The 230,686-nt window shown below is 38.7% G+C and carries 177 protein-coding genes, 1 tRNA gene and 2 pseudogenes (1 of these 180 only partly in view); 115 read left to right on the top strand and 65 right to left on the bottom strand.

Annotation, left to right across the window (positions count from 1 at the left end):
* The 3 genes from QF042_RS08820 to QF042_RS08810 all read left to right on the top strand — a co-directional run.
* Positions 1 to 1,433, top strand: the end of a protein-coding gene (locus tag QF042_RS08820) for a sugar-binding domain-containing protein (protein ID WP_307527351.1). Its footprint begins 1,531 nt before the window's first position; the window shows 1,433 of its 2,964 coding nt (coding positions 1,532-2,964); its start codon lies off the left edge, out of view; it ends in the stop codon at positions 1,431 to 1,433.
* Between the two features lie 285 nt (positions 1,434 to 1,718).
* The gene (locus tag QF042_RS08815) at positions 1,719 to 2,801 is read left to right on the top strand and encodes a hypothetical protein (protein ID WP_307527349.1); all 1,083 of its coding nucleotides are present in this window, start codon (positions 1,719 to 1,721) and stop codon (positions 2,799 to 2,801) included.
* Entirely contained in the window at positions 2,758 to 3,390 is a 633-nt protein-coding gene (locus tag QF042_RS08810) for a hypothetical protein (protein ID WP_307527347.1), read from the top strand. Before QF042_RS08815 ends, QF042_RS08810 begins: the two co-directional genes overlap by 44 nt.
* Positions 3,391 to 4,131: 741 nt before the next feature.
* On the opposite strand, the gene QF042_RS08805 is transcribed toward QF042_RS08810, so the two are convergent.
* The 13 genes from QF042_RS08805 to QF042_RS08745 all read right to left on the bottom strand — a co-directional run bounded on the left by QF042_RS08805 (position 4,132) and on the right by QF042_RS08745 (position 26,770).
* The gene (locus QF042_RS08805; protein ID WP_307527344.1) at positions 4,132 to 5,385 is read right to left on the bottom strand and encodes a glycoside hydrolase family 28 protein; all 1,254 of its coding nucleotides are present in this window, start codon (positions 5,383 to 5,385) and stop codon (positions 4,132 to 4,134) included.
* A gap of 222 nt (positions 5,386 to 5,607) precedes the next feature.
* Positions 5,608 to 8,379, bottom strand: coding sequence for a glycosyl hydrolase (locus QF042_RS08800; protein ID WP_307527342.1), 2,772 nt, complete (start codon positions 8,377 to 8,379; stop codon positions 5,608 to 5,610).
* A 4-nt stretch (positions 8,380 to 8,383) separates the two neighbouring features.
* Positions 8,384 to 8,692 (bottom strand): L-rhamnose mutarotase, encoded by a 309-nt coding sequence (gene rhaM / locus QF042_RS08795; RefSeq protein ID WP_307527340.1) that lies wholly within the window; start codon positions 8,690 to 8,692, stop codon positions 8,384 to 8,386.
* 412 nt (positions 8,693 to 9,104) lie between these two features.
* On the bottom strand, positions 9,105 to 11,558 hold the full coding sequence (locus QF042_RS08790) for a glycoside hydrolase family 31 protein (RefSeq protein WP_307527338.1): 2,454 nt from the start codon (positions 11,556 to 11,558) through the stop codon (positions 9,105 to 9,107).
* Positions 11,555 to 14,062 carry a glycosyl hydrolase 115 family protein gene (locus QF042_RS08785; protein ID WP_307527335.1) on the bottom strand — a complete coding sequence of 836 codons (2,508 nt, stop codon included), beginning with the start codon at positions 14,060 to 14,062 and terminating at the stop codon, positions 11,555 to 11,557. The genes QF042_RS08790 and QF042_RS08785 overlap by 4 nt, the downstream gene beginning before the upstream one ends.
* A gap of 81 nt (positions 14,063 to 14,143) precedes the next feature.
* Positions 14,144 to 15,196, bottom strand: coding sequence for a glycoside hydrolase family 88 protein (locus QF042_RS08780; protein WP_307527333.1), 1,053 nt, complete (start codon positions 15,194 to 15,196; stop codon positions 14,144 to 14,146).
* A gap of 18 nt (positions 15,197 to 15,214) precedes the next feature.
* Positions 15,215 to 18,118, bottom strand: a complete 2,904-nt coding sequence (locus QF042_RS08775) for a sugar-binding domain-containing protein (protein WP_307527331.1) — start codon at positions 18,116 to 18,118, stop codon at positions 15,215 to 15,217.
* Between the two features lie 95 nt (positions 18,119 to 18,213).
* Positions 18,214 to 19,008 carry a rhamnogalacturonan acetylesterase gene (locus QF042_RS08770; protein WP_307527329.1) on the bottom strand — a complete coding sequence of 265 codons (795 nt, stop codon included), beginning with the start codon at positions 19,006 to 19,008 and terminating at the stop codon, positions 18,214 to 18,216.
* 182 nt (positions 19,009 to 19,190) lie between these two features.
* A complete protein-coding gene (locus tag QF042_RS08765) occupies positions 19,191 to 19,958 on the bottom strand; it encodes a rhamnogalacturonan acetylesterase (protein ID WP_307527327.1) in 768 nt (255 codons plus the stop codon).
* Between the two features lie 188 nt (positions 19,959 to 20,146).
* On the bottom strand, positions 20,147 to 22,486 hold the full coding sequence (locus QF042_RS08760) for a sugar-binding domain-containing protein (RefSeq protein WP_307527325.1): 2,340 nt from the start codon (positions 22,484 to 22,486) through the stop codon (positions 20,147 to 20,149).
* 21 nt (positions 22,487 to 22,507) lie between these two features.
* The gene (locus QF042_RS08755; protein ID WP_373459097.1) at positions 22,508 to 22,678 is read right to left on the bottom strand and encodes a hypothetical protein; all 171 of its coding nucleotides are present in this window, start codon (positions 22,676 to 22,678) and stop codon (positions 22,508 to 22,510) included.
* Between the two features lie 28 nt (positions 22,679 to 22,706).
* Positions 22,707 to 24,281, bottom strand: coding sequence for a rhamnogalacturonan lyase (locus QF042_RS08750; RefSeq protein WP_307527321.1), 1,575 nt, complete (start codon positions 24,279 to 24,281; stop codon positions 22,707 to 22,709).
* Positions 24,282 to 24,367: 86 nt separating this feature from the next.
* The gene (locus QF042_RS08745; RefSeq protein WP_307527320.1) at positions 24,368 to 26,770 is read right to left on the bottom strand and encodes a carboxypeptidase-like regulatory domain-containing protein; all 2,403 of its coding nucleotides are present in this window, start codon (positions 26,768 to 26,770) and stop codon (positions 24,368 to 24,370) included.
* A gap of 465 nt (positions 26,771 to 27,235) precedes the next feature.
* Between QF042_RS08745 and QF042_RS08740 the strand changes: the two genes are divergently transcribed.
* From QF042_RS08740 to QF042_RS08730, 3 genes are read left to right on the top strand one after another with little or no spacing between them, the layout of a single operon-like run.
* Positions 27,236 to 29,236 carry an alpha-L-arabinofuranosidase C-terminal domain-containing protein gene (locus QF042_RS08740; RefSeq protein WP_307527317.1) on the top strand — a complete coding sequence of 667 codons (2,001 nt, stop codon included), beginning with the start codon at positions 27,236 to 27,238 and terminating at the stop codon, positions 29,234 to 29,236.
* A gap of 13 nt (positions 29,237 to 29,249) precedes the next feature.
* Positions 29,250 to 30,791 (top strand): alpha-N-arabinofuranosidase, encoded by a 1,542-nt coding sequence (locus tag QF042_RS08735; RefSeq protein WP_307527315.1) that lies wholly within the window; start codon positions 29,250 to 29,252, stop codon positions 30,789 to 30,791.
* A gap of 6 nt (positions 30,792 to 30,797) precedes the next feature.
* Positions 30,798 to 31,787 carry a glycoside hydrolase family 43 protein gene (locus QF042_RS08730; RefSeq protein WP_307527313.1) on the top strand — a complete coding sequence of 330 codons (990 nt, stop codon included), beginning with the start codon at positions 30,798 to 30,800 and terminating at the stop codon, positions 31,785 to 31,787.
* Positions 31,788 to 32,259: 472 nt separating this feature from the next.
* Here QF042_RS08730 and QF042_RS08725 read toward each other — a convergent pair whose 3' ends face one another.
* Together QF042_RS08725 and QF042_RS08720 are read right to left on the bottom strand one after the other, a co-directional pair.
* A complete protein-coding gene (locus QF042_RS08725; RefSeq protein WP_307527311.1) occupies positions 32,260 to 34,605 on the bottom strand; it encodes a glycoside hydrolase family 127 protein in 2,346 nt (781 codons plus the stop codon).
* A 6-nt stretch (positions 34,606 to 34,611) separates the two neighbouring features.
* Positions 34,612 to 35,940 carry a rhamnogalacturonan acetylesterase gene (locus QF042_RS08720; protein WP_307527308.1) on the bottom strand — a complete coding sequence of 443 codons (1,329 nt, stop codon included), beginning with the start codon at positions 35,938 to 35,940 and terminating at the stop codon, positions 34,612 to 34,614.
* A 797-nt stretch (positions 35,941 to 36,737) separates the two neighbouring features.
* Between QF042_RS08720 and QF042_RS08715 the strand changes: the two genes are divergently transcribed.
* The 10 genes from QF042_RS08715 to QF042_RS08670 all read left to right on the top strand — a co-directional run bounded on the left by QF042_RS08715 (position 36,738) and on the right by QF042_RS08670 (position 54,953).
* Positions 36,738 to 43,778 (top strand): SDR family NAD(P)-dependent oxidoreductase, encoded by a 7,041-nt coding sequence (locus QF042_RS08715; RefSeq protein ID WP_307527306.1) that lies wholly within the window; start codon positions 36,738 to 36,740, stop codon positions 43,776 to 43,778.
* A gap of 21 nt (positions 43,779 to 43,799) precedes the next feature.
* Positions 43,800 to 48,035, top strand: a complete 4,236-nt coding sequence (locus QF042_RS08710; protein ID WP_307527304.1) for a beta-ketoacyl synthase N-terminal-like domain-containing protein — start codon at positions 43,800 to 43,802, stop codon at positions 48,033 to 48,035.
* A 35-nt stretch (positions 48,036 to 48,070) separates the two neighbouring features.
* Entirely contained in the window at positions 48,071 to 48,319 is a 249-nt protein-coding gene (locus tag QF042_RS08705) for a phosphopantetheine-binding protein (protein WP_225876570.1), read from the top strand.
* Positions 48,307 to 49,071 carry an alpha/beta fold hydrolase gene (locus QF042_RS08700; RefSeq protein WP_307527301.1) on the top strand — a complete coding sequence of 255 codons (765 nt, stop codon included), beginning with the start codon at positions 48,307 to 48,309 and terminating at the stop codon, positions 49,069 to 49,071. Before QF042_RS08705 ends, QF042_RS08700 begins: the two co-directional genes overlap by 13 nt.
* Positions 49,072 to 49,083: 12 nt before the next feature.
* Positions 49,084 to 49,806 (top strand): hypothetical protein, encoded by a 723-nt coding sequence (locus QF042_RS08695; protein WP_307527299.1) that lies wholly within the window; start codon positions 49,084 to 49,086, stop codon positions 49,804 to 49,806.
* Complete coding sequence (locus tag QF042_RS08690) at positions 49,775 to 50,284, top strand: glycosyltransferase (protein WP_307527297.1); 510 nt, start codon at positions 49,775 to 49,777, stop codon at positions 50,282 to 50,284. Before QF042_RS08695 ends, QF042_RS08690 begins: the two co-directional genes overlap by 32 nt.
* Before the next feature lie 10 nt (positions 50,285 to 50,294).
* Complete coding sequence (locus QF042_RS08685; RefSeq protein WP_307527295.1) at positions 50,295 to 51,497, top strand: glycosyltransferase; 1,203 nt, start codon at positions 50,295 to 50,297, stop codon at positions 51,495 to 51,497.
* Between the two features lie 399 nt (positions 51,498 to 51,896).
* A complete protein-coding gene (locus QF042_RS08680; RefSeq protein ID WP_307527293.1) occupies positions 51,897 to 53,186 on the top strand; it encodes a condensation domain-containing protein in 1,290 nt (429 codons plus the stop codon).
* Entirely contained in the window at positions 53,183 to 54,451 is a 1,269-nt protein-coding gene (locus tag QF042_RS08675; protein WP_307527291.1) for a condensation domain-containing protein, read from the top strand. The genes QF042_RS08680 and QF042_RS08675 overlap by 4 nt, the downstream gene beginning before the upstream one ends.
* Complete coding sequence (locus tag QF042_RS08670) at positions 54,444 to 54,953, top strand: hypothetical protein (protein WP_307527288.1); 510 nt, start codon at positions 54,444 to 54,446, stop codon at positions 54,951 to 54,953. The genes QF042_RS08675 and QF042_RS08670 overlap by 8 nt, the downstream gene beginning before the upstream one ends.
* Positions 54,954 to 55,219: 266 nt before the next feature.
* On the opposite strand, the gene QF042_RS08665 is transcribed toward QF042_RS08670, so the two are convergent.
* Complete coding sequence (locus tag QF042_RS08665; RefSeq protein WP_307527286.1) at positions 55,220 to 57,298, bottom strand: hypothetical protein; 2,079 nt, start codon at positions 57,296 to 57,298, stop codon at positions 55,220 to 55,222.
* Between the two features lie 158 nt (positions 57,299 to 57,456).
* Here QF042_RS08665 and QF042_RS08660 point away from each other — a divergent pair, with 158 nt between their 5' ends.
* From QF042_RS08660 to QF042_RS08630, 7 genes are all read left to right on the top strand, one after another.
* Positions 57,457 to 58,293: an alpha/beta fold hydrolase gene (locus tag QF042_RS08660; protein WP_307527284.1), complete on the top strand. Its 837-nt coding sequence runs from the start codon at positions 57,457 to 57,459 to the stop codon at positions 58,291 to 58,293.
* 896 nt (positions 58,294 to 59,189) lie between these two features.
* Positions 59,190 to 59,810, top strand: coding sequence for a hypothetical protein (locus QF042_RS08655; protein WP_307527282.1), 621 nt, complete (start codon positions 59,190 to 59,192; stop codon positions 59,808 to 59,810).
* Between the two features lie 151 nt (positions 59,811 to 59,961).
* Positions 59,962 to 61,311, top strand: a complete 1,350-nt coding sequence (locus QF042_RS08650) for a M28 family metallopeptidase (protein ID WP_307527280.1) — start codon at positions 59,962 to 59,964, stop codon at positions 61,309 to 61,311.
* A 45-nt stretch (positions 61,312 to 61,356) separates the two neighbouring features.
* Positions 61,357 to 61,830, top strand: coding sequence for a TspO/MBR family protein (locus QF042_RS08645; RefSeq protein ID WP_307527278.1), 474 nt, complete (start codon positions 61,357 to 61,359; stop codon positions 61,828 to 61,830).
* Positions 61,831 to 61,879: 49 nt separating this feature from the next.
* Positions 61,880 to 64,177, top strand: coding sequence for a patatin-like phospholipase family protein (locus tag QF042_RS08640; protein WP_307527276.1), 2,298 nt, complete (start codon positions 61,880 to 61,882; stop codon positions 64,175 to 64,177).
* Positions 64,174 to 64,704 (top strand): hypothetical protein, encoded by a 531-nt coding sequence (locus tag QF042_RS08635; RefSeq protein WP_307527274.1) that lies wholly within the window; start codon positions 64,174 to 64,176, stop codon positions 64,702 to 64,704. Before QF042_RS08640 ends, QF042_RS08635 begins: the two co-directional genes overlap by 4 nt.
* Before the next feature lie 966 nt (positions 64,705 to 65,670).
* Positions 65,671 to 66,240, top strand: a complete 570-nt coding sequence (locus tag QF042_RS08630; RefSeq protein ID WP_307527273.1) for a 2'-5' RNA ligase family protein — start codon at positions 65,671 to 65,673, stop codon at positions 66,238 to 66,240.
* Here QF042_RS08630 and QF042_RS08625 read toward each other — a convergent pair whose 3' ends face one another.
* Positions 66,241 to 68,673, bottom strand: a complete 2,433-nt coding sequence (locus QF042_RS08625; protein ID WP_307527271.1) for a BamA/TamA family outer membrane protein — start codon at positions 68,671 to 68,673, stop codon at positions 66,241 to 66,243.
* Between QF042_RS08625 and QF042_RS08620 the strand changes: the two genes are divergently transcribed.
* The 4 genes from QF042_RS08620 to QF042_RS08605 all read left to right on the top strand — a co-directional run bounded on the left by QF042_RS08620 (position 68,658) and on the right by QF042_RS08605 (position 70,655).
* Positions 68,658 to 69,404: an RNA methyltransferase gene (locus tag QF042_RS08620; protein WP_307527269.1), complete on the top strand. Its 747-nt coding sequence runs from the start codon at positions 68,658 to 68,660 to the stop codon at positions 69,402 to 69,404. The two genes, QF042_RS08625 and QF042_RS08620, sit on opposite strands and share 16 nt — an antisense overlap.
* A 59-nt stretch (positions 69,405 to 69,463) precedes the next feature.
* A tRNA-Cys gene (locus QF042_RS08615) sits at positions 69,464 to 69,537 on the top strand.
* Between the two features lie 34 nt (positions 69,538 to 69,571).
* Positions 69,572 to 69,742 (top strand): spore protein, encoded by a 171-nt coding sequence (locus QF042_RS08610; protein ID WP_307527266.1) that lies wholly within the window; start codon positions 69,572 to 69,574, stop codon positions 69,740 to 69,742.
* Positions 69,743 to 69,965: 223 nt separating this feature from the next.
* Positions 69,966 to 70,655 (top strand): DNA alkylation repair protein, encoded by a 690-nt coding sequence (locus QF042_RS08605; RefSeq protein ID WP_307527264.1) that lies wholly within the window; start codon positions 69,966 to 69,968, stop codon positions 70,653 to 70,655.
* Between the two features lie 288 nt (positions 70,656 to 70,943).
* Here the strand turns inward: QF042_RS08605 and QF042_RS08600 are convergent, their stop codons facing one another.
* The 3 genes from QF042_RS08600 to QF042_RS08590 form a co-directional block, all read right to left on the bottom strand.
* Positions 70,944 to 71,972: a quinone-dependent dihydroorotate dehydrogenase gene (locus QF042_RS08600; RefSeq protein ID WP_307527262.1), complete on the bottom strand. Its 1,029-nt coding sequence runs from the start codon at positions 71,970 to 71,972 to the stop codon at positions 70,944 to 70,946.
* A 267-nt stretch (positions 71,973 to 72,239) separates the two neighbouring features.
* On the bottom strand, positions 72,240 to 72,890 hold the full coding sequence (locus QF042_RS08595; RefSeq protein WP_307527260.1) for an NAD(P)-dependent oxidoreductase: 651 nt from the start codon (positions 72,888 to 72,890) through the stop codon (positions 72,240 to 72,242).
* A 72-nt stretch (positions 72,891 to 72,962) separates the two neighbouring features.
* Complete coding sequence (locus QF042_RS08590; RefSeq protein WP_307527258.1) at positions 72,963 to 73,373, bottom strand: Rrf2 family transcriptional regulator; 411 nt, start codon at positions 73,371 to 73,373, stop codon at positions 72,963 to 72,965.
* A gap of 295 nt (positions 73,374 to 73,668) precedes the next feature.
* Here QF042_RS08590 and QF042_RS08585 point away from each other — a divergent pair, with 295 nt between their 5' ends.
* The 6 genes from QF042_RS08585 to QF042_RS08560 all read left to right on the top strand — a co-directional run bounded on the left by QF042_RS08585 (position 73,669) and on the right by QF042_RS08560 (position 82,071).
* Positions 73,669 to 75,576: an ABC-F family ATP-binding cassette domain-containing protein gene (locus QF042_RS08585; protein ID WP_307527256.1), complete on the top strand. Its 1,908-nt coding sequence runs from the start codon at positions 73,669 to 73,671 to the stop codon at positions 75,574 to 75,576.
* A gap of 421 nt (positions 75,577 to 75,997) precedes the next feature.
* Positions 75,998 to 77,275, top strand: coding sequence for a DUF5103 domain-containing protein (locus QF042_RS08580; RefSeq protein ID WP_307527254.1), 1,278 nt, complete (start codon positions 75,998 to 76,000; stop codon positions 77,273 to 77,275).
* A gap of 520 nt (positions 77,276 to 77,795) precedes the next feature.
* On the top strand, positions 77,796 to 78,761 hold the full coding sequence (locus QF042_RS08575) for an SUMF1/EgtB/PvdO family nonheme iron enzyme (protein ID WP_307527251.1): 966 nt from the start codon (positions 77,796 to 77,798) through the stop codon (positions 78,759 to 78,761).
* A 29-nt stretch (positions 78,762 to 78,790) separates the two neighbouring features.
* On the top strand, positions 78,791 to 80,110 hold the full coding sequence (locus QF042_RS08570) for a Gfo/Idh/MocA family oxidoreductase (RefSeq protein ID WP_307527249.1): 1,320 nt from the start codon (positions 78,791 to 78,793) through the stop codon (positions 80,108 to 80,110).
* 10 nt (positions 80,111 to 80,120) lie between these two features.
* On the top strand, positions 80,121 to 81,116 hold the full coding sequence (locus tag QF042_RS08565; protein WP_307527247.1) for an FAD:protein FMN transferase: 996 nt from the start codon (positions 80,121 to 80,123) through the stop codon (positions 81,114 to 81,116).
* A gap of 28 nt (positions 81,117 to 81,144) precedes the next feature.
* Positions 81,145 to 82,071, top strand: a complete 927-nt coding sequence (locus QF042_RS08560; RefSeq protein WP_307527244.1) for a hydroxypyruvate isomerase family protein — start codon at positions 81,145 to 81,147, stop codon at positions 82,069 to 82,071.
* 324 nt (positions 82,072 to 82,395) lie between these two features.
* Here QF042_RS08560 and QF042_RS08555 read toward each other — a convergent pair whose 3' ends face one another.
* Positions 82,396 to 83,883: an alpha-amylase gene (locus QF042_RS08555; protein WP_307527242.1), complete on the bottom strand. Its 1,488-nt coding sequence runs from the start codon at positions 83,881 to 83,883 to the stop codon at positions 82,396 to 82,398.
* Between the two features lie 1,750 nt (positions 83,884 to 85,633).
* On the opposite strand from QF042_RS08555, the gene QF042_RS08550 reads away from it, so the two are divergent.
* Both QF042_RS08550 and QF042_RS08545 read left to right on the top strand, forming a co-directional pair.
* Entirely contained in the window at positions 85,634 to 86,155 is a 522-nt protein-coding gene (locus tag QF042_RS08550; RefSeq protein WP_307527240.1) for an acyl-CoA thioesterase, read from the top strand.
* Between the two features lie 70 nt (positions 86,156 to 86,225).
* Complete coding sequence (locus tag QF042_RS08545) at positions 86,226 to 87,407, top strand: cation:proton antiporter (RefSeq protein WP_307527238.1); 1,182 nt, start codon at positions 86,226 to 86,228, stop codon at positions 87,405 to 87,407.
* An 822-nt stretch (positions 87,408 to 88,229) separates the two neighbouring features.
* On the opposite strand, the gene QF042_RS08540 is transcribed toward QF042_RS08545, so the two are convergent.
* Positions 88,230 to 88,793: a hypothetical protein gene (locus tag QF042_RS08540; RefSeq protein ID WP_307527236.1), complete on the bottom strand. Its 564-nt coding sequence runs from the start codon at positions 88,791 to 88,793 to the stop codon at positions 88,230 to 88,232.
* A gap of 1,232 nt (positions 88,794 to 90,025) precedes the next feature.
* Here QF042_RS08540 and QF042_RS08535 point away from each other — a divergent pair.
* Together QF042_RS08535 and QF042_RS08530 are read left to right on the top strand one after the other, a co-directional pair.
* Positions 90,026 to 91,105, top strand: coding sequence for an RICIN domain-containing protein (locus QF042_RS08535; RefSeq protein WP_307527234.1), 1,080 nt, complete (start codon positions 90,026 to 90,028; stop codon positions 91,103 to 91,105).
* Between the two features lie 245 nt (positions 91,106 to 91,350).
* A complete protein-coding gene (locus QF042_RS08530) occupies positions 91,351 to 92,187 on the top strand; it encodes an NYN domain-containing protein (RefSeq protein ID WP_307527232.1) in 837 nt (278 codons plus the stop codon).
* A 147-nt stretch (positions 92,188 to 92,334) separates the two neighbouring features.
* Here QF042_RS08530 and QF042_RS08525 read toward each other — a convergent pair whose 3' ends face one another.
* Complete coding sequence (locus QF042_RS08525; protein WP_307527230.1) at positions 92,335 to 92,739, bottom strand: EVE domain-containing protein; 405 nt, start codon at positions 92,737 to 92,739, stop codon at positions 92,335 to 92,337.
* Positions 92,740 to 92,895: 156 nt separating this feature from the next.
* Between QF042_RS08525 and QF042_RS08520 the strand changes: the two genes are divergently transcribed.
* Positions 92,896 to 93,396 (top strand): DUF2004 domain-containing protein, encoded by a 501-nt coding sequence (locus QF042_RS08520; protein WP_307527228.1) that lies wholly within the window; start codon positions 92,896 to 92,898, stop codon positions 93,394 to 93,396.
* Between the two features lie 204 nt (positions 93,397 to 93,600).
* On the opposite strand, the gene QF042_RS08515 is transcribed toward QF042_RS08520, so the two are convergent.
* Positions 93,601 to 94,068, bottom strand: coding sequence for a hypothetical protein (locus QF042_RS08515; protein ID WP_307527227.1), 468 nt, complete (start codon positions 94,066 to 94,068; stop codon positions 93,601 to 93,603).
* Between the two features lie 168 nt (positions 94,069 to 94,236).
* Between QF042_RS08515 and QF042_RS08510 the strand changes: the two genes are divergently transcribed.
* The 11 genes from QF042_RS08510 to QF042_RS08460 all read left to right on the top strand — a co-directional run bounded on the left by QF042_RS08510 (position 94,237) and on the right by QF042_RS08460 (position 105,589).
* Positions 94,237 to 94,548 carry a hypothetical protein gene (locus tag QF042_RS08510; protein WP_307527225.1) on the top strand — a complete coding sequence of 104 codons (312 nt, stop codon included), beginning with the start codon at positions 94,237 to 94,239 and terminating at the stop codon, positions 94,546 to 94,548.
* 174 nt (positions 94,549 to 94,722) lie between these two features.
* The gene (locus tag QF042_RS08505) at positions 94,723 to 94,866 is read left to right on the top strand and encodes a hypothetical protein (protein WP_307527223.1); all 144 of its coding nucleotides are present in this window, start codon (positions 94,723 to 94,725) and stop codon (positions 94,864 to 94,866) included.
* A 394-nt stretch (positions 94,867 to 95,260) separates the two neighbouring features.
* On the top strand, positions 95,261 to 96,253 hold the full coding sequence (locus tag QF042_RS08500; RefSeq protein WP_307527221.1) for a DUF4062 domain-containing protein: 993 nt from the start codon (positions 95,261 to 95,263) through the stop codon (positions 96,251 to 96,253).
* Positions 96,254 to 96,342: 89 nt separating this feature from the next.
* Positions 96,343 to 97,392 carry a CBS domain-containing protein gene (locus QF042_RS08495; RefSeq protein ID WP_307527219.1) on the top strand — a complete coding sequence of 350 codons (1,050 nt, stop codon included), beginning with the start codon at positions 96,343 to 96,345 and terminating at the stop codon, positions 97,390 to 97,392.
* 72 nt (positions 97,393 to 97,464) lie between these two features.
* Complete coding sequence (locus QF042_RS08490) at positions 97,465 to 98,286, top strand: hypothetical protein (protein ID WP_307527217.1); 822 nt, start codon at positions 97,465 to 97,467, stop codon at positions 98,284 to 98,286.
* 24 nt (positions 98,287 to 98,310) lie between these two features.
* On the top strand, positions 98,311 to 100,371 hold the full coding sequence (locus QF042_RS08485; protein WP_307527214.1) for a hypothetical protein: 2,061 nt from the start codon (positions 98,311 to 98,313) through the stop codon (positions 100,369 to 100,371).
* A gap of 121 nt (positions 100,372 to 100,492) precedes the next feature.
* Complete coding sequence (locus QF042_RS08480) at positions 100,493 to 101,314, top strand: phospholipase D-like domain-containing protein (protein ID WP_307527213.1); 822 nt, start codon at positions 100,493 to 100,495, stop codon at positions 101,312 to 101,314.
* 64 nt (positions 101,315 to 101,378) lie between these two features.
* Positions 101,379 to 102,572, top strand: a complete 1,194-nt coding sequence (locus QF042_RS08475) for a PD-(D/E)XK nuclease family protein (protein WP_307527211.1) — start codon at positions 101,379 to 101,381, stop codon at positions 102,570 to 102,572.
* Complete coding sequence (locus QF042_RS08470) at positions 102,565 to 103,218, top strand: hypothetical protein (RefSeq protein ID WP_307527209.1); 654 nt, start codon at positions 102,565 to 102,567, stop codon at positions 103,216 to 103,218. The genes QF042_RS08475 and QF042_RS08470 overlap by 8 nt, the downstream gene beginning before the upstream one ends.
* 418 nt (positions 103,219 to 103,636) lie before the next feature.
* Positions 103,637 to 104,659 carry a hypothetical protein gene (locus QF042_RS08465; protein WP_307527207.1) on the top strand — a complete coding sequence of 341 codons (1,023 nt, stop codon included), beginning with the start codon at positions 103,637 to 103,639 and terminating at the stop codon, positions 104,657 to 104,659.
* A gap of 339 nt (positions 104,660 to 104,998) precedes the next feature.
* Positions 104,999 to 105,589 (top strand): hypothetical protein, encoded by a 591-nt coding sequence (locus QF042_RS08460; RefSeq protein ID WP_307527205.1) that lies wholly within the window; start codon positions 104,999 to 105,001, stop codon positions 105,587 to 105,589.
* A 16-nt stretch (positions 105,590 to 105,605) separates the two neighbouring features.
* On the opposite strand, the gene QF042_RS08455 is transcribed toward QF042_RS08460, so the two are convergent.
* Positions 105,606 to 106,016 (bottom strand): hypothetical protein, encoded by a 411-nt coding sequence (locus tag QF042_RS08455; protein ID WP_307527203.1) that lies wholly within the window; start codon positions 106,014 to 106,016, stop codon positions 105,606 to 105,608.
* Between the two features lie 224 nt (positions 106,017 to 106,240).
* Between QF042_RS08455 and QF042_RS08450 the strand changes: the two genes are divergently transcribed.
* The gene (locus tag QF042_RS08450; protein WP_307527201.1) at positions 106,241 to 106,777 is read left to right on the top strand and encodes a hypothetical protein; all 537 of its coding nucleotides are present in this window, start codon (positions 106,241 to 106,243) and stop codon (positions 106,775 to 106,777) included.
* Between the two features lie 330 nt (positions 106,778 to 107,107).
* On the opposite strand, the gene QF042_RS08445 is transcribed toward QF042_RS08450, so the two are convergent.
* The 4 genes from QF042_RS08445 to QF042_RS08430 all read right to left on the bottom strand — a co-directional run bounded on the left by QF042_RS08445 (position 107,108) and on the right by QF042_RS08430 (position 110,300).
* The gene (locus tag QF042_RS08445) at positions 107,108 to 107,323 is read right to left on the bottom strand and encodes a hypothetical protein (protein ID WP_307527199.1); all 216 of its coding nucleotides are present in this window, start codon (positions 107,321 to 107,323) and stop codon (positions 107,108 to 107,110) included.
* 419 nt (positions 107,324 to 107,742) lie between these two features.
* On the bottom strand, positions 107,743 to 109,161 hold the full coding sequence (locus tag QF042_RS08440) for a heavy metal translocating P-type ATPase (RefSeq protein WP_307527197.1): 1,419 nt from the start codon (positions 109,159 to 109,161) through the stop codon (positions 107,743 to 107,745).
* Positions 109,162 to 109,165: 4 nt separating this feature from the next.
* A complete protein-coding gene (locus QF042_RS08435; RefSeq protein ID WP_307527194.1) occupies positions 109,166 to 109,798 on the bottom strand; it encodes a hypothetical protein in 633 nt (210 codons plus the stop codon).
* Between the two features lie 37 nt (positions 109,799 to 109,835).
* Entirely contained in the window at positions 109,836 to 110,300 is a 465-nt protein-coding gene (locus tag QF042_RS08430; RefSeq protein ID WP_307527192.1) for a 5-fold beta-flower protein, read from the bottom strand.
* 327 nt (positions 110,301 to 110,627) lie between these two features.
* On the opposite strand from QF042_RS08430, the gene QF042_RS08425 reads away from it, so the two are divergent.
* Positions 110,628 to 112,325: a DUF4091 domain-containing protein gene (locus QF042_RS08425; protein ID WP_307527190.1), complete on the top strand. Its 1,698-nt coding sequence runs from the start codon at positions 110,628 to 110,630 to the stop codon at positions 112,323 to 112,325.
* 63 nt (positions 112,326 to 112,388) lie between these two features.
* Here the strand turns inward: QF042_RS08425 and holA are convergent, their stop codons facing one another.
* Positions 112,389 to 113,411 carry a DNA polymerase III subunit delta gene (holA, locus tag QF042_RS08420; RefSeq protein WP_307527188.1) on the bottom strand — a complete coding sequence of 341 codons (1,023 nt, stop codon included), beginning with the start codon at positions 113,409 to 113,411 and terminating at the stop codon, positions 112,389 to 112,391.
* A 228-nt stretch (positions 113,412 to 113,639) separates the two neighbouring features.
* Between holA and QF042_RS08415 the strand changes: the two genes are divergently transcribed.
* Positions 113,640 to 114,098 carry a type I restriction enzyme HsdR N-terminal domain-containing protein gene (locus tag QF042_RS08415; protein WP_307527187.1) on the top strand — a complete coding sequence of 153 codons (459 nt, stop codon included), beginning with the start codon at positions 113,640 to 113,642 and terminating at the stop codon, positions 114,096 to 114,098.
* Positions 114,099 to 114,605: 507 nt separating this feature from the next.
* Here the strand turns inward: QF042_RS08415 and QF042_RS08410 are convergent.
* The 4 genes and pseudogenes from QF042_RS08410 to QF042_RS08395 form a co-directional block, all read right to left on the bottom strand.
* Entirely contained in the window at positions 114,606 to 115,799 is a 1,194-nt protein-coding gene (locus QF042_RS08410; protein WP_307527185.1) for a Gfo/Idh/MocA family protein, read from the bottom strand.
* Positions 115,800 to 116,136: 337 nt separating this feature from the next.
* Positions 116,137 to 117,501 carry a DUF1080 domain-containing protein gene (locus QF042_RS08405; protein WP_307527184.1) on the bottom strand — a complete coding sequence of 455 codons (1,365 nt, stop codon included), beginning with the start codon at positions 117,499 to 117,501 and terminating at the stop codon, positions 116,137 to 116,139.
* A gap of 51 nt (positions 117,502 to 117,552) precedes the next feature.
* Positions 117,553 to 118,909 (bottom strand): annotated as a pseudogene (locus QF042_RS08400) (Gfo/Idh/MocA family protein).
* A 307-nt stretch (positions 118,910 to 119,216) separates the two neighbouring features.
* Complete coding sequence (locus QF042_RS08395) at positions 119,217 to 121,883, bottom strand: valine--tRNA ligase (protein WP_307527182.1); 2,667 nt, start codon at positions 121,881 to 121,883, stop codon at positions 119,217 to 119,219.
* A 436-nt stretch (positions 121,884 to 122,319) separates the two neighbouring features.
* Between QF042_RS08395 and QF042_RS08390 the strand changes: the two genes are divergently transcribed.
* Positions 122,320 to 122,478 (top strand): hypothetical protein, encoded by a 159-nt coding sequence (locus QF042_RS08390; protein WP_307527180.1) that lies wholly within the window; start codon positions 122,320 to 122,322, stop codon positions 122,476 to 122,478.
* On the opposite strand, the gene QF042_RS08385 is transcribed toward QF042_RS08390, so the two are convergent.
* The 3 genes from QF042_RS08385 to QF042_RS08375 all read right to left on the bottom strand — a co-directional run bounded on the left by QF042_RS08385 (position 122,475) and on the right by QF042_RS08375 (position 125,973).
* The gene (locus QF042_RS08385) at positions 122,475 to 123,110 is read right to left on the bottom strand and encodes a Uma2 family endonuclease (protein WP_307527178.1); all 636 of its coding nucleotides are present in this window, start codon (positions 123,108 to 123,110) and stop codon (positions 122,475 to 122,477) included. The two genes, QF042_RS08390 and QF042_RS08385, sit on opposite strands and share 4 nt — an antisense overlap.
* Before the next feature lie 46 nt (positions 123,111 to 123,156).
* Positions 123,157 to 123,789 carry a Uma2 family endonuclease gene (locus QF042_RS08380; protein WP_307527176.1) on the bottom strand — a complete coding sequence of 211 codons (633 nt, stop codon included), beginning with the start codon at positions 123,787 to 123,789 and terminating at the stop codon, positions 123,157 to 123,159.
* Positions 123,790 to 123,996: 207 nt separating this feature from the next.
* Positions 123,997 to 125,973: a heavy metal translocating P-type ATPase gene (locus QF042_RS08375; RefSeq protein ID WP_307527174.1), complete on the bottom strand. Its 1,977-nt coding sequence runs from the start codon at positions 125,971 to 125,973 to the stop codon at positions 123,997 to 123,999.
* Between the two features lie 466 nt (positions 125,974 to 126,439).
* On the opposite strand from QF042_RS08375, the gene QF042_RS08370 reads away from it, so the two are divergent.
* The 4 genes from QF042_RS08370 to QF042_RS08360 all read left to right on the top strand — a co-directional run bounded on the left by QF042_RS08370 (position 126,440) and on the right by QF042_RS08360 (position 130,107).
* A complete protein-coding gene (locus QF042_RS08370) occupies positions 126,440 to 128,221 on the top strand; it encodes a M13 family metallopeptidase (RefSeq protein ID WP_373459065.1) in 1,782 nt (593 codons plus the stop codon).
* Positions 128,214 to 128,474: a M13-type metalloendopeptidase gene (locus QF042_RS26320; RefSeq protein WP_373459064.1), complete on the top strand. Its 261-nt coding sequence runs from the start codon at positions 128,214 to 128,216 to the stop codon at positions 128,472 to 128,474. The genes QF042_RS08370 and QF042_RS26320 overlap by 8 nt, the downstream gene beginning before the upstream one ends.
* Positions 128,475 to 128,806: 332 nt before the next feature.
* Entirely contained in the window at positions 128,807 to 129,619 is an 813-nt protein-coding gene (locus QF042_RS08365) for a DUF2625 domain-containing protein (protein ID WP_307527172.1), read from the top strand.
* 23 nt (positions 129,620 to 129,642) lie between these two features.
* Positions 129,643 to 130,107: a DinB family protein gene (locus QF042_RS08360; protein WP_307527170.1), complete on the top strand. Its 465-nt coding sequence runs from the start codon at positions 129,643 to 129,645 to the stop codon at positions 130,105 to 130,107.
* Positions 130,108 to 130,150: 43 nt separating this feature from the next.
* On the opposite strand, the gene QF042_RS08355 is transcribed toward QF042_RS08360, so the two are convergent.
* Positions 130,151 to 130,489: an MmcQ/YjbR family DNA-binding protein gene (locus QF042_RS08355; RefSeq protein WP_029279813.1), complete on the bottom strand. Its 339-nt coding sequence runs from the start codon at positions 130,487 to 130,489 to the stop codon at positions 130,151 to 130,153.
* Positions 130,490 to 131,066: 577 nt separating this feature from the next.
* Here QF042_RS08355 and mnmD point away from each other — a divergent pair.
* The 7 genes from mnmD to QF042_RS08320 all read left to right on the top strand — a co-directional run bounded on the left by mnmD (position 131,067) and on the right by QF042_RS08320 (position 137,157).
* A complete protein-coding gene (gene mnmD, locus QF042_RS08350) occupies positions 131,067 to 131,735 on the top strand; it encodes a tRNA (5-methylaminomethyl-2-thiouridine)(34)-methyltransferase MnmD (RefSeq protein ID WP_307527167.1) in 669 nt (222 codons plus the stop codon).
* Positions 131,736 to 132,230: 495 nt separating this feature from the next.
* Positions 132,231 to 133,178 (top strand): aldo/keto reductase, encoded by a 948-nt coding sequence (locus tag QF042_RS08345; RefSeq protein ID WP_307527165.1) that lies wholly within the window; start codon positions 132,231 to 132,233, stop codon positions 133,176 to 133,178.
* Positions 133,179 to 133,258: 80 nt separating this feature from the next.
* Complete coding sequence (locus QF042_RS08340) at positions 133,259 to 134,368, top strand: AI-2E family transporter (RefSeq protein WP_307527163.1); 1,110 nt, start codon at positions 133,259 to 133,261, stop codon at positions 134,366 to 134,368.
* Between the two features lie 56 nt (positions 134,369 to 134,424).
* On the top strand, positions 134,425 to 134,664 hold the full coding sequence (locus tag QF042_RS08335; RefSeq protein WP_307527161.1) for a hypothetical protein: 240 nt from the start codon (positions 134,425 to 134,427) through the stop codon (positions 134,662 to 134,664).
* A gap of 17 nt (positions 134,665 to 134,681) precedes the next feature.
* The gene (locus QF042_RS08330) at positions 134,682 to 135,131 is read left to right on the top strand and encodes a hypothetical protein (protein ID WP_307527160.1); all 450 of its coding nucleotides are present in this window, start codon (positions 134,682 to 134,684) and stop codon (positions 135,129 to 135,131) included.
* A 19-nt stretch (positions 135,132 to 135,150) separates the two neighbouring features.
* A complete protein-coding gene (gene mazG, locus QF042_RS08325) occupies positions 135,151 to 135,957 on the top strand; it encodes a nucleoside triphosphate pyrophosphohydrolase (RefSeq protein ID WP_307527158.1) in 807 nt (268 codons plus the stop codon).
* A gap of 75 nt (positions 135,958 to 136,032) precedes the next feature.
* The gene (locus QF042_RS08320) at positions 136,033 to 137,157 is read left to right on the top strand and encodes an ATP-binding protein (protein WP_307527156.1); all 1,125 of its coding nucleotides are present in this window, start codon (positions 136,033 to 136,035) and stop codon (positions 137,155 to 137,157) included.
* Here QF042_RS08320 and QF042_RS08315 read toward each other — a convergent pair.
* On the bottom strand, positions 137,152 to 137,535 hold the full coding sequence (locus QF042_RS08315) for a YchJ family protein (RefSeq protein ID WP_307527154.1): 384 nt from the start codon (positions 137,533 to 137,535) through the stop codon (positions 137,152 to 137,154). The two genes, QF042_RS08320 and QF042_RS08315, sit on opposite strands and share 6 nt — an antisense overlap.
* Before the next feature lie 74 nt (positions 137,536 to 137,609).
* Between QF042_RS08315 and QF042_RS08310 the strand changes: the two genes are divergently transcribed.
* The 3 genes from QF042_RS08310 to QF042_RS08300 are packed head-to-tail and all read left to right on the top strand — an operon-like array spanning position 137,610 to position 139,304.
* Positions 137,610 to 138,410 (top strand): tRNA pseudouridine(38-40) synthase TruA, encoded by an 801-nt coding sequence (locus tag QF042_RS08310; RefSeq protein ID WP_307527152.1) that lies wholly within the window; start codon positions 137,610 to 137,612, stop codon positions 138,408 to 138,410.
* Between the two features lie 36 nt (positions 138,411 to 138,446).
* Positions 138,447 to 138,893 carry a hypothetical protein gene (locus QF042_RS08305; RefSeq protein WP_307527149.1) on the top strand — a complete coding sequence of 149 codons (447 nt, stop codon included), beginning with the start codon at positions 138,447 to 138,449 and terminating at the stop codon, positions 138,891 to 138,893.
* A gap of 9 nt (positions 138,894 to 138,902) precedes the next feature.
* On the top strand, positions 138,903 to 139,304 hold the full coding sequence (locus QF042_RS08300) for a hypothetical protein (protein WP_307527147.1): 402 nt from the start codon (positions 138,903 to 138,905) through the stop codon (positions 139,302 to 139,304).
* Positions 139,305 to 139,356: 52 nt separating this feature from the next.
* Here the strand turns inward: QF042_RS08300 and QF042_RS08295 are convergent, their stop codons facing one another.
* Entirely contained in the window at positions 139,357 to 140,577 is a 1,221-nt protein-coding gene (locus QF042_RS08295; RefSeq protein ID WP_307527145.1) for an FtsX-like permease family protein, read from the bottom strand.
* Positions 140,578 to 140,754: 177 nt separating this feature from the next.
* Here QF042_RS08295 and QF042_RS08290 point away from each other — a divergent pair, with 177 nt between their 5' ends.
* Positions 140,755 to 142,023 carry a DUF1343 domain-containing protein gene (locus QF042_RS08290; RefSeq protein WP_307527143.1) on the top strand — a complete coding sequence of 423 codons (1,269 nt, stop codon included), beginning with the start codon at positions 140,755 to 140,757 and terminating at the stop codon, positions 142,021 to 142,023.
* A 235-nt stretch (positions 142,024 to 142,258) separates the two neighbouring features.
* Positions 142,259 to 142,465, top strand: a complete 207-nt coding sequence (locus tag QF042_RS08285) for a hypothetical protein (RefSeq protein ID WP_307527141.1) — start codon at positions 142,259 to 142,261, stop codon at positions 142,463 to 142,465.
* 151 nt (positions 142,466 to 142,616) lie between these two features.
* Here the strand turns inward: QF042_RS08285 and QF042_RS08280 are convergent, their stop codons facing one another.
* Entirely contained in the window at positions 142,617 to 143,660 is a 1,044-nt protein-coding gene (locus QF042_RS08280) for a DNA topoisomerase IB (protein WP_307527139.1), read from the bottom strand.
* Between the two features lie 91 nt (positions 143,661 to 143,751).
* Here QF042_RS08280 and fmt point away from each other — a divergent pair, with 91 nt between their 5' ends.
* Complete coding sequence (gene fmt, locus QF042_RS08275; RefSeq protein ID WP_307527137.1) at positions 143,752 to 144,660, top strand: methionyl-tRNA formyltransferase; 909 nt, start codon at positions 143,752 to 143,754, stop codon at positions 144,658 to 144,660.
* Positions 144,661 to 145,221: 561 nt separating this feature from the next.
* On the opposite strand, the gene QF042_RS08270 is transcribed toward fmt, so the two are convergent.
* On the bottom strand, positions 145,222 to 146,061 hold the full coding sequence (locus tag QF042_RS08270) for an aminotransferase class IV (RefSeq protein ID WP_307527135.1): 840 nt from the start codon (positions 146,059 to 146,061) through the stop codon (positions 145,222 to 145,224).
* A gap of 3 nt (positions 146,062 to 146,064) precedes the next feature.
* Complete coding sequence (locus QF042_RS08265) at positions 146,065 to 147,093, bottom strand: RluA family pseudouridine synthase (RefSeq protein WP_307527133.1); 1,029 nt, start codon at positions 147,091 to 147,093, stop codon at positions 146,065 to 146,067.
* Positions 147,094 to 147,199: 106 nt separating this feature from the next.
* On the opposite strand from QF042_RS08265, the gene QF042_RS08260 reads away from it, so the two are divergent.
* The 4 genes from QF042_RS08260 (at position 147,200) to QF042_RS08245 (ending at position 151,508) form a co-directional block, all read left to right on the top strand.
* On the top strand, positions 147,200 to 148,228 hold the full coding sequence (locus tag QF042_RS08260; RefSeq protein ID WP_307527131.1) for a DUF6588 family protein: 1,029 nt from the start codon (positions 147,200 to 147,202) through the stop codon (positions 148,226 to 148,228).
* A 402-nt stretch (positions 148,229 to 148,630) separates the two neighbouring features.
* Positions 148,631 to 149,500: a 1-aminocyclopropane-1-carboxylate deaminase/D-cysteine desulfhydrase gene (locus tag QF042_RS08255; protein WP_307527129.1), complete on the top strand. Its 870-nt coding sequence runs from the start codon at positions 148,631 to 148,633 to the stop codon at positions 149,498 to 149,500.
* Between the two features lie 255 nt (positions 149,501 to 149,755).
* Positions 149,756 to 150,373, top strand: a complete 618-nt coding sequence (locus QF042_RS08250) for a TetR/AcrR family transcriptional regulator (protein ID WP_307527127.1) — start codon at positions 149,756 to 149,758, stop codon at positions 150,371 to 150,373.
* Complete coding sequence (locus tag QF042_RS08245; RefSeq protein ID WP_307527125.1) at positions 150,360 to 151,508, top strand: NAD(P)/FAD-dependent oxidoreductase; 1,149 nt, start codon at positions 150,360 to 150,362, stop codon at positions 151,506 to 151,508. The genes QF042_RS08250 and QF042_RS08245 overlap by 14 nt, the downstream gene beginning before the upstream one ends.
* Before the next feature lie 524 nt (positions 151,509 to 152,032).
* Here QF042_RS08245 and QF042_RS08240 read toward each other — a convergent pair.
* Positions 152,033 to 152,338: a GNAT family N-acetyltransferase gene (locus QF042_RS08240; RefSeq protein WP_307527123.1), complete on the bottom strand. Its 306-nt coding sequence runs from the start codon at positions 152,336 to 152,338 to the stop codon at positions 152,033 to 152,035.
* A 223-nt stretch (positions 152,339 to 152,561) separates the two neighbouring features.
* Positions 152,562 to 152,927, bottom strand: coding sequence for a helix-turn-helix domain-containing protein (locus tag QF042_RS08235; RefSeq protein ID WP_307527121.1), 366 nt, complete (start codon positions 152,925 to 152,927; stop codon positions 152,562 to 152,564).
* Between the two features lie 99 nt (positions 152,928 to 153,026).
* Here QF042_RS08235 and QF042_RS08230 point away from each other — a divergent pair, with 99 nt between their 5' ends.
* The 3 genes from QF042_RS08230 (at position 153,027) to QF042_RS08220 (ending at position 155,712) form a co-directional block, all read left to right on the top strand.
* Positions 153,027 to 153,779 carry an SDR family NAD(P)-dependent oxidoreductase gene (locus QF042_RS08230; protein WP_307527119.1) on the top strand — a complete coding sequence of 251 codons (753 nt, stop codon included), beginning with the start codon at positions 153,027 to 153,029 and terminating at the stop codon, positions 153,777 to 153,779.
* Between the two features lie 197 nt (positions 153,780 to 153,976).
* A complete protein-coding gene (gene lat, locus QF042_RS08225; protein WP_307527117.1) occupies positions 153,977 to 155,308 on the top strand; it encodes an L-lysine 6-transaminase in 1,332 nt (443 codons plus the stop codon).
* A 2-nt stretch (positions 155,309 to 155,310) separates the two neighbouring features.
* Positions 155,311 to 155,712 carry a hypothetical protein gene (locus tag QF042_RS08220; RefSeq protein ID WP_307527115.1) on the top strand — a complete coding sequence of 134 codons (402 nt, stop codon included), beginning with the start codon at positions 155,311 to 155,313 and terminating at the stop codon, positions 155,710 to 155,712.
* Between the two features lie 987 nt (positions 155,713 to 156,699).
* On the opposite strand, the gene QF042_RS08215 is transcribed toward QF042_RS08220, so the two are convergent.
* The 4 genes from QF042_RS08215 to QF042_RS08200 all read right to left on the bottom strand — a co-directional run bounded on the left by QF042_RS08215 (position 156,700) and on the right by QF042_RS08200 (position 160,095).
* Positions 156,700 to 158,061, bottom strand: coding sequence for an acyl-CoA dehydrogenase family protein (locus tag QF042_RS08215; protein ID WP_307527113.1), 1,362 nt, complete (start codon positions 158,059 to 158,061; stop codon positions 156,700 to 156,702).
* 176 nt (positions 158,062 to 158,237) lie between these two features.
* Positions 158,238 to 158,954 carry a bacillithiol biosynthesis deacetylase BshB1 gene (bshB1, locus tag QF042_RS08210; RefSeq protein ID WP_307527111.1) on the bottom strand — a complete coding sequence of 239 codons (717 nt, stop codon included), beginning with the start codon at positions 158,952 to 158,954 and terminating at the stop codon, positions 158,238 to 158,240.
* A 7-nt stretch (positions 158,955 to 158,961) separates the two neighbouring features.
* Positions 158,962 to 159,474: a glutathione peroxidase gene (locus tag QF042_RS08205; RefSeq protein ID WP_307527109.1), complete on the bottom strand. Its 513-nt coding sequence runs from the start codon at positions 159,472 to 159,474 to the stop codon at positions 158,962 to 158,964.
* 6 nt (positions 159,475 to 159,480) lie between these two features.
* Positions 159,481 to 160,095 (bottom strand): DUF4294 domain-containing protein, encoded by a 615-nt coding sequence (locus QF042_RS08200; protein WP_307527107.1) that lies wholly within the window; start codon positions 160,093 to 160,095, stop codon positions 159,481 to 159,483.
* Positions 160,096 to 160,204: 109 nt separating this feature from the next.
* Between QF042_RS08200 and QF042_RS08195 the strand changes: the two genes are divergently transcribed.
* From QF042_RS08195 to QF042_RS08170, 6 genes are all read left to right on the top strand, one after another.
* A complete protein-coding gene (locus QF042_RS08195) occupies positions 160,205 to 162,412 on the top strand; it encodes a bifunctional (p)ppGpp synthetase/guanosine-3',5'-bis(diphosphate) 3'-pyrophosphohydrolase (RefSeq protein ID WP_055906427.1) in 2,208 nt (735 codons plus the stop codon).
* A gap of 194 nt (positions 162,413 to 162,606) precedes the next feature.
* Positions 162,607 to 163,104, top strand: coding sequence for a Fur family transcriptional regulator (locus QF042_RS08190; protein WP_307527102.1), 498 nt, complete (start codon positions 162,607 to 162,609; stop codon positions 163,102 to 163,104).
* Positions 163,105 to 163,142: 38 nt separating this feature from the next.
* Entirely contained in the window at positions 163,143 to 164,423 is a 1,281-nt protein-coding gene (locus tag QF042_RS08185) for an adenylosuccinate synthase (protein WP_307527100.1), read from the top strand.
* A gap of 194 nt (positions 164,424 to 164,617) precedes the next feature.
* Positions 164,618 to 164,845, top strand: a complete 228-nt coding sequence (locus QF042_RS08180) for a hypothetical protein (protein ID WP_307527098.1) — start codon at positions 164,618 to 164,620, stop codon at positions 164,843 to 164,845.
* Positions 164,839 to 165,144 (top strand): type II toxin-antitoxin system RelE/ParE family toxin, encoded by a 306-nt coding sequence (locus QF042_RS08175; protein ID WP_307527096.1) that lies wholly within the window; start codon positions 164,839 to 164,841, stop codon positions 165,142 to 165,144. The genes QF042_RS08180 and QF042_RS08175 overlap by 7 nt, the downstream gene beginning before the upstream one ends.
* Before the next feature lie 160 nt (positions 165,145 to 165,304).
* Positions 165,305 to 166,519: an anthranilate synthase component I family protein gene (locus QF042_RS08170; RefSeq protein WP_307527093.1), complete on the top strand. Its 1,215-nt coding sequence runs from the start codon at positions 165,305 to 165,307 to the stop codon at positions 166,517 to 166,519.
* A 422-nt stretch (positions 166,520 to 166,941) separates the two neighbouring features.
* On the opposite strand, the gene QF042_RS08165 is transcribed toward QF042_RS08170, so the two are convergent.
* The 4 genes from QF042_RS08165 to QF042_RS08150 form a co-directional block, all read right to left on the bottom strand.
* The gene (locus tag QF042_RS08165) at positions 166,942 to 167,751 is read right to left on the bottom strand and encodes a M48 family metallopeptidase (RefSeq protein ID WP_307527091.1); all 810 of its coding nucleotides are present in this window, start codon (positions 167,749 to 167,751) and stop codon (positions 166,942 to 166,944) included.
* A 96-nt stretch (positions 167,752 to 167,847) separates the two neighbouring features.
* Positions 167,848 to 168,495, bottom strand: a complete 648-nt coding sequence (gene plsY / locus QF042_RS08160; RefSeq protein WP_029279402.1) for a glycerol-3-phosphate 1-O-acyltransferase PlsY — start codon at positions 168,493 to 168,495, stop codon at positions 167,848 to 167,850.
* A 49-nt stretch (positions 168,496 to 168,544) separates the two neighbouring features.
* The gene (gene nadC / locus QF042_RS08155) at positions 168,545 to 169,387 is read right to left on the bottom strand and encodes a carboxylating nicotinate-nucleotide diphosphorylase (RefSeq protein ID WP_307527088.1); all 843 of its coding nucleotides are present in this window, start codon (positions 169,385 to 169,387) and stop codon (positions 168,545 to 168,547) included.
* Positions 169,388 to 169,539: 152 nt separating this feature from the next.
* Positions 169,540 to 169,938: a DUF4783 domain-containing protein gene (locus QF042_RS08150; protein ID WP_307527086.1), complete on the bottom strand. Its 399-nt coding sequence runs from the start codon at positions 169,936 to 169,938 to the stop codon at positions 169,540 to 169,542.
* 173 nt (positions 169,939 to 170,111) lie between these two features.
* On the opposite strand from QF042_RS08150, the gene gpmI reads away from it, so the two are divergent.
* Together gpmI and QF042_RS08140 are read left to right on the top strand one after the other, a co-directional pair.
* Entirely contained in the window at positions 170,112 to 171,635 is a 1,524-nt protein-coding gene (gene gpmI, locus QF042_RS08145; protein WP_307527084.1) for a 2,3-bisphosphoglycerate-independent phosphoglycerate mutase, read from the top strand.
* Entirely contained in the window at positions 171,635 to 172,165 is a 531-nt protein-coding gene (locus tag QF042_RS08140; RefSeq protein ID WP_307527082.1) for a hypothetical protein, read from the top strand. The genes gpmI and QF042_RS08140 overlap by 1 nt, the downstream gene beginning before the upstream one ends.
* 52 nt (positions 172,166 to 172,217) lie before the next feature.
* On the opposite strand, the gene QF042_RS08135 is transcribed toward QF042_RS08140, so the two are convergent.
* A complete protein-coding gene (locus tag QF042_RS08135) occupies positions 172,218 to 172,838 on the bottom strand; it encodes a tetratricopeptide repeat protein (RefSeq protein WP_307527080.1) in 621 nt (206 codons plus the stop codon).
* Between the two features lie 317 nt (positions 172,839 to 173,155).
* Between QF042_RS08135 and lon the strand changes: the two genes are divergently transcribed.
* From lon to QF042_RS08120, 3 genes are all read left to right on the top strand, one after another.
* Entirely contained in the window at positions 173,156 to 175,627 is a 2,472-nt protein-coding gene (gene lon, locus QF042_RS08130; protein ID WP_307527078.1) for an endopeptidase La, read from the top strand.
* Between the two features lie 83 nt (positions 175,628 to 175,710).
* Entirely contained in the window at positions 175,711 to 176,661 is a 951-nt protein-coding gene (locus QF042_RS08125; protein ID WP_307527076.1) for a lipid A deacylase LpxR family protein, read from the top strand.
* Positions 176,662 to 176,890: 229 nt separating this feature from the next.
* Complete coding sequence (locus QF042_RS08120; RefSeq protein ID WP_307527074.1) at positions 176,891 to 177,406, top strand: murein L,D-transpeptidase family protein; 516 nt, start codon at positions 176,891 to 176,893, stop codon at positions 177,404 to 177,406.
* 3 nt (positions 177,407 to 177,409) lie between these two features.
* Here QF042_RS08120 and arfB read toward each other — a convergent pair whose 3' ends face one another.
* Both arfB and QF042_RS08110 read right to left on the bottom strand, forming a co-directional pair.
* Positions 177,410 to 177,820, bottom strand: coding sequence for an alternative ribosome rescue aminoacyl-tRNA hydrolase ArfB (gene arfB, locus QF042_RS08115; protein ID WP_307527071.1), 411 nt, complete (start codon positions 177,818 to 177,820; stop codon positions 177,410 to 177,412).
* Between the two features lie 38 nt (positions 177,821 to 177,858).
* Positions 177,859 to 178,383, bottom strand: coding sequence for a ferritin (locus tag QF042_RS08110; RefSeq protein WP_307527069.1), 525 nt, complete (start codon positions 178,381 to 178,383; stop codon positions 177,859 to 177,861).
* A 128-nt stretch (positions 178,384 to 178,511) separates the two neighbouring features.
* Between QF042_RS08110 and cmk the strand changes: the two genes are divergently transcribed.
* The 9 genes and pseudogenes from cmk (at position 178,512) to QF042_RS08065 (ending at position 188,519) form a co-directional block, all read left to right on the top strand.
* Complete coding sequence (gene cmk / locus QF042_RS08105) at positions 178,512 to 179,192, top strand: (d)CMP kinase (protein ID WP_307527067.1); 681 nt, start codon at positions 178,512 to 178,514, stop codon at positions 179,190 to 179,192.
* Positions 179,193 to 179,771: 579 nt separating this feature from the next.
* Positions 179,772 to 180,602 carry a DUF1080 domain-containing protein gene (locus QF042_RS08100; RefSeq protein ID WP_307527065.1) on the top strand — a complete coding sequence of 277 codons (831 nt, stop codon included), beginning with the start codon at positions 179,772 to 179,774 and terminating at the stop codon, positions 180,600 to 180,602.
* A 53-nt stretch (positions 180,603 to 180,655) separates the two neighbouring features.
* Complete coding sequence (locus QF042_RS08095; RefSeq protein ID WP_307527063.1) at positions 180,656 to 182,161, top strand: YgcG family protein; 1,506 nt, start codon at positions 180,656 to 180,658, stop codon at positions 182,159 to 182,161.
* A 186-nt stretch (positions 182,162 to 182,347) separates the two neighbouring features.
* The gene (locus tag QF042_RS08090) at positions 182,348 to 183,328 is read left to right on the top strand and encodes an SH3 domain-containing protein (RefSeq protein ID WP_307527061.1); all 981 of its coding nucleotides are present in this window, start codon (positions 182,348 to 182,350) and stop codon (positions 183,326 to 183,328) included.
* 919 nt (positions 183,329 to 184,247) lie between these two features.
* Positions 184,248 to 186,182, top strand: coding sequence for a 30S ribosomal protein S1 (gene rpsA / locus QF042_RS08085; RefSeq protein WP_116253315.1), 1,935 nt, complete (start codon positions 184,248 to 184,250; stop codon positions 186,180 to 186,182).
* 320 nt (positions 186,183 to 186,502) lie between these two features.
* Entirely contained in the window at positions 186,503 to 186,721 is a 219-nt protein-coding gene (locus QF042_RS08080; protein ID WP_307533340.1) for a hypothetical protein, read from the top strand.
* A pseudogene (locus QF042_RS08075) lies at positions 186,651 to 186,890 on the top strand (glycoside hydrolase family 20 zincin-like fold domain-containing protein); the annotation flags it as partial. The gene QF042_RS08080 and the pseudogene QF042_RS08075, both read left to right, overlap by 71 nt.
* Before the next feature lie 81 nt (positions 186,891 to 186,971).
* The gene (locus QF042_RS08070) at positions 186,972 to 188,168 is read left to right on the top strand and encodes a beta-N-acetylhexosaminidase (protein WP_307533266.1); all 1,197 of its coding nucleotides are present in this window, start codon (positions 186,972 to 186,974) and stop codon (positions 188,166 to 188,168) included.
* A 144-nt stretch (positions 188,169 to 188,312) separates the two neighbouring features.
* Positions 188,313 to 188,519, top strand: coding sequence for a hypothetical protein (locus tag QF042_RS08065; protein WP_307527058.1), 207 nt, complete (start codon positions 188,313 to 188,315; stop codon positions 188,517 to 188,519).
* Here QF042_RS08065 and QF042_RS08060 read toward each other — a convergent pair.
* A complete protein-coding gene (locus QF042_RS08060; RefSeq protein ID WP_307527055.1) occupies positions 188,516 to 188,914 on the bottom strand; it encodes a thiol-disulfide oxidoreductase DCC family protein in 399 nt (132 codons plus the stop codon). The genes QF042_RS08065 and QF042_RS08060 overlap by 4 nt on opposite strands.
* Before the next feature lie 131 nt (positions 188,915 to 189,045).
* Here QF042_RS08060 and QF042_RS08055 point away from each other — a divergent pair, with 131 nt between their 5' ends.
* The 5 genes from QF042_RS08055 to QF042_RS08035 all read left to right on the top strand — a co-directional run bounded on the left by QF042_RS08055 (position 189,046) and on the right by QF042_RS08035 (position 196,882).
* Entirely contained in the window at positions 189,046 to 189,867 is an 822-nt protein-coding gene (locus QF042_RS08055; protein WP_307527053.1) for an aminotransferase class IV, read from the top strand.
* Positions 189,868 to 190,215: 348 nt separating this feature from the next.
* Positions 190,216 to 190,764, top strand: a complete 549-nt coding sequence (gene pyrR, locus QF042_RS08050; protein WP_138817984.1) for a bifunctional pyr operon transcriptional regulator/uracil phosphoribosyltransferase PyrR — start codon at positions 190,216 to 190,218, stop codon at positions 190,762 to 190,764.
* A 2-nt stretch (positions 190,765 to 190,766) separates the two neighbouring features.
* Positions 190,767 to 191,696, top strand: coding sequence for an aspartate carbamoyltransferase catalytic subunit (locus QF042_RS08045; RefSeq protein ID WP_057933671.1), 930 nt, complete (start codon positions 190,767 to 190,769; stop codon positions 191,694 to 191,696).
* Between the two features lie 460 nt (positions 191,697 to 192,156).
* A complete protein-coding gene (locus tag QF042_RS08040; protein ID WP_307527048.1) occupies positions 192,157 to 195,180 on the top strand; it encodes a tetratricopeptide repeat protein in 3,024 nt (1,007 codons plus the stop codon).
* Positions 195,181 to 195,184: 4 nt separating this feature from the next.
* A complete protein-coding gene (locus QF042_RS08035; RefSeq protein WP_307527046.1) occupies positions 195,185 to 196,882 on the top strand; it encodes a TonB-dependent receptor in 1,698 nt (565 codons plus the stop codon).
* Between the two features lie 386 nt (positions 196,883 to 197,268).
* On the opposite strand, the gene QF042_RS08030 is transcribed toward QF042_RS08035, so the two are convergent.
* Positions 197,269 to 198,768, bottom strand: coding sequence for a hypothetical protein (locus tag QF042_RS08030; protein ID WP_307527044.1), 1,500 nt, complete (start codon positions 198,766 to 198,768; stop codon positions 197,269 to 197,271).
* Positions 198,765 to 199,340 carry an RNA polymerase sigma factor gene (locus QF042_RS08025; RefSeq protein WP_307527042.1) on the bottom strand — a complete coding sequence of 192 codons (576 nt, stop codon included), beginning with the start codon at positions 199,338 to 199,340 and terminating at the stop codon, positions 198,765 to 198,767. Before QF042_RS08025 ends, QF042_RS08030 begins: the two co-directional genes overlap by 4 nt.
* Positions 199,341 to 199,501: 161 nt before the next feature.
* Between QF042_RS08025 and QF042_RS08020 the strand changes: the two genes are divergently transcribed.
* Positions 199,502 to 199,696: a hypothetical protein gene (locus tag QF042_RS08020; protein ID WP_307527040.1), complete on the top strand. Its 195-nt coding sequence runs from the start codon at positions 199,502 to 199,504 to the stop codon at positions 199,694 to 199,696.
* A 530-nt stretch (positions 199,697 to 200,226) separates the two neighbouring features.
* Positions 200,227 to 200,724, top strand: coding sequence for a hypothetical protein (locus tag QF042_RS08015; RefSeq protein ID WP_307527038.1), 498 nt, complete (start codon positions 200,227 to 200,229; stop codon positions 200,722 to 200,724).
* 68 nt (positions 200,725 to 200,792) lie between these two features.
* On the opposite strand, the gene QF042_RS08010 is transcribed toward QF042_RS08015, so the two are convergent.
* From QF042_RS08010 to QF042_RS07995, 4 genes are read right to left on the bottom strand one after another with little or no spacing between them, the layout of a single operon-like run.
* On the bottom strand, positions 200,793 to 202,388 hold the full coding sequence (locus QF042_RS08010) for a SusD/RagB family nutrient-binding outer membrane lipoprotein (RefSeq protein WP_307527036.1): 1,596 nt from the start codon (positions 202,386 to 202,388) through the stop codon (positions 200,793 to 200,795).
* A gap of 7 nt (positions 202,389 to 202,395) precedes the next feature.
* Positions 202,396 to 205,497 (bottom strand): SusC/RagA family TonB-linked outer membrane protein, encoded by a 3,102-nt coding sequence (locus QF042_RS08005; protein WP_307527034.1) that lies wholly within the window; start codon positions 205,495 to 205,497, stop codon positions 202,396 to 202,398.
* Between the two features lie 32 nt (positions 205,498 to 205,529).
* Positions 205,530 to 206,543: a FecR family protein gene (locus QF042_RS08000; protein ID WP_307527031.1), complete on the bottom strand. Its 1,014-nt coding sequence runs from the start codon at positions 206,541 to 206,543 to the stop codon at positions 205,530 to 205,532.
* 45 nt (positions 206,544 to 206,588) lie between these two features.
* Positions 206,589 to 207,230: an RNA polymerase sigma-70 factor gene (locus QF042_RS07995; protein ID WP_307527029.1), complete on the bottom strand. Its 642-nt coding sequence runs from the start codon at positions 207,228 to 207,230 to the stop codon at positions 206,589 to 206,591.
* Between the two features lie 143 nt (positions 207,231 to 207,373).
* On the opposite strand from QF042_RS07995, the gene QF042_RS07990 reads away from it, so the two are divergent.
* From QF042_RS07990 to QF042_RS07955, 8 genes are all read left to right on the top strand, one after another.
* Positions 207,374 to 208,291 carry an ROK family protein gene (locus QF042_RS07990; protein WP_307527027.1) on the top strand — a complete coding sequence of 306 codons (918 nt, stop codon included), beginning with the start codon at positions 207,374 to 207,376 and terminating at the stop codon, positions 208,289 to 208,291.
* A gap of 349 nt (positions 208,292 to 208,640) precedes the next feature.
* Positions 208,641 to 211,751 carry a SusC/RagA family TonB-linked outer membrane protein gene (locus tag QF042_RS07985; RefSeq protein ID WP_307527025.1) on the top strand — a complete coding sequence of 1,037 codons (3,111 nt, stop codon included), beginning with the start codon at positions 208,641 to 208,643 and terminating at the stop codon, positions 211,749 to 211,751.
* Positions 211,752 to 211,762: 11 nt separating this feature from the next.
* Positions 211,763 to 213,403: a SusD/RagB family nutrient-binding outer membrane lipoprotein gene (locus tag QF042_RS07980; RefSeq protein WP_307527023.1), complete on the top strand. Its 1,641-nt coding sequence runs from the start codon at positions 211,763 to 211,765 to the stop codon at positions 213,401 to 213,403.
* Positions 213,404 to 213,486: 83 nt separating this feature from the next.
* The gene (locus tag QF042_RS07975) at positions 213,487 to 215,112 is read left to right on the top strand and encodes a LamG-like jellyroll fold domain-containing protein (protein ID WP_307527021.1); all 1,626 of its coding nucleotides are present in this window, start codon (positions 213,487 to 213,489) and stop codon (positions 215,110 to 215,112) included.
* A gap of 431 nt (positions 215,113 to 215,543) precedes the next feature.
* Entirely contained in the window at positions 215,544 to 217,433 is a 1,890-nt protein-coding gene (locus QF042_RS07970; protein WP_307527019.1) for an SPOR domain-containing protein, read from the top strand.
* The gene (locus QF042_RS07965) at positions 217,433 to 218,137 is read left to right on the top strand and encodes a MotA/TolQ/ExbB proton channel family protein (protein WP_029279915.1); all 705 of its coding nucleotides are present in this window, start codon (positions 217,433 to 217,435) and stop codon (positions 218,135 to 218,137) included. Before QF042_RS07970 ends, QF042_RS07965 begins: the two co-directional genes overlap by 1 nt.
* Complete coding sequence (locus QF042_RS07960) at positions 218,137 to 218,538, top strand: biopolymer transporter ExbD (protein ID WP_025144642.1); 402 nt, start codon at positions 218,137 to 218,139, stop codon at positions 218,536 to 218,538. The genes QF042_RS07965 and QF042_RS07960 overlap by 1 nt, the downstream gene beginning before the upstream one ends.
* Entirely contained in the window at positions 218,538 to 219,377 is an 840-nt protein-coding gene (locus QF042_RS07955) for an energy transducer TonB (RefSeq protein ID WP_307527006.1), read from the top strand. Before QF042_RS07960 ends, QF042_RS07955 begins: the two co-directional genes overlap by 1 nt.
* Positions 219,378 to 219,644: 267 nt before the next feature.
* On the opposite strand, the gene QF042_RS07950 is transcribed toward QF042_RS07955, so the two are convergent.
* Positions 219,645 to 222,434, bottom strand: a complete 2,790-nt coding sequence (locus QF042_RS07950) for a gliding motility-associated C-terminal domain-containing protein (RefSeq protein WP_307527004.1) — start codon at positions 222,432 to 222,434, stop codon at positions 219,645 to 219,647.
* Positions 222,435 to 222,737: 303 nt separating this feature from the next.
* Between QF042_RS07950 and QF042_RS07945 the strand changes: the two genes are divergently transcribed.
* The 3 genes from QF042_RS07945 to QF042_RS07935 all read left to right on the top strand — a co-directional run bounded on the left by QF042_RS07945 (position 222,738) and on the right by QF042_RS07935 (position 229,419).
* Complete coding sequence (locus tag QF042_RS07945; protein ID WP_307527002.1) at positions 222,738 to 224,027, top strand: folylpolyglutamate synthase/dihydrofolate synthase family protein; 1,290 nt, start codon at positions 222,738 to 222,740, stop codon at positions 224,025 to 224,027.
* Between the two features lie 67 nt (positions 224,028 to 224,094).
* Positions 224,095 to 225,753, top strand: coding sequence for an alkaline phosphatase PafA (pafA, locus tag QF042_RS07940; RefSeq protein WP_307527000.1), 1,659 nt, complete (start codon positions 224,095 to 224,097; stop codon positions 225,751 to 225,753).
* A gap of 270 nt (positions 225,754 to 226,023) precedes the next feature.
* Entirely contained in the window at positions 226,024 to 229,419 is a 3,396-nt protein-coding gene (locus QF042_RS07935) for a methylmalonyl-CoA mutase family protein (RefSeq protein ID WP_307526998.1), read from the top strand.
* A gap of 60 nt (positions 229,420 to 229,479) precedes the next feature.
* Here the strand turns inward: QF042_RS07935 and QF042_RS07930 are convergent, their stop codons facing one another.
* Positions 229,480 to 230,460 carry an acyl-ACP desaturase gene (locus tag QF042_RS07930; protein WP_307526996.1) on the bottom strand — a complete coding sequence of 327 codons (981 nt, stop codon included), beginning with the start codon at positions 230,458 to 230,460 and terminating at the stop codon, positions 229,480 to 229,482.
* Between the last annotated feature and the right edge of the window lie 226 nt (positions 230,461 to 230,686).

The raw sequence follows: 230,686 nt of genomic DNA, 5'->3' as shown, positions 1-230,686 counted from the left end.
TAAATGGCGCTGGCCCTAAATACAAGGATGCTGATGCAAGTGATTATAACCGCAACCAGGATTCGTTCGCCATTGAAGATGTAATTCGTTGGAACGAATATTATGAAGAACGCCCGGGAACAGGAACCAGGGTAAGCGCTGGTGGGGTAAATATTATATTTTCCGATTCGAATACTCACCACCGCGGTGAAGAAAACTACCGCAGAAGTGGAGAAGTGGATGCCCTGCGTATTCCAAAAGATGCCTTTTTTGCGCACAAAGTAATGTGGGATGGCTGGGTTGATGCAAAAAAAACCGGTATTCATTTAATCGGGCATTGGAACTACAAAGCGGGCGTAAAGAAAAATGTATATGTGGTGGCTGGTGGCGACAAGGTAGAGCTGATTTTAAACAATAAATCGCTGGGTTTTGGCGAAAAAAGTAACGGCTTTCTGTTCACTTTTAAGAATGTTAATTATCAGGCCGGAACAATTAAAGCCATTTCTTATTCTTCAGCAGGAAAAAAACTGGCGGAAACACAATTAACAACGGCAGGTAAAGCTGTTGCTTTAAAACTCACTACAATAAAAAATCCGGGTGGTTTTAAAGCCGATGGTGCCGATGTGGTATTGGTTCAGGTTGAAGTAACAGATCAGAATGGAAACCGTTGCCCTACCGCTTCAGATATGGTTAACTTTAGTTTAGATGGCCCTGCCGAATGGCGTGGAGGTTTAGCCCAGGGACCAGATAATTATATTTTAGCTAAAAACCTGCCAGTTGAAAATGGGGTAAACAGAATACTCATCAGATCGACAACCACTGCAGGAAGAATCAATCTAACGGCAAAGGCTGAAGGCTTACAGTCTGCAAGCCTTTCTTTCGAAACTTTACCTGTTAAAACCGCTAATGGTTTATCTATCCAGTTGCCAAGCGATGGCTTGAAACCAAACTTAAGCAAAGGCGCAACACCACTCGATCCATCGTATACCGTTTCCCGGAAATCGATTAAAATTGTTACTGCCGAGGCTGGTGCAAATAATGACAAAGCCAATTTAAGCTTCGATGATAATGAATTAAGCGATTGGGTGAATGATGGAAAGATTGCCACCGCATGGATTAAATATACTTTATCAAAGGAAAGTACCGTATCGGCAGTATCTTTGAAACTGAATGGTTTTAGAACCAAAATTTACCCATTGAGAATCTTAGTTGACGGAAAAGTAGTTTTCGAGGGCAACAGTAAACCAAGTTTAGGTTATTTTACAGCTAACTTTAAGGCAACAAAAGGAAAAACAGTTACCTTACAGTTAGTAGCTTCCGGAAAAGAGAAAGAAAACGCGAATGTTGGCGTAGAGGTAAACGGTAAAAAACTAGATGATGGTGTAGAACGTGCTGAAACCAGATTAAAAGGTGGTTTAAGCATTATTGAAGCAGAAATTTACGAACAGCCTTAACCGATGAACTGTCCGTAGAGTTAAGCGCAGCGTCTCTACGGATTTAATTATAAGATTGAGTTTCAAATGCAACTGACAAGAACGAGTCGGAGACTCTTTTCCATTGATAGTCTGTAGAGCCCTACTGAACTCTACGGACAGATTTAGAGATCTTTGAATCAAGTTATTGAAATGAAATTTAAAAGATTTTGCTTCGCAGAGCCTTCGGGTTCTCCACTGCGGTCGAAATGACGACACTTCGAGGAGACAAATTAGTCCCTTAGATTGGCATTAAAAAAACAAGCTATGAAAACATTTAAAAAAGTTTGCCTCCTACTCTTTAGCTTAACTGCTTTCATCCATACAGCAAATGCGCAGTCTAAAGCCAACATCGAAGTTAATTTCGACAAGAATATAGCCCTCATGAAACCCATTTGGGCATGGTTTGGTTATGATGAACCGAATTATACCTATATGAAAGATGGTCAGAAGTTATTGACCGAGATTTCTAAATTAAGCCCGGTTCCGGTATATGTGCGGGCACATAATTTGCTAACCTCCGGAGATGGCACCCCTGCTTTAAAATGGGGATCGACTAACGCATACACTGAAGATGCCAAAGGTAATCCGGTTTATAACTGGAAAATTGTTGATCAGATTTTCGATACTTACGTAAAAAGGGGCATGAAACCTTTGGCTCAAATTGGTTTTATGCCCGAAGCGCTATCAACCAAACCTTTTCCTTACCAGCATAAGTGGAAACCTGGCGTTCGTTATGAAGAAATCCTAACTGGATGGGCCTACCCGCCTAAAGATTATAAAAAATGGGGAGACCTGGTTTACGAATGGGTGAAACACAGCGTAGCACGTTATGGCAAGGCTGAGGTGGAGAGCTGGTATTGGGAAGTTTGGAATGAGCCGGATGGTGCTTATTGGAAAGGTACACAGGCCGAATTCTTTAAACTTTACGATTATGCTGCCGATGGGCTAAAACGCGCCTTACCTACTGCGAAAATCGGTGGTTCCAATGTAACAGGTGGAGGAACGAAATACCTGGATGCCTTTATCAAACATTGTTTAAGCGACACCAATTATGTAACGGGTAAAATCGGTTCTCCTTTAGATGCTGTACTTTTTCATGCCAAAGGATCGCCAAGGGTGGTTAATGGAACCGTAGTGATGAATGTAAGGGCGCAGCTCCGTAATATTGATGGCAATTATAAAATCATCAGTAAATATCCTCAGCTTAAAAATATACCTGTTATTATTGGCGAATCTGATCCCGAAGGTTGTGCTGCTTTGTGGTATGAGTACCAATCCGGAGAATGCTTATCGCAATGGCACCATGTATTCGAGTTATACCGCAGCCTCTTTTGCCCGGCTTTATGAACTTACAGATAAATATAACATCAACCTGTTAGGCGCTGTTACCTGGTCGTTCGAATTTGAAAACCAGCCTTGGTTTGCAGGCTTTCGCGATTTAGCCACCAATGGAGTTGATAAACCTGTACTAAATGTATTCAGGATGTTTGGCCAGATGAAAGGGAACCGGGTTGAAGCAATAAGTAACCGCATGTATAATTTAAATGCTATTTTGGATTCGAGCATCAGAAAGCCCCAAACTGACATAGGTGTTTTAGCTACTAAAGCCGATAAAACGGCCGCCGTTATGTTGTGGAATTACCACGATGAGGATAAAACAGGTTCAAAAGATCTTGTTTCCATCTTGTTAAATAAGCTACCTGCAAAAACAGTAACCATAACCGAATATCGTATTGATACTGAAAACAGCAATTCTTATTCGGAATGGAAAAAAATGGGCTCGCCACAAAACCCGGATGCGAAACAGATTGCAGCATTAGAAAAAGCTGGCCAACTTAAAATGATTGGTAAACCCAGGAAATTTGACACCGAAGGTGGTGCTTTTGAAATGGAATTAGCCAGACAAGGGGTGGCTTTGCTGAAGTTAGATTGGTAACATTTTGCTTTTTTTCCACGGAAACACGGAAAGCACGGAAATAAAGAAGTATTTTTCTCTTGGTCGGTGGCTCACCGACCAAAACGATTGTTTATAACGATATAATCGTAATGTTATTTACGCACTCGTTTGGAAACGAGCGCGAGCAATAAAAGTTGCCGTGGTTTGTGTCTTCACAGACCACCTAAATATTCTTTTTTCGATTGCAGGTATAGGCGGATCGTTATTCCCAAAAGTTAGTTTTTTTTAGCAAAAAACAAAGGAGTTGGGTGACAGGCAAGATAAATCGTCATCTCGACCGCAGTGGAGAGATCTTTTAACATAGTCCAAAGATCTCTCCACTCCGCATTTGCTTCGGTCGAGATGACGCCAATTTTAGAATCTGTCATTGGTAATTTGATTGGTTCTTAATGCTTTAGCTAGGTTTGTATGTTGTATTAAGATTCCCGCCTACGCGAGAATGACGACCGTTCTTTGCAATCGATCATTGGTAAATGATCAACAACCTCATTCTGGTCGGTGGCTCACAAACAAAATGTTGTATATAACGATATAATCGTAGTGTTATTTACGCACTCGTTTGGAAACGAGCGCGAGCAATAAATGTAAAATTTCCTACTCCGGTCGTCACCCTGAATTCATTTCAGGGTCTTAATAGCAGGATGGATACTGAAACAAGTTCAGTATGACGGATTATTCTTTTCCCATGCAATGGCCTATAAATATCGGAAGCTGGATTAACTAAGGTTTAACAACTAATGGCGCTCCGTTTACCATTACGTTTTCAATTTTAACATCCTGATACCTGTTTTTCAAAAATGGCGTTTTAGTCGTCACCTCCAAATCTTTAAAAAGAAAACCAGATACCTTATCTTCAGGATTTCCATCCATTTCGCCAAATTTTGTTGCCTCAACTTTAATGTTGGCTATCTTAATGTTCCTGATCGTACCAAATGGTTTTGCCGTGCTGCCTGCCAGATCGAAAAATTGTTTCCAAGGGTTTAAGTCGATAATAGCGCCGCATTTTCCTGTAATGTTTTCAACCGTAATATTTTCGTAAAGCTGAAAAGTATCTCCTCTCATTTTCATTTTTAAAATGGGGCAGTTATTCTCTACCTTACAGTTGCGCATGGTAATATTGCGTGCATGAATACACTCGCTTCCCATGGTTAAAGTAGCATGTGCTTCCCCAATGGTACAGTTTTCAATTAAAATATCTTCAACAATACCATTTTCTGGCAGTTTCTGTGCATCGGGCCCTTTACCACCCTTAATGCAAATGGCATCGTCATTTACCGAGATATAACAGTTTCTGATGGTTACTTTTTTACAAAAATCAATGTCTATACCATCAGTACTGGGTGCTTTAACAGGTCTGAACGGCGAACGGATATCACAATTCTCAATTAACACATGATTAGATTGATATAAATGTGTTGTCCAGAATCCTGAATTGCGCAATTTTACCCCCTTAATATTCACATTGTTGCATCCCCAAATAAAAAGTAACCGCGGACGGCTCACCTCTAAGTTTGTAGATTCTCTTCCTAGTTTCTTAAGCGAATCGCGATGTGCCCAAAATGTTTTCCAGAATTTAAGTCCATTTCCATCAATGGTGCCTGGCCCCGAAATACTAAAACCATCTACTTTTGTCGCATTAATTAATGCGGCAAAGTATTTAAGGCTCCTGCCTTCCATCCGCGATGGGATAAAAGGGTAATCTTTTATGTTATCAGATCCTTTAAGCACAGCACCTTCTTGCAACAGCAGTTTTGTTTTAGGCTTAAAAAAGAGTGCTCCGCTAAGATAAACACCTTTAGGGATTATAATCGTTCCTCCACCCTTTTGATAAGCTTTATCTATTACACTTTGAATGGCTTTGGTATTCAGTTTGGTGCTATCTGCACCAACACCAAATTTTGTGATGACATAATCTTGAGCCATAGCATTTATACCAATGGCGATAAACAAAGTAAGTATTATGAGCTTTTTCATGATAAAATGTTGCATAATTTAAGGGTATAATTTGTGCCAAATTTTAGGATTACCATCGGCATGTAAATAATCTCAACTCCAAAATATGTTTAGTGTTATTTAACCACCTGAGAACGACTAAGTCTTGCATCTAAAGTGTTCTAAGATGACTAAGGTGGTGATAAATGTTATTTGACCACCTAAGCCTCCTGAGATCAACTAAGTCTATTCACCATTATTGGATTAGTTGAAAGCTGTAAGGGTTACCGGGCCGATTAATCCTGACGGCATTATGCTCCAGCTTGATGCATCAAAATCTTTATAATTAATATTTACAAAATTGATTTCGTGGTAATTCCGCCATTGTATTTTTTTGATATCCATATCACGGATGCGGTTTGCCATCAAATTAACCACTTCAATTTTTATGGTATTATGGCCTGCTTTTAAATATTTGCCAACACGGGTCTGAAAAGGAATACTCCATAAAATGCCCACTTCCTGACCATTGATCCATACACGTGCACTCTCGTCTACCTGATTCAGGTTTAAAACATATTCTTGGGCAGTTTTTGAACTCAGGTTAAAACTTGAGGTATAAACGCCAGTACCAGAAAAGGCCTGTAATTTAGGATCGTTCAAGGTAGTCCAGCTTACCAGTTTAGCTAACTGCTGATCTGCAGGAAGCTCAGGTCCACCTTCGGTAAAATGTAAATTCCAGGGTTGGTTAAGATTGATCGTATTGGCAGCTTTATTTAAATACACCCAAGGGCTGGTGGAGGTATCATTACGCTCAACTTTTAAAAACAAACTCTCCCCTGATTTAAGCTGCACACGGACCTTTTTATCGCGTATTGTCGCTACCCCAACACTCGAGCTTTGCGGATCCATGATTAAAACCTGTCCTTCTTCATTTAAGGACAGTTCAGTATCAATATCTTTAGCGGTATGGTTAACCAGATAATAATATTTGCCAGTTGTTGTTTTCCTCCTGATAAACTGGAGGCCGGAATCGGTTAAACTTTCTCTGTTAATGTTTATCGCATTTAATGCTTTTTGCACATCACCAGCCAATAAAATTACACCTGCACCAACTTTAAACTGTTTAATCCCATCCACGCCATCCGTAAAAATCAATTTAGCCAGACTGGCTTTTAGCTGTACCCTGCGGGTTTCCAGGTTATTTAAACCTGGAACATCTTTAGGTAATGCCTGAAAAATGACTTTCGCTCCATTGCTGGCCAGTTTTATCATTTGATCCAGCGTTTCCGGGCTCATCATTTCGCATTGCGGAACAATCAACACCTGATATGGCGCAGCGGTCGCGTTGGTACTGATCAATGCTTTGTTAACCGTTGATTGCTTTAACAATCGATCAGATGCAAAATCAAAAGAATAACCCGATTTAGAAAGTTCTTTTGATAGTTTATAAAAGGCTGTTGGGTGCAACCATTCATCAACATCATGTACTTTTAAGGCCATATCTAAACCTTTAGCCTTGTTCCATACGTCGTAAATTGGCCAATAGATCAAAAGTTCGTTGTCTGGTTTTCCTGATTGAAGAATAGACTGACAACGGGCTATATAATTGTTTAATCCTTGTGCCTGTGGCCATAAACTGTTGTTCGGATTCATTTCTACCGAGGCATAAAACAGCCATCCCGGCCAGGAAACATTTGCTGGCGAATTGGTGGTCCCATGATAAAAAATATGATTGATTCCTGCCAGGAACAATTGTTCTGCTTCTGGTTTACATTGCGAAAATGAAGTTTTAAAATGCTCGGTTAGCCAGGTAAACGTTTCGGAAGACGCCAGTTTTTTACCGCCCGTATTTGCTGCAGATGATGCAAATTTGCTCATTATCGGATCGGGGTCTACGTTGCGGATATCTCCTGCCTCACGCCTAAGCCCTGGGATGGGGAAGTAACTTGAACCAAAGGTTTCGGTTTCGGGAATATCAACCGCTCCATAAAGATCGAGTAGATTGCCTGGCGAACCATGCGACTGGTTTTTGGTCACCGATTTAAGCTGATGTGCCCAATTGGTCCAGTTTTGCGTAAAATTATGGAGCAAAAGTTCATCCATGGTTTCGCGGTAATCAGATTTTAAACGGGCAATATTTGCATTCGTAGAATCCTTACCAGTTAATTCTTTAATATGAATGGCCAGATCGTAGCCCCTGTTTTTCTTAAATTCCTGAAAGAAAGTTGGCGTCCATGTTGCACCATAAACTTCATAACTATCGTTAAAAAACGACCGGATACCTTGTGGTTTACCTCCAAAAGCATCCCAAAATCTTTTCAGGTAAACATCAACTGCATTTTTATCGAGGTGATCTAAAGTAAAACCTTCGCCGCCAGGTGCTGCACGTTTAACCATCTGCCTTGTTTTACCTGCAAAAGCAGCATAGATATCCCAGCTGCCATTACCAGGCGACCAATTTAAAGATCCATCAGCCTCAACCTTAGAAAGCAGGTTGAGCACCTCACCATTTGGCCCATATGCGGTTAAAGCCTGTAACTGCGCGAAATCCTGTTTCGCTTCTTTAACTTTAATGGTTTCGGTTAACTTCTCTCCCGCCTTGAGTTTATATTGTTGGGTAATCAGTTTGGTGGCGGCACTTTCGGGCTTAATCTGCGGGCCGCCAAATGGCCAGCCCGTACCAGTATTCATATCTACACCCAAGCCTAAAGTATTAGCTTTATTTACCGTATGGTGTAATATATTCACCCACTCTGGCGATAAAAACTGTAAATATTGCTTTTCAAAACCCTTTGCGCCATAAATTGGTGTGATTTCTACACCGCCAAGACCAGCATCTGCGTATTTCTTTAACACCAGGTCCAAGTTCTGTTCGTCTACAGCATTCCCCATCCACCACCAGCGTGTCCAGGGTTTCATCTGCTTTTCGATAACAGGCCAACTGCTGGTATTTTTTACGGGCTTTTGTGCTTTAGCCAAACTAAAAGTTAGTGTACTAAGCAGCAGAACAGAAAAGAATCTATGTAATTGCATATTTTTAATCTAGATGGAATACCATTTCTAAAGGAAATGTTTTTGGTGAATTATCGGCATTGGTTTCCATAATATCGGCCATGTATGCCCACCATTTTTGTACAATCTGGGTACTACCTAAATCTTGTGAGGAACTTCCATTCTGTTGTTGCACGGCAAAAAGGGTATTGGTTTCTTCATCTAAAAAGATAGAATAATCGCTGATCCCATTTTCCTTTAATAAAGTGCATAATTCTGGCCAGATCTCATCGTGGCGTTTTTTATATTCTGTTTCAAAACCGGGTTTAAGTTTCATCTTAAATGCAATTTTCATGTTATCGATTTTTATTTTTTCCTCGCCGTGGTTCGTGTCCTCACGAACCACTTTTAATTTATTACATTGATAATCGCTCTGTTTCGATCTGTGAGGACAAAGACCGAGGGGTTTAAGCGGCCGTCATTCCCGCGCAGGCGGAAATCTTAATGCAGCCTACAAAACCTACCAAGGCATTACGATTATTCATAAGTTTTCTTTTTATTCATAGGCATTCATGAGCACTCCGTGGTTCCCAATCAAGTTGGGAATGACGAAAGCGCCTGATGCATCCGCCGTGGTTCGTGTCCCCACGAACCACTAGTTATTATTTCTACTAAAACTGAAATCGCTCAGTTTCGGTCTGTGAGGACACAGACCGAGGCGACTATGAATCCTAATCGCCGTGATTCGTGTCCTCACGAACCACGCATCAATTCACTACAATATTTAAATCAGAACTATTATCTCCAGCTGATTTAATCCAGAGTATTTTATTCTTTGCATCGTAAAACCAGCCTTCAGTTTTATCTAAACGATCTGGTGTTTTTAAAACTTTCAATTTTATGCTATTTTCTGAAACGCCAATGGGGTCTGTTTTTCCCATCCAATGTATTTTAGCCAGGTATTTATGCTGAGTTGGCTTAAAACTTCCTGTTGGTTTAGCCACTTTCAGTGTAAAACTTGCTGCTGTTAAAGAAGAAGTGATCCTGGTTAAGGCAAAGTTTCCTGTTTTGTAGGCAGCGCTTAAATTATCGTCCTCGTACATTTCATATTTAGATTCTCCATAAGGGAAAACATCCAGGGTTATCACGTCAACAGGTTTTTCGCCACTATAGGCCATTTCGGGTTGCATTGGAATGATGCTGCCCGCTTTAACAAACAAAGGAATAGTATCTAAAGGCGCTACTACATGGTGGTAACTTTTGCCTTCGTATTTTTGGTTTGTCCAATAATTAAACCAGGTACCTTCCGGCAGGTAAACAGAACGGGTGATGGCACCTTTAGTGGTAACCGGGGCTACCATTAAATTGTCGCCAAACATATATTGATCGCCTATTTCGTACACATTTTCATCATCCTGATGGTTAAGCACCAAAGCCCTCATTATTGGCAAACCCTTTTCGTATTGCTGGTGCATACTGGTGTACATATAAGGGAATAAACGATACCGCAACAGATCGTATTTTTTGAAATTACGCAAAGCATCTTCACCATATTTCCAGGGCTCTTTATAACCGGGGTGATCCATCCCAAAAACAAGTGCAATCGGACTGAACATCCCAAACTGCACCCAGCGGATATAAAGTTCCGGATCGGCCTGATGCTCGAAACCGCCCATACAATGTGCCCAGGAACCAACACCTGATAAACCAACATTTAAACCAGCTTTAATTACAGGGGCAAAATATTGCCATTCGCTAGGCCAATCGCCAGCAAAAATATAAGGATAACGTTGAATACCTGAATAACCTTCTCTGGTTTGATTCAATCCCCTAAAACCGTTAAACTTTTCGAACTCTAAAAACGGTGCTTTGGCATAAGCTATCGGGAAAAGATTGTGTAAACGTTCTGCATCTTTTCCTGTCGGACCTACTTTTTCACTTTCGTTCGCCAGCGAACCAAAAGCACTACCTTCGTCGGTTTTTAAGAATTTTGCGCCTAATTTTGCTACCCGCATTACGCCATTATCCCACCACCACTGTGTAGCTTTTTCATCGAAAAAGTTAACAAATTCGCCTGGTTTACCATTTTCGGGATAAGTATAACCTTTTTCCCTCGCCTGATCCAATAAGTTTAACTTTTTTGCATTATCAAACCTTGGACGAAGGTGCAAGCCAACCATTTTATAATTCATGGCATAAATGCTATCAAACATCGATTTTGGATCTTTAAAAGTTTCTCTCCACTCGAAAGAAGTAGCGCCCTTACCTCCATTTTCGCCGAATAAGCGCCAGGTAGAATCTAACCAAAGCAGATCAACCGGAATGCCTAATGACCTGTATTTCTTTGCCAGCTCAATCACGTAATGATCAGAAGTTTGTGCCTCATGGCCCCATGTACCACCGCTATAGGTACCTGCGTGCAAACCTAAAGCAAACTGTGGCAACATAGGCGATTTACCAGTAATGCTGGTATAATGATCTAAAATAGCAGGAAAAGTAGGTCCGTACATGAAATAGTAATCCAATTCACCATCCGCTGCCTTAAAACTGTACTGATCTTTTTTGGAAGCGCCCATATCCCATTCGGTAGCAAAAGAATTGTGCAGGAAAATGCCATAACCCTTTGTGCTCATAAAAAATGGGACGGGGCAATAATTGGCCTCTAATATATTGTAAGCGCCAATGGCATGCGGCAAACCTTTACCACGGCCAACATTTAAAGTTACTTTTTTAAAACGGCGGTCCATAAAATCCATGCGCTCGCCAAAACCAAAGAAATGTTCATCAGCCTGCAGTTTTTTAGTTACACCTACCTGAGTATTTTCCTTTGTTATGGCTCCATTTACTTCACTGCTTAATAGCTTTCCTCTGGCATCAAAAACATCAATCTTAAAAGGAGCTTTGTACAGTTTTATCGTTAATTTAGTCGTTGCGAGCAGGAAGTGATCTTTTTTATCCGAAACTTTAACCGCAACATTGGCCCAATTGTAATTAATCACCATCAGGTTTTCATTGGCTTCAAATTTCCCGCTCCAGCTGCTTCTGATCCTGAAGATTTCTGCTGTACAGAACTCTAATTTCACCTCTCCCCTTGTGGTTAAAAATGAAATGGTATTGCCCGTTTTCTTAAAGCCAGATTTATAATCGCCAATACTTTGTGCCCTGGCGATGGCAAGCGTAAAAACTAAGGATAGGGCAAAAGCTAAAAGTTTCTTCATCATATTTGTTGTATTTCCAACTGGTTAATCACCAGGCCCGGATCGAGCATATAGATTTTCACGGTCGATTTACCTGTTTTATTAATCTTGTGTTTGGTTATGCCCGAAGCGTAACCCTGTAATACATTCTGTTTCCAGATGTTATTTTCTGAAGCCGGAGAAATATTAATGACCTGCGGCTTGTCGTTATTTACCGAAATGGCATAACGCACTTTAATACCGTTATTAACGCCTTGGGTAGGCAAACATTTTACTTCGATCTGGTGTTCGCCCTGTGTTTTAAAATCAACCTCGTAAATAATAAAGGCGGCATTTTGAAGCGCTGTTTCATCAATTGGTCTAAAAGTAAAAGGATAAACAGAAATACCATCTCCACCTAAACCCAATCCTTTTAAGGTTTGTAACGTTACGCCTTTTGGAACTGATTTCTCCGCATATTTAGCGGCTTGAACAATGATTTTATTTTCAGTTTTCGCTACCGCACCTATTGGTTTCGCAGCTACAGAATCTGCTACTTTTGGCATTTTAAAAACGGCTAAATCACGCGGTTTCCAGCTCATCATCCCATTCCACTTTCCGCCTGCGATTTCTTCATTGTATTTTTTGGTAATCAATTGGATCTGATCAAAAGCTGCTATCGATTTTTTCGAATAACTTAAAGCAGATTGATCTCCATTTGCAGCCAAAATCAGACTTTTCTTTGCAAATAAAATCTTTTGGTTCATCAGCATCGCACCTTCAACAGGATACAAGATCAATTCAAAATAAGCATCTTTTAACCTTGCTGGAATCTGATCATTTAAATTTTTAGCCTGATTGTAAATATTTTCGTAAGCGGCTAATCTTTCTTCAGCCTGTGCATCAGTAAAATTAACACTCGCCATGTGTTCTGGCTTAGCGGCCTGTGCAAGGCGATAATAAACGGCTTTTATTTCGGCAATGGGTTTCGCAAACTCAGCACCAAAGGTCTCAGCAGCCCAGCTTTCGGCATATTGATCTGCGTTTTCGGGTTTCCACTGGTTTACATTCCAGGCCAAATCCATCGCAAACTGCGTTTCCATTTCGGCAGGCTTAATATCACCCACATTTATCACCCAAAGTCGGTCGGCTTTATACTGGTAAGCTTTAGTTAACTCGTACGAAATTAACGATGGAGAAATGGAAGAAAGCCACAAATAATCTTGTGGAGCACCCCAGTAAGAGATATGGTAATACACCCCGCTTCCACCTGAGCGTTTTTGCTCTTCAGGGTTAGAAAGCTGACGGATGTAACCGTGGTTATCATCGGCCCAAACAATGGTCACATCATCAGGTAGTTTCAAACCTGCCTGATATAAAGATAAAACCTCTTTGTAAGGGCAAAAAATCTGTGGAATGGAGCTTACAGGTTTAGTGATATTTTTGCTTAAAATTGTCCTTTGATCAGTTATGATTTCTTCCAACAACTTTACTTTTGCATTTTTATCTTTAGGTCCGGGCATGCTGCCGTCGTGAATACCACGCATCCCAACCGTATAAATCGATTCGTAGTTTTTAGCTTGTTTTACGCGATCAGTCCAATAGTTTGCAATTTCATTTTTATTCAGATCGTAACGCCACTCGCCTGGCTTTTTGCCATATTCCTGCTCAAAATTCTCTGCCCATTCGAAAACATTGTTCCTGAGCATCGGTTCGCAATGACTAGAACCTAAAACAATGGCATATTTATCGGCCATTATGGGGTTATTCGCATAATAATAAAATGCTTTGGTTGAAGGGTGCATGCCCGGCCAGATGTAATTGGCTTTTAACCTGAGCAGCAGCTCGAATATTTTGGTATAAGTTTTTGGGCCAATATCTTTTACATCGGTATCCATCATTTTTGCAGCCCAAGGCTGAATGCCCCAATCCTCATCATTGATAAAAATACCGCGGTATTTAACCGATGGCGATTCTACCAAAGGCTGACCATTTTTTACATATAATGATTTTTTAGTTGCAGGTTTAACATCTGCCCACCAACAAAGTGGCGATACACCAAGCATACGCGACAGTTGAAAAACGCCGTAAGCCGTTCCCCGCCTATCGCTACCAGCAATTACCAATGCCCTTTTCACTCCCTTTAAAGGATTTTCGATCACTGAAACAGAAAAAGTTTCCCATTTGCCTGCTAAAGTAGTCCTGTTTATTTTTCCAGTTTTAACTAATTGATCTATATAAAGCGACTGCCCCATGGTACCAATAATAATGGGGTAAGCATTTAAAGCAGGATTGTTTTTAAAAACCTTGGCAGTTGTTCCCGTTAATAAGTGAATGTCATCTTTAAAAGCTTCAGCAGCAATCCCAACTACTTCAGCATCTCTTTCATCGAAATAAATAGGTGATGCTTTTCCCCCATCAACAATAGGAAAAGATGAAACACTGTTAATTTCAGAAACAGCAATGCCTGCCCTTTGTGCCACATTTTGTTTGGGCAGCAAAAACATCAATAGCAATACCGATAAACCAGCTAGATTTCTGAAATTCATTTTTATTACTTTTTAAGCTTGTAAACCTCGGTTCCGGCTAATAAAAAACAACCTAAACCATAATCTTCAAAATCAGGCACGCTAGTATAACTTACGGGCTGTCCGTCTTTTGGTTCCTTGCCTGTTCCCTGCATAAAACCAATAAAACCAATTTTTTTGAACAGCATCTTTCGTCATGGCGTTCCAGGCTTTAGTAATGATAGGCAGATAAGTGGCTTTATCTAAAATACCCTGATTTACACCCCAGGCCATGCCGTACACAAACAATGCAGTACCCGAAGTTTCTTTTCCGCCAAAATGAGTGGCATCGTGCAAACTTACATTCCAAAAACCATCGGCACGCTGAATGGGAACTAATGCTTTGATCATTTCGTGATAGGTTTTTAAATATTCATTGCGGTGAACTTCATTTTCAGGAATAATTTCTAACACGCGTACCAGTGCAGCCACAACCCATCCGTTTCCTCTGGACCAATAACAATCTTCGCCATTTGGTTCTTTATAAGGCGGCACAAAATCTTTATCGCGCCACCAAAGGCCATCTTGGGCATTGTACAAGCCACCTCCTTCGGTATTTTTAGAATGCAGATACATTTTGTACATGTAATTGTAATAGGTGGTATCGTTGTATAATTTACCCAGTTTAGCAAAAACAGGCATGCCCATTTGGATCGCATCGATCCATGTCCAATCGTTTACCCTGCCCGATTTAATCACCAGATCGATCGAAGCTTTAATGTCTTTAATGCGTTCGGGTTTTTTATCGATCAGGTAAAGATCGATATAGGTTTGCCCACAGGCCTGATCATCAGCATTTTTTGTGGCAATACCATTTCTTAAGCCCCAGTTATGTTTTTCGCCCCATTGAACGGCATAATCGTAATATTCTTTTTCAGGGTGAATTTTATAAAGATTCATTAATCCTTCGTAATAAACGGCTCTTGTCCAGATATTGCTTGGCCGCTCCCTGTTGGTTACGATTGATTTTCCCGCATCAGGCCATTTATTCATGAAATAAGCATTTGTTGATTTTAATACTTTTAAAACCTCCTTTTTATTAGGGATTTTCTGTGCCAAAAGTAGCTGGACAGATATGCTGAATAGTATCGCGGAGCTGAATATAAATTTCTTCATAGTGGTATTTCGCTTATCTTAATTGGTTTTTGGTTTTGGTTTTAACTCATCTGGACTATCTTTTGTAAAGGTATCGAACTGAATTTTCGATGGGCTTTCAAAGATATCTTTAACAGTATTAAAAGCCACTTCATATTTTGGATTAAACTGATCAGACGCCATATACTGCTGCAAACTGAAATAAAGCTGCTGTGCTGCAGGAGTATCTTTTAAATCAGGCGAGAGATTGGCACTCGAAACAATCAGCTTTCCCTTGCCTACTTTGGCTTCGAAAACCAATGCCAAACGGCGGTTCAAAAACCAGGTATCAATCGGTTGGATAATTGGCTTAAATCCTGACGGAAAATCTTCGAGGTTCATTACCTGCGATTTATTTACAATTTCCCACCATTGCATATCGCTATGATAATCGGTTGGAAAATTTTTAAAAGCAGCATGTTTTGGATCGCATAAAATCCCTAAGGTATGTGGCGGACGCATTTTAAACCAGGAGGTATTCCAAAAAACAGGAAGAAAGGTTTGCACCACTTCTTTTCCTTTTACCACTTTGCCAGCTGCGTTGAGAAAAACATTGCCACCATCGGCCAAAACAGCCTGCGCTTTGTCATCTAAACTGGTGCAGTAATACACATTACTTTTAACTTGTGGCAGTTGCGCCGGATAAACCCAAAAACTCCAATCGTTGGCAAACTCAGTTCCATCAATGGTAACTTCCAGTTTCAGTTTAGTCGCTTTTATAATCGTATTTAACGGAAATTTAATCTCACCAATGGCAATACAATTGGTAACCGCTAAAGTTTTAGGATTGAAACTGTCTTTGGCCAAATTTGTGCCGCTTTCATCTTTGAGTGTCCACGAGAGTTTTGCATTTTCAATTGGCGCTTTTCCGAAATGTGCCACTTCTACCGCAGCTTCTAAGGTTTCGTTATTGGTAAAAACAAATTTTGAAACTTTTAAAAGGGGTACTGTGCTGTTAGAAAAACGTTTGAATTCTTTAGCGCTGATATAACCCTTTTCATCCCAAAAGGCATCTAAAACACCTACAAGTGCTGTTCCCTGTCCTGGGTAATCATTTAGCGACAATAACTGGTAACCATTGTAATTCGGTGTACGCAATGCTTTTTCGATTTCATTTTTATAACAAAGGGCTTGTAATTTTCCAGAAGCCATTAAAAAATCGTGCCCCTGATCAGCCATATCATGGTCTTTAAGATCTTCCTGAAACATTTCGAAGTTTTTCGCACGGTAAACACCTGTGTATTTTTTAATTTCATCGAAATTAGGAAAAGCACAATACTGCCCCATTTCGTGCGCCACAAAAGGCACCGTAAACTGTTCAATCTGTTTGGCATAGGTAGAAATGCTTTCAGGCTTTCTGCCCCAATCTAAACCCCTGGCACCCGCACGCACCATATATTCGTTGTTTGGAATAACCGGCCAGCTGCCACCTACCGATGCGCCGGTGTACAATCGTCTCGAATCTTTAGCTTTCCAGTAATTATTAAATTTCGTAAGGTATTCTACCTGCTTGCCACGTGGTTCGTTACCATAGGCCATCATACAAAAGGATGCATAATTGCCATAGTTTTTGGCCATGCGGCTGGTTTCGTCGTAAATAAATTGGTCGATTGGTTTTCCATCTCCGATTGATGTACCGTGATTGGCCCAACTGGGCCCTTCTGGCTGAAGGTAAAAACCAACCTGATCTGCGGCAATAAATGCGGCTTCAGGCGGACAAAACGAATGAAAACGCATGTGATTTAATCCGTGAGCTTTCGAAATCTTAAAAATGCGCACCCATGCTGCAACATCCATTGATGGATAACCTGTTAGCGGAAATTCGCAATTGTTAACCGTACCGCGTAAAAAAACCGGGCGACCGTTAATTTCAAAAGTTCTGCCTACAGCTTTAAACTCGCGCATGCCGAACTGTATTTTTTTCTCGTCTTTTTTGCCTTCTTTCGAAATTAGTTTGGCTGTTAAACGGTATAATGCCGGATCAAACTCATCCCAGGTGGCTATTTTATCACCTAGTGGCAAATTGATTTCCAAACTCCCGTTGCCATTTGTAATTTGGTAAGCCGCTGTTACAGGTTTAACCTGGAGTACATTTTTGGTATTAAAAGTTGTAGCAGCCAGCGTAATTTTCCCGGTAGAGGATTGCTTAGCATTAGCTTTAAGCTGAATTTTAACCTTCGCAGATTTATTTTTCAGATCAGGGTAAACCTGAATATCTTCAAAATAAACAGGCGAACCAGCCACCAGCTCCATTTTACCTACCACCCCATTCCAGTTTCCTTGTGTATGATCGGTTAAACTATGCGAATCCTGCCCTACATTGATCGCCTTGATACGGTTATCAATCAATAAAGTAATGGTATGTTTTCCTGCTTTTAAATTTGCCGGGAGTTCAAAATTTTGCGCAACCACAAAGGTGTACTGTGTTCCGATTTCGATATCATCTATCCAAACCTTTGTTTCTGAATGTGGATACTCCAAAGATAAGACCAGCCGCTTATCCTTCCAATTAGCAGGAATTTCGACATCTTTCTGATACCATGCAGCACCTGTATAATGTTTGGCAGGCGTTAACCAGAAAGGTATTTTCAGGTTGCCTGGTTTACGGTACTTTTCTAAACGGGGGTGGAAAAAGTACGAGCTATCGTAAATACTTCCGGTCCATTTGGTTTTGAGGGTAATGTCATCACCCTTTAAATTTTCGGCCATCGAGCCTGGCAAGTTAACAGATTCGGGAAGAATAGTGGAATACCATTTCCCTTTTATGCCTTCATCTTTAGCATCAATTTTGAAACGCCACTTGCCGGCAAGCAAAATGCTTTGGGCATGTGTTTGCGTGATGCTTAAAAATATAAAAGTAATGCCTATCAGCACTTTGAAAACCCGGTTAACCTGTATCTGCATAAAATTGAACGGTTTATTTCCGTTTGTATTTGGTTAGGCTGTTAAAATAAGACAATATTGGCAGGAAAGCATCCTGTAGTATCCTGCTTGATGGCTTATTTCAGGTAGCTAGTCAGTTTATTGCTTTTTAATTTCTTCAGGCCTTCTACAACAGCATCTGCATTTAACTTCGCTCCTGCTTCATTGGTATGCGTGTGGTCTTTCTCTGTAAAAAAAGTTTTCACCTCAGCCGCGCTTAAAGCGGCGTATTTATCTTTAATAATTTGGTTCAATGGAATAAAATCGACTTTTTCGGCTTTTGCAACTTCTTCCGCCCAGCCAGCATAATCATCATTCGCTAAAACCACGGTATCATCTTTAACCGGATTGCGTGGAATTGGTGAACAAATAATCGCTGTTGCACCCTTGGCTTTAATATCGCTGATGAATTTGCGCAGGTACCAGCCATAAGTGTAAACCACTTCCTGTTTTTTCTTAATCGGGTTATAAATTTCTTTACTTTCTGTTCCAATGCCTTTTATGGTACCACGGGCGCGGGCAGTATCATCTAAGGGGCTGCTATCGTTATGGCCAAACTGCATCATCACAAAATCGCCTTTTTTTACTTTTGCTAAAACGGCATCCCACAAGCCATTGGTTTGGAAAGTACGACTGCTGGTACCGCCAAGGGCATCATTTTCTACATTGATCTTCTCGCTGTTGAATAAATCTCCGATGAAGCTCCCCCAGCCCCATAAAGCGCCATCGCCTTTGCCTTTTCCGTTTTTAACGGTCGAATCGCCAATGAGAAATAAAGTAGGTTTATCTTGCTGTTTTAAGATGATGCAGGAAGAAAAAATAATAAGAGCAGTTAAGAGAACAATGCTTAAATATGTAGTTATTGGTTTCATGCTTAGTTTATTAAATTTACCGTAAGCGGTTTGATTAAACAGATTATTTTGGAATCGTCATTTCGAGCGGAGTGCAACGAAGTCGAGAAATCTATCTAGATAGATCTCTCCATTCCGCTATGCTACAGTCGAGAGGACGCATTTTTCGGTCATTGCCTTTTGGCTTTAATCTTTCTCCTTTATTAAAGCAGATACTTCTTCAAATTACAGTCTTTTAATTCTTTAATCCCCTCTACAACAGATGCGGCGTTTACTTTTGCGCCTTCCAGATTGGTATGGGTATGGTCACCGGGGAAATAGAGTTTTACTTTATCGGGGCCAAGCGCATCATATTTATCGGCTGTAATTTTGTTCAGGTCGACGAAATAAGCATTTTCTTCTTTGGCTACATCAGCGGCCCATTTCCCGAAATCGTTATTGGCGCGTACCACTTTACCATCTTTAAAAATGTTCCTGGGAATCATCGAAAGTACAATTGGTGTGGCTCCTTTTGCTTTGGTTTCACGCACAAATTTGCGGATATACCAGCCGTAAGTATGTACAGTTTCTACCCTTCCATCTGGCCAGGTTAATACTTTGGTTTCTTCACCGGTTCCTTTTAATACACCTCTTCTGCCAGCTTTTGTGGTATCAGGGGCACTTCCGTCGTTATGCCCAAACTGCATGGTAACGAAATCGCCTGGTTTTAATGTTTCTAAAACCTTATCCCATCTGCCCTCTGACAAAAAAGTACGGGTGCTTCTTCCCGCCATGGCATTATTTTCTACATGGATTTTTGTGGTATCAAACAGTGAAGCAATCGGTGTTCCCCAGCCCCAGGTTTCTTTGTTCGAATTACGAACGGTAGAATCGCCAATGGTATGTAATGTGGGTTTGTCGCCTTTTATAAATGCCGAGGCCAAAAAGATGATGGCTATTGCTGCAAGTAGTTTTATGGGTTTAAGCTTCATTTTATTATTATTATCAATGTTGATTATTTTATAAATGTTATTTATTGTTATCCTGCATCCTTTGGCAATTTCTCTTCAGGAACTGCCATGTTGAGCTTATCGAAATAACTTAAAGCATACTTAAAAAAGTCCTTCGACAGGCTCAGGATGACAAATCTATATTTATTACACAGTCTCGAAAACCAACGTTATTTATTAATCACTTCTAATTTTACAGCTGCACCATCAAGCCCATCCGCGACAGCTTTAACTTCAATGGTTCCAACTGCATTACCCTTAATAAAGGCCATACAAACACCTTGGTAGGCATGCCGCTGTGTAGCTTTATACATTTCGTGACTGGTTATATTCCCATTATCAACAACGTCGATAATTCCACTGCCCGAAATGGTAAACCTGATCAACTGATCAGCATTTGGACAGATATTTCCATTTACATCGTAAATTTTTGCAGTTACAAAAGCCACGTCATCCCAACTGTTACTGATTTTGTTTTTATCAACCGATAATACAATTTTAGCTGGCGCACCTGCGGTTTTAAGTTCTTCTGATGAAACTACTTTACCTTTATTTTTACCAACCGCTTTAATACTACCCTTTTCGAAAGTTACATCCCATAAACGTGGAGAATCATCAGTTGGTTTAGGTTTGCTGCCCAGCGATTTACCATTTAAAAAAAGTTCAACTTCTTCGCAATTGCTATAAACGGCAACCTTTGCATCATCGTAGGTATCAAAATCGGTAGGTGTCCAATTGTTGATCCAGGCACCTGCGCCAGCATTATCTTCTTTACGCACGATGTGTACAACAGGTTTATCCGACCACCAACTCTGGCGCTGCAAACTTTGCTGTTTCCAACTGCCAATCCTATCAAACAGTCCCTGACCGTTGGTAATTTGTGGCCAATCTGCTTCACCAAGATAATCAAAACCTGTCCAAAGAAACTGGCCTGCCATAAAAGGATTATCGCGAAGTGCCAAATATTGCTGAATTACATGTGTATTTTCGGTGCCGATTACTTTTAAATTCGGTTTTTGATTGTGCAGGGCTACCAATTCGTTTTCGCGGTAATTCTGTCCAACAACATCCATAGTTTCGGCAAATCCATTGGTATAAACCTTCGAATTGGCCGGACGGAAAAGTGCCATGGTTACCGGACGGCTAGGATCGAGCTGATGAATCAAATCTTGCTGATCTTTATATTTTTTGAACCCTTCTGGACTGTTTAAATCGTCGTGAATTTCATTTCCAACACTATAAATGACGATGGAAGGGTGGTTACGATCACGCATGACCATATCGCGGGTATCGCGTTCCCACCATTCGGTAAAAAACCTGTTGTAGCCCTTTTCTCCATTATTTTTTGGCGAATTCCAGGTATCAAAGGTTTCATCCATCACTAAAAAACCTGTCTGGTCGCACAAATCCAAAAACTCCGGAGCAACTGGATTATGAGCAGTTCTGATGGCGTTTACCCCTACTTCTTTCAAGCGTTCTAAACGGAATTTCCACACGCTTAATGGAACTGCTGCACCAACCGCGCCACCATCATGATGCAGGCAAGCCCCTTTTAACTTAAAGTTTTTGCCATTTAACCAAAAACCTGTTGCGGCATCAAACTTAAAAGCCCTGATGCCAAAGGTATTCAATTGATCATCGATAACTTTTCCATTTACAGTTATCCTGGTTAAGGTTTTATACAAAAATGGACTTTCCAGATTCCAAAGTTTTGGATTGGTCACTACAATATCCTGTTCTACATTAATATTTTTTCCAGCCGAAATCGTTTGTTTGTTTTGGACAGTTTTAACGATTTTTCCGTCAGGATCTAAAACCGCTGTTTCTACAATAACCTGAGTGCTTTGGTCTGATTCGTTTATAAGATCTGTTTTTACTTTGACTGTAGCCTTTTGAGCGGTTGCATTGGGCGTGGAGATGTAAACACCCCAATCTGCAATATGAACGGCATCTGTTGCCACTAAACGCACATGCCTGTAAATTCCGGCACCGGTATAATAGCGCGAAGCAGGCTGTACTGTATTATCAGCCTTTACTGCAATTACATTTGTTTTGCCTTTGCCAAAATTTAAGTGTTTGCTCAAATCATAACTAAAGCTGATATAACCGTAAGGACGTTTGCCCAAATAAAAGCCATTAATCCAGATCTCGCTATTGGCCATTACGCCGTCAAATTCAATTGTTACTTTCTTTTTTGCAAAACTATCATCAAGATTGAAGTTTTTACGGTACCAACCAATGCCTGAAGGTAAGTAACCACCACCACGGGCGGTTAAATTGGCTTTATCATAAGTCCCCTCGATGCTCCAATCGTGCGGAACATTCAATTTCCGCCATTTGGTTTGATCAAAATCAGATTTTTCGGCACCCTGAACATCGCTTTGATTAAAACTCCAGCCCTGATCGAAAGATGTTATTATCCTTACCTGCTCTTTTACAGCCTGTGCAAATGCGATGGGGCAGCTAAACAAAAAGATAAAAAGGAGAATATATAATCTGTTGTATTTCATGATATGTTTATCGGATTTGTATTATTGCTTAGGTTCTACCAAAGTAATATGTGGCTTTGGTGCTTTTTTCATTCCAAAACCGAAATAGAAACCTGTATGAGGTGGCTGGTTATAACCATCGTTTTGCCAGGCAATGCTTAAACGGTACTGTGGGTCGTGCATTAAAGTATAGTTGCGATATTCAGTCGGGATGGTGGTCGTATAAATCCTTAAACTTTGATTATCCCTCAGTCCTTAAAATCAATTCTTCGCGCCAATCGCCAAAAATATCGGCACTTAAAGCTGGGGTAGATTTGGTACCATTGTTAGAAACAGCTCCATCAGCTGTAAAAAGCCGCCCGCCATTGTACTTATCGATATGATTACCATTCAAAAGTTCCCTTGATAAATCGCCATCCCAATAGATTAAAAAATTAGTTGATCGTGGCTGAATTCCAAGTCTATTGCCTTTAATATCATATAATCCATTTGATCCCGACCACCACATCTGTGCGCCAAAATGGGTATTATCGATATTATCAGCCACTCCTCTACCCACATCCTCATCTTGCGATCCTTTCCATAATATTTCGCCAGTTTTGGCATCATAAACTGCTGCACCAGGACCTTTTGTACCTTCTTCTATTTCATGTACGCCAAAAACTTCTAAACCGGGGCGTTCAGGATCAAGATCTGAAACATGAATGGCATCGCCATGTCTTAAACCTGTGGTGTATAATCCTTTTCCGTTATCATCCACACACATCGAACCATAAATAATTTCATCTTTCCCATCGCCGTCTACATCTGCAACCGTAAGATTGTGATTCCCTTGCCCAGAAAATGAGTTTTTACCATCTTTAGTATCAAATACCCATCGTGAAGTTAGTTTACCATTACGCCAGTCCCAGGCCGCCAATACCGTCCTGCCGTAGTAGCCTCTGCACATCACTACACTTGGGTGGATGCCATCCAAATAGGCCACACAAGCATTAAACCGATCGACACGATTACCCGTATTGTCATTTTTTCCATTACCGCCTCTTCCACCCCAGGCACCAATATCGCCACGGGCAGGAATATAATCTGTTGTGGCTAAAGCTGCTCCGGTTTTACCGCTAAATACGGTTAAAAATTCAGGACCATCCAATATTTTACCGTTCGGGTTGCGCCAATCTTTATTCGCATCGCCAATTACTTTTCCTTTGCCATCTACTGTTCCATCGGCAGTTTTACATACCATTTCGGCAATGCCATCACCATCCAGATCATACACCATAAATTGGGTGTAATGGGCTCCTTCGCGGATGTTTTTGCCCAAATTAATCTCCCACAAAAAAGTCCCGTCTAATTTATAGGCCTGAAAAATCGGCGGATCGGTAATACCGTTTGATGAATTATCACGTGCCCGCCCTGTTTGGTGCAATATAATTTCATATTCACCATCTCCGTCCAAATCGCCTACCGAAGCATCGTTAGGTGAATAACCCACAGGTGTTTTTAAAGGAATAGTTAAATATTGCTGAACCGGCGACTTGACGACCAATGTAAAAGATTTACTGGCTTCAAGCTCATGACCTTTTAAAATGGGCTTAACAAAATAACTGTTCGGAAGATCGAATTTAGCCCCTACATCTACAAAATTGGTGCCCTTAGTAATAGGACCATGATTGAGTTTAATTGCAGCGTTATTTCCGGTTTTGCGATACAGGTTAAAAGCCATATCATCGGCATCGGTACCCAACATCCGCCAGCCCACATAAACAGAATCGTTATTTTGCCGTACGGCAATTACACCGCGATCCAGTTTTTCCATTTGGCGCTGAGCAAAAAGCTGAGTAGCAAAGCATAAGCTGAAACTGAAAATTATAATGGCTTTGATCATAATAGCTTATCTGAAGGTTATTGAACTTTATAGACTGTTTTCGCCGATACAGCCACCCCCTTATCGGTAATTCCATCGGCTTTGATCAAAATATCTGCCTTGTTATCTCCATTGAAATAAGTAATAGTTGCTTCGCCATTTTCGTTAGTTTTTACAGCTGGTGCCCAGAAAACAGTGGTACGCAAATCTTTATTTGGTGTTGCCGGACTGCTGTAATTTGGTGAATAAAAAGTTCTTGCGGCATAATAACCGTTTAAATTGAGGTTCAGCAAGTCTAAATTTGGTCCACGCAAAGCCTCATCTTTCAAATTAAGGCTAATCAGGTACACATCTTTTCCGGTACTATTTAATAAATGCTGGATTTTAACCTGATTAATCTGATCCATGGTTAAACTGTAGTAATCTAAGCGTTCGGTAAAGAGTTCTTGCCTGTTGTTTACTTTAATCACCGGCCTGACTTTTTTTCCATTGGCAATAAAAGTAACCCCTTCATTGCCAAGCGTATCGTTTTCTTCTGCCGGATAACTTCCTTTAGCCTTTGTCAGCAGAAAATGCTCCAATCCTTTATACGAATAATCGGCTGCTGTAATGTTGAAAACCTCTTCCGGATAACCAAATGAGGTAAGAACATCCTGAAACAACGTAACCTTGTTATTCTGAGCGGCCTTAATTTCAACATCGTTTAAACTGATCGAATCGCCAAACTTGTAAGTGCGGTTATAATCCATACGCTTTCCAATTTCTACGTTTAAGGTGTTCGAAATTCCAGATGAGATCGTTTTTAACGGTGCTAAATTTAAAGGTTTAATCAACGTATCGATCTGCAACCAGCCACCTTTTTTTCCCTTGTCATCTTTTGATGAAATTTTTACGGTTTGATTGCTATACCAACTGAGCCCATCCAGGAAATAACGCCCGTTCTGATCGGTTTTCGTAGTAAAGATCTTATTACCAGTAAAATTGGTTCCAAACAAGGTAATATTCATATTGGGTAGGGGTTTATCGGCCAGTTTCTCTCTTACCAATCCTTTTATCGTAATGCCAGGCTCAGGCAAATAACTTATTTTAATTGCCGAATCGGCCAGTTTTCTCCAGATATAATCTCTCCAGCCCTGGGTAAGCAACAATAAGTCGAGTTGTTTTAAACGGGATGGATTTTTAACATCAAAATATTGTGCAGCGTTTTTAATATCTCCTTTTACTTCCGATTGAAGCATCAAATACGAAACAATATCATTTCCATCATCAGGAATAAGCCCGTCAACCGCAGCTAAAGAAAACGCCGTTTTAACTGGCTGACCAAGAAAATTGGTTGCTTTTACCTTAATAACTACTTTCTCTCTCGGTTTATAAGCGGTTTTGCCTGGGCTAAGCGAGAAATTGACTTTATTTTCATCCTGGATAAAAATAAGTCGTTCACAATTTGGCCTGTTCTGATCATCTAATAAGGTAATGATTGAAACACCCCCAGGAAAACCTTTCGTTGGAATAGATACCGATACTGTAGCTTTACCTAATTTGATCGATCCGGAATAAATATGATCGCCAGCATGTTTAATGACAAGCGAAATGCTTTTATCCTTCAATTCACTGAACATTAATTCGTTTGCACTAATGTTTGCTTTTATATTTAAAGAATCAATGGTAATGTGCAGCGAAAGCCCTTTTTTAAGAATTGGAGGCATTTTTGACGAAAATTTTTCTTGGCCGTAAAATCCTTCGACTTTATATTGCTCATCGGCTTTTGGCGTAAAAGCAAAAATGCCCATCCCGGCATCAGTACTTTGAAAAGTCGTTACGGTATCTCCTTTTGATGAGATTACACTTCCTGTGGCCTTGATCCCATTTCCAACGTCATCATTGGTTTTAAAGGCTACAATACTGGTTAATCCTTCAACCAACGAGCCGCCCTCAGGGAAAAAGGCTATTGATTTTTTCGAATTGGAAACATCGGTTTTTTTGACCGGATTACGTGTAAAATAAGACGCATTCTCGATAATGTTATTGCTAATGTGAATCCGTTTTTGAAAAACAAAATCATCGCCAAAATTCCGCATCCAATTGGTGTAAGCTCTAATGCCATACCAGCCTGAAGGAATAGAATCTTTCAGTTTAAAATCTCCTTTTCCTAGCCCGCCATCCAACCTGATCATTTTCCGTTCCAACACTTCTGATTTTGGTGAAAGCAGCTCCACATATAAATTATTGCTGGTAGCGGTTAAACTGCTGCTTTTTCCATTTACCAGATAGGCACTAAACCAAACATCCTCACCAGTACTGTAGTAACTGCGATCAACCTGTAGATATGATTTCTCAAAAAAGAGTTTAACCGATTGTTTATCTGCAGCTTTTTGCTGCGCCAAACAACAAAGTGTTAGTGCACTTAAGAGGCTAAGCAAAATGTATTTTTTGAGATTCATATTAATTTGTCAATTAGAAGAAACAGCTATTTTGCACACAAAAGCCGTATAAAAAAACATAGTTAATACCAGAATATGGAAGAAACGAAGGCTCATTGTGTGTTATTGGTTAGTGAATTTTAACAGCTGCCGGGTAGCGACTATTAAATGATTCATGTCGAATGTAAATAGTATATTTTTAAGGCGCATCCTGTAGTATCCTGCTTTTTCACTATGACAATATATTACAAGAAAGATTTTAAAGGTTCCGGCAAAATAAATTTTAAACATCAAGTAAAAAGTTACTTTAGTAAACCCTTTTAGTACCTCATTTCTAATTGCGGGTATTCACATCGTTTCTTCCGATGCTAAGATTGTAGAATTTATAAACAAAATCGTTGATGGAGAAAAAAATAAATGTTCTTATGACGTTTATTATTTTAAATATTTTACTTTTACCATTAGATCTTCCAAATATTAAACCGTATGAAATTAAATAACCCTGTAAAAAGTGTGTTTTCGGCATGCATAATGTATGCTGTTATCGGAATTGGCTATATCCCAGGAGTGCAGGCACAAACTGCAAAAGTGATTAAAGTTAAAACAGACCATTCTATCGCCAAGGTGCAACCTAATATGTGGGGTGTTTTTTTTGAAGACATCAACTTTGGTGCCGACGGCGGCATTTATGCCGAACTGATTAAAAACCGCTCCTTTGAATTTACAAAACCGCTAATGGGCTGGACTTTCCAACCAAAACCACAGGAAGGAGAAATATTGGTGGTAAACCGCAAAGAAGTTAACACCACCAATCCCAGGTATTTACAGGTAAAAAAACAAACTGACGATTTTGAGCTCGTAAACGAGGGCTTTAAAGGCATGGGTGTAAAAAAAGGTCTGCGTTACGATTTTTCTGTGATGTACCGTCAAGCAAAGCCAGGCGTTAAACTCGTGCTGTTACTAAAAGATTCGAATAATAAAATCATCGGACAAGGAAGTTTAGCCCCCGAGCAAACAGGTAGCGATTGGAAAAAGCAGTCGGCAAGTTTTACCGCTACTGAAACCGATGCAAAAGCCAAATTTTCTATTTTGTTTCAGGGCAATGGAAACATCGATCTGGATATGATTTCGCTTTTCCCTGGCGACACCTGGAAAAACCGTCCGCAGGGATTAAGAGCCGACATGGTACAGTTACTGGCCGATATGAAACCAGGATTTATCCGCTTCCCTGGTGGCTGTATTGTAGAAGGCACTGATCTGGCCAACCGTTATCAATGGAAAAAAACCATTGGCCCGATTGAAAACAGACAACTGTTAATGAACCGCTGGAATATTGAATTTGCCCATCGCCCGGCACCTGATTATTACCAGAGCTTTGGCCTGGGCTTTTTCGAATATTTCCAACTGGCAGAAGATATCGGTTCGGATGCACTCCCGATTTTGAACTGCGGCATGGCCTGCCAGTATAATTCGGCCGAAGTGGCGGCCCTTGATGAGCTTGATCCTTACGTACAGGATGCATTGGATCTGATCGAATTTGCCAACGGCGATGTAAATACCAAATGGGGAAAAATGCGGGCCGATTTAGGTCATCCAAAACCTTTTAACCTAAAAATGATGGGTGTTGGAAACGAAAACTGGGGCCCACAGTATCTGGAAAGGTTAGCGATTTTCACCAAAGCAATAAAAGCCAAATATCCAGGTTTTAAACTGATCTACAGCTCTGGCACCGGTCCGGATGGCGATCGCTTTGACTTATTGAATACCACTTTAAGAAACAACAATGCTGATTTTATTGATGAACACTACTACCGCCCTGCAGACTGGTTTTTGAAAAATGCCGGTCGTTACGATAACTATCCAAGAAACGGATCGAAGGTTTTTGTTGGCGAATATGCAGTACATGCAGACAATAGTATAATCGGAAGCGACCGAAACAACTGGCAAAGTGCATTGGCTTCGGCTTCATTAATGACCGGTTTGGAGCGTAATGCCGACGTAGTACAGATGGCTTCTTACGCGCCACTTTTCGCCCATATTGATGCCTGGCAATGGGCACCTGATATGATCTGGGTAGATAATTTAAAATCGTACGGAACGCCTGATTATTATGTTCAGAAACAATTTTCGACCAACAAAGGGACTGATGTAGTTTCGATTACCCTTGATGAGAAAAACATTATCGGTCAGGATGGGCTTTATGCTTCTGCCGTAACCGATCAGGCAAAAAAAGAACTGATCATTAAGATTGCCAATAACTCCGATCAGTCGCAGAACATTGATTTTGATCTGGAGGGAAAAATAAAATTAAAAAGTAAGGCTACCAATGAGGAAATAGCGAACAGTAACTTAAAAGAGCTCAACTCTTTCAAAAATCCTGAAGCAGTAAGCCCACAAAAAAACACCATTAACCTAAAAGGCAAAAAACTGAACATTGCTTTAAAGCCTTATTCTTTTAACGTTATCAAAATCCCATTTAACCAATAGATTTAACGAGATCATGATGAAAAAACTTCTCTTATCTGCGACGCTGTTCTGCAGTTCTATTTTAGCACAAGCCCAAAATGAAATCCAGCTCACCATTAAACCTGCGGGCGATCAAGTGGTGAGCAAGCACATTTACGGTCATTTTTCAGAGCATTTGGGCCGTTGTATTTACGATGGTTTCTGGGTAGATGAAAATTCAACCATTCCCAATAAAGGAAGAATCCGTTTGGATATTGTAGATGCCCTTAAGAAAATAAAAGTTCCGAACCTCCGCTGGCCAGGCGGCTGTTTCGCCGACGAATACCATTGGAGAGATGGTATCGGTCCGAGAAACCAACGCCCGAAAATGGTCAATACCAATTGGGGCGGCGTAACAGAAGACAACAGCTTTGGTACGCATGAGTTTTTGGATCTCTGCCAGATGCTCGATTGCGAACCTTATATCGCAGGCAATGTAGGCAGCGGAACTGTTGAAGAAATGGCCAAATGGGTAGAATACCTGAATTTTGATGGCGTAAGCCCCATGACGGCCATCCGTGCTCAAAACGGAAGAGAAAAACCATGGAAAGTTTCTTTCTGGGGTGTTGGTAACGAAAGCTGGGGCTGTGGTGGCAATATGACACCGGCTTATTATTCTGATTTATACCGCAGGTATGCCACTTACGCGAGAAACTATCCGGGCGCTCCCCTAAAAAAGGTTGCCAGTGGTGCAAACTCGGACGATTATAACTGGACAGAAACCTGTATGAAAAATATCGGTAACCAAATGTGGGGCTTAACCCTGCATTATTATACCATCCCTACCGGAAACTGGGGCAAAAAAGGATCGGCGACCAAATTTGATGAGGCACAATACTTTTCGACCATGAAAAACTGTTTAAAAATGGAAGAACTGGTAACCAAACACTCGGCAATAATGGATAAATATGATCCTAAAAAGAAAGTAGCGCTAGTGGTTGATGAATGGGGAATCTGGACAGATGTAGAACCTGGAACAAACCCTGGTTTCTTATATCAGCAGAACAGTTTACGCGACGCCTTAATTGCAGGTACTACTTTAAATATCTTCAATAACCATTCTGATCGTGTTAAAATGGCCAATCTGGCACAAACAGTTAACGTTTTACAGGCTTTAATTTTAACCGAAAAAGACAAAATGATCCTAACCCCTACCTATCATGTTTTTGATCTGTATAAAGTACATCAGGATGCCAAATATTTGCCAATTACTTTCACCAGTCCAGATTATACCGTAGGCGATCAAAAAATCCCTGCTTTGAATGTCTCTGCTTCGCAGGATGCGACCGGAGCGATCCATATTTCACTGGTGAATTTAGATCCGAACAAGAAAATTGCATTGAGTACGGTTTTAGACGGCTTGAAATGGAGCTCGGTTACAGGACAGGTTTTAACTTCTGCAAAGCTTACCGATGTAAATACTTTCAGCGATTCTAACAAAGTGCACAACGCAAAATTTACAGGAGCAAAAAAATCAGGCAATACACTTAAAGTAGAATTACCAGCACAATCTGTTGTGGTACTCGAACTAAAATAATTGAAGATGAAATATAAAATCGCAAGCCTCGTATTTCTACTGCTTTCGGCTACTCAGATGCTTAAAGGACAAAGCAAATATGAAATTGTAAGTCCCGATAAAGCGATTAGTGCCAAGGCAAAATCTAAAAAAGAAGTTTATCTCTTTGCCTATTTTAAGGGCAATGGAGAAGATGGCTTGCACCTGGCCTATAGTAACGATGCATACAAATGGACCGCGCTTAAAAATGATCAATCGTTCCTACCCCCTACGGTAAGCAAAGATAAACTGATGAGAGACCCTTGCATTATCCGGGGGGCTGATGGCTTGTTTCACATGGTTTGGACCGTGAGCTGGAAAGATAAAGGCATTGGTTATGCCAGCTCGAAAGACCTGATTAACTGGAGCGAACAAAAATTTTTACCTGTTATGGTTAAAGAAGAGGGTGCCAGGAACACCTGGGCTCCCGAAATCACCTATGATAGCCGAACCAAGACCTATATGATTTATTGGGCTACAACTATTACGGGTAAGTTTAATGAATCAGCCTCAACTGAAGAAAGCGGTTACAATCACAGAATGTATTACGTTACCACGAAAGATTTTAAAACCTATTCGGAAACCAAATTGCTTTACGATCCTGGCTTTAATGTAATTGATGCCACTATTGTAAAAGAAGGCAAGCAGTTTATCATGTTTTTAAAAGATGAAACCCGTGAGCCTGCTCAAAAGAACATCAAAATGGCTTATGCCGATCAGTTGACTGGCCCTTACAGCAAGGCCGGAAGTCCAATTACCGGAAATTACTGGGCTGAGGGACCAACAACCTTAAAAATCGGTAATAACTGGATGGTGTATTTCGATAAATACCGTGATCATAAATATGGGGCCATCCGATCTGCAGATTTAAAAAACTGGGTTGATGTTTCTGATAAAATTTCTTTGCCAAAAGGTTTAAGGCATGGCACCATATTAACTATTAAAGAAAAAGAACTGCAAGCTTTATTAAAGCAATAAACATGCTAAAGAAGTATAAACTTTCTTAAATAAGATCCTGAACCAAGTTCAGGAGGACGATAGATCCTGAAACAAGTTCAGGACGACGATTGTATTAAGTAACTCTAGTGGTCCGTGAGGACACAGACCACGGCAAAAACAAGTTCAGGATGACGATCGATTTGAAAATGCTAGTGGTCTGTGGGGACACAGACCACGGAATAAGGATCCTGAACCAAGTTCAGGAGGACGATCGCCTTTGAGCGATGCCGTATGCTATTGGAGAAACATATCACTTTGATAAATCGTCATTTCGACCGCAGCGGAGAAATCTTTTAACAGGGTTCAGGAAGACGATTGTATTAAATAACTCCAGTGGTCCGTGAGGACACAGACCACGGCAAAAACAAGTTCAGGATGACGATCGATTTGAATAACGATAGTGGTCTGTGGGGACACAGACCACGGAATAAGACGAAATGACGCCAGCTATCTACCTCACCAACCTCACCTCATATATATTCGCTATAGCCGATCCCTGATCCGCAACAAATTTCACTTCTAAATCTGCTTTTAACAGCTCTTTTGGAATTTGGTATTCTTGCGTATAAAAAGCATCACCCCTGCTCCCATCCAGCCTCACCTTTTCAATCTCAACACCATTGATCAGGATAGAGAAGTTTCTATTCTTTTCCTTTCCGAAATAAGTTATACTCAGCTTATTCGCTGATAAATCTTTGTTTTTAAGCACATAACTAAACCATGCCTTTCCATTTCTAAAATGCCTTTCCTGGTAGCTTCCGTTATCCGTTTGTTCACCTTTAAAATTATGATCAGATTCTGGTTGCTGCTCTCCAGTGTTAACCACATCAACAGTTTGCTGCTCCATCTTCATCTGCGCTTCTTCTGCCAACTTAATCGCCTTTGCACGCTCTGGCAATGCCTCAGCACTGCTGTAAGGGAAATAAACCACATATCGCTTTTCGGGCAACGTGTAAAATGGAACCAGTTTTAAAGATTTGTATTTCGGCTGATAAATCGCATTTCGGGCATTAAAAGTTAAACTGTTTTTATCAGTCGAAGTAATTTCGTCTGCTAAGGTATTTTTAGCTCCTGTAACTAGTGGTGCATCGCTAATGGGGAACAATGCTCCTGAAGCAATATGCCCCATCCTGCTACCATCAGCGGTTAAATTTGGCTGACTCAAAGTATCCATAGCCGCAGCAAGCACAATCGGTCCGCGGAGAAAGGCCACCCAGTCAGAACCATCAGGCATAAATTCAGTAGTGGTGTGCATCGGTAATGAAATATTAAGCACATCGCCAGTAGACCAAACACGGTCGATACTGGCATATCCATTTGCATCACTTTTAGCAATCACCTTTTTTCCATTTACCAACACGGTCATTTTTCCCTTTTCTATCCAGGCAGGCTGACGGAAATGTAATGCAAAACGCTGATTGTTTTTTAATTGAAGTTTGAGTGTGGTATTTTCCGCATCTGGAAAAAGCGTTTGCTGGGTAAGCTGAATACCTTTTTCTTTCCAGTTTAAGGTTGAGGGGATAAAAAGATTTACATAAAGGTTATTCTTGTTGTGCGAGTAAATTAGCTCGCCGTACTTACCATGGTTTTCCAGTCCCGAGCCTACACAGCACCAGAAACTTTCCTGCAGACTCGAATAAGTTCGGTAATGCCCTGGCCGCATGGGTGTAAAATATACAAAACCACCTTCCGGCCTTTGCGAAGAGAGGATATGATTATAAAGCGTACGTTCGTAATAATCGAGGTAAGTGTTTGAAGGAGTGGCCAAAAACAACTGTTTAGTAAGCTTCAACATGTTGTAAGAATTGCAGGTTTCGGGCCCTTCGCGCGATTCGGTCATCGACGAAAAATTATTCGCGGGATGAAAATGCTCTCTAACGCTATTTCCACCAATGGCTACTGTTCGATGCTCCACTACCGTTTTCCAAAAGAAAGCAGCAGCATTGGCCCAATCGGCATCTTTATTTAGCAAAGCAATTTCCTCAAAGCCGATCACCTTCGGAATTTGTGTGTTTGCATGCAAGCCATTTAGCGCATCCGTATTTTTTAATAGTGGATTTAGAATGGATTGATCTGAAAACCGCTTCGCCAATTGAAGGTACTTTTGATCGCCAGTTATGGCATAAACATGTGCGAAAGTTTCATTTAATCCGCCATGTTCGCTTTTCAAAAGTTCCTGAACCTGTTGGTCGGATAAACTGGAAACCAGATCTACACACCAATCGGTGAGTTTTAGGAGCATTTGTTTTGCTTTTGCATTACCGGCAACTGCGTAAGCATCGTAAAGCCCGGCGTAAATTTTATGGATATTATAGAGGGGAACCCATTTTCCATTCAGCGAAAAACTGGATGACTTTATATTCCCAGCCTTTATCTCCTTCCAGATTTCTTTACCCCCTGGGATACCTGCTAAATAACCATCACCATTTTTCACCTGACACCTATCCAGTTCAGCAATCATGTATTCCATTCGTTCCTTCACCTTAGTATCGCCGGTTGACGCATACATTAAAGCCAGAGCAGACAAATAATGTCCGCCAATATGCCCATCTAAACCTGTGTTTTCCCAGTTACCATAAGATGCTGCTTTGGGCTGTAGTCCTGCCTCCCTTAAATATGGGGCCAAAAGCCTATCCGCATTTAATGATAGCATGTATTTTTTATCGGTTTCCTGAGCCTGTTTAAACGGCCCATCCAACAAACGGACTTCCGATAAATTAAATGGCTGTAAGCTTGTTTGTCCAAAAGTAGTTCCATACCAGACTGCGAACAAGACGATTGTAATAATTTTTTTCATTAAATTTTAATTACCATCTGGTTTAACCACACTACTTTTCGGACTCTCTGGCCAATGCCAATTTGCAGGATTATCCGGTTTTGCCGGATCGAATCTTGGTAAATCATCTACCAGATATTTAACAATCCCTAATTTCTGTTCTTTAATCCCTAAGATGATACATTGTGCAATTTCATAAGCACCATAAGGATTAAAGTGTGTGTTATCGGCCAATGCCTTATCCTGGCCAGGATAACTGTTGGCCGGATAATGAACAAATGCCTTTTTCGATGGTTCTTCGCCTAAAGCATTAAATAAGGTCGAAGTCATGGCATTTAAATCAATTAAAGCTACTTTTTCATCAGCGGCCACTTTACGTGCTGCAGACGGGAAATCGCCAAGAGAGTTTACAATTTTTCCATCCGGCCCAAAAGATCTTCTGCTGGTTGAGGTAACCACCACAGGTATTCCGCCTTTTTTCTTCACTTCCGAAATGAATGTTTTTAACCTTTCGGTATACGATTTATAAGCACCATTATTTGGCCCTTTATCTTTTTGATCATTATGCCCGAATTCAATGAACAAATAATCGCCGGGTTTCATCACACTTAAAACCTTTGTTAAACGTTTGCTCCCTAAAAACGATCCTAATGTTAAACCAGATTCGGCATGATTGGCAATGGCAACGCCTGGTTTAAAAAAACGGGGAATCATTTGCCCCCACGATGCCCAGGGTTCATCGTCCTGGTTTACTACAGTCGAGTTCCCGGCTAAGAAAACAGTAACCTGGTCTTCAACCTTCGTAATTTCGAGTGCCTGTAGTGCCGTTTGATGGTCAAATTCCAAAGTCAGTTTATCATCCCAATCGAGTTTGGTGAGTTCGCGTGGCTTTAACGAAACCAATTGCCCGCCAGTAATGTGTTTATCTTTAACATTTACGATAAATGTTTTAGTTAGCGATTGTCCTGCGGTGGTTTTTACATCTTCGAGCATCAACCTTCTCGATTCGGCTTTTACTGTAGTTAACGTTGCTCCCTTCGGATCGCCAAGCATCACCGTGATTTTGTAATTACCTTCAGGAACTGCAACCGAAAAATAAAATGGTTGATCACTTTTAACCAGATCTGTAGTTAAAAGGTTCTTTCCGCCATAATTTACCCCCTCAACTTTCGAATCAAAATCAAAACCATAACCTTTTTCTTTACTGTAAGCATCGGCAGGTAAAATTTGTATATAGTCTTTAGCAACCTTTCCAGGCCCGAAATCGAATTTGTAACTGTTTTTTTCTTGTGCCTGTGATAGATTGACTATTAAACCAAGGAAAATAAATGGCTTAATAAACTTTTGAATGCTCATATAGTTTGGATTTGTGCACGGTCGGTTCAATAGTTTTTATCCATTCAGACCGTTTTCTCATAAAATTTGAATTTGGCTATTAAACGTCATACAGACGATTATAATACGAATATAGAAAAACAATCTCCATTTAAAACGATAATGAACAGATGATTTAAAATTTAAGCATTTTTTGTCTTAAAACACCTTGTTGTTAAAAGCAAAAAACAACAAACTCACAATATTTGATACTAATTAAACATACACAATAAGATGATTTAGAGTGTTAGCAAAATTTAAACCGTTTTAAATTAAAAATTCTCAACATAAATAAATGCGATCAAATAGTATCAAAAACTTTATTTCTTAAACCAAACCTTATAAAATCTACTAATTTTTATTAGAAAAAATTAAAAAATAATCAACACAACCCATAACAAACCAAGCAATTACAAAAACAAATCCGTAAATTAACCCATTATTAATATTAACCCAATGTGGGACACCTTCTTTTGTATTTAAAATTGAAATAAATCATATAAAGAAGTAAAATTGAAATTATTAATGAGAATTTTGTTCATAAAATTCATTTCTGAATGGAAAAATCGACTGCTTTTAAGGCGCTTGTTCAGTTCGTTCATTTATAAATTTTTAGAACAATTTGACTTAACCAAGTCGTATCTTAGTCTAATTAATCATACACACTAATAGCAGCGCTAAAAAGCTGTGTTATTGCGTATTACGGCCGGCATAAAGAACCATTATGTTCCGCTTAAATCATCCACCAAACAGAAGAATTAGAATCAAAATCTAAAGCCATGAACAAACACGCCATTATTGGAATAACTCCCTTCGAAATCCCTGATAGCAGATTGGTTTCCAATTTACAAAAAGCAGATTGCTTTCCGGTTCTTAGTCTTGGACATAGTAAAGATGAAGCTGAAAAAGCTCTTCATACACTAATAGATGCAGGCACATCAGATTTCGGCGTTAGCATCAATTCAGCAGAATTAGCCGATATCGATCTTCCCGCACAGGTAAGTTTAATCATAGCGCCTTATGATTTCGCGCTAAAACGTAAAACATCAGCAAAAATTATTCTTCAGGTCTACGACCTTCAATCTGCATTAGCCGCACAAGCAAACGGTGCGGATGGAATCATCGTAAAAGGAAATGAAGGCGCTGGCCGTGTGGCTTACGAATCTTCTTTTGTACTTTTTCAGCGGATTATCAAAGAAATTACTTCCATTCCGGTTTGGGTTCAGGGTGGTGTGGGTATTCATACAGCAGCCTCTTTAATGGCCCAGGGCGCAACGGGAATCATTTTGGATAGTCAACTGGCATTATTCCCAGAAAGTTCTACACCAGAGGATTTGAAAACAGTTTGTAGCAAACTCAGTGGGACCGAAACAAAATTGATTGATAACTGCCGCGTACTGGTTCGGCCAAATTCGCCTGCACTTACTGAAAATACAGACTACACTGGTCTTCAAAAATATTTTAAAGGTTACGATCTGGAAAGCAACTACCTTCCAATGGGTCAGGATATTACCCTATCGATTGATCTGGTAACCAAATATAAAAAGCTCGATAAGTTAGTTTTTGGTATAAAGGAAGCCATTTATGGCCATTTAAAACAAGCAAAAGCCATAAATGTCATCAAAGCAGGCAACTCGCTTGCCAAAGATTTAAATATCACCTACCCTATTGCACAAGGGCCTATGACAAGGGTAAGCGATGTAGCGCCCTTTGCAGATGCCGTTTCGGAAGCTGGAGCCTTATCATTTATTGCGCTATCCTTACTAAAAGGCGCATCGGCAAAAAACCTGATTGAGGAAACCAAAAAACTGGCTGGCGAAAAAACCTGGGGGGTAGGCATTTTAGGCTTTGCACCACAAGAACTGAGAGATGAGCAACAAGAATATATATTAAGTGCCAAACCCCCGGTTTTATTAATTGCAGGGGGAAGACCCTCGCAGGCTAAACCATTTGAAAAAGCGGGGATCAAAACTTTTCTGCATGTACCTTCTGCGTCTCTTTTAGATATGTTTTTGAGAGAAGGTGCTAAACGTTTTGTATTCGAAGGACGTGAATGTGGAGGCCACGTTGGGCCACTATCAAGCATGGTATTGTGGGAAAAACAGATCGAACGTTTGTTAAAAGAAGAAAATCCGGAAAGCATCAGCGTTTTCTTCGCAGGCGGAATCCATGATGCCTTTTCTACTGCATTTATTTCGGTAATGGCTGCTCCATTAGCGGCCAAAGGAATGAAAATCGGTGTACTGATGGGCACTGCATACCTATATACCAAAGAAGCGGTAAGCACAGGTGCCATTTTAGATAAATTCCAGCAGGAAGCCATGCAGGCAAACGAAACTGTTTTGCTTGAAACTGCCCCGGGGCACGAAACCAGATGTTTGAATTCTTCATTTGCTACTTTCTTTAACCAGGAAAAACTGAAGCTACAGGCTGAAGGAATGGATAAAAAAGAAATCTGGGCAAAACTGGAAACACTAAATGTTGGCCGTTTGCGCATTGCTGCAAAAGGAATTGAAAGACGTGGCGATGAGCTCGTAAAAATTGAAGAAGCTGAACAAACAGATTTAGGCATGTACATGATCGGACAGATTGCGCCTATGCATAAAGAAGTAATGTCGTTGCTCGATCTTCATCAGGATGTAGCCGACCATAATTATACATACATTTTAGACGCCACACTTTCATCACCTCCAGAAAATAAAGCCAAAGCATTGGATGTTGCCATTGTAGGCATGGCCTGTATTTTCCCAGGGGCCAAAAACCTTGAGGAATACTGGCGCAACATTATTTTAGGTAAAGATTCGGTAACCGAAGTACCTGATGAGAGATGGAACAAAGAACTGTATTATAACCCTGAATCAACCGCTGGCGATATGTCGCACTCTAAATGGGGCGGTTTTATCCCGAGGATCGATTTTGATCCTTTAGAATTTGGTATTCCACCGCAATCACTTGCCGCCATAGAGCCTACGCAGCTGCTAACCTTAATGGTGGCCAAACAGGCATTGCAACACGCTGGTTATGCGGATGGTGGTGTTGACAATGAAAATGTTTCGGTAATTATCGGCGCTGAAGGAGGAAATGACCTCGCCAACAGCTATAGCTTTAGAGGTTTTTACAAACAGATTTTAGGTGAAATGCCTGCTGAATTAGATGCAGCACTACCAAAACCAACAGAAGATTCGTTCCCAGGTATTTTAGCGAATGTAATTTCCGGAAGGATTACCAACAGGTTAAATCTGGGTGGCAGAAACTTCACGGTAGATGCAGCCTGTGCTTCATCTCTTGCGGCAATCGACCTTGCCTGTCAGGAGTTATTTTTAGAGAAATCGGATATGGTTTTGGCCGGTGGAGCTGATCTGCACAACGGCATTAACGATTACCTGATGTTTTCGAGCACGCACGCGCTCTCTAAAAAAGGAAGATGCGCCACCTTTGATGCTGAAGCTGATGGAATTGCCCTTGGTGAAGGTATTGCCATGATCGTCCTAAAAAGATACGACGATGCTTTAAGAGACGGCGATACGATTTACTCCATTATTAAAGGTGTTGGTGGATCGAGTGATGGCAAAAGTCTTGGTTTAACCGCGCCACGTAAAAACGGACAGGTAAATGCATTAGAAAGAGCTTATAGTCAGGCAGGAATTACACCTTCGTTGGTTGGCTTGGTAGAAGCGCATGGCACAGGTACCGTAGTTGGCGATAAAACAGAGATCAGTGCGTTAACCGATATGCTTAACCAATCAGGCGCAACCGCCGGACAAACACACCTGGGCTCTGTAAAAACACAGATTGGCCATACTAAATGTGCCGCTGGAATTGCAGGATTAATCAAAGCATCGCTATCGGTTTACCATGGTATTAAACCACCAACCATTAACTTAAAAACACCAAATAGCTTCTATAACGCAAAAACCAGTCCGTTCGCTTTCCATACAGAAGCGGGTTTATGGATGGAAGAAAAACGGTACGCTGGTGTAAGTGCCTTTGGTTTTGGCGGAACAAACTTCCACGCCGTATTAGAAAGTGCGCAAAACATAGAAAATAAAAATTCGATATTAAAATCCTGGCCTTCTGAACTTTTTGTTTTCAGAGGCAATACTTATGAGGAAGCTAAAAACCGCGTTCTTTCAGTAAAAAACCTCTTAGAGCTGAATGATCAGATCGAACTGAAAGATATTGCCTATAGTTTAGCAACTGCTGATACAAAACCTGTTCAATTGAGCATCGTTGCCAATCATGCAGAAGACCTGGTTATGAAAATCGACCTTGTTTTATCTGGCGTTGAAAGTAAAGACACTTACCTTACCCAAAAACAGGAGGGTAAAGTTGCTTTTATGTTCCCGGGGCAAGGGAGCCAACGCGTAAACATGGCCAGAGATCTTTTCGTGGTTTTCCCAGAAATGAGAAAACTATTGAAAGCTTATCCTGAATACGAAAAAATCCTTTTCCCAAATACAGTATTTAATGATGCTGATGCAAAAGCACAAAAAGAACGTATTAAAGATACGCGCATGGCACAACCGCTATTGGGTATTGTTGATCTGGCCATTGCCAACTTCTTAAAATCATTGGGTATTGTACCTGATATGGTTGCTGGTCATAGCTACGGCGAATTACCTGCACTTTGTTTTGCAGGTGCTTTTGAGGAAGAAGCTTTAGTTTACCTGAGTGCCGAAAGAGCAAAATCTATTTTAAATGCCGTAGAAAACGGCGATCCGGGCACCATGCTTGCCGTGAGTGCAAAACAGGAAGATCTAGCACAATACCTGGGTGATATCGCAGCTGTTTATCCGGTAAACTTTAATGCACCAACCCAATGTGTAATTGCAGGCAGTACTGCAGCCATTGGCCAATTGGCAGCAGTTTTAAAGGAAGCTAAAATATCTTTCCGTCCACTTGAAGTGGCTTGTGCTTTCCACAGTCCTTTGGTGGCTAAATCGAAACAACTTTACCAAACAGTATTATCTGGGGTAAAATTCAGTGATCTAAAAATCCCGGTATGGTCTAACACTACTGCAAAAGAGTACCCTGTTGAAGCGGCTGCAGTTAAAGAACGTTTAACCGATCATTTGGTAAAACCCGTGCTTTTTGTTGATGAACTAAGGGATATGTATGCTGCCGGAGCCAGGGTTTTCGTAGAAGTTGGCCCTGGTAAGGTGTTAAGTGGTTTAACCAAATCATGTATCGGTAAAGACGAAGTGATTTTGCACACCGAAGATCAGGGTCAGAACAAACTCAGCAATTTGTTGGGCACACTTGCTGGTTATATGGCTACAGGCCGCGAAATCAAGCTTGAAAAATTATTCGAAGGCCGTTCAGTAAAAACCATCAAACTGGATGAACCTTCTATCTATAAAAAAAGCCCGGCAATCTGGTATGTGAACGGTCAACACGCCATTCCATCAACAGGTAAACTTCCGGCAAATGGTGCATCCCCTATTATTAAACCGATTATCCTTATGAACAATACCTCTACACCAACTGAAAATCACCAGGTTAATGGCTCAGCCAAAGACTTGATGATGCAGGAGTACTTGCACAGCATGAAAATGCTGATTCAGGCACAACGCGATGTGATGCTTTCCTTTTTAGGGCAAGCTCCCGCAATGCCTTCGCAAATCATTAACCAACCTTTAACATCATATCAAGCCCCTCAGCCGGTTCGCATCGAAAACCAGATCACGGTAAAACAGGAAGTACCTCAGGCACAAACCATAGAGGTAATTGCACCTGCAATTGCACAAAAAGACCTAAAACTGGTGCTTTTACAAATCGTGAGCGACAAAACAGGTTATCCACAGGAAATGTTAGGCATGGAAATGGACCTTGAAGCCGATTTAAGTATCGATTCGATCAAACGTGTAGAAATTATCGGTGCTTTACGTACAGAACTGGGTGGTTTCTCTCAATTAAACCTTCCGGAAGATAAAATTATGGAACAGCTTGCAGGACTTAAAACCCTGAGCAGCCTGATCAACTGGATTACCGAAAATACGGCACAACCAGCTGCTGTTAGTGTGCCTGCTCCTCTAGCAACGCCAGCAAGTCAGCCTGAACAGGCAAAATTTTCAATTGATCAGTTAAAATCGGCCATTCTTGATGTGGTAAGTGAAAAAACAGGTTATCCAAAAGAAATGTTGGGCATGGATTTAGATCTTGAAGCTGATTTAAGTATCGATTCGATCAAAAGGATGGAAATTATCGCTTCGCTTAAAGAAAAAATCGGATTTGGTTCACAAGGCGACCAGGCTGATGATTTAATGGAAAAATTGGCTGCGATCAAAACTTTAAATGCACTGGTTAACTGGATTGCAGATGTTGAAGCAGAAAGCTCGGAGGTGCTTACAGAAGCAAAAAAGCTTATTGAGGAGAGCATCGATGATCAAACGGTTAAAGAAAAATTATCCCGTTTAAGATTTGAGCTAACTCCTGCTGCATTGACCATTACCGAAGCAGCCATTTTAAAAGGACAACGTTTTGCCTTAACCGATGATGGTGGCGGGCAAGCGATTAAAATCAAAAAAGTGTTGGAGAAACATGGTGCCATTGCCAATTTGGTGAGTTTTGATGACTCATTGGATGGTTATCAAGGTCTTATTATTTTGAATATGTTCGAAGCACAGCAAAAAGTAGGCATTCTCGATCATTTCGCCACTATTAAAAAGCTAAACTTCGATACGGTGAAATGGGTATATCTGATTGCGGATACCAAACAATATTTTAACGACCAGTCGGATATTTCTTTCTTAAGAAATTATCAGGGTTATTCGGGTTTCTTTAAAAGTTTAGACCGCGAATACGAAAATACTAAATGCCGTTTCATTAGTTTGGAAACCAAAATGTCGCCTGATGAAATCACCAACATTACCTTAAACGAAATCCTGAATCCGGATAAACCTTCGGAGATTATTTACAACGACCATAAAAGACATATCATGGAACTTGTGCCACATCAATTGAGTATCGAAACGGATGCACACATCCATTTGGATAAAGATGCGGTGGTAATGGTTTTAGGTGGCGCACAAGGTATTACAGCCGAACTGATGATCCATTTCGCCAAAGATTACCCTTGCAGGTACATTTTGGTGGGCCGTTCGGCAAATCCAATAGCTTCGGCAAATGAAGCCAGTTCTTCATTAAAAACCAAAGATGAGATCAGGCAGTACGTAATTAAACAAGGCGAGATTAAAAAACCTGCCGAGATAGAACAGGAAACGAATCGGATTTACAAAAACAACCAGATTTTACGCTGCATTGCAACTTTAGAGGAAGGTGGTTCTACAGTGGTTTACGAATCGTTAGACCTTAAAGATGAAGAAGCACTAACCCGTTTGATCAATCAGGTTTACGAAGATTTTGGCCGCATAGATGGCGTGGTACATGGTGCAGGTTTATTGGAAGACAAACTGTTCCATAGCAAAACTTCTGAATCTTTCGGGCGTGTTTTCGACACTAAAGTAACACCATTAAGGGTATTGGCCGAACAGTTAAGACCTGAAACACAATTTGTAATCCTTTTCTCGAGCATTGCTTCTGTTTACGGAAACCGCGGGCAAACCGATTATGCCGCAGCAAACAGCGTAATGGATAAATATGCCTGGGCCTTAAAACAGAAGATTCAAGGCAAGGTAATGGCCATTAACTGGGGACCGTGGAAAGGTGCAGGTATGGTTTCGCCAACCTTAGAAAAAGAGTACCAACGAAGAGGAATTGCATTGATCCCGCTACAGGATGGAATGGAAACTTTCCTGAATGAACTTAAATATGGTAAAGAAAGCCAGGTATTGATCATGGCTGGAAACACCTGGACATAGAATCCCGTAACCAAACAGCAGATGAAGAAAAGCGACGTAGCAATTATTGGAATGTCATGCATTTTTCCGGGTGCGAAAGATATGCAGACCTTTTGGGAAAATATTATCAACCGGGTAGATTCTACACAAGAGGTTCCCGCTGATCGTATAGATCCTGTACATTTCGATAAAAATTTGACTGGAGTAGATCGTTTTTACTGCAACCGCGGGGGCTTTATCCCCGACCATCATTTTGATCCGCAGCGCTTTGGCATTTTACCCTTAGCTGTTGAAGGTACAGAACCCGATCATCTGTTAACCTTAGATCTGGTTCATCAGGCACTGGAAGATGCTTCCGTATTTGAAAAAAAATATCCCCTCGATAAAACAGGAATTATTATCGGTAAAGGTAATTATGTAGGTCCGGGGGCGACCCGTGCCATCGAAATTGTAAGAACTGGAGAACAGATTTCGAGTGTATTGAAAGATTTGATGCCACAACTTACTGAAGCGGAAATAGATAAGGTTAAGCACGAATTTCAATTGCGAAAAGGCCGCTTCAGTGCCGATACCGCAATGGGTTTAATCCCCAATTTAGTGGCCTCGTTAGTGGCGAATCGCCTTAATTTAGGTGGTTTGGCTTTTACTTTAGATGCTGCATGTGCCAGTTCACTCATCGCAGTAGATCATGGTGTGCAGGAATTAAATAGTGGCCGTTGTGATATGATTATTGCAGGAGGTGTACATTTAGGTCAGAATGCTGCTTTTTGGAGCATTTTTTCTCAGCTGGGCGCTTTATCCAAACAAGAAAAAATAAAACCTTTCGATCAAAATGCCGATGGATTGATTATTGGCGAAGGTTGTGGTTTTGTGGTGCTTAAACGCCTCGAAGATGCCATAAGGGATCAGGATAAAATTTATTCAGTAATTAAGGGTGTAGGCATCAGCAGCGATGGCAGCGGAACAAGCGTAATGAGTCCATCGGTTAAGGGCCAGCTTAAAGCCATTACCGAAGCCTGGAAAAACGCAGAATTAGAAAGTAAAAATATTGGCTATTTAGAAGCCCACGGAACAGGTACCCCACTTGGTGATAAAACCGAAGTGGAAACGTTAAAACAGTTTTTTGGTCAGGATGCAGATCTGCCAAAAGCTGGTATTGGCTCTGTTAAATCAAATATCGGCCATGCCATGCCTGCAGCAGGTATTGCTGGCTTGATCAAATCGAGCCTGGCTTTATACCATGGCATCATCCCTCCTACTTTACATTGCGATGAACCTGTAACCCAATTGGCCGAAACCCGTTTTTCTGCGGTGCAAAAAGCGATAGACTGGAACCAATCGGGTTTACCGAAACTGGCTGCCGTAAATGCATTTGGTTTTGGTGGCATTAACGCCCATGTGGTGTTAGCTGCTTACGATACCCCTAAAAAAGATGAGGTTTTGGTTATCGCAAGACCAAAGCATGAGGCTTTAATCGAATCGCTCGAAAACGGCGATTATAACATCGGGAATGGTAATTTCCGTTTGGTGTTATTTAACCCTAGCACTGAGCGGATCAAAAAAGCCTTAAAAATTGTAGCTAAAAATTCTCCCTGGAGAAATAAACAGGACATCTGGTACACCAATGCACCACTATTGGCGAACGATGGTAAAATTGCCTTTGTGTTCCCTGGTTTAGATGGGCTTGCAGGTGGAGAATTTAAAACCGTAGCCGATTATTTCAACATTAATATTGACGAAAACGAAAAAGAGGATGGCCTTTTAAGTGAGGCACTCAACATATTGAACAAAAGCAGTGTTTTAGGTCAGGCTTTAAAGCAATTGGGCATTAAATCTGATATGAACGCAGGGCACAGCCTTGGCGAATGGCTGGCCGCAAGATCTTCAGAACTGGCAGAAGAAAGTTCGGTAATAAACTTACTCAATGTACTTAACCCCGAAACCTTTGAACTCAAAGATTCGAGGTTTATCGCCGTGGGTTGTGGTTTAGAGATCCTTCAACCAATTTTGGAAAACATTCCCGATTTATACCTTTCGAATGATAACTGCCCTCAACAAGTCATTCTTTGTGGCAGCAAAGTTGCCTTGGATGAACTGGTTCCGATATTAAAGGTTAAACAGATTTTTCATCAGATTTTACCTTTCCAATCTGGTTTTCACTCGCCATTTGTGGCCGATAAACTGGGTTTGATCCTCGAAGGGATGCAGGATATGCAGTTCCGGAAAACCACTACACCGCTTTGGTCGGCTACCACATTGGATCTTTATCCTGAAGGTTTTGAAGCCATCCGCCAGCTAAGTGCCGAACACTTAATTAAACCGGTACGTTTCCGCGAACTTACTGAAAAGTTATATGCAGAAGGTGCACGTGTTTTTATACAGGTGGGTTCAGGTGGTTTGGTCGGTTTTATTGATGATACCCTAAAAGGAAAAGAAATCAGCACCATTAGCGCCAATGTGCCGATCCGTTCGGGTATTACGCAATTACAAAGGGTACTGGCGGCACTTTTTATTGAAGGAAAAGAAATTGGTTTGTCTTATTTAGGCAATATCAAATCTACTCCTCCACAAAAAAACAAAGGTATTAAACTCGAACTGGGTTCTCCTATTATCCATAACCTGCAAACGCTTAAAGGTTTAACCATTAAGCAGCCGCAGCCATCACAATCAAAAACATTTGTTGAGGCCAAACATCCGGTTTTACAGGCTTTCAACGAGAATGTAATGGAAATGATCAATATGCAGAGTGAAATGATCGAACTATTCGAAAATGCTGCATTACAGGTTGATCAGCCAAGCAATTGGGCACCAGCTAAACCACAAAAACCAGTTAGGCAATCCTTTAGCAAAACACTGGATGTAAGTTTGGATAACTGTCCTTACCTCATCGACCATTCGCTATTGAGGCAACCGAAAGGCTGGCCAACGGTTGAAGATATGGATCCTGTGATCCCAATGACCATGATTTTTGAAGTCTTTGCTGAAATAGCCAATGCGCAATCGCCTGAAGAAAAGGTGCACAAAATCATGAATATGCGGGTTTTCCAATGGATGAACGTGGTTAAACCTTTCCAGGAAACGGTAACCGGCGAATGGAAAGATGAGCAAAGGGTTTATCTGAATCTTGAACGTTTTGCCAATGCAGAAGTGCAGTTGACCACACAGTTAAACCCTGCTCCAGCCAGACGTTTCGACATTGGGAAATTATTGGATATCAATCGTACAGCTGCACAGATTTACGATGCCCACATGTTCCACGGACCAGATTATCAGGGCATCAAAAAACTCGTCGCGGTTGGCGAAAAAGGAATTACAGGTATCATTGAAGCCTCAGGAGGAAAAGGTTCATTGCTTGATAATGCCGGTCAACTGTTTGGTTTATGGCTTCAGCTCACTTTAGAAAAAGATCGGATTGCTTTCCCGGTTAAAATTCAGGAAATAGAATTTTTCGGTGATATGGCCGATCAGAAAGGACAATTCGAATGTACCTGCGTACTTACAGAAATAAACGATGAGTTTGCTACTGCTGATATCGTCATGAAAAGAGATGGCATCACCTGGCTCATTATTACAGGCTGGCAAAACCGCAGATTAGAAATAGACGAGCCACTTTGGAACGTGTCGATGTCGCCCCTCCACAACCGTTTATCAGAAGAGGTGGCACCTGGTGTTTTTCTTTTTGGCAATGCTTATTCGCGTGTAGTATCCTGGGATTTTATCCTGAAAAGATATTTCAACCAGACCGAGAAAAAACACCACCAGAATCTCTTACCCAACAAAAGAAGAACCTGGATGATCAGCCGCGTGGCAGCGAAAGATGCTGTCCGGAATTTATTGAATACACAGAAAAACCAGGCCTGTTACCCCATCACCTTCGAAATTTATTCGGACGAATTCCGCAAACCTTATGTTAAAGGTGGTTTAACAGATAATATCAATATCTCCATTGCCCATAAGGGAACTGATGCCGTTGGTATAGCACGTTTTAACGAAGCAGTTGGTATCGATATCGAACATATCGAAGAACGGAGCGCCGGTTTCTTCGATCTTGTGTTTAACGATCACGAAATGGCCTTGCTCGAAAGCCGCGACAAAATAGAATGGGCAACCAGGTTCTGGGTAGCCAAAGAAGCTTATGGGAAATACCTTGGCAAAGGTTTACAGGGCAATCCAAAAGCTTATACCGTTGAAGAAATTAACGGCGAAGAATTACGGATCAACAACATCACAATCAAAACAATCAAACATAAAAACTATATCATCGGATGGACACTATAACTACAAAATTAAGCAGCGAAGAAATCTTCAACCTCATGAAACAATTCATCACCGAAGTAATAGGTGAAGAATTTGTTGAAGAAATGGATATCACTCCTGAAAGCTCTTTCACCAAGGATCTTGAAATGGATAGCATCGAAATTGTATCATTCTCCGAAAAAATCAAAGCACACTTCGGCGAACAGATTGATTTTACCGGCTGGTTATCTTCAATGGATTTAGATCAGCTGATCAACTTAAACCTGGGTATGATCATCTCTTATATCGAAGAATGCCAATCATAACGGTAAACGGCAAATCGGTTCATATTCAGGAGCTCAACAAAGAGGCTGCTGAAACCATCATTCTTGTTCATGGGATGTTTAGCAACCTGTCTGTCTATTATTTTAATATTGCACCGCTATTGGCCACAAAGTATCATGTGGTACTGTACGACTTAAAAAGTCATGGCATGAGCGAAAAGGCTATGGAGGGATATGATTTGGAGAGCATGACCAATGATCTTTTTGCATTAATGGAAGTTTTAAACCTTCAGAAAGTGCATTTGGGCGGTTATAGTTTCGGCGGATTGATCGCTTTAAAAATGGCCATCCGCTTTCCAGAACGCATTAACAAACTGGCCATTATTGAAGCACCAGATCCGAATGATGATAAAACAAGGGGTATTATTGATGAGTACAGCCGTGAATTTTTAGAGCATTATGTCGAAAACTTTACCGATACTACAAAAGTTAAAATGGGTAAACGGCAAATGGAGCGAAACCACCGCATGTATGAGTACCTTTTTTATCAAACTTCGATTAAAACCGATATGGAACTGGAAAAAGACTTTTTTGGCAGTCCGGCAATCGAAACCATCGAAAAGGCTACCCTATTGCTGTATGGCACCGATTCCAATTGCCTTGACGCGGGTAAACAGTTAGATGAGCTGATTGAAAATGCATCGTTAATTGCTGTGCCAGGAGATCATAATATCCCGATCCAACAACCATTGGTAATTGCCGAAGCATTGTTAAACTTCTTCCAGGAAATATAAAATTAAAAACACATGGCAAAATTTGTATTTGTTGTTCCTCCCCTAACTGGCCATATTAACCCTACGCTGAGTATGGGTACTGCCTTGCTGGAAAGAGGTCACCGCGTAGGATGGATTACTCTAGATGAATCATTAGGCGATAAACTTCCTGCCGGAGGCGAGTTGCTGTTGATCAGTTACGACCAAAACGACCAGCAGAAAAAAGATTCCGAAAAATACCTCGATATCATCACCAAAAAGATCGTTTACGGCATCGATAGCATTAAATTTTTATACGAAGAAGTATTAATTCCGCTAAACAGACACAGTTATGAAGGCATTGCCGATTTACTCGATCAGTTTAAGCCCGATATAGTGATTACCGATCATCAGATGTTTGCCGGAGCCATTGCTGCCACCAATAAAAACTATCCTTATGTAACCTCGGTTACCGCTCCAGCAGCCATAAAGGTAATGGATGAGTTGCCAAAAGTGCACGAATGGGAAGTAAATCAGATTGTAGCCCTTCAAAAAGAATTCGGCGTCGATACAACAGATTCTATTGCCTGTTCTGATCTTGCCACTTTGGTGTTTACTTCGAGAGATTTTTTTGGCGAAATGGATTTACCAGAACATTTTAAGTTTGTAGGTCCAGTTTTTAAACCGCCGCAAAACTGCAATTCCTTTTCCTTGGGAAGCATTTCATACCAGCAAACCAAAAATATTGGTCAGCATTGGTACCACCTTCGATCATGAGCATAAAAAAGCCTTTTTTGCCAAGGTAATCGAGGCTTTCGCTAATGAAGACTTACATGTAGTGGTGGTTTCAGACCCTGCTTTATTTGAGCAATGGCCGGCTAATTTTACGGTGCGGCGCCAGGTCCCACAATTGGAACTTTTACCTCACCTTGATGCTGTGGTTTGCCATGGCGGACACAATACCGTTTGCGAAACCTTAATGAATGGTCTGCCTATGGTGGTTATTCCAATTGCTTACGATCAAAGTCATGTTGCCGGACGTGTTTTTAGGGTAGGTGCCGGAGAACGTTTAAATTTTAACCGTTTTAAAGCCAATCATCTTAAAGAAGCTGTAAACAAAGTGCTGCAAAACGACAGTTATAAAATAGCTGCAGAACAAATTAAACAATCTTTTATTGAGGCTGGCGGAACAGAAAGCGCTGCCGATTTATTGGAAGCATTAAGCAACAAAACCTCAAACGTATTCATCAGTTAAATTATACATTATGTCAAAATTCCTTTTCGTTGTCCCGCCTTTTTTCGGTCATATTAGTCCAACATTAAGTATTGGCGCAAGTTTATTGGCCCGTGGCCATGAAGTAAAGTGGCTGGGTATCACTCCCCTTGCACAGGTACACCTACCAGAAGGTGGCGAATTTATTTATCCAGAAGAAGATTTGGCTGAGTATACAGATGAAATACAACGCATTTTAAAACGTCAGGATGATGGCCCTGCCTGCTCTGGTCCTGAAGTGATGAAACTGGCACTCGAAGAAACCTATGTGCCTTTTGCCAAAATGATGATGAAAGGGCTGAACAATTTTGTTGATGTCTGGAAACCTGATGTCATCATTAACGACTGTATTACCTTTGCTGGTGCATTAAGTGCTCACCTTAAAGGCATTCCATCGGTTACCACCACTCCTGTACCGCCTGATGTGATGGGTGATACGGCGAACAGTGCCCCTAAAATATTCGAATGGCAACAAAACCTGATTAAAGGTTTACAAAGAGAAGTGGGTATTTATAGTGATGATATCCATATCCATTCGCACCAACTAAACATGGTTTTTACCTCACAGGCTTTTGCTGGCTTTGAGGAAAAACCACCGCACATGCATTTTGTTGGTCCGGTAAAAGGCAGACCAAATTTGGCCCCTTTTGATTGGGAACGCTTAAGCCAGGCCACTACGCCAAAAATATTTGTTTCGCTGGGTACTTTACTGGTTGATATTCGTAAAGAATTTTTCCAAAAACTGATTACTGCTTTCGAAAACCAGCCTGTAACCATTGTTGCAGCCACTAATCCTGATATTTTTGAACAATGGCCTGATAACTTTATTGTGAACGGTTTTGTTCCACAATCAGAACTGATGCCACACATGGATGCGGTAATTTGCCACGGTGGTTTCAATACGGTTAACGATACTTTCACCAATGGTTTACCGATGTTAATCACGCCAATCGCCTACGATCATTTTCACACCGCAAAATTAATTGAGCAGGCAGGTTGCGGGGTAAGCATCCGTTACAAACGATTACGCATCAGCGATTTAAGAGATACCGTTTTCGAGCTTCTAGAAAACCCGAAATACCGCCAGGCGGCACAAAAAATAAAAGAAACATTTATCGAAGCTGGTGGGAATGACAAAGCTGTGCAATTACTGGAAGATTTTGCAAAAACAGCACAAACTGTGGAAACGGCTTAATGGTGAGTTGCCCTCACGCGATCGTCATTTCGAGCGGAGCGCAGCGCAGTCGAGAAATCTAACATGATAGATCTCTCCATTCCGCTGCGCTTCAGTCGAGATGACCAAGTTGGGAGTGACGATCCATCGAGAATCGAGTTGTCAACTTTGATAGCCCGCTTGCCTAAAAGTTGACAACTCTAGACACAATTACAAAAATCGGTCGTCATTTCGAGCGGAGTGCAACGCAGTCGAGAAATCTAACATGATAGATCTCTCTCCCGAACGTTCGGGACTACGCTTCAGTCGAGATGACACCTCCCGTGCGATCGTCACCCTGAATTTATTTCAGGGTCTTAATAGCAGGAGAGATCCTGAAATAAATTCAGGATGACGAATCTTATAAAATATAATAACTAAATGAAAAGAAAACTGCTATTCGGCGAAAGAATGTTATACGGAGATGGGAAAAGCCCCTTTAACATTGTAATACCATTCAAAATCAGGGGAGAAATTAAGGAAGATGCTTTAAGGGTTGCCTTATTTAAAATCCAAAAAAAACACCCCTGGTTAACCGCCGCAATACGTTTTGATGAAGATAAAAGGCCCTGGTTTGTTACCAATCTTACCGAAAATTTTAGAATTCCCGTTCGCATTGTAGATAGGTTAAACGATGAGCATTGGGAAGAGGAATCTACCTATGAATGGAAAACTCTTTTTGATGCTTCAATTGCACCACTTTGCCGCATTACATGGGTTAGAGGTAAAGCGGTATCCGAATTTTTGATGGTATATCACCATTGCCTTTGCGATGGCACTTCAGCACTTTCTATTTTAACAGAATTGCTTCAGCTTTTGGATGACCCGGATACCAATATTGGGAAAGAAATCCCAATTATGGGGGTAGAGGATGTAATCCCTAAAAAGGTATTAAAAAGTTATCGCAATAGAACTAAAAACGGACTGATCGGCAAAATTGCCACTTTAGCACTTTGGATTATCCCAATCAAAAAAGTAGCTGTAGAGCGAAAAAAAGATTTTATGCTCAGATGGAAATTCGATCAGGATTTCACTAAACAGATCATCCATTTTTGCAAAACCAATCAGTTTACGGTAAATACGCTCCTAAGTGCTGCAGTTTTAACCGCATTTAAAGCAGTAAGAAAAGAAAAAGCATTTAACAAAATATCACTCCCAGTCGATATCCGGAACTTTAACCCGATTATTAAAAAGGATCATATTTTCGCCTTTGGATTAATGATTGTACTCTCCCTATTGCCAGAAAAAGACTTTCTTGATAATGTAAAGGCCTTACAAAAAGATGTAAATGATAAATCTGCCAAACTAAATCCTTACAGCTTAATGATGATGATGGAAGCTTGTCACCCGGCATTAAAAAACTTCACTAACTTCTTAAAATATGGAAAATCGAGCAACGATTGTATGTTTTCCAACCTGGGTAAAATTGACATTGCACACCAGTACCAAAACTTTGAAGTAGAAAGCATCTTCAGCCCTTCAGTAATGGGGCCATTGGGCAATACCACCACCATGATTGCCTCCACCTACCGCAACCAAATGGATTTCACTTTTGTAGCCAGCGAAGGTTATATTCCATTTGTAGAAGCAGAGGCCATCAAAGAAAGTGTAATAGCCATCCTCAAAGAACAAATGGAAAAACCAATTGAGATTTTAACTGCTACCGCATGAAAAGAAGATTAATTTTAGGAGAAAGAATAATGCATGTAGATACCAAAACACCATTAAATTGTGTTTTCGGCGCTAAAATTTCAGGTAAAATCAGTGAAGAAAATTTGCACAAGGCACTGTTTAAAATCCAGCAGAAACACCCACTGCTGCAAATGAATATCGATGCTACAGGCAAAACACCATATTTCGTACTGAACGAAAACATCAGAAAAATACCCGTTAGAACTGCTGATCGTTTAACAGATGAGGACTGGTTAAAACAATCAAAAATAGAGTGGTATAAACTTTTTGATGCACCTAACGAACCCTTAGCCAGGTTAGTCTGGTTAAAAGGCGAAACAGAATCCGAGCTTTTACTTGTTCTTCCACACTGTATTTGTGATGGAACTACCATATTAAATTTAATGCGGGAGCTGATGACTTTGATTGATGATCCTGAACAAGATCTGGCTCCATATCCTTCATTTCTTTCCGTTCATGATCTCTTACCAGAAAATTTTAAGATCACCAAGGCAGCCCATTTTAAAGGGAAAGTTTTTGCAGCGCTTGGTCGTTTATTTTTCTTTTTTAAAGCTACTTCCAACAATAATGTAGACCAGAGCAATTATGCTGTTCATTGGAAAATCAGCGCCGATGATACCAAAAACCTATTGGTCAAGTGTAAAGAAGAAAATACTACTGTTCATGCTGCAATCTGCGTAGCCTTTATGGAAGCTTTTAAACAGGTACAAGGCACCAAAGCTCATGGTAAAGTGATCTGTCCGGTTGATATCAGGCGTTTTGTTGAAGCCATAAAACAAGATACCATGTTTGCCTTCGCGCCCATTGCAGAGTTAAAACTAACACAAGGTGAAAATGATTTCTGGACAAAAACGAGGATACTAAAAACCGATCTGGAAGCAAAAGTAGCAGAAATGAAAGTCTACGATCTGTTAAACATAAGCGAGTATTTCCATTCATCCGTAAATAAAATGATTGGTTTTTTAAAAACAACAAAGGGCACGCACGATGTGACGCTCAGCAATATGGGGCTTTTGAACATCCCGAAGGATTATCAGAATTTTTCTATTGAAACCATTTATAGCCCCACGGTTGCTTTCCCATGGAAAAATGCTAACACTTTAGTATGCAGCACTTTTAACGGACAGCTGGATTTCTCTTTTATGTCGAACGAATCATTCCTTCGTGAATTTGAAGCCTGGCAGATCAAAGACAGGGTAATGGAACTGATTAAGGAAAATTTAAACGAATTGGTCAATGTCTGATGAAGTGATATATGATGAGCAGACAAAAGTGTCGAACTGGCGAAAGTTTGTGCGCAAAAACCTGCTGATACACCTTATCCCAAACATGGTATTGAATACTGTAGTGCCATATTTTGCTTTTAAAGCGCAAAATTCGGTGCACTTATTTAGTGGCGAGCAAAATCTGGCCAGGTTTTTATTGCCGATGTCGTTGCTCCTGCCCTTTATGATTACCCTTGATATTTTAAAAAAAATAAAGCTAATGCAACACGCTGGTGCCATTAACTATAAGGTAGACGAAAAAATTTCAGGTTATCCTTTTATATTAAAAAAAGCAGGTTTAAATGGCTTATACAGCATTGTAGTGGTATTTGCATTGATGCTCGCACTGCACTTCTCTTTTCCTAAAAATCACGATTTCGGAATTACTCCATCTGCTGTATGTGCAGGATTGTTGGCTGGTTTATATTCAATTACCTTTTTTTATCTCGCCATTAGAAGGTTTAAGATTGATGCGACGTAACGTGTATAGTCCTCGTTTGTAACGAAGATTAGCGAGATCCGCATTTACAATGCGAGCAAAACTCCATGGCGATGCAATCGCCTTTCTCATTCATCCTCGTTAAAAACGAGGACGATGTAGGTTGTCATTCTGAATGCAGTAAAGAATCTGATCATATCTTCATCTCGACCGAAACGCAGTCCCGAATTTTTGGGAGAGAGATCTACAAAGACAGATTTCTCGACTGCGTTGCACTCCGCTCGAAATGACGATTTCCAGTATAATCATTATTCTAACCAAACCATTTGAGTAAAAGCACCATTGGTGGCAATATCCCAGGCCTCTACCCTTACCCACTTACGCCCTTTTAAATTTACCGGCCAGCTAAAATCCCTTTTTCCAAAAGCCTGAGTAGCATTTAAATTAATGTGGTTGCGGTAAACCTTTTCCCCATCTCCCGATACAATTTCGACAAAGCTTAAAGGGAAGGTCCAGTTGAGCTGCATATTTACCTTTACTTTTCCACTATTATCAATCTTTAATGTTTCCCCTGCACCTTTTCCATTAATATTAAAGCTAGGGATCAGTACTTCACCAGTAGAGACAAAAAACTTTCCTTTGCGCATTACATCTAAAACAGGTTGCCAGCCATCGGCATAATTTGGCACCTTATCCAATTGTAAATAATTCACGTTTAAGTGTGCATACATTTCATTTTGCTTAGTAATGGTAAAGATATCAGCCTCTGAAATAATATGTTTTTTCAGCCCCCAATTGGCCATATCGTCCATCAGGTTCAATACTCTTTTACTTAAGGTTGGTAAAGAAAGATCTCCGGGAATAGCCTTCCATGCGGCGCCCATAAAGGTTTCTGATTTAAAAAAGTCTTCTTCTTTATATTTATCCGGATAACCTGTTGAGGCTTTTGTTCGGGCATGTGCAGTCCAGGCTAAGCCATGCTCTTGTTTCAGTAATTTTAGCATTTCAGCTTTATCATTAACGCGGTAAACTTTCCCATACTTTGGATCGGTAGTTTCGAAAGGGAGATCACTTTTTCTCGACATAATCCAATAAATGGGTTTCGGAAAAAATGCCAGCCAGTGTCCACCATAAAAATTATTGGCTTCTTCTCCTGGTAACAATAAAAAATTAGGGTCAGACAGCCTTTTGGTTTGTTTAAACAAAGCATCTAATTCTTTTAAACGAATCGAATCTGGTCCTTTTGGATGACCGGGCCCATGAAATTCGGCAAGTTTAACAATATTCAAACCTGCCTTTTTCAATACCTCAACAAATTCGGGTTTTTCCGGAACGGCTTTTCCGCTCAGCACTACGTCCGAAATAAACTCATTGTGGAAATGACTAGCCATTGTTTTATAACCCGCCAACGGCACATAACTATCATTATGCGTAAACTTTTTAACTTCGGCTAAAGCTGTATTTGCTTTCCCGGCACTCAATAAACAGAAAAAATTAAGGCGCTGTTGGGTATTGGGTGGTGCATTAAACCATGGCACATAACGTTTATCGCCCAAAGGGTCCTGACGGATGCCGATACCAAAATCAGGAATCAGATTTAAGTAGTTGCTCCCTTTCCAGGTAAATTTAAGGTTAAATGCTTCATCTAAGGGATAGAAATATTGATGCGGGGCAGGAAAAACAGCCAAACTTCCGCTTATATTTTCACCAATAACGGTTCGGTATTTTACTTCCAAATTTTTACTTGCATCTGCTTCAGCGCCCTTTTCGCGTTGAAGATTTCCCTTTACATCAGACCAGGCTACGTTTGCCCAGACATCTTTTTTACTCGTCAGTCCGGCATCGTACAAAATAGCCGTAGAATCTTTTTTGGTAGATACCACTGCAGCCACATTAAATAAAGGGCTTCCGTTGTACAAAGTAATTTCTAAAGCACCACTAAATGTTTCGCATTCAACTCCATTTATTCGTACCACAGTTTGCGAGCCCTTTGTAGAAACACTGGCCGTTCCTTTTTCAAACTTCACCACATTTGTGGTATATGGCCTGGTTGGAACCCGGTCGAAAAAAACATCCCAGCCCCCACTGTTTGGACTTAAGGTACGTTTACCTATTCTCAGCACAAATGCAGGATCGAGATGAGCAGCAACTTCTTTTAAGGCGCCTTGCTTACCTAACAACAAACTTTTAAACAATGGCTTGTTACGATCGAGGTCTAAAATCATTTTACCCAAGGCTCCTTTACCAACCGGCCAGGTAAGCGAGAGCTCTTTTTGGTTGGAAGAAACAGTAGCGCCATTGGTTTTAAATGCTTTAAGGTTTACCTGGCTTTGGGCATAAAATGCTGAACAGCATATTATCAATAATAAAGAAATACTGTTTCTCATACAACTTAATCGTTTTAGTAAAGATAGAATGCAAGATAACAATTAAGTGCAAAACATAAAATATTCGCTAATCAGTAATGTATTTCGTTCATTATTTATTTTTAAAAAAAAAACAGATAACATTACCTAACTTAATATAGAAATTAAAATCAAACATTTTGCATCCTATACTCATCAGAAATAATGTTAAAATCCTTGGCGAAGGCAGCCAGGTAATTGTATTTGCCCATGGTTTCGGCTGTGCGCAGACTTCTTGGAAATTTATTACAGATGCTTTTCTGAAAGACTATAAAGTAATACTATTTGATTATGTTGGATCGGGAGATTCTGACCTAAGCCAGTACGACCAACGAAAATATGCTACACTAGAAGGATATGCCTGCGATGTAATCGACATTATAGAAGCGCTTGATTTAAACAACATCATATTTGTTGGGCACTCGGTAAGCAGTATGATTGGCATGATTGCCGCATTACAGATGCCAGAAGTATTTAAAAAATTAGTTTTTATTGGCCCTTCGCCAAGATATTTAAATGACCGTGATTATATCGGTGGATTTAATGCCGCAGATATTGAAACCATATTTGAGCACATAGCCGATGATTATATAGCCTGGAGCAAGCAATTGGCACCAGTAGTAATGAATAGCCCTTTAAAACCTCATTTGACTGATTTTTTACAGGAATGTTTTGAAGCTACCGACCCAAGTGTGGCCCTGGCCTTCGCAATGGCTACTTTTAAGGCCGATTATAGAGACAAGTTAAAAAACCTCGGGGTACCGAGTCTTACCCTGCAAAGTACGGACGATATCATGTCTCCTTTATCGGCCGGCGAATTTATCCATAAAAATACACCAGATAATTTTTTGGTTGTAATGAAAGCCACAGGTCATTTTCCGCACATTAGTGAACCAGAAGAAACCATAAGGGAAATAAAAGATTTTATTGAAGATATCAGTTTAAAATCAGCGTCTAATCATCTTTATGCCTTCTAAAATTTTCATCGATTAATAATTAAAAGTTTATAAAAAAAAGTACAGGTTGTCGCTTCATCTTTAGCCTTTTCACAGATCATTGCATAAATGGTTAAAGCATTTTATTGTTAGTTATTCATAGTACTCGCAACTAAAAATTATTAATTCATCTATTTTTTCTGATACAATTTCAATAAATTTTCCATTTATTTCCTTTTCGTAAGCAATATCTCCAGTACTTACTTCAGATAGCCTAAATCAATAACCTTATACCTGCTACCTTATTTTTAACCTGATATTTTTGGCAGGCAATGTTTCATTCTGTAAAAAATGAGTTAAAACACCAATCAGTTCAATTCTCGGGATTGATTAGTAAAACAGCCATTCAGCCCCTGCATTAAAGTATTTTGGTTTAGTTCCTCTAAATCTTTTTCGATTATGGCTACAATTGAAACCACTCTATAACATTTGTTTTATTCGTTTCATCAATTACTTTAGTTATAATATTTGCAGTCTTTTATTTAAGATCATTTTCTAAGATCAGGTACGGGGACAAAATTTTTATGGATGACCAAAGCGCTCCCTTCAATAGTAAAAACCGAATCAACCTGCAGCAGGTAGCTCACTTATACGCCCGGCAATTATATGACCATCAACTATTAAACAATTCATTGCTATCAGATTATCATTTCATTAAAACCAAGCATGACCGGCAGAATATTTTCACAAATAAATAATGAACAAAATGAATAAAATATATATTTGTATAAAACCGATCCCATTTTCATTACGTATATACGCCCGTTCGTCTATGATTTTTGCCTTTCTAACGCCTTTATTTAGGCCAAAAAGCTAATCAGCAATAGATTATTGAACATTACAAAGAAAATCATCAATCATAAAAACAGAAGAATAAAATGAACAAGATTAAAATCATTGCCCTCTCAACACTAAGTATCCTATCGGTATATACCGCTAAAGCACAAACTTTTAAGGAGCCGGTTGGCTATAAACTTAAAAACGGAATGAACATCATTATCTCAGAAAATGACCGATCGCCAAAGGCTTATTCGAGCTTTACATTAGACGCTAAAGCTTTCGAAGGTAAAAAAGACGGAGTAGTTGAATTATTAAACACCGTATTAAACGAAAACGTAGGTAAAAACCCAAACATCAGTTTTAAGGATAATAGCGGAAAGCTGGCTACTGCAAGCGCTGACCTTGATAAAGATTTAACTACAATGGCTTCTTTAATACAAAATGCAACAATCGATCAAAAAACTTTCGACGCAGCAAAAGCTAAATTGATCGCCAGTTTAAAATCGCAGGATTATGATTACGACCAAACGGTAAATGAAAATTCGATTAATGCATTAACCTTGACAGATGTTAAAAACTTTTACAGCCAGATTTCTCCAGAGAAAACTTTTTTAACCATTGCCGGAGCTGTTGAATTAAATACAGCCAAAGCATCAGCTAAAAAAGCTTTTGGCAACTGGAGCCGGACACAAGAACTTGCATTAACTGTGGCAAGGTAATATTAAAGTTAAATTTGGGCCCTTTGATTAGCTTCAAAGGGCTTTTTTATGCCCAAAATGTTACAAGGGATTAGGTTTTAGCTGTCCATATTCAAGGAATCATTCAATATATTCGCTTTAAATAAAATCATCATTTCTGAAAAACCGACAGATGAAAAAAATCTACACACCCCTACTTTTTGTTGCCATAAGTTTATCTCTACAGGCTCAGGTTGTTGTTAACCGAAATCAGGATATTGATAAAATGGTTAAGGCCGTAAACCAGGATTCGCTAAAATCATATATCAGTAAAATGGTATCTTTTGGAACAAGAAATACACTTAGTGATATTAGAAGTAAAACAAAAGGAATTGGAGCCGCCAGAAATTGGGTGGTGAATAAGTTTAATCAATTTGCCAAGCAAAGCGATGGCAGGCTTACCGCATACCTGGATACCACTACATTTAAACCTGATGGCAAAAGAATAGACCAGCCTACACTTTTGGGCAATGCTGTAGCTATACTAAAAGGTACTGACGCAAACGACAAACGCGTTTATGTGGTGAGCGGGCACCTCGATAGCCGTGTTACTGATGTAATGAACAGAACCAGTGATGCACCCGGCGCCAATGATGATGGCAGTGGTGTTGCTGGTGTAATTGAGGCTGCAAGGATTATGAGTCAGTATAAATTTCCTGCAACAATAATTTTTGTCGCTGTGAGCGGTGAAGAACAATCTTTATTAGGCTCTGGTTTTATGGCCGCAAAAGCAAAAAAAGAAAACTGGAATGTAGATGCCATGTTAAACAATGATATGATTGGAAGCAACAACAGTAGCGAAACACAAATCATCGACAATACCAGGCTACGCGTATTTAGTGAGGGTTTACCTGGCTTCGATCTGGATAAAAATGCAAAGAGCATCCGTCAGTTTGGTTTAGAGAACGATGGTAAAAGCCGTCAGTTGGCTCGATACGTTAAAGAAATAGGCGAGCGTTATGTAGATCAGTTAGAAGTTAAATTAATTTATAGAAACGACAGGTTTCTCCGCGGCGGAGACCATACTCCATTTGTAGAAAATGGATTTACCGCGGTGCGCATCACTGAAATGAACGAAAACTTCGATCACCAGCACCAGGACCTTAGAACGGAGAAAGGCATTAGGTATGGTGACTTACAGGAATTTATGGATTTCGAATATTTGCGTAAAAATACAGGCGTAAATATTGCGGTGTTGGCCAATCTGGCTAAAGCTCCCTCAAGCCCAACCGAAGTAAAAGTTGATGTAAAAAACCTGAGCAACTCTACTTTTTTATACTGGAAGGCACCCCTTAATGGTACAGTAAAGGGTTATTATGTTTTAATGCGCGAAACCAGTAGCGCTGTTTGGGAAAAGAAATTTTTTACTTCAGCTACTGAATTAAGATTGCCTTACAGTAAAGACAATTATTTATTTGCCGTTCAAAGTATCGGAAATGATGGCAATGAGAGCTTGCCTGTAGTGCCAGGTATTGGCAGATAATAAAAACATTTACGATTTGCCGTTGTTTAAACTCAAATTTAGCGCATGAAATTTAAACCTGTAGCTTTTATTATTAATATAGCCATCACACTGGGGGTTGGTGCTTTAGGAGGATGGGCAACCGCTCAATCTGTTAAAACCTGGTATCCAACACTAAACAAACCATCCTTTAATCCACCAAACTGGCTTTTTGCACCTGTTTGGACTACACTTTACATACTTATTGGCATTGCTGCTTATCTCGTTTGGATAAAACGTGATAAAATTGTTCATTTCCCGCGAACAGTTGCCATTTACCTGATCCAGTTAATTTTAAATTTAGGCTGGTCATTCATTTTCTTTTATCTGCATGAGATAGGTTTTGCCCTGGCCGAAATTATTTTACTGTTGATTATCATTGTCATCAATGCATCCATGTTCTATAAAATAAACAAATGGGCGGGTTTAATATTTATTCCCTACTTCCTTTGGGTAACTTTTGCATCATTTTTAACCTACAACATTTTCATATTGAACTAATTTTAAAAGAAAACACCTATTTTTAGATGTGGTAACTTTTAAAAGATTTTTGCTGATCCTCTTCGTTCTGTACTGTAACCAATTGCAGGCGCAAAAGGTAGGCCTTGTGTTTAGCGGCGGCGGTGCAAAAGGATTGGCGCACATTGGTACTTTAAAGGCTTTAGAAGAAAACCATATCCCTATAGATTACATTACCGGCACATCCATGGGCGGCATTGTTGGCGCCATGTATGCCGCAGGTTATAGCCCCGCACAGATAGAGAAAATTGCACTAAGCAACGACTTCCAAAATTGGGTAAACGGGCGGTATACCAGCGATTACACCTATTATTTTCAGAAAAATGCACCCAATGCTTCCATGCTTACGGCAAAAGTGGCTATTGATACGGGGTTTCATTTTAGTTTCCGATCTAACCTGATTAATGATATTCCATTAAATTTTGCTTTTCTTGAGCTTTTTTCACAGGCTTCTGCCGTTTCTAAAGACAATTTCGACAATCTTTTTGTTCCCTATCGCTGTATGGTTGCAGATGTGCTTTCGCAAAAAAGTATTACAGTAAGCAAGGGAAGTTTAGCCGAAGCGGTAAGGGCAACCATGACGGTTCCGATTATTTACCGGCCCATTAAATTAGACGGAAAATATGTTTTTGACGGTGGACTGTATAATAATTTCCCTGCCGATGTAATGGAAAGAGACTTTAAACCCGATTTTGTAATCGGCGCCAATGTTTCTTCTAAAACTTATAACGAATACCCTAAAAACATCGACGATCGTTTAATGAACCGCTTTTTGGTATACATGTTTCTATCCAAATCAGACTCTACCATGATTGGAAAAAATGGCGTATACATCCAACCCAATGTAGCCACGTATAGTGTAACTAATTTTGCTCCGGTAGCAGAACTGATCAAAAAAGGCTACGATGCTACGATGGCCGATATGCCAAGAATTAAGGCCCTGATTAGCAAAAGAGTGAGCGATGAAGAACTGGCAGAAAGAAGGGAAAAATTTAATGCAAGAAAACCAGATCTAAAATTTAGCAACATCATCGTAACAGGTGTAAACAGCCAGCAGAAGAAATATGTAGAAAGGCTTTTTAAAAGCGACAAAAGCACTTTCGACCTGCAGGATATCAGGCGCGGTTATTACAAACTGGTTGCCGATCAGACTTTCGAAACCGTGTATCCTAAAATTTCTTATCAAGCTGCAACTGATAGTTATACTTTTGAGGTGGTGGCACAGCCGAAAAAGAGCTTTAAACTCGAATTAGGCGGCAATATCTCCACAAGGCCCATCAGCAATGTTTTTTTGGGCGCCCAGTACAATTACCTCAACCGAAAATCGTATACTTTTGGAACCAGTTTTTACTCTGGCCGTTTTTATGAATCGGTACAGGTGAATGGCCGGGTAGATTACCCAACCAGGCTCCCCTTATTTGTCGCCGCCGAGTTAACCTATAATCACTGGAATTTTTATAATACCAGCCAGATATTTATCGAAAACCCACGCCCTATTTACATCGAACAATCAGACCGGAAAATTGATCTCATGATGGGCATGCCCTTAAATTACAATACCAAAATTGTCCTCCACGCTACATTTATCAATAACAATGACCGTTACAGCCCTAATAATACTTTTGCCGTAGGCGATTTATTAGATCAAACCATATTTAATGGTTTCAGAGGCTCGTTAAACCTTGAAAAAAATTCGTTAAACCGAAAACAATATGCGAATAGAGGTCAAAGCTTTTCGTTAAGTTTTAATTATACTACCGGTCGCGAAAATTATAATCCAGGTAATATTTTCCGCAACACCGCAGGTTTTGTGAAAATTCCGGGCAGTAGCCAACTTCACCAATGGGGCAGCATTAAGCTTACTCAGGAAAACTATTTTTTACACCTAAAAAAATATACATTGGGTTATATTGTTGAAGGCGTTATTTCAAACCAGCCGTTATTTAGCAACTATTACGCAACACTTTTAACTGCTCCGGCCTTTTACCCCCTGCAAGATAGCCGCTCGCTGTTTCTGGATAAGTTTAGAGCAACAACCTATGCAGCTGGTGGCATCAAAAACATTTATAATGTTAAAAAAAATCTTGATTTTAGATTAGAAGGTTATTTATTTTTGCCACATAAAGAGTTCGAGCTGAATAATTTTCAGGATGTAGATTATGCCAAGGCTATTACAAAAATACGTTATGCGGGCACTGCAGGTTTGGTTTATCACTCACCGCTCGGTCCCGTAAGTTTAAGTTATAATTTATATAACGACGCGGTTAAAAGAAATGGTGTATTATTGCATATCGGTTATTTAATTTACAATAAACGTTCTATCGAATGAAACGAATCTTACTCATGCTTTCACTGTGTTTAATCGGGCTTTTCAGCGCTGCACAAACCGCAGCAATCAATAATTTTCTGGTAAAAGAGAATTTGCTTAAAAACAATAAACTGGCCATTATAGCGGCCGATTCGCTAAATAACCCCAACGAAAATATTAACGGAACCTATACCTTTAGCGTAAGTGGTTTTACACAGGTACTAAAATTTAATGATGGCATAGCCGTGCTACCTTTACCAATCGATAAATCTACCTTCGTTTATATTAAACATCAAAACGACTCTGGCACGCACAGTAAACTGGTGTATGTGTACAAAAAAGATACTGATTTAAGCCCATATGCCATAAATAGTTTATGGCTTTTCATTATTCCTATTGTACTGATTATTATTGCCTTTGCTTTTCGCAAACTGATCATATTTGTGGTAATAGTATTTTTGGTATTTGTATACTTTAATCATAGCAATGGCTTAAATATTTCTACCTTTTTCGAAAGTATATTTGACGGTTTAAAGAACCTCGTCTGATTTTCCTAACTAAAATCGTCATTGCGAGGAGGAACGACGAAGCAATCTTACTACTAGAAGCAATCTTACTACTATGGGTTGAACTTCGCAAAATAAATAAGACAATCCTAGCGATCGCTTTAAGATTGCTTCGTGCCTCGCAATGACGGCAAGTTCATTTAAATTCATGCCTTGTGTTTTTTTTTGAAAAGCAATACCTGTGGTGCTTCGGTTAAACCAGTCCCGCCCTTTGCTTAATCACGATAAAATTATAACGATAAAAAAATCACTTTAAATCGGGATAACGCTGTCGGTCAGGTTTATTTTGGTCAGTTCCTTTGCAAAAATCGTCATTGCGAGGCTGGACAAGCGCGTGCCGAAGCAATCTTATTCCATAAATTCTATTATTTTTTTTGAAAAGCAATACCTGTGGTGCTTCGGTTATACCAGTCCCGCCCTTTGCTTAATCCCGATTGATAAATCGGTAAATAAAATAGTCCTCAAATCGGGATAACGCTGTCGTCACCCGCCTGCAACGGGCAGGGGTTTATTTTGGTCAGTTCCTTTGCAAAAATCGTCATTGCGAGGCTGGACAAGCGCGTGCCGAAGCAATCTGTCTCTATAAATTCTCTTATTTTTTAGAAAAGCAATACCTGTGGTGCTTCGGTTAAACCAGTCCCGCCCTTTGCTTAATCCCGATATAAATAAAACGAGACTAAAGAATTCACCTCAAATCGGGATAACGCTGTCGCCCGCCTGCAACGGGCAGGGGTTTATTTTACCACAGATAGCAGCACTGTCTGTGCCCCCTAAACCCGATCGAAGCGGGATGCCGATTTTTCATCGGCAGAAGCGGGAGCGGGACTACAATAACCCAAATGCTACTATAGCTGCTTTCCGAAAAAGAAAATCTAATTCAACCTAGCGCAACATTGACAATCTGCATAACTCATTTTTATTTACTAATATTTTTAGTAAATTTACTTTATGGAAAATTTATATTTAGTGTGCTTAGTTCCTCCTGTTTCAATTGCAGAAGACATCGACGAGATCAGAACATACATTTCAGCGAAATTTAATGTGCACGAGTCATTAAAACGCCCTGCGCACATCACCTTGTACCCTCCAATAAAACTATCCTCCTTAGCAGCCGAAAAAAGATTTTTTAAAGTGCTTGAGAATGCCGCTTTCAGTGTGCCATTTATACAGGTGCTCAGAAACTTCAATTCATTTCCGGAGCATACCTTTTATCTCGATGTTGAACAAAATGAGGGGTTAATGACGCTGGAAAAACAGATCACTAAAGCATTACAACCATTAAAATTGCTGGAGAAAAAAGAAAAATTTAATCCACATTTAACTTTGGCGTTCAGGGATGTAAAACCACCCATTTTCAAACAGATTGCTGCCGAATTTAAAGACCGGAAATTTAAACGCGAATTCCCCGTTTCATCCTTTTCTGTTTACAAACACATGGATAAAAGATGGCAACCCTTTAAAGAATTCTCTTTTAAAGATCCCGAAACAAAACCTAAAACATTAAGCCTTTTCGATTAATTAGAATGGCATGCCAATACCAAAGTTGTATTGTATAAAACGATAGGTATCAGGCCCGTGTGTGGAGTTATAACTATCTTTAAAATCTCTCGACCCGGTTAAAAATTTGCTGATTACCCATTGGTCTGATCCCACAAACTGAGGGTCTTTAAGTTTCAATCCAACATCAAACCTGAAAACAAAATACTGCACATCGTACCTTAAACCAATACCTGTACCAATAGCAATTTGCTTAGCCAGTTTACTAAGCTTAAACACGGTTAATTCATCCAACTCAGGGTTTTCAAGTGTAATCGACTCACCTCTGCGGATATTCCAGATATTACCGGCATCAACAAAGGCGGCTCCTTTTAAAGTTGCCCCGAAAAATTTCCGGGCAAGTGTAAACCTATATTCGAAATTAGTTTCAATCCGTAAAGTACCCAACTGATCTAGTCCAAAAACTGCCTTTCGTACTTCATCACTTGCAAGCACCTGTCTGTTATAATTACCAGGTCCAATCGTTCTGGCCTGCCAGGCCCTCAAGCCGTTTGATCCACCGGCGAAAAATTGCTTTTCGAAAGGAATACCAGTTAAAACTGAATTACCGTAAGCATAGGCTATTCCGGTATTTAAGCGGGCAATAAATTGCCTTTCGCCACCCAAATGTTTATACCACCTGATATCTACCTCTGGCCTGGTGTACTGATTAAAAGGCAAGCCTAGTATCTTTGCCGGGTCGTTGTTGGCCGGGTCATGCTTAGCGCCCGTGAGCTTAGATATACCTTGCAACATATTGCCTGCAATATCCATTCCTGCCCTTAAATAAACAAAAGTTCTCAGCTGGTTTAACTTATCGCCATTAAGCGTGTAAGTATATTTCATCCCCAGTGTTAAATCTTTACGATCGAGCAGCGAAGAATAATAAAGATTATTAAACCTGGTAACTGCATCCACTTTTGAAGTATCGAGATTACCAAAACGATACTCAAAATTTAAGGGGGTAAAAGAGTGTAACTTAGATTTTGTTTCAAACCAATCGTAAGTAATGGAGTTGATAAAAATCCTCCTTACCGAAACATCTTTTTGTAAGGCATAAATGTAACTCGTTGCAAAGGTAGTGTGCGGCATCCCGTTGCCCCCTAAAACAGGGTTGTAGAAAGGGATCATCAATCTGGGTACCGAAATACTGGCACTGATGGAAAAATCGCGCTGATAAATATCACTGAAAACCTTGGCCCCGTTACCAATACGCGATTGCAAACCACCTTTTACCTGAAGTTCAAATCGTTCTGCTCCTCTGAAAATATTATTATTGGTATAGGTATTTCCGAGGGTAAACCCAACGGTACCTCCATTAAACGGTATCTCGCCTTCCACGCGGTTACTCATTACCTTTTGAGGAGTGAGCAAAATAATCGCATTGATTTTATTTGAGGTGCTATCCCTTCTGAAATAATCGATCTTTACATTTTTAAAAACATTGAGCTCATATAAGCGATCGTAAGTGAGGTTTTCATTCCGGATATCATAAAGATCACCTTGCTTCAGAAAATCGTAACGAACGATCGGATTACGCCTGTAACGTTTAGAGAAATCGGTATAAATAATCCCATTTAGGGTATCTTTGCTTAATTTATACCTTGCCGAATCGGGCAAACCATCAGGATTTGGCGCTATTAACAAATGTGTGTAACCAATATTAAACTGCTTATGCGGACCATTTGCAGGATCGGTTACATTAAGATTTAAATCTATTTTGTTGGTCTTAGAGTTTGCTTCGGCACCATATACATCAAAATTTACATAGGGTCTTAAGAAATAGAAATATCCGTTTTCTTTCATAATTCGATAAATCTGCTCCCTTTCATAAGTTAAAGAGTCTTCATCGTACTGCATTCCCTTGTGTAAATGCGTTATTTTAGCCTTATTCGATTCGTAAAGGTTTCTAATATTTACATTTGGTATCGAATCGGAAAGTTTCTCAATAAAATAAGCAGGCCCGGGTTTAGCATTGAATACAATTTCGGCTTTTTTATCTGCAATCTTTATAGCAGAAGTTACTTCGGCCTGGCGATAGCCCTTACTTTTTAAAAATTTCTGTATCTGTGTTCTGGAAATTTCGACCAATGTGCTATCTAAAATAGCCGGTGGCGTACCAAATGGCTTAATATCACTGGTTTTATACCGACCATCTTTTGTATTAAACAAATTGTACAAAGGCACGTTGATACTCAGCTTCGATGCTGGCCTGATATCTTTCTGGACATAATTGTAAGCCTGCTCTTCAAATTTAGCATCAATACTATCGATAGTTACCTTTTTCACTATCGATTGATAGTCGGCAATGTACTTAGTTGATGAGCAGGCCTGAATTAAAACAATAATAAATAGTAATATTGCAGTGCTTTTCAGTTTAATACTTATTGAGTTTTGGTATGCTTTCAAAATCACAGATTAGTTTTATAAAGTCGTTACATCAAAAAAAATACCGTAAAGAACATGGTTTATTTATTGTTGAAGGTATAAAATCCATAAAAGAATTTTTTCAATCAAGCTACCAGATTCATACTATATTTTACAACAGCGAACAATACAATTTGTTACCCAAATTGCCTGCAAATATAAACTTATTTGAAGTAAAGAACGCCGAATTAGATAAGATTAGTACGCTGCAAACGCCACAAGGCTTTTTAGCGCTCGTTCATATCCCCAAAAATAAGGCGTTAGTGCTAAATGAGCTAAAAAATCAGTTCACTTTGGTTTTAGATGGTGTTCAGGATCCAGGCAACATGGGCACCATTATCCGTACGGCAGATTGGTTTGGCTTTAAAGATATCATCTGCTCTGCCGACTGTGTAGAAATATTTAATCCAAAAACCGTACAGGCCACCATGGGTTCTTTAGCACGGGTAAATATTTACGAAGCCGATCTGCCAGTATTTTTGGAGAAAAATACCATCCCTGTATTTGGGGCATTGTTAGATGGCGAATCGATTTACAAAACGCAATGGGGAACTGAGGGATTAGTGGTTTTAGGCAATGAAGGAAAGGGAATATCGGCAGAAGTGATCAAAAAAATAAATAAGCCAGTAACCATTCCGAGAATTGGGGAAGCCGAATCGTTAAATGTGGCAGTAAGCGCGGCAATCTTTTGTGCTGAGTTAGTGCGAGTTCGAAATTAAATTGAGATATTATTTGCGGGCTAACTAATAATTGCTATTTTTGCAGCCTTGAATTTAAGGGTCGAGTGGCCGAGTGGCTAGGCAGAGGTCTGCAAAACCTTCTACAGCGGTTCGAATCCGCTCTCGACCTCCATTTGTACAAATAAAATAATTAAAAGGTTATTACCATGGCAGTTACCAGATTAAAAAGAAAAGACAGAAGAAATAAAAATACGGCTCACCAAGAGGTAGCATTTTTAAAGAGAGCAACTAACATCGAGTTAGGAAGCCGCTCTGCACAACCTAAAAAAGATCAATTAGCTAAAAACAATGCTGTTTTAGCTGCTTTGGCAAAATAGTTTTTAGAAATTTCTTCTTAAAGAATTTAAAGCATCCTTCTGATCAAAGGATGCTTTTTTTTATGCGTTAGTATTTTTGATGATCACAGTATTTATTGTAATTCTAAGCCTCTTTTCTAATTCAATCGTCATGCTGAACTTGTTTCAGCATCTTTCCTGCAAGATAGGCCCTGAAATAAATTCAGGGTGACGACGTATGCTAACAACCTAAAATCTTAACTTTATGCTATTAGATTTACGAAGACACATGAATCTTAAAGAAACTCTTTCAAAACTAGAATCGCTCCGCGAAGAGAAAGTTCGCGCCATGCACATTAAGAACGGCGCCAGAGCAAACATTTTTGGCGTTAAAATGGGCGACATCAGGGCAATTGCCAAAAAGATCAAAACCGATCATGAACTTGCACTTCAACTCTGGGAAACTGAAAATATTGATGCCCGACTGCTGGCCATCTTAATCCTTAAGCCAAAAGCGCTATCTGCAGAACAGATTGAGCAAATGGTAGCTTCAGAAAATTTTACCTGGGCAGCTGACTGGTTTTACAATTACATTGTTAAAGAATACCCTAACAAGGAACAATTCAGGGAAAAATGGATGAATTCAGGAAATATTATGCTGGCCCGTGCAGGCTGGAGCCTAACCAGCGGACATATAATCAGGGAACCTGAAGGAATAGACATCCCGGCAATTCTTGATCGGATTGAAAAAGAAATGCCTGAAGCAGCACCAGAAATCCAATGGACGATGAATACCGCATTGGCTCAGATTGGCATTAACCACACTGACTATAGAGAAAGAGCCTTGGCCATTGGCGAAAAACTTGGCATTTACCGCGATTATCCTGTTTCTAAAGGCTGTACTTCTCCATTTGCACCGATCTGGATTAATGAAATGGTAAGCCGGCAGAAGTAGTTAGTTAGCCCGTAACGCAATATGTTTTCGATTAGTAAAGGTTTCGACTGGCTATCAATAGAATGGTCGTCATCTCGACTGTAGTGCAGCGAAATGGAGAGATCTTTGTACCAAGTTTTGAGATCAAATTTAAAAGATCTCTCCACTACGGTCGAGATGACGATTCATTGTAAACCTGTCATCCAGCACAGCCCATGGAATGCTGACATTCATTTCCAAAAAGCTAAAAACATTATTTATATTGATTTATGAAATAAATTAATCCTCACATCAGGGTGACGACTATATTTAAACCAGCTCTTTACAGATATTTTTGATCAACCCTGGCCCCTCATATATAAAACCGGTATACAGTTGAACCAAAGATGCTCCAGCATCTAATTTCTCTTTAGCATCTTTTGCTGAGTGTATTCCGCCTACGCCGATAATTGGAAATGCTTTGTTCGATTTCTCTGAAAGATAACGAATTACTTCAGTTGAGCGTTCTTTAACAGGTCTACCACTTAAACCACCAGTTTGGGCAATCAGGCCTTTTTCTGTAGCTAAATTTTCTCTACTAATGGTTGTATTGGTGGCGATAATGCCTGCAATTTTAGTTTCCGCCACAATTTCAATGATATCATCCAATTGTGCATCAGTTAAATCAGGAGCAATTTTTAATAAAATCGGGCGTGAAACATCGTTTTTACGGTTGCGCTGTTGCAAGGTATTGAGAATTTTCTTCAGGGGCTCTTTTTCTTGAAGTTCGCGTAAGCCTGGGGTATTTGGAGAACTTACATTTACCACAAAATAATCTACCACATCAAAAAGGCGGTCGAAACATTTAATGTAATCGCTTACGGCATCTTCATTTGGTGTAGCCTTGTTTTTACCGATATTTCCACCTACCACAATATCAGGATGTTTATCTTTTAACAAGCGCAAACGTTCGGCCATTACATCTACCCCCTTATTGTTAAAGCCCATTCGGTTGATTAAGGCTTCATCATTAGGTAAGCGGAACATCCGGGGTTTATCATTTCCAGGCTGAGGCATTGGTGTTACCGTCCCCACTTCGATAAATCCGAAGCCTAAATTACTGAGTGGCTCCACATATTCACCGTTTTTATCAAATCCAGCAGCCAAGCCAACAGGATTTCTAAATTTTATACCAAAAACCTCGCGTTCTAAACCTTTAATATGTACATCGAAGCTGCTACGGATAATGGTTTTACCAAGCGGAAATTTATCATTAAACCATTTTAACCGCTTAACTACAAAATAATGTACGTTTTCAGGGTCAAATTTGAAGAATATTGGTTTAATAAGGCGATACATGCCACGAAGATAAGAACTTAATGGGAAAAAGGAAAATGGAACAGTCTTCAGTTATTAATTTTCAGTTACTAATGACAGATACTAAAAATCGGCGTCATCTCGACCGAAGCAACGCGAAGTGGAGAGATGACGATTTATCTTAACCCTGTCATCAACTCCTTTGTTTTAGTGTTTAGGCTAAAAAACTGATCTCTACTAATGACCAGTGAACCAATGGCCAATGAACCAGTGAACTAATGAACCATCTAACTGCCCCATCCTACATTTCTAGTAAGCTGCTGTAAACTGCTCCTGGTGATGTGCATTATTTTCCAGCTCATCGGCGATAACGATAGCTAAATCTTCTACCGATAGAATAGAATGGCCTTCCTCGTTAAAAACCGGACTTGTTTTACCCAAACGGTATTTCCCGGTACGGCCAGTGGTGATGCCTTGATGCATCTCAATTGCCGGGCTAAAAAACAACCAATCTAATTCCTTTTCCTCTTTTAGTATATTAAAATAATCTCTTACTGCTGTTGCACCCGGCTTGTATTCGGCAGGAAAATTCGTCCCATCTACGATTTGGTGACCATCAATCTGCAGAGTACCTGCTCCACCTATAAAAATGTAACGTTTAACGCCCGATGCTTTTACAGCAGCCTGAATGGCTTTTGCTCCCTCTACGGTATCATTATATAAATTAGGGTTGGTCCAGCCTGCATTAAAAGCACTTACTACGGCATCAGCACCTTTTAAAACTGCTGCTAATTTTTCTGTGTCCAAAACATCTACAGCGATTTTACTCACAAGATCGTTGTTATTTTCAATTTTAGTGAGATCGCGCGCAATGGCGATTACTTCATTTCCACGACTTACTAATTCGTTTAAAATGGCTTTGCCTACAAATCCTGAGGCTCCTATTAATGCTACTTTCATGTTATTTAATTTTTAAATTGATTAATTTATTTAAATTGTAATATTTTTTATTACAGTTATATTCAAAATTTTTTATTTAAAACCTGCGCTAAAATCTTTCAATGTTTTAGCAGATAAATTTTTAACTAAAGCGGTTTCGGCTTCATCATATAAATCAGTGAGGTGTTTCGTAATCTGTTTACCCACCGGGCAATCAGGATTGGGTTCATTTCTGCTTTCGCCTAACAGGCTTTTTTGTTTAACAGCTCTATACACATCACCCAGGTTAATATCGGCAGCGTTTTTCGCTAATGTAGAGCCGCCTCCCTTCCCTTCCTTGCTTTGCACAAAACCATACTTATGCAGGTTGGCCAGTTCCTTTCTTACCAAAACGGGATTACAGTTAATACTTCCGGCAATGTATTCTGAATTCAATAGCTGCCCCTTCACCTGATCGAGGAGTGTAAGAATGTGAAGCGATATAGAAAAATGACTGCTATTCATACTGTAATTATTTTTATTACAGAACAAATGTATGAAAAATATAAATTGTGCTGAAAATTTAAAATCATTTAACCCTTTACTGACAATTCTAATATTAAGTTTTACAATCTAACCATTAGCGTTTGTGCAGAATAGCCTATCAGATAAAGCATTAATAAGCTATAAAACAGCCCAGAAAATACTTTTGTTTTAAAACAACACTAATTTTTAAGGCACTTCACAGGAAACTACCTCAATTTCCTATTTGACTTTCTATCTGAAAAAAGCCTTTAAATTTCGTACTTTTGCAGCCGAAATGATTTCAATAAATAATTTAACCTTCCTGATTGGCTCAAGGGCCTTGTACGATGACGCGAACTGGCACATAAAACCTGGCGACAGAGCTGGTTTAATCGGTGCCAACGGAACAGGAAAATCAACACTTTTAAAAATAATTGTAGGCGAGTATGCACCGAGTTCGGGTACCGTTTCCATGTCTAAAGACCTGAAAATTGGCTACTTAAACCAGGATTTACTTTCTTACGATTCGCACCATAGCATTTTGCATGTGGCCATGGAAGCTTTTGAGCGCCAAAACCAATTACACGATGAGATTGAAGAACTGCTTAAAAAGATCGAAACTGATTATAGCGAAGAGGTTTTATTTAAATTAAGCGATAAACAGCAAGAGTTTGAAGCCTTAGATGGCTATAACATCGAGTATAGGGCAAACGAAATTTTGGCTGGTTTAGGTTTCAGTACTGCAGATCAATTACGCCCGTTAAATACCTTCTCAGGGGGTTGGCGTATGCGTGTAATGCTGGCGAAAATCTTATTGCAAACGCCTGATATCTTATTACTGGATGAGCCTACCAACCACATGGATTTACCTTCCATTAAATGGTTGGAAAACTATTTAATGGGTTTTGAAGGGGCAATCGTAATTGTATCTCATGATAGGTATTTCTTAGATAAAATTGTAAACCGTACGGTTGAATCGCGCAAAGGAAAACTAAACGTATATGCTGGTAATTACAGTTTCTATGTGGAAGAAAAAGCTTTACGTGGAGAGATCCAAAAAGGGGAATTTAAAAACCAACAGGCTAAAATTAAACAGGAAGAGCGTTTAATTGAGCGTTTTAAAGCGAAAGCGAGCAAAGCTAAAATGGCACAATCGCGCATGAAAGCTTTAGATAAAATGGAGCGTGTTGATGATGTTGATGATGATAACCCAACCGTAAATTTTGCTTTCAAATTCTCTAAACCATCTGGCCGGCATGTGGTGCGCATCGAACACGCCACAAAAAGCTACCCGAATGTGCATATTTTAGATGATGCTGAAGGTGTAATTGAAAAAGGCGATAAAATTGCCTTAATCGGTGCGAATGGTAAGGGTAAATCCACTTTATTGAGGATGATTGCCGGAGCCGAAAAATTTGAAGGTTTCTGTGAAACTGGTCATAACGTAACCACCACTTTCTTTGCGCAGCACCAATTAGAATCGCTGCACTTAAACAATTCTATTTTAGAAGAACTGCAGGCCTTTGCGCCAAAACATTCCGATACCGAATTGCGTAGCATTTTAGGTTGTTTCCTTTTTACCGGTGATGATGTTTTCAAAAAGATCAAAGTGCTTTCGGGAGGAGAAAAATCACGTGTGGCCCTGGCTAAATCGTTAACTACAGATTCAAATTTCTTGATACTGGATGAGCCGACCAATCACTTGGATATCCAATCGGTAAACATCCTGATCCAGGCATTGCAACAGTTTGACGGTACTTTTATAGCTGTATCTCACGATAGGTATTTCTTAGATAATGTGGCCAACAAAATCTGGTTTATCGAAGGCGGAAAAATTAAACAATACCCTGGTTCTTATGCCGAATATGAAGAATGGAATAGCAAAAGGGTAATTCCTGTGGCTAAACCTATCCCGGTTAAAATGCCTGAAAAACAAAAGGAAGAGCCAAAAGCAGTTACGCCAAATACGGCCAACCAATTAAAAAAGCTGAACGACGAACTGCAAAAAACAGAAAAACTGATTACCGAACTGGAGCAGCAGGTTAAAAACATTGAAGCAGAATTGGCAGATGAAAATGTTTATGCCAAAGCGGATAAATTGGCAGAAGCCAACAAACGTTATTTAGCCACTAAACATGAGTTAGACAATAGCCAAAATAAATGGGAAAGTTTAGCTGCTGAGATTATGGAACTGGAAGGTTAGTTTTAACCTAGATTAAAGATATTAAGGCCGCAGATAATTCTGTGGCCTTTTTTTTTGCCACGGAAGCGCAGAAACACGGAAACAGATCAAAGCGCGTCACCCTGAACCGAGCCTTAGCGAGCTCACCGAAGGTAATTTATTTCAGGGTCTTTAATGTGCAGCCTGATGTTACCATCTGGCTTTGTTTATGAATTCATCATTTAGTGTCAGATAGTAATATCTGACACCACGGATACGCTTCGTTGCGTCATCTCGACTGAAGCGCAGCGGAACGGAGAGATCTATTCCCTAGATTTCTCGACTGCGTTGCACTCCGCTCGAAATGACGATACGCCGGAAAATCTTCCGTGTTAATCCGTTCATCCGTGGCCAAACTTAAAGATGCGTTTTGCCACTTCCCAATAAAACTTTACTTTTAACCATGCAGAAAATATTAATTCCGGTTTTATTTTTCATCTCTACCCTGGCCTTTGCGCAGAACGACAAAACGTTTACCAACGAGAATAAAATTTATTTTCCAAATATTAAGACTGTACTTTGTTATAACAGCAATAAAGAACAGAGTTTACCCGTAATTATGCTCAATTCGTCAGAAACAATCACTTTTTCTTTCGATGACCTACTGGCGGGTACTCAAAACTACTGGTATACCATCGAACATTGTACCGCAGAATGGGAAACTTCTAAAATTTCGAGCATCGATTATTTAGGGAGTTTTAACGACGATCGCATCATCAATTATCGCTATTCTTCTAACACCACAAGAAAATATACCCACTACGAAATCAGCTTACCCAATACCCAAATCCAGCCCAAAATTGGGGGCAATTATGTGTTAAAAGTTTATTTAGATGGAGATAAAAACAAACCTGTTATCTCGCAACGTTTCTACATCCTCGATAGCCAGGTTGCTATAGCAGCCGAAGTAAACAATTCCATGCAGGTAGAAAACAGGAATTATAAACAAAAAATCAACTTTACCATTAATCATGCCTTCCCTATCCCGAACCCTTACCAGGATGTAAAAGCCATAGTGATGCAAAATTTTAATGCCAATACCATTCAGGTTAATACCAAACCAGCATTTGTAAGACCAAACCAGTTGGTTTATAACGACCTTAATACCAACGATTTTTGGGGAGATAACGAATTCAGGAAATTTGACACCAGAAGTTTAAGGTACAAGGCCGATAATGTAAAGGATATTTATCGCGATAATCAATCCGTAAACGTCATGCTTTTTCAGGATGCTCCCAGAACAGTTGGTGCATTTGCCAACCAGTACGATGAAAATGGGAACTTTTTCATCCGAAATACCGACGGAAGAGATGATAAAACGGAAGCAGAGTACATGAGTGTTTTATTTACCTTAAATGCCCCGGCACCCAGCCCCAATGGCGATGCTTATGTTATTGGCCGATTTAACAATTATACCATGAGCAATGAAAACAGACTACTCTACGATGCCAACAGGAAGCAGTTTTACGGTAATGTAATACTTAAACAAGGTCTCTACGATTATGAGTTTGCCTGGTTTAATAAAGATACCAAGTTAATGGAAACCAGGCCTTTCGAGGGCGCATTCTTCCAGACTGAAAACAGCTATCAGATTTTCGTTTATTACCGCCGCCCGGGTGCGCGATGGGATACATTGATTGGTTATACCAACCTGAGCAACAAGGTTACCGATAGAAGATAAGTCAGCTTGCAATGATGATGCTCAAATGCAAGGAAATATAAGCTTAAATGACCTCATATTCCTTATGTGGTAAAAGACCCCTCACCTATAATACTCTTAGTCAAATAATTATAAGTAAGATTGACTTAAAAAATTCTCGCCAATTAGATCCTGAAACAAGTTACCATTGACAGACTCCAATAGAATGGTCGTCATCTCGACCGGAGCAACGCGCAGTGGAGAGATCTTTGGACTAAGCTATTGAAATCAGATTTAAAAGATTTCTCCACTGCGGTCGAAATGACGATACTTCGATACCATTCAGCTTCTTTAACAATCTGTCCATTTATATTGATTTTTATACAATAAATTATTTCTCAGGATAACGATAGCTTTAATTGTCAACTTGACTTTTAATATTACAATACTTACCTTTATTGTTACACTAATCTTCTTTGTTTTAAATGTGGTTATTTACTTTAGTATTTCAGAAAGCAAACCAGATAAACACCTAGAGAATAAGTGTGTCTAACCAAAAATTATGTTTAAAAAGTTAATTGCCGTAGCATTAATCGCCTATCCTTGTGCATATATTTCCGCACAAACTTCTAGTGACTCGTACACACAATCCATTAATGGAACAAAATTAAAATTCGATATGCAGGCTATACCAGCAGGCAAATTTAAAATGGGAAGTAAAACAGGGAAACCAGATGAGCAACCTGTTCACGAGGTTAAACTTGATGCTTTCTGGATCGGAAAACATGAAGTAACCTGGGATATTTTTGAGCCCTTCCTCTATCGCGATTATGAAAAACAAGCGAGCATAAGTGCTATTCCTGCCGAAGTAGATGCCGTTACCAGACCTACAAAACCCTATCTCGATATGACTTTTGGCATGGGTAAAGAGCACCAGCCAGCAGTAGCTATGACACAATATAATGCCATTCAATTTTGTAAATGGCTTTATGTGCGTACAGGCATTTTTTATCGTTTACCAACAGAAGCGGAATGGGAATATGCCTGTAAAGCAGGTACCGAAACCAATTATTCTTTTGGTAATGATGCAGCCAAGCTGGGAGATTATGCCTGGTATAAAGATAATAGCGATAATAAAACGCACCAGGTAGGACAAAAAAAACCAAATGCATGGGGATTATTTGATATGTATGGAAACGTTAGCGAATGGGCCTACGACCAATATATCGCCGATTTCTATAGACAAAGCAAGGATAAAACTGCAGAAAACCCTGTGGCAGTTCCCGAAAAACTCTACCCAAATGTAGTTCGTGGTGGCTCTTATGATGAAACACCGAACAACCTGACATCAACAGTTAGGTTAGCGTCTGATCCATCATGGAAACAATTAGATCCACAGATTCCGAAAAGCAATTGGTGGTTCCCCGAAGCGCCATTTGTAGGCATGCGTTTAGTACGACCAGCTAAAACGCCATCAAAAGCCGAAATTGATGCTTATTACAATAAACAACCTATAAAAGACTTTTAACCAACACTATCTAACCAAAAAATAAACACATGAAAAAACCAATTAACCAACAAGATCGTCGCGATTTTTTAAAAGCAACTGCCATGCTCGCAGGCGGCGCCATGTTAAGCAGTATCCCATTAGCCGGCGCTTATGCTTCAGGGTCGGACACGATTAAAATTGCCTTAATTGGCTGTGGCGACCGTGGAACAGGGGCAGCATTCCAGGCCTTGAGCACTAAATTCAATATTAAATTGGTCGCTATGGCCGATGCTTTTCAGGATCGCCTGGACAGCAGTTACCAATCGTTAAGTTCGAAATTTGGCGCAAAGATGGATGTTCCAAAAGAACGCCAGTTTGTAGGTTTCGATGCTTATTTAAAAGCCATCCCACTAGCAGATGTAGTGCTATTAACGACTCCTCCGGGCTTCCGTCCTATCCATTTTGAAGAAGCAGTTAAACAGAACAAACAAATTTTCATGGAAAAACCCGTTGCTGTTGATGCACCGGGCATTAGAAAGGTATTGGCAGCAGCTGAAGAAGCAAAAAAGAAAAAATTAAATGTTGTAGTAGGCTTGCAACGCCGTTACCAAACCAACTATCGCGAATCGATGAAACGCATTAACGATGGTGCCATTGGCGATATCATGTCGGGCCAGGTATACTGGAACAGCGGTGGCGTTTGGGTACGTCCGCGTAAAGCAAACCAAACCGAAATGGAATACCAAATGAGAAACTGGTATTATTTCAACTGGTTATGTGGCGATCACATCGTTGAACAACATGTACACAATATCGATATTGCCAACTGGATAAAAAACGGACATCCGGTTTCAGTACAGGGAACGGGTAGCCGTGCCTGGAGAACGGGAAAAGATTACGGAGAGATTTACGATAATCACTCTATCGAATTAACTTATGCAGATGGTGCGGTAATTAATAGCCAGTGCCGACATTTCGAAGGTATCAGTAACCGTGTGGATGAATCTTTTCAAGGTACCAAAGGCAAGATTTATCTTTCAGGCAGCAATCAGGCCATTATGAAAGATTACAGCGGTAAAGAACTCTATAACCACAATACCAAAGGAAACGCAAATCCTTACCAAACCGAACATGACGAACTGTTCGATGCGGTTTCTAAGGGAGAATACAGATTCAGCAATGTAGACTATGCGGCAACCAGTACATTTTCGGCAATTATTGGTCGTTATGCCACTTATTCGGGTCAAACTATCAAATGGGATGAAGCACTGGCTTCGAACATCAGTTTAATGCCTGAGCGTTTTGCATGGGATGCCAACCCAAGGTTAATGCCTGATGAAAAAGGACTATACCCTATCGCTATGCCTGGACAAGCAAAGGTGATCTAAAACTAAATTGATGCGTTATAGATTTTTGTTTTTCCTTTTACCACTGCTTTTTGCTTTCTCGTTGAAAAAAGAAGTAAGGCAATATAAAATAAATGGTTTTGCACAGGGAACTGATTATGCTATAATGTATTATGCTACTGATAGTTTGGCAACTAAAGACGGCATAGATAGTTTATTAAACGAAATTGATTTATCGATGTCGCTTTACAAAAAGGGATCATTGATAAATCAGTTTAATTCTGCTGAAAAAGAAATCAAAACCGATCGTTTTATAAACGATGTACTCAAAAGGAGTTTCGAGATCAATCAGGATACAAAAGGCATTTTCGATATTACCGTTGCCCCATTGGTTCAGATTTGGGGCTTTGGTCCGAAAGAAACTAAAACCGAACCAGATCCTTTAACTATTAAATCAATACTGGCCTGTGTAGGCATGAAAAACCTGAAACTAAAGAATGGCTTATTAAGCAAACTGAAACCCTGCGTACAAATCGATTTAAATGGAATTGCCCAAGGTTACAGTGTCGACTTAATTGCCGCTTATCTCGAAAAAAAAGGCATTAAGCAGTACGTGGCTGAATTAGGAGGCGAAATTCGGATTTCAGGACCTAAACCCAATGGCGAAACCATGAAGATCGGTATTGAAGGCCCCGATAAGGATGGGACTCCGGTGATCAGGCATATTGCTGCCATAAATTCGGGCGCAATTACCACCTCTGGTAATTACCGGAAATTTCACCAGAGCGGAAAGAAAAAAATTTCTCACCTGATCGATCCTAAAACAGGTTATCCTTTAGACAATGAGATGATCAGCGTAACCGTATATGCCAAGGATGCCATTACAGCCGATGGATATGATAATGCCCTAATGGCAATGCACCTTAAAGATGCTATTGCCTTTGTAGAAAGCAGAAAAAACCTCGAAGCTTATTTTGTATACCACCAAAAAGATGGCAAAGTGGCCGACACTTTAACCACAGGATTTAAAAAATTAATTACACATTAATATCATCGATCAGCTTAAAACCAAACAGATGAAAAGGAGTGAATTTATAAGAAACAGCTTATTCACCGCTGGTGCAGTTGTCACCGGAGCAGGAATAACCAATACTTTTGCGGCCGAAAAACCAAATGCAATATTAAGCGATCGGGTTTTTAACCTGGATTATGCACCACACCAGGGTATGTTCGAAAACCATGCGGGCAAGAGTTTTTTAGATCAGATCCAATTTATGTACGATAAAGGTTTCCGTTCTATCGAAGATAATGGCTACCTCAATCGTTCTATTGAAGAACAGGAAAAAATTGGAAAGCTATTGGCTAAACTGGGCATGCGAATGGGCGTTTTCGTTGTAGATGGTGGCGATAACTGGAAAACCTCTTTAACCACTGGAAAAAAGGAGTTTAAAGATAAATTTGTCGAAACCTGTAAAAAATCGGTAGAAGCCGCAAAACGCTGTAATGCAAAATGGCTTACCGTAGTCCCTGGTTTTTACGAGCGTAATTTACCTTATGGCAATCAATTTGCTAATGTAATTGATGCCATGCGTGCCGGAGCAGAAATTTTTGAACCGCACGGCTTGATTATGGTTTTGGAAACCTTGAGCGATACCCCGGAGCTTTTCCTTCAAAAAACAAATGAAACCTACGCCGTTTGTAAAGCGGTAAAAAGTCCTTCATGTAAAATCCTTTATGACATTTACCATATGCAACGTACAGAAGGCGATTTAATTAAAACCATCGATCGTTGTTGGGATGAAATTGCCTATATCCAAATTGGTGATAACCCAGGCCGAAAAGAACCAACAACAGGAGAAATCAATTACAAAAACCTGTTTAAACACCTGCATAAAAAAGGTTACAAAGGGGTTATGGGTATGGAGCATGGCAACTCGAAAGGCGGAAAAGAAGGCGAACTGGCAGTTATATCCGCTTATAGGGCGGAGGATAACTTTTTGTAGATAATGTTCAAATAAAGCATCGTCATCTCGACTGAAGCGCAGCGAAATGGAGAGATCTTTTAACATAGTTCAAAGATTTCTCCACTGCGGTCGAAATGACGATTCTACGTGGCCTATCATCGGCACTACAATGTTCGTCCCGTGGTCTGTGCCACCACAGACTACTTGATGGAATTGCTGATAAATGGTCTGTGAGGACACAGACCATGGGATTGATCTTTTAATGTTGCTAAAACTATGTTCAAAGATTTCTCCACTACGGTCGAAATGACGATTCTAGCGCCGTGGTCTGTGTCCCCACAGACCACGATATCACTCCTTCTCCTACCCCACCTTCAAAACCCACACCGATACACTTCCGGCATTGCAATGAAACTCCGCCCAACCATTTTCATCAATAACTACTTCCTGTTCTCTGTAGCCCAACGCATCAACAAAAGTTTTTCCGGCAAAATGTTTACCGATTTCCATTTCTTTAAAACCTTCCTCTCCTGTGCTCAACAATACCGCCAGCCCACTATTTTCATGTTCATCATCTCCTGCCCGGGTCCAGCCAACACAAATATTATGGTCAAAATAATCGCGTTGCTCACCGTAGGCTAAGGTTGTACGGATTTTACTCATGGTTTCTACCACCGGAATTGCAACTAACTCAACATGCGCCTCATCGCCTTCTTTATCTTTATCATCATAAATTCCTCCGTACAGATCAGGAAAGAACAAACACGGAATACCTTGTACACGCAACAAGATCATGGCATAAGCCAAAGGCCTGAACCAAAAATCGACATAAGATTCCAGTGCCTGTAAAGGTTGCGAATCATGATTATCGACAAATGTTACAGCCAGATCTGGCTTCACCTGAACCAGGCTCCCATCAAAAATGGTCCGCATATCATAGGCTTCATCCTTACTGGCCAGGAAAAAATTATGATGCAGGAGCGAATCGAATATTTGTGTCCTGCCGCCGGTAATCTCAATATATTTCAATTGTCCTTCTCTATCCACCACATTCCAATCTTCGGCTACGATAAAAAATTCGCGGTTAAATTTTTGATTCAGGTGATCGATCCACTCTACAATGAAATCAGGATTGATGTGTTTAACCGCATCTAACCGAAAACCGTCTACTTTAGTGGTTTCGACTATCCATTCGCCCCAGTATTTTAACTCTTCAATTACTGCCCTGTTTCGGTAATCGATATCGTTGAACATCAGATAATCGTAATTTCCAAATTCAATAGATGGAACCACTTCAAAACCTTCTCCTAAATAATTCTGGATCGAATAAATCGCCGTTTTTTTGAGGTCTTCAGCCCAGTCAACTCCGCTAAAACACTCATGATCCCATATAAATTCAGAATATTTTCCCTGTCGCCCCGGAAAAGTAAATTTCGTCCAGGCTTCTATTTCGAAAACATCGCTGGTAAATTCATTTCTATTTTCAGGATTTACAGTTCTAACCGCTATTTTTTCGAGTTCATCGCCACCGGCTTTGTGGTTAAAAACGGCATCGGCTAAAACACCAATCTCATTATCGTGGAGCGCTTCAATCGCTTTGAGATACTCGTCTTTCGAACCATGTTTGGTATTTACACTTCCTTTCTGATCAAACTCGCCCAAATCGAATAGATCATAAACCGCATAACCAACATCATAAGCCGCATTATTTGATTTATAAGCCGGGGGTAACCAAACAGACGTTATACCAATTTCTTTTAAATGACTGGCTTCGGCAGCTACTTTAGTCCACAAATTTTGTTCTTCATTATAGTACCAATGGAAAAATTGGATCAGGGTCTGGTTTTGCATTAATTTGATTTTTGTTAGGATAAACATGAGAGCCGAAAAATTGTTTTTGAATTTACATCAACAACCCTTGCAGGCTCTTTTCCCGCTGATTTCGCCGATACCCGCAGAAAAACAACTTAATAAATTTGCGCTAATCTATTGAATCTGCGGGAAACAATCTTGTGTATGCTTTTCCCGCTAATTGCGCAGATCACCGCAGAAAACAGATAAATAAGTTTGCGCTAATCTATTGAATCTAGGGAAACAATCTTGCGTATGCTCTTTTTTATTTAAAGGAACAGCGCTGCATGCCATTTTCCCGCTGATTTCGCAGATACCCGCAGAAAACAACTTAATAAATTTGTGCTAATCTATTGAATCTGCAGGAACAATCTCGCGTATGCTTTTCCTGCTAACTGCGCAGATCATCGCAGAAAAACAACTTAATAAATCTGCGCTAATCTATTGAATCTGCGGGAACAATCTTGCGTATGCTTTTCCCGCTAATTGCACAGATCATCGCAGAAAACAGATAAATAAACCCGCGCTAATCTATTGAATCTGCGGGAACAATCTCGCGTATGCTTTTCCCGCTAATTGCGCAGATCATCGCAGAAAAACAACTTAATAAATCTGCGCTAATCTATTGAATCTGCGGGAACAATCTTGCGTATGCTTTTCCCGCTAATTGCACAGATCATCGCAGAAAACAGATAAATAAACCCGCGCTAATCTATTGAATCTGCGGGAACAATCTCGCGTATGCTTTTCCCGCTAATTGCACAGATCATCGCAGAAAACAACTTAATAAATCTGCGCTAATCTATTGAATCTGCGGGAACAATCTCGCGTATGCTTTTCCCGCTAATTGCACAGATCATCGCAGAAAACAACTTAATAAATCTGCGCTAATCTATTGAATCTGCGGGAACAATCTTGCGTATGCTTTTCCTGCTAACTGCGCAGATCATCGCAGAAAACAGATAAATAAACCCGCGCTAATCTGTTGAATCTGCAGGAACAATCATGCGTATGCTTTTCCCGCTAATTACGCAGATCACCGCAGAAAAACAACTTAATAAATCTGCGCTAATCTATTGAATCTGCGGGAACAATCTCGCGTATGCTTTTCCCGCTAATTGCGCAGATCATCTCAGAAAACAGATAAATAAGTTTGCGCTAATCTGGTGAATCTGCGGGAACAATTTTGCGTATGCTTTTCCCGCTAATTGCACAGATCATCGCAGAAAACAGATAAATAAACCCGCGCTAATCTATTGAATCTGCGGGAACAATCTCGCGTATGCTTTTCCCGCTAATTGCACAGATCATCGCAGAAAACAGATAAATAAACCCGCGCTAATCTATTGAATCTGCGGGAACAATCTCGCGTATGCTTTTCCCGCTAATTGCACAGATCATCGCAGAAAACAACTTAATAAATCTGCGCTAATCTATTGAATCTGCGGGAACAATCTCGCGTATGCTTTTCCCGCTAATTGCACAGATCATCGCAGAAAACAACTTAATAAATCTGCGCTAATCTATTGAATCTGCGGGAACAATCTTGCGTATGCTTTTCCCGCTGATTTCGCCGATACCCGCAGAGAAACAACTTAATAAATCTGCGCTAATCTATTGAATCTGCGGGAACAATTTTGCGTATGCTTTTCCCGCTAATTACGCAGATCACTGCAGAAACCTTTTCCAAATCCGACAGAATCTATTTGCAATACCATTTTAACCACATTTTACTTACTTTTGCGCTTAAATGAGTTTAAAAAAGAAATTTGCAAGAGAAAGTTTTACCATCATGAATGAATTGGTATTACCAAATGATACCAATACCTTAAATAACCTAATGGGTGGGCGTTTGCTTCATTGGATGGATATTGCAGCGGCAATTTCGGCTCAAAAACACTGTAACCGTATTGTGGTAACCGCTTCGGTTGATAACGTTTCTTTTAAACATCCCATTAAATTAGGTGATGTAATTACCATTGAAGCCAAAGTAACGAGGGCTTTTAATACTTCGGTAGAAGTTCGTTTAGACGTATGGGCAGAGAATATCCCAAGTGGTGCACGCCAAAAAAGTAATGAAGCCTATTATACCTTTGTTGCGCTTGATCAGAGTGCACGTACCATACCCGTGCCAGAACTTATTCCCGAAACGCCTGAAGAACAGGATTTGTTTGATGGTGCTTTACGCCGCAGACAATTGCGTTTGGTTTTAGGTGGAAAAATGAACCCTGATGATGCCAGCGAACTCAAGGCACTTTTCTTTAAAGCATAATTTTTTCATTAAATTCCTTTTTGCTTAACACGATTGTTTTATTTTAGCGGTTTACCCTACGCTGAAAAATATGACAACTTATACTATTCTTATTATTTTAAGCGGATTAGTAATTTTCTCTTATCTGTTTGATTTAGTAGCGAGTAAAACCAAAGTACCTTCGGTTTTATTGCTACTCCTCTTAGGTATTGGTTTACGTTTGCTGGTCGATAACCTGAAGATACAAACCTTTAATTTCCTGTCTATACTACCAACATTGGGCACGGTAGGCTTAATTTTAATTGTTTTTGAAGGCTCTCTCGAACTTAAATACGACCGGCATAAAAACAAGGTTATTCGCAGTGCTTTTCTCTCTGCCTTAACCATTTTATTGGGGACTATAGTTGTAATAACAAGCATTATTTACCAGATCACCCACCACGATTTATATACCTGTATTGCTAATGCCATTCCTTTTAGCGTAATCAGCTCGGCCATTGCCATCCCTTCGGCAGCGGCATTAAACAACCACGACAAAGAATTTGTAATTTATGAATCTTCTTTCTCTGATATTTTAGGCATTATCATTTTCAATTTTGCCATTACCAACCATTCGATCAATACATCGGCTTTTATTGGCTTAGGTTTAAGTACCTTCCTCATCCTTTTACTATCGGCTATTGCCTGTGTGGTTTTGCTGTACGTGATGGGCAGATTGGTGCATCACATTAAATTCTTTTTAATTATAGCTATATTGATACTGGTTTATGCCATTGGTCAGTCTTACCATCTATCTTCTCTGGTTTTAATTTTAAGTACCGGCTTATTCCTAAACAATGCCGATGCCATCGAGAATGCCTGGTTTAGAAGCGTCTTTTTATATAAAAATTTAACAGCCGATTTATCCCAGCTCTATCAATTATCGGCAGAAAGTGCTTTTATTCTGCGTACATTTTTCTTTGTTATTTTTGGCTTTACCATGAATATTGGCAACCTAAACAACAAAATTGTACTGGCTAATGGTTTTTTCATTTTAATATCAATTTACATTATCAGAGTGATATTTCTCAAAATATTCAAAAAAGAAAACCTAAGTCCGATTTTATACATTGCACCCCGCGGACTAATTAGTATTTTGCTTTATTTCAATCTGCCAGACTCTTTAAAAATAGCGGAGGTAGGTACCCCATTTTTGTTCCTGGTTGTATTGGGATCGAGTATTGTAATGACACTTGGTATAACCTTAAGCAAAAGAAATAGTATGGTTCATTAGTTCATTTGGTTAATTGCATAAACTGGTTAACCGGTTAATTGAGGCCAGGTAACCAGTTTATCGCCAGCTTCTTCATCCGATAGCTATCGGATGCGAGGCCAATACCGAGCGGACCAGCCTGTCCCGACTTTTCCTATTGTGTGGACATATCTTTTTGAGGTTAATTTTTTAGGCGTTTTGCTAGCTTCCTCAAATAACACATTGTTTTAACCGAAGAACGCCGTCAATCCCAAGGGCCGGAGAAATCAAAAAAACAGTTGCAGGAAAGAACAGATAGTACTACCAAACCTAAAACGCAGTGGTTTTGTGTTCATAAATGCTAATTTAAAAGCTTAAATAAGTACTGAACACAAACCCCGAAGGGCTCAATCAGCCCAAAGAAAACACAAACAAAAACTGATTAAACAAAGTGCCGCTGTTTTTTTGATGCGTGTAGGATTGTGTAAAAGGCCCATTGCTGGATTGACAAAGCGCTTTGGGTACTTTGGCGCTCCAAAATGCGCCAGCATTCTTGAGCACAGCTAAAAACAACGTTGACTGCGAAAAACTACCATGCCACCGCGGCATAGAGCGGAAAAATCAATGTTTGTATCTAAAAATTAGTTTTTTAGAACCAGAATCTTTTAATAGCAGGAAAGATGCTGAACTAAATTCAGCATGACGATCGCCTTAGGCAAGAGGCAAAAATAAATTTAGATTTAAAAACATGTGTCCACACGATAGGACTTTTCGGAAAAGCAATCTTTGAGATCAGTACGCTGATATTTTATAAATGGTTTATCCACTCCCATTTCCAAACGCCCAATGCCATACGCCAAACACTTAAGGTTTAAATGAAGCTGAAATGGTTTTTAGCCGGTGTAGTTCGGCCATCACATTTGGATTAGCCTGATAGTAGATGGAATAGTAACTAAATTCATTTAATTGATGATCATCTTTCTGCCGGAAGTTGAAACGCGCTACATTCGGATTAATGGCATGGATGGGTATTGCAACAGCATTTGCAAGTGCGGTAAAAACAACAGAAAATACAGTGGCCGCCGCGTCCTCCTTAAAAGTTGGCTCTTCTTTACCCCATTTATCAACCATTTTACCACTGGCATCCCTTTTATATTCTTCAGCCCTATCCTCACCAATTTTAATAAAACTCATTCCTTTATAGCCCTTTTTAATTGTTCTGATCTGTACGGTTTTAATTTCCTTAATCGGTACCTTGATAAATTCGCCATCGTGATTTAGGATCGCATTTACTGAATCTACTTTGTATAAAATCCCTTTGTATTTACCATTTTGGGTTTTAAGAATGGCGATGTAAGGTTTTATGCCTTGAGCATTTGCCAAAGTAAAGGAAAGAAAAAAGAGGAGTGTAAAACAGATGGTTTTCATATAGAGGTGTTAAGGTTTATCAATATAATAAACTTTTGAATAATTTTCCAGTTTCTGGGAATCAATAGCTTCAAAGGTACCAATTGCCTTGTTAAGCAGCCCGATGGTAAAAGGAAATCTCGTGACATCCTTCAAAACTGCCTCCACATGATAAAAAAAAGAGTTGATTCACTATACCCATCAGAACGCAGGGTTAAAACTTTTTTCTTCCGGCAATGGAAGCGCGTGGCTGTACCGGTCATCCAGGTATTGAAGACCGCCAGATCCTTGCAGATCAGCTTCTGCCCTTTTACAGGGAATTATTGAATCAGTCTACCTTATAAGCATATTTTTTATACCGTTACGCCGCCCTGATCAATAAACTTGGTTACCCTAACGGCATTTGTCCTCCGGAGGATATGACCATTCTGCTACCAGATATTCGATGGCTGCGGGCATATCATTTACAATGCGGAAGCTGATTTTGTACGCTGGGTTATAACTTAGATCACCACATCTGTTTTTTCTTTTACCAGAGAAAAAATAAACCTAAAAAAGACGCATATAAAAATACAATTTCTATAAAAAGCTTAAAATAAAGCAATAACAGCAAAAACAAAAAGAGTTTGCCCCCTCATTTTGATGATATTACCCCTCACTACATGCATATTTTTTGTAGTTAATTTGTTTCAACCAAGTATAACATAATAGATCCTGATTATCCCAGATTACCTAATGGGTAATTGATGGTTGTAGGCAATTCAAATTGATATAACCAGTTTTCCGATGAACAAACCTTTAACCGACATGAAAAACTAAATTATGCTACAAAACGCCCAATTATCCTCGCATGTAAAAATTCTTCTGGCATTGAAAATCAGCAGAATATCAGGCTTTACCAAAACTAATGTTCTTATTGGCCATTCAATCAAATTTCCTGAAGCCGCTTACCGTTCACTAAACATTCACTGGTAACGTCAATCTTTTCGTAACGGAAATTTCAGGCACTGTTAAACGGCTGCTCATCATCTTTTATTGCATACAAACCTTACATGGTTAAAAAAGCATCACCAGGTTCATTTAGCCAATGTACCAGCGGCAACCTGTTCCTGATTTTGAAACTAATTTAAATCAATTAATTATACATTTCAAAGCAAAAAAGAGGGGCTCAACTAAATGAGTAGCATATGCCCTCTTTAAACCAACCAAACGAACATTACATATGCCTGTTCATTCATCCTAACCTAATTTTTATGAAAACAAAATTCTCTACCTCAGGTCCGTTCAGCATCTTGATGCTTGGCGTTCTTTTACTTGTCGGCAGTTGCAGAAAAGGCGAGCTCCCCCATCCAGACACAAGCAAAGATCCGCTTTCGATCAAGGGAAAACTGGGTGCAATACCACCTAATGAAACTCCACTATCCGCAACTAACGGCACCTTTTACATCGTGAACCGCAAAAGCGGGAAAGTTCTCGATGTTGGTGGATTTCAGACTGCAGATGGCGCTAATGTTTCCCAGTACGGCGGTACAGGCGGAACCAATCAAAAATGGAATTTAACCCTGCTTTCTGGCGGTTACTATTCAATTATTGGCGTGCATAGCTCCAAAGGCTTACAGGTAGACCAGGCAGGAACAGCCGACGGAAACAATGTAAATATATTTACCTATTCAGGAGCAACCAACCAGCAGTGGCTATTTACTTCACTTGGCAATGGCTATTATCGTATTGTAAACAGAAACAGCGGTAAGGACCTCGATGTCGCCAATCAGTCAATTGATGATGGGGCCAATGTAGACCAATGGACTTACTGGGGCGGAGAGAACCAGCAGTGGTCTTTACTAACAGTTAATGCAACCGGCCAATTGGGCTGGGTACTTAACAGCACTGGAGTACCTGCCGATGTAGTAACACGCATTACCAATGCCATGAACGATGCCTGTTCGAGGTATAATGCAGGTGCCAACTGGCCATCGCGCACGCTTACGGTACAATATAACACCGGTGTGCCTACAGCCGACGGCAGTACGAATGGAAATATACGTTTCGGTGCAAACACCAGTTACCAGAATGTTCGTACGGCAATGCACGAAATTGCACATACTTATGGCGTGGGGCTAAGCACCGGGTGGACATCAAATACCTCTACAGGCGATTTCCCGGGAGCCAATACCGTAGCACTTGTTAAGATTTTTGATGGTCAAAGTGGTGCCGTACACACAGGAGGCGGGCATTTTTGGCCTTACGGTTTAAACTACGACAATGAATGGAGCGAAGCAAATGCCTTTAGACACGTAAAATTAGTTTTTGCTATGCGATCGGACGGAATGTAGAGCCGCAGATTAAAGACGCTATCAAGAAAGACCGTCCGGATATTTACATTGCCATCCGGACGGTCTTTGAACAAATTATATACTTTACACTTACCGGGATCTTGCGCCACATGGATTTTCGAAGTTCAGCTGCGGGCTTTCCGGTTCTATTAAAAAACTTCATCATAGAAAATTTAATAAATAAAATCACCAACTTTACCCTTGCTGGATTTTATATCCATCTTAACCCATCTTTATAAACCAAAATGGATAAAGACCTGAAACTTGCCGTACTCATAGACGCAGACAACGTACCTTATGCCCATGTAAAGGAAATGTTCGAAGAAATTGCCAAATACGGCACCCCAACCTTCAAACGGATATATGCCGACTGGACCAGACCAACCGTTTCCGGCTGGAAGAAGGTACTGCTCGACCATGCCATCACACCCATCCAGCAATACAGCTACTCGAGCGGCAAAAATTCCAGCGACAGCGCACTGATTATCGATGCGATGGACATCCTGTATACCGGCAAGGTAGACGGTTTTTGCATCGTCTCCAGCGACAGCGACTTTACCAGACTGGCCACCAGGCTCCGTGAAGCAGGCATGAAAGTAATCGGGATTGGTGAAAAGAAAACACTTAAACCATTTATCACCGCCTGCGATAAATTTATCTATATTGAGATCCTGAGCCCGAGTGCCCCGGCTGAAGATACGGCACTACCAGAGGCCGAGTCGGCAGCACCCTTAACAAAAGCACAGCCATTGAGCAAAGTGGATAGCGGCATCATCAAACTCTTTACAGACAGTATCAGCGACCTTGCAGACGAATCTGGCTGGGCCTATCTTGGTGACCTGGGCAGTTTGATGATGAAAAAGAAACCTGATTTTGATGCCAGGAACTATGGTTATCCCAAATTACTGCCGCTGATTAAAAGCATAACAGGCCTGGAAATAGACGAGCGGGAAAGCGGCAAGGGCAATGTAAAACACATCTATATCAGAAAACAATTGCAGTCGGCTGCAAAGAGCATAAACAGGAACAAAACGCCGAAAGGAAAACCGAACAAAAATAACCAGAAACAGCACCGGATATAAAAGCAGTTATTTTGCAATAATCCAGCCTGAATATTTCTGCAGTCTCAGGCTACTACTACGCTATCCTGAGGGTCTTGACCACCGTACCGAAATACTTCAGGGCCGGCAGAATATGGATTAAACCGTCAACTGAAAACTGCCCACTGATCAGCTTCCCATTTCTAAAATCTTATCAAATTCTTCTGCTTTTAATGGCATTACCGATAAACGTCCTTGTCTAACCAATGAAATATCAACCAGACTGGGTTCAGCCTTGATTTGTTCAAGCGAAACCGGGTTTTTCAGGCCTTCTACAGGCGATAAATCAACCACTACCCAGTTGGCATCATCAGTAGTTGGGTCCTGGTAAAACTCCCTCACTACTTTTGCAATGCCCACTACGTTTTTACCTTCGTTACTATGATAAAAAAGCACCAAATCTCCCTCTTTCATGGCTTTCAGGTTATTCCGGGCCTGGTAATTACGCACACCATCCCAAAAGGTACGGCCATCCTGATTAAATTTTTCCCAACTGTATTTAAAAGGCTCTGATTTTACTAACCAATGATTCATCTTCTTCTTTATTTAAGGCCCAAAACTAACAAAACAGAACGGATTAGAAAACAGGTTGGAAAGAATGAGTTTTCAAAATATTAAAAATTGATTAGTTTTTCGGAATATCATTTTCAATGAAATTTAATATCTTGTGGATACAAATTAATAACAAAAATGGCAGAATACGCTTTACCATATTTCGGAAACTTACCGACAGAAAATTTAGAAGAATATTATGATGTTGATATTGAATTAAATGGAAATGAAATTCAAGTAGACCTTAACTTTGAAAACCAGACGGTTGACATATTAATACTGGACAAAGTAAAAAATTTCATTGAAAAATTAGAAAAATTTGACAAGCTGAATAAGACATATATTCTCAATGACTATAATGATGAAGATGGCGACACAGTAAAATTTTACATAGAACACCATCTTGAGGAAGTTGATAAAGAAGAACTTACAAAACTTGTAAACTTTGACGACACGATAACAGAACCTGAACAGCAACTTTTGTCAAAATTGAAATTAGTTAGAGTTGGTCTTTATCCTGATAATGAAGATAACTTCGCCATTTTTGACTACTCAATTGGAAAAGATATAACAAATTATTTGGTAGTAATAAATACTGATGAGAACGGACAACTGGACTATATGACAATGGAAAGCTAAATACTACTGTCACCATCCATTACTAGCGCAAGTCTTCGCGTTTAAGCTAGTGGGCTGAATGACTTGCGCTTAGCAGAGATTTAATTGACGGATTTATCAAGCACACGTCAGGCCAATACTTTGGCCAGGGGCACTAAGACTTGCGCTAGAAAGGGGCTTAAGTAAGAGGAATGCCTTCTATGGTATTGGTTTAGAATATGAGCTTTAAATTTTACGGATCTCTTTAGACAATGGTGGTGGCCCTAAAATTACCTCAACTCTATTTTCAGGTGTGGGAAGTGGAAGTTTAGCGAGCAGCGTTATTCCAAACGATAGATGACTATCATTAGCGTGAATGACCATGCCTATCAGTGTACATTTTTCATCATCAAGACGCAAAATATCTGCTGAAGGCTCAAATTCTTCAAAGATGGTTTCAAATGCTAAAGTCTCCTTTGCATATTCAATACAGTCGTAATAAATTGTTCTATCTGTCATTTTGTATTGAACTTTCGTTACGATACCTCCCTCTTCAGTTAAAATAAAAGCTTTGCCATGAGTCTGATAAAGAATTAAGTTTTCCACTTTTTGATTGAAACTAAACCCGAGCGCAATGAGAAGTTCATGAGCACTATTCACTGAAATATTATATAAATCCCAAATCTGTTGTGGCCTAATCATCATTTTGTTCATATTTAAAGTTAAACATTTGGATTAAGAAGTATACACAGAATTCTAAATCCATTCCGCTCTCCAAATGGTGGCTTAAGCGGAGAAAGAAATAGTTTAGTCTTTATGTAGTACTGTGGATTCTATATTATTATTTTATGAAGGATACAATGTGCCTCTTTTTCGTTATCATTGGATTCTAAATTAACTCTAATAGAAATTACAGGTTACACAGTCGGTGAGGTTTTAGGCGGTACCGCAGTTACTGGTACATTTATATTCTTTATTATCAAAGGGTTTATAAATCCAAAGGCCAGTTGGCTTCCTATTTACACTATTACCTTTATTGCGCTGTTTATTCTATGGTATCTCAGCAGCCCAGTAGCTTTATACGATAATATATTGTTTAATGCTTTTAACGCAATACTTTTCTTAAGTGGTATCGCCGGATGTGTAAAGTACTATTGGGAGATGTGGAAGAGAAAAAAACAGCTGCAATCCTAACCAATCATTATCATGGGACATAAAAAAGTCTGCCTAAACTGTAAAAAGGCATTTAGCATATATACTAACGAATCGAAAGAGATTAATCTTACTTGTCCGGAATGCCAATCAAAAATGGTACTCGTTTCACACAGATTTAGACCTCCAAAGCAAACGGATACTAAACAATGGGATTTGGCAAAATATTTAATCACCCATGGTTTTCCTTATCAACACATCCATGAAAACTATCAATATGTTCAATATCCAACAACTATGGAAGAGGCCAGGGAATTTGTATTAAAATTTAAAACACAAGCTTATATCATTAAGGAATAACCATTGCTACTTTAATCTCACAATACTTGAGCAAATCTTATGGGTTGGATGTTAATAGCTATCTTAGTAATGCTATCTAAAGCACAAGTCAGGCCAATGCTTAAAGCAATCGCACTAAGACTCGCGCTAGAATAAGGAGTAACCATATTTTGCTAAACATATCGTTGCACCGTTCTGGGAACTTTACTGCAACGACCTTCGTTCCATACGCATACTTATATATGAGTATTTACGGGTTTCCATATCTGTCTTTGTTTTTTCTTTATAACTTAGTGAACTAAATTATCTCATCATACTATATGCTACTAACTATAAGTCAATCCGCAATAATTTCTGAGTCAAAAGTGGATATTTAATTAATACTACACCCACATATAAAATTATTGACAAAAAAATGCCCGTTAAAAAAAATACAACTCGTAAAACCGTTTTTATATCATCTACTTTCGTTGACCTTAAAGGAGAGAGAAAAAAAGTTTGGGACTCACTTGAAAATTTTGATGTAACCATTAAAGGAATGGAGCAGTTTGGCGCAAGAAAGACTACCCCATTAGCAACTTGTATTTCAGAAGTTGAGCAATCCGATATTTATGTTGGGATTATCGGAATGAGATATGGAAATGAAGAGCCAAATACAGGAAAATCATATTCACAATTAGAGTATGAGAAAGCTGTTGAACAAAATAAAGAAATTCTGATTTACCTTATTGACGAGGAAAACTCGAATGTTACTCCTACCTTAATCCAGTTTGACAAAATCCAAAAACTCAATAACTTTAAAGCAATTCTCAAAGCCAAACACACCATTGACACATTTTCAAATCCACAAGATCTTATAACTAAACTTCAAAGGAAATTTAAAGAATTATTGACGCCAAAAATAACAGCAATAATAGAAGATGAGTACGACAATACCAAAAAAGTAATTGATCTATTCTTCCTTGTCCCAGCTGCTTACTCAGGGCGAGAAATAAAGTTGAAATTAAAGTTTGTTGGAAACCCTCAGCCTGTATCAAAAGCAATATGTCAAAGCTTCAATTTTGAATTCGGGAAGACTGTTGTTTGTAAAGTAGAAGTTGTTCACCCAAAGTTTAAGTTTCAAAATTTCAGGCACATTTTTATTGAATTTGAGCCGTTTCAAAATTTCATCACCCTCGATTTGTCTCATGAGTATGAAATTTTTGCTAAAGTATTATTTAAAGATGAGAAGGTAAAAAATCTTACAACTGATTTTAAGGATAAATTGGAGCGTATCTATAATGACCGGTTTAATTATGATCCGAGTTATGACTATGATCCAAGTGATGATGACGAATACTACGATGTTATAAAAGAGGGCGATGGTCAAATCGCTCTTAATTTAACGAGCATTTCAAGTAAGATATAAGTTTTTGATTTTTGGAAAAAATTTAACGGTTAGTTTAGTAATATTAACTCTACTTTACATTCAAGTTTAAAACTTGATTAATTTATGAAATGGTTCCTGAAAAATTAAAAGAAGTTAAAAGAAAACTAGACAGTGGAGAAAAAGTGGAGCCAATAACCGTTCGAGACTTTCTTTATTGGTTCTGGCAATCGCAAAGAAGAGGATGGTGGGTTGTCAAACAAATGCGGGCTGCTTTAATTAAACAAGAGCTAGAAACTTACCCTGATTTCAATAGTGTCTATATTGACGCTTTGATTCAGTTCAAAAAAATTGAAACTCAAATAAATAAAAATTTAAAAGTTGATGAGCCTGAACCTGAAAATATCGCAAATAACTCATCTGACGAGGTTTTAAATTTTGATGATCCAACATACAGAATTTCAAGGTTGGAAGCAGCAAATAAACAGTTAATTTTTGTTAAACCAGATAGCAACCTTTCTGAAGCTATAACACTAATGATGACTCATGATTTTTCACAAATACCTGTAATGCAGCAGCCGAAGAGGGGACTAAAAGGGGTTATTAGTTGGAGATCAATAGGTCAAAAGTTAGCTGTTGGAAAATCATCGACGATTGTTAGAGATTTAATGGAGCCTAATTTTCAACTAATATCAGAAGAAACTTCCCTTTTCAAAGCTCTACCTATTATTATTGAACATGACTACATTTTGGTGCAGAACAAATCAGAAGAGATATGTGGCATTGTCACAGCCAGTGATTTGAGTCTACAATTCAAACAACTTACTGAGCCTTTTCTTCTTGTGGCTGAAATTGAAAATCATCTAAGACAAATATTAATAAATCTTACGAGGGATGAACTCGAAACAGGAAAGGATACAAAAGATGAAGATAGGAAAGTTGAATCGATCGCAGATCTTACATTTGGTGAATACTTAAGATTGTGCCAAAATCCAGAAATATGGATCAAATTAAAGTTATCGATTGATAGAAGAATTTTTTGTGTAGAATTAGATAAAATTAGAATAATCCGAAATAACATTATGCATTTTGATCCTGATGGATTAGAGGATGAAAGCACAGAAACTTTAAGAAATTTTGTAAGATTACTCCAAACGCTAAGAAGTCTAAATGTTTTTTAGTAAAGTTAGACGATAAAGATTGATTTTACCTTAATCAGATTGGAAATTTTATATCAATAGACAGACATTAAAATGGAGAACGTTGAATTTTTATTAGCCTGGACTGAAGATTTAAAGAAAGAGATCGAAACGTTGAATTTTGATGCAGATGACATAAGAAAGGATTTCTTCAAACTTTTTTACGATTCTACCTATAGCTATTATCTAGGCTATGTTTCATATGCTTTGTCATCGTCCATAATCAAAGGGGATGTTGTTTTTAAAGAAAATTTATCTCCATTCAAAGTGCATTTAGATAGACTAATTGAGATTTCGCAGCTGCCAATATTAACAAAAAGCTATAAGAATGCTCTCAATAGAAACTTGAACATTGAAACATGGTCGATTTTTGAATTGTGTGTTACTACATTTTGTAACGCATTGTCCAATGAAGAAGAATTAAACAAGTTGCTAAGATATAATTTTAATGATATTTTAAAAATTCTGAATAAGAGCACAATTGATGATAATAACCTTGAAAAGTTGAAGCAAAAACTCATTGTTGAACACCTTAGTCACGTTCCAATTCAGAGAAAAGTCGATTTCTTATTTAAGAAAGGAAAGCATTATTATCGGGATTCAAAAAAGGACAGAGAATTTTTAGTTTTTTATGGAAAACTTAGGAATACCTTGCATAGTAATTATATTTATCATGGCAATGAATATGAATACAAATTTGGCGAGGCCCACTTTCTTTTTAATAAAGGAAAGCTAGTAAAATGGACTGATCCTTTCGCACCGTCTCCAAAACTTTATATTTACTTAAGTGCCCAATTAAAAGAGATTTGGAAAACCTTAGTTCTTTCCATAAAACATGGGAAAAAAATTGAGTATCCAGATCTAGATCAAAATTAGACTAGTATTAAAACACATCACATTATGGAAGAAATTTTACCAGAATTGCATACTAATATTTCCGGAAAAATAAGAAATACAAAACTTCCGAAAACTAAATCATTATGGCCCTTATTCGAGACTATTAGCAATTCAATACACGCTATTCAGGATAAAGATATAGCCAATGGTAAAATTTCAATTAATATATCTAGGCAAGGTAATGATGAACTACTTGCCGAAAGCGAAAAAGTCGACATTTATCCAATAACAGATATTGAAGTTATTGATAACGGTATTGGACTGAATATTGAAAACTTCAAATCCTTTTTGACCGCCGAATCAGAACATAAAATTGAAAGAGGGGCAAAGGGAATTGGAAGATTCGTGTGTCTTAAAGCTTTTAAAAGTTTGATATTTAAAAGCAGCTTTAAAAATGAATTAACAAACGAGAACCAAATCAGAGAATTTACTTTTAAGCCTATTGACAAGGGCATCTTCGAGCATAAAGTTAATTTATCATCAAGTGTCAAAACCGGAACATCGGTCACTTTAAAAAATTTCATAGCTGATTATCAAGATACCTGTCCAAAAACTCTGTACGATATTGGGGAAAAAATCATAGATCATTTTTTAGTGTACTACCTTAACCAAAAAGCTCCACGAATTGATATTACAGAAAAAATAAATGGCACTAAAATAGACTTAAACAGCATATTCAATACCTCTTTTAAAGCCGCTATTAAAGCAAGTAAATTTGAGTTATATGGAAATGAATTTCAAATACATTTGCTTAGGCTGTATGATGTAAAAAAAGGTCATAGGATACATTATTGTGGCAATGATAGAGTCGTGAGGGAAGAAAAATTAGTGAAATACATTCCAGACTTAGGGAATTCTATAATGGAAGAGGCGAATATTTATTTTACATACCAAGTTTACATCACGAGCAAATTTTTAGACGACAATGTGGATAACGAACGGACTGATTTCGATTTCCCAGATAACTTAGAAGATACTGATTTGCAAAATCTAGTTAATGATTTACCAAATCTTGATCGAATAAGACAAAAGGCTATACTGAGTTTAGAGGATATATTGAAAGAATATTTAGGAAACGTACGGGAACAGAAGTATGAAAAATACAGTCAGCATATAATTGCTGATGCACCACAATATAAAACACTATTAAAATATAAACCTGAAGTGGTTCGCAATATGAATCCCAATTTATCGGGAAACAGATTAAATATAGAATTATATAAGGTGCAATCGGATTTGGAGATTGAGATCAAAGAATTAGGTGAGAAAATTCTAAATACAAATTCTGTAAATGATTTGGATGAATACAAAATGCTTTATGATGATTTTATTGAAAAGTTTAATGACATAGGTAAAGCAAATCTTGCAAAATATATTGTTCATCGAAAATCCGTAATAGAACTTTTAGATAAATTTCTTGGTGTTGATGACAATGATGAATTTCTAACTGAAGATACAATTCATAAGATTTTCTTTCCATTGAAAAGCGAATCCGATGAAATCACCTTCGAGCAACAAAATTTATGGCTGATTGATGAAAGATTATCTTATCACTCATACTTATCATCCGATAAGTCTTTCAAAGAAACAAAGATATTAACAGGATCAGAAAGCCTTGATAGACCAGATTTGTTAATATTTAATGAAAGTTTCGCGTTTGTAAATGATGAAGCGCCCCATAATTCATTTGTAATTGTTGAATTTAAACGACCAGAAAGAAAAGATTACCACACGAGAAATAAAAAGAAAAACCCTATAGATCAAGTCATTTCATACATAGGAACAATAAGAGATAATACAGCCACTGACAGAAAGGGTAAAATTATTCAAGTCGATAAAGATCGAACCCCATTTTACGCTTATGTAATCTGTGACTTTAATAATAATCTAACTAACATACTAGATGAACGTAATTATACCCAAACCCCCGATGGACAAGGATACTTTTACTTTCACTCGAAGTATAATGCTTATATCGAAGTTATTTCCTATGCAAAGCTATTAAAGGACGCTAAAGCTAGGAATAGACTGTTATTTGATAAACTTGGGCTACCTAGCCATTAACTAAATAATATGAGCACTACTATCAAAAAATAATTGTTGCTTTGAATAGAACAGCAGAGATAATGATTGAAATAGATAAGGTCATGGCAATCTAAATAATCTTAAATAATTAACGACTCAAATGATTAAATTTTTAGATGGCGATGCGATTAGCGCTAAAATAATTCAAACAATAAAAGAAGCAGATGTTTATTTAACTCTAGTTTCTCCATATATTAAGCTAACCAATAAAATCAAATCAGAACTTACTTACTTAGGAAAGAATAAACCAGAGGTTGAAATCGAGGTTGTGTTTGGAAAGAATGACAAAACCCCAAATAAGAGCCTAAGCAATGAAGATTTTGAGTTTCTTAAGACATTGCAGAATATCCGTATCAGTTATGTTAAAGAACTGCATGCTAAGATTTACTGTTCTGAGGATCGATTGATGTTGACCTCATTAAACTTACACGAATTTTCTCAAGCCTATAATTTTGAAGCAGCATTTGTAATTGAGAAACCATCATCTATTTTAGCTGCCCTAAACAACTCAAAAACTGAATTAGCTTGGAATGAAGCTTTAGAATTTGTTGATAAAGTAATTGAAAGCTCAACACCAGTTTACCACAAAGGAAAAGTATACGAAACTTCGTGGCTTGGGTTTTTTACCAAATTAGTTGAGGAATACGATGAAGATAATTCGGAAACATTTTTCAAAAAGCCTATGACTACTAAAGATTCTATACACTTAGGATTTTGTATAAGGACTGGAGTAAACATACCATTCAATCTTAAAGCTCCATATTCCGATACTGCATACAAATCATGGAAGCGATATGGCAATGAAAACTATAAAGAAAAATATTGCCATTATTCAGGGGAAATAAGTGACGGTGAAACTTCTTTAAAATCACCAATCTTAAAAAAGAATTGGAAAGAAGCCAAAATGAAATTTAACTTCTAACATTCTATGACAGTTTATATTCAAGGGTAATACAATTTATTTTAGTGTCCTATAATTTTTAAATATGCAAATACTAAAAGACTGGCGTCAAGTAATCGAGCAACAAGCAAAGGAAACTAAATCTTACTTGCTAAATGCAAAAGAAACTGCAAGAAATTATGAGCATTCTTCCCGAACCAAGTCAGAAATTGGATTTAATGTTTTCACTATTTCATCCGACTTATATTACCGTGAAAATTTTCATAGCGACATTATTAAGGCCTTCTTAGATCCAAACGAAAAACATGGAGAAGGCAATAAGTTTCTAAATGCATTCATTCATCTATTAAATAAATGCAATCCTCAACGAAATCTAAATCCATCTGATTTTGAAAACTCAAGAGTGTCAAGAGAAGAGAATAACATCGATATACTCATTTCGGATTCAAATAGTGGCAAGGCTATTCTAATTGAAAACAAAATATATAATGCAATAGATCAGCAGAGACAAATACCGAGATATTTTGAAATCGTGTCTGAAAATTACAGCGTTGAGGCAATTGTCTATCTAACATTAACTTCATCGAAATATTTAAATCAGAATGACTGGACGAATGACGAAATCGAAAATATTAATCCTCTGATATATTTCGTGCCGTCCTATAATCTAGGAAGCACAAATTTATTTGATAATTGGATAGTCCCATCAATAATCGAATGCAATAATTCCGAAAGTCTTTTTATACTACGCCAGTACGGCAACTTAATTAAGTTTTTAAATACAAACTCTATGGACACTATTACACTAGAAAAATTTTACCTAACACTAAAGGAAAGTGATAATCTACGAACATCGCTCTCAGTAAGGAACATGCTGAATGATCTTCCAGAATATTTAGCAATCAGAATTGAAGGAAAATATAAGGGAAAATGCTATCCTTTTAAAAGTATATGGAGGTATAAAAGTCGCGATGCAGTGTTTGAAGCTTTTGAGTTGGAAAATTTATACCTTAAAATGGATATTTGGTGCAGTGAAAAAGGCTACAAGGTTCACTTTTGGAATTCTAAAGATGAGCATTATGATATTAAGGTAAATCTCCCTTTTGTATTATCATTGAAGGATTTTAATTACGAAGGGGACAATAAATCTAATGTTGAAAAACATTTTGGCTTTAATGAAGAAGAATTACTTTTCGAGTTTATCGATAATTTATTACTAGAGTTAAAAGAGTTTAAGAATCAACCGGTTTCTAATTTGGTTATTGAAAAGCATGATTAGCTTATACGCAGGTTTAATCAAGGAGCTTCCAGTTCGAGACATCTTTTTCTCTACAAAAAGATCAACATGGGTTAAAGCAGAAAAGGAAATTCCTTGGTTAAAATTATTAAATGATGACGTTTTCGGTTTGGATTATACATTGAGTATTTCAAGGAGCGATATTTTTAGGAGCATATCAAACGTAAGAAAAAGAATAATTTTAACTATATACTGGGGCTATCCACAAGGGATGCGAGGTAAGCATTTCATAAATATCCTTAAGTCAATAGAAATTATTGAAGAATCCATTTCTACCATGAGAAACATAGAGAGCCCAACAACAGATGACCATTGGGTACTGATGGATAGGCTCAAGAGTGTAAAAGGTTTAGCATTATCTACGATCAGCAAACTACTGTACTTTTTTGAAATAAAAATAAACGGGCATGAATGCCAGATTTTAGATCTTCGGCTAATTGATGCATTGTCAAGTAAAAGCTTTTCTCAATATGAAAATCTTTTACCCATAAGCTATGGAGCTACTGCAGAGAAAAAATATCCCTTGTTTTTGGAACTTACTACATCAATTGCGAATAAGTTGGAATGCAAACCTGAAAACATAGAAATGTTTCTGTTCACATTTGGAAAAAATCTAAAAAGTAATTAGGACACTTTTTATTGTGGTTATAGTATAAAATTTAGGGTCCTTTTATCAAGATAAAAATAGCTTATGGAAGATACCGGCTTTTAAAAGAGTTAGCAAGTGGGTTTTCAACACAGGCTAAGCAATCAAATTCAGTATTGGTTTTTTTATGTTAACATCTATAATTTTAGTTGCCAATCTCGTTAAAGCAAAAAATAATATATAAATTTTATCTACTGATGTTCCAAGAAAACCTATAGGGTAAGCCCACTGCAATATTTTCATTGATTATACTATGTCCTTTTAAATATAAATTTAACGGATATAAAAGAAATATTGATTTTTCTAAGTCTCAGTTTATCAACGATGACTGCCTTTGGTCAAAGTTCATCGGAATCACCAGTTCAAACTATTCTTCATAAATATTTAAAACTTATATAGAATGCACATTAGTAGACAAGTAAGAGCAATAGACATAAAATCGACGATCCTGGATACGACAAAAACTTCTATCTCAGTATCCAACTTTCTAACAAAGGAAATCTATATAACAACAACTACGGAAAAAGTTGCCATACTTTCTTGGAAATGGGATATTTCATCCAATAATGAATCTAAAAACCTTCTATTAGCTCTTGTTTATTCGCAGGAAATTGGGATAGAATATTTGCTTGTTGACTTGGTTTCAGTTGATCAGAATTTAAATTCATTCGAACTGATGGAAGAAGTTATAGCTTTTTCAAACCTATATAAAGTACTGCCAGTGATAGCAACGTACGATTGGGAATGCGAAAATTGGTTATGGACAATGAGACGCCCATGGATTTGTTACGAAATCCATAATTATACTAAGAATTCAAATACCATCACATATCTCGGACATACAAAAGGTCAAGGTTGCGAAGATAGTTTTGGGTTTGCTCATATGATTAATCGTATAGCGAATTCCACGTTTGCTCAAACTATCTTATATTTATTACTCGACAAGGTTAAAATTACAAAACTTGATGACTTAAAGTATCTGTTACCAAATTATTCTAGAATATTAGAAGCTGCATACGAGAAACTGAGTCAAAATGATTATATTCTAACTGCGGTCATACTTGCACAAAATGATATTTCAGACAAGGAAGAGCATTATCCATATATAAAATATCGAGTCAATGGCGATCAGGATATCCTATATCTTACTTTTTCTAATTATTCATTCTTGGAGGAGGGAAGCTCTACCCATAGGTTAAGATATTCGATTATGTTAGGTGATACAAAGGTTGCGACATGGCATAATTATGAAAATAATGCTGGTGATTCAAGATTGTTTCTAGAACCTGTTGCAGGGATCAAAAAAATAATTTCAAAATTTCTAAATATTGACGCGAGTATTGATGATTGTACGCAATTATCAATTAAAAGCTATGACACTAAAACACCTAAGTTCGAAACCAAATTTTTCAAATTATGCTAATGCCGCTTCATAACATAACTTTGGTTAAAGAGTTGGATCTAATATTTTGCGTTAAATATTTGAGTACCTCTAATATAATTAATCATTAAGCAAATTTAAGCTTGTAATCTCAATACGCTTAAAGGATCTACGGCATAAACCCTCACGTGGCAATCGCACAACCTATTTATATCCGTTCCTCCTTTGCTTAGTTGATCTTAAAGCTTGCCATCGTACCATAATTAATTTAAATCTTATGGTACAAGAACAAAACCCATTTAAGGTGGCTGAAGTTGAAGTAAGCTACAAATCAAACTACAACATTACAGAACGACCAAAAATTACAGCACTCAAGATGTAATGGAATGGTGTGAGTTTTTAACACAGAATCAAACAGCTTTCAAAGAGTTACATTTTGGGACAAGAATGCCTCAGGAACTTTTTGATGCGGTTTGTAATCAAAAGCAATTAAAGCGCCTTGAGATTAAGTGGGGCAGTTATAAAGATATTTCTGCAATTGAAGGATTAACCCATATCGAATTATTACATATTGGTTCCGGAGCAGGTGTTGAATCGATAAAACCTTTAACAAAACTTAAAAACTTGATAGGTTTATCGGTCGAAAACTTTCAAAAAATAACTAACTATGATGACCTTTCAAATCTATCGACACTCGAAAGTTTGAGCATTGAAGGTGATGGCTTCGGACCGCAATACATTAAAATTGAGCAAATAGATTTCTTAAATAACATGCCTCAACTCAAGTTCTTCCGCCTTTTAACAGAAAGACTTCAAAGCAAAGACTATAGCCCAATTTTATCACTAAAAAACATAGTGCACCTTTCTTTAAGTGGAAATAAGCAAGTTAGGACACTTTATGATGAGATCTTCGAATTACCTAAGTTAAAATGGGGAATGATCAAAACCAGGCCTGAATTGTATAAGAACTAAAAAGTGAACAATTCATTTAGACTGCAAAGTCTGAACTATCACCTGCAAGGTCTAAACTGTCGACTGCAACCTCTGAACTATTAACTGCAACGCCTGAACTATCAACTGCAACGTCTGAACTATTGACTGCAACGCCTGAACTGTCGACTGCAACGTCTGAACTACCGACTGCAAGGTCTGAACTATCGACTGCAACGTCTGAACTATCGACTGCAACGTCTGAACTGTCGACTGCAACGTCTGAACTATCGACTGCAACGTCTGAACTGTCGACTGCAACGTCTGAACTGTCGACTGCAACGTCTGAACTGTCGACTGCAACGTCTGAACTGTCGACTGCAACGTCTGAACTGTCGACTGCAACGTCTGAACTGTCGACTGCAACGTCTGAACTGTCGACTGCAAGTATAAAACCGCCTTCATTCATGCATTATTTGAGCAACAATATTTTGTTGATTGATTTATTATATTTATCTTGCCTATGCTAAATGATAATTAACATATTTTACTAATCTTAACAAGAGAAGCAATTAAGTAAGCAATTCAATTTTTAACAATATTCCTGAGACGAGCGGTAGTCCCGCATCTATATTTTCTCTGTAAAGAGTTAATTGTCGTTTAGCAGCGTCTCAGGATCTTTTTATCAATGTTATGCTAAACGACAATTGTAAAAACCCAAACACACAGCTCCCAAATCAGGTAGCAGCTGTAACAGAATTCCGGAAACTGATTGAAGCCTATTTCGATATGATTAGTTTATCGGATGTGAATCAACTCCTTACCGAAATGCTTAGCGCCTGTACCGGCCCCGATCCACGTGCAGGCAAACACAAACCCATTACCATTGCCAACGCCCTTTACGATGTAAACCATATCATCAAGCTATTTACCAAAACGAAACCTCTGGCCAATGATGATGCTTTTCAGCAATATGCCCAAAACCAGGCTTATCAATTGCAAGCCGTTTGCCATTTTGATATAGAACACCTATCAGAACTATTATATTATGGCTTAAATACCTACATCTTTCAGGAAGAAGGTTATGAGGGTGCAAGCCTGAATTTTTCTGCCGAAATTACCGCTGCATATAAAATGATTTATGATTGGTTTACCGATTGCAATGCCTGGTGTAATGCTGTTGAGTGTAATGAATGTAAGGAAACTATCGGTTTAGCAGCTACACTATAACCGTTCAAATTTTAATTGGCCATTTGCCTTATTCAGCTATGAGGGAAAACTCCCCTCCTAATTTAGGAGGGGTGCCCAAAGGGCGGGGTGGTTAATCGCTTCGAAAAGATCTTCATTCCGACCATTACCAGCGCAAGTCTTGGTGTTAAGCCCAGTGAGCCGGGTGACTTGTGCTTTAGCCAGAAGTTTAATTGAGGAATTTACTTTAAAGCACAAGTCGGGTCTTTAATTTTGACCAGGGCCGCGAAGACTTGCGCTAGATGTGGTTGTACAGGGTAGTTTTGGTCTTATTTTTGGCCCGCAAGTGTTCAATGAAGATTCCTGTATCAATTACCATTCTTCCGCCTTGAAGTTAGAAAAAGCAGTCTTGGCATGTTCGAGTGTTTCCAAGTCCTTTTCATCCCAGGTGGACACTTTTTTTAGCTTTTCCCTGTAGGATGAAGAAGGGGTTGTTGCTGCACCCTGAATAAGCACGCCCATACCTTTAAGAATCTGTTTTACAAGGTCGCTTTTCTCATCGGGAATACTGATGGTCAACTTTTCCATATTTAAATTTAATAATTTCCTGCAACAAATAGATCAAAGCATTGCATTTTTACTTTGTAAGAATAAGTGATTCGGTTTGCTAGATGAATTCACCAAACCATTACCAGCGCAAGTCTTAGTGCTTAGGCCTCTGGGCCGGGTGACTTGTGCTTTAGCCAGAAGTTTAATTGAGGGATTTATTTTAAGGCAAAGGCTTCGGCTTTTAATTTGGCCGGGTGATACTAAGGCTTGAGTTAGACTTGGTCGCCCCAGACTTGAATTGCAATAGTCTACTAGAGTTTTTTTTACTGTCAGATTTTTTTTTTAGAGAAGCATTAATTTAGATCTTAACACGTTTCATGAGACGCTCCCATCAATACTCTTCATATTGGTCTTTTGCTGATGATTATCGTAACAAATAATGAGTAATTGCCAAAAAATTAAGCTTTAACTTTTAAGAAGCTTGCATTAACCGCTACCACGACCGTACTCACTGTCATCAATATAGCACCTGCGGCAGGGCTTAATAAAACACCTTGATGGTACAGTACACCTGCTGCCAATGGAAGTGCAAATACATTATACCCTGTAGCCCACACCAAATTCTGTATCATTTTCCGATAAGTTGCTTTGCCGAAAAGAATCAGGTTAACCACGTCTTTAGGATTACTGTTTACCAACACGATACCCGCTGTTTCTGCTGCAATATCGCTACCCGAACCAACAGCAATTCCTACATCCGCTATTGCCAGTGCAGGGGCATCATTTACACCATCACCTGTCATGGCTACAAATTCACCTTTGCTTTGCAACTCCTTAATTTTTTCTAATTTCTGGTGTGGCAATACCTCAGCAATAAAACTATCCATACTTAAAGCTTTGCTAACGCTTGCGGCTACTTTGCCATTATCTCCAGTAAGAAGTATCGACTTAATATTGTTCTCTTTCAATGTTTTGATAGCTTCCACGGATTCTGGTCGTATCTCATCAGACAGTGCAAGGTAACCTGCCAATACATCATCTATCAATAAAAACACGACAGTCTCGGTATCGTTGGCCTTAAAACCTTGTGGGATTGTTATCTTGTTTTCCTTAAGATAGCCAGGACTTACGACTGCTACTTTTTTACCTTCCACGTTTGCCTCAACGCCCTTACCGGTAATTGCATTGAAATTTTCTGTGTTTGGAATTTTGATAGAGAGTTCTTTTGCCTTTTGAAGAATTCCAGTTGCGATTGGGTGCTCAGATTGTTGCTCTAAAGCTGATGAAAGGCGGATGATTTCCTTGTCATCGATAGTTTTTTGCAAAGATACGATTTTTGAAACCTCGAATTTCCCCACGGTTAGCGTGCCAGTTTTATCAAATACGATGGTGGTTATCTTCCTGGAATTTTCAAATGCCGTTCTATTCTTGATCAGCAGGCCATTCTTAGCAGACAAAGCGGTTGATTTGGCAACTATCAATGGCACGGCCAGACCCAAAGCATGTGGGCAGCAGATCACAATTACCGTTACCATCCGCTCCATGGCAAAGGCCAAGGTCTGTCCTGCTAAATACCAGTATAAAAATGTACCAATGCCAGAAACAAGGGCGATAACGGTTAACCACCTTGCTGCCTTATCTGCCAACAGTTGCGTTCGCGATTTCGATTTCTGCGCATCATTAACCAGTTTGATCACCTGCGAGAGATAGGAATCCTTTGCGGAATGTGATACGGTAACCTTAATGGATCCGTTTCCATTGATAGCGCCTGCAATTACCTTATCGCCTTTTACTTTTTGTACCGGCTTGGATTCTCCGGTAAGCATAGATTCGTTCAGATAACTTTCACCATCCAAGATTATTCCATCGGCAGCCACCTTTTCACCAGGCTTTACCAGAATGATATCGTTCTCTTTCAGTGTATCGGGTTTTTACATCATGAACCACATTAGGCATTACCATATGTGCCTCGGAGGGCATCAACTGCACCAATAGTTCCAGTTCCTTTGATGCTCCGGCTATTGATTTCATTTCTATCCAATGCCCCAAAAGCATGATCAATATCAGCGTGGCAAGTTCCCAGAAAAAATCCATACCTGCTAATCCAAAAACTATGGCTACACTATATGCATAAGCAACTGTGATGGCAAAACCAATCAGGAACATCATACCTGGGTTCTTCATTTTTACCTCGTCTACCCATCCTTTCAAAAATGGCCAGCCGCCATAAAAAAACAAAATAGATGACAGTGCCAACAGGATATAAGATGAGCCAGTAAACAGCCAGTCTACACCAATGAAATGCTGTATCATTTCTGATAACAGCATAATTGGAATGGTTAAAACCAGTACCACATAAAACCGCTTCTTAAAATCATCGATCATGGCCTGATGGTTATGCCCCTCATGGCCCATTGCAGGATTTGAGCCGTGCGACATTTTACTGTGATCCATAGTCTTATGGTCATTAGTTGCATTGGGAGCAGACTTTTCTGTATGGTGCTGGTGTTCCATGGTAATTATTTTTAACCGTCTATTGTAAAACAAAAATTTATGGCTTCCGTGTTGATTTATTTTTTTTCTGTTCAAGGAAATAACAATGGGCAGCGCAGGCATGTAGCTTATAGTTCTTATGAACAGTGCCCAATGAGTGGCCCTTTGGATCCAGTATTTCACATTTTTCGGCATCGGTATCCCTCACTGTTATAATATTTTCTCCGTTGATATTGTAATAGTTGCCATTCTTTTGTGCTTTACCCAAGTTCGTTCCCTTTGAATCAATAACGTTTCCATTACCATCAATAAAATAAAGGGTCTTCCCTTCGTTGTTTTTTATAATATTGTCCTTGGTAATGTAGCCAAGTTTGTTCCAGCCGTGGTCGTGGATTTCTCCTTTCTTATTGATGGATATTTTTTCGACTTGCACTTTTTCTGTTTTTACCTGACCGAAGACATTGACTGCAAACATTGCTAATGCCATTAACACAAAGGAGAATAAAAAATGAACTTTTTTCATGATTTCTATAATTTGTTTATCGAATGTACGCTCATATACCATCTTGCCTATTGACGTTTATCACCTGCTAAAATGATATATATCAATAAAAACAAGTCAGGCCTTTAATTTGGCCGGGTAATACTAAGTCTTGCGCTAGATGTGATCGCCCGGATCGCTTTTGATTCCGCTTCCTATTTTTTAAAATCATTCAAAATCTATCATTTCCGGTAAAGAATTAAAGCAAACCTCAATCTATCTATTTCGTTACACAACAGCAAACGTTTGCGTACATGGCATGTTCATAAAATCGTATTATTTTAATAAGCAAATTACTAATTTGGAAGAATGAAATATCTATTCTTACTCTGTTTCTTAGGTTTTTATTTAACCACTGAGGCTCAAAACAGGCCTCATGCCAATACTGATTGGAGCAAAGTTAAGCCTGGATTACAGGTGAGTTTTGCCTCCTCCAATATCCGTTTTGCAAAAGAAGCGCTACCTGAAATAGCGATGCAAAAAACATGGTCAACAAAAGCATGGAAAGGCGAAAAGATAAATACACAAGTGTTATTATGGAGCGGAGAACAATCAAAACCAATCAAACTACAGGTTTCTGACCTGAAAGATGCGCAAGGAAATGTGATAAAAAAAGAAAACATGAGCAGCGGATTTTTAAAATATGTAATTACCGATGAATTTAAAGATGGTTGTGGTTACAGAAAAGCAAAAGATTTCGACTCTTCTTACGTAGCCGACATTATAGATACTAAAACCGCAGCGGTAAGCCTTTCCAAAAACAATACACAACCCGTTTGGCTAAGCATAAAAGTACCGGCAAATGCCAAACCAGGCAGCTATACTGGCCAGATTAAAGTAATTGGCGCTCAGGAACAGGTATTACAAATTGCTGTTCAGGTAGTAGACAGAACACTACCTCCTGCCAGCAAATGGAAGTACGATTTGGATCTTTGGCAACACCCACAGGCCATTGCACGTGTACACCATGTTCAAACCTGGAGTGCCGAGCATTTTTCCTTAATGAAAGCATACTATCAAATGCTGGCCAATGCAGGGCAAAAAACAATAACGGCCAGTATCGTAAACGAACCATGGGGTCATCAAACGTTTGATGATTACCCGAGTTTAATTAAATGGACAAAAAAGAAAGATGGCAGCTGGAAATACGATTATAGCTTATTTGATCAATACATTGCTTTTGTAATGGAATGTGGCATTACAGACCGTATAAACTGTTATAGCATGGTACCCTGGAAAATTGCTTTCACCTATTATGATGAAAATCTTGGGCAGGAAGCTGTGCTTAAAGATGCCATTGGATCTGAAGCTTATAATCGTTTTTGGAAGACCATGTTAATTGATTTCACTGCTCATTTAAAACAGAAAGGATGGTTCAGCAAAACTTATATCGCCATGGACGAGCGCCCGATGGAAGCCATGAAAGCCGTTATAAAATTACTGAAAGAAACCGATAAAGATTGGAAAATAGCCCTTGCCGGCGATTATCATAACGAGATAGAAGGTGATATTGATAACTATTGCATTGCTTCGAAATGGGATTTCCCGGCTGAGGTGCTGCAAAAGCGCCGGCAACAAGGCAAAATCAGTACCTGGTATACCTGCTGCACCGAACCCTATCCAAATGCATTTACCTTCTCTTCACCAGCAGAACAGGTTTGGATGGGCTGGTACTCGGCTAATAAAACCTTGGATGGATATGTAAGGTGGGCTTATAACAGCTGGACAAAAAATCCGCTGGTTGATAGTCGTTTTATCACCTGGCCGGCTGGCGATACCTACCAGATTTACCCAGGCCCCTTAAGTTCGGTTAGGTTTGAAAAGCTTATTGAAGGCGCACAGGATTTTGAAAAAATTTCGATATTGAAGGCTCAATATGCGACAGATAAAAACACAAAACAACTTAGTGAACTTAATATGGCATTAGGAACTTTCGACATTAAATTATTGGCCACTACCTCTGCAGATGAAATGCTGCAAAAAGTAAAAAACCTGCTTAATGACTAAAGAAAAAGTTTATAAATTTGATTGTTTCCCCGGATAATAAATACATGCTTTTTTAGAAAAAGACTAGTGTACAATTTTGAAAACGAGTTCTTTTAAGAGTTCTCCATCATCAACATTCCCGGTACTATCTAAACCTTTGCTTTTTAAATCGTATTCGCGCAGTAAACCAATCACCTGGAAAACTTTACCGGTGTTATAATTTCTTGCGGCTACCTCATAATCTTTGATAAAAAATGGAGGCACACCCAAAGCTGATGCCGCATCGGCCTTATTGGGGATGTAGTGGTATTTTAGCAGTTTGGTAAAGTAACCACCTAAATTGGCCAAAACCATTACAGTCGGGTTGGCTTTAGGGTTGCTGGCGAAATAATTGATAATTTTATTACATTTTAGCACATCGCGGATAGCCAGTGCTTTCTGCAATTCGAAAACGTTATATTCTTTACTAATGCCTATATTTTTCTGAACCAGATCGGTATTAATGGTTACCTCCTTTGGCACATTGAGCATTAACTTTTCGATCTCATTGGCAATTTTAGAAAGATCGGTACCCAAATATTCGGCCATTAAAGCCGACGCCTGCTGATCGATCTTGTAACCTTTTTCTTTAATAAACTCCTCAATCCAGGGCACTAATTTATAATCGCGCACAGGATCTGACTGAAAAATCAGTCCGCTTTTATTAATGGCCTTATAGATTTTTTTACGCTTATCGAAGTTCGCATACTTAAAGGCCAAAACTAAAATGGTACTCGGTAAAGGCTTTTCGAAATAATTAAGCACAAATTCGCCCTCTTTGCTGCTCGAATCTTCTTTGCCCCATTTTAAATCCTGTGCTTCTTTAACAATGACCACCTGATAATCAGACATCATCGGGTAGCGCTTTGCAGCACCCAAAACCGTAGCCATATCGGTATCTTTGCCATATAAAACAGTTTGATTGAAGCCTTTTTCGGCATCGTTCAGCAATTTATCCTCAATATAATCTGTTACTTGATCGATATAGTAAGATTCTTCACCATGTAATAAGTACACAGGTTTGAATTTTCGGGCTTTAATATCTTTAATAATTTCGGCAGCAGTCATTGCCTGTAAAATTACGATTTAGGTTTAACGATTTGGGTAAATGTTTATAAATTAAGAGATGTTAGATAGGCGATTTGAGACATGAGATATTAGATGGGAAATTTACTTGCATATCTTAGAATTAATTAACTTTGGAGCCTTAATAATTGATAGATTATTTTATTTATTCCATTGTTAACTGAGAACTACCAACTGTTAACTGAAAACTGATAACTGCCAACTGAGAAAATGTTTACTCCTACCCCGCTTAGCCTTCCTCCGTATCCATTTAAAATTACCCAAAAGGATGATGTGGTTTTTATTTTCGATGAGCTCAGGAAGAAACACCTAGTGCTTACACCTGAGGAATGGGTCCGTCAGCATTTTATACAGAACCTGATTTTGGAAAAAAAGTTTCCACGTACATTAATCCAGATTGAGGGTGGTTTGGTGCTGAACCAATTACAAAAGCGAAGTGATATTTTAGTGTACAATACTGCTGGCGAAAAGCTGATGTTAATTGAATGTAAGGCACCCAAAGTAAAGATTACGCAATCGGTTTTCGATCAGGCATCGCGGTACAATTCAATACACCAGGCGAAATGGATTGTGTTAACCAATGGTTTACAGCATGTTTATGCAAAGATGGACCTGGAGAAAGGTAAGTTTAACTTCGTACAGGAGATGCCTGAATATTTGGGCTTGTAAGAAGTGTTGTCATCCTGAGGCACGAAGGATCTACAGCCTATGAAATACTTCCTCATGGTAACATAAAACCCTTCATAGCACGCAATACGATTTTGATGGAAAGCAGAGACAGCAGCACTTGGGTTTATCCAGTCCTGCTCTACGTTCTTTCCGATGAAAAATCGGAACCACTGCGATCAGGTTTATGTGGCGTAGTCAGCAAAGCTATTAATGGCTGCAGTGAGCAGGAATAAGATCTTTTTTCTTAATTATACATTTCAACCCTCAATAGCAGCAAAACCCTCCGATTATAAACCTGATTGTCGCGAAAATCCTTTTTTGTCATCCTGAGCGTAGTCGAAGGCAAAAAAGATTGTAGCAGAAAGCAGGACAAACGTTAAAAAGATCCACTGTAATTGCTTTCCAAAATAAAATGAAAGTAGAATAATAGTTCTTCTTGGTCGCTGGGACACCAACCAATAGAAAAAGATTCTTCACTTCGTTCAGAATGACAAAAGAAAATATTATCTATACGCTATATTCTGTCTTCCAAACCTGTTTATCGCCTGTATAAATGGCTTCATTACACATGGCTACACAGATAGCCGCCTGGGTTCCGGTATTAATATTCGATGCCGGTTCTTTCCTGGTTGTTATCGATTTATAAAATTCATCTAAGGCATAATTTGTACCATCTATGGTCGGTTTATCCAAAATCGGGATTCCGCCGTCTTTGTTCACTACAATTTTTGTAGCCCCGGTTACGCCATCAACTATGCCTAATTCTTTTTTAGTACTTTCTTCGGGGCAAAATAAGCCGGTATTGGTCAGCAAAGAGACTGAACCTTTGGTGCCCTTTATTTTAAACAGATATCCATCATGCGCATTGCCACAAGTAGCCCCGAAGTTGCCAATCATACCTTTTTCATTATAACGCAGAATCGCCTGGATATTATCATAGGTTTCGCGCCCGTCTTTAAACACATCTATCCCTCCCGAGCCCATAATTTCATCAGGCTGGGTTTCGAAAGCCCAGTTGATAAAATCGATCTGGTGCGATAAAAGTTCGGCGGCTAATCCCCCAGAATATTCCTTGTACATCCGCCAGTTGATTTTGCGTTCTAAGGCTGGATCCGAAACTGCCCTACGCCAATTGCCATTACGATCCCAACGACAATCGATCTGGCTAACCTTACCTAAATAACCACTCTGAATCATATCTTTCACCTTAAAATACAGGGGAGAATAACGGTATTGATAACCCACCTGAAAAACCTGGTTGGGATATTGTTTTACCAGTTTTTTAAGTTCGAGTGCCTGGGCAATATTGTAGGTCATGGTTTTTTCTACATACACATGTTTACCGGCCAGCACTGCATCTTTTGCAATGCTGAAATGCTCGCTTAAAGGTGTAGCAATAAAAACCGCGTGAATTGTTTTATCATCCAAAACCTTGCGGTAATCTTTTATGGCTTTTGCATCAGCAGGAACATACTTTTCGGTTTCCTTAAGCCTAAAATCCAATAAATCGCAATAAGCTTTAATTTTATACTTTGCAGGCATGGATTTAATTACCGACAAAACACCTTTACCACGATCGCCACAACCAATCATGGCGACGTTAATCACTTCATCAGTCATTAAATTGGCAAAGCCCTGATTGCCGACTAATAGTCCTGAACCTAATAAAGCGGTATGTTTTACAAAAGATCGACGATGCATGGTATAATGATTAAAATATTACTTTTTTATTTTGTTGGAGCGCTCAACTCCTGCTACTATTAAAGGGTAGTCCCGCCAATGCTACAATCTTTTTGTTACCAGTAGCTGCTATTTGACCGGAAATGCCACAAAAAGTATTTTCGCGTATGTCGGGGCTAATTAACTTCTTTTAGTGCTTATGAGGCAACCTAACTAAGCTAATACAAACCCAAGTAAAAATAATTAACCACAGATAGAAAGGATGGACACAGATAAAATCCGTGTTTATCTGTGTCAATCTGTGGTTAAAAATTCTTAAAATAACTTAAACCTTCGCACTCATTTCCAAATCAAAAATTTATAAATTCTTGATTTTAATGGTCCTGAAATCTACTTTATTACCATGATCCTGTAGCAGGATATGTCCTTTTGGCGCTTCACCAAAATTTTTCCAGTCTTTATATTTACTAATAGCAACCAATTTTTTAAATTCCTCCGAGCCACGGGTATATTCTAAAACTTTTACGCCATTTAAATAATGTTCTACTTTGTTATTTGGGTATACCACCAAACGGCCATTGTTCCAGCTTCCGATTGGGCGCAAATAACGGGCTTCTTTTTTCGAAGTCATTAAATCGTATAAGGATGCCAGAGTACGATTTCCATCTCTGCCTAATTTTGCATCGGGATGTAATACATCATCTAAAACCTGATACTCGAGACCAATAGCAGAACCTGTATTTTTTTCGCTCAGGGTAACAAAATATTTTACGCCACTGTTGGCACCAGGGGTAAGTTTAAACTCGAACGACAAATCAAAAGCAGCATATTCATCCTTGGTTACAATATCGCCCCCATTGGTCGATTCAGCACCTCCTGATGGTTCTACGCTCATTACACCATCGGCAATTTTCCATCCTTTGGCGGGGAAAGTAGGTTTATAGGCACCAACCCAACCTGCATTGCTTTTACCATCGAACAATAGTTTATAACCTTCTGATTTTTCGTAAGCCGATAACGTATTTGGTGTTAAATTAACGGTATAAATTCCTTTAGGAAAAGTTTTGGCTTTTAAACCTTCTGTTTGAATGTTGATATTTTTAAAGTAAACTTTCTTGCCATCATTATCGAGGTTATTGCCAATACCATGAACCTGCAAACCGATAAATCCTGATTGATCCAAGGTATCAATCACATAGGCAACCGGTGTTCCGTTTACCCATGTTTTGGTTTCGTTACCGATACATTCGATTTTGTAATGGTTAAACTCATTCTTTTTATACAAGGATTTTGCAGCTGGGTTAAGCTCCAAAGGATATAGCCATAATCTTCTGGCTTCGTCGTAAATTCCGCCTGTCCATGCTCTTGGTGTAGGGTCTATTTCAACCTGTCTTCCAAAAACCAATCCTTTACCATTATTTCCTTCTGGTTTAATATGACTCCGTGTTTGCACACCTGAGTTGGTGGTTTCGCCTTCTAGTTTCACATCCAGTTCTAAAATAAAATCGCCATATTCCTTTTCGGTAATTAAAAATGAATTTGGTGTGCCTTTGGTCATTGTTCCGATAATCATTCCATCTTCAACATTGTACGGAGCAGCACCTGCAACGGCTTTCCAACCGGTAAGCGTTTTACCGTCAAATAATGGTTTTGCTTTTTGGGCAGCGGATGATAAACTGATTAGCGAAAGCGCCAGAATACTATATTTTTTGAAATTTAACATGATTGGGTTTTTCTTGTCGCCATTCCGGGGAAGAATGACGATATATTGTTATTAATATTTAAATACTTTTCCGTTTGCGATTACTTCTTGTCTGCTTTCATCGAAAATTGCTTTTGCACCAGTGTGTACCGCAGCATTGGTCATGATATTGGCAATAGAGTGTGAATAACCTGCTTCTACAGGCGCATTTGGGGTTTTGCGACTCCGTACACATTCCATCCAGTTCCGCATATGGCCAGAAGTTAACGAATCACCACCCATATTGGCTCCTGTAGCCGCTTTAATTTCGGTTTTACTTAAATCAAACTCAGGCAAAAGATTGGCTTTTAATCCCATGGCTGCAGCTTCTTTTTCTTTTAAACCACCTTTTGGCGATACTTTATTGGTAATTAAATTCAGCTCCCCACCGTTCGAATAGTAAACCTCGCCTACATCACCCACACTATTCTGCATTCTTGATGTAAAAGTAACCTGGAAACCATCGGTAGTATCTGGCTGACCATAATCGAATACGGCAACCATCGAATCCCAATTTCTGCGACCATCTTTCCAGGTATAAATGCCACCGTTTGCCACTACACTTCGCGGGTGTTTTAAATTGGTAAACCAATGTACTGTATCAATCTGGTGCGACATCCATTGCCCAGGCATTCCCGACGAATAAGGCCAGAACAACCTATATTCTAAATATTTTCTGGGATCGAAAGCTTCCAACCGGGCGATTCAATAAGAATCGTTTCCAATCGATATCTTCTTCTTTTAACTTAGCCACTAAATCTGGCCTGCGCCATCTGCCTGGCTGGTTTACGTTCCAAACTAAATCTACGGCAGTTATAGGCCCAAATTTTCCATCCTGTATAAATTTTGCTGCATTGGTATAATTCTCGCCACTTCTTCTTTGCGAACCAATTTGTACAATTTGCTTGCTCGCTTTAACGGCTTTAAAGGCGGCTTTGGCATCGTCCATGGTTTCGGCAAAGGGCTTTTCCACATAAGCATCGCAACTGGCTTTTACGGCCTCGATGGTGTGAAGTGCGTGCTGAAAATCGGCGGTGCTGATAATTACAGCATCAAGATCTTTGGTGGCATAAAGCTCATCGTTATTGCGGCAGGCTTTAATATCGTGACCAAATTTTGCTTTTAAATGGGCAATCCCTAAATCTCTCCGGTAGTTCCATAAATCAGAAAGACCAACAATATCGAAATTCAGTTCCTTGTTGTGGTTCAAAAAACAAGGTAATAACGTTTCTTTAAAACGGTCAGAAAACCCAACAACACCAACACGTACCCTGTCATTTGCGCCAATGATACGACCATAACTTTTAGCACTCATACCCATGGTACCTGCATAGGTTGCCGCAGCAAATATTGCTGATTGTTTAATAAATTTTCTTCTGGAATTTTCCATTTGGGATATTAGGTTAGATTATCACTTAAATGGTTTGCTATTTTGACAAACCGTTTTAATAAACCTAAAATATGGTTAATAAAAACAAACCTTAAATTTTGGTAAGTAATATTTTTGAAACCTTATCTTATAATAATGGCTCGCAATCGTATTAACCTTAAATAAACAGCTGAGAGCCCAATATTTACTACAATAAGATATTTTTATCGTTGTTAGGAAAACGTTTGAAATAATTTTAATCGGCTAAAAAAAAGTCTTTCAGAAAAATAATCTGAAAGGCTTTTTTTAGTTAAATAACGTCTATTTTCTAGCCCAATATCGCTAAACTTTCTTCAATAATTTTGATTTTTGCTTCGGCATCGGCTTTTTTATTCCTTTCGTTTGCAATAATTTCCGGTTTTGCATTTTGTACAAAACGTTCGTTGCTCAATTTAGAATCAACTGATTTTAAGAAACCTTGCAGGTATATTAAATCGGCATTTAAACGTTCGCGTTCTGCTTCTATATCAACGTTTTCGGTCAGTGGAATAAAAAATTCATCTTTACCTGCCATAAAAGCCGTTGCGCCAACAATTTTATCGTTTACAATTTCCGCTTCAGATACATTGGCCAGTTTGAAAACAATGTTTAACCATTTCTCATAATCCAGATCAGAATTTATTTTAATGCTTAACGGCAATGCTTCTTTAGGAGAAATTTGTTTCTGGTTCCTTACATTTCTAATTTCGGCTACCACGGTTTTAATTACCTCCGCATCTTTCAACAATTGCTCATTAAAAGTTCCTCCTTTAGGGAATTCGGCAACAATACAACAATCCATTTCTCCACGTTCGGCAAACAGATCATCATGCCATAATTCCTCTGTTAAGAAAGGCATATTCGGATGCAATAATTTGATAATATTTTCGAAGAAACCGATCGTCGCTAGATAACTCTCTGCATCAATTGGCTGTTGGTAAGCAGGTTTAACCATTTCTAAATACCAGGCACAGAAATCATCCCAAACCAATTTATAGGTGATCATTAATGCTTCTGATAGGCGGTATTGCTTAAAATTAGCTTCAATTTCTACCAAGGCTTCATTAAAGCGATTTTCGAACCAGGATATGGCCTGGGTATTCGGGTTCTCCAGGCTTTCGTCAACTTCCCATCCTTTTACCAATCGGAAAGCATTCCATATTTTACTGGCAAAATTCCGCCCTTGCTCGCAATAGCTTTCATCGAACATTAAATCGTTTCCGGCAGGTGATGACATTAACATACCCACACGAACCGCATCAGCACCATATTTTTCAATCAACCCGATCGGATCAGGTGAATTACCCAACGATTTAGACATTTTACGGCCTAATTTATCGCGTACAATCCCTGTTAAGTATACATTCGTAAATGGTTTTTTACCCATAAACTCATGTCCGGCCATAATCATACGGGCCACCCAGAAGAACAAAATTTCAGGTGCAGTAACCAGGTCGTTGGTTGGATAATAATAATTGATGTCTTTATTTTCAGGATTTTTAAAGCCGTCGAAAACCGAAATCGGCCATAACCAGGAGGAGAACCAGGTATCCATTACATCGTCGTCCTGTCTTAAAAACGGTTCTAACTGATGTTTAAATCCGGCTTTTTCCGTTTCGGAGCAGCTTTCATCCAAATGTTTTTTCTTCCAGAATTCTTCTAATGCTTCATCTTTTGTTTTGGCAACCACCCAATTTCCTTTATCGTCGTACCAGGCCGGAATTCTTTGCCCCCACCACAACTGGCGACTAATGTTCCAATCGCGAACATTTTCCATCCAGTGGCGATACGTATTTTCAAATTTATTTGGAATCAGATTTACCTCACCATTCAAAACGTCATCCAAAGCAGGCTGAGCCATCTCTTTCATCTTCACAAACCATTGCATCGAAAGTTTAGGTTCGATAGCGGCATCAGTACGTTCAGAAAAACCAACCTGCGATTTATAATCTTCAACTTTCTCTAAATGGCCGGCTTCTTCCAGCATTTTGGCAATTTTTTTACGGGCAACAAACCTATCTTCGCCCACTAAAATAACGGCTAATTCATTTAAAGTTCCGTCATCGTTTAAGATATCGGTAACTGGCAAATTGTGTTTTACACCCAGTTCATAATCATTTAAATCATGCGCTGGTGTTACTTTTAAACAACCTGTACCGAATTCGATATCTACATATTCATCTTCAATAACCGGAATTTCATGGTTAACCAAAGGCACGAAAACTTTTTTGCCTTTTAGGTGCATAAAACGTTCGTCGTTCGGGTTGATACAGATTGCCGCATCAGCCATAATTGTTTCCGGACGCGTTGTCGCTATCGTTAAATACTGGTCTTCCGTTCCCGAAATCAGGTATTTAATGTAATATAATTTCTGATTAACTTCCTTGCGGATTACTTCTTCATCCGAAACGGCAGTTTTACCGGCCGGATCCCAGTTTACCATACGGATACCACGGTAAATCCACCCTTTTTTATACAGGTGAATAAACGAATCGATTACTGCTTCAGAAAGGTCTTCTTCCATGGTGAAACGGGTACGATCCCAATCGCAGCTTGCACCCAGTTTCTTCAACTGTTCTAAAATAATGCCACCGTATTTCTCTTTCCATTCCCAGGCATATTTCAGAAATTCTTCACGCGAAAGATCCTTTTTGTTAATGCCTTGTTCTTTTAACATGGCCACTACTTTCGCTTCAGTAGCAATAGAGGCATGGTCAGTTCCAGGTACCCAACATGCATTTTTGCCTTGCATACGGGCTTTACGGATTAAAACATCCTGAATGGTATTGTTAAGCATATGCCCCATGTGCAGCACACCCGTAACATTTGGCGGCGGAATGACGATGGTGTAGGGTTCGCGCTCATCGGGTTCGGAGTGGAAAAATTTCTTCGATAGCCAATAGCTATACCATTTATCTTCTGTTTCTGCAGGATTGTACTTGGTGGATATGCTCATGAATGATATTAAAAGTCCAAAAATAGCTAATTAAGCTGAAAGACCAAAGCAGAGTAAGCTGAAAGGTAAGCAATAGACTTATTAATTCCCCTCTTTTAGAGGGGTGTCCGTAGGATGGGGTGTTTCTTTTGGAAAGCAGGTGCAGCATTCCATTTTAAAGTGAGTCCTGCTTTTCGTTACAAGTCCTCTCCCGATGCTAATTTAGTGCCGATTCATCGGTAAAGAATCGGAATGCGGGCTTTACACTTCAATCAGGTTTACAAACATGGGCTTGTGCCACCAAAATTATATGCTAAATACATACGCTTCAATAGATAATTGTATTTTAGGATAGAAAAAACATTCAAACGACCTTTCACACCTTGTTTGTGCAATACTTTTAGTCATAAACAAATATATCCGGTTAGCATGTTTTGCAACAATTTTCGTATTGATTATGGGAATCATCATGGTCCATTTTAAGGAGGGCTGGTTTGTTGTAGGTGGAGGAAGAAATGGTATGGAGTATAACTTTGTACTGATATGCGCATTAACCGCTATTGTGTTCTTTAATGCTGATTTAAATGGTATATCAATAACAGCAAAATTAGACTAATCGATATCCTCAAAAACGTCATCCAACAAGAGTTCGAAACCTGGTAATACCGATGAAGTGATTTTTTCGCTAAGGGTAAATATTTTAGAAGGCTGGAATTTACCCTCATCATTTAAGGTGTAGATTAAAATGCTCTGATCGCTTTGGCTCACCACCCAATATTCTTTAACACCAAATTCTTCGTAAACTTTATATTTATTAAGCAGTTCCATTTTGGTATTCCCAGGCGATAAAATTTCAATCACAAGATCAGGCGCACCAATACAACCACGGGCATCTAGTTTACTTTTATCACAGATAACACAAATATCGGGCTGGAGCACGGTATACACATCTTTATCGGCCTTGCTTTCTTTAGGAAAGCGAACATCAAACGGGGCAGAATAAACTTTGCAGGGCTTACCCTTTAAAAAATTGACTATAGGATTTAATAAATTGATAGAAACTTCCTGATGCACCCTTGACGGCGCAGGACTCATTTTAAAGATTTTACCTTTAATCAACTCTACCCTTTCAGGGAAAAGCCAGTTTAGATAATTAGCATAACTATACGTTAGTGATGCATCGATATCATTAAACTGCCTTACAGGTTCATCATCATTTAAAACAGGATATGGAACAGGTTCAGACATAAAGGAATATACTAAAAAAGTAGTAATCTAAAAAGTATTTATTGTTTTACAAATCATCAAAAACATCATCCAAGGCCAACTCAAAACCTGGCAATACCGTTGAAGTAATTTTTTCGCTGAGGGTGAAAATTTTGGAGGGCTGAAATTTGCCTGCATCGTTTAAGGTGTAGATTAAAATACTCTGATCGCTTTGGCTCACCACCCAGTATTCTTTAACACCAAATTCTTCGTAAACTTTATATTTATTGAGCAATTCCATTTTAGTATTGCCCGGAGATAAAACCTCTACAACCAGATCAGGTGCACCGATACAACCGCGCGCATCTAATTTACCTTTGTCACAGATGACACAAATATCCAGTTGGAGCACGGTATACACATCTTTGTCGGCCTTACTTTCTTTAGGAAAACGAACATCAAAAGGAGCAGAATAAACCTTACATGGTTTGCCTTCCAAAAAATTACCTAGTTTCAAGAAAATATGACCAGCAACTTCCTGATGTACCCTTGATGGTGCAGGACTCATCTTAAAGATTTTACCTTTAATCAGCTCTACCCGCTCAGGAAAAAGCCAGTTTAGATAACTAGCATAACTATAAGTTAATGACGCATCAAGTTCATTGAATTGCCTTACGGGCTCACCATCATTTAAAACTGGATATGGAACAGGCTCAGACATAAACGAATATACTAAATTTTATAGTAATTTGTTTTTCTAATTTTTCAACATATTTCACTACCATTAGGAGCTGAAGAATTGCTTCTCGATAATCTCCATTGTTTTTTTATCATTAAGAAGTTAAGAAAGGTTAAGGCTTCTTATTATTTTCTTAACTATCTAAATGCCTTAATGGTAAACGATATAGACTCCACATCAAAGAGTAAATTAAAACTTCATCTTCTGAATTCTTACCGCATTTAAAATAGCCAGGAGCGCAACACCCACATCGGCAAAAACGGCTTCCCACATGGTGGCAATACCACCTGCACCTAAAATTAAAACCAGCGCTTTTACAGCAAATGCCAGTACGATATTCTGGATTACTACATTTTTAGTTGCCTTACCTATTTTAACCGCAGTTGCAATTTTAGAGGGTTGATCGGTTTGAATAACCACATCTGCCGTTTCAATAGCAGCATCGCTACCCATTGCGCCCATGGCAATACCAATATCGCTGATGGCCAATACCGGTGTATCATTAATTCCATCACCCACAAAAGCCACCACCTTACTTTTGTCGCTTTTAATTTCTTCCAGTCTGGCAACTTTATCTTCGGGTAATAAATCCCCAAAATAAGTATCGATTCCTAAACTTGTGGCTACTTTTTTAACAATTGAGGTTTTATCACCACTTAACATCACAACCTGTTTTATTCCGTTTTCATGAAGCTGTTTGATGGCTTCTGCGGCATCTTCTTTTATTTCATCCGCAATTAGAACATAGCCAACATATTTCTGGTCAACCGCAACAACAACGATACTTTCTTCAATCGACGCAATATTAGGCTCAAAATCAATATTAAATTTCTCCAAAAGCTTAACATTACCGGCTAAAACCGCTTTACCATTAACCAATCCCTTTAAACCCATTCCGGCAATTTCCTCGATGTTTTCGGCAGGATGAATTTCTTGCTGGCCTGCATATTCTACAATAGCCTTAGCAATTGGATGGGTTGACTTGGCTTCAATAGCGGTTAATAAGTTTAAAAATTCTGCTTCATCTATACTGCTTTCTACTTTCTGAACATTAAAAACGCCTTTGGTTAAGGTTCCTGTTTTGTCCATTACAACAGTATTTAGCTTTGTAATTAAATCAAGGAAATTAGAGCCTTTAAAAAGAATACCATTTGCCGATGCCGCACCAATTCCACCAAAATAACCCAATGGAATAGAAATGACCAGGGCACATGGGCAAGATATAACCAGGAAAACCAGTGAACGATACAACCAGGTTTGGAAATGATATTCGCTCCCTAAAACAAAAATTGGAATAGTAACCAACGCAAGTGCCAAAAAGAAAACAATTGGTGTATATATTTTCGCAAACTTGCGGATAAAAAGTTCGGTTTTGGCTTTACGTGTGGTAGCATTTTGAACCATTTCCAAAATTCGCGACAATGCACTATCAGCAAAAGCTTTGGTTACTTTAACTTCGATTACTTTATCCAGATTAAGCATCCCCGCTAAAATCGATTCGCCTTTATTAATCGTCCGCGGTTTGCTTTCGCCTGTTAAAGCAGCAGTATTAAAACTGCTTTTATCACTAATCAATTCTCCATCTAAAGGGATTTTCTCACCAGCCTTTATTTGTATGGTTTCACCGATTTCTACCTTTTCAGGATTAATATCTTCGTATTTTCCATTGCGGAATACATGCGCTATATCTGCCCGAACATCGAGTAATGCTTTAATATTTCTTTTGGCACGGTTTACAGCAGCCATTTGAAACAACTCACCAATCGTATAAAAAAGCATCACCGTTACCCCCTCCGGATATTCGCCTATGGCAAAAGCACCAATAGTAGCGATAGACATTAAAGAGAATTCGGTAAAGAAATCTTTGGCTTTAAAAGTTTCCCAGACCTCGCGCAAAACCGGAATACCCACCGGTAAATAAGCCACGATATACCAATAAGGCCTGATGGTCTGAAATGCAGGAACCGTAAAAAGATTATCAAACACAATTCCGATCATTAGCATAACCAATGTTACGAGGGCTGGCAAATAAGTTTTAAAGGCTGAGGGATCTCCGCCGTGGTCGTGGTCATCGCCTTCTTCATGCGCGTGATCATGGTTATGTTTCGGCGCGGAATGTACTTTAGTGCTGCAACAGCTATCTTCTTTATCGTGGGGGTGGCTCATTATATATTGTATACTAACATATTATTTATTTTATTATTGGGATTTATTAGTAGCCAAACGCTCCAAATGTTGTTCATAAACCCAACAGTAGCGACAGCCCCCGATTTTTCTTCGGGGCTACAGCGTATGGCGGGACTAAAAGCCGAATGAAACGCTGCACACTCATTTTCTAATCCTTTAAAAATATAAATCAAATTTATGGAAAATAAAATGCTTTATCCCGAATCATTCTTAATAGCAATAATTTTTACAAGAACACAATAAATTTTGTTAAAAAATGTTAATAGTGTATAAAAGATTTAAAATCATGAAATCTATTAAAATTTCTTTTTCAGCGTCCGAACTTATTAGACGACTTGGTTTAGCAAAGATTTACTACTGGTTTAACAAGTAATATTCTTAATATATAACACCAGTATTAATTAGTATTTCATAAATTTCGCATAATTACTAACTTATTAAGCGAATGAAATACCAAAATTTGAAAAGATGTTTTGCGGCACTAGGTATAGTCGCTGCAGGCTTTTCTGCAAATGCACAAACCAAAAAATTTATCGACCCTGCTAACATGGATCTTTCAGTTAAGCCAGGCGACGATTTCTACACCTACGCAAGTGGCACGTGGATAAAAAATAATCCTGTTCCTGCTAAAGAAACGCGCTGGGGTTCATTTAACGAACTTCGCGATTTCAACATCAATGCTGTAAAATCTTTAGTTGAGGATGCAGCTGCTGATAAATCTGCTCCTGCCGGCTCTGTGAAGCGTAGAGTTGGCGATTTTTATACGGCTGCGATGGATAGTGTAACGATAGAAAAGCTAGGCTATACGCCAATAAAGGCCGATTTAGAAAAAATTAAACAGATTAAAAACATTCAGGGTGTGCTGGATCAGGTTGCGTACATGCGAACCAATGGCTTAGGTGGCGGAATGTTCGGACTGGGCGTTGGCCAAGACCGCAAGAATGTAAACAAATACATGGTGAATATTAGTCAGGGTGGTACAACACTTCCCGATCGCGATTATTATTTGAAAGATGATGCCCGCAGCGTTAAGATCCGCGATGCCTACAATACCTATATGGTTACTTTATTTACCTTAACCGGAAGTACGCCTGAGGAAGCCAAACAAAAAGCAGCAACCGTATATAAAATTGAAAAGCAATTTGCTGAAGCGCAGATGAGCCGTTTAGAAATGCGTGATCCTTACGCCACCTACAACAAACTTACTGTTGCAGAACTAAACAAAAAAACACCTGATATTAACTGGACGACTTACTTACCGAAATTCAAAATTAAAAATCAGGATACGGTTCTGGTATCGTCGCCTAAATTTATGGCGAGCCTGGATGGAATGTTAAAATCGGTTCCGGTTAGCGATTGGCAAACTTACTTAGAGTGGAACATTTTAAAGGGTTCTGCTTCAAGTTTAAGCTCTCCATTTGTTAAGGCGAGTTTCGCTTTTACGCAGGCACAAACTGGTCAGAAAGTACAAACACCACGTTGGCAACGGATGTCATCTTTAACCGATGGCACTATTGGCGAATTATTAGGTCAGCTTTATGTAGCCAAATATTTTAAGCCGGAAGCTAAAGAACGCATGAACCAGATGATTGTGAACTTGCGTAAAGCATTCGAAATCAGAATCAATGGTTTAGAGTGGATGAGCCCTGAAACCAAACAAAAGGCATTAGCTAAATTACATGCATTTACACCAAAAGTGGGTTATCCGGAAAAATGGAAAAACTACGATGGTTTAGCGATTAATAAAGATACTTATTTCCAAAACTTACGTAATGCAAGTGTTTGGAGTTATAATGAAATGGTTGATCAGTTAGGTAAACCTGTTGATCGCAAACGTTTTGGTATGACCCCTCCAACGGTTAATGCTTACTATAGCCCTACCTTGAACGAAATTGTTTTCCCTGCCGGTATTTTACAGTTTCCTTTCTTCGACCCAAATGCTGATGATGCCGTTAATTATGGTGGTATCGGCGCAGTAATTGGTCATGAAATGAGCCATGGTTTTGATGACAGTGGAAGCCAGTACGATGCTGCCGGTAATTTAAAAAATTGGTGGACAGCCGAAGATAAAGCAAAATTTGATGCTAAAACAAAAGCCTTAGGCGAGCAGTTTGATGGCTACACCGTATTGGATACGGTTCATGTAATCGGCAAATTAACCATGGGTGAAAATATTGGCGATTTAGGTGGCTTAAATGCGGCTTATACTGCTTTTAAAAATGACTAAACAAGGTCAAAGTAAGGAGAAAATTGATGGTTTTACACCAGATCAGCGTTTTTTCCTGGCTTGGGCGCAGGTATGGAGAGGTAATATTTTACCCGAAAGTGCTGCTCAGTTAATTAAAACCGATCCTCATTCTCCTGGTCCATACCGTACCATTGGTGCACCTGTAAATATGGATGCATGGTATACCGCTTTTGATGTTAAGCCTGGCGATAAATTATATAAAAAACCAGAAGACAGGATTAGAATGTGGTAGGTTGAGGTGGAAGGTTAAAAGGTGGAGGGTTTAAGGCTTTCCACTCAATAGTTTAAAATCAATTATTTTATCATCCCTATATTACAAGCGCCCCGATTTATTTGGGGCGTTTTGTTTTATTAGCGTGGTGTCAGATGTTACCATCTGACACTGGCCAAAATGATCAATTCAATTCAGTGGATTAATCAATTTTTAGATATTGAATGAATCAGTCGGATGGGAACATCCGACTGCACGATTAAAATAATATGCTAAAGCATCAAAAATTAATCTATCTCCTTTCAGCAATTCTTAATTATCATTATATCTTTGGAAAACATAAGCCCCTTTTCATGAAAAGCGCATTCAAAACAATCTTTATCTTAAGTTTAACTTTATTCTCTTTAGTAACCTTTGCTCAAGATAATAAGTTAATCAGTCTTGAAGCATTGGTAAATAAAACCGATCCGGCCTGGCCACTGGTAAAAAAGTGGATCGATTCTGCAAAAAATAAGGTGGAAATTCTACCCGTTGATTCTGCAAAAGCAAAAGAAGTTTTATACAACTCACAAATGACTACCTACGCTACCCTGGGTTCGGTAATTTACAATACTGGTGGCATTATGGTTGACAATGGCTGGATTAGAATTTTAGGTTCGGGCAGCGAAAGATTGAGCCGAAATATTGCCGAATGGAACAAAGGAAAAACCATAAAAGAGTATGGCGATAATATTCCTTACCTTTTAATAGCCGATGATGCTGTAGGCGGTTTCTTCGCCATTAATTACGGCGGTTTGGGTAAAGACATTAAAAATGTGTATTACCTTGAACCAAACAGTTTAACCTGGCAACCACTTGGCGCCGGCTATGGCGAGTTTCTTGTTTTTTGTTTCGATAGCGACCTTTCTAAATTTTATAAAGGTTTACGGTGGAGCAGCTGGAACCAGTTTATTGCAAACTTAGATGGCACCAAAACCTATAGCTTTCGCCCTTATTTATGGGAAGAAGGAACCGACATCGATAAGTGCACCCGGAAACTTGTTGGGATTGAAGAAATGTACCGTTTTAATATCATGAAGTCGAAAGAACTGAATGCTGATAAAGGCATAAAAAAAGACGATACACAAAAGAAAGAAACAAAAGAGGAAACCAAAAACGAGCAGTAAGTTACTGTCTATAAAATAATTAAATGACTGATACACTTGCTACCATCACCCAGATTAAAAATACCAGGGCTTTTATACTAGAACTGGTAAAAGATTTGAGTATCGGGCAGTTAAACGAAATCCCTGCAGGTTTTAACAATAACATCATCTGGAATATTGCACACTTAACCGCAGCGCAACAGAATCTGTGTTATATCAGATCGGGCTTAGCTATAACCGTTAGTGAAGCACATTTTTCGCCGTTTTTAAGCGGAACAAAACCTGAAAAGTTTATTGAGCAGAAAGAGATTGATTCTATTTTCGATGTACTCTTAAACAGCATGGATCGTTTAGCCGCTGATTATTCGAGTGGTCTTTTTCTAAAGTTCGATCCCTGGGATAAACGTTATGGCATGAAATTAAACTCGATAGAAGATGCGATAAACTTTGTCCCTTTCCACGAGGGTATGCACATCGGCTACATTATGGCCTTAAAGAAACTGGTATAGGATAGTTGCATTGAAGATATTTACTGCACTTCAGCATTAAAATTTAAGCGTACTTTGCCTGTGTTTTCTTAGGTAACTTAGCTAAAACCATGGCTCTCGAATCGGCAACTCTTTTTTTCAGTTCTGTTTCATTAAATACCTCCAGATTATCAACACGAATCCATTGTCGTTTAGCCATGTGGTGAGCCTGTTGTATCCCATCTCTAGCCGTTAATGCATCAAACTCTTCTGGATCACACTTTATAGAGAAACTGTTGTCTTCATCAATAGCGATAATGAAATACATTTTTTCTTCAATCATAAAGCATAAATGTCCCCATTTCATTCCCTCGGTTGTACCAGGTAAATTCAAACAATATTCTCTGAAAGATTCGATATCCATATTTGTTTAGGGTTTAGGGTTTAGGGTTTAGGGTTTAGGGTTTAGGGTTTAGGGTTTAGGGTAAGACCAAAGCTAAGCACAAAAGATTAAAGCAGAAAGAGAAAAAGTCGGAGGCCAGGAGTATGAAGACTAAAGCTAAAAGACTAAGGACTAAAGCGGGTTAACTCCAACTACCTCTGGCTAATTTATTTCTGAATCCAGAAATCGTTTAAATATTGTATTCACACCTACACCATGATCTTGAAATCCAAAAATCATATTAATCATGTTTCTATCTCTGTTCAATTTATCCTGAAATCTAAAAATCATATTAATGCTGCATTCACATCTACACTATGATTTTGAAATCCAAAAATCTTATTAATCTTGTATCTATATTTGCCTCATGATCCTGAAATCCAAGAATCCTTAAAATCCTAGCTAATCCAGAAATCATATTAATCCTATATCTATATTTGCGCCATGATCTTGAAATCCAAGAATCCTTAAAATCCTAGCTAATCCAAGAATCATATTGATCCTGTGTCTATATTTGCGCCATGATCTTGAAATCCAAAAATCCTTAAAATCCTAGCTCATGAATATTATAACGCCTACTGCCGATGGCTCGAATACACTTTATAACGAAACCATAGGCGAACATTATCACAGTAAACATGGCGCATTACAGGAAAGCAAACATGTATTTATTGATGCAGGATTAAAATTCGCCTCCACTAATTTAACTGAAATTTCCATTTTGGAAGTTGGCTTTGGCACTGGATTGAACTTTATTTTAAGTTTCGAATATTGTGCGGCAAATAACATTAAACTTAACTATACCAGTATCGAAGCCTTCCCACTTACTACAGCAGTAATTGAGCAAACAGGTTATGCAGCATACGTTCCTGAAGTAATATGGACCGATTTTATTTTAAATTACCCTGAAGCGTTAAAAACGCCACAAAAATTAACTTCGCTTTGCACATTGGAAATTCCGCATACTACATTGGCCGAATACCAGAGCGACCAAAAATTTGACCTGATTTATTATGATGCCTTTTCAGTGCAACACCAGCCTGAAATGTGGAGTGATGAAATTATTGCACATGCCTGCAGTTTCTTAAAGCCCGGCGGAACTTTTGTCACCTATGCCATTACTGGAAAATTGAAAAGAGCCGTTAAAGCATGTGGATTTGCCATTGAAAAATTGCCTGGAGCGCCCGGAAAAAGAGAAATGCTGAGAGCAACCAAGGCAGAGGGTTAAAAGGTTGAGGACATAAGACTGCTTCGGCACGCACTTGCCCAGCAATAATGATTTGTAAAATTAGTTTTTTCGGAAAGCAGATGCAGAAGCTATTGGTTCTCTACGGTCCCGCTCCCGCTTCTGCCGATGAAATATCGGCATCTCGCTTCGATCGGGTTTAGGAGGCTTAAACAGTACTACTATCGGTTGTTCAATAAACCCGACCGACAGCGTTATCCCGATTTGAATATTGTTTTATTTACCGGTTCATCTATCGGGATTAAGCAAAGGGCGGGACAGGTTTAACCGAAGCGCTACAGACCTTGCTTTTCGAAAAAAGAAGTATTAGAATTTATGGCATATAATTGCTTCGGCACGCGCTTCTCCAGTCTCGCAATGACGATTTTGTTAATTGACTGCTTTCCCAAATTATTCTCCTCTCATTTTAATATAATTTCGCCCCATTCAAAAACTGCTTGCATTAGGATTTGTTAGTATACTATTAACATTCATACCATGGAAAAAAGAATTTTAGGGAAAACCGATTTAAATATTGCGCCCATTGTATTTGGAGGAAACGTATTTGGCTGGACAATTGATGAGCAAAAGTCGTTCGAGATATTAAACCAATTTGTAGAAAGTGGTTTCAATTTTATAGATACGGCCGATGTGTATTCACGCTGGGTACCCGGAAATAAAGGTGGCGAATCGGAAACGATTATTGGTAAATGGCTTAAGAAACATAACAAACGCCACGATATTATTATCGCCACCAAGGTAGGCGCTGATATGGGCCAGGGCAAATCGTTAAAGAGAGATTATATTATAAACGAAGTAGAACACTCTTTATCTCGCCTGCAAACAGATTATATTGATCTCTATTTCTCTCATTACGATGATGAACATACCCCGGTTGAAGAAACTTTAAGTGCTTACGAAACTTTAATAAAAGCCGGCAAAGTACGTTGGATCGGGGCATCAAACTTTTCTGCCGATCGACTTAGAGAATCTTTGATTTATGCTACCCAACATAGCCTGCCTCGCTATGAAGTTTACCAACCAGGATACAACCTTTACGATAGAGAAAACTTTGAGCAGGAACATGAAAAAATATGCCTGGATTATGGCTTGGGTGTTGTGACCTATTATTCGCTAGCCAGTGGTTTCTTAACCGGAAAATACCGTAGTGAAAATGATCTGAATAAAAGCCAGCGTGGTGGAGGCATTAAAAAATTCCTGAACGAACGGGGCTTTAAAATTTTAGCAGCATTGGATGAGGTTGCTGAAAAACACCGTGTTGAGCCAGCTTCGGCAGCCCTGGCCTGGCTAATTTATCACCCATCAATTACGGCGCCAATTGCAAGTGTTACTGATTTAAGCCAGTTAAAATCGTTCACTGAAGCCGCAAATTTAAAATTATCACCAGAAGACATTTCCCTTTTAGATAAAGCGAGTATCTATTAAAAAATAATCCCTTATATTTAAATGCCCGATTGATGAAACAATTAATCGGGCATTTTGTATTAAACAGAATTTAAAATTATATGAAAGACAAACTATCGTTTCTACCCAAGCTTGCACTGGTTCTTTTCTGTTTAATTAGTTTAACCTACATCGCCATTTTAGGTCAATCGCTGTTAGCTCCTTTACTTTTCTCTTTTTTGATGGCGATTTTATTGTTACCTGTAGGTAACTTTTTAGAACAGCGATTAAAGTTTAAACGAAGTTTGTCTACCATTGTTTCGGTAATCCTGATGATAGCTGTTATTGGGGGCATTATCTATTTCTTTGGTAATCAACTCAGCGACTTATGGGCAGACTGGCCTTTGCTTAAAGAGAAAGCGAATGTTTCTTACCACGAACTTCAAAAATGGATTTCGCACACTTTCGGCGTAAATTCTCAGAAACAACTCGATTATTTAAATGATAGCACAGAGAAAGCTTTGGCTACCAGTGCTGCAATTGTAGCTACCACCTTGGCTACGCTATCTTCTACCCTATTATTTTTAGGTTTCACGCTACTTTTCACTTTCTTTATTTTAAACTACCGCAGGGTTTTATTTACCTTTTTAACATCGGTTTTTAGCGAAGAGCACAAAGAAAAAGTTTCAGAAATTGTTAGTCAGATCCAGTATATCATTAAAAAATACATTATTGGCTTATTTCTGCAGATGCTTATTGTTACGGTATTAATGATTACGGTACTGAGTATATTAGGCGTTAAATATGCAGTTTTGTTGGGCTTAGTCGCCGGTATTTTTAATGTGGTTCCTTATTTGGGGATATTCTTTGCTCTGTTAATAAGCTGTCTGATTACTTTTGCCACAGCAGGTGCAGGTAAAGTGCTGCTGGTTTTGATTGCTTTTGTTGCCGTTCATGCTGTTGATGGAAATATATTAATGCCACTGGTGGTGGGTTCGAAAGTAAAAATAAATGCATTATTTGCCTTTATTGGTATCGTAGTTGGCGAGATGATTTGGGGAATATCGGGTATGTTCTTGTGTATTCCTTATCTGGCTATGCTCAAAATAATCTTCGACAGAGTGGATAACTTAAAACCCTGGGGCATTTTAATGGGCGAGGAACATAAACCCGACAAAAAGAAGCGTGTTTACCGGATTACAAAAAAGATTAAATTAGAAGAAAAAGATTAAATGGCCGAAAACAGATCGCCTCATATTTTAAGCACTTCTGCCAATCTCCTGGGCATTTGCTTTATTGTACTTACTTCTTTAAAAAACTTGCACTTACCGATGGTTCGTTAATTGACGAATTTGCCGTGGCTGCCGTAATGTTTTTTATGACCAGCTGTATCTTATCTTTTATCTCGATGAGAAGACAAAAAACTGCAAGCCAGCGACTAGAAAAAGTTGCCGACTTCGTATTTTTATCTGGCTTATTGGTATTGTTTATTGCTACAATTTTAATTGCCTTTAATTTAATAAAATAGATTAAATATACCCTTAAATGAAACCCTTATTCGTACTTGTCATTGTTTATGTTGCACTATTGGCTTTTGGTGGCCATACTACTTTTGATAAAGGAAATATTTTTGCAGGCAATATTGCTATGGGTGTGATGTTACTTTTTACTGCTATCGGGCATTTCAAGTTTAAAACCAGTATGGCTGCTATGGTACCACTATTTATCCCTAAAAAAGCAGAAGTTGTACTTTTAACAGGTGTGCTGGAAATCTTGTTTGCCGTTGGTCTGGCGATTGAAAGCACCAGGCATTTGACTGGAATAGCATTAATTATTTTCTACATTGCCATTTTACCCGCCAATATTTATGCGGCCAAACACCATATCAATTATGAAGATCTGCATAAACCAGGGCCAGGGCCAAAATATTTATGGTTCAGAATACCTTTTCAGCTTTTCTTAATCGCCTGGGTTTGGTACTTTAGCGTTCGATAATATAGCTCAACCATAAAACATGCCTAACAATCCAATTCCTGCAAGTGCCAATAATCCAGCTGATGCCTTTACGCGTTTACTCACCGTTTTAGAGACATTGCGTACACAATGCCCCTGGGATAAAAAACAAACCATGGAAACACTGCGCCATTTAACCATAGAGGAAACTTATGAGTTAAGCGATGCCATTTTAGAAGGCGATTTAGACGAAATTAAAAAGGAACTTGGCGATGTGATGATGCACCTGGTTTTCTATTCGAGAATTGCTTCAGAAACCAATGATTTTAATATTACCGATGTTTTAAACGGGGTTTGCGATAAACTGGTAAACCGGCATCCACATATTTATGGCGATGTTGAAGTGCAGAACGAAGAAGACGTTAAACGCAACTGGGAGCAGATTAAACTGAAAGAAGGCAACAAATCGGTGTTGGCTGGTGTTCCATCTTCACTACCCGCATTGGTTAAGGCTGCCCGCATTCAGGAAAAAGCCCGCGGCGTAGGTTTCGATTGGGAAGATAAAAATCAGGTTTGGGAAAAGGTGGAAGAGGAACTCCAGGAGTTTAAAACTGAATTTAACGTTGCCGATAATACGGCCATCGATATCGAAAAAGCAGAATCAGAATTTGGCGATGTACTTTTCTCTTTGATCAATTATGCACGTTTCATTAACATCAATCCTGAAAATGCATTAGAAAAAACCAACAAAAAATTCATCAAACGTTTCCAGTACCTCGAAACCAAAGCAAAAGAAAACGGAAAAGCCTTGGCTGATATGACACTTGCAGAGATGGACATATATTGGAATGAAGCAAAGAAAATATAGCTAAAAGGAGTAAAATCGCAATTTTAATATAAATTTTGCGATTACATTCGCAAAATTTATATTAAATTTGCGATTATGATTTCAAGAGCAATATCAGATTCTATCGAAAAACATCTGAAAGATGAAAAGGCGGTCATCCTTTTAGGCCCAAGGCAGGTTGGAAAAAGTACGCTCTTGCAGCAGCTTTCTTCTAAATTTGCTAAACCTGTTATGTGGTGGAATGGTGATGACGCAGACATTAGAACAATACTTTCCAATACCACTTCAACCTCCTTACGTGCACTTCTTGGAAAAACCAAAACGTTGGTAATTGATGAAGCGCAAAGAGTTGATAATATTGGTTTATCTATTAAATTAATCATTGATCAACTTAAAGATGTAAAAGTAATTGCTACTGGTTCTTCAGCCTTTGAGTTAGCCAATCATATTAACGAACCACTTACTGGTAGAAAATGGGAATATAACCTATTTCCTTTTTCGTTCGGAGAAATGGTGGAGGAAAACGGTCTACTTGCAGAGAAAAGATTATTGAACCATCGCTTGGTTTATGGCTACTATCCAGAAATCGTGAACAATCCAGGTGGAGAAGAAATACGCTTAAAACAATTATCGGACAGTTACCTATATAAAGATATCCTAACCTGGGAGAAAATACAAAAGCCAGATAAGATGGAGAAATTAATCCAGGCTTTGGCTTTTCAGGTAGGCAATGAGGTATCATATAACGAACTAGGGCAATTAGCAGGCTTGGATAATCAAACAACAGAGAAGTATATCGATTTGCTTGAAAAGGCATTTATTGTATTCAGATTGGGATCTTTAAGTAGGAACTTAAGAAATGAGCTAAAGAAAAGCCGAAAGATCTACTTTTACGACAATGGTATCAGAAATGCTGTAATTAATCAATTTAGTCCAGCTGTATTAAGACAGGATATTGGTGCCCTTTGGGAAAATTTCGTAATTAGTGAAAGGGTTAAACTTCTTGCTTATAAACAGATTAATTGCAACCAATACTTTTGGCGTACGCATGCACAACAGGAAATAGATTATATTGAAGAAAGAAACGGATTAATGAATGCATACGAAATTAAATGGAACGCTAAATCTAATGCAAGATTTCCAAAGACGTTTTTAGATGCCTATGAGAATGTGGAGACTAAAATAATTACACCCGAAAACGTGAGTGAATTTTTGTTATAAATAAAATTTCTCATCCAAATAATACCATTTCCCATCTTCTAACCTGAAATTAGATTTTTCATGTAGCACTTCTGTTTGAAACTTCTTATTCAGATAATAGGCCTTAAACTCGACGACATCAAAATCTGAAAAAACAATTTCGAGTTTTAGCCATTTAGTATTTTTCGCACTGCTTAGATAAGCACTTTTCGAGTGTCCTTTTCTTTTACTGCTATGCGTGGTATCGTAAAGATAAGCAGCATCAGCCACGACAAAAGCAGCATACCTGGAACGCATTAAAGCCTCTGCAGTTGGTGCCGTTTTCACGTTTAAATGATAAGGCTGGCAACATTGCTGATACGCCATTCCGCTTCCGCAAGGGCAATTTATAGTATCCATGATTAAAATTTACAACGCAAAAATAGGATTTAATATTCCTGCTGCTAAAATTTCCGTAAAATTGCAGCTGAAAAATGAGGTATTTCTTTCACATTGCATATCAAGGTCAGTACTTTAGTGGGTGGCAAAAACAACCTGGGATTAAAAGCGTCCAGGAAGTTATTGAACAAACCCTATCTAAGATTTTAAAATCGCCGATTGCTATTAACGGCTGTGGGCGAACAGATGCGCATGTACATGCCAGTCAGTTTTTTTTCCATGCTGATATTGAAAAAGATATTGATTTCGATCTGCTTTACATTCTGAATAAAGCTTTACCTTATAATATTGCGGTGTTCGACATTATTAAAATGGAAGGAAAACCTCATGCCCGGTTTGATGCTGTACAGCGGAAATATGATTATTTTATCCACACCTATAAAGATCCTTTTTTAAGTGCTCAAAGTTCCTTTTATCAATTAAATCATCTCGATTTTGATAAAATGAAAGCCGTTGTAAAATTATTACCTCAATACAAAGATTACAGGGCTTTTTGCACGCATCCTGATAAATACGAACATACCATCTGCAATGTAATGGAAGCCGATTTATTTGTAAACCCTAAGGGCGACAGGTTGAGGTTTCATATTGCGAGTAACCGCTTTTTGGGCAAAATGATCCGCATTATTATGGGTAAAATTCTGATGGTTGGCAAAGGAGAACTTAGCTTTGATGAATTTGAAAGCGAACTGATTAGCCTGCAACCTTCAAAACTATCATTGCCCGCTCATCCTACAGGCTTATACCTTTCAAAAGTCACTTATCCTTATCTAAACCTCGAACCACGGACTGAATTTATCCATAGTACACAAGGCATAGACTGGATTTCAATTTAAGTGTAGCGTTTTGATTTTGAACTCCGTTTAAGGGGTATGAAAGTTCAAATCTGTATCTTCCTATTTGCCTTGATCCTATCTTTGGGCTGTAAAAAATCTACAAACGTAGATGTTTTACTGGATGGTAACTATACAGGTGTGTTGGTCATTACCAATAGTATTAGGTCTGTGCCGGAAACCCGCCCAATTTCAATCTCGTTACAGAATGGAAAATTCAACATTGCACCAGGCGCCGATACTAACCTAAAACCATCGGGAGGCAAAGGAACCTATACTTTTAAAGATGGGATAGGGTATTTTACCGATGAGGGCGTTTGGACTGCAGATTTTGATTGGAATATGATTTTAAACGGCGAATACGATATTAGAAGTAGTGCCGTGGATTTAACCCTTAGAAAAAGGTTCAATGTAAAAACAGATTTTTCTCCCGCTACCTCTTACGCTACCATAGATTATGAATATATTTTAAAAAGAAGTAATTAATCCTCATAAATGAAAAATTTAATATTCTTCTTTATCGTCCTATCTATGTTTGTTTTTGGATGTGAGAAAAAATCTGAGACAAAAACGACGAATTACGAATTTGAAATCAATACCTCAAAATCAATTGGTGCCTCAACATTAGTATTAAAATCGATTAGCGATAGCCGTTGTCCAATAAATGCTGATTGCATTGGCGCGGGAGGAGCAAAAGCATATTTCAAATTAACAGCCAATAATATTGATCAGGAAATTATCTTATGTAAAGGAGATTGTGGCACATTAGAAAGTGTAGCAAACCTTAAAATTAACGGCATAGATTATTCGCTCAAATTAATTGACATCACACCATATCCTCAACTTCCTACAAGTGATGTTACAAAAACTGTAAAAGTTGAGTTGACAAGAACTTAAGTTTAGGTTTGCTTGGGCATCGGAAAATGATCTGTCCGGTGACCCAAGTTTTTTATTTAAACCTGATTGCTTTAAGCGGAGAAACCTTGCTGATCAATAGCGAAGGAATAATCAAAACCGTTAAACACACCACTACCGTAACGATATTAAGCAGCAGCACATCGATAAAATGAAATTCTATGGGTGCATAAGCTAAAAAGTAAGAAGCCTGGTTAAGTTTAAAAATGTGAGTGGCCTGCTGTAAGAAACCTAACCCTAAGCCCAGAATATTTCCGAGCAATAAGCCAATGCCAATTAAATAAGCTGCATTGTAGAGAAAAATTTTCATAATGCTCCAGTTGCTGGCCCCAAAAGATTTTAGCATCCCAATCATATTTGTTTTTTCTAAAATCATAATCAACAATGCAGTAACCATGTTAATTACGCCTACAATGAGCATCAGGATTAAAAGCACTTTGGTATTTACATCAAGAAGGCCTAACCAGGTAAAAATATTAGGGAAGTTTTCTTCAATAGAATAGGAACGTAAATTGCGTGGAAGCTTTTCATAAATATTATCGGCTATAGGCTTAAGCCTGTTAAAATCCTTAATCCTGATTTCTATGCCACCAATTTCGTTGGTTTCCCAATTATTCAGGCGTTTAATGATATTCAGGTTGCCCAGCACAAAGCCCTTATCAATATCTTCTACACCTATATCGTAAATACCTACAATTTTAAATTTACGCGGTCGCAATTGGTTTTGAACAAAATACATGATAAAATCGTCACCTGTTTTGAGTTTTAAACGATTGGCCGTATAATTCGAGATAAGCAGTTCCTGCATGGCAGCCGTACTGTCAGAAAAATCGATGATGGTTCCGCTGATAATATGCTGTTTAATATAATCCCACTTGTAGTTTTTGTCTATCCCTTTAAAATTAATACCTTCTATTTCGTTATTGGCCGAAAGAATGCCTGGTTTTGTCGCAAAGGGATAATAATATTCAATATCTGGATGGTTTCTGAGCATCTTTTCCGTTTCTCCATCCAATACAAAAGGAGAATGCTCAAATGAATTATTCAGGTCGTAACGGGTAATCTGCACATCGCCTAAATACCCCCTTACTTTATCCTGAATTTCAGTTTTAAAGCCTTTAATAATGGCTATAGAAAGAATCATAACAGCCAAACTCAACATCACGCCTGCTATTGCAATGCGGACAATAAGTTTTGAAAAAGTACGCTCAGATTTAATGGCTATCCGCCCTGCTATGAAATATTCGAAATTCAATTTAATCAATTTGTGTTAACAAAAATGCTCAATTCCTTTTTAAAAATGGCATTTTTGAAAATAAATAACCAACTTTAAACATCAATCATTTCCTTGTAACAGGAAAATACCAATAGCATAATTGAAATATATTGTAAATTGTTTTGTTATAATACCGGAAGATTAAAAATACTGAAAATGAAAAACTACATCAGCTTTGCTTTAACCAGTTTAATTGCATTATCGGCCTGCGGACAACCCAAACCACTCGAACAGGAAGTTCTTGGAAAGAAAAGCCCGGAAAACAGAAAACTGATGATCAAAACTGTTAAACTGCCATCGGCGATTAAAACCGGTGCAGAGCAAACCGAAAAATATCTTCCACTATTAAAAGGTAAACGTGTTGGTATGGTAGTTAACCCCACATCGATTATCGGTTCGCAGACTTCGGTTGATAGCCTGCTCAAACGAGGTGTTAAAATTCAGAAAATATTTGGTCCAGAACATGGTTTTAGAGGCAATGCAAGTGCTGGTGTGACCGTTAATGATGATATTGATACCAAAACAGGTATAAAAGCCATTTCACTCTATGGCAAACACAGCACACCTACAGCTGAAGATTTAGCAGACATCGACATTATGGTGTTCGACATTCAAGATGTTGGTGTTCGTTTTTACACCTATATTAATACCTTACAACATGTGATGGAAGCTTGTGCCGCGAACAATAAAACGTTATTGATTTTAGACCGTCCGAATCCAAATGGCTATTTAATTGATGGGCCGATTTTAGATCCAAAATTTAAATCGGGTATTGGTGTGCAACCTATTCCTATTGCTCACGGCTTAACGGTTGGCGAATATGCACAGATGTTAAATGGCGAAGGCTGGTTGAAAGATAAGGTGAAATGCAAGATTACCATTATCAAAAACGCCAATTACGATCATGATATGGCGTATACTTTACCTGTTAAACCCTCTCCTAACCTGAATACACAGCAATCTATTTTGCTTTATCCATCTACCTGTTTATTTGAAGGTACTTATTTAAATCACGGCCGCGGAACAATGTTCCCTTTTACCGTTGTTGGTGCACCTTACCTTAAAGGGAAATTTGATTTCAGTTTCACCCCAAAAAGCATCAAAGGAATGTCTGAAACACCATTATTTCAAGATCAGGTTTGTTATGGCTTAGATTTAAGAACTTACGATACCTCGAAGTTGGTAAAATCTAAACAGGTAAACATTAGCTGGTTAATTGAACTGTACAAGGCTTCGCCAAGAAAAGAAGATTTCTTTAATACTAAGTTAAGCAAAGAAATGGGCACTATAGAAAGATTAGTTGGAGTAGCCGATTTCAGGCAACAGGTAATTGATGGAAAAAGTGAAGCAGAAATTAGAGCGAGCTGGGAACCGGGTCTAAGTGCTTACAAAACCATGCGTAAAAAATATTTGCTATATAATTAATTGAGTGAATGTTGAATGAGAGAATGATTGAATGAAAGGCATCGAATAACTTAATAAGTGTTTGATTGAATGAGAAAATTTTGAATGAGAGATGGGGGAAGGATAGATTGATTTGACCTGGCAATTTTTCAAACTTAATAAACAGTAATTTGTTATTAACTAACTGAATCGAAGATGAAGGCTATATCATGCTAACATTCAAAATTCAATCATTCAAAATTCAATAATTATAAGCATGAGCGGTCCAAAAGTTAAAAGTGATAAACCCGGAAGTAATTACGAGGAAGAGGTACCTAAAGGCAGAGAACCTGTAGACCATAAAACGGTGAGGCACGAAAATGATAGTACGCCCAATAAAGCACCAAAAACAAATAACCCGGCTAAACGGCGGGAGCTTGAGGAGCAGCCTGTTCATCCGATAAAAAAAGCGCCTAAAGAATAATTTGAATTAGTCAAAATCTTCGTTACAACTTGTGTATTAGCTTAACTTATGGTCGTCATCTCGACTGTAGCGCAGCGAAATGGAGAGATCTATAGCAGATTTCTCGACTGCGTTTCACTCCGCTCGAAATGACGATTTTTGTTAAAAATGTCTATTTACTACTTGCTTTTAAAAACGATAATAGAACCTTCTCGTCATGCGCTAAGCCCAGTTTACCGGTGACTTTGTTATTATTCATTTTTTTCATGTATTTACTAAGCTCATTGTTTTCATAAGCGGTGAGCAATAACGGATATACATAAGAACTCTTGCAAACAGCTCTGGTATTGCCTAATTTTTTTGCAACACAATCTAAAACCGTTACAATTGTTTTTTTAGAATTCAGATTAAAATTTTCATCGGCACTGCACTTCGAAAACTGGCGCAATGCTTCTAATGTTCCGCCCCAGGTTCTAAAATCTTTGGCTGTAAAGTCATCACCTGTAATTTCTTTAATGTAAGCGTTTATTTTACCCGAATCGATACTTTTATGTTCTTTCCCATTCGAGTAAAACTGAAATAATTCCTGTCCGGGGATATCCCTGCATTTCTTGACCAGCTTTGCAAGCGACCGGTCATTTAACTCTACTTTCTGTCGAACACCTTTTTTCCCAACAAAATCCATGGTGATTTTACTCCCCTCAATTTTAACATGCTTATCGCGAAGCGTAGTTAAGCCAAAAGAGCCATACAGTTGCTTATAACTTTCATTACCCACGCGGATTAGGGTTTTTTGGAGTACATCTAGCGAAATGGCCAATACCTTGCGTTCGTCGAAATCTTTCCTACGGAGGTCTTTTTCCAGGTTTTTCCGGGCATTAGGCAATGCTTTTCCAAATTCCAATAAACGAAAATATTTATCCTCCGATCGGCGGCTTGTCCACTTTGCGTGATATTTATATTGTTTTCTGCCAGCAGCATCGATACCGGTAACCTGCAGATATGCGTTAGGTTTATTGGCAATCCAAACATTTTGCCATGCGGGTGGAATAACTAATGCTTTTATCCGGCCGAGGTGTTTCTCTTCCGTTATTTTGTTCCCATCTTTATCTTCATAATAAAATTTTCCTGGTTTTCCTTTACGGTAAATACCAGGCATGGCATCAGTTACATACACCAATCCACTTGCCTGAACAACATCTTTGCCTTGTACCATTTTTTGCCTATAGGTATGGGTTTATTTTTAGTTATTTTGCAAAACTTAAACGTGGGTAGCCACGTTATTTTTAGAAACACAACACTTTCATATGAAAATAGTTTTTATGGGTACGCCCGATTTTGCGGTAGCCTCTTTAGATGCCTTGGTACAAGCCAATTTCGATGTAGTTGCAGTGGTTACTGCGCCAGATAAACCTGCAGGCCGTGGTCAAAAACTGAATGAAAGTGCCGTAAAAAAATATGCGGTAGAAAAAGGAATTCCTGTGCTACAACCTGAAAAGTTAAAGAATCCTGAGTTTATTGAGAAACTAAAATCTTATCAAGCCGATTTGCAAGTGGTAGTGGCTTTTAGAATGCTGCCTGAAATAGTTTGGAGTATGCCTGTTAAAGGAACCATAAATTTACATGGCTCGTTATTACCGCAATACCGTGGTGCAGCCCCGATTAACCATGCCATTATTAACGGAGAGAAAGAAAGTGGTGTAACAACGTTTTTTCTTAAACAAGAAATTGATACCGGCGATATTATCCTTAGTGATCGTGTGCCCATTGCTGATGACGAAACTGCGGGTGAGTTGCACGATAAACTGATGGTTGTTGGTGCAAATCTTTTAGTAAAAACGCTTCATGCTATTGAAGCCAATAAGGTAACCGAACAGCCGCAGCCACAAAACGGCGATTTAAAGCATGCTCCAAAGATTTTTAAGGAAGACTGTAAAATCGACTGGAACAGTCCGGCGCAAACCATTCATAATTTAATCCGCGGTTTAAGTCCTTACCCAACTGCTTTTACCTTACTTAACGAGAAAAACTTAAAAGTATTTAAAGCAGAGATAGAAGACAAAGAACCGGGCATTGTAGCAGGAGGTTTTTTAACTGATGGTAAAACTTATTTAAAATTTGCCGCAAAAGACGGTTTTATCAAACTTTTAGATATCCAATACGAAGGTAAAAAGCGAATGCTGATTGAAGATTTTTTAAGGGGAATGCGGTTGTAAAGAGTTTGGAGTAGAGCGTTTGGCGTCGGTTAATCGCTGCATTCCGAAGCCTGAAGTCGAATAACTGGTAGTATATGTTATCCTGAATGCAATGAAGGATCTTTATAATGAAGTTTAGCAGTGTGTTATTGGCAAGAGATTCTTCACTACGTTCAGAATGACAAACGATTTGTAATGAAAAGTTTAGCGTTTTTTTTGGAAAGCAGGTTTGGTAGCTTTTGGGTTAATACAGTCCCGCTTCTGCTCCCGATGTAAAATCGGGGGCATCCCGCTTTGATCGGGTTTAGGTGGCCACAAAATGCAATTATTTGCGTTTAAATTGCATAGTAGAACTGTTCGCTGTTAAATAAACCCGACCGGCAGCGTTATCCCGATTAAGTATAGTTTATCTTATGAAGTAACCTTTATCGGGATTAAGCAAAGGCCGGGACTATCAGAACCGAAGCACCACAGGCTTTGCTTTCCAAAAAAATTGATCAGTTTTTAAGGACATGATAGATGCTGAACTAAATTCAGCATGACGACCAAGGTGATCTGTCCGCCACAGACCATGGAATAGCACTATAAATTATTCAATTTCTCGATCAAAAATTTCGATACCTCGTTAAAATAACGTTTCCTGCCGTAACCCATTACCCATTGAATGCCTTGTGTGGCGTTGGTGATAAAAACTTCTTCGGCTTCTTTTAAGATTTCGGGATTGATCTGCGCTTCGATGATAGGCATGTCGTTCATTTTACACAACTGCATAACGGCTGTACGCATTACACCACTTATGCAACCTTCGGCAAGTGAAGGCGTATAAATTTGTTTATTGTACACTACAAAAACATTAGCGCTGATGCTTTCGCAAAGAAAACCATGTTGGTTCAGAATCATCGCCTCATCTAATCGGTTCTGGCTTTTAAAAAGCCCGGCCATTACATAAAGCAGCGCATTGGCTGTTTTAAAATTCGAGAGCTTATTAATGGGTTTGGTCATTTCGTCAAAAACATCAATGATTAAACCTTTGCTGTTCAACTCATATGTAGCTGCTTTTAAGGGAATGCCTTCTAAAATGTAACCTGCTTTATTTATCTCGGGCGTGTAAACACCTGCTCCTCCCCGATAAACTGAAAGGCGAAAGCGTACACTACCATTCCATCTATTGTGTTTAGCTAAATCGGTGGTTTTCTGGCGCAGAAAATAATCGTCCATTAAAGCATGACCGTCGATTTTGAGCGCTTTCATACCGGCTGTTAATCTATCGGCGTGTAAGTCGGCAAATTGCAGCTTATTATTGATCATTCGCATGCTTTCGAACAGCCCATCGCCAAATTTGAAACTTCTGTTCGAAGCCGTTAAAATGGGGGCATCTACCGCCTGAAATTCATCATTAAATAAAAGGTACTCCTGAAGCATATTTTATGATGTAGCGATATAATTTTCCCATTTGGTTAATCCAGCTTTAAAATCAGGCGGCAATGGTGATTCAAAATACATATACGCTTTAGTGGTTGGGTGAATAAAACCTAGACTTTGTGCATGTAAAGCCTGACGGGGCAACAATTCGAAACAATTATCTACAAACTGTTTGTACTTATTAAACGTCGTCCCTTTTAAAATCTTATCGCCACCATACATCGCATCGTTAAAAAGCGGATGACCAATATGTTGCATGTGCGCCCTGATCTGGTGCGTACGGCCGGTTTCGAGTTCACAACTGATCAGGGTAACATAACCCAAACGCTTTAATACTTTATAGTGTGTTACAGACCATTTCCCCTTTTCTTCATCATCGTAAATATCCATCACACGGCGGTCTTTCACACTTCTGCCAATGTAACCGGTTACCGTTCCATCATTTTCAATATCGCCCCAAACCAGTGCAATATATTTACGGGTAATGCTGTGATCGAAAAACTGACGTGCAAGGTGCGTAATCGATTTTTCATTTTTACTGATCAGCAATAAACCCGACGTATCCTTATCAATGCGGTGCACTAGGCCTGGGCGGCCATCATTACCTGGTAACTGAGGCAATTGCTCAAAATGGAATGCCAAAGCGTTAACCAAGGTTCCGGTATAGTTATTGAAACCAGGGTGAACAACCATCCCTGCAGCTTTATTTACGACCAAAAGATCGCTATCCTCATAAATGATATCCAATGGTAAATCTTCGGGATAAACTTCGGTATCGCGCGGTGGGTGAGGTAAAACTATAGATATTTCATCATAAGGTTTAACCTTATAACTCGCTTTGATCTGTTTCTGATTAACCAATACATTCCCTGCATCAATTGCAATTTGAATACGGTTTCGGGAGGCATTTTCTACACGCACCATCAAAAATTTATCGATACGCAGCAAAGATTGCCCCTTATCGACAACTATTTTTAAATGTTCATATAATTCCTGCTCTTCTGACTCCTGCAATTCGACCACATTTTCCATGGCGCAAAAATAAACTTTTAACTTCAAGAATTTTTCAATGATTGCAGTTTTCGAAAAAACAGCCCTATCTTTACTCACAATCAAAAACTTTCTAATTTCTTTTTATATGAAAAAATGCTACTCTTTAAAGGTGTTATGCGCCCTATTTTTACTGCTAATGGTTCAAAAAGCAAGTGCCCAACAAGATGTTGGAGGACTATTTGTTGGCGGGCCAGCTGATGCAACTAAACTGGTTAATGCCTATTTCGATCCTTTGTATAAAGGTTTAGGCTTGGGTTTAACCGATGGATGGTCGAATACTGCTCAATCAAAAGGTTTTTTAAAATTCGATGTCAGGGTTTCGGCCTCGGGGGCTTTTGTTCCACAATCGGCCAGAAGCTATGATGTAAATACCTTGGGTTTAAGTAATATTAAACCTGCTCCAGGAGCATCATCTATAGGTCCTACTGCATTTGGCGATGATCATGAAGGTGGTAAAATGCAAATTTATACAAGCAGTGGCATTCCTACAGGTAAATTTTTTAACCTACCTCAGGGAGTGGGGTTCCATGTAGTGCCTTCGGCTCAGATTCAGGCTACTTTGGGTTTACCTAAAAACATTGATGTTACTTTGAGAGCAATGCCGAAGATTAAATTAGGTAGCGACCTTGGAAGCTTATCGATGATCGGCTTCGGTGCAAAAGTTGAACTTTTACCGCTTTTTATGGGCTCAACTACCGAAAAATTAATTCCTGTAGATATTGCAATAGCTGGGGGCTTTACCCAGTACAAATATAATTTACCTTTAAATATCAATAATACTGCAAATTCAGATCAGCGTATTGATGCCAAATTCAATGGCGTAAATTTTGATGCTATTGTTTCCAAAAAGATCCTATTTTTTACGCCTTTTGCCAGCATAGGTTACCAAACCTCGAATACCAATTTAAAAGCACTTGGTACTTATAAATTTGAAGATGGCGCAAGCAATGCAACTTATGTTGATCCAATTTCAGTTAAACAGACTGATATTGATGGTGTAAGGGGAAGTTTAGGCTTTCAGTTGAAGTTTGGTTTCTTTAAATTTTATGGTTCATATACTGCAGCGAAATACAGCATGGTTAATGCTGGTTTCGGTTTTGGTATCGGTAAATAATTAAATATAATCTGGTATTATTAAGGCAATACTGTCATCCTGAGAGTTAATTTATTGTATAAAATCAATATAAATGAAATGATTTTAAGGGAATGAATAGCCTTGGGGTATCGTCATTCCCAGAGGTCAGTTTTTTAGCAAAAAAAAAGGAGTTGGGTGACAGGTAAGATAAATCGTCATCTCGACCGCAGTGGAGAGATCTTTTAACATAGTCCAAAGATCTCTCCACTCCGCATTTGCTTCGGTCGAAATGACGACAATTTTAGAATCTATCATTGGTAACTCGATTGGGAACAACGAAGTGCTCACCGCAGATAATCGTAATGCAAGCGATTTAAGATTCCCGCATGCGCGGGAATGACGACCACACTAACGGATTACAGCCTTTATTTATTTTTACACGTGTTCGAAGAAATATATAGTCCGGTACAAAAAATAGCATTTGCGCCTTTCAACAACCTGTTTGTTAAACGGGATGATCTTATTGATCCTTATATTTCCGGCAACAAATGGCGTAAGCTCAAATACATTTTAGCCAGGGCCAAAGCAGAAAACAAAACACATCTGGTTACCTTCGGGGGTGCTTACTCCAATCACCTTGTAGCTACTGCCGCAGCAGCATCAAGATCAGGATTAACCGCTACAGCCTTTGTGCGTGGAGAAGAAGTGAAAAATGAGATGTTGTTATTATGCAACTTATTTGGCATGAAACTCATTTTTACCGACCGTGAAAGCTATCGGGATAAACACAAATTGTTCGAACAAAATTTCGCTAACGATGCCAAAGCCTACTTTATTGATGAAGGTGGAGCGTCTGCAGAAGCGATCATTGGCTGTGCAGAAGTAATCGGAGAATTAACAGAACCATACGACCACATTTTTTGTGCCGCCGGAACAGGAACCACCGCAGCGGGATTATTAAAAGGAATTCAGCAACAGGGTTTAAGTACAAAACTACATATCATCCCTGTGCTAAAAGGTGGCTCGTTTATCAGAGATGAAATAGCAAAATATACGCCCCTGTCCAGTCATCTGGACCTTCACCTCGACTATCATTTTGGAGGTTATGCAAAAACTACCCCTGAATTGATCAATTTTATTAAAACCTTCACCGCTCAAAGTGGATTGCTTTTAGACCCTGTTTATACAGCAAAGATGTTCTACGCCATCCAGAATCTACAGCAACAAGGAATCATCGGCAAAGATGAAAAGGTACTGGCTATCCATACCGGCGGATTAATGGGGCTCTTTGGTATGAAGGATAAGTTTTAATATTACCCAAAGTTTAATTAAGATATGCGGATAATCCTCATGTGAAGATCCGTACCTATTCTAAATTTTTAATCAAGACCATCTTCCATTATGGCAGAATAGATGTTGAAATAAATCCGATAACTATCAGATCAGCATAACGATCGCGTTAGATAGACCCAAATCCATTTGTCAACACAAATTAATAATTTGAAGAAAATTTAAAAGTAAACAAACGTTTACTTACTTTCGATCCGTATCAATTAAGTGAATTATATGCGGCCCAAAAATTTAGCGAAAGAAGAAGCGATCCGATCGATTGCACTACAGATCATTTCTGATGAAGGGTTGGAAAATCTGAGCATGCAGAAGCTTGCAAAAGCAGTCAATATATCGCCACGCACCATTTATATCAAGTATGAAAATAAAGAAGACCTTTTGATCAAGCTTTTTATTCAAGAAGTGCTCGCCAACTATGAAAAAGCTGTACTCGAAAATTTTGATCCAAAAATGGGTTTTGCTGATGGCATGAGAAAATTGTGGCTAAATACCTTTCATTATCTTAAAAACAATAAACCCTCTTTTTCCTTAATCCAATATGGAAAATCTTCACCCCTATTAAATAAGGCTTTTCAAGAAAAAAACATTCAGCAAGGAGAATTTTTTGCTCCTATACACAGCTTCTTAAAAACAAATGTTGAGGCTGGATTGATACCCGATTTACCACACGATGTACACAGGGCATTACTGTTTTCGCCTATCCAAGATCTGGTATCCGAATATTTTGACCATTTGGATCGTCCGGTACAGATTATTACTGAGGAACTCATTTTAACCTGCTGTGAAATTGTAATTAAAGGAATAACAAATCAGAAAAACAATGAACAACATTAAAGATAAAAAAATCGCCATCATTGGGGCAGGTCCTGGTGGCCTAACCTTAGCCAGACTTTTGCAGATGGATGGCTTTAACGTAAATGTTTATGAACGCGACATCGACGAAAATGCCCGGCCAAAAGGTGCTACCTTAGATTTACATGAGGAATCGGGATTAGCTGCCTTACGTGAAGCTAAACTAATGGATGCCTTTCTGGCAAACTATCGCCCAGGCGCAGATCGGACACGTATTGTTGATCAGCTTGGCAATATCGTTTTTGAAGATAACGATACCCATAACAGAGAGGCTTTCCGGCCTGAGATAGACCGTGGCCCATTGCAAAAGATCCTTTTAGATTCGTTAACTAAAGATACTGTAATTTGGGGCAGCCATTTTGAAGCACTTACGCCCAGCAACGGTTCATGGCTGATCGGATTTAAAAATGGAACTTCAGCGCAGGCCGATATTGTAGTTGCCGCAGACGGGGCAAATTCGAAAATCCGTCCTTACATTACACCTATTAAACCCTTTTATTCGGGTATTACCATTGTTGAAGGAGCCATTTATTCATCAGCGACTGCTTGTCCAAAAATGCATGCGCTATTAAACGGTGGTAAGATTTTCGCTATGGGCGATGAAAAATCATTAATCGTAAGTTCAAAAGGTGATGGTAGTTTGGTATTTTACACAGGCTGCCATACAGCTGAAAACTGGGCGAAAGAATCAGGCATTAATTTTTCAGATAAAAACCAGGTAATCGGCTGGTTCAAAAATGAATTTTCCAACTGGGGTCCAATCTGGTTGGAATTATTCGAAAATGCATCATCAGCTTTTGTTCCCCGGCCTCAATATTGTATGCCTTTAGACCAAAATTGGGAAACCGCCTCAAATTTAACCATGCTGGGCGATGCAGCTCATTTAATGCCACCTTATGCTGGCGAAGGAGTGAATATGGCCATGCTAGATGCTTTAGAACTAAGCCAATGCTTCAAGGATAGCGGCTTTAATGCGCCTAAGGAAGCCATAGCAGCCTATGAAAAACAAATGCTAAAAAGAGCTTCAGAAACCGCAGATATTACAATGCAATCTACAACAGCACTCCACAGTGCAGATGCAATTAATTATATACTCAACATTATGGGCCCTGAATAAAAAGGGGCCCTCATCGCTGAGGAACCCCAATAAGCTCTCTAAATCGTCCCGTTGATTTGATCTTGCCATAGAAGTATCACTCCTTCCTTTCGAATAAAATAAAATAGAGCAAGGCCATTAGATAATAGATAAAGATGTACTATCCATACACATTTGAATGATAATTGGTAAACACGCTAAAGTTGGCATCACTTTACTTTCTTTAGGCATATGTTGGCCTGCTTCCATTTCGTAATGGTTACAAGTTTCATTTTTGTGCCTAGTATAGTTTAAGATTTAATGGGTGGTTTTCGGTGAAGTTAATTTCTTTGATGATATCGCACAAAATATCCAGTGTTATGTTCAACATAAAAAGTCGCATATAACCTCCCGCAAATTTCAGAAAGCGCTGATTTGTAATTTTACTGCGTTAATCTGTGTGATCAACGGGAAATTAATAGCCACTATACAATTAACTTATCACTAGATCAAAATAATTGCTATTATAGCTTTCCTAAATTAAATTCTAGTATTGTTTTTATGGATTAATCGTTTTCACGCACTTTATTCCAGATATCTCCGTAAAGTTCTTCGTGGCGTTTAAACTGCAGGTGCACATATGGGCACAGTGGAATTACCTTCAGCTTATTGGTACGCACATAATTCACCATCGCATCAAGCAATAGTTTTGCGTAACCTTTACCTTCTTTTTCAGGATCAATTTCGGTATGGTAAACCGTTAGATTTTCTCCCTGAATATCAAAAACCATTTCTCCATATTTTTCACCATCATCAAAAAGTTCGAATGCGCTGGGCGCTTCTTTCTGGATATTTAATTTAACTTCTGCCATAATACTTAGTTCGATATAATTTTAAATATACTAATCAACTGATTGCAGCATTAAATATCCGCTGATTTATTTATTAATTTATTTAGTCGCGAGTGGTTCGCAATTTCAATTTTAAAAACCCTAAACACTAATTTTAAAAAATGTTTTCGGGAAGTTTTTTCACAAAAATTTTCGATCCCTGTGAAGTCCAAAATTCGATTTTGATAATCATCCTTTAACGGTTTTATGATCTATTTTTCTTTAGCGCTTTATTCTTCTTGCCCCAGGCGCTTAATTGACAAAAAATCGGGAGAAAATCCAATGCTATCGTTGTTAGCTCATATTCTACCCTTGGAGGAACTTCTGCATAAACGGTTCTTTTAACCAGTTCATCTTGCTCCAATGCACGCAGCTGTAAGGTCAACATTCGTTCTGAAATATATGGGAATTCTTTTTTCAGTTCGCTAAACCTCAATTTTCGACTTCCAAGTTTATCCAATATTACAATTTTCCACCTACCTCCTATCTTGTTGGCCGCATAAGTCAGATCGCATTCAGTTATAAATTTTTCGTTGAGGGTATAGGTCGAATTTTCTTTTCGTGCCGTCATTACTTACAAATTTGTTTGTACCATACAAATGGTAGTGCATGCTATAAAAATACGCGGTATCGGTTATTATTGCAAGGTCAATTTTAATTACAAGAAAGTATGGACTTATATTTAACTGGAAAAACTGCATTGGTAACCGGGGCCTCAAAAGGAATTGGTAGAGCAATAGCAAAAGAACTCGCAAAAGAAGGTGTAAAAGTTTTTGCAACAGGACGCAACCAACAATCATTAGATAGCCTTTTCAGTGAGATCGTTGCCGAAGGCAGCCCTGCTCCTATCGTTTTTGCACAGGATTTGCTGGCACCTAACTCGCCCTACAAAATTGCTTCTTCGGCTTTATCTGCACTTGGCCATATCGACATCCTCATCAACAATGCAGGGCAAAGTCAGCCTGTAGATGTTGCAGGGCCAGAAGAACCCTGGACTAGATCGATGGCTTTAGATTTTGATCGACCCAGGCTACTCACACAAGCGTTATTACCACATTTTATAACCCGGAAGCAAGGTACGATACTCAATTTGACCAGTACTTATGAATTAAGATCGTTGAATGTTTCTGCTGTTGCCAAAGCCGCTGTGGCTATGTGGTCTAAACAACTTGCCGGTGAGTTGGGTAAATATGGAATCAGGGTGAACTGTTTGCAACCAGGGCTTATCGATACTGAAAACATCAGGCCTTATTTTCCTGGCGATGAGCGTCGGAAATATGCAGAAAGTGAAATACCTTTACAAGATTTTGGTGAAGTGCAAGATATGGCAAATATGGCAGTTTTCCTGGTTTCACCACGTGCCAAATATGTAACAGGAACTGTTTCAGTGGTGGATGGCGGAGGAAGACGTTCGGCATTCTAATTCTACCAAAATAAGATGCTTTAAAAAGGAGTTTCGACAAAAAAGTTTTCCACATCGATGAAGTCCAAAACCCGATTTTGTCTATAATCATACTTTAAACGTTTTAAACCTATTTTTTATGTAAAGCGCACAAAAAGTGCTTAAATTTTGATTTTAGGCACATTTAACTAAATTTGGAATATACCAAATCCAAGTTTATGTATCAATTAACAGTACCTGCAGATCGCGTTAACGAATCGTTAAGTAAACACATTTTGGCCGATGGTTTCGACCTGACTTATGATATGGAAAAGAGTCATGGTGCTTACATTTACGATTCGAAATACAATAGGACTTTACTCGATTTTTTCACTTGTTTTGCTTCCGTTCCTTTGGGTTATAACCACCCTAAAATGGTCAACGATGAGGCGTTTAAAAAAAATCTTTTCCTCGCCGCTTTAGCCAATCCATCGAACTCTGATGTTTATACCCAGCAGTATGCGCAGTTTGTTGAAACATTTTCTAAAGTTGGTATTCCTGATTATTTGCCGCATGCTTTTTTTATTGCAGGTGGTGGCTTAGCCGTAGAAAATGCAATTAAGGTAGCTATGGATTGGAAAGTTCAGAAAAACTTTGCAAAAGGATATACTGAAGAAAAAGGCTTTAAAGTTTTACACTTCGAAAGGGCTTTTCATGGCAGAACGGGTTATACTTTAAGCTTAACCAATACCCTACCCGATAAAACCAAGTGGTTTGCCAAATTTGATTGGCCAAGGGTTGCTGTTCCGGAAGTTAAATTTCCACTTTCCGGAAATAATTTAAGTCATGCCATTCAAACTGAAGAAACATCTTTAGCGCAAATCAAAAAAGCCTTCGCTGATCATAAAGACGATATCTGTGCTATCATTGTAGAGCCTATACAATCTGAAGGTGGAGATAACCACTTACGGGAAGAATTTTTAATTCAGCTTAAGGCTTTGGCCGATGAAAATGATGCCTTTTTGATTTATGATGAAGTACAAACCGGCGTTGGCTTAACAGGTAAATTCTGGTGCCACCAGCACTTTAGCGAAAAAGCGAGACCTGATATTTTGGCTTTTGGTAAAAAAATGCAGGTTTGTGGTATCCTGGTTGGCCATAAAGTTGACGAAGTTGAAACCAATGTATTTAAAGTACCGAGCCGGATTAACTCAACGTGGGGAGGCAATTTGGTTGATATGGTTCGTTCAACGCAGATTTTACAAATTGTAGAAGAAGATCAGCTTTGTGAAAATGCAGCAAAAGTAGGTGTGTACTTAAGAGATCAACTAGAAAACCTATCGTATAAATTTGATCAAATGACAAATGTGCGCGGAAGGGGTTTGTTATGTTCTTTTGATTTCCCTACAAAAGAAATGCGCAATGCATTTATTGGAAAAGGATTGGAAAACAATGTGATGTTTTTGGGCTGTGGTGAGAAAACTATACGTTTTCGTCCGGCACTTTGCATTGAGCAAAAGCATATTGACGAAGGCTTGACGGTTATGGAAAAAATATTGCCTTTATTGTAGGCATGAATAGAAAATCCTTAGTTTATTTCTTAGTTGCAGGAATTTTAGTATTGATCTTTTTCATGGTTAAAGATGTTTTCGATCAGCCTGGAATTGAAGATATGAAAGCTGGTTTTAAAGAAATTGCAAAGTATAGAAACGCAAACAATACTGGCCCTGTACAACGGATTTACATCGTAACGGTTAAAGATTCGGTATGGAAAGAAATGGAAGATTATGGCAATTTAATGCCCCACACCAAATACGGCAATACAAAAGTTTACTTCTTCATGCAGGGTGAAAATGTTCCAAAAACATTGCAGCCTGGAGCAGTAAACTTCGACCCATCTTTTAACAAAAACTGTATTGCCTTATTTGAAAAAAGTGCAATGAGTCAGGTGGCGTTTAATAAATATCCGTATTAAAAAGGGGTAAAATCCCAGAAGTTGATTGCTTAAAAGATTTAATTCTGATTGATTTTGAAATGGATGGTTCTGAGCACTTGGCATCTTCAGTCCCGCTCCTGCTTCTGCTCCGATGAAACCTGTGAAACAAGCAAGCACACCATAAAAAGCAAAAAATAGTGCTTAAATCGGCAGCATCCCGCTTTGATCGGGTTTAGGTGGCCAAGAATCCGGAAATATTAACGGATTAATAGCAAACGTTCCTACGGAACGAAAACGCCAATTAAACATTGGCTACCCACGAATCGTCCCGATGGGACGATCTGTGAATATTATGTCTTTGCCGTCCCATCGGGACGCCTGCCGGATAGAAAAAAAATGATGTTTTTTTCCGTTCCGTAGCAACGTTTCGTATTTTATGCATTATGATAACAAGCCCTTGTTCAATAAACCCGACAGGAGCGAGCACGAGTGCAACGAAGTAAAGCGAATGGCGGGGCTACAGCAGCCAAGAAATACTGACATTCGTTTCCTAACCCTTAAAAAAAACCATTATTAATTGCACCGTCGGATCTTCGACTACGCTCAGACTGACAAGCCATTTGTGGATAATCCCACAGCATATTTTGATCGATGATTTGGAAATGAAGGGCTCTGTACATTTGGCAATTACAGTACCTTTCCCTCCTCCCAATTTGATCCCGATGTAAAATCGGGAGGCATCCGTTCCAATCTGGTTTATGTTCAAAGTTTAGTGCCTCGAAAACAAACCGCTGTTCAATAAACCCTGACAGCAGCGAACATCCCGATTCTTCATCGGGATAAAGCGAATGGCAGGGCTACAGTACCTATGGAATACTGACATTCGTTTCCTAATCCTAAAAAATCCATTATTAATTGCACCGCACTGGTCTTCGACTACGCTCAGACCGACAAACATCTCTTATTTATTCCTTTAAACTCCAGAAGTTCCCATAGCATAGCTCTTTTAAACTTCGTGAGTTGCCCCTAAACAAACGCCGAAAATCCGGTTATGGCTCGCCCAACAATCAGTGTATTAATTTCTTTTGTGCCCTCATACGAATAAATCGCTTCGGCATCGGCAACGAATCGTGCAACATTATATTCCAGTAAAATACCGTTTCCGCCCATCACTTCTCTGGCTCTGCTTACTACATCTCGCGTTCTTAACGAACAGAATACCTTCGCTAACGAAGCATGTTCATCTTTCAACAGCCCTTGATCCTGCAATTGCGACAAGCGAAAACAGAGCGTTTGCATGGCCGTTAAATTCGATAACATTTCTACTAGGTGGTTTTGAATTAATTGAAAAGATGCAATGGGTTTGCCAAACTGTTTTCGGTTCAGGGTATATTCCAAAGCATTTTCATAAGCACCGCGAGCGCAGCCTACAGCCTGCCACGCAACTCCTGCCCTTGTCATTTGTAATACTTTAGCCGTGTCTTTAAATGAGTTTGCATTTTGCAGGCGGTCGGCTTCTTCAACTTCACAATTGGTTAAGGTAATAATTCCATTCTGCACAATCCGTAAGGCCATTTTATCCTGCATTTTCTCTACGGCAAAACCCGGGTTGTCTTTTTTCACAATAAAACCCTTTACTTCTCCGCTTTCTTCATCGCGTGCCCAAATAATTAAAATATCAGCGAAAGTGGCATTACCGATCCATTTTTTCTGCCCGTTTAGAACCCATTTGCCAGCTATTTTTTTGCAGGTTGTAGTGAGCCCTCCAGCGGCAGCCGAACCCACTTCAGGTTCAGTTAAACCAAATGCACCAATAATTTTAAATTGTTGCATCAATGGCAGCCATTGCTGTTTTTGTTCTTCTGAGCCACATAAATAGATCGACCCCATAGCCAGGCCACTCTGTACACCAAAAAAAGTAGAAATCGAGGTATCAATCCTCGCCATTTCCATCGCTAAGATTCCTTCCATCAAATTCGATTTCCCCGGACAGCCATAACCTTTGTAGGTTAAACCACAAATATTAAGTTCGGCAAGTTTTGGGATAATTTCAAAAGGAAATTCCGCTTTGTTCCAGTAATGGTTAACAATGGGTTTTACTTCCTTCTCTAAAAAGGCACGTACTTTTAACTGAAGCTCACGATCTTCATCTTTTAATGCTTCATCACCCAAATGGTAAAAATCGCCTTCAATTGGTGGTAATTCTCTCTTTTTGCCCGACCCACCCATCATTTTCATCATCCCCTGAATTTGTTTATCATCCAGGTTAGATATGGTTTCGACCATTTTGGGTAAATCTACTTTTTTCGATAAAGCTTCTAACTTATCGAAATCTACATGTTTAAAAAGATTGTACGCGTTTTTGAGAGAAGAGAATATATTCGCCATTATTATTCGTTTTGAGAATAACAAACGAAGGGCAGTTTTGTTGGACTGTCAAAGTAACCGCAAAGGGCGCAAAGTGTTTCGCTAAGGAAAGAAAGGGAAATAAATCTTAGTTAGACAAATGCCACTGCTTTGCGTACTTTGCGGAACACTTCTTTTCTTTGCGGTTAAAAACAGGATTACCGCAAATCAAACAAACTATCAACCCCCAACAATTTCCGCGAAGTAAAACCTTCGCCAAAAGTTGCGCCAATACTTTTACCGAATTCTCTCGAACGACCAATCACGGTTTCGAAAAACTCTGGCGATGAAATATAAGTTGGCAATCCATCTACATCAGGATTATAAAACTGTGTTTTAAAAGCCTTAATAGATTCAATTTTCTTATCCATGTGATCAGATATATCTACGATAATATCAGGTTTTAAATATCGATCCTGAATGTATTGCAATAATAATCTTGGGCGATGTGCTTCTTGTTTAACACCATCTATTGATGTTTCTATTTTTGGTAAGCCTGATAAAAAAACCGAATCGTAAACCAGGTCGCCTGCTCTTCCATGATCCGGATGACGGTCTTCTAACGCATTGCTTAAAATAATTTCGGGTTGATATTTCCTAATGGCTTTAATCACTTCCAAACGGTGAAACTCATCATTCTGAAAAAAGCCGTCCCTCAATCTTAAATTTTCACGGGCATGTAAACCCAAAATTTTAGCAGAGGCCGCTGCTTCTTCATCTCTTGTTTCTGCTGTACCTCGTGTGCCCAGCTCGCCTCTGGTTAAATCTACAATTCCAACTTTTTTACCAAGTGCAATATGTTTTAAAATAGTCCCTGAACAGCAAAGCTCTGCATCATCAGGATGCACAGCGATAACTAAAATATCTAACTTCATGATGTAATTATTGGGCATTTTGACTCAGCAGTTGCTGAATTTTCTTTTTAATTTTCGAACTCAATGGCTTGGTGAATGGCAAAAAATAATCTTCAAGCTCGCCATTTCTGTTCAGGATGTATTTATGAAAGTTCCAACGGGGTTTCGAACTTAATTTTGTGTTTTGTTTTTTATCGCTCAAAAATTGATAAAGTGGATGTGCATGCGCCCCGCGAACCATAATCTTATCAAAAACAGGAAATTTTACACCATGGTTAATCTCGCAAAAAGATGCGATATCAGAACCGTTTAGTGGTTCCTGTTTTCCAAAATCATTGGTGGGAAAGCCCAGAATTTCAAAATCAGGGCTATTAATTTCGTCTTTAAGCTGCTGCAACTCCTTTAATTGTGGCGTAAAACCACACTCTGATGCGGTATTTACAATTAAAACAACTTTGTTGCGGTAGGCTGATAAAGGCTGTTCTTCGCCATTAATTTTCTTAACCTTAAACGAATAAATATTCGGAATGCGTTCGTGCATTATATGTTATTGATAAAATCCTGAAGTACGGATAATGGATTCTATATCCCTATCTTCATTTGGATCGTAAGTGCTTTTTAAATTATGTCCTACCACGCGGGCAACAATCTGATAAGAAAATGCAGCGAAACCGCCCTTGGTCTGCTTAACAATATCATATGTTGTTCTGCCCACTTCACGGTCGATCAGTTTTGTTAAAATCTGACCCTGGGTAATCGTTAATTCCTTTATTTCGCGGTTAAACATGTCTTTAATTTCTTTATCACATTGTTTAACCAGTTGTTTCTGTTCCTTTTTCTCTGGCGTACGGGCAATATCCTGCTCCAGTTGCTCATACCTGCGTTTTGCGAATAATGCGTAGGGCATTACTTTTAATACGTTATACCTTAAGCGGTTATACGCAGCCTGTTCTGCCGGCGATTTCCAGATTCTTTGTGCATAAATAGATACATCATTAAGTTGCATCCACGGAATCATTACACCATTATCATTTGTTGAGGCTACTCTAATTGTATCACTTTTACCCATTTTAGGAAATACAGGGGCAGCAGGATCCTGAGCCCGTAACGAAAAGCTACAAATCATTACAATACAAAGAAAAAAGAGCCCTTTAATTTTCATAAATTTATACTTTTACAAAGTTAGGTGTTATTTCATATATTAGGTGTTTCACAAAACTAATATAAGTTTTATTCATAAATAAGACGCAATTTTTACGCAAAAAATACAAATGAAAACAGAGTTAGTGATTGATTTAGAGGCGGAAAAGCAAGAGATTCTAAAAAGATATAGGGCATTACTACGGGCAAGCAAATCTACTTTACAAAAGGGCGATAAAAAAGAAATCAGGAAAGCTTTCGATATGGCACTGGAGAGCCATAAAGATATGCGCCGAAAGTCTGGCGAACCCTACATCTATCACCCCATCGCCGTAGCGCAGATTGCTGCTGAAGAAATTGGCCTGGGCACAACCTCAATTGTATGTGCCTTGCTACATGATGTGGTAGAAGACACCGATATCACTTTAGAAGATATTGAACGTGAATTTGGCAAGAAAACCGCCAAAATTATCGATGGTTTAACCAAAATATCTGGTGTTTTCGATACCAACAGCTCTTTACAAGCCGAGAATTTTCGTAAAATGCTGCTTACCCTGGCTGATGATGTGAGGGTAATCCTGATCAAACTTGCCGATCGTTTGCATAATATGCGTACAATGGATTTTATGCCCCGCCACAAGCAGCTTAAAATCGCTTCAGAAACCATTTATTTATACGCTCCATTAGCCCATAGATTAGGTTTATATGCAATAAAATCAGAGCTGGAAGATCTTTCGATGAAATATCTTGACCCTGATACGTACAAATTCATCGCAAAAAAATTAAACGAGAAAAAAGCAGAGCGTGCGCTTTTCATCAAAAAATTCGTCGAACCGATTGATGAGATTGTTCATGAGCAAGGTTTAGTAGCCGATGTTTACGGCAGGCCGAAATCAATCCACTCCATCTGGAACAAGATGAAAAAGAAAAATATTCCTTTCGAAGAGGTTTACGATCTTTTTGCCATCCGGATTATTTTGGATTCCGCACCTGAAAATGAAAAGGCCGATTGCTGGAAGGCGTATTCAATTGTAACCGATTTATACCGTCCAAATCCAGATCGATTACGCGATTGGGTTTCATCACCAAAAGGAAATGGCTACGAAAGTTTGCATACTACCGTAATGGGCCCACGTGGGCAATGGGTGGAGGTACAGATCCGTACACAACGCATGAACGAAATTGCAGAGAAAGGTTTCGCCGCACACTGGAAATACAAAGAATCGAGTAATGATAACGGTTTGGATCAATGGATTCAGAAAGTCCGCGAAATGTTGAGTAATCCTGAAGCCAATGCTTTAGATTTCCTGGATGATTTCAAGATGAACCTTTTCTCGGACGAGATTTTTATTTTCACGCCAAAAGGTGCTTTAATCCAGTTGCCTTTGGGCGCTACCGCATTAGATTTTGCTTTCGAGATCCATACCGATGTAGGTGCAACCTGTATAGGCGCTAAAGTGAATCACAAGCTGGTTCCTATTTCGTATAAGCTTCAAAATGGCGATCAGGTAGAAATTATCACCTCAAGCAAACAAACGCCTAAAGAAGATTGGCTAAATGTGGTGGTTACTGCCAAGGCCAAATCTAAAATTAAGTCATCTTTAAAGGAAGAAAAGCGGAAAATTGCCGAAAATGGCAAGGAAATCTTAGAAAGAAAGCTGAAATCGTTAAAAATCACTTATAATACCGATAATTTACAAAAGCTCAGTTATTTCTTTAAACTGCCCTCTACACAAGAGCTATTTGTTAATGTTGCCCTCGGAAAAATAGAACTAAAAGATATTAAAGAGTATCTCTCAAGCGAGAAAGAGGTCGAAAACCGTGGTCCGGAACGCCCTGAAAATCTTTCTGTTGATGGAATAAAGAGTAAAATTAAAGGTGGAGAATCTGATATTTTACTGATCGGTGAAGATATGCAGCGCATTGATTATACCTTGGCCGCCTGTTGTAACCCCATACCGGGTGATGATGTTTTTGGTTTTATTACCGTAAGCGAAGGCATTAAAATACACCGTACCAACTGCCCTAACGCTGCGCAGCTAATGGCCAATTATGGTTATCGCGTAGTGAAAGCCAAATGGAACAAACAGCAGGAATTAACTTTCTTAACTGGCTTACGCATTGTAGGTATTGATGATGTAGGTTTGATCAACAACATTACCAGGGTTATTTCTACCGACTTTAAAGTAAATATGCGTTCGATTACTGTTGATACCAACGAGGGAATTTTTGATGGTTCGATTATGATTTTTGTAAACGATACTGAACACCTGGAAAACCTGATTAAAAATTTATTAAAAGTTAGAGGTGTTACCGGAGTAACGAGGTTTGATGCTTAGGTAGTCCGAAGTCTTTAGTCCGGAGTCCGATGTCGGAAGTCAGGATTCTAGTCCTAAGTCACGAGTTATTTGCAATTTAAACTTCTGACTCCCGATCCCCGGGCCTCCGACTTATTACAAATCTGTGTAATCATTTAATCGGTGTAATCATTTTTCAAAACAATTTACCTACCTTTGAATGGAGTTTAAAAACTATGTCAGAACAAAAAACAAATGAGCTCGTTCGCAAGATTTTTGAGGCTTATTTAGAAAACAAAAACCTACGTAAAACACCAGAGCGTTTCGCTATATTGGAAGAAATATATTCAAGAAACGACCACTTTGATGTAGAAACCCTTTATATCCACATGAAAAACCAAAAGTACCGCGTAAGTCGTGCTACGGTTTATAACACGTTGGAATTATTGGTTTCATGCGATTTAGTTACCAAGCACCAGTTTGGTAAAAATATGGCGCAATTCGAAAAATCTTATGGTTACCGCCAGCACGATCACGTAATTTGTATCGAATGTGGTAAAGTAGTAGAATTCTGCGATCCCCGAATCCACCAGATCCAAACCATGGTTGGTGATCTTTTAAAATTTGATGTAAAACACCATTCGTTGAATCTTTATGGCTTCTGCTCTGATTGCAGCATGGCCAGAAAAGTAAATGAAAGTGCAGCAACAGCTGCGAAAATCCAAGCAAATTAAATCAAAATTCAAATAAAACCAGCTTAATTTATTAAATAATGACGCAAGTAGATGTACTTCTCGGCCTGCAATGGGGCGATGAAGGAAAGGGAAAAATCGTTGATGTACTAAGTCCAAAATATGATCTTATTGCCCGTTTTCAGGGTGGCCCAAATGCCGGACATACTTTAGAGTTCGATGGCAAAAAATTCGTTTTAAATACAATCCCTTCTGGAATTTTTAACGAAAAAACCATGAATCTGATCGGTAATGGCGTAGTAATCGACCCTATTATCCTAAAAAGAGAGTTAGATAATTTAAAAAAAGCTGGTCATGATCCTGTTGCCGATGGCAAATTGGTGATTGCCCGTAAAGCACACTTAATTCTACCAACCCACCAATTATTGGATGCTGCTAATGAAGCACGCATGGGTAAAAATAAAATTGGATCAACCTTAAAAGGTATTGGTCCAACTTATATGGACAAAACTGGCCGTAACGGTTTACGCGTTGGCGATACTACCCTACCTGATTTCAAAGAACGTTATGCTAAGTTGGTAGAAAAACATACTGAGATTCTTTCTCATTACAAGGGTTTCGAATATGAATTAACTGAAAAAGAAGCATCATTCTTTGAAGCAGTCGAATTCTTAAAAACCATTCCTCATGTAGATAGCGAACATTATGTGAATGGTTTCTTAAAAGAAGGAAAAGCGGTTTTAGCAGAAGGTGCTCAAGGAACCTTATTGGACGTAGATTTCGGTTCATACCCTTTTGTAACTTCCAGTAACACTACAACTGCAGGTGCCTGTACTGGTTTGGGTATTGCGCCTAATAAAGTAGGTGCTGTTTATGGTATCTTCAAAGCATATTGCACACGTGTAGGTGGCGGTCCTTTCCCAACTGAATTAGATAATGAAGTTGGCGAAAATCTACGCACTTTAGGTCACGAGTTTGGCGCAACCACAGGTCGTGCCCGTCGTTGTGGCTGGATTGATCTTCCTGCATTAAAATATGCCATCATGTTAAACGGTGTAACCGAATTAATTATGATGAAAGCCGATGTTTTGGATACTTTCGATACTATTTATGCTTGTACCCACTACGAATATAATGGCGAAACGATAGATTACATGCCGTACGACATCATTTCTATCGAACCAAAACCAGTATTAAAAGCAATTGACGGTTGGGCTACTGATGTAACTAAAATTACTTCGGTGGATGAAATTCCTGCTAAGCTAAATGATTATATCGCATTCTTAGAAAAAGAACTGGAAGTGCCAATCAAATTCCTTTCAGTAGGACCAGATAGAGCACAAACTTTAGAATTACGTTAATATAAGATTCGTCATGCTGAATTTAGTTCAGCATCTATATATTCATAAACTGATAGACCCTGAAATAAATTCAGGGTGACGACCAATAATAAAAAGCAATCCATAACTGGGTTGCTTTTTTGTGTTAAGACAAATCAACTTAGTCACTTGTTTATCAGCATTCATTTAGTTATTTTTGAGTATAACATTTTATTATGGCAACTATCTTAGAAAGCGAAATGCTTAATTATTTTACTCAGCTAGACAATGCCGAAAAAAGCTCTGTCGTTAAAATGCTTAAAGCGTTTATAAAGTTTAAGAATGAAAACCCAAATGTTACCATAGAAGAATACAATAGTGAGCTCTTAGCTGCAGAAACAGAATTCAAAAAAGGTAATTATATAACCCAAGATCAACTATTAAATGAGATTAAAAGTTGGTAAAAAATAACCTCAAAATTGTCTGGACCAAACCAGCTCAAAATCAATTAAAGAAAATATACGAATACATTAGCACAGAGTCTATTCAAAATGCTATAAAAGTTATCAACGACCTAACTAAAGGAGTGGGTGACATTGCTAACCATCCGGAAAAACATAAAATTGATCAATATAAAAAAGACAATGATGGAACGTATCGTGCTTTTGAAAAACATCATTTCAGAGTTTCTTATCGAAACGAAAATCAAACGATAAGAATCCTAAGGATCAGACACACCAAAATGAATCCTAAAAAGCATTAATTTTTCAGCTTACGCTCGTTTTTAACGAGCGTATAATTTCAAATCGTTTCAAACGATTTAAAGATAATATTCTAAGTACCTTTCCACTTATGCAGGGTTTAGTTACCTTTGCCGCAGCTTGAAAACCACTCAAAACATATCCAATTTTAAACAAAAAGCTTTGCATTGGGCTAACCAGTTTGAGGTTTGTTGCTTTTTAGATTCAAATCACTACAAAGATGCCTACTCGGCTTACGATTTCATTATCGCTGCCGGTGCACATCACGAACTAAAATGCACCACAGGCAATGCATTTGATCAACTAAAAAGTTTTTACTCATTACATAAACAGTGGATTTTTGGCTTTTTCAGCTATGATTTAAAAAACGAAACAGAAGATCTCCATTCTAATCATTCGGATCATTTAAATTTCCCAGATCTATACTTTTTTGTTCCAAAGTACCTGATTGCCTTTAAAAATGGTAATGCCGAGGTGCTGATTGGTCCTGAATCGATTTTAGCTGAGATAGATTCCTTTCAGCTTAAAGCAAATACCCAATCCAAAAAAATAACGATAACACAACGGTTATCTAGAGATCAATATGTTCAAAAAGTAGAAGCTTTAAGAGATCATATTATTCGTGGCAATATCTATGAAGTTAATTTCTGTCAGGAGTTTTTTGCCGAAAATATAAAAATAGATCCCATTCAAACTTTCGAGGCGCTAAACCAGGTTTCTCCCACCCCATTTGCAGGTTATTTTAAAGTTCACAGTAAATATATTTTATCTGCTACACCAGAAAGATTTTTGTGCAAGCGCGGATCGAAACTTACCTCACAGCCCATTAAAGGCACCGCTAAAAGAAGTTCTGATCCGGCAGAAGATGAAGCCATAAAGCTGCAACTTAGGAACGATATTAAAGAGCAGGCTGAAAATGTAATGATAGTTGATCTGGTGCGCCACGACCTCACTAAATCAGCGGTTAAGGGTTCTGTCACAGTCGACGAGTTATTCGGCGTCTATAGCTTCCCGCAGGTCCACCAGATGATTTCTACCATAAGCTGTGAACTAAATCCGGAGATCCATTTTATCGACGCCATCAAAAATGCATTCCCGATGGGCTCCATGACGGGTGCTCCTAAGGTTAAAGCCATGAAATTGATTGAAGAATACGAAGTAACCAAAAGGGGCATTTATTCCGGTTCTTTGGGCTGCATCAGCCCAAATGGTGATTTCGATTTTAATGTGGTGATCCGAAGCCTATTGTACAATGCGGAATCTAGCTATCTATCGTTCCAGGTTGGAGGAGCCATTACTTATCAAAGTGATGCTTCATTAGAATATGAAGAATGTCTGTTAAAGGCCAGCGCTATTTTGAAAGTATTGGGTGATTGATTAGTTCATTCGTCATTGGTTCACTAGTTCAGTTGTTCATAGCACTGTTTGTCATTCTGAACGCAGTGAAGAATCTTTTTATTTCTTGTTGTAGCCTTAAATGACATCTTTCTAGTTGTAGCGTCTCACTACACGACTTAATAAATCCTTAAACCAAATAAATAGGTTAGTCCGGGCGATCGTCATCCTGAATTTATTTTAGGATCTTAGTGGCAAGAAAGACGCTGAATAAATTACTCTAGTTGTAGCGTCTCGCTATGATTAATCAATATCCTTAAACCTCAAATAAAATGGTTTTAGCGAGACGCTAAGACCAGAGATTGGAAAGACCCTGAAATAAATTCAGGGTGACGAATAAAGAAAAAGTGAAAGGTCTCTGCATCATGCAAAACCTTCCACCTTTCTACCTTCTAGCTTCAACCTTATTTCTTCTTATAATACTGCTGCGCCTCAGGTAAATATTTTTGAATCTGTGCAATACGGGTAGCATCACTCGGGTGGGTGCTTAAAAACTCAGCAGGTTTTTGTGCGCCTGCAGATGCCGCCGACATTCTGTTCCAGAAACTGGTAGCATTTTGTGGATTGTATCCAGCCATAGCCATAAAAATCAACCCCAAACGGTCGGCCTCTAATTCTTGATTGCGACTGAATTTTAACATTGCCACTGGTGTACCAACACCATAAAGGGTATTAAAAATAGATTGTGTTTTTGGGTTTTTAGATAATGCAACACCCGCAGCGGCACCAATACCCTGGGCAACCATTTCTTGCGACATCCGTTCTGCAGAGTGGCCAGCAATAGCGTGGGCAATCTCATGGCCCATTACGGTAGCTAAACCTGCATCATCCTGGGTAACAGGCAAAATACCCGTATAAACCACAATCTTTCCCCCTGGCATACACCAGGCATTTTTCTCATTGTTCTGCACCACATTAACTTCCCACTGGTAATCTGCAATTAGATTACCATAGTTATTGCTGTTCATATATGATTTTACAGCGGTAATTAATCTACTACCAACGGTTTTAACTTTTAAAGCCTGCGCATTCGACGCTGGTAAAACCGTAGTTTTATTCTCCGTTAAAAAGGTACTGTAAGCTTGAAATGCCATTGGCAAAACCTGCTCATTACTCACTAAATCAAATCGGCTACGACCTGTTAAGGGAACTGTAGAACAGGAGTTAAATAGTAATATCCCAGCAACACTTGCTGTTAAAAATAACTTTTTCATAATTGCGATTTTAAATGATTAGTAAATACTGGTAAGCAAAACCGTTGATTAAACAGTAAGCCTATTAATAAGTTTTAATGAAACGTGTTTTGTTAATTAATTAGTTTTCTTCCTAAACAAATACACTTTAGATTCTTTGCCTTTCAGCAATCTTTCGAGGTTTTTTTGATGCGTAACTAAGATTAAAATGCAAACCACCATGCCATAAAGCACTTCAGATTTGATGGAAACCTGAAACAAGAAGACCACACTGAGCGGAAACGTAAACCCTGCGCAAATGGAACTTAATGAAACATATTTAGTTAACAGCAATACAACCACAAAAACCAGAACACAAAGCATAGATGCTTCGAAGTTAACTGCCAAAATCATTCCAAAAAGTGTAGCAACACCTTTCCCCCCCCTAAAACCGGCAAAAACGGGAAATAAATGTCCCATTACTGCGGTTACACCGAGTGCGAGTTGATAATTAACAAAAACAACAGAATTTTGTGGCCCGGTTACCGACATGCCGATCAGATAAGCCAGATTGGTTGCCGTATATCCTTTTGCAATATCAATGATCATTACTGCAATTCCCGCTTTTTTTCCTAATACCCTAAAAGTATTGGTAGCACCAGCATTGCCACTCCCGTATTCTCTTACATCAACGCCATAGAAGGCCTGACCAAGCCATACAGCTGTTGGTATAGATCCAAAAAGATAGGCAATTAATAACGCGCTGAGAGAATAAACCGTAACCATAGCCTACAATGATACAAAAAATAAGCTTTTAATTTTATAGCAAATCACTTTAGTATGCTTTTAAACTCATATCCAGGCTTTTCACAGAGTGTGTAAGTGCCCCCATCGAAATAAAATCTACTCCACAAGCTGCATATTCTGCAACGTTCTCTTCAGTAATTCCTCCAGAAGCTTCTGTAATAAATTTACTGTCGATTAATTTAACCGCTGCCCTTAAGTTTTCGAAACTGAAATTATCAAGCATGATACGGTCTACACCACCAATGGCCAAAACTTGAGATAACTCTTCCAAATTCCGGACTTCAATTTCGATCTGAAGTGATTTATTTTGATCTGTTAAATATTTTTTAGCAGCCGTAATGGCGTTTGAAATCCCTCCTGCATAATCTACATGATTGTCTTTAATTAAGATCATATCATATAAACCAATGCGGTGATTTACACCTCCTCCGATCCTTACTGCCCATTTTTCTAAATAGCGAAGTCCTGGAGTGGTTTTACGGGTATCTAAAATTTTGGTTTTAGTTGTTTTCAATAAAGAAACTATCCGATGGGTTTTAGTAGCAATACCACTCATGCGCTGCATGCAATTTAAAACCAAACGTTCGGCAATTAAAATAGCATGTGTACTTCCAGAAACGGTTAAGGCAATATCACTAACTTTTACTTCGGCACCATCCAGCAACAATACATCAACTTTCAGTCCGGCATCAACCTCCTTAAAAATCTCAAGGGCCAGTTCAATTCCAGCCAAAACACCATTCTCTTTGATAATCAGCTTTGCTTTTCCCTGCGTTCCTAAAGGAATTGTTGAAAGTGAGGTGTGATCGCCATCACCAACATCTTCGGTAAGGGCATTTTTTATGAACTGATGTATAAGTTGAATATCCAAAATGTAGATTTTATGCCGCAAAAATAAGAATTATTTGTTAGCAGACAATTTACTGAAGGGATAAAGTGATTTGTTAACTTCAGAAGTTCCTAACCTCCGCGACTTACAAAGTTGGTGCAGGCATAGCGGTGGCAAAACTTCGTAATGTCCAATTAATCCTTAGCAGGCTCAATCCTTAATTCGGTAATCGAAAAGCTGGTATTGAATTTTTTCATGGTGATAGAAATCCTGAAGGTCTCTTTGGCAGTACTTAAAATAATTACACCAAAACGATAATTTGGATTGGTATTAATTTTATGGAAAATACTTGTTTTTACCGGAGGATGTTTAACAAAAAAATCTCTTAAAATCTGTTCACCTTGTGCTTTTGAGTATACATCTTCTTCATCAACAATAATAAGTTCGATGGTTGAGGCGAAACTTTTAGCAATTTCTTTTGAATTGCCTGCCTTAAAATACGAGGATAAATCATCAATAATATCTGCCTGAAGAGCTGTAGGGTGATATAATGATGATAAACTAATAATGAGTAAAAATAAGCTCCGGATCATTTCTGTATTTTATACAGAACCCTATAGCTAAAATTATGCCATTAGCGTATCAAAAAAAGGATTTCTTCATTTGTATAAGCTTCAATAAAGTTATATTTGCCATATAAACAAAACATTAAAACATGTTATACATGAAAATGTTTTAATGTGGATCAATAAATTTTACAATAAAAATGGTAAACGATAAAAAACTCGCACTTATAATTCTAGATGGTTGGGGCTACGGAAAACAAGATAATTCTGATGCTGCATATGCCGCCAATACTCCTTTTTTCGATTCTTTACTACAGAAATATCCAAATTCTAAGCTTGAAGCATCTGGTGAAGCAGTAGGTTTACCAGCCGGGCAGATGGGAAACTCAGAAGTTGGGCACATGAACTTAGGTGCAGGTCGGGTAGTTTACCAGGAGCTTGGACGAATCAACAAATCGATTACCGATAGAGAATTGCACAGCAATCCGGTTTTGGTGAGTGCATTCGATTATGCTAAGCAGAACAATAAAGCGGTTCACTTCATCGGTCTGGTATCAAACGGTGGTGTACATGCCCATATCGAACATTTAAAAGCTTTATGCGATGCCGCAAATGAAGCTAATGTGCCAAATACTTTTGTTCATGCCTTTTTAGATGGCCGCGATACTGACCCAAACTCTGGTCTGGGCTTTATTACTGATCTGGAAAACCATATCCAAAATACCAATGCTAAATTGGCTACCATGATTGGCCGTTATTATGCAATGGACCGCGATAATCGTTGGGAGCGCGTTAAACAAGCTTATGATGTAATGGTAAATGGCATTGGCGAAAAAACCCAGGATGCTTTAGCTGCTATCAAAAAATCGTATGCTGATGGCGTTACCGATGAGTTTTTAAAACCAATTGTATTAACACAGGCTAATGGTGCTCCGGTTGCTACCATTCAAAATGATGATGTGGTCATCTGTTTCAATTTCCGTACTGATAGAGGTCGTGAAATCACTGCTGCATTAACGCAAAAAGATTTCCCGGAACAGCAGATGCATAAACTGCCGTTGTATTATGTTACCATGACTACCTACGATGAGAGCTTTGAAAAGGTAAATGTAATTTTCACTAAAGATGATTTAACCCAAACCCTTGGTGAGGTATTGGCCAATAACAATAAAAACCAGATCCGTATTGCTGAAACCGAAAAATACCCTCATGTAACCTTCTTCTTCTCTGGCGGAAGGGAAGCTGAATTTCCAAACGAAAAACGCCTTTTAATTCCTTCACCGAAAGTAGCCACCTACGATCTTCAACCTGAAATGAGTGCCGCAGGAATTACTGATGCGATTACCAAAGAAATGGAAACAGGATGGGCCGATTTTATTTGCTTAAACTTTGCTAATCCAGATATGGTTGGCCACACAGGCGTTTTTAATGCTGTGGTAAAAGCCGTAGAAACAGCAGATAAATGTGCAGAAACTGTGGTAAACAAAGGACTGGAGCATGGTTATTCGTTTATTCTTTTGGCCGATCATGGAAACTCCGAATTTATGGTAAATGGTGATGGATCTGCCAATACTGCGCATACAACCAACCTGGTTCCTTGTATTTTAATCGATAAGGATTATAAAACCATTGCAAATGGCAAATTAGGCGACATTGCCCCTACTATTTTAAAAATATTAGGTGTGGCTATTCCAGAAGAAATGACAGGAAATGTTTTAGTATAATGATTAAAAAACTTTATATCCTGGTATTTGCTTTGGCATTGTTTTCCTGCAACCAGCGAAAAGAAGCTGAAGCAAATACTGATTTACTGTATTTCGATATAAAAGGATATTTTGGAAAAGAAATTTCGCGCTTACAAAGGCTAAACCCTATTGTAAATAAAACCGTAAGTGTGAATGGAGCAGCCGAAAACAAAACAGCTAAAATTACTGACTGGGCAAAAGAATTAGCTATTTTCGTTAATGCCGACATTAATAAAACCTCCTGGAAGGGAAGCTTTAAAGTAAGAGAACAAAATGGCGTAGATATTTATACTTCCGATAGTAAAAAAATCCCTATTAAGAAGATTTCTATAACCTGGAAAGGCCAGAAAGCAGGCAAAATAGAGATCATTATCGATAATAAAAATATCCTATACCAATCTCAGGATACTTTAACCTACTCCCCAGATAGCCTTTACATGATCAAAAAGCAACAGAAAATCAGATTGCTAAAGGAAAAGAAGTATTCAGTTATTGGAAAACTGAAATAAAAAAAATGGGACTTGAATATTTTCGAGTCCCATTTTTCTTTAAAGGTTGTATTTATTTTAGGCTTGCAATCTGCGCCTTATCGTAGGTTACCCAATCGATAATATCTTTTCTTAATGGCTGTAAGGTTAATACCTTCTGAAAATCAGCAATAGAGTTATTAAACAAAGCAACACAAGCTGCTTTTTCTTCTTTTTTCTTGGCTTTAAAAGATCTGAAAATTGCATAATCTTTGTAAGCTAAACCACGGTTCTGAAACATCTGCGCATCTTCATCACCATTAATTTCAATGGCTTTTGTAAAATCTTTGAGAGATGCCAAATAAAAGTTTTCGCGCATAGTATTTAACGATTCTTTAGGGTCGTTAGCAATTTTTAACCTTGCTATACCACGATAATAATAAGCAGAAACCTCTGTAGGTTTGATGTTTAATAACCGGCTGTAAGTGGCAATACATTTCTCGTATTCGCGATTCTGGAAATAAGAATATCCAAGCATCTGGAGCACATTTGCATTATCAGGCGTTTTAGTATCAGCTTTTTCTAATTGTATGGCGGCAGTTTTATAATCACCTTTCATCATAGCCTGCATGCTTCTTTCGTAACTGCTTTGTGCGAAACTACTAGTTGATGTAAAAATAATTAATCCTAAAATCGCCTTTTTAAAATAGTTCATGTATGAGTAATAAGTTTAACAAATCTAACGCCTAACCAAATTTATAGGAGAAATTTTTTGCAATATAATCCTATTCTGATAATTTAAAAGTTTTTAATTTTCTTTCATTCAAAACCAAATGCCCTAAACATTAGCTTAAACGCTAAAATATGCTTTATATGATATTGGCGAAAATATTTATATTACTCTGCCTTTTTAACATAAGATTAATATTATTTTCACTTTGGCACAAGAGTTGAATTTATTAACTTAATACCAAAATTAAACAAAGTGAATACGATTAAACTGCCAGTTTGTCGTTAGCGGAAAATGTGATAATGAGTAAACAAGATATATTTGATTTCCATACAGCAATGCCAATCATAAATGAGGATACCGAATTTTTTCCCTTAATGTCTCAACAAGACGAAGAGGAAATGAACAATGAGGAAACGCCCGAAACGTTGGCGATATTGCCTTTGCGAAACACAGTTTTATTTCCAGGAGTAGTTATTCCGATTACGGTTGGAAGAGACAAATCGATTAAATTAATTAAGGAAGCTTACAAAGGAAATAAGATTATTGGGGTGGTTTCTCAAAAAGACGTTTCCATTGAAGATCCTACTTTTGAGCAACTTAACACGGTTGGTACGGTTGCAAACATCATTAAACTGTTGCAAATGCCTGATGGAAATACCACCGTAATCATCCAGGGCAAACAACGTTTCAGCTTAATTGAAGAGGTGCAAAACGAACCTTATATTAAAGCAGTTGTTAAAAAATTCGAAGAACAAAAGCACAAGGCAGATAAAGAGTTTAAAACATTAATCGCTTCTATCCGCGAGATGTCTGCACAGATTATCCAGCTTTCGCCAAATATTCCGAGCGAAGCCAGTATTGCACTTAAAAACATTGAGAGCAATTCATTTTTGATCAATTTCATTTCATCAAATATGAATGCCGAAATGGCCGATAAGCAAAAAATCCTTGAAATGGATAAATTGCAGGAAAGAGCGCAAAAGGTAATGGAACTTTTAATGGTTGAATTGCAGATGCTGGAGCTGAGAAATCAGATCCAATCAAAAGTGCGTACCGATTTAGATAAACAGCAACGCGATTATTTTTTAAATCAACAGCTAAAAACCATTCAGGAAGAACTGGGAGGCAATTCTGCCGATCTGGAGTTTGATGCTTTACAAGAAAAGGCCAAAAAGAAAAAATGGGCAAAACCAGTTGCTGAACATTTTGATAAGGAATTAGATAAGTTGGGTAGAATGAACCCTGCCGCTCCTGATTACTCTGTTCAGTTAAATTATTTGGAACTTCTTTTAGATTTACCCTGGAGCGAGTTTACGAAAGATAATTTCGACCTAAAAAGAGCACAACGTATCTTAGATAAAGATCACTTTGGTTTAGAAAAAGTTAAGCAACGTATTATAGAATACTTAGCAGTATTAAAATTAAAGCGCAATATGAAAGCGCCGATTTTATGTTTGGTTGGCCCTCCGGGAGTTGGTAAAACATCTTTAGGAAAATCGATTGCAAAAGCATTAGGTCGTAAGTATGTACGTATGGCTTTAGGCGGTATCCGCGATGAAGCAGAAATTCGTGGCCACCGTAAAACTTACATCGGTGCGATGCCAGGGCGTATCATTTCGTCTATTAAAAAAGCTGGAGCAGATAATCCTGTTTTTGTTTTGGATGAGATTGATAAAGTAGGAACCGACCATCGTGGCGATCCATCATCAGCTTTGCTTGAAGTATTAGATCCTGAGCAAAACAGCGCCTTCTACGATCATTATGTAGAAATGGACTACGATTTATCAAACATCCTTTTTATTGCAACAGCAAACTCTTTAAGCACTATACAACCTGCTTTGTTAGATCGTATGGAGATTATTGAAGTAAACGGATATACCATTGAAGAGAAAATAGAAATTGCTAAAAAATATCTGTTGCCTAAACAGAAAGAAAACCATGGTTTACAAACTAAGGATATTAACCTAAAAACGCCACTGATCGAAAAAGTGATTGAGGATTACACCAGAGAATCGGGTGTGCGTGGTTTGGAGAAAAAAATAGGTTCTTTAGTGCGTGGTGTGGCCACAAAAATTGCGATGGAAGAAACCTACGATTCAACTTTAAGCAACGAAGATATAGAGCGTATTTTAGGTGCCCCGATTTATGATAAAGACTTGTACGAAGGCAATGAAGTGGCTGGAGTAGTAACAGGTTTGGCCTGGACGAGTGTTGGAGGTGATATTTTATTTATCGAATCGAGCTTAAGCCCGGGGAAAGGCAAACTCACTTTAACGGGGAACCTGGGTGATGTGATGAAAGAATCGGCGGTTATTGCACTAGCCTATTTACGCGCCCATGCAGCCGAATTTGATATAGACTATACTTTATTTGACAACTGGGATGTTCACGTTCACGTGCCTGCCGGTGCTACGCCAAAAGATGGACCTTCTGCCGGGGTAACGATGCTTACCGCCTTAACGTCGGCATTTACACAACGTAAAGTAAAACAGCATTTAGCCATGACAGGTGAGATTACCTTGCGTGGAAAAGTACTTCCTGTTGGTGGCATTAAAGAAAAAATTCTTGCAGCAAAAAGGGCAAACATTAAAGAAATTATCCTTTGCAAAAGCAACCGTAAAGATATTTTAGAGATTAAAGAAAGTTACATCAAGGATTTAACGTTTCATTATGTTACCGAAATGAGTGAAGTAATTGAATTGGCCTTAACTAAAAATAAGGTAAAAAAACCTTTAGATTTAAGCGTTAAAATTGCTCCGATTGTAAACTAATTGCTAATTCTTTTGGATTAACGATCAAAAATCCATTTACAATAAATACTTTTATAGCCCGGGTAAATTGCCCGGGCTTTTTTATGAGATCATTTTTATTCACTATAGTTTTTTGTTTGGTTGTTTCAACCAGTTTTGCTCAATCTTTTAAAAACGAATTCGGTTTCAAAACCGAAAACGATGCTTATTTGGCCACATTAAACGATCGATATTATACTAACGGATTATTTATCTACTTCCGCCATGCCATTAATACCGAAAAACTATCGGATAAAATAGAGAAAAAGACCTACGAAATTTCTGCCGGACAAAAAATGTATACGCCTTACTGGGGTCAGGTACCAAATAAAGAAGATCAGGACAGGCCTTTTGCAGGTTATCTTTATGCAGGTGGTGCATACACTGTTTTCTATAAAAATGAGAGTGTTTTAAAAACCAGTGTAGAACTGGGAACGGTTGGCCCTAACTCACTTGCTCAAACTGCACAGCGTTTTCTACACAAAACCGTAGGCTTTTATACCCCTGCAGGGTGGGATTACCAGATTAAAAATGAACTGGCTTTAAACCTTGCGGCAAATTATAGCAAACTACTTTTTAGACCTGAAGATCCTATTGTGGATATCAGTGCTCAGGGTTATGCCAACTTAGGAACAACTTTTTCGGGTTTGGGTGCATCGGTGCTTTTTAGAGCCGGTAAATTAAATCAATTGTTCAACAGTGCTTACCACAATGCAGTGATCGGAAATTCGAAAACAAAAAGCTTAAACAATTCGGAGTTTTTCTTTTATGTAAAACCACAATTAAACGTTGTTGCTTACGATGCCACCATACAAGGAAGTTTATTTAACGATAATAGTCCGTTAACTTTTGGTGTAAAACCGATTGTTTTTGAACAGCAGTTTGGTGTGAATTATAGCTCAAAAAGATTTACAGCAGATTTTAATGTGATTTTTAAAACCAAAGAGGTAAAAAGTGTGGCCAAGGCACAGAATTATGGTGGTTTGAGTTTGTATTATCGATTTGGAAAGAATTAGGTTAATTGGTTAACTGTTTCAATTGGTTAATTGTGAAAAGCTAATTGTAAACTACTAAAGGTTAATTGTTAAACTGGTCCATTGAATAAGTAACAGTTAACTGAAAATTGCCAATTGTAAACTACTAAAGGTTAATTGAATAGGTAACTGTTAGCTGAAAATTGCCAATTGTAAACTGATGGAGGTTAATTGTTTGATTGGTTAACTCGTTAATCAATAATTACAGAATATGAAAAAAGTGATTCTCTGTACATTTTTGTTATTCATACTAGGTGCGGCTATTTACAATTTATATCCCGAACAAAAACTTCCATCAAATACCGAAATCGATTATATCATTGTTAAAAAATCAAATCGGCAATTACTGGCCTATTCAAAGCAAAAATTGATTAAAACTTATCAGATTTCGTTGGGCGACAGCCCGGTTGGCCACAAGGAATTTGAAGGTGATGAGAAAACACTAGAAGGGGTTTATTTCATCAATGCAAAAAACCCAAATAGCGGTTACCATAAAAATCTTGGAGTATCTTATCCAAATAAAGAAGATAGCGCCAAAGCTAAAACACTGGGCAAATTACCTGGTGGCGACATTAAAATACATGGAATTCGAAATAAGTTAGGTTTTATTGGCAAATTTCAACGACTTTTCGATTGGACAAATGGTTGCATGGCGCTAACTAATAACGAAGTAGACGAATTGTTTTATGCTGTAAATATTGGAACTAAAATAGAAATCAGACCGTAAACTTTAATCAATCGGTGGCTTTCTACGGTTTTCTTTTTTACCTGCATTTACAGCTTTATTTTTTAATCTTTTCTGAATAACTGCTTTAGGGATTTTGGTTGCTTTTCTTTTCTTCTGAACCTGAAGCGATCGCTTTAATAATTCAATCAACTTGGCTACCGTTTTCTCTTTATTCAGCAGCTGGCTCCTATCCTCTTGCGAAACGATATGCAATAAACCTTCAGTGTCCAAACGGTTTTCTAGTCTAGATCTTAAAAGTATTTTTTCATCTTCATCCAAATAAAAAGCTGTTTCCAGGTCGAAAATCAATTCTACCTTACTCGAAACTTTATTTACATTTTGCCCACCTTTGCCTCCACTTCTGGAAGTTTTAAAGCTAACTGATCGTAAAATTTCTTCTCTTGTAGGCAACATGCCGCAAAAGTAATAATTTGGAAGTTAATTAAAACAGTTTATTCTCCCTCTTTCGATTCGCTTACCTTGCTGCGTAAACCCACAATGTCCTTATCTAACTGGTAAATTCCTCCCCTATCACTACCAACCAATTGAAGTTTCTCTAACATGGTTTTCGCCATTTTTTCTTCTTCCAGTTGTTCATCTAAATACCATTGCAAAAATTTAAACGTGAGATAATCTTTCTCATTCAGCGAAAGTTCTACCAAATCGTTAATGCTTTTCGACACCAATAACTCATTATCCAAAAAATCCTGGAACACTTCTATTACCTGTGTGAAAGAATTTTTTGGCATATCTAAAGCCGTTATTATTGCATGTCCATCGCGGTCGTTAATGTAATGGATCAGCTTAAGCATGTGGTGGCGTTCTTCGTCACTCTGGCGGTAAAAAAACTCAGTATAACCTTCTAAACCGGGCTGGGTTTCTAGCCATGAGGCAATGCCCAGGTAAACTTGTGATGATTCGGCTTCCAATTTAACCTGGTTATTCAGCGCCGCCAACATTCTTTCAGATAGTAACATAAATTAATTTGTTTTTATAGTTAAACACATCCAGCAAATCAATGTTTTAGCAGTATCTTGTTTAGAATCTATCTTTATACCCGGAAAAAATTCAGCATTCTGTTTCTATTTTTTACCTTTGTGCTACGATGAAGAAAAACCTGGTAATAGCGATAGATGGCTATTCATCTTGCGGGAAAAGTACATTAGCGAAAGCATTGGCTAAAAAATTAGGTTTCATTTATGTAGACAGCGGAGCGATGTATCGTGCCGTTACACTCTACTTCTTAAGAAATAACATCGATAGTGCAGATGATACTAAAGTTGTTGATGCACTACAACATATCGAACTCAATTTTCACTCCCGCGATTACGAATCCCATATCACCCTTAATGGTGAAGAAGTTTCAGATGAAATCCGTTTAATGCCTGTTTCTGAAAATGTAAGTGAGGTTTCAGCACATAAAATTGTTCGCCATGAAATGGTGAAACAACAGCAACGCATGGGTAAATCTAAAAATATTGTAATGGATGGCCGTGATATTGGCACTACCGTTTTCCCTGATGCTCCTGTGAAGTTTTTTATGACAGCCGACCCAAAAATCAGAGCTGAACGCAGATTTAAGGAGCTGGAGAGCAAAGGCAATAACGAAACTACTTTAGAAGAAGTTTTTGAAAACCTTGCACACCGCGACTACGCCGATACCACCAGAAAGGAAAGTCCATTGGTTAGAGCTGATGATGCCATTATTCTAGATAACACCGACCTTACCCAGGAAGAACAACTGGCTTTTGCCTTAGAGAGGGTGCAACCATTTTTGGCTCATTAGTTTGTTGGTTCATTAGTCATTGGTTCATTGGTTAATAGTTGATGGTTAATTGCCATACTGGTTACTGCGAGTGGTGAAGCAAGCTTAAGAAATTTTGGCTAATCGGTTAATTGTTTAAATTGGTTAATTGTCGTCCGAAACGGACCACCACATGATCAACTATCCAAGACCAACCCTTCGACTCCGCTACCATTGACAGATTCCTATAGAAGGGTCGTCATTGCGAGGAGGAACGACGAAGCAATCTTTCCTGCTAGTAATCCTATTGCTTCGTCGGCTGAAAAAGCCTTCTCGCAATGACGATAATCTGAGGATATTTATCTCCTTAAAATCTCATGTCATTTATATTGATTTTTACAAATAAATTAACCCTCAGGGTGACACACCGAGGGAGGAATTATTTAAATCGGTTAATTGACTCCAAACCCCAAACGCTCAACTCCAAACTGATCGGCTCCAGTCTATCAACCATGAGCTATCAAACCATCGACCCCGTAAAGCCCCCCTCCCCAAAACCATCTACCACCATTGACTTCAAAAAAAATTTCATACTTTTAACACCTAACCCAAATGTTAACCATGAAATTAAGATCAATTTATCTTGCAGTATTATTTTTATCACTCTTTACCTTAAATGCCAATGCTCAAAAAGGCTGGATCAATCTATTTAACGGGAAAGATTTAAAAGACTGGAACATTAAAATTGCCAAACACGAATACAAAGAAAATTATGCCAATACTTTCCGCGTAGAAAATGGCGTAATGAAGGTGAGTTATGATGGATACAAGGAGTTTGACCAACAATATGGACACATTTTCTATAAAAAACCGTTTTCAGCTTATCTCTTAAAAGTAACTTACCGCTTTGTTGGCGATCAGGCTAAAGGTGGAGAAGGCTGGGCCACCAGAAACAGTGGTGCCATGTTGCATTGCCAGGATCCGGCAACAATGTTGAAAGATCAGGACTTTCCAATTTCTATCGAAGGGCAGATTTTGGGTGGTGATGGAGAACACGAACGCCACACCAGTAACGTATGTACGCCGGGTACATTAATTAACTACAATGGCAAATTGTTTACACCACACTGTTTAGATTCTAAATCGAAAACTTATGCTGGCGACCAATGGGTAACGGCAGAATTTTTAGTATTGGGCGATTCGGTTATCAAACATATTATTGCCGGCGAAGTGGTGTTAGAATATACTAAACCTCAAATTGGTGGTGGTAGCGTTTCGAATTTCGATCCAAAAGTTAAAATAGACGGCAAAGCATTAACATCAGGTTATATTTCACTACAAAGCGAAAGCCACCCAATAGAATTTAAAACGGTGCAACTTTACGATTTGGAAGCGTATAGGAAAGATAAGGCAAAACTGGATAAGGTATTGGCTAAAATATTAAAAGAGTAAACCATACCTGTACTGTTGAATGATGATGTAAACCTTACACCTAAATTTAATCGATGCTCAACACCCATTTGTTTAAACCCCTTGCCATAATCTTATTTCTTTTAGTTGCCCATATTACTTTTGGGCAAACTGCTTACCAAGTAAAAGACATACCAGACCCCAAAAGCAATGGCGGAGGTTATGTAAGTGATCCTGACAGCATTTTGGGGAGCAGTGCGGTTTCGGATTTAAATAACACCATTGCACGGTTTGAACGTGAAACGAATGTTCAGGTGGCAGTGGTGATTGTTAACGATTTCGATCACGATAAAGAAGATTTCGATTTTGCATTTGAGCTTTTTAACACCTGGGGAATTGGTTCAAAAACCAGCAATAATGGTTTATTGTTATTTATCTCAAAAGATCGGCGAAAGTACCGGTTCATTACCGGAACGGGAATTGAAGGTGTATTGCCAGATGTAAAGCTTAAACATATTGCCGAGCAGAATCTCCTCCCAGCTTTCAGGCAGAATGATTTCAGCACTGGGATAGCGAATACCATTAATGCCATTGGTGTAATTATTTTAAACCCTGAACATCAATCAGAACTCAATCAGTTTTTTACCCAACACGAAAGCAACAGTTCACTCGAAAATTTTTGGCTTCCTACGGGAATTATCCTACTGGCATTTTGGGGGGTGTTCAAAATTGTGAACAGGCAAGCCAAAAATGGTTTAGATCTAAAAGGCTTTGACAAGAACAAAAATAGTTATGATGCGACTATCGCTAAAGGCTGTGGGGTGGCTTTCTTTATTATATTTGTTTCTATTTTTATCTTTGTTTTTACCGATGCTTTTGAGCTGTTCGAAAAGATAAAATTAGCGCACATTCCTTACTTTCTTTTTACGATACTGGCCATAGCGCTTTTCTTTCGGTATCTCTTCTATTTGTCGGCATTAAGAAAAGCACACCAGGATGATAAAAACTTCTTTGATGCTGTTGTGGCTTTCCACAAAAAGAACTGGTGGTTAATACTTTTCTCTCCTATAATTTTAATTGCAATTATACTCCACCTCATCAAACGTGTTAAAACAATTGATCGTTTTAAACCTATTTTAGATAGTAAAAACAAGCCAATGATTCGGGTTGATCGGGATATCAATATAGAAGGGGAACCATTTTTAACCGCGGGACAGCGTAAAGAAGAAGTTGTTTTAGCGTACGATTATGATATCTGGGAAAGTGCCGACCATAAAGAACATATGATTAAGGCATGGCCTGCGGAAGAATACAATAGTTATACCGAATGCCCTGAATGCGCTTTTAGAACTTACAAACTGAATAAACGTGTAACGGTTAAACAGGCTACTTACAGCCATGAAGGCCAGGCGAAGCTGATAAACGAATGTAGCTTTTGTAAAAAAACAGAATTTATAAATTGGATAACGCTTGCCATGCTCGTCGAATCGAGTTCGTCATCAAGTTCCTCTTCATCCGGCAGCAGCTCATCGTCTTCGTCATCAGGCAGTAGCTGGGGCGGTGGCAGTAGCAGCGGTGGCGGTACCGGTGGAAGCTGGTAGTTTGGCTTACCTGTTTTATAAAATGCTTTAACCTCCTGAAAGATTTTTAAGGAATGAAACTATACCTTTTTTCAATCTTATCCCCGCCTATTAAAAGTATTTTCTAATTTTGAAACACTTAGCACGGTGTTTGCTTATAGCGTGTTTGCAATTACCTATAAAACTGTTTCGCAGAATCCAATACTTATGACTAGAATTTTCTTCCTCCTCATCGCTCTTTCTATTTTTGCTAACCGTTTAAATGCACAAGAATTGTATCGTGTTAAGGCCGACAAATTGCGTGTAAGGGAAAGCAGCGATCCGAAAAGTAAGGTGATTGGAAATATTGCTCAAAATCAAAATATTACAGTTTTAGATGCAAGCAATGCCCGGTTTTACAAAGTAAATTTTAAAAACCGCGAAGGCTGGGTAAGCAAAGATTTCATCGAAAAAATTGCAGCAGCACCTAAACCATCAACTGCTCAGGCAAATGCTGCACAACCCGATGCCGCCCCTCAAACGGCAACAAGCCCCGACATGTATCGGGTAACTACTGACGATTTACGGGTTAGGCAACAACCTGATCCAAAAAGCAAAATTGTTGGATACCTGCCTAAAAATGAAAATGTGGCTGTTATTGATTCATCAAACACAAGCTTCTACAAAATTAAGGTTACTAATGGTGAAGGATGGGTGAGCAAAGAATTTTTGGTGAGGGTTTCTCCTGTAAAAGCTGCAGCAGAAAAAACAACCGTTGCTGCATCGGTACCTCAAGAAAACAAAGATTATACTAACATCATCTTTTTTGTTGTTGTGGCCTTAATACTCATTACCATATTATACTTTTCGATTAAATATGCCAGTGGTAATAAATTTTTGATCGGTTTTTCGGTAATTGTAATCCTGGTAATCGGGTATTTCTGCTATATTACTTTTATACAGGCAAAAGTGGTAACAGGCACCTTTGCAAGCAATGAAGATATACAGTATAAAACCTTTACTTTTAAATCGAAAGATTCGGTGACCGTTACCGATGCCTATACTGATTCTATCTTTACCTCGAAATACGTTATTGAGGGGGACATGATCAAACTTTACGATCAACAAAACACGATTATGCTATTAATCAGAGATGATAAAACATTAATTGGCGAGGGTTTTACGAGAGGAACTTTTACGAAAAAATAGAATTCCCAAAATCACATCAAACTACCCAGGAATCGTCCCGATGGGACGTTGGCTTTTAGCAAACCCTATAAATCGTTCCACCAGGATGCTTGCCATAAATAAGACCTACAACTTTAGCATACAACGTCCCAACGGGACGCTTGCCAGGTAGCAAATAACATTTGTTATTTGTGTTTCGTTCCATAGGAACGTTTGGTGAGGGTGCACAGTCTATTGTTTTTAAACGTGATAGAGCGGAATAGCCCGATGGGACGTTGGCTTTTAGCAAACCCTATAAATCGTTCCACCAGGATGCTTGCCATAAATAAGACCTAAAACTTTAGTATACAACGTCCCAGCGGGACGCTTGCCAGGTAGCAAATAACATTTGTTATTTGTGTTTCGTTCCATAGGAACGTTTGGTGAAGGTACACAGTCTATTGTTTTTAAACCTGATAGAGCGGAATAGCCCGATGGGACGTTGGCTTTTAGCAAACCCTATAAATCGTTCCACCAGGATGCTTGCCATAAATAAGACCTACAACTTTAGTATACAACGTCCCAGCGGGACGCTTGCCAGGTAGCAAATAACATTTGTTATTTGTGTTTCGTTCCGTAGGAACGTTTGGTGAAGGTGCACAGTCTATTGTTTTTAAACCTGATAGAGCGGAATAGCCCGGAGCGTAGTGAGGACTATAAGCAATAGCGGGGCTGCTGTTCCGATGAAATACGGAGTGCTCATTTTCAAATAATTAACCCTTCAAAACCACGTTATTTCTAAATTTAGCCTGATAGATGCTGAAATAAATTCAGCATGACGCACAGCCGGATTCTTAATACGCTAAAAATCAGCAACATTTATTAAAAAAATCTTTTCTATTAATTAAAAAATTTTTACCTTTGCAGTCCCTAAATAGGGAAAAAAGGAGATAATTAATTAATGGCTAAAAAACAAGTAGCAGAAAAAGAATTAGCAGCTAAAACAGCTGAACTTCAGGGAGAAGGCGGACGCCTGACTGAAAAAGAAACTATTGAATCAGAAGCTGATTCAGTTTCGATCGAATCGATCAAATCATCATTGGCTACACCATCGGAAGATTTCGATTGGGATGCAGATGAAAAAGTTTTCGGTAATTACAATGATGCAGACCGTAAAAAGTTTGAAGATATGTATGCTGGAACATTCAATCAGATCACTAAAGGTGAAATTATCAGCGGTATCGTTGTTTCAATCAACAACAAAGATGTAGTATTAAACGTAGGTTTCAAATCAGACGGTTTAGTTTCGACTTCAGAATTTCGTGATACACCAGATCTTAAAATCGGCGATTCAGTTGACGTTTTCGTTGAAGCACCAGAAGATGCTAACGGTCAATTGATCCTTTCTCGCAAAAGAGCAAAAACCCAAAGATCATGGGAAGCAATTAACGAGGCTCTTGAAAATGATAGAATCATCAACGGTTTCGTTAAGAGCCGTACTAAAGGTGGTTTAATTGTTGATATCATGGGCGTTGAAGCTTTCTTACCAGGATCTCAAATTGATATTAAACCTATCCGCGATTACGATGTATACGTGGGTAAAACAATGGAATTTAAAGTTGTTAAAATTAACCATGAGTTTAAAAACGTAGTTGTTTCTCATAAAGTGTTAATCGAAGACGATTTAGAAAGCCAAAAAGTAGAGATCGTTTCTAAATTAGAAAAAGGTCAGGTATTAGAAGGTACTGTTAAAAACATTACTGATTTCGGTGTGTTCATCGATTTAGGTGGTGTTGACGGTCTACTTCACATTACTGATATTTCTTGGGGCCGCATAGAGCATCCAAAAGAAGTATTATCATTAGATGAAAAAATCAACGTGGTTGTTTTAGATTTCGATGATGAGAAAAAACGTATCGCTTTAGGCTTAAAACAATTAACTCCACACCCTTGGGAGAACTTAAGCACCGACATTCAAGTTGGTTCTAAAGTAAAAGGAAAAATCGTAACTGTTGCAGATTACGGTGCTTTCTTAGAAATCATCCCAGGTGTTGAAGGTTTAATCCACGTTTCTGAAATGAGCTGGTCACAAAACTTAAGAAATCCACAGGAATTCTTAAAAGTTGGTGATGAGATCGAAGCTGAAGTTTTAACTTTAGACAGAGACGAGCGCAAAATGAGCTTAGGTATTAAACAATTATCTAACGATCCTTGGCAAGAAGTTGCTGCTAAATTCCCAGTTGGAAGCAAGCATACAGCTACTGTTAAAAACATGACCAACTTCGGTGTTTTTGTTGAAATTGAAGAAGGTATCGATGGTTTAATCCACATCTCTGATTTATCATGGTCTAAAAAAGTAAACCACCCTAACGAATTCACTAAAGTTGGTGATGTATTAGACGTTGTTGTTTTAGAACTTGATGTTGATAACCGTAAATTAAGCTTAGGTCACAAACAATTAGAAGAAAACCCTTGGGATACTTTCGAAACGATCTTCACTTTAGATTCGGTTCACCAGGGTACAGTTGTTAAAGTAACTGATAAAGGTGCTGTTATTGCTTTACCATATGGTGTAGAAGGTTTTGTACCAACTAAACACATGGTTAAAGAAGATGGTACTTCAGTTAAAGCTGAAGAAACCAATGACTTCAAAATCATTGAATTCAACAAAGAAGCAAAACGCATTGTAGTATCTCACGCCCGTATCTGGGAAGAGGTTAAAGCTGAAGCTGTTGCTGAAGAACGCGCAACTAAGAAAAAAGAAGCTAAAGCTGCTGTAACTGCTGTTAAAAAAGTTAAAGATTCTGTAGAGAAATCTACTTTAGGAGACTTAGACGTATTGGCTCAATTGAAATCGCAATTAGAAGGCGAAGAAAGCAAAGCTAAAAAAGGCTAGTTCTTTTTAACTGATCATATTAATCCCGATAGCGAAAGTTATCGGGATTTTTTTTTTGCACTCGAGTTACCGTCATTTCGAGCGGAGTACAACTAAGTCGAGAGATCTATCTAGATAGATCTCTCTCCCGAACGTTCGGGACTGCGCTTCAGTCGAGATGACGATTTCTATATGAGTTTGTTGTCATGCTGAGGCACGAAGCATCTTTCTCACTGATTGCTATAGAGTTTATGTAACAAAATAATCCATTCTTATATACTTATTCTGTGCATCCCTCCTATTATTACTACTTTTGAAAAGCGTAACCAAGTCTTTCCAGCATGAGAAAAATTACCTTTTTGTTCCTAATGATCATTTCCTTCAAACTTTCGGCACAGGAAATTAATATTATTCCTCAACCTGTAAATATTAAAACAGGAAAAAACAAGGAAAAATTTATCATTGATCAAAACACAGAAATTATTGCAAATGATTCTTTATCAAATTCGGCTTTATTTCTACAAAATTATATTCAACAATACTATAATAATAAAACTTAGAATTAACCCTAGCTCAACGCGCAAAAAAAACATCATCAAATTAGAAATAATTAGTCGGCTATTAAAAAACTTAAACGAATATGAGCTTATAAGCAACAACAATCAAACAATAGTTTATGCCTGTTCAGAAAATGGACTTTTCTACGGAATCCAAACATTAATACAACTTCTACCTTATTCACCCAAATCGTTTCCAATACAAATCCCATCGGTTAACATTCTCGATTATCCCCGCTTCGATTATCGAGGCATGCACCTCGACGTAAGTCGCCATTTCTTCGATGTAGCCTTTGTAAAACAATACATCGATTATTTAGCGTTTCATAAAATGAATTATTTTCATTGGCATTTAACTGATGATCATGGCTGGCGGATTGAAATTAAAAAATACCCTAAGCTTACTGAAATTGGTGCCTGGAGAAATGGCAGTATTATTGGTTTATGGCCCGGACAAGGAAATGAACATATAAAATACCAGGTATTACCAGCAGCAGTAAAAATTACGCCAAAAGATGCTGTGATTAAAACCGATGGTATTCGTCATGGTGGTTATTACACACAGGAACAAATTAAAGATGTAATTGATTATGCGGCTAAACGTTACATCACCATCATCCCAGAAATTGAAATGCCTGCCCATAGCATGGCCTTGTTGGCTGCATACCCAGAATTAGGTACCGAGCCCGGTAAAAAATATGAAGTTGCCCAAACATGGGGCATGATGAACAAATACAACAATGTACTCCAGGCTTCTGATACAACGTTTAAATTCCTTGAAAATGTACTGGCCGAAGTGATGGACTTATTCCCTTCGCCATACATCCATATTGGTGGTGATGAAGCCTCAAAAGTATGGTGGAAACAATCTGCCGTTTCGCAACAGGTGATGAAAGCCAATGGTTTAAAAAATGAAAGTGAGCTACAAAGTTATTTCATTCGCAGGATGGAAAAATTTGTAAATAGCAAAGGCAAAACCATTATTGGCTGGAACGAAATTTTACAAGGTGGTTTAGCCCCCAATGCAGTTGTAATGAGCTGGCAAGGCGAAAAAGGCGGTGTAGAAGCTGCCAAACAACAACACAAAGCCATTATGACACCTGAAGATAAAGTTTATTTCAATCATGCTCAATTTGTAAAAGAAGACAGCTTAACCGCCAATAAATTTTCACCTTTAATTGACGTTTACAATTATGAGCCCATACCTGCTGAATTAAGTACTGAGCAGGCTAAATACATTTGGGGCGGACAGGGCTGTTTATGGAGCGAGTATATTACCAATCCAGCCAAGGTACAATATTTGCTTTTTCCGAGGTTAGATGCCTTAAGCGAAATTTTGTGGAGCCCGAAAGAAAAACGGAATTACCCAGATTTTCAAAAAAGGCTAAAAATACAGTTTAAACGCTATGATTTAATGGGTATTACTTATTCGAAAAGATACTTAGAATAATCAATTGATCGGCCGATGCACAACCTTCAATTAAATGATCAAAACCTAACTCGTTGATATAACTTTGGCTCCAGTAAAACAACTTCCATGTAGTACAGGTGTAATTTTAAAAATAAATGCAATCTTTGCATTCAAAACAAAATCATGCGTAAACTATTTGCTGTCCTTTCTACCATCATTACCTTATTTGCCATTAAAGAAACGGTCTATGTGTTTAATTCTACTGCGCCAGATATGGTTAAGCAAAAAGCCATCATGATTGTAATCGCCTTAAGTATTACCATACCATTGATTGTTTTAACACTTTGGCTTTGGTCGCCGGGTAGAAAAAAGAATGATCAACAAAATTAAGCAATAAATTTACTTTTCAATTCGGGTGTTGGCACCCAACAACTCTCCTGCTTTCCCCACCATTGGTAACGGTTTTTGGCAATAATATCGTAAACCCAATCGCGGATAAATTTAGGAACCAGGAGAAATGCATAAAGAAGCGGAATTAATCCATTAAGTTTTCTGGCCACACGTAATGCCGCTGAAGATTTAGTATAGATTTTTCCGTCCTTCAGCAATAAAATGGTATTTAACTTTTCTGAATCAGCATTAAACTTAGGCAACACTTCTCTGGCGTAATCACCTTGCAGTGCAGTAAACTTGAATTGATCTTTTCTGTCGTGCGCAATCACAAACTGCACCGATGCATTACATAAGTTGCAAACGCCATCAAAGAAAATTACCGGTTGGTCCATAGAATAAAGTTAGCCATTACCGCAGCAATAAAAATCAGGTTTATGTATTATTCCTATTTATTTGATGGGTTTATTGGCGATAAAAAGATAATCCTGTACATTAGCTTATTGGTTAATCAAGCTTCATAAGTATGTATATTTCAATCAACAATAAGCTGTTTTTAAAGGAAGAAGCCAATATTTCAGTAGCTGACCTGTCTATCCAAAGAGGTTATGGAATTTTCGATTTTATAAAAACAATCAACAACAAACCCATTTTTATACAGGATTATTTCAACCGTTTCTATCACTCGGCCAAAGAAATGAACCTGGAAGTGGAACTCGACAGAACGCAGCTTCATGAGGCTATCCTTAAACTGATCGAAAAAAACAACATCCCAAATTCGGGAATCAAAATGATATTAACCGGTGGTTTTTCCGACGATGGTTACACCATGGTAAAACCAAACCTCATCATCATTCAAACTCCATTAAATATTATTGAAAGTGAAACTAGCAAAGCACTTGCCCTGGTGAGTTATAACCATCAACGGCAAATTCCGCAGGTAAAAACGATTGATTACTTACAGGCCATCCGTTTACAGAAGTTTGTTAGTGAAAGCGATGCTGACGACCTGCTTTATCATAATAACGAAACGGTAAGGGAATGCCCTAGGGCGAACTTCTTCATCATTACCGGGAACGAAATCATTACCGCTAAACATGAAATTCTGAAAGGCATTACAAGAAGTAAAATTTTAGGTTTAGACATTCCCAACTATACATTTGTGGAAAGGGATTTTACCTTAGATGAGGTGTATCATGCCAAAGAAGCTTTTATCAGCAGTTCTACCAAAAATGCCTTTCCAGTTAACAAAGTCGATGGAAAGTTAATCGGTGATCAAAAAAACAGCATCACCAAATTGATTAACCATAAGCTTTTAGCATTGATTGAACTGGACCAGAATAGTTGAAACGGTGGGTTTTAAATCTTTAACAGCTGCAACAAGTGGCCATCTAAACCGGATGGAAACGGCAGCTCCCGATTGAAAATGGGGACTACAGTGTACAGCCGGACTAACATTAAGATGAAAACTGTACTTGCTTTCCAAAAGATAAGCTTAATGTAGAAAGACTAGAGCTTAAAGGACATACTATAACCCTAATATGAATCTTGTACTTTAGTCTTTTCAACTCCCTAAAAATTTATTTTACGTATTTACATTTTGATAGAGAGCATTTTAACACTCAAATACTAAAACAATCAACCTTCAACTTTATAACCTTAAAACATTTTTATATATTTGCCCAATCCTTCTTCAATGCAAAAGAAAACACTTCTTGACGGACAAAAAATTCAGATTACAATTAAGAGGCTCTGCCATCAATTAATTGAAAACCACGACGATTTCGCGAATACCGTTTTAATTGGCATCCAGCCGAGGGGTATTTTTTTGGCAGATCGCATTCATCAGGATCTTCAACTTATCCTTAAAAACAAGAAAATTTTAAAGGGAAACCTTGATATTACTTTCTTTAGAGATGATTTCCGCCGTAAAGACGGATTGGTTACCGCAAGCAGCAACTCAATCGATTTTATCATTGAAGGTAAAAAAGTAATCTTAATTGATGATGTACTTTGGACGGGCAGAACCATTAGGGCTGCACTTGATGCCTTGCTTGCATATGGCCGCCCGGAGAAAGTGGAACTTTTGGTTTTAATAGACCGTAGGTTTAGCAGACATTTACCTATCGAGCCCGATTACATTGGGCATCAGGTAGATAGCTTAAACTCACAACAGGTAAAAGTAACCTGGGCGAGTGAAGGAAGTGAAGATAAAGTGATTTTAATATCCGAAAATAATAAATAAAAATGGCAGCAGAAAAACTATCAACCCGACATCTTTTAGGCATTAAAGATATTAACCGGAATGATATCGAATTGATTTTCGAAACTGCAGATAATTTCAAGGAAGTAATTAACAGACCGATAAAAAAGGTTCCTTCGCTTCGTGATATTACGATTGCCAATATCTTTTTCGAAAACTCTACACGCACCAAACTTTCATTCGAACTTGCCGAAAAAAGACTTTCGGCTGATGTGGTTAATTTTGCCGCTTCATCTTCATCAGTGAGTAAAGGCGAAACCCTGATCGATACCGTAAACAACATCTTATCAATGAAAGTTGATATGGTGGTGATGCGTCATCCTTATGCTGGTGCTGGTCAGTTTTTAAGTAAACACGTAAAGGCCCAGATTGTAAATGCCGGAGATGGTGCGCACGAACATCCAACACAAGCCTTACTTGATGCTTTCTCTATCCGTCAGAAACTTGGCGATGTAGCCGGCAAAAAAGTGGTCATTGTGGGCGATATCCTGCACTCTCGTGTGGCCATATCAAACATTCTGTGCCTGCAGCGTTTAGGTGCAGAGGTAATGGTTTGCGGCCCTACAACATTAATCCCAAAACACATCCATCAACTTGGAGTAAAAGTTGAGCATAATTTAATTAAAGCCCTGAACTGGTGCGATGTAGCCAATATGCTACGCATTCAATTGGAGCGCCAGGACATTAAATATTTCCCATCGTTAAGGGAATACGCCATGATGTACGGCTTAAATAAACAAATCTTAGATAACCTCGATAAAGAAATTATTGTAATGCACCCTGGCCCCATAAACAGAGGCGTTGAGATTACAAGCGACGTGGCCGACAGCAAACAATCGATCATTTTAGAACAGGTAGAAAACGGAGTGGCGATAAGAATGGCCGTGCTGTATTTGCTGGCAAGTCAGGGTTAGTTTTGAGTTGAGAGATTGGAGTTGGGAGTCCATAATGCTAAGTCTACAGTCATTAGTCCTAAGTCTTGAGTTCTGAGGCTTAAAGTTCATGGGTCAATAGTTCATTATACCTAGTAAAACTACGCTAATTCAGGAGGCTTGGTTAATAAGTCCTTGGTCAATAGCTGGATAGCCATAAGGGACAACCCAGTAAGCTTTCAACCATCAATGCTAGGCAACCTGCTCATAAATCGTTAGTTAAACCACTTGGCCATCAACTATGAATTATCAAACCATCAACCATAGGCAACCCGCCATTGAACTAATGACCAATGAACCCTTCAACTTTTCCACATTCGTCCACCCCTTAATACCAAACCAAAAATCCCATCGTTAATTTGTGTTATTAACAGATGTTAATTACTTCTGTTGATAAGCTTTGATACTATTTCTAATTTAGTACCAACCATATTTGAAACCAATGCAAAAAAAATACTTACTAATTCCGCTAATTTTAGCAGGAAGTTTTAGCACCTACGCTCAGGTTAGCGCCGTGCAAAACCTCAACAAAAACTATCAAACGGGCTTAGAATTATTAGACAAAGAAAAATACACTGCAGCTGCGCAACAGTTTAAACTTGTTGAGCTGCAACGTTATAAACCTTCTACCCAAACGGAGAGCAATGCTGAGTTATCTTTACTTAAAGAGAATGCAAAATTTTATGCCGCCGTTTGTGCGCTTGAGTTAACCAACAGCGATGCTGAAAGTTTATTCCAGGCCTTTATTCGCGATTATCCGTTAAACCCGAACACCAAACTCGCCTATTTTTATGTTGGAAAAACATATTTCAACCAGAAAAATTATAAAAAAGCTTTAGAATGGTTCGAAAAAACCGATCCTTCTACACTTTCGGGCAAACAAAGAAACGAATACCAATTTAAACAAGGTTACGCTTATTTTGAATTAAAGGATTACGATAAAGCAGAACCTTTATTCGAAAAAGTTAAAAGAGAAGAAGGCGATTTTCAGGAAAGTGCCACCTACTACTTTGCTTATATCAATTACTTAAACAAAGAGTATAAAACAGCTTTGGCCAACTTCGAAAAGCTAAAGGGCTCTCCTACTTACGAGGCGAGTTATCCATACTACATCACTTCGATGTATTACCTTGACGAGCGTTACGATGATGTAATCAGCTATGCTTTGGCAGCGATTCAAAAAACCAAACAACAGTTTGAACCTGAAATGTTGAGTTTGGTTGCCGCATCGTACTTTGCAAAATCCGAATTCAAAAATGCTGAAAAGTATTTCGCCGAATATTATGCAAAAGATAAAAGCGAAACCAAGAATAACCTCTTCATTTACCAATACGGATATTCTTTGTTCCAGAATAAAAAGTACAAAGAGTCTGTTGCCGTTTTAGAAAAACTAAATACCGATGATGTTTACCTTCAAAATGGTATGCATACTTTGGGTAAAGCCTTTATTCAATTGGGCGATAAACCTAAAGCGCAGAGTGCTTTTTTCAGGGCATCGCGTTTAAGTTTTGATAAGGGTATACAGGAAGAAGCCTGGTTAAATTATGCTAAATTAAGTTACGAATTAGAATTCCATCAGCAGGCGCTAGAGGCTACACAAGGTTTCTTAAAAACTTTCCCGAAATCGCGTAAGATAAACGAAGCGAAAACTTTACTAGGCGAGGTATTATTAACCACTAAAAACTACCAGGCGGCTGTAGATATTTTGGAGCCTATTCCGGATAAAACCCTGGAAGCAAAAGAAGCTTATCAGAAAGTTACCTATTTCCGCGGATTAGAGTTTTACAACGAAAGAGCTTTCCCAAATGCATTATCGATGTTTTTGCGTTCTGAGAAATTTCCGGAAGACAATGAGATCAATGCCTTAAACACTTACTGGAAAGCAGAATCGATGTACGAACTGCGCAAGTTCGGTGAAGCTGTTTCCAACTTTGAGAAATTTTTGAAAATGCCCGATGCCGATAAAACCGGTGTTTACAATTTCGCGAACTACGCATTGGCTTATGCCGCGTTTGAAGATGAGAAATACAGCAAGGCAGCTACTTACTTCGAAAAATTCCTGGCGGGCAATGATAAAGATCAAAAAACCATTGATGATGCCACCATCCGTTTAGCAGATTCGTATTTCGTAAACAAGAACTATGGTGATGCAATGGCTAACTATAACAAAATCATCAGCCGCAATACCACTTCAGAAGATTATGCGACTTTCCAAAAAGGAATGATCCAGGGATTGGAAAACCAGTATGATGCAAAAATTGCAACCATGCAAAGTTTATTAAAGGCTTTTCCAAACTCAAACTATGCAGATGATGCAGGCTTTGAAACGGCTTATACCTATTTTAACAAAGGCGATTTTGATAAATCTAAATCAGATCTGGTAGAATTGGTGGCCAAATATCCACGCAGTAGTTATGTAGCAAAAGCTTTGGTTACCATTGGTTTGGTTCAATACAACCAGGATCAGGATGATGCCGCTTTAGAATCGTTCAAAAAGGTAATCCGCGATTATCCAACAGCCGACGAGGCTAAACAAGCAATGGAATCGATCAAAAACATTTATGTAGATCGTGGCGATGCAAATGGTTTTATCACCTATGCCGCTACTACTCCACTTGGAAATTACTCGGGCTCTGAACAGGATAACATCGTTTTTGCCGCTGCCAATAACACCTATTTAAAAGGCGATGCCAATGGTGCATTCCAGGCAGTAAATGCTTACTTTGATAAATTCCCTAAGGCTAACCATGAAAAAGAGGCTAAATTTATCAGAGCAGAATCATTGGTTAAATTAGGTCGCCCGGATGAAGCCATTCCTGATTACGAGTTTATCTTGAACGACTGGACGAGTGATTATACCGAGCGTTCTTTGGTAAGTATCTCTCAACTCTTCTTAAACCAGAAGAAATACAACGAAGCGATTGTTTACCTGAAAAGATTAGAAACTACAACCGATTACAAGTCGCATTATAGTTTTGCCATTAATAATTTGTTAAAGGCTTACACCGCCTTAAATATGCCTGATGACATGCTTAAATATGCACAGCTAACCAAAGAATCGGAAAAAGCTTCGGAAGAAGAAAAAAACAGTTCGAGCTTATACTCTGGTAAAGCCTACTTATTAAAAGGCGATACGACCACAGCCATAAAAGAATTTAAAAATGTGGTGGCTAAAACAAAAACCATTGCCGCTGCCGAGGCAAAATACAATTTAGCTTTATTGGAATATAACAAAGGTGATTTCAAAACCTCATCTAAAACCTGTTTTGACTTGGTTAACAACATGGCCGCTTACGATTACTGGGTAGCGAAGGCATTTATCCTTTTATCTGATAATTATGTAGCGCTAAAAGACAATTTACAGGCAAAAAGTACACTTCTCAGTATAATTGATAATTACGAAGGCAAGGATGATATCATCCCTACAGCCAAAGAAAAACTAGAAAAACTAAACCAGAAGAAGTAGCATTATGAAATCGATTAAATATATATATAGTTCACTGTTTTTTTTAGCTGCTGGATTAATGACTTCTCAGGCGCAGGATAAAAAAACTGAGGAAAAAGCGGTTGTAAACGAAGAGATTGAAGTAGTGCGTCCATATAAACCAATTTTGGCAGAGGCTGTAAAGCTAAGAAGAAGCCCGAATTTGGATGATGTTAAAACTTATAAAGCAAAATTAAACTACAGCATTTTGGATAGAAAACTGGACTTGAACAGTGATATCCAAAAACTACAGGCACAAGCCTTAGCTGAAGAAAAAGAAAGCATATTGGTTAATAACTATGTAAAAGGTGCATTCGGATCGTTGGCTACCCTTTTGGGCGAAGCTTATTTTAATACCGGTAAAGATGAAGGTTTACAGCTTGGTGGATACTTTAAACATTTTAGTCAGGAAGGAAAGCTGAACAAGCAGAATAGCAGCAACCAACAGTTAAGCATTTTTGGCCGTAGTATTTTAGAGCAGAATACCGTGAGTGGCCGCATCAATTTTGAGCGCAATGGCACTTACTTTTATGGTATAGATGATGCCCGGCCTACACTAAATCCTAATCCTGATAAACAAGCTTTAACCACGATCGAACTGGAAGGTGAGCTGGTAAAAAACTTTACCGAAGATGAAGATGCTTTTAGTTATGCGTTAAAAGCCAATGGTTATATCTGGAATGATAAATTCAGTGCCAAAGAAAACTACTTGAGCTTAAACGGTTATGTAAACAAACGTATTCATTCGTTAAACCTTGGCCTGGCCGCATCAACTGAATTCGGTAATAGCAAAGATGCATTAACCAGTGTTGGGAACAATCTATTGCGTTTAAACCCGTATATCCGTTTACAGGTTAAAGGAGCTAAAATTACAGCAGGAATTAATTTCGTACAGGAATTTGGTGCTGTTAGCAGCTCTAAAATCTTCCCTGCCGTTACGGCCGATTTCACTTTAATTCCTGATTATTTACAGGTTTTTGGAGAAGTTAAAGGTGATGTTAACAGAAACTCGCTAAAAGGCTTTACTGATGAAAACCCTTGGTTGAACAGCAATATCGTGGTTAAAAACACCGTTGAAAAGTTAAGTTTCAGTGCTGGGATTAAAGGTACTGGTGGACCGGGTTTTGGTTACAAAGCACGTGTATATGTAAAACAGTTCGATGATATGCCTTTGTTCGTGAACAACTTTACTGATTTTAACAAATTTGATGTAATATACGATTTCGGTAAAACGAAATTAACAGGTTTAGAAGGTGAAATTTCTGTTCAGGTAAGCGATGCCTTAAAATGGACCGGTAAATTAAATATCGACGATTGGAAACCTGCTGCAGAGACTTACTCCTGGTTTAAACCGGGTTTAAAAGTAAGCTCGAACCTTGTTTATACCTACAATAAAAAACTAAGCTTTAACGCTGCTGTTGTAATTCAGGATGATATTAAAGCAAAAGTATATACCGGCGCTCCTGTTCCCGCTTCACAATACGTAATTCCAAACACCAATATAGAGCTTATTGAAACGGTTAAAGGGTATGTAGATTTGGGCCTTGGTGCTGATTACCGCATCAACAAAAAGTTCTCTGTTTTTGCTAAAGCAAACAATATCTTAAATACAAACTACAGCAGGTATTTGTACTACCAGATGAACGGGTTTAATATTTTCGGAGGATTAACGTATTCGTTTTAAAATAAAGAGACTTCCGAAGTTTTGCCGGGCCATGTCATGGTAGATTTCGGAAGTTTTTTAAGAGCAAAAGATGCCTCACGATAGATATCGAGAGGCATCTTTTTTAATAGATTTATTTTAGCCCTTTGCTTAATGCAACTCCACATCTTTCCTGGAAGATAGACCCTGAAATAAATTCAGGGTGACGACTCTAAAAATAAAACTTACCTATCGGTCGGTGAGGCACTGACCAACAGAATGCGATCGTCATTCTGAACTTTTCGGGATCCATCATATTGGTTTGATGACACTAAAAAAGGCTCTTCGACTACCCTCAGAGTGACAAGGATAAAAGATTGCTTCGTCGTTCCTTCTCGCGATGACGACCTTTCATCTAAATTATGTACTTATTTAAACCGATAACCTAGCCCAATCCTAAAAACCTGATTGGTCTGTTTAAAAGAGCCCAAACTATTGCTCACCTTATATGGAGTTAACCATTGGTAGCTTCCATTGATATCAAATTGTTTAATGTGAATACTGATGCCGCCTGTTAACCCTATATTTACCTTATTGCTTACTGTATTTACCAAGGTCGAGTCGATTTGCTTGCTATGGTACAACGTATCGCGTGGATCAGCTATTGGGTTTAATCTGGTTATCATTGCAGACTGCTTGCCCACAAAACTAATTACCGGACCTGCTTTAACACTGATATGTTTTGAAAGCCTATAGGCTGCTGTTAAAGGAATATCTACTGTAATCACTTTTCGCGTAGCTGCAATTGTAAACGGCGGTAACGAATCGGGACGGTAATAACTTGGATGTGTAAATTCTCCTGCAATTTTTTGATAGCTATTAACATTTACGCCAACAGAAAGCTGCCATTTTTTACTTAATGAATAAGCACCCGATATGCCGGCATAAAAACTACTGTTGCCTTTTTGCACATTCATTCCTGTTGTTACACCATAACTATATATAGGCACTATAATTTCGCTTTCCTTTTTAATTTTACTCGTTTTGGTTTTTGGTGATTTGACATTTTTTACTTTCGGGGTTTTACCAGTGGTGCGGTCTGCTTTATTTTTGCTTCCCCTCCTATTGTTATTTATTGAGGGTGCACTTTGTGAATTGACAGGGGCATAGGTTTGTAAAACAGCCCTTTGGTTTAAAATGGAAACAGGTGAAGCAGGTCGTTTAAAAACTTCATTTGTTTCCTGATCACGATTCGGCATTAATAACAGATTTTGTCCGTTTATAAATGAATGATAAGCATTCCCGCCTTTAGATTTATGATCATCAACTCTTGAGCTAAGCTTTGATGAGCTCGAACTTAAATTTTCAAATCGTCCAAAATGATCACTTCTTTGTGTATCATCGTATTTGTTTTTAATGGGAGAAACAGCATTCGGTTTAGCGGCAGATGAAATAACATTTTCAATGTTATTCACCCGTTTTACATCCCGAACAGATTCATTGTTAATATTTTTATTTTGTTCAGCAAGATCATTAACTGCATTTCCATCCCGATCAACACTATCCTTACTAATTATTGTATCGGCCAAATTGCTGTAATTTATCACCTTGCTACTATCAACAACTATTGAATCCAGAATTACGGGTTTAACTTTCTTTTCTATCTCTTTCTGTTTATTTTTTGATTTCAGAACTGCAAAGTAGCCTACAGTAGAAACCGTAGCAGCTACAGACAATGTATATCCAATTATTTTAAACAGTTTGGCTCCTGTAGATAAATTAGGGCCATGGCCACCGATCGTACTAATCGGCATCTGCTCGTTAAGCAGTTTGTGCATACCCGCCCATGAAGCGTCCGAAGCATCCTGAATTGGAAGACTATCGAATTTATTGCGCCAGAGTTTATGATACCATGCTGAATTTTTCATCTTCTTTTTATGTTTTCAGTTGGTTTATCAATTGCTGAGGAAGCTAACATTTTCCTCAACTGTTTCTTTGCTTCAGAGAGGTGCCACCTTGATGTACTCTCGGTAATATTCAAATGTTCTCCAATTTCCTTATGCGAATAGCCATCTATTACTGAAAGGTTAAAAACCAACTGCGTAGCGATTGGCAATAAGCGTATCAATTTTAGGAGATCTTCTACAAAAAGTTTATCTAACACGGACGGCTGGATAAAGATTTCCTCTATTTCATCTGAGCTGATCGTTTCATTAAACTTCGCCTCTCTTCGGCCAATATCAATACAAGACCTTACCATCACTGTCCTAATCCAGGCACCAAATTCTCCTTTTTTAGCATCGAAAGTATGGATATGCTGAAAAACCTTCAAAAAACCAACGCTCAGCGCATCATGCGCCAGATCATCTGATTTTAAATAACGAAAACATATACGCAGCATATCGGCGTAGTAAAGCTTATAGAGACCTTCCTGTGCTTGCCGCTCATTGGCCTTGCAGCCTTTGATTAGTTTAGTATCCTGCTTAAAAAAAAGGTTCATCCATTAGGTTCGGTAAGCGTTTTTTCATGGTGTTATAACAAGGTTACGCAGTAGATATGAAAAACGCTGGGTTAAAATTAATTTATTTTTTATTGCTCCATTTTATTTTTCGACCAAGCGTTTTCAGTACTGGCTTCGTATGATCTTATAAACACTGATCAATGCGCCATAATGAAAGCTATAACCGACACAACGAATGGTACAATAAACATCTTCCATCCGAAAGTGCTAAAAGCTATTTTTATGGAAAGGTAAGGGCTACAGGCAAAACAATGTTGCCTGCTGGCTGCAGCAACTATTTTTCAGTTGTCTTGATCCACTCCTGCACAGAAAAGACCGAAGCTGGCTTACCGTAGGAGACGCGTATGGATTTGACGCAAAATACCTACTCTTATCATTTAACACCTATCTAAATAACATGAAAACCAACTCGACACCTAAAACCCTTTATTTTTTCTCCATCTTAATGTTACTAGGATTTTTGATACTAACTTACTTTTTTTATCCCCGTGTGCTCTGGCGCGAGTTCTTCGCATCAGCAGCTATTTTTTTGCCCATAGCGATTGGGATAATTATTTCCGCTATTCTTTTATTTCTGGGCATACACCTGATGATCAAAGGCATAAACCATGGAAAGAAAAAAAAACACATTAGATATTTATAGCCACATTAAACTGATTCCAACCACCGAAGTGATCAATCTATACTATTATTAAAGAAGCTCACCTACTATCAGTTCTGCTCTGTGGGCAGATATTTCGATGGGATTTTTTATCTTCGGGAGATGTATCCTTGTGCCTTGGTGGTTAAATAAACTATAAAGAAATACTTTTTACACCCATGGCTTCACGAAACGACAAAATCTATCTCTTTAAAATAAGTTCCTATGAAAATATTTAATGTACAGCCGATCAGCGTAAATGAGTACATCTATAATGATGAATTTCTTTCAGAAAGCCAAACAGATAGGTGCTACTCATCAGGCTTTGAAATTACCGGCGAGAAGGTAGGGGCTTTAAACACAATGTACATCTCATTCGATATTGTTTATAATGTAGGTAGTACCAACGAAAAAAAAGTTGTTACCCACCTTGGCCCGGGTAAATACAGCGTCGCCATTTCATTTGAAGAAGGTGATGACGTATTTATCTCTTACAAAAGTTCTTGTCAGTTTAACTTTGAAAATGAAGGCTTCGATGCAGATATAACTTCTCTAACTGATTTTTTAAGGGACTATCAAGCGCATACCAGATCATTTTTTAATCAATACGGACATAAGCCCTTAATCGCGATTGAAGAAGAAACGCGAAAACAACAGCCGCTACTGGCCGATGCCGAAATAGCAATCGAAAACTTACGGGCGAATAATATGTATGAATTTTAATGCAGCCTGCTTCAGCTATAAAAAGCACTTATCTTGCAAAATGTCTTTATTAGACTTACCTCCGGTTATTATCTGTCCCACCAAACCCTTGAGGTAAGTACATCGCCTCCAGCTATTCTGGCTACAGCATCTTTATAATTTTGGGGGTTGTTTAGCACCTCTGTCGAAAGATAGATCATCCGGCGGGGAATGGTGCCATTGGTAACGTTGCCTTTGTAGTTTATGGGGATGAGTTTAGGATAATCGCTCCTTTTCCAGTTTAGCCAGGCTTCTATAAAATTAAAATTGGTACCAGTAGCTACCCAGTATTGCAGATTTATGGCACTTAAGGCGCTTTGTGTACTGCTTTCATCAAGCGGGTTCTGGTTAACAAAGGTGGTGATTTTATTGGCATCAACCGCAGCCAGAGGATCTAACTGTGCGAGCGATTGTATGGCTCCTGTTAATCCGTTGGAATAATGTAGTTTGGCCGTTCCATTAATATTCCAACCCCTCACCTTAGCTTCGGCCAGTAAAAGTTCAGTTTCTGCATAACTCAAAATAAAGATCGGCCCACCCAGTTTAAGGTACATGCTAGTCCGTGGTCTGGAGTATTTTCCGAGCGGGGCAAAATCGCTTCCGGTACCCGTACCACCCGGATAGTTTGGTGAATGGCTGATATCTGTTGCCCCACCCTGTAAATCATATCCATTTGGCAACCCAAGCTGAACAGCTGCATCGGTATTTCCGCTTAAATTCTGATCTGCATTTTTAGCCAATCCGTCTTTTGGTACTTCACCTATCACTTCCAACCTGGGGTCGTTGGTATTTTTTAACTGATCGATTAAGGTTTTACTCCACCGTACTTCCAAATAGTCGGAAAATGTTCTTAAAGCAAGCGATGTTCCATTTTGGCTGTTAAAAGAGGAAGCATCGGTTAAAAGAATCGCATTGTCATTGATACTGGTAAAAGTTTTGCCCGCAGCCTTTTCGGTCCAAATTTTGGCCTTCTCCGGATCTACTTTCGTTAATCGCATGGCAATCCTAAGCATTAACGAATAACCAAATTTTTTCCATTTACCGATATCGCCTTTATAAAAAAGATCAGCGCTTGGTCCAGGTTTTTCGGCATCCAGTTGCGCGGTAGCCGTTTCGAGATCGTTCAGCATGTGGCTATAAATATCTTCCTGACGGTCGTAAACAGGATATTTAATACCTTGCATCGCTTTAACAGCCTGCGAGTAAGGAACATCGCCATAAGTATCGGTAATCCGTTGCAAAATCAATACAAACATAATATCACCAATCGCAATCAGGTTTTTATAGGCCACCGGATCTTTTAATCTGGCCAGTCGTTGCATCTCTCTGATGTAAGAAGCGTCAGCATAACCTTCATCAAAAATCCGGCCCTGGTAATCGGTAAAACTGCCCACGTTGATGTACTTATCACCATTGTTGTAATAATAATAAGTTGAGGCAAGCAACTGCATCATAGTACTCTGATACAGCAGCTGGTAATAACCCAAATTGGCATATTTTAACTGTGCCTGTGCAAGCAAGCTGTTGGGATCATAATTGTCTTCTGTGAGTTTGGTTGGATCTGTATTGATTTCATCCAGCTTTTCCTTAGAACAGCTGCCCATTAAAGCCAGGAAAAAAGCACCCAAAACACACAACTTTCTCATGGCCATCTTATTTGAATTTAAAATTAAAATTAACCCCAAATGTACGTGTTGCAGGCAATGAAGCCCCTTCTATCCCGGCATAACCCAATGTTGGCGAGAACTGCGACTCAGGATCTATATTTTTAGTGTATTTAAGCAAAGTAAACAGGTTCCGTGCGACCAGATCTATCCCTATACTACTAAAAGGTGTTCTTTTTAAAAAACGCTCGCTAAAAGAATAACCTAATGTGGCCTGCCTCAGCTTGATAAAACTGCCATTGAGTACCGATAATGCAGAAATATTGGTGGCCAGTTCAGGGTAATAGGCATAAGCCGGAACATTAACCGTGTTCTTCTGCCCATTTTCTAACACGCCCTCGGCAACAATACCGGTCTGTCTGCCTACTAAAGTGGCCTTGTTTAAGCCTAGTACATAGCTATAATATTCTGTTGCCGAAAGAATTTTATTACCAAAGCGGTAATCAATCAGGAACGAAAAACTAAACTGTTTGTAGATAAAACTGTTGGTTATACCTCCATATAAAGTAGGCATTGTACCACCCATGGGAATAAAATTGCCCCTTTTAGGTATACCATCCGATCCGATTATGATATTGCCACTGGCATCGCGCAGATAATCGTAAGCCATAATCTGCGTAATTGGTTTACCTACTACCAATGCGGTATTGGCATTTAGCGGCCTATAAGTACCTGTAAGGGTATAATTACTGTTGCCATCGATAGAGAGCAGCGTATTTTTCACCTTGGTAAGATTAAAGTTAATCTGCCATTTGCTTGTTGTGGTAAGGATTGGCGTATATCCTAGTGCAAGTTCTATCCCTGCATTGCGGGTTTCGCCAAGATTAACGTAAGCCGAGGTAAAACCTGTGGTAACAGACTGTTTTGCATTGATAATTTCGTTGTGTGTAATGCGATTGAAATAGGTAAAATCGATATCTAAGCGGCTGTTGAAAAACTTAAGATCAAGGCCTGCTTCTATTTCGTTTAAGGTAAAGGGTTTTAAATTGTAATTGGGCAGATCACCTGAAAAGCTGCCAACAGGGGTACCATTCACCTGATTATCTACGGTATAATAAATTTGTGTGGTATAGGGAACAATGGGTTCGCCACTGGTTTTGGCAAAATCCAGGCGCAGTTTACCAAAATCCAGTCCTTTCAACTTCAACAGGTCCGAAAAAATAAAACTGCCCGATATGCCTGGAACAAAAATACCGCGGTTATTGGCAGGCAAGGTAGAATAGATATCGTATCGGCCAGTAACCGAAAAATTAAGAAAGCGCTGATAGCTTAGATCGGCTGTGTAATAAGCAGATTCCGTTACAATCCTGGAGATGGCCAATGTTTTGGTACTGGTAATCAGGTTTTCGGGAACATATAAATAAGGAACCTTAAATTGTGAGCCTTTTAGCTTTTCGCTGTTGCCTTTTCTTTCTCGATAATTAGCCCCCAAAGAAAGTTCGAGATTCAGTTTATCGCCAAGATTCCGGCTGGCACTGAACAAGATATCGCTATTGAGTTCCGAAGTACGGTTCTGGTCGTAGGCATTTATACCACCCTGCCGGTTGATAGAAAAAGCAGTTCCGGTGGGCAAAATACTGACCACTTCATCTTTACTCGAATCGTAACCAATTCTTCCCTGAACGGATGCCCAACTGGCTAAATGATACTTGAGCACTGCTGATGAAATATAACGGTTCCGACTGGCATAATCGGACTGTTTGTTCATCAAAAAATATGGATTGGTTTTGTACTCATCCGCATTCCAGCGACTCTCGAAACCAGTTTCTGCATCAAAACCAGGTGCCAGAATAGATTGATCTAAACTGGTAGCCAGGGCAGCAATTCCATAATTAGGATTTAACGGACCATCGCTAAGGTAACTCTTGTTTTTATTCCATTCATAAATATAATTACCCGTTAAGCTGAGTGATATTTTGGGGCTTAGGGCCACTGTACCATAAAAATTTAACGTTTTACGGTTTAAAGTCCCGTTAGTTAAAACTGAATTATAATCTAAATTGGAAACGGAAACACGATAGTTGTTCTTCGTATTTCCTCCAACCAGTGAAAGGGTATTGATAAATGCCGGAGCAGTACGGTAAAAAGTCTGAATGTTGTTTTTAACAGGGGAATAAGGCCGCATAGAACCATCTATCTGCGGTGTTAATTTATCGTCCATCATTTCTCCCCAGCTTAATAAACCGGTAGAAATGGCGTTATACAGATTGGCAGGACGTTTGTTCTGAGATCCTTGCCCATACAAATATTGAAAATCGGTTGAATTAACCGGAACATCAAAAGCCAGGTTAGTATTGTACTCGAACTTAGCTTTGGTATCCTCTCCTCCACTTTTCAGATTGATGAGGATCACGCCATTTGCAGCCCTGGCACCATATAAAGCTGAAGCAGCCGACCCTTTTAATATGGTTATCGTTTCGATATCGTCTGGATTGATATTACTAATGCCATCGCCATAATCAGCCCCGCCATATTCATTTGCACTTCCCCTGATGCTGTTATCAATGGGTACACCATTTACGATAAATAATGGAGAAGCAGCAGTCATACTTGAAACACCCCGAATGAGAACCCGCGCGGCTGAGCCCGGGCCACCGTTTACACCGGTAATGTTTAGTCCGGCTACCCTTCCCTGTAGCGCCATAATCAGATTGCTTTCTCTTGCTTTGGTGATAGAAGAACCTTTAATGGTAGTTAAAGCATAGCCAACTTTATGGTTGTCTTTTTCGATACCCAATGCCGTAATCACCACTTCTTTTAAAAAACGGACGCTATCTGTATCCATTTTTTCTTCGGCATTTTTTCTGATCACGATTAAATGATTGGGCAGCAAAGAATAAGTATAACCACTACCAAGCAGGAGTTGATCGATCACCTTTATGGCTTCCTCTTCTTCTACCTTGATGGATACCTGATGTTTAGGGATTTTAGATTCGCCGTATGCGAAATGGTAAAGGGTTTGTTGCTGTATGGCTGCTATTACTTGTTCAAAACTGGCCCCGGTAAAATTTAAGGTAACCTTCGTTTGTGCGTATATGCCTAGCGGAAAAATCAATCCAATTAACAATATGATTCTCTGCGCACAATTCATGGCTACAAATATACATGGCTTAACGGTATGTGCTAGCGGTAGATGTATACATTTTTGCCCTTTATCGAATAATTGAAGTTTTCGATCAGTTTTAGCACATCTAAAGCTTCGGGAAGTGTTTCTTTATCAACATGGCCTGTAAACCTCACTGACTTAAGTGCAGGCTCTTTAAATACTATTTTGATCCCATACCAACGCTCAAAAAGTTTGGCTACTTCGTCAAAACTGTTGTTTTTATAAATGAGCTCGTGGTTTGTCCATGCGGTTTCCATTATACGGTCGGCTCCGGTGCCATTAAAGTGGGTCAGTTGACTTATGCTTGCTTTACCATCTGCTAAAGTAAATTTATCGTTTGGCTTTAAGATAAAAGTTGGTGCAGCATTATTTTTTAGGGAGATAGATACCTTCCCTCTGATTAAGGTGGTTTCGGTAAAAGCATCGTTCTGGTAAGCTTTAACATCAAAAGCGGTACCCAACACTTTTACAGCCAGCTGTGTGGTGTGCACAATAAAAGGATGTTTTGGATCTTTTTTTACGTCAAAAAATGCCTCACCAGATAAGTAAACATCCCTGGTAGCTGCAGTAAAATGTTCCGGGTATTTTAAGCTGCTCCCCGAATTGATTTTTACAGTAGAGCCATCAGCCAGCACAACTGTTTTCACCTCTGCAGCTTTGGTTAGTACCTGCGTTAGTATTAAATGATCTGTTTTATTGAAGAAAATGGCTGCTCTGTTATACACCAATGCCCCAGCAATAACAATAGCGACAATAGCAGCAACTTTTAGCCAGGTGCTGTAAGATTTATTTTTGGTAACCGTTAAACCCGGTTCATTTGGCACTTTAATTTGAGCTTTGATCCGGTCAAAAACCAGGTCTATATTTTCATCCTCAACCGTTTCAGCATCAAAATAAGTTTGTAACCGTTCATACTCCGTTCTAAGCAAGGCGCTGCCAGCTAAAATAGATTTCAGTTCAACAGATTCATCCAGCGAAATTTCACCGGCCAATTGTTTTCCAAGCAATTCTGTAAATCTTTGATCTGTCATTTTTTTTTGTCCTTTATTGTATGTTCCTTTTTCTGCTGAAATTGCCTACAAAAAATATAAAAAAGATAAAGTACCCGCTAAGATAATCAGGGAGATTAGTTTTCCTAGTTTTTTTTCATCGGCTTCCTTTTCTTTCAAAGGCTGTAACACTAAACGAAGTTTTGCAATGGCCCTGAACAATTGAGTTTGCACGGTTCGGGGTGAGATATTCAACAGTTCAGCGACTTCTTTATACTTCATCCCGCTTTCTTTTATCAACCTGAAAACAGTAGCCGCCTGTGGCGCCAAACCCGCAATGGCATGGTCGAGCTGTTGGTGCAGTTCTTTAGTTTCGAGAATGTATTCTGGCGTATGGGTTGATACCGAAATATTATCCTTTTCATCTACTAAATCGATAAACGTAATTAAAGAATTTTTTTTAAGGTATTTAAGTGATTGATTTTTAACGGCGATAAAAAAGTAGCTTTCGGGATTTAACACATGGGTACTTGCTGCCCTGTTTTCCCAGCATTTCACAAATACTTCGGTTACCAGGTCTTCTGCAACCTGTTTATCAACTACATAATAAATTGAAAACTTGATTAACCTACTGTATAGAAAGCGGTATAACTGCTCAAAAGATTTGATGTCACTTTCGAGGCAAATCTTATTCCATAAAACGACTAGATCTGGCTTAGCTGCTTTCAACTTGGTTAGTTTAGTAAATCGAATGTAAAGTAATTAAAAAAAAATCATAAAAAAATTTTAAGCCTGTAGGCAGTTTGTCAAAAAAAAGGATTCTTGTAATTGGTGTTCTACCTTAAACACTAACCATTTTATAGATCAAATTGATGCAGAAAACAATAAATAATAACCAATATGTGCTAGGAATCGATATCGGGGGTTCACATATTACCGCTGCTTTACTCGATATGCAACAGCGCAATATCCTTAAAAATTCTTATACACGCGAACGCGTTGACTCTCATGGCTCAACAGAACAGATTATCCATACCTGGTGCAGTGCAATTAAAGCAGCTTATAAAAAGACAGGTATCCAAATTGGCCGTTTAGGTATTGCGATGCCGGGGCCTTTCGATTATGACAACGGCATCTCCTATATCGCTGGCAATGATAAGTATGCCGCTTTTTATGGATTAAACGTAAAAGACTTGCTGGCTAACGAACTGAAGATCAACCGCGATCAGATTTTAATGAGTAACGATGCTTCTTGTTTTTTGGCAGGAGAGGTATTTGCAGGCGAAGCCCGTGCCTACCAAAATCTGATTGGCATCACCTTAGGTACCGGACTTGGAAGTGCCGTGTGTGCCGAGGGAAAAATTACCGATGCCAACCTGTGGTGTTCGCCTTTTTTAAATGGTATAGCAGAAGATTACCTTTCTACCCGCTGGTTTTTGAAACGTTATTATGAACTCACGGGATTAAATATCCTAAATGTTCGCGAACTGACCTTGCTTTATGATGAAAACCAGACGGTACGGAAAATATTTACTGAATTTGGCCATAACCTTGGTCTTTTCCTCAAAAACTTCCAACAGGATCATGCAGCCGAAGCGATTGTAATTGGTGGTAACATTGCCAATGCTTCCAGCCGTTTTGTACCCAATGTGATTAAATACCTCGAATCGCAGGGCATCACCACGTCTATCCATATCTCCAGGCTAAATGAAGATGCTGCACTGGTTGGTGCCGCAGGTTGCTGGGCTACGCAGACAAAAGAGACAGTTGAAAAAGCTGATTTCGATTAAATATTATATCATAAGAGTCCTTTTCAGGCAATTGATATTATCTGGATCAGGGTCTTTATAACAGGAAAGGAGGCTGTCTCATAAGTTTTGATTCCATTCAAACTTGTCACGTTAAGCTCGTCGAAACGCTTTGCGGAGCATTTAAACGGGTCCTTCGACATGCTCAGGATGACAATTCTATATTTATGATACAGCCACGACGGAACAGAAAAATTATTTAAAAATAATTCAATTCCCTTGTAGGCAATTTGTGTAAACAAAATGCTCTTAACTATAAAACCGGATGGATGGAATCCTGAAGGCGGCAAACAATTAACCAAATACTTATTCAAAATTATTCATAATGAATATGAAAAAATCTTTACAGCTCACGTGCTTATTGCTTTATGCATCCACAGGCCTGTATGCAGCAGAAACAATTAATAATGCACTGCCTTTAATATCCGTAAGTGCACATTATCAGGAGCCAATAAAAGGTACCGTTAAAGATGGTACCGGTTTAACCATACCAGGTGTAACCGTAAACGTTAAGGGCACGCAGGTAAATACACAGACTAATGGAACGGGGCAATACACTATCGCGGCCAAAACCGGTGATATATTGGTATTCTCTTTTATTGGTTACCAGAGCAAAGAAGTTACCGTTGGCACACAATCTACTATAGATGTTACACTGGCCAACGATTCTAAAGAACTGGAAACAGTTGTAGTTACAGCGCTGGGTATAAAACGTTCAGAAAAATCGTTAACCTATACTACTCAACAGGTATCGGGTGAGGAACTGAATAAAGTAAAAAGCCCCAATCTGGTAAATTCGTTAAATGGTAAAGTTGCCGGGATGACCATTAGTCCGAGTTCTTCGGGTGTTGGTGGTTCAGCCAAAGTAATATTAAGGGGTAGCCGTTCGGTGAGTGGTAACAACCAGCCTTTATATGTAATTGATGGGGTACCAATCAGCAATAACGGTAATGCCAATGCACAACAGAACAGTGTTTTTGGTGGCGGCCAGGACGGTGGTGATGGAATATCGAATTTAAACCCTGATGATATTGAAAGCTTAACGGTGTTAGAAGGTGCATCTGCCGCGGCCCTATACGGTAGCCAGGCACAAAATGGGGTAATCTTAATCACTACTAAACAAGGTAAAGCCGGTAAAACACAAATCGGTTTTTCATCGAGTTTAACTTTTGATAAAATTGCTTACAAACCCGAATTTCAAAACAGTTATGGCCCTGCATCTACTACCACCAGAGACAGCTGGGGAGCTGCCATCAGCAACACAACTGATAACCTCGATCAGTTTTTCCAGACCGGAACAAATGCGACCAACTCGATCAATTTTTCTGGCGGCTCGGAAATTGCCCAAACCTATTTTTCTTATGCCAATACTTATGCAAGTGGCATACAGGAAGGCAATAAGTTAAACAGGCATAATATTAACCTGCGCGAAACAGCCAAGTTTTTAAACAATAAATTAACGGTTGATGGAAATGTGAACTACATTAACCAACGCATCAATAACAGTCCATCAATTGGATTGTATAATAACCCTTTGATTGGATTATATCTTTTTCCGAGAGGAGTTGATATTACACCTTATAAAGATAATTATCTGCTTGCAGGCAACGTAGGCACTGCCCGTCAGAACTGGCTTGGCGGTTCTGCAGATATTAACCAGAACCCATGGTTTTTAACCAACCTTAATCCAAATACAGCCATCAGAAACCGCTTTTTATTAAGTGGAAATGTGAAATATGAGTTTACCCCATGGTTAAACTTACAGATTAGGGGAAATATAGACCGTACGACAGATGATTTTGAAAACAGACGTTATTCAGGTATAAACGGAAACTTTAACTCAAACGGAAGAGGATATCTTTCTCAGAACACCCAAACCTTTATTCAGAAATATGCTGATGCGATCTTAAATGTTACCGTACCATTGAAAGGATCTGACTTTAAAATTAACGGATTAATTGGTAGTAGTATCAATGATCAGAAAACCACAGGATTATCTTTAGCAGGAGATCTGAGTGCTGTTGATTTATTTACGCCGAATAATACCATTGTGGCTACTGCAGGTACCTATACCTCAGATGTATTGAATACCACTAAAGCGAGTGATGCTTACCACAGCCAATTGCAGGCAGTATTTGCAAACGCGAATTTATCATATAAGGATTGGGCATTTTTAACTTTAACAGGTAGAAACGACTGGTCTTCAAACCTGTCATTTACGCCAAATGTCTCTTATTTCTATCCATCGGTAGGTTTATCATTCATTGTATCGCAAATGGTTAAATTGCCAGAGGCGATTACGTATGCCAAAATAAGAGGTACTTATGCCGAAGTGGGTAACACGGTGCCGGCTTATTTAACTTTTATCCAAAATACTTTGGGTAATGGTGGTGCACTTACCATTAACACCAACAGGGCGTTTGCTGAGTTAAAACCAGAAAGAACAAAATCGTTCGAGATTGGTACAGATATGCGTTTTCTTGCCAATCGTTTAAATTTTAGCTTTACCTATTACAAAACAAACACCAAAAACCAGTATATTCCGGTTAAACCAGCACCATCAGGACTTGTTGCAACAGGTTACTTAAATGCAGGTGATGTTCAAAATCAGGGTATACAGTTTACTTTAGGCGCGGATGTGTTAAAAGGCGATGGACTTAACTGGAACACATCCATCAACGGATCACTGAACAGAAACAAAATTATTGATGTTGCTGCTTCACAGGGTTTAAATTCGATCGATTTAACCGGTGGAGGTAACAACGCTTATATTTCACGCATAGCCACAGGTGGATCTTATGGTGATATTTACGGTTATACCTTACAAAGAGATGCGAATGGCGGCATCATTTTAACCGGAGATGGATCGACTGCCAATCCTTACTTTCCGGTTAAAAGTACAGATTATAGTCTGATCGCAAATGCAAACCCTAAATTCCAGTTGGGCTGGAACAACAGTTTCAATTATAAAGATTTCAGCTTAAGCTTCCTGGTAGACGGTAAGTTTGGAGGCAAAGTACTTTCACTTACTGAAGCATTAATGGATCAGGCTGGTGCTTCAAAAGCATCGGGTGATGCAAGGGCACAAGGCGGTGTTAAAATTGATGGTGTAGATGCTAGCGGAAAAGCAGTTTCCGCTACCATTAACCCACAAAGCTATTATTCTTTCTTAGGTGATAGAAACGGTGTAACTGGCGAATATGTGTATAACGCTACCGTAGTACGTTTGCGTGAAGCTTCAATAGGTTATAATTTACCATTAAAAGGAACATTTAAAAGTATGCGCCTTTCGCTAATTGGTAGAAACTTGTTCTACTTCTATAAAAAAGCACCTTACGATCCAGAGGTTACCATGTCTACCGGTAATGGTTTATCTGGAATAGATGTTTTTAACCAACCGGTTACCAGAAGTTTTGGTTTTAACCTTAATGTTTTATTTTAATACGAACAAACATGAAATCGATATATCATTCATCTCAACATAAAATTAAAGGTTTGTCTTTTGCTTTACTTTTAGCCGTTGCCGGCTTAAACCAGGGCTGTAAAAAGAACTTTGAAAGTTTTAACACCAACGATAATTTACCTACAACCGAGCAGAGTTTAGCTTTATTGCGGTCAGCTATCGGCCCTATTCAACAAAATATATTTTCTAACTATCAAATTGCACAGAATTTGAGTTCTGATGCTTTTAGTGGTTACATGATGGCTCCAACACCATTCGGTGGTGGCATAAACAACATGAACTACTCGCTTAATAATGGCTGGAATGAAACCGGTTTTAACGATCAGTACACCAATGTAATGGCACCAATTTCTAAGATTGCCATATCGCCTTTAAAAACAACTGCGCCAGAATCGTGGGGTATCTCACTTTTAGTACAAGTAATTGCAATGGATAGGGTAACAGATAAATTTGGTCCGATTCCTTATACACAAGCAGGTAAATCTTTGATTTCGCAAGCTTACGATGACCAAAAAACGGTTTACACCGAATTTTTTAAACAGATTGATACAGCAGCGAATAACCTTCAGGCTTTTATCACGGCAAATCCCGGTAAAAAAGCTTATTACGATACCGGTGATCTGGTTTATAGTGGAGACGTTGCAAAATGGCTTAAATTAGCCAATTCGCTAAGGTTACGTTTAGCCATGCGTATTGTTAAAGTTGATCCGGCTACGGCAAAGTTACAGGCAGAAAAAGCAATGGCAGCTGCAGGTGGGTTAATGACTATACCAAGTGATAATGCGGCTGTTGCACAGTCAGGTAACCGAAACAATGACCTTTGGAATGTAACAATAAATTACGACGGTGATAATGCTATGGGCGCAGCGCTACAATCGTACATGGTTGGTTACTCAGATCCACGTTTATCGATATATTGTACACCAGCTATTGATCCTTTGTTTGCAGGACAGTATGTAGGAATCAGATCGGGAGCCAATACTTCTTTTAATGGTTTGGGCAAAGCTGGTTACAAAACCTATTCGAGTTTAAATTCGTCTATACCTGACAATTCAAGGTCACCTATCGGACAAAAAGCACCACAGATATTGATGACGGCTGCTGAGGTTTGGTTTTTAAAAGCTGAAGCCGCTTTACGTGGCTGGGCAGGTGCAGGTGATGCGCAAAGCAATTATGAAACAGGTATAACTACATCAATGCAACAGTGGAACGCAACTATTGGCGGCTATCTGGCCGATGCGGTAAGCAAACCAACGGCCTATGTAGATCCGAAAAACCCGGCTAATAATGCGGCTGCAGTAAGTACGATTACCATTAAATGGGATGGAGCTGCTTCTAACGAAGTAAAATTAGAGCGCATTATTACCCAGAAATGGTTAGCTATCTTTCCTGACGGAGCAGAGGCCTGGGCTGATTTCCGCAGAACAGGTTATCCAAAACTGTTTACAGTAGCCAATAACAATAGTGGTGGTACAATCAATACCCAATTACAGATTCGCAGATTGCCATATCCAACAGCAGAATACGGCAACGGAAATAAAGACGAGGTACGTAAAGCAGTAACATTACTTGGCGGACCAGACAATGGCGGCACCAGGTTATGGTGGGATATAGATAAAGCAAATTTTTAACACACAAATTTACCAGGTAGGGTGACGTTAGTTATCCTACCTTTTTTTATATTAAACCAATTTCTAACCAAAATTTTAAACCTATGAGAAAACTAACCGTTTTCGGCGTATTGCTGTTAACAGCTTTCGCCTTGTTGTATGCTTGTAAAAAAGCCAATTCTGAAAAAGAAGACAACCAATTAAACACCAAAGGTACAGCCAGAGCGGCTACCAATGCTTCTGCCCTGGCATTAACTGCCCCATTCATGACCGCCTATGTAGAGGTAAACAGTAACAATTTTGTAAATCCGGGCTGTTATACATACGGCACTTCAGCAAGTCAGTTATTTGGTGTATCTGTTATTTTTGCCGCTAATATCAATTCAGTAAATGGCACACCAACCCTGTACTTCAATCCGCAGGTACAAGAAACTTTAAACTCTGGCAAAGTAGCTTACCTTAAATCGTTAGGCATAAAAGTAGTGCTCGATGTACTTGGAAACCATCAGGATGCAGGCTGGGGCTGTTTTACCACCTATGCCCAGGCCGATGCCTTTGCCATTCAATGTGCCAATGCCGTACAGCAATATGGCTTGGATGGAATTGATATTGATGATGAATATTCTGCCTGTACCGCAAATGATGGTTCATTGGTTCTGGCAGCTGCAGCACTTAGGGCACGTATGGGGACCGACAAACTGATTACCATGGCCGCATTTAATCAAGCCAATTATTTTAATTCTACCTATAATAACCAAAAATTGGGTGATATTTTAGATTATGTATTTGAGCAAACTTATTTCTCTACAAATTATGCTGGTCGCTTACAGCCTTACATTAATGCTGGCGTACCCAAAAGTAAATTGGGATTAGGAACAGATTTAGGTAACAGCGATCAGGCAGCAGTAGCCACTTATGTAAAAAATAATGGCCTCGCCAGTGCAATGGTTTATAATGTGGCCAACAACTCACAAACTAAATTATCAGCCATGTCTAATGTACTTTATGGATCGGCAACTGCAGTAAAACCAAACTGTATCGATGGCAATGGTAGTACACCACCACCAGCCGGAAACCGTTCGTTGGTTTTCGACGGCACAAATGAATACTTAAATTCTAATACATTCAATCTTGCTGGTACCAGCTTAACTTACGAAGCCTGGGTTAAACCAACCGCTTTTAAAGCTACTGCGCCAAATATCTCGACCATCATGGGTATTGAAGTAAGCGATGCCAATGTGGCTTTGCTTCGTTTAGGTGATGCTTCTTTAGCCAACAATAAAGTACAGTTTGTGTTGAACACAGGTGGTGCAACACCTAAAAAACTAAACTCAGCTACAGCACTAAACACCAATACCTGGTATCATATTGCAGCAACCTACGATGGCTCGACTATGAAAATCTACATTAATGGCACTTTAGATGCCAGCATGAACGCAACGGGTACCATTGCTGCCAATGGTACATTCCAGATTTCGAGAAGCTGGGATGCTAACAGAGGTTTTAACGGTCAGTTTGATGAGATGAGAGTTTGGAAATCAGCACTGGCACAGTCGACAATTTCTGCAAATAAATGTAGTGTAAGTGCAACCAGTACCAGCTTGGAGGCCTACTGGAAATTTGACGAGGGTACCGGAACCACCATTGCTGATGCAACCGGGCATGGCCACATTGCAAGCTTGCTTAACATGGAGAGTACCGATTGGTCTACTACAGTTCCTTGTTTATAGGTTTCCTTCATAACCGTTAAATTACCAGGAAAACCTAAGAGGTTGTGTCATAAAAATCAATTGTCATCTTGAGCTGGTCGAAGGATGAATCGATTTAACTTATGATACAACCTCTTTTAAAACTTCCCCGCTTCGTTTTCAGCATACGCTTTTCAATATTGAACCGTTTCTATAGCTGAAGCTTTACGCGCGAATCCGATATTATCTCGATTTAGCCATTTGCTTCCTAACATACCATTTCTATCTTTGTAACCGTTATCTTTGCACGGATACAGATAAAGGTTTAAAAAACTGTGATTTTTTTCATGACTAAAATAACAAAACTGTACTCGTTTTTGTCCCCTTTTTGGAGTAGGATGTATAATAGCACCCATAGACACTATTTGAAGGTAGAATATAATTTTTAATTTTAAACGCTTAATTTTACCCGAATGGATATCTTATCATACCTGTTAGAACTCTTGCAGCAACGCAAAGAAGTTGGTATTACCGGCTTGGGCACCTTTTATAAAAAGAAATACCCGGGAAGATACGATAAGGAAAAACAAACGTTTTTGCCTCCCGGATATACATTGCAGTTTTCGGCCGACGTAACTGAAGAAGAAGCTTTAGCCAATTTCATTTCAGCTAAAACGAACGTCACAAACGAAGATGCCCGTAATTACATCGCCGAGTTTGTTGAAGAAGTAAATCAAAAACTAGAATTAGACCATGAGGCCGAACTTCAAAATACTGGTCGCTTATTTTTTACCGAACAAGGATTAGGTTTCGAACCGGTTAAAAACATAAACTATGGTTCTGAATTTTACGGACTTCCATCATTGGCAGAAACCGTTATTGAAGAAACAAAAACTGATTCACCCAAGGAAGAGGAAGAAGTTTACGACGAAATTGCTGAAGCGCCAGTTGCATCATCACCATTTGAGAATAAATCATACCAGGCTCCTGTAATCGAAAATGTAGAACTGGATGAGGTTAAGGATGATCTTAAAAATACTTTAAAGCATACTGAAAACACTTCAGAAGAAATTACCGAAGCGCCTGAGTTTATCAAAGAACAGCACGAGGAACATCCAAACCGTTTTGGTCATACGCCTGAATCGGAGGTAAAAAATATTGCTGCTGACCCTATTATTGAAACGCCAGAATCTACTGAAACACAAGATGAAAAAGTAGAAAATACTGTTGAAGAAGTAGAAATACCAGAGTCGGTTATCACACAGCATGAAGAACATCCAAACCGTTTTGGCCATACGCCAGAATCGGAGGTAGAAAACATTGCTACTGGCCCTATTATTGAAACTCCAGAATCTACTGAAACACAGGATGAAAAAGTAGCAAATACTGTTGAAGAAGTAGAAGTACCAGAATCGGTTATCACACAGCATGAAGAACATCCAAACCGTTTTGGCCATACTCCAGAATCGGAGGTAGAAAATATTGCTACTGGCCCTATTATTGAAACGCCGGAGTCTGATGATGCACAAGATGAAGTAAAGACTACAGAAAATACCTCAGCACCTGAAGAAACCAATGCTGCAGAAGTACCGGAAACCGTTATCCCGCAAAACGAACCTTCGAGCCGTTTCTCGCTGAGGTCAGAAAATGAGGAGCCAAAAACATACATCAATTTAGAAGACGAAGCTAAAAAAGAAGAACCTGTAATTGAGGCTCCGGCATTTATAAAAGAACAACATGCTGAGCATCCAAACCGTTTTGGCCATGATCCGATTGAACATGGAGAAGAAACACGGCAGGGTATGTCTACCTGGTTGATGATTACAATTGCAGTTTTAGCGTTGGTCATTATTGCAGCGATAACGTATTTGGTTAAGCCCGAATTATTTACAGGCGATACAACAACACCTATAAAACGGGCACAAGTAATTGTCGATTCGCCAAAGGTTGTAGTTGATACCCTAAAAGCAAAACAGGATTCAGTAGCCAAAACAGATAGCATTTTAAAGGCTAATCAGGTTCAGAAAAAAACAGATACACTTAAAAAAGTGGAGGCTAAATCTGTAGTTAAGCCTACTGTAGCATCAAAAGAAAATAAAATAGTACCAAACACTGGTCCTTCTACGTTTTACGTTATTGCAGCATCTTTTCAATCAGAGAAAAAAGCACTTGTATTTATTAAGCAAATGGGAAAAATCGGTTTAAATGCCGAAATCGCAAAAGTACCTGGCCGTTTAAAAAAGGTAAGTATAGCGAGTTTTACAACTGAAAAAGAAGCTAAAGAACAAAAAGATATTTTACAGAAAAAACTAAAAGGAAAAGGATATTTCGTACAACAAAAATCTAACAACACACAACCATAATGATAACTTTATTAATTCAGGACACCACACAAGCATTACAAGACACAGCAAATGCGGTTAACCAAGCAGTAACACAACCACAGCCAGAACTACATTTTATTGATCTGCTTTTTAAAGGCGGCTGGGTAATGGTTCCATTGGCTTTTTTAGCATTGTTAGCCTTAGTTATTTTCTTTGAACGTTATTTAACCATTAAAAAAGCAACCAAAGACGAATCGAATCTGATGGGTCAGATCAGGTCTTATATCCAGTCGGGGAATTTAGAAGGCGCCATGTCGTTATTAAGAAATAATAACTCTCCGCTTTCGCGCATGTTGCAAAAAGGTTTAAAACGTATTGGTCGCCCGATTAAAGATATTGAGGGTGCGATTGAAAATGTTGGTAAACTGGAGGTTTCTAAATTAGAGAAGAACATCAGCATATTGGGTATTGTTGCAGGTATTGCACCAATGCTTGGTTTCGTAGGTACAATTGTGGGGGTAATTACCATTTTCCACCAGGTATCCATTAAAGGTGCGATTGAAATCGGAACGATCTCTGGTGGTTTATATACCAAAATGATTACTTCTGCAACCGGATTAATTATCGGTATTATTGCTTATGTACTGTATCACATTTTAAATATCATGGTTGAAAAAATCATTCTTAAAATGGAAACTGATGCAATTGATTTTATTGATTTACTAGAAGAACCAGGCAAATAATGAATTTACGCAAAAGAACAAAAGGGTCGGTAGAAGTACATACTTCAGCGTTGAACGATATTATGTTCTTCCTGATGTTGTTTTTCTTATTGGCCTCTGCCGTGGTAAATCCTACGGTGGTTAAATTATTGTTGCCGCAATCATCAAGCGGACAGCAATCTACCGCCAAGAAAGCAGTTACCGTTACTATAGACGAAAATTTAAAATATTTCGTTGAAAAGAAACCAGTTAGCATTGAGGAATTAGAGCCTACATTGGCATCATACCAAAAATTGGCACCTGATATGACCATACTATTATATGTATCGCGCAATGTGACTTATCAGGATGGATTTGTGGTAAACGATATCGCCAATAAATTAAAATTAAAACTTGTTGTAGCCGTTGAACCTAAAAAATAATGAACTACAAAACACAAAACATACCTAACGAGGAAAACAATTACCCTAAGGCCATTGCCATAGCAAGCGGAATTATGGGCTTTTTATTGTTGATCAGCTTTTTTATCGTGATTGGTTCATTCCAGCCACCTGAAGAAGTAGGTATGGGTGGTATGGTTGTAAATTATGGAACTTCTGCAGAAGGGATGGGCGATGATTACACCAGTATTGAAGAGCCATCGGCAGATCCTAATGCAAATGGTAAACCACCAGAAAAGGTAACACCAGAAGAAAAAATTACGCCAACTACTTCTACCGAAAGTAGTGATAAAGAAGTTCAAACGCAAAATACCGAAGATGCTATTGCAGTAAACACTAAACCTACAAAACCGACTAAAGCTGCACCAACTCCGGTAACTGAAGACAAGCCGGCCAAACCGGTGATTAACCAAAATGCACTTTATAAAGGCAAAAAAAATACTGGTCAGGGACAAGGAGATGGAACCGGAAAAACGCCTGGCAACCAGGGCGATAAAGATGGCGATCCTTTAGCTTCCAATTATGGCGAAGGTGGTTCTGGAAACGGAAATGTACAGTTATCATTGGCCAGCAGAAAATTTATCGATATCCCACGGATACAGGATGATGGGCAAAGCGCAGGAAAAATTGCCGTTCAAATCCGTGTAGATAAAAATGGCAAAGTTGTACAGGCCCGTGCAGGTGCAAAAGGTACTACCCTATCTGATTTAGCCCTCTGGAGAAAATGTGAGCAGGCCGTATTAGGTGCAAGTTTAAATAAACTGGAATCAGCTCCCGATGTACAAACCGGAATTGTGATATTTAACTTTAAGGTGAAATAAATATTATAAATAGCAATGGTCTGTGTTTCACAGACCATTTTTTGTTTCTTGCCATTTTTGTTACTACCGTCACCCTGAATTTATTTCAGGTCTTTATTATTGTGCTGTCGGATATTACTATCTGACAGAAGACTTATTTCAGATCTAGTAATCTATTGGATTCTTCAACAAACAATTATTACCGATTATAACTAATATCAGTCAGATGCTAACATTTGACTACACTCCTAGTCCCTTGTCAGTGACTCAGACCAATAGATTTAAATATTACCGAACTAGTGTAACTGATCCCTTTTTAATTATTTTCTTATTTTCTTGAGTAGTGAAAGATGCCACCCAAAAATAAACTCCCACAGGAACTGGTTGTCCTTGGTAATCTCCATTCCAGGCATCATATAATTTATTCGAAGAAAAGATAATTACTCCCCTCCTGTCAAAAATTTGCATCTGAAAATTAAAAGCCCTACTTCCTTCTTTTGCTTTAAAACTATCGTTCACATTATCAGAATTGGGACTAAAAGCAGTAGGAAACGAGATATCGTTACAAGCTTCTGTTTCTAAAGAAACCTTTAACTCATCAACAATACAACCATTGAGTTTCAGAATCGAAAAAGTATAATTCCCTTCATACAATCCCAAAAAAGTATAATTACCAGGATAAACTAAACCATTATACCTAATATTATAATCTGCTGAATGGTTACCAATAGAAAATGAGATTTCACCTGTTAGATCACAAACTGGATTTTTTGCATTAACAATAGTATTTAGTTTAGTTAAAGAATAATCAGGAACTATAATAGTTCTATAAGCTGCTGGAGCACCACCCGATGCTTTTACTTCAACGTTATAACTTCCAGGACTAAGCATACTAAACACACCGATACTATTTGATATCGAATTATTAAGGGTAAACGTATAAATCTCAGGAATCGGCGGACAATTAACCTTTATAAATCCTTTACCAAGCACATTGCATTCAGCAAGTATCTCAATATTATTGATAATAATCGGACAAGGTTCATAAACCAATCTTTTATTTACTTCATCAACGATACAACCATTGAGTTTTAAAATTGTGAAAGTGTAATCTCCTTCAATCAAATCTGAAAAGACGTGGTTACCCGGATAAACCATTCCCTTATATTTTACATTATAATCAGCAGAATTTGTGCCTATAGAAAATGATATCTCTCCTTTAAGATCGCAAGCAGGGTTTTTAGCATTAATTTCAGTAACAGGCTTGATTAATGAATAATCGGGCACTATAACTGTTTTACTAACTGAGGCTGAACCACCAGATGCTTTAACCTCAATGGTATAACTACCGGGATCTAGCATATAAAATACACCAGTGTTATTTGATACCGAATTATTAAGGATGAACGTATAAGTTTCTGGAATTGGCGGACAATTAACTTTGATAAATCCTTTGCCCAAAACATTGCACTCTTGCAGGGTTTCGATATTATTTATTACGATTGGACAGGGCTCATAAACCAATTCTACATCGTACTCGTCAATCAGGCAATCCTCTTTATTTAATACAATAAAATGATAGTTACCCACCTCCAAGTTAGTAAATTTATGGTCATAGGGTAAAATATCAGTTTTGAGTTTGATTTTATAATTAGCACTACCTGTGAAAGAATTAAATTGTATAGTGCCTTTACTGGCACAGGCTGGATTAACTTTGGTAAAAGAAAAGTTTGGTTGCAACTGCTTATAGTCGGGTACAATTACAATAGTTTCAAGCTCGTCTTCATCTGAAATAATTTTAAGTCTGTACGAACCAGCAACTAAATTTTTAAATACTCCGGTAGAATTGCTAATTGTATTATTTAGAGTATAAGTGTAAGCTGCTGTGTGTGGTTTCGTTAAAACATTGATGATTCCCTGATGAAAAACATCACATTGTTGTACCACTTCTGCCCTATCAAATTGAATTGTACATTTATCGCGTCCAACAACAATATCTTGCTCATCAACTTTGCATCCATACTTATTTACAATTTCAAAGTGATTGGATTTACTTATTAAATTAGAGATGGTACTATTAAGCGGATATGACTTTCCATCAAACTTGATCTGGTAGCCGCTGTTTTGTTCGGGAGTGCTAAAAGTGATTTCACCCAGGGTTTCGCAAAGCTGATTTTTGATCTGCCAACTGTAAACAGGTTTTATCAAATTAACCTCGGGAACATCAACGGTTGTGGTATAGGAATCAGATGCGGAGGTAATGGAAAGTGTATATTGACCTTTGGATAAGCCAGTAAACTTACCTGTTGCATTGGTAACACCATTTAAAGTATAGGTAAAATCTTCAATATGCGGAGCCGTGATAATATCCACGTTGGCAGTGTTTCCTAAAGCGCAATCCTGGTTTATATCTACTTTCTCGAATTCTATTCCAATAATACTTCCATCTTCTACCATACTTGCAGCATCAAGAACTGTATATGGAAGTGTTCCCACCACACCAACCATTTTTTGGTTTTCTATATCGAACTCGATAATATTGGTTTGGGTGCCTAAATATTGTAACCCATAAACAGTATTTTTCCTAACACCAGTTGATACACTTACAATTCCATAAAGCAAGATATTGTATGGCAAAGGAATATGAAGCGTACTTTTATTGGGTTCTTTAAGATTTACCTTTACTATTCCCTGACTGGCAGCCATAAAAAGTTCCTTTTTGTAAAAACAAATATCACCTGTCGGAAAATAATTAAGTGGCCCTAAAATATCTGTCTTTCCGGTATTAATATCCGTGCCAAATAAAAAGCTAGAACAATAATATAACTTATTATCATAACCTAGTGTTAACGAATTTGAATAAGCCATGCTTGGAAACAGGCGCCTGCAATTTTCAATACTGTTTTCTTTTACGTCTGCGACATAGATTTGAGAACTATTCAACCAAAATAAATTGTTTTTATTCATTGCTATTGAAAAATACTGATCGCCTGGTGCGCAATCTGCAATTTTAGTTGATTTTATCCCCTCGGAAGTAATTTCTACTTTATAAATATAACTCCCACCAGGAGAATACATTGGATTAATTGATGAACTTACATAAAAAGATTGCGCAGCAAGTTTGAAAAAACAAGCTAAGAGCACGAAAAGGATTAGACTAAATCTATTAATCACTATATGAGAACGTTAAATGATCAGCGAATATAGCTAGATTATTGTTTAAAAATAAATATTTTAAGCAGCTTCAAACGCAGATCACTAAGTATCATCTTCATAGTCTGTGCCTCCTCCACAGTCCATCGTACGAAACTAAAACTCATAAAGAATTCTTTATCATTTCGTTCCATAATAACTCCAGTCAACTTATATTTGACTTATATTATGAACTACCAACAAACGCTTGATTTTTTATACAGTAAACTCCCCATGTTTACCCGCGTTGGCGCGTCTGCTTTCAAAAAAGATTTAACCAATACCATTATTCTTTGTGAGGCTTTGGATAATCCACAGGATAAATTTAAAAGTATCCATGTGGCAGGTACCAATGGAAAAGGATCCACCTCACACATGTTGGCTTCGGTATTACAGGCACAGGGATACAAAACGGGGCTTTACACTTCTCCCCACTTAAAAGATTTTCGAGAACGCATTCGTATTAATGGAAAAATGATGAGCAAAACTGAAGTGGTATCGTTCGTAAAAGAACAACAAAAATTGATCGAAAAAACGGAGCCTTCTTTTTTCGAGGTTACCGTTGCCATGGCATTTGATCATTTTGCTAAACATGAGGTTGATGTAGCCGTAATTGAGGTAGGTTTAGGCGGAAGGTTAGATTCTACCAACATCATTACCCCGCAAATTTCAGTCATCACCAATATCAGCCTTGATCATATGAATATGCTGGGCAATACGCTAACCGAAATCGCTGGTGAAAAAGCAGGCATCATTAAAAAGAATATTCCGGTTGTAATTGGCGAAACACAAGAAGAATCGGCTCCAGTTTTTGTCAGTAAGGCAAAAGAAGTGGGTGCTCCAATTGTTTTTGCTGATGCAGAGTTAAGGGCTCAGGATTTTAAAATCAGGAACAACAAACTTTTCCTGTCTGTTTATCAGAATAGTGAAATTAAATACAAGGATCTTCAAAGCGATCTTACTGGCATTTATCAGCACAAAAATATTTTAACCGTTTTAGAAACTTTAGCTGTGCTGAACGAGAAAACGGATATTAAAACTGATCACGAATCAATCTATAAAGGAATAAGCCAGGTTAAAAAACAGACTGGTTTGCAAGGACGCTGGCAAACTTTGTCTAAAAATCCTTTGGTTATTTGCGATACCGGCCATAACGAAGCTGGAATTACCGAGGTAATTAAAAACATCGCACAAACTCCTTATCAAAACCTGCACATTGTTTTTGGAATGGTAAAGGATAAAGATATTTCGAAAGTTTTATCACTGATGCCTAAAAATGCCACTTACTATTTTTGTAAACCAGATTTAGAACGAGCTTTAGCAGCCGATGAACTTAAAGAACAGGCTGCAACATTTAATTTAAATGGAAACAGTTATGCGTCTGTTGCCGAGGCAAAAGAAGTTGCCATTCTATCGGCAGATCCAAAAGATTTGGTTTTTATTGGAGGAAGTACATTTGTAGTAGCCGAAGCGATATAAAATCTTTACACAAACTTCAAAGTAGCTTTACCTAAATTTATTACTTTAGCTCTTTAACAAAAATACAATGAATAAAATATCCCGTCTAATCTTTACCATTTCTATTTTTTCAATCTCACTTTCCTTAGCCCAAACCAAAAAACCGACCACCGCGCCTTCTAAAGCATTTCCCGCTGAAGTTGCACGCCCTAAATTGGTGGTTGGCTTAGTGGTTGATCAAATGCGTTGGGATTATTTATACCGCTACTATAACCGCTATAGCAACGGTGGTTTTAAAAGATTAATTAACGAGGGTTTTTCTGTAGAAAATACTTTTATTCCTTATACACCAACTTATACGGCCTGTGGCCACACTTGTATCTACACAGGCTCTGTTCCGGCTGTACATGGTATTATCGGTAATGACTGGTACGATCCTGAAACCAAAAAGAATGTATATTGTACAGAAGATTCTTCAGTGTCTACTGTTGGCAGCACACCTTCATCCGAAGGCAATATGTCGCCAAAAAATATGTTAACCACTACCATTACCGATGAACTGAGGTTAGCTACAAATTTTAGAGGTAAAGTAATTGGTATTTCATTAAAAGACAGGGGTTCGATCCTTCCAGCTGGCCACGCGGCAAATGCGGCATACTGGTATCAGGGTAGTACCGGAAACTGGATTACCAGTACCTATTATATGAAAGAAGTACCAACCTGGATTGCTGATTATAATAAGCTGAAATTAGCGAACAAGTTTTACGCAAAAAACTGGGAAACATTGTACCCGATGAATACCTATGTGAACAGCACCGCAGATGAGAAAGCTTACGAAGGCAAATCAAGTACGTTTCCACACCAACTAACACAAAACGTTGATAAAAATTTCGATGCCATCAGAAGTACCCCTTATGGTAATACCATCACTTTAGATCTTGCTAAATTAGCCATCCTTTCTGAAGATTTAGGACAAGATAACATTACCGATTTCTTAGCAGTAAGCTGTTCATCTACCGATTATGTTGGTCATGCTTACGGTCCAAATTCAGTAGAAGCAGAAGATACTTATTTACGTTTGGATAAAGATTTTGAAGAGTTTTTTAACTACCTGGATAAAAAAGTAGGTAAAGGAAATTATACCGTATTTTTAACTGCCGACCATGGTGCTGCGCATGTACCAGGCTTTATGCAGGAGAATAAATTGCCTTCGGGCGTAGTGAGTGACCGTGATATCGCAAACAAATTAAATGTTTACTTAAATGATAAATTTAAAGTAAACAATGTGGTTTTAAGATCGATGAATAATCAGATTATTTTCGATCATGACAAAACAGATAAAGGCGATGTAAGTTTCGATGTGATTAAATCGGCATCGGTAGAATTCTTAAAAAGATTAGACGGTTTCCAAAATGCAGTTGATATTGCTAAAATATCACAAAGCACACTTCAGGAAATCCAGAAAAAGATGATTACCAACGGATACAATGCCCGTAGAAGTGGCGATATCTATTATGTTTTACAACCAAACTGGTTTAACGGTAGCAGCACGGGTACCACCCACGGCAACTGGAACCCTTACGATTCGCACATTCCATTGGTTTTTATGGGCTGGGGAATCAAGCCAGGGGCAACAAACAAAATGCACTACATGACCGACATTGCACCTACACTGGCCGCACTGCTCCATATCCAAACCCCGAACGGAACAGTAGGAGAACCGATTACAGAGATAACAAACAAATAATTCTAAGAAACTATGCCAACCAGCATAGTTTCTTTGTTTTAAATCCATTTCATAATTATCCCTGCTAAGGTGATCTTAGGTGTCTTAGGTGGTAATCGATAATAAGGGTTATTTACTGCAGTTCGGACAAGATTTATAGCTGAACCAAAAGCCATAACGGTATAGGGTATTCGCTTTTTAAGCTGCTTATTTTAGTACATTTGCCTACCAAATATATTTTGGAAACAAGGATCGGTAATCAGCACATACCGACCCCTAAAATCCCATAGTATGCAACAAGTAGAAATCTATAAGCCTAAAAATAAAATCCGTTTTGTAACTGCTGCTTCTCTTTTCGACGGACACGATGCAACCATCAATATCATGCGTCGTATTCTCCAATCTTCAGGGGCTGAAGTTATCCATCTTGGTCACAATAGATCTGTTGATGAAGTGGTTAACTGTGCCATTCAGGAAGATGTTCAGGGCATTGCAATGACTTCTTATCAAGGTGGGCATATCGAATATTTTAAATACATGTACGATCTCCTGCAGGAAAGAGGATCAGGTCATATCAAAATATTCGCTGGTGGTGGCGGTGTAATCTTACCTTCAGAAATTGAAGAATTGCAGGCCTACGGAATTTCTAAAATATACTCTCCGGATGATGGCCGGAAAATGGGTTTACAGGGCATGATCAACGATATGTTGGTACAAACCGATTTCATTACCAAAGCCAGCATCACTAACGAGCTTGAAACCATACCTACAAAAGACATCAAAGCCATTGCCGGAGCCATTACCGTTGCAGAAAATGATCCCGAAGGCGCACAAAAATTTGTTGATGAATTAAAAAAACTTTCCAAAAACAACACCGCTCCTGTTTTAGGTATTACCGGAACAGGCGGCGCCGGAAAATCATCCCTGGTAGATGAACTTGTCCGTCGTTTTCTGGTAGAAGTGAAAGATAAAACCTTAGCGATTATCTCCATAGATCCTTCAAAAAGGAAAACAGGCGGTGCTTTATTGGGCGACCGTATCCGCATGAACGCCATTAACAACCCTAGGGTTTACATGCGCTCATTGGCCACAAGACAAGCAAACTTAGCCCTCTCGAAGAACGTACAGGAAAGTATCGATATCTGTAAAGCAGCAGGTTATGATTTAATTATTGTAGAAACCTCGGGCATTGGCCAGTCAGATACCGAAATTACCGAACACTGCGATGTATCACTTTATGTGATGACCCCAGAGTTTGGTGCCGCTACGCAGTTGGAAAAAATCGACATGTTAGATTTCGCTGACCTGGTGGCCATTAACAAATTTGACAAAAGAGGTGCTTTAGATGCCCTACGGGATGTGCGCAAGCAATACAAACGCAATCACAATATTTTTGATGCCAAGGATGATGAAATTCCGGTTTATGGAACAATGGCTTCGCAGTTTAACGATCCGGGCATGAATAACCTCTTTGTGGCCTTAATGGAACAAATTAAGATTAAAACAGGAACTGATTTCAAGGCCAAAATGGAACTCACTTCCGATCAATCAGAGAAGATTTACATTATCCCCCCCGATCGTATCCGTTATTTAGCAGAAATTGCCGAAGCAAGCCAGATATATAACGAATGGGTAGATAAACAATCTGCCATTGCCCGTAAAATCTATCAACTGAAAGGTGTGATTGATTTACTAAGCGATAACAATTCCCCTCTCCCAGAGGGGTGTCCGCAGGACGGGGTGTTAAAAAATTTAAATGAAACTTACCACTACTTCGAAGAACAATTAGATGGCGAATGCAAACGTTTATTACGCCAATGGCCTGATACAAAAAGGGCATATAAAGAAGAGTTTTTTATTTATAAAGTTCGCGATAAAGAAATTAAACAACCTTTGTTTTACGAGTCACTTTCAAAACTGAATATCCCTAAAGTTTCACTACCGAGATATGAAGATTGGGGCGATATTTTAAGGTGGTTGCTAACCGAAAACCTTCCTGGCGAGTTTCCTTATGCAGCAGGGGTATTCCCACTAAAAAGAGAAGGCGAAGATCCGACACGGATGTTTGCTGGAGAAGGTGGACCTGAAAGAACCAATAAACGTTTCCACTATGTTTCTTTAGGTCAGCCGGCGCACCGTTTATCTACCGCTTTTGATTCTGTCACCCTTTATGGTGAAGATCCACATATCCGGCCCGATATTTATGGAAAAATCGGAAACTCGGGTGTAAGTATTGCCACTTTAGATGATGCCAAAAAACTCTATTCGGGTTTTGATCTTTGTGCGCCGTCAACCTCTGTATCCATGACCATTAACGGCCCGGCCCCAATGTTATTAGGTTTTTTCATGAATGCGGCAATTGATCAGCAATGTGAAAAGTACATTATCGAAAATGATTTAACCAAAGAAGTTGAGACTAAAATTAATGCAATCTATAAAGCGAAAAATATACCAAGGCCATCATACAATGGTACTTTGCCAGCAGGAAACAATGGTTTAGGTTTGATGCTTTTAGGCGTTACTGGCGATCAGGTTTTACCCGCCGATGTTTATGCCAGGATCAGAGTGAAAGCCATCAGTTCAGTTAGAGGAACCGTTCAGGCCGATATCTTAAAAGAAGATCAGGCGCAGAATACCTGTATCTTCTCTACCGAATTTGCCTTAAGGATGATGGGCGATATCCAGAAATATTTCATCGATGAAAAAGTGAGGAATTTCTACTCCGTATCCATTTCGGGCTATCACATTGCAGAGGCGGGTGCTAATCCCATTTCGCAGCTTGCCTTTACCCTAAGCAACGGATTTACCTTTGTTGAATATTATTTAAGCAGAGGTATGCATATCGATGATTTTGCACCTAACCTATCTTTCTTCTTCTCCAACGGAATCGATCCGGAATATGCCGTTATTGGCCGCGTCGCCAGAAGAATCTGGGCGAAAGCCATCAAGAATAAATACAAGGGAAATGATCGCTCACAGAAACTTAAATACCATATTCAAACTTCCGGACGCTCCTTACATGCGCAGGAAATCGATTTTAATGATATCCGCACTACTTTACAGGCGCTATACGCCATTTATGATAACTGTAATTCGTTACATACCAATGCTTATGATGAAGCCATTACCACACCTACAGAAGAATCTGTAAGGAGAGCGATGGCAATACAATTGATTATTAACAGAGAATTGGGGCTAGCTAAGAACGAGAACCCATTACAGGGCGCCTTTATCATTGAAGAATTAACCGATCTAGTAGAAGACGCTGTGCTTGCCGAATTTAAACGTATTAACGATCGTGGTGGGGTTTTAGGTGCCATGGAAACCATGTACCAGCGTGGGAAAATCCAGGAGGAAAGTTTGTATTACGAAACGCTTAAACATACAGGCGAATATCCTATTGTTGGCGTAAATACCTTCTTAAACAAGAATGGTTCCCCTACTATTGTTCCCGGTGAAGTAATCCGTGCTACAGAAGATGAAAAACAATATCAGATTTCGGCGTTGCAAAAATTTCAGGATCGCAACGCTGACCGTGCAGCAGATCTATTAAAACAGCTTCAAAAATCGGCTATAGCAGGCGATAATATTTTTGAGCAACTGATGGAAGTATGTAAAATATGTTCCTTAGGACAGATCAGTAAAGCACTTTACGAAGTTGGTGGCCAGTATAGAAGAAACATGTAATAAAAAAGCCCTTATCAAATCGATAAGGGCTCATATAATTTAAACTAAAGATTCAAATATCTAACCAGCAATCCAGCTAAATTTATAATCTATAGTAGGGTTTTTCATTCTCTCCGCAACACGCAATAAACGCGAAGGTAAAGCCATGATATAATCACGAGCCTTTTCACCAGTTTCATTCAAATCGCGCATGCCTTCAATTTTCCAATCAACAATTAATTGTTGCATAATTTCAACGTAATCAATTGCAGTATAAACACCTAAACGTTGTGCAGCATCCGTAAAGTGACCAAAAGTCTGGCCTATTTTTAAACCTACTTCACGTAAGAAATGTGCCGGCATTACAATTTTTTTACGCATCATATCTTCAAAAGCCAACATGGCTTCGTTAGGATCCACTTCAAAAATACGGTTCATGAAATCTTTATACGCTTTTGCGTGTCTGGCCTCGTCTGATGCAATTACACCACACATTTTAGACAATAAGGTATCACCATCTTTTTTAGCTAATGAAGCTACCCTTCTATGCGATACATTGGTAGCCAATTCCTGAAAAGAAGTGTAGATAAAGTTACGGTATGGATCATGCCCGGTACCAATATCGAAACCATCAGCAATAAGATATTGCGTAGAGATTTCCATTTGGCGCATATCAACACGACCTGATAGGTATAAATATTTATTTAACAAGTCACCATGACGGTTTTCTTCTGCAGTCCAATGGCGAACCCATTTCATCCATCCACCTTCTTCATCCCTGCTATGTCCATCAACCATGGCTAACCACGATTCATATGTTGGCAAAGCTTCTTCAGTAATGGTATCGCCAATTAAAACGGCCACTAAATCGTAAGAAAGGTCTTTTGCGTTATCCCTTAAAATTCTCACGTCTTGATAAAATGTTTCACTCGTAGAATCTGGTAAAAAATCAGAAGGTTGCCAGTTGGTATCGATCGGTTTCAAATAAGTTCCCATCGACTCCAGCATATATTTTTCGATATGCAACATTACTTCCCTTCTTTTATCTGCAAAAAAACTCATTACTTATACTTATATTTTTGTTAAAAACAAAGATAACCAAATATTGCGGCAAACCTTATGATATTAACATATTTAGCACGAAATCAGTTTTAAATATGATTGAAATTATCAACATTAATACAAACGGTTTTATTTATTGTATGCAAAGTGTTTAATCAAGAAATATAAAGCGCTTACCATTGGGTTTATTATTTGGAGCGCAATAGCAGTAAAATGTATGTCTGGT

This window comes from Pedobacter sp. W3I1 (genome assembly GCF_030816015.1).
Lineage (GTDB): Bacteria > Bacteroidota > Bacteroidia > Sphingobacteriales > Sphingobacteriaceae > Pedobacter.
This window is presented reverse-complemented; position numbering and strand designations above follow the sequence as displayed.

Bases quoted from the DNA above. Each gene is read 5' to 3' on its own strand.
- QF042_RS08360 (WP_307527170.1), top strand. From the start codon at position 129,643: ATGACTGATACACTTGCTACCATCACCCAGATTAAAAATACCAGGGCT.
- QF042_RS08540 (WP_307527236.1), bottom strand. From the start codon at position 88,793: ATGAAAACCATCTGTTTTACACTCCTCTTTTTTCTTTCCTTTACTTTG.
- QF042_RS08605 (WP_307527264.1), top strand. From the start codon at position 69,966: ATGCTATTAGATTTACGAAGACACATGAATCTTAAAGAAACTCTTTCA.
- rpsA (WP_116253315.1), top strand. From the start codon at position 184,248: ATGGCTAAAAAACAAGTAGCAGAAAAAGAATTAGCAGCTAAAACAGCT.
- QF042_RS08035 (WP_307527046.1), top strand. From the start codon at position 195,185: ATGAAATCGATTAAATATATATATAGTTCACTGTTTTTTTTAGCTGCT.
- QF042_RS08450 (WP_307527201.1), top strand. From the start codon at position 106,241: ATGCTAAACGACAATTGTAAAAACCCAAACACACAGCTCCCAAATCAG.
- QF042_RS08535 (WP_307527234.1), top strand. From the start codon at position 90,026: ATGAAAACAAAATTCTCTACCTCAGGTCCGTTCAGCATCTTGATGCTT.
- QF042_RS08415 (WP_307527187.1), top strand. From the start codon at position 113,640: ATGTTTACTCCTACCCCGCTTAGCCTTCCTCCGTATCCATTTAAAATT.
- QF042_RS07950 (WP_307527004.1), bottom strand. From the start codon at position 222,434: ATGTATTCTCCTGGTGGGAGTTATATTTATAAAGTAGAAATTACTTCC.
- QF042_RS08735 (WP_307527315.1), top strand. From the start codon at position 29,250: ATGATGAAAAAACTTCTCTTATCTGCGACGCTGTTCTGCAGTTCTATT.
- QF042_RS08780 (WP_307527333.1), bottom strand. From the start codon at position 15,196: ATGAAGAAATTTATATTCAGCTCCGCGATACTATTCAGCATATCTGTC.
- arfB (WP_307527071.1), bottom strand. From the start codon at position 177,820: ATGTTGCCTACAAGAGAAGAAATTTTACGATCAGTTAGCTTTAAAACT.
- QF042_RS08180 (WP_307527098.1), top strand. From the start codon at position 164,618: ATGGCAACTATCTTAGAAAGCGAAATGCTTAATTATTTTACTCAGCTA.
- QF042_RS08530 (WP_307527232.1), top strand. From the start codon at position 91,351: ATGGATAAAGACCTGAAACTTGCCGTACTCATAGACGCAGACAACGTA.
- QF042_RS08100 (WP_307527065.1), top strand. From the start codon at position 179,772: ATGAAATTAAGATCAATTTATCTTGCAGTATTATTTTTATCACTCTTT.
- holA (WP_307527188.1), bottom strand. From the start codon at position 113,411: ATGACTGCTGCCGAAATTATTAAAGATATTAAAGCCCGAAAATTCAAA.
- plsY (WP_029279402.1), bottom strand. From the start codon at position 168,495: ATGGTTACGGTTTATTCTCTCAGCGCGTTATTAATTGCCTATCTTTTT.
- QF042_RS08230 (WP_307527119.1), top strand. From the start codon at position 153,027: ATGGACTTATATTTAACTGGAAAAACTGCATTGGTAACCGGGGCCTCA.
- pafA (WP_307527000.1), top strand. From the start codon at position 224,095: ATGAATAAAATATCCCGTCTAATCTTTACCATTTCTATTTTTTCAATC.
- QF042_RS08750 (WP_307527321.1), bottom strand. From the start codon at position 24,281: ATGGAAAAACTGGATCGCGGTGTAATTGCCGTACGGCAAAATAACGAT.
- QF042_RS08310 (WP_307527152.1), top strand. From the start codon at position 137,610: ATGAGGTATTTCTTTCACATTGCATATCAAGGTCAGTACTTTAGTGGG.
- QF042_RS08005 (WP_307527034.1), bottom strand. From the start codon at position 205,497: ATGAATTGTGCGCAGAGAATCATATTGTTAATTGGATTGATTTTTCCG.
- QF042_RS08015 (WP_307527038.1), top strand. From the start codon at position 200,227: ATGAAAATATTTAATGTACAGCCGATCAGCGTAAATGAGTACATCTAT.
- QF042_RS08140 (WP_307527082.1), top strand. From the start codon at position 171,635: ATGATTAAAAAACTTTATATCCTGGTATTTGCTTTGGCATTGTTTTCC.
- QF042_RS08245 (WP_307527125.1), top strand. From the start codon at position 150,360: ATGAACAACATTAAAGATAAAAAAATCGCCATCATTGGGGCAGGTCCT.
- QF042_RS08725 (WP_307527311.1), bottom strand. From the start codon at position 34,605: ATGAAAAAAATTATTACAATCGTCTTGTTCGCAGTCTGGTATGGAACT.
- QF042_RS08805 (WP_307527344.1), bottom strand. From the start codon at position 5,385: ATGAAAAAGCTCATAATACTTACTTTGTTTATCGCCATTGGTATAAAT.
- QF042_RS07935 (WP_307526998.1), top strand. From the start codon at position 226,024: ATGCAACAAGTAGAAATCTATAAGCCTAAAAATAAAATCCGTTTTGTA.
- bshB1 (WP_307527111.1), bottom strand. From the start codon at position 158,954: ATGAAGTTAGATATTTTAGTTATCGCTGTGCATCCTGATGATGCAGAG.
- QF042_RS08525 (WP_307527230.1), bottom strand. From the start codon at position 92,739: ATGAATCATTGGTTAGTAAAATCAGAGCCTTTTAAATACAGTTGGGAA.
- QF042_RS08385 (WP_307527178.1), bottom strand. From the start codon at position 123,110: ATGTCTGAACCTGTTCCATATCCTGTTTTAAATGATGATGAACCTGTA.
- QF042_RS08270 (WP_307527135.1), bottom strand. From the start codon at position 146,061: ATGCTTCAGGAGTACCTTTTATTTAATGATGAATTTCAGGCGGTAGAT.
- QF042_RS07985 (WP_307527025.1), top strand. From the start codon at position 208,641: ATGAAAAAATCTTTACAGCTCACGTGCTTATTGCTTTATGCATCCACA.
- QF042_RS08475 (WP_307527211.1), top strand. From the start codon at position 101,379: ATGCAAATACTAAAAGACTGGCGTCAAGTAATCGAGCAACAAGCAAAG.
- QF042_RS08715 (WP_307527306.1), top strand. From the start codon at position 36,738: ATGAACAAACACGCCATTATTGGAATAACTCCCTTCGAAATCCCTGAT.
- QF042_RS08365 (WP_307527172.1), top strand. From the start codon at position 128,807: ATGAAAAGCGCATTCAAAACAATCTTTATCTTAAGTTTAACTTTATTC.
- QF042_RS08430 (WP_307527192.1), bottom strand. From the start codon at position 110,300: ATGAAAAAAGTTCATTTTTTATTCTCCTTTGTGTTAATGGCATTAGCA.
- QF042_RS07945 (WP_307527002.1), top strand. From the start codon at position 222,738: ATGAACTACCAACAAACGCTTGATTTTTTATACAGTAAACTCCCCATG.
- QF042_RS08355 (WP_029279813.1), bottom strand. From the start codon at position 130,489: ATGGATATCGAATCTTTCAGAGAATATTGTTTGAATTTACCTGGTACA.
- QF042_RS08410 (WP_307527185.1), bottom strand. From the start codon at position 115,799: ATGCATCGTCGATCTTTTGTAAAACATACCGCTTTATTAGGTTCAGGA.
- lat (WP_307527117.1), top strand. From the start codon at position 153,977: ATGTATCAATTAACAGTACCTGCAGATCGCGTTAACGAATCGTTAAGT.
- QF042_RS08405 (WP_307527184.1), bottom strand. From the start codon at position 117,501: ATGTTAAATTTCAAAAAATATAGTATTCTGGCGCTTTCGCTAATCAGT.
- QF042_RS08455 (WP_307527203.1), bottom strand. From the start codon at position 106,016: ATGAATGAAGGCGGTTTTATACTTGCAGTCGACAGTTCAGACGTTGCA.
- QF042_RS08375 (WP_307527174.1), bottom strand. From the start codon at position 125,973: ATGAGCCACCCCCACGATAAAGAAGATAGCTGTTGCAGCACTAAAGTA.
- lon (WP_307527078.1), top strand. From the start codon at position 173,156: ATGAGTAAACAAGATATATTTGATTTCCATACAGCAATGCCAATCATA.
- QF042_RS08070 (WP_307533266.1), top strand. From the start codon at position 186,972: ATGCACCTCGACGTAAGTCGCCATTTCTTCGATGTAGCCTTTGTAAAA.
- QF042_RS08395 (WP_307527182.1), bottom strand. From the start codon at position 121,883: ATGAGCATATCCACCAAGTACAATCCTGCAGAAACAGAAGATAAATGG.
- QF042_RS08460 (WP_307527205.1), top strand. From the start codon at position 104,999: ATGGAATGGTGTGAGTTTTTAACACAGAATCAAACAGCTTTCAAAGAG.
- QF042_RS08300 (WP_307527147.1), top strand. From the start codon at position 138,903: ATGAAAAATTTAATATTCTTCTTTATCGTCCTATCTATGTTTGTTTTT.
- QF042_RS08695 (WP_307527299.1), top strand. From the start codon at position 49,084: ATGGCAAAATTTGTATTTGTTGTTCCTCCCCTAACTGGCCATATTAAC.
- QF042_RS08305 (WP_307527149.1), top strand. From the start codon at position 138,447: ATGAAAGTTCAAATCTGTATCTTCCTATTTGCCTTGATCCTATCTTTG.
- QF042_RS08195 (WP_055906427.1), top strand. From the start codon at position 160,205: ATGAAAACAGAGTTAGTGATTGATTTAGAGGCGGAAAAGCAAGAGATT.
- QF042_RS08095 (WP_307527063.1), top strand. From the start codon at position 180,656: ATGCTCAACACCCATTTGTTTAAACCCCTTGCCATAATCTTATTTCTT.
- cmk (WP_307527067.1), top strand. From the start codon at position 178,512: ATGAAGAAAAACCTGGTAATAGCGATAGATGGCTATTCATCTTGCGGG.
- QF042_RS08435 (WP_307527194.1), bottom strand. From the start codon at position 109,798: ATGGAACACCAGCACCATACAGAAAAGTCTGCTCCCAATGCAACTAAT.
- QF042_RS08260 (WP_307527131.1), top strand. From the start codon at position 147,200: ATGAAAAAATGCTACTCTTTAAAGGTGTTATGCGCCCTATTTTTACTG.
- QF042_RS08215 (WP_307527113.1), bottom strand. From the start codon at position 158,061: ATGGCGAATATATTCTCTTCTCTCAAAAACGCGTACAATCTTTTTAAA.
- QF042_RS08185 (WP_307527100.1), top strand. From the start codon at position 163,143: ATGACGCAAGTAGATGTACTTCTCGGCCTGCAATGGGGCGATGAAGGA.
- QF042_RS08520 (WP_307527228.1), top strand. From the start codon at position 92,896: ATGGCAGAATACGCTTTACCATATTTCGGAAACTTACCGACAGAAAAT.
- QF042_RS08040 (WP_307527048.1), top strand. From the start codon at position 192,157: ATGCAAAAAAAATACTTACTAATTCCGCTAATTTTAGCAGGAAGTTTT.
- QF042_RS08265 (WP_307527133.1), bottom strand. From the start codon at position 147,093: ATGGAAAATGTGGTCGAATTGCAGGAGTCAGAAGAGCAGGAATTATAT.
- QF042_RS08345 (WP_307527165.1), top strand. From the start codon at position 132,231: ATGGAAAAAAGAATTTTAGGGAAAACCGATTTAAATATTGCGCCCATT.
- QF042_RS26320 (WP_373459064.1), top strand. From the start codon at position 128,214: ATGACTAAACAAGGTCAAAGTAAGGAGAAAATTGATGGTTTTACACCA.
- rhaM (WP_307527340.1), bottom strand. From the start codon at position 8,692: ATGAAAATTGCATTTAAGATGAAACTTAAACCCGGTTTTGAAACAGAA.
- QF042_RS08680 (WP_307527293.1), top strand. From the start codon at position 51,897: ATGAAAAGAAAACTGCTATTCGGCGAAAGAATGTTATACGGAGATGGG.
- QF042_RS08110 (WP_307527069.1), bottom strand. From the start codon at position 178,383: ATGTTACTATCTGAAAGAATGTTGGCGGCGCTGAATAACCAGGTTAAA.
- QF042_RS08020 (WP_307527040.1), top strand. From the start codon at position 199,502: ATGCGCCATAATGAAAGCTATAACCGACACAACGAATGGTACAATAAA.
- QF042_RS08655 (WP_307527282.1), top strand. From the start codon at position 59,190: ATGAACAAGATTAAAATCATTGCCCTCTCAACACTAAGTATCCTATCG.
- QF042_RS08250 (WP_307527127.1), top strand. From the start codon at position 149,756: ATGCGGCCCAAAAATTTAGCGAAAGAAGAAGCGATCCGATCGATTGCA.
- QF042_RS08055 (WP_307527053.1), top strand. From the start codon at position 189,046: ATGTATATTTCAATCAACAATAAGCTGTTTTTAAAGGAAGAAGCCAAT.
- QF042_RS08470 (WP_307527209.1), top strand. From the start codon at position 102,565: ATGATTAGCTTATACGCAGGTTTAATCAAGGAGCTTCCAGTTCGAGAC.
- QF042_RS08220 (WP_307527115.1), top strand. From the start codon at position 155,311: ATGAATAGAAAATCCTTAGTTTATTTCTTAGTTGCAGGAATTTTAGTA.
- QF042_RS08235 (WP_307527121.1), bottom strand. From the start codon at position 152,927: ATGACGGCACGAAAAGAAAATTCGACCTATACCCTCAACGAAAAATTT.
- QF042_RS08675 (WP_307527291.1), top strand. From the start codon at position 53,183: ATGAAAAGAAGATTAATTTTAGGAGAAAGAATAATGCATGTAGATACC.
- QF042_RS08705 (WP_225876570.1), top strand. From the start codon at position 48,071: ATGAAACAATTCATCACCGAAGTAATAGGTGAAGAATTTGTTGAAGAA.
- QF042_RS07955 (WP_307527006.1), top strand. From the start codon at position 218,538: ATGAACTACAAAACACAAAACATACCTAACGAGGAAAACAATTACCCT.
- QF042_RS08590 (WP_307527258.1), bottom strand. From the start codon at position 73,373: ATGAATAGCAGTCATTTTTCTATATCGCTTCACATTCTTACACTCCTC.
- QF042_RS08665 (WP_307527286.1), bottom strand. From the start codon at position 57,298: ATGAGAAACAGTATTTCTTTATTATTGATAATATGCTGTTCAGCATTT.
- QF042_RS08315 (WP_307527154.1), bottom strand. From the start codon at position 137,535: ATGGATACTATAAATTGCCCTTGCGGAAGCGGAATGGCGTATCAGCAA.
- QF042_RS08560 (WP_307527244.1), top strand. From the start codon at position 81,145: ATGAAAAGGAGTGAATTTATAAGAAACAGCTTATTCACCGCTGGTGCA.
- QF042_RS08570 (WP_307527249.1), top strand. From the start codon at position 78,791: ATGAAAAAACCAATTAACCAACAAGATCGTCGCGATTTTTTAAAAGCA.
- QF042_RS08600 (WP_307527262.1), bottom strand. From the start codon at position 71,972: ATGTATCGCCTTATTAAACCAATATTCTTCAAATTTGACCCTGAAAAC.
- QF042_RS07965 (WP_029279915.1), top strand. From the start codon at position 217,433: ATGATAACTTTATTAATTCAGGACACCACACAAGCATTACAAGACACA.
- QF042_RS08595 (WP_307527260.1), bottom strand. From the start codon at position 72,890: ATGAAAGTAGCATTAATAGGAGCCTCAGGATTTGTAGGCAAAGCCATT.
- QF042_RS08000 (WP_307527031.1), bottom strand. From the start codon at position 206,543: ATGACAGATCAAAGATTTACAGAATTGCTTGGAAAACAATTGGCCGGT.
- QF042_RS08670 (WP_307527288.1), top strand. From the start codon at position 54,444: ATGTCTGATGAAGTGATATATGATGAGCAGACAAAAGTGTCGAACTGG.
- QF042_RS08380 (WP_307527176.1), bottom strand. From the start codon at position 123,789: ATGTCTGAGCCTGTTCCATATCCAGTTTTAAATGATGGTGAGCCCGTA.
- QF042_RS08150 (WP_307527086.1), bottom strand. From the start codon at position 169,938: ATGATCCGGAGCTTATTTTTACTCATTATTAGTTTATCATCATTATAT.
- QF042_RS08650 (WP_307527280.1), top strand. From the start codon at position 59,962: ATGAAAAAAATCTACACACCCCTACTTTTTGTTGCCATAAGTTTATCT.
- QF042_RS08280 (WP_307527139.1), bottom strand. From the start codon at position 143,660: ATGGTACAAGGCAAAGATGTTGTTCAGGCAAGTGGATTGGTGTATGTA.
- QF042_RS08465 (WP_307527207.1), top strand. From the start codon at position 103,637: ATGCACATTAGTAGACAAGTAAGAGCAATAGACATAAAATCGACGATC.
- QF042_RS08745 (WP_307527320.1), bottom strand. From the start codon at position 26,770: ATGAATCTCAAAAAATACATTTTGCTTAGCCTCTTAAGTGCACTAACA.
- QF042_RS08165 (WP_307527091.1), bottom strand. From the start codon at position 167,751: ATGAAAAAGTTATTTTTAACAGCAAGTGTTGCTGGGATATTACTATTT.
- QF042_RS08425 (WP_307527190.1), top strand. From the start codon at position 110,628: ATGAAATATCTATTCTTACTCTGTTTCTTAGGTTTTTATTTAACCACT.
- QF042_RS08815 (WP_307527349.1), top strand. From the start codon at position 1,719: ATGAAAACATTTAAAAAAGTTTGCCTCCTACTCTTTAGCTTAACTGCT.
- QF042_RS08760 (WP_307527325.1), bottom strand. From the start codon at position 22,486: ATGAAATACAACAGATTATATATTCTCCTTTTTATCTTTTTGTTTAGC.
- fmt (WP_307527137.1), top strand. From the start codon at position 143,752: ATGAAAATAGTTTTTATGGGTACGCCCGATTTTGCGGTAGCCTCTTTA.
- QF042_RS08010 (WP_307527036.1), bottom strand. From the start codon at position 202,388: ATGAGAAAGTTGTGTGTTTTGGGTGCTTTTTTCCTGGCTTTAATGGGC.
- QF042_RS08205 (WP_307527109.1), bottom strand. From the start codon at position 159,474: ATGCACGAACGCATTCCGAATATTTATTCGTTTAAGGTTAAGAAAATT.
- QF042_RS07930 (WP_307526996.1), bottom strand. From the start codon at position 230,460: ATGAGTTTTTTTGCAGATAAAAGAAGGGAAGTAATGTTGCATATCGAA.
- QF042_RS08630 (WP_307527273.1), top strand. From the start codon at position 65,671: ATGGAAAATTTATATTTAGTGTGCTTAGTTCCTCCTGTTTCAATTGCA.
- QF042_RS08700 (WP_307527301.1), top strand. From the start codon at position 48,307: ATGCCAATCATAACGGTAAACGGCAAATCGGTTCATATTCAGGAGCTC.
- QF042_RS08810 (WP_307527347.1), top strand. From the start codon at position 2,758: ATGTATTCGAGTTATACCGCAGCCTCTTTTGCCCGGCTTTATGAACTT.
- QF042_RS08320 (WP_307527156.1), top strand. From the start codon at position 136,033: ATGATTTCAAGAGCAATATCAGATTCTATCGAAAAACATCTGAAAGAT.
- QF042_RS08770 (WP_307527329.1), bottom strand. From the start codon at position 19,008: ATGAAACCAATAACTACATATTTAAGCATTGTTCTCTTAACTGCTCTT.
- QF042_RS08500 (WP_307527221.1), top strand. From the start codon at position 95,261: ATGCCCGTTAAAAAAAATACAACTCGTAAAACCGTTTTTATATCATCT.
- QF042_RS08290 (WP_307527143.1), top strand. From the start codon at position 140,755: ATGAAAAACTACATCAGCTTTGCTTTAACCAGTTTAATTGCATTATCG.
- QF042_RS08030 (WP_307527044.1), bottom strand. From the start codon at position 198,768: ATGAAAAATTCAGCATGGTATCATAAACTCTGGCGCAATAAATTCGAT.
- QF042_RS08490 (WP_307527217.1), top strand. From the start codon at position 97,465: ATGGAGAACGTTGAATTTTTATTAGCCTGGACTGAAGATTTAAAGAAA.
- QF042_RS08575 (WP_307527251.1), top strand. From the start codon at position 77,796: ATGTTTAAAAAGTTAATTGCCGTAGCATTAATCGCCTATCCTTGTGCA.
- QF042_RS08785 (WP_307527335.1), bottom strand. From the start codon at position 14,062: ATGAATTTCAGAAATCTAGCTGGTTTATCGGTATTGCTATTGATGTTT.
- gpmI (WP_307527084.1), top strand. From the start codon at position 170,112: ATGGTAAACGATAAAAAACTCGCACTTATAATTCTAGATGGTTGGGGC.
- QF042_RS08730 (WP_307527313.1), top strand. From the start codon at position 30,798: ATGAAATATAAAATCGCAAGCCTCGTATTTCTACTGCTTTCGGCTACT.
- QF042_RS08025 (WP_307527042.1), bottom strand. From the start codon at position 199,340: ATGAACCTTTTTTTTAAGCAGGATACTAAACTAATCAAAGGCTGCAAG.
- QF042_RS08240 (WP_307527123.1), bottom strand. From the start codon at position 152,338: ATGGCAGAAGTTAAATTAAATATCCAGAAAGAAGCGCCCAGCGCATTC.
- QF042_RS08200 (WP_307527107.1), bottom strand. From the start codon at position 160,095: ATGAAAATTAAAGGGCTCTTTTTTCTTTGTATTGTAATGATTTGTAGC.
- QF042_RS08550 (WP_307527240.1), top strand. From the start codon at position 85,634: ATGAGTTTAAAAAAGAAATTTGCAAGAGAAAGTTTTACCATCATGAAT.
- QF042_RS08610 (WP_307527266.1), top strand. From the start codon at position 69,572: ATGGCAGTTACCAGATTAAAAAGAAAAGACAGAAGAAATAAAAATACG.
- QF042_RS08775 (WP_307527331.1), bottom strand. From the start codon at position 18,118: ATGCAGATACAGGTTAACCGGGTTTTCAAAGTGCTGATAGGCATTACT.
- QF042_RS07990 (WP_307527027.1), top strand. From the start codon at position 207,374: ATGCAGAAAACAATAAATAATAACCAATATGTGCTAGGAATCGATATC.
- QF042_RS07975 (WP_307527021.1), top strand. From the start codon at position 213,487: ATGAGAAAACTAACCGTTTTCGGCGTATTGCTGTTAACAGCTTTCGCC.
- QF042_RS08330 (WP_307527160.1), top strand. From the start codon at position 134,682: ATGAAACCCTTATTCGTACTTGTCATTGTTTATGTTGCACTATTGGCT.
- mazG (WP_307527158.1), top strand. From the start codon at position 135,151: ATGCCTAACAATCCAATTCCTGCAAGTGCCAATAATCCAGCTGATGCC.
- QF042_RS08390 (WP_307527180.1), top strand. From the start codon at position 122,320: ATGGGAATCATCATGGTCCATTTTAAGGAGGGCTGGTTTGTTGTAGGT.
- QF042_RS08340 (WP_307527163.1), top strand. From the start codon at position 133,259: ATGAAAGACAAACTATCGTTTCTACCCAAGCTTGCACTGGTTCTTTTC.
- QF042_RS07980 (WP_307527023.1), top strand. From the start codon at position 211,763: ATGAAATCGATATATCATTCATCTCAACATAAAATTAAAGGTTTGTCT.
- QF042_RS08480 (WP_307527213.1), top strand. From the start codon at position 100,493: ATGATTAAATTTTTAGATGGCGATGCGATTAGCGCTAAAATAATTCAA.
- QF042_RS08515 (WP_307527227.1), bottom strand. From the start codon at position 94,068: ATGAACAAAATGATGATTAGGCCACAACAGATTTGGGATTTATATAAT.
- QF042_RS08125 (WP_307527076.1), top strand. From the start codon at position 175,711: ATGAGATCATTTTTATTCACTATAGTTTTTTGTTTGGTTGTTTCAACC.
- QF042_RS07960 (WP_025144642.1), top strand. From the start codon at position 218,137: ATGAATTTACGCAAAAGAACAAAAGGGTCGGTAGAAGTACATACTTCA.
- QF042_RS08555 (WP_307527242.1), bottom strand. From the start codon at position 83,883: ATGCAAAACCAGACCCTGATCCAATTTTTCCATTGGTACTATAATGAA.
- QF042_RS08740 (WP_307527317.1), top strand. From the start codon at position 27,236: ATGAAATTAAATAACCCTGTAAAAAGTGTGTTTTCGGCATGCATAATG.
- QF042_RS08790 (WP_307527338.1), bottom strand. From the start codon at position 11,558: ATGATGAAGAAACTTTTAGCTTTTGCCCTATCCTTAGTTTTTACGCTT.
- QF042_RS08120 (WP_307527074.1), top strand. From the start codon at position 176,891: ATGAAAAAAGTGATTCTCTGTACATTTTTGTTATTCATACTAGGTGCG.
- QF042_RS07970 (WP_307527019.1), top strand. From the start codon at position 215,544: ATGGATATCTTATCATACCTGTTAGAACTCTTGCAGCAACGCAAAGAA.
- QF042_RS08445 (WP_307527199.1), bottom strand. From the start codon at position 107,323: ATGGAAAAGTTGACCATCAGTATTCCCGATGAGAAAAGCGACCTTGTA.
- QF042_RS08585 (WP_307527256.1), top strand. From the start codon at position 73,669: ATGATTTCAATAAATAATTTAACCTTCCTGATTGGCTCAAGGGCCTTG.
- QF042_RS08565 (WP_307527247.1), top strand. From the start codon at position 80,121: ATGCGTTATAGATTTTTGTTTTTCCTTTTACCACTGCTTTTTGCTTTC.
- QF042_RS08285 (WP_307527141.1), top strand. From the start codon at position 142,259: ATGAGCGGTCCAAAAGTTAAAAGTGATAAACCCGGAAGTAATTACGAG.
- pyrR (WP_138817984.1), top strand. From the start codon at position 190,216: ATGCAAAAGAAAACACTTCTTGACGGACAAAAAATTCAGATTACAATT.
- QF042_RS08495 (WP_307527219.1), top strand. From the start codon at position 96,343: ATGGTTCCTGAAAAATTAAAAGAAGTTAAAAGAAAACTAGACAGTGGA.
- QF042_RS08190 (WP_307527102.1), top strand. From the start codon at position 162,607: ATGTCAGAACAAAAAACAAATGAGCTCGTTCGCAAGATTTTTGAGGCT.
- QF042_RS08370 (WP_373459065.1), top strand. From the start codon at position 126,440: ATGAAATACCAAAATTTGAAAAGATGTTTTGCGGCACTAGGTATAGTC.
- QF042_RS08065 (WP_307527058.1), top strand. From the start codon at position 188,313: ATGCGTAAACTATTTGCTGTCCTTTCTACCATCATTACCTTATTTGCC.
- QF042_RS08635 (WP_307527274.1), top strand. From the start codon at position 64,174: ATGAAACGAATCTTACTCATGCTTTCACTGTGTTTAATCGGGCTTTTC.
- QF042_RS08080 (WP_307533340.1), top strand. From the start codon at position 186,503: ATGAGAAAAATTACCTTTTTGTTCCTAATGATCATTTCCTTCAAACTT.
- QF042_RS08800 (WP_307527342.1), bottom strand. From the start codon at position 8,379: ATGCAATTACATAGATTCTTTTCTGTTCTGCTGCTTAGTACACTAACT.
- QF042_RS08045 (WP_057933671.1), top strand. From the start codon at position 190,767: ATGGCAGCAGAAAAACTATCAACCCGACATCTTTTAGGCATTAAAGAT.
- QF042_RS08645 (WP_307527278.1), top strand. From the start codon at position 61,357: ATGAAATTTAAACCTGTAGCTTTTATTATTAATATAGCCATCACACTG.
- QF042_RS08090 (WP_307527061.1), top strand. From the start codon at position 182,348: ATGACTAGAATTTTCTTCCTCCTCATCGCTCTTTCTATTTTTGCTAAC.
- QF042_RS08720 (WP_307527308.1), bottom strand. From the start codon at position 35,940: ATGAGCATTCAAAAGTTTATTAAGCCATTTATTTTCCTTGGTTTAATA.
- mnmD (WP_307527167.1), top strand. From the start codon at position 131,067: ATGAATATTATAACGCCTACTGCCGATGGCTCGAATACACTTTATAAC.
- QF042_RS08765 (WP_307527327.1), bottom strand. From the start codon at position 19,958: ATGAAGCTTAAACCCATAAAACTACTTGCAGCAATAGCCATCATCTTT.
- QF042_RS08060 (WP_307527055.1), bottom strand. From the start codon at position 188,914: ATGGACCAACCGGTAATTTTCTTTGATGGCGTTTGCAACTTATGTAAT.
- QF042_RS08620 (WP_307527269.1), top strand. From the start codon at position 68,658: ATGCTTTCAAAATCACAGATTAGTTTTATAAAGTCGTTACATCAAAAA.
- QF042_RS08685 (WP_307527295.1), top strand. From the start codon at position 50,295: ATGTCAAAATTCCTTTTCGTTGTCCCGCCTTTTTTCGGTCATATTAGT.
- QF042_RS08710 (WP_307527304.1), top strand. From the start codon at position 43,800: ATGAAGAAAAGCGACGTAGCAATTATTGGAATGTCATGCATTTTTCCG.
- QF042_RS08545 (WP_307527238.1), top strand. From the start codon at position 86,226: ATGACAACTTATACTATTCTTATTATTTTAAGCGGATTAGTAATTTTC.
- QF042_RS08135 (WP_307527080.1), bottom strand. From the start codon at position 172,838: ATGAACTATTTTAAAAAGGCGATTTTAGGATTAATTATTTTTACATCA.
- QF042_RS08580 (WP_307527254.1), top strand. From the start codon at position 75,998: ATGCAGAAAATATTAATTCCGGTTTTATTTTTCATCTCTACCCTGGCC.
- QF042_RS08485 (WP_307527214.1), top strand. From the start codon at position 98,311: ATGGAAGAAATTTTACCAGAATTGCATACTAATATTTCCGGAAAAATA.